The organism is Flectobacillus roseus (genome assembly GCF_030056595.1).
GTDB lineage: Bacteria > Bacteroidota > Bacteroidia > Cytophagales > Spirosomataceae > Flectobacillus > Flectobacillus roseus.
On the sequence record NZ_JASHIF010000004.1, the window covers coordinates 230,687 to 461,372 of the forward strand.

Below are 230,686 nucleotides of genomic sequence, written 5' to 3' on the forward strand. Positions count from 1 at the left end.
GTACTTCGTAACCTCCTTTCGGGTGATGAAAAATGGTTAGCGTATCCTGTACAACGCGATGACCAAGAGTCAATCGCAACGATGGGCGTTTTGCCTTCGATGACTTTTACGCCAGATAATCAATCTGTTATTGCTTCGTATGGTGGAAAAATCTACAAAATAGCCTTGAATGGAGGTACTCCGACGCCGATTCCATTTACAGTAGATATGGATATCGAAATGGGACCAAGACTAGAGTTTAAATATCCTATTAGCGATACGACTCGTACATTGGCAACCCAAATTAGAGACGTAGTGAGTTCGCCAGATGGTAAGAAAATCGCTTTTACAGTACTAAACAGACTGTACGTAGCAGACTATCCCAAAGGTACGCCAAAGCGTTTAACTAATTTGGAGTTTACAGAAGCTCAACCAACTTGGTCAAATGATGGAAGCCAACTCACTTTTGTGACATGGACAGCTCAAGGAGGAAGTTTGTACGAAGTTCAAGCAGACGGAAGCAATCTACAAAAAATCACCTCTGTGCCAGCCCTTTACAGTCAACCAGCATACGCTCCAAAGGATGATAAAATCGTATTTATCCGTAGTAAAATGCGTGCTTACAAAGAATCTGTAGGTCCAGTAGCAAATGGTTCGGAAGATGAATTATGTTGGATTGATACCAAAGGAGGTGATATTACCGTAATCGACCAAGCTAAAGGAAGAGAATTTCCTCATTTTGTCAAAAAACAAACAGATAGAATCTATCTAAGCGGAGGCGATGGAAGTGTAGTGTCTATCAAATGGGATGGTACAGACGAAAAAGTTCATGCCAAAGTTTCGGGTATTACTACTTACGGAATGAGCATCGAGGGAGAAGATTTTGCGCATAACTGTATGCTTTCAGAACGTACCGCTTCGGCGATGGAAGTAAACCGTGCATCAAACGCATCCAGAGTATTAATGTCCCCTGATGGTGAAAAAGCTTTGGCGCAGATTAACAATGATATTTACTCAATGACGATTCCACAAACGGGCAAAACGGTTTCTATTTCAGTAGCAGATGCTTCTTCGGCGCAGTTTCCAGCCAAAAAACTCACAGAGTTGGGTGGTGAGTTTCCATCTTGGTCAAGCGATTCTAAGAAAATCCGTTGGGCATTAGGGCGTTATCATTTTGAGTATGACTTTGATAAATCGGTGGCTTTTGATGATAGTGTAAAAGCAGCAAAGAAAGCACAAGAAAAAGCCAAAGCTGATTCAATCAGTAAAGCAAAAACAGATACCGTAAAAATCAAGACTGATGCCAAACCAAAAATTGCTAAAGCTCCAGTCAAAAAAGCTGACGATACTTACAAACCTTTAGAAACAGAGATAAAGGTATATTACGAAAAAGATATTCCTCAATCTGCCATCTTGTTGAGAGGTGGTCGTATCATTACCATGAAAGGAGAAGAGGTAATTGCCAATGGGGATGTATTGATAGAAAACAATCGAATCAAAGCTGTAGGAAAAAGCGGGACGCTTAAGGCATCAGGTGCCAAGGTCGTAGATGTAAGTGGAAAAACAGTTATTCCAGGTTTTGTAGATACTCACTCGCACATGTGGCCACAATGGGGTATCCAAAAAAATCAGGTTTGGATTTATGCTGCTAACCTCGCCTACGGTGTAACAACAACCCGAGACCCGCAAACTGCTACTACCGATGTCTTGACTTATAGTGATATGGTTGAAGCTGGCAAAATGGTTGGGCCACGTGTGTATTCGACAGGTCCTGGGGTTGGTTTTTGGTCTTATAATATTAAAGATTCTACGGGAGCAAGCAATGCCCTTAAACAATACAGCAAGTATTTTAACACTAAATACATCAAAATGTATTTGACTGGTAATCGCCAGACTCGTCAGTGGATTATTAAGGCAGCAAAAGAACAACAATTGATGCCAACAACCGAAGGTGGTTTGAATCTCAAATTGAACATTACCAATATGTTAGACGGATACCCTGGGCATGAACATACCATTCCCGTATATCCATTGTACAATGATTTAGTAAAATCTATATCATACTCAAAAATGGCGGTAACTCCGACGCTATTAGTATCCTATGGCGGTCCATTTGCTGAAATTTATTACTTCGAAACAGAAGACCCTTATCATGACAAAAAGATGCAATATTTCATGCCGTATGAAGAATTAGCAGAGAAAACTAGACGTGTGAGTGGTTGGTTTTTACCAGAAGAACACGTTTTTCAGAAACACGCCAAATCTATGAAATCAATGGTAGAAAATGGTTCTTTGGCTGGTATTGGAAGTCATGGAGAGTTCCAAGGTTTGGGTTATCACTGGGAACTATGGTCGATGCAAAGTGGAGGTATGAAAACACATGATGCTTTGAAAGTGGCTACTATCTTAGGTGCTACAGCCTTAGGTTTGGATAAAGATTTGGGCAGTATCGAAAAAGGGAAATTAGCCGATTTGTTGATTTTGGATAAAAATCCTTTAGAAAATATTCGCAATTCGAATAGCATTAAAATGGTCGTGAAAAACGGACGCGTGTACGATGCCAATACGCTCAACGAAACATATCCAAGCAACAGCAAACTCATTCGCAGTGAATGGGAATTTGAAAAACCTGCTAAGACCACGAATATTGATGAGTAGATGCAGTTGCGTCTGAGACGTTCCAAATTGAGTGAGTTTTGATTGAGTGAATGAGTGATTTTTTATCTTATCTACGTTTCTCAACAAGATTCACAATGCTTTATATTCAAGAATAGCATCAATATCAAAAAAGCGGTCGAAAACTATTTTCGACCGCTTTTTTGATATTAAAATTCTGAATGGAAATAATCACTCAATTACTCATTCACTAAATATTTTCCTACAACGCACCAGCTTTGATTTCATCAACTACCGATGGATCAAGCAAGGTTGACGTATCACCCAAATTACCTGTATCACCTTCGGCTACTTTGCGAAGAATACGACGCATGATTTTGCCAGAACGTGTTTTTGGTAAGCCTGATACAAACTGGATTTTATCTGGTTTGGCAATTGGTCCGATAATGCGTGTTACCGTTGCCAAAATATCTTTGCGTGTCAAATCTGTATCGCCAACATGTTTTTCGCAAATAACATATGCATAGATACCTTGTCCTTTGATATCGTGAGGATAACCCACTACCGCAGATTCAACCACACCCAAGTGCATGTTGATGGCATTTTCTACCTCAGCAGTACCTATACGGTGTCCAGATACGTTGATCACGTCATCTACACGACCTGTAATGCGATAATAACCATCTTCGTCTCTCATACAACCGTCGCCTGTGAAATACAAGTTTTTGTAAGTTGAGAAATACGTTTGACGACAACGCTCATGGTCGCCATAAGTGGTACGAATGATAGAAGGCCAAGGGAATTTAATACACAAATTACCTGAAACGCCATTTCCTTCAATTTCAACACCGTTTTCGTCTACCAAAATTGGCTGAACTCCCGGTAATGGTAGAGTAGCGTAAGCTGGTTTTGTTTTGGTAACATTAGCAATAGGTGAAATCAAAATACCACCCGTTTCTGTTTGCCACCACGTGTCTACGATTGGACAAAGACCTTTACCAATTTTTTCGTTGTACCAGTTCCAAGCTTCTTCGTTGATTGGCTCACCTACTGAACCTAATACTTTTAACGAGCTTAGGTCTTTTCCTTCTACAAATTGGTCACCAAATGACATCAACGAACGAATCGCTGTTGGTGCTGTGTAAAGAATATTTACTTTATGCTTTTCAACAATATCCCAGAAACGACCCGCATCTGGATATGTTGGAATACCTTCAAACATTAAGGTTGTAGCCCCACAAGCCAAAGGGCCATACACGATGTAAGAGTGACCTGTAATCCAACCAATGTCAGCTGTACAGAAGTGCGTTTGTCCTTCTTCATACTGAAAAACATTGGCAAAGGTATACGATGAATACACCATATAGCCTCCTACTGTGTGAACTACTCCTTTTGGCTTGCCAGTCGAACCAGAAGTATATAGGATAAACAACATATCTTCCGAGTCCATTTCTTCAGCTGGACAGTCGGCCGAAACCAATTTTACTTCGTCTTCCCACCAGCAGTCACGACCTTTGAGCATAAATACAGGTGTGCGAGTACGAGTCGAAACAATTACGCGCTCAACACTTGGGCACTGAATCAAGGCATCGTCTACGGTAGCTTTCAAAGGAATCTCTTTGTTGCCACGGAAAGCGCCATCGGTTGTTACTACGATATTACATTGCGCATCGTTGATACGGTCGGCGATAGATTGGGCAGAAAAACCGCCAAATACTACCGAGTGAATCGCACCAATACGAGCACAAGCCAATACTGCAATCGCCAATTCTGGAATCATTGGCATATATATACAGATACGGTCGCCTTTTTTGGCGCCATTTCTTTTCAATACATTTGCAAAGCGACAAACTTGCTCATGTAATACCTTATAAGTAATTGTTTGAGAAGGCTCATCTGGGCTATTTGATTCCCAAATAATCGCAGGCTGATTACCTCTTGTTGCCAAATGGCGGTCAAGACAGTTTTCGGTAATATTTAACTTTCCACCTTTAAACCAAGTCACCTTTGGATCGGTAAAATTCCATTCTAAGGTCTTTTTCCAAGGTTTTCTCCAATAGAAGTTCTGAGCAATTTCACCCCAAAAGCTTTCTGGGTCTTCAACACTATACTGATACTTTTCTTGATAGTCTTCGAATGATTTTATTCTTAAGTCCATTGTGTGATTATGTTTTTTGGCCTGCTCGTGTCTTCTTTGATAAATAACTTCATTACAAAGCCATTTCCTTTCATAGTCAAATCGACAGGTCAGAATAGAAGGTACGAATTGTTAAATTTTATACTGTAAAAATACAAGATGTTTTTTTCTTTATACTAACTCTTGAAAATGTTTTATGCTAATTTAATATATATTTTATTGCTAAAATATTATATACTAGTAATATAATACAAGTTGAAAAGTGGATGTTGTATTTTTCGGAGATTTTTTGAAGAAAATTGTATTTTTTATTGAAGTAAAAAAATAAAAAATAGTTTGTAGTTAAAGTGCAACAAGTGTTTGGTAAGAAAAAATGATATAGAAAATATTACCGATTGTCAAGTGACTTGATTATAGTTAGAATGGTATTTCTTTGTATGTATAAAATAGATAAATCCTATAAAACAAGATTGGCAAAGCCACAAGTGCTTTGCCAATCTTAAAATGTCAAGAAATTTGATTTGATGAAAGCGTTTTAAGAAAAGTTTTTTAGATATATCTGCTTTTTGCTACACCCTCCGAAATAAAATTTTCAAAACTCCTCACTCAAAACTCAACACTTCCTAGTGTCCTCCACCAATTTCGATTTCGCTAGTTGACATAACGTTTACTAACCAAATAGCGGCGCCAATGATAGCTGCGGCGATAATGATTCTTAAAATCCAGTTCGGTTTTTTTTCAGTTTCTGTGCTCATGTTACAATGGGGTTTTAGTGTTTTAAACTTGTTTTTCTGTATATGCTAAGCCAATGTTGCGCTCTTGCAAACGTTGGGTGATTTCATGTAAAATAGTTGGGTCGTCGATTGTCGACGGCACATTGAAGCTTTCGCCATCAGCAATTTGACGAATAATTTTGCGGAGGATTTTTCCTGAACGAGTTTTAGGTAAACGTTTTACTAAAATGGTATTTCTATAAAAAGCTACGGCACCTATTTGCTCACGAATCAAAGCGATACTTTGTTGCTCAAGCGTATTTTCATCTATATCTTGTCCGTCTTTCAGCACAGCAAAACCAACAGGACGCTGTCCACGAAGCTCGTCGGCGATACCCACCACGGCACATTCGGCGACTGCTGGGTGTGAGGCAATGATTTCTTCCATAGCACCAGTCGAAAGACGGTGACCTGCCACATTGATTACGTCGTCGATACGACCCATAATAAAGACATAGCCATCTTGGTCGATAAAACCGCCATCGCCTGTGAGGTAATAGCCTTCAAAAGTATTCAAATAGGATGTTCTGAAGCGATCGTCGTCATTCCAAAGTGTTGGTAAACAGCCTGGAGGCATTGGGAGTTTGATACAAACATATCCATCCTGATTAGGGCCAAGTTCTTCGCCAGCTTCGTTCAAGATTTTCAACTCAAAACCACAGACAGGTTTGGTTGCCGAACCTGCTTTTACAGGAAAAGCTTCGATACCAACCATGTTGCCTACAATTCCCCAACCTGTTTCTGTTTGCCACCAGTGGTCGAGAATAGGCAATTGGGTAATCTGCTGTAACCACTCAAGGGTAGGAGGGTCGCAGCGCTCGCCCGCCAAGTAAATAGCTTTGAGCGAGCTAATATCATATTTTGCCTTTAGTTCGGCGTGAGGGTCTTCTTTTTTGATTGCTCTAAAAGCAGTTGGTGCGGTAAAAAAGCATTTCACTTTATGCTCTTCAATAACACGCCAGAACGTTCCAGCATCAGGCGTTTTGATAGGCTTGCCCTCAAATAAAATGGTTGTGCAACCATAAATCAAAGGGGCATATACGATGTATGAGTGTCCCACTACCCAGCCTACATCAGAAGCCGCCCAATACACATCACCTGGTTGTACATCATAGATAGCACGCATCGAAAAATTCATAGCTACCGCATGACCGCCATTGTCTCTGACAATACCTTTGGGTTTGCCTGTAGTTCCTGAAGTATAAAGGATATATAGAGGATCTGTTGCGTCTACTATTTCGCAAGGAGCTTCGTCTGACTGCTCGACTAATTGAGTATAATCCACATCGCGAATCTCAACCATGCTTGCCTGAGCCTGTGGACGCTGAAGAATTACACAGTGCGCAGGTTTGTGCTCAGAGGCTTCGATGGCTTCGTCGAGAAGAGGTTTGTAGGAGATTACTTTTTCGAACTCAATCCCACAAGATGCCGAAATCATGACCTTCGGTTTGGCATCGTCGATACGTACCGCTAGTTCATGAGGCGCAAAACCGCCAAATACCACCGAGTGAACAGCACCCAAACGAGCACAAGCGAGCATAGCAATGGCTGCTTCGGGAACCATCGGCATATAAATCACGACAGTGTCTCCTTTTTGAACGCCTAAAGTTTTGAGTCCACCAGCAAATTTAGCTACCTCTTTGGTAAGTTCGCTATAGCTATACTTTTTTATACTTTTGGTAGCTGGAGAGTCGTAAATGATAGCAGTTTGGTCACCTCTGCCGTTTTCTACGTGGTAGTCAAGTGCCAAATAGGCAGTATTCATCTTGCCACCTTTAAACCAGCGATAGAAACCTTTCTCATCTACAGATAAGGTTTGCTCGGGAGCTTCAAACCACGAGATTTGCTGAGCTTGTTCGGCCCAAAAAGCCTCACGATTATCAATGCTGAATTGGTATTTTTCTGCGTAAGACATTGGTATATAAGCTTATATGTTTGTTTTGTTATATATTTAATAGGAGCAGTCAGGTTGGTGATTTTAGTTAAAAGTACCCTAGTTATTCATCGTATTCGTTGGTTTATGAATAACTATCAGTTTGACTGATTCCATGAGAAAACATGAATATTTTCACAATACTAAATTAAGCGTTTACACCGAAAAATAGTGAAAAACTCCGCTAAACTTAGCTAGTTGCGATACCAAGGGCTAAAGCGTTTACTTTTGAGACCAAAGTACGAGTAGAAAAGGGTTTTGGCACATATAGGTCGGCTCCAATAGCATATCCCTTTTCCATATCTGATTCTTTATTTTTAGCGCTCAAAAACACAATTTTGATATGACTTAGCTTGAGGGTGCTTTTTACAAAACGGCATACTTCATAGCCATCCACATTGGGCATCATAATGTCCAATAAAATTATAGAAGGAATCTCACGTTCGATGATGTCAAGTGCTTCCTCTCCATCACGAGCAATAAATACCTGATAACCCTCTTTTTTCATCAGGAATTCAAGCGACATCAAAATGCCAGGCTCGTCGTCAACTACTAATACTTTTAATTGCTGTTTCATCTTTAATGAGTTTTTTATTAAGAGGCACAAAGGCACACAGTGGCAAAGTGGTAGAGTGATTTTAGATTGATAAATACTTGATAAACAGGCAATTGTTTTTCTTATCTTCCAATACTTTCTTCAACTTTGCCCCTGTGTGCCTGTTCCCTTTATCTCTTTTATCCTATACCACTGGAAGCATAAAGGTAAATTTAGAACCATGTCCTACTTCGCTTTCTACCCAGATTTGTCCTTGGTGTAGTTCAACGATTTTTTTGGAAATAGCCAATCCCAATCCGCTTCCTTTTGGTTTTTTGATAGTTTGATCTTCTGCTTGGAAAAATTTGTCAAAAATCAGTCGCTGAAACTCTTTGGCAATCCCTACGCCATTGTCTTGGATACTAGTATAAACCGCTCCTTCGACATAATGTGTTGCTATTTGGATTTCGCCTTTATCTGCTTCGCAATACTTGATGGCATTGGATATAAGATTTACGACGACTTGTATCAATTTATCTCTATCTGCCTCAAATTTTGGTGCAAAACGGTCTGGCAAGAATACCACTTTGATTCCCTTTTCTTTTGCAGGTTGATAAAGTGCATCGATACTATCTTTCACAATTTCCTGAATATCTACGTTTTCCTTAATCAGTTTCTGTCGACCAGATTCATATTTTTCTAAATCTAGTACTTGGTTAATTAACCGACTCAAACGGTCAGATTCTTTTACTACAGTACCTAAAAAATGCTCTCGTTCTTCCTGATCCATATCTGGATTGTCGTACACAATTTCTGATAAAGCCCTAATAGAAGTCAGCGGAGTACGTATTTCGTGTGCTACTGTCGATAAGAAGTCATCTTTGAGCTTGTCGGTACGTTTCAAAATTTCATTAGCCTCTTTGAGTTCGGAAGTCGCTTTTTCAAGCTCGATAGATTTTCTGCGAAGCTCTTTATTATTGACCATCAATTCTTGAGAGGCTCGAAGAATATTGACTACTTCATCCATCGAAATATGTTCTTCTTTCGAAATAGAGGCCACCATAATACGAGCGGAAGCTGCGCCTACGACGCCCGCCAAAAGCTTTTCGGAATAAGTAACTAACTTTGGGTCAGCCTTTTTGTTTTCTAAATTTAAACTATGTTTTTGGGCAAAAAGCCGTAATACCCTATCGGTTCGTCGTTCGCCAAAAAAGTTGAATAATAGCGTTCTGATGTCATTCAAATAGGCCGTGCCACGCCAAATGGTAGTATTATCTGTAAACTTGGAATGACTAAATATATCTACAAAAGTGACGGCCTGATTGAGTTCAATAGAGGTAGATTTGGTGATTAACGAAAATGAAACATAACTACCAATATTGAAAAACATACTCCAGAACACACCATGCGAAATGTCGTCCATCCCTTCTAAGCCAAATAGGGCAGAAGGGCGTAAGGCTTTGATTCCCCAAAGACCTTCCTCCAAAATAGAATGAGGAAACAGCCCTGCACCAATCAGAGAAGGAAGTACGAGGGTATAAAACCAAATAAATGTTCCTGATAATAATCCAATAATCGCCCCTTTTCGATTACCTTCTTTCCAATAAATACCACCAATAATGGCAGGTGCAAATTGGGCAACAGCAGCAAAAGAAACCATCCCGATCGATACCAGTGAGAAATAGCGTGCAATCGCTTTGGCATAGATATAGGCCAAAAGTAGAATGATAAAAATGCTGACTCTTCGAATATTGTTGACTAAACCACTGAGGTTGTTTTCATATTTGCCAATGACCTTGGGGTATGCCAATAAAATCGGCATGATTAAGCTATTCGAAACCATGATACTGAGGGCAATGGTCTCGACAATAACCATACTTGTAGCAGCCGAAAATCCTCCGATATAGGTCAATAACGCCAAGAATTTTGCATCGTATTTTAAAGGAATTGCTAATAAATAATTGTCGGGATTGACATCATGATTGGGAAACAGCAATTCTCCTCCAAAGGCGATCGGCAACACAAAAATATTGATAATCAACAAGTACAGGGGAAACAACCACATGGCTTTGTTGAGGTGTTTTTCGTTGACATTCTCGACTACGGCTACCTGAAACTGCCTCGGTAAAAATAAGATAGCACTCATTGATAAAGCCGTATGCCAAAACCAAGAGGAATATTCTCCTTTGTTGTCATCCATCAAAAACTGAGATTTTAGCTGAGGATGTAAAGCTGCTTTATTGAAAATATCACCAAAACCATTGAAAATTCCGTAGGTTACAAAAATACCAACGACGATAAAGGCCAACGCTTTGATGATTGATTCGGCGGCAATGGCTGCTACCATTCCTTCATGGCGCTCGGTAGAGTCGATTTTTCTGGTACCAAAAATAATGGTAAATAGCCCCAACCCCATTGAGATATAGAAGGTAAGGTCATCCAAGAAAATATGACTATTAGAGGGCGAGTCAGTGCGTGTTAGGATTCTAAAACTACTTGAGATAGCCTTTAGCTGAATAGCAATATAGGGTAATACTCCCACCAGAGAAACAAGTGTGACGATAATACCTAGCGTTACATTTTTGCCATATCTGGAAGAAATAAAATCTGCGATAGAAGTAATACGATATACTTTGGAGATACGAATGATTTTGCGAATCACCAACCACCAAAGAGGCATCATAAGTGTGGGACCTATGTACACCGAAAGGTATTCGATGCCATAACCTACAGCTCGACCAACCGAGCCATAGAAAGTCCATGCGGTACAATAAATCGCCAAAGAAAGCGCATATATGTATGGGTTGGTAACAAGGCTTTTGCCTTTTCCAGAACGTTTTTCGGCCCAATATGCTACACCAAATAAGAATGCCAGATATAGCAAAGACGCCAAAACTAAGATTAAGCTATTCATCGTGATTTGAATGGTCTTGGTTTTTGTTTACCTCTCTGACATTTAAGTAGATTACAACAATCAAAATCAGCCAAAGTACAAAAACATATAGAAATAGGCTTGGAATGCCTGCTATTTGGGTATCCAGATTGAAGATTGATATAATCGGAAAATTGTATAGCAGCAAAAACAAGCAACTTATGATAAAAAGTCTTTGCTCTTTTAGTGATTCTTTCATGTTTTTAGGAATACGGTCGATTTGCTAGAGCATTGTCATCAGGCTCATATTGATGATATTTTACCGATGCCCCAAGGCTTTATTCTGAATTTGTCTATTTTATCTATTTGTATCATTACCAATTTACCAGAAATATACTTTCTCTTGATTTTAGACGATTCAAATTGCCCCAAATTTTTGATTTATTGAGGAAAACTGACTTGTCAAGTCCCTTGGAGGAGGCTATATCTAGTATATATACATAATTACTGACTGTGTCAAGCAAAATAATAACAAATAAGACTTATTCAATAAAAAATAGACAATTACTTAGCTAAGTTGGTAGAGTTTTTGGAAAGAGGTATTCCCATAAACTAAGAATGTATGCCAAGAGCCAAAAATGACTTCATTGACATACATTACTCAACTCATCTATCCCTAAAAACTATTTTATGCTTTGGTTTTTGGTGTAAAGTATTCAAGTTAGTGAGCAAAATAAAATTTAGGATTGTACTTTAGGCTTTCAGGTAACGGCTTTCGGCGGTGGGCTTTGAAAAAAGTATGGCGGTGGTTATTAAAAAACATTTTAACACTCTTGGCCTTGTGCCTGTTGCCTAGTGCCTAAACACACAACTCAAATCTTATTCTGCACGATTACTTGGTAACTAAATAACTTTACACCATCAACAATTTTCAAAAGGTTAAAAGCCATTGGCTTAATTAAGCATTCTCTTCGCTAAATTCTCCTTGTAGAGCATATTTACCAAAAATCAGCAAACCTCCTGTAATGATTGGCGTTAAGATAAACATGATGATAATACCAAATACTAAGTCATCTTGTTTGCCTGAAGCTAGCTTTGGAAGACCCAACACTGTGATGCCAAACCATGCCGCTGCGATACCGAGGAGGATCCAAACGATACCTAAGATTTTTTTAATTCCGTCCATTTTGTATAAAAATTTAGAATGTATTCAATAGAAGTTATTTGTTAAGTATGAGTGCTGAATTGTGAGTGGTGAATTGTGATTGTAAATTTTTAATTACCAGAATTCTATATTCAAAACACACTACTCGCAATTCAGCATTAATACCAAAGAGTCATTTTTGCCAAAAGCCTAGAGCTGATAGCCTACAGCCATTACTCTACTCCTCCTTTTTTCTCTTTGATATAAAGCAAGCCGATGACAAAACAGATACCTGCAATCAACATTGGATATTTCAAACCCTCTAAGTATGGCTGAGCGTTTACCACTGCCTGACCAGCTTTTTCGGCTGCATCATTCGCATCTTTTGCTTTTGATACCAAGTAAGTAGCAATCGCTGGCATCAAACCTCCAAATACACCGTTACCAATGTGGTATGGTAAAGACATAGACGTGTAGCGGATTTTTACTGGGAACATTTCTACTAAGAATGCTGCAATTGGTCCGTAAGCCATCGTCACAAATATTAACTGAATAAATACCATCCAAATCATGGTCCATTTATCGCCTTCGTTCAATTTTACGGTTTTAACAACATCTGGTTTTGGCGCCTCTTTTGAAGCATCAGCCAAAACTGTTACTTTTTTCACTTCTTTATATTTTGTGCCATCAGTAAACTCTTTAGTAACTGTTGTAGTAATCAAAGAATCGGCTGTACCTTCTACCAAAGCACGTTTAACTTCTTCAGTTGTTTTAGCCGTGATTTCCTCTTTGCTCTTAATGTTTGCAGTCTGGTAGATTTTCTCATAAATAGGACGGTAGCAAAGTACACCTAATAACATACCAGTCAACATGATACCTTTACGACCAATTTTGTCTGATAACCATCCAAAGAATACGAAGAATGGAGTACCCATCATCAAGGCGATAATCAAAAGGGTGTTGGCTTGTTGGAAATCGATATTACAAATTTTCAACAAGAAGGTCTGCGCGTAGAACTGACCTGTGTACCAAATCACCCCTTGACCCATCGTAGCACCAAACAATGCAAGCAATACATATTTGAAGTTATACTTATTACCAAATGACTCTTTCAATGGATTTGCCGATGTCTTACCTTCTGCTTTAGCTTTTGCAAACAAAGGCGACTCGTGCATATTTTTACGGATTAAGACAGATACATATACCATGATGATAGATACCCAAAACGGAACTCTCCATCCCCAATCTTCAAACTTTTCTTTACCTAAAGACGATTGTGTAATCAAAATCACAGCCAATGAGATAAACAAACCTGCGGTAGCTGTAATCTGAATCCAAGATGTCCAAAAACCTTTTTCGTTGGCAGGAGCGTGTTCTGCAACATACGTAGCAGCACCACCATATTCGCCACCCAATGCCAAACCTTGTAATAAACGAAGTACCAATACCAATAGTGGCGCAAAGAAACCAATTGTTTCATAACCTGGCACACAACCGATAGCAAATGTAGCTCCACCCATCAATACGAGTGTTACCATGAATGTGTATTTACGACCAATCAAGTCACCAAGACGACCGAAGAAAAGTGCACCAAAAGGACGAACTACAAAGCCCGCTGCGAAGGTCGCAAGTGTTGACAAAAATGCCGCTGTAGGGTTGTCTTTTGGAAAAAACTGTGTTGAGATAATAGTGGCTAAGCTTCCGAAGATATAAAAGTCATACCATTCGATGAGGGTTCCAACCGATGAAGCTCCAATGATGGATGCTAGTCCTGCGGTAGATTTCTTTTCTGACATAGTTGCTAATGGTTAAACGGGGTTAATACTTTGATTTAGGGTAAAGTTGAGGTTCGAGGGGCTTAGTTCTACGCGCTCAGCCCCTCTGGCTTTACTTTACAATTTTTTGTAAAAGTGATCTTAGAAATTATATACTACTACTGCTTGTAAACGATGGTTTGTAGCTGTGAACGAACGAGCTAAATCACCGCTTGCAGGCTTGAATGAGATGCTACTTGGTAGGGTTCCTGCTGCATCTGGCACTGTGCCATCTACATCTGCCCATTTCATAGCGCTGATTTCGTATTCAAGGGCAAACTTCATTTTGCCAGAATAAAAATCAACTCTTGGTGCCAATCTGAACATACTATCAAAAGTTCTTGTAGCACTGATACCTCTGCCCAAAAATGCTAAGCTACCGCTTTGGATATCAGATTTGTTGATAGCATCTGATAAACCTAAGTTTTTCAGATAACCTACAAAAATAGCTGGTTGTACAGATTTTGATTTGGTAGAAATCAACTCACCCCAAAGGTTCCATTGATTTTGAGCCGCATATTTCCATTCGCCAGTGGTAGCATTACGATATTCTGCCAAACCACCTAAACCTACATACTGTGTATAGCTTTGTCCATAGGTTGTATGGAACTTTGCTGTTAGCTTACTAGAGGTATATTTTGCATAAGCCAACAAGTTGAGCGTAAATAGGTTTGTCGAAATATTTTTAGAAATATTTGGAGCTCCTGTTCCTCCCCAAGCACCTGTGCTTGGGTTTTGTGTATCTGTAATTCTTGGGCGGATTGTGTTTCCTTCTAAACCGAAGCTTGCCAAAAACTTCTTGTTTTCTACACCAAGTTGCGCTGCAAATGATGGTGTGGTGGCATATTTGTAAGCGTCAACTCCTGTTCCTGAACCAAATGCACCTGCTGGACTAAATCCTTGTAAATCGTAACCAAACAATATTCCGGTAAATGATACAAGGTTCGAAAGTTTGTGTGTCAAGCGAACTTGTGGTATAAACGAGAATGGGTTGAACGGAATCCCTGTATTAAAGTTGGCTGTTCCTGGAAAGCACTTTGGTATAAAGTTTGGGTTCCAGTATTGACCTACTAGTAATTGAGTTTTTGCCCAATCCAGCGCTACATAAGCGTGGCGCAAACGAAGTAAGTTTTCTGTTCCGCCTCCTGATGTACCTGCTGTTCCGTTGGTAATACCAAAAAAGTCAGTTTCGAGTACACCACTTGCTTTGGCTCCAAAAGCACTTATCCCACCGAATTTTACTCCTAATCTTGTTACAATGGCCGAGTAACCGAGTTGTGGAATGGCGTTTCCGTCGTCGCTACTGTTGGGTGTTAAGGTTGTTCCTGAACGAGTTGGGAGGTTGGTTGCATCTGATGGATATACATCTAATACCCCATCTCTCAAATCTAAATTTCTTCTTGTATTATAGTAAATATCATTTCTCACAAACCCGTACACTGTCACTTTTTGCTCGGCAGGTGCCTCTGTTTTGGCTGGCGTTGATGCCGTTGTTGAACTAGAGGTTGTACTACTTTGAGCAACAATGCTAGACGTGCAAATAGCCGTGCCTAACACCGACAATAAAAATCTTTTCATAATCGAAGAATGGTTTTTGTGGTCTTGTTTTGTTATAAAATTGCCTTATGAGGGTATTTTTCAAAAAGAACTAATAACAGTTCTATGGTTTTGTTTTGTTGTAATATTCTGTGCTTTTTTTGCACTGGTTTATGATACAAACCTCATAAAAAAAACTATACCAGCAATAGCAGTGGTATAGTTTTGCAATTTTTGTATAGTTTTGACTATCAATTATTCTTCGAAAAATGATGAAATCGGTGGTTAGGTGGTGTTTTCGGTAATAAATCTATATTGAAAAACCCATCGTACTTGCTTAGTGCTTTAGTCTTTCCCATTTAATGAGCATGAATTTGTCCCCTAACTCGGTTACAATCATACCTGCTCCTTTAAGATTTTCCCTATTCGCATAAAATTCGGCTAATTCTTTGTGATTCAGTATTTTATAAGTAGGATGGTATTCGTTTCCTTTAGGTACTTTTATCTGATATTTCTTAACCCAGTTCATCACAGAAACGTGTGAAACACCCAATAATCGCTCAATTTCGCGGTAAGTAACACCTTCAATATAGAGCTGAAGCGCTTTGATAACATAGTATTGAGAAATACCTTTACCAAGCTTCTCTACAGTGAAGTTATAATTACAAGTTTTACACTTGAAGCGCTGCTTATCCTTGATAACTCCGCTTTTGGTGACTAATGATGAGTCACATTTTGGGCAATTTGGGTTTTTCATAGATTTTTTTGTGATATATTACGGTTAGCAAATATATATCATTTGAGCAACAATATAAAAGTTTTTAGATACTTATTTTTTCTACTGAAATAATCCGAATTATAGGTTTTATTCAAAATATTATTCTAAAAATGGATAATTATCGAAATATTATTTGTTTTGTCCAAAGTCGAGTATAAAATGTTGTACAAAACGAAGAATAATTAAACTTAATTTTTTTTCAGTAAAAATGAAATTTTTGTCATTTTAGGATAGGTCGAAATAATAAATTTCTCATAATTGCTCAAACCCACACGCAAAATTCTCATAGTCTGTGACTTGTTGAATCTGGATGTTGTACCTGACAAAGACAAAAGTGCCTAAGATTTCATGCTTTTTGAAAAAATATTTTGGTTTCTAATAACTTTACATATCAGTTACTCAACTATTTCATAGTTAATTAATAATTCTCTCCAAGATGGCATTTTTACGATTTGGGCAGATTAGTGGTAGGCATTGGACAAAATGTTTCTAGCTTTTCCAAAGAAACATAGATACACTGTTGGCATACGACTAAAAACCTACTACTGGTAAAATCAATTTATTCCAAAGAGGCAATTGCTTGCTTGAGTCGTTCGAGCGAATGTTTTTTATCAAGAACTAATGGTGGTTTCATTCGTTCAGCACAATCGACGGCACCACATCTTTCACAAGTTTCGTTCACTTTTCGTCTTGGTAAAGCTGGGTCGTTGAGGAATTGCGCCATACTTCTCAAATTGTCGTCAATCGCAAAACCGAGTGTTACGCTGCTGTTCATCTTTTTGTTAGGAGGCGAAGGCTTTGCCAAGGACATCACAAAATAATGGTTGTTGGTGTCGATATATTCGGATACTTGCGCCTTACACAATACTTTTTCTGAGTCGTAACCTTCTTCTTTTTGGATTTTTTCTAAATCTTTCAAAATGGTCAAGGATACCCAGCGACGACAATAGTGCTCGTTGAGTGCAGTGCCATGTGGAGTATGTAGTTTTGCCAAGTGCATTTCCTTGGTCAAATAAAATAACTCATGGTCTACCTCGTTGTTGAAACGCAAAAAGAATAGATTATTGATTTTGAAATGGCTAGTCATCAAATTCGATAGGCGATGATAGAACATTTCGGGCGTTGCATTAAACAAGCGCATAATGCTCAACATCATATCGCCGTTCCATTTAGGACTAGCAAAGAAATACGTCAAACGATCAACTAATACATTCTTATTAATCAAAATCGCGCCTGCAAAATATGATGCCTTGAAATTGTTGAGAACCTGCTCAAACGAATTCACTTCTATTACCGACGAGATATAAGGGCGATTTTTGAGTTGCAAAAATTGGTATCCTAATTCACGTCCAAAAGTAAAAGCTCTCTGTTCGGGACTTAAATCACCATTGACCAACAGTTTCGATGTTTTGGGATTGTACACCGAACGAATGGTAGTCAAATCAGGATGACTTTCACGCGTGAATTCTTCTATTTGATAACCATAAAAATTTTGAAGAATATCAGATAACAAAGTATCGTTGGGTGAAGTGATTTCCGAAATCTCGAAAAGCTTGCGAAACTGCTGTGCTGATTCTTCAATATCAGGAAAATAATTGTCATACATTTCCTGATAGGAGCGCAATACCGAAAAGTAAAACTGCTCCACGCGCATATCGTAATTACGACTTATTTCTATAATCGTACTAATAAAGGCTGAAATTTTGGCTGGCGCTTCCGACATTAGCTCAATGAAGTCAGCTGGTTCGACGCCAAAAATCTCTAAAGGCAGCTCTGTAAGGATATTCGAATTGAGTAATTCGGCGATAGGTTCGAGCTGTTTACTCAATTTTAGCGATACCAAAGAGTCATAATCTATATTTAAAGCATCGGATAGCGCCATGATTTTTTCGGTTTTGGGATATTTTTTCCCTTTTTCTATCTCATTCAAATAGGAGATAGATAAGCCCGATTTTTCGGCAACTTCGCTCAATGAGAGCTTTTTATCTAATCGTAACTGTCTGATTTTCAGTCCGAAGATTATTTTTACTTTATCGCTGTTTGAACTCATATCATGTATTGTTTTTTCAAAATTACATATAAATTTTTAAAGAAAACAACGAAATATTATAAATTAGCGAAATTTCGCTTGTTTTTTAATTTTCGCATTTTTAACTTTGTTTCGAAGTTCAGCGATAAGTTATTTCTTTTTCATCAGATATAAAGAAAAGATTTAGCGAAATTTCACAAAAATATAAATATAAGATTCTCTATTGATGTAATGCCTACGAGGCCAAACCAATGCAGCAAAAAGAGAAGGATAAAAACAAAATGGTGCTCGAAGTAAATAGTGTTTCTCAGATACTTTTGCTCAAAGCCTTTAGCTCTGAAAATAACAAAACAAAACCACCAGAAAGACATGAATCAGCATTCAATTCAAGGAGTGGAGATATTGGGAGAAGTATCACCGCAGTTTGAGACCATTCTGACCAAAGAGGCATTGACCTTTGTGCGCGATTTGCAAAGAATGTTCAATCGTCAGCGTTTGGGTTTGCTCAATAATCGTGTTCTGCGTCAGGAACAAATCAATCAAGGTATTTTGCCAGATTTTTTGCCAGAAACTGCTGAGATTCGTCAGGCTGACTGGAGTGTTGCCCCAATTCCGCAAGACTTACAAGACCGTCGTGTCGAAATCACAGGACCTGTTGATCGTCGTATGGTAATCAATGCGCTCAACTCTGGGGCAAAAGTCTTTATGGCTGATTTTGAAGATGCCAACACGCCTTCTTGGAGCAATGTCATCGAAGGGCAAATTAATTTGCGTGATGCTATTCGTAAACAAATAGACTTTACGGCCGACAATGGTAAATTTTATGCGCTAAATCCTGAAGTGGCGGTTTTGAAAGTACGTCCTCGTGGCTGGCACATGGAAGAAAAACACGTGCTAATCGACGGAGAGCCAGCTTCAGCTTCGATTTTTGACTTTGGTTTGTATTTCTTTCATAATGCTTGGGAATTAATCAAGCGTGGAAGTGGACCATATTTCTATTTACCCAAAATGGAAAGTCACCTAGAGGCTCGTCTTTGGAATGACATATTTGTAGCGGCACAAGATACTTTAGAGGTTCCGCAAGGTACGACCAAAGTAACTGTTTTGATTGAAACCATCATGGCAGCCTTTGAAATGGATGAAATTCTGTACGAACTTCGAAATCATATCGCTGCTCTTAATGCAGGTCGTTGGGATTATATCTTTAGTTGTATCAAGAAATTTCATCAATATGCCGACCGCCTTCTTCCAGATCGCGTTCAGGTAACGATGGCCGTGCCGTTTATGCGAGCTTATGCAAAATTATTAGTGCAAACTTGTCATAAGCGCAAAGCTCATGCTATCGGAGGAATGTCTGCGTTTATACCTAACCGTAAGGATGAAGCTGTGAATAAAATGGCTTTTGAGCGAGTGAACGCCGATAAAGAACTAGAAGCAAGTACAGGTTTTGACGGAACATGGGTAGCTCACCCCGATTTGGTGGCAGTAGCACTAGTACCATTTAATAAAGCTTTGGGCGAAAATCCTAACCAAAAGCAGGTAATGCTTGAAAATGAAGTCATTACAGGTGCTGAGCTAATCAACTTTACGATTCCGAATACCGCCATTACTGAAGCTGGTATCAGAATGAATATCCAAGTAGGTATTTTGTACATAGAGTCATGGTTGAGAGGAGTGGGGGCGGCTGCAATTCATAACCTCATGGAGGATGCCGCTACAGCCGAAATCTCCAGAGCCCAAGTATGGCAATGGCTTCATCATGGCGCCAAAACCAACCAAGGACAATTAATCGATACAGACTATTACAAGTATTTGCTCAGCGATGAAGTACAGAAAATCAAGCATTTAGTAGGAATTGAAAAATATGATGCTGGCAAATTTATAGAGGCAATTCAACTGTTTGACAAGCTCGTAACACAAGAAGGATTCGACTATTTCCTAACAACCGATGCCTACGAAGTACTTCTCAGTCAAGAGGAAGCGCTACAGAGTTAGGAGTTTTGAATGATGAATTGTGAGTTGTGAATCCGTACTTTACGAAGGATTAAGTTTTGTTTTTAAAGTAAAATTGCAGTAGCGGCAACCCTTGCGGTTGCCATGTTGAGTTGGGCAACCGCAAGGGTTGCTGCTACCGCAAAAATGCTCAGAAAATGAATGTTTCTGAACAACACGAAATCCTTCGTACTGTACTAGTTGTGGGTGTAATATATTTATTATCAGTAACTTATTGAATAGTGGAGAGCCGATCTTTTGATTATTGGGTAAAATTAGCTTCTCTAGTTCAAGACTTAGTCTTGGACTCAATTTTCAACAGTTTAAAACTGTTTACTATGTATTTAAAGATATTTCTCATAAAATAATCGAAGCTTTTCTGTCTAAGGCTTACAGCCTAAAGCATATTAATAACCAATTTTAGTTCGGCGGGGTGTTAGCCTTGAGACACCCCAATGAGCTCATTTGCTACTATTTTTAGAACGATAGTACTTTGATGAATGCTGAGTTATGACTGGTTTGTTTTGAAGTCAAGTATCTGTTATTCAGTTGTATGTAAATTGAATTTCACTTTAATGATTCACAATTCACCACTCATCACTCACAACTCATCAGCAGTCTGGTTCTACTATATGTATGCTTTTCTTATAACAAAACAAAAAACTAATTAAAACCATGAAAATTTCACAAGAAGAAAGAATCCAACAGTTGGTAACTGACTGGACTACAAACCCTCGTTGGGAAGGAATCGAAAGACCTTATAGTGCTGAAGAAGTAGCTCGTTTGGCGGGTTCTTATAAACTTGATTACAGTATTGCACGTATGGGTGCAGAGCGTCTTTGGAACTTGTTGAAAAATGATCATTGGGTAGCTGGATTGGGCGCTTTGACAGGTAACCAAGCTGTACAGGAAGTCCAAGCAGGTATGAAAGCTATCTATTTGTCTGGCTGGCAAGTAGCAGCCGATGCGAACTTGTCGGGTAATATGTATCCTGACCAAAGTTTGTATCCAGCCGATAGCGTTCCTGCGGTGGTGAGAAGAATTAATAACGCTTTATTACGTGCAGATCAAATCCAAAATGTCAATGGTGATGGCGACGTGCATTGGATGGTACCTATCGTAGCCGATGCAGAAGCAGGTTTTGGCGGTAATTTGAATGCCTTCGAGTTGATGAAATGGATGATTGAAGCAGGAGCATCAGGCGTACACTTTGAAGACCAGTTATCTTCTGCTAAAAAGTGCGGTCACTTAGGAGGAAAAGTATTAGTGCCTACACAAGAGGCTATCAATAAATTAGTTGCTGCTCGTTTGGCAGCCGATGTAATGGGTGTACCAACCTTAGTAATTGCTCGAACCGATGCTGAGGCAGCCAATTTGATTACGGCGGATGTAGATGAAAGAGATTTGAAATTTATCCAAGCAGATAAAGGAAGAACTTCGGAAGGGTTCTTTTATGTGAAAAATGGTCTTGAACAAGGTATCGACCGTGGTTTGAGCTATGCGCCATATTCAGACTTAATTTGGATGGAAACGGGTAATCCAGATTTGGGAATGGCTCGTGAGTTTGCTCAAGGTATCCATGCCAAATATCCTGGCAAAATGTTGGCTTACAACTGTTCGCCGTCGTTTAACTGGGCGAAGTTTATGGACGAGAAAAAAATGGAAACATTCCGGGAAGAGTTGGCAGATATGGGCTACAAATTCCAGTTTATTACCTTGGCAGGTTTCCATGCGTTGAATACCGCTATGTTCGAGCTATCAAGTGCGTATGTACAACGTGGAATGGCTGGTTTCTCAGAATTACAACAACGTGAATTTGCTTTACAATCAAAAGGCTTCAAGGCCGTAAAACACCAAGCATTTGTAGGAACAGGTTATTTTGACGCAATTCAAAATACCGTTACAGGAGGCTTGGCATCTACTGGCGCCTTGAAAGGCTCAACCGAAGAAGAGCAGTTTCATTAGAATAATTATGAGTTGTGAATGTTGAATTGTGAATTGTGGAATAGAAAGCATCATTAGTTATTACATTCACTAATTTACAATTCACTAACTCACAATTCAAATTAGGTGAATAGTTTGGTTTGGATAAAGTCTGTCTCGTATGTCAGGCAGGCTTTTCTTCCAAAAATCAGTTTTTTGACCAAGATTCATCAGTGCAAAAGATAGAGAATCATGATAGTTTCAGGTAAATAAAAGGAAAAGTAAAATGACTGCTTTTCCCCATTAGCTGTTTATGATTTTCAACCTCAATTACATCCTATTATTCTTGCTAATTATCATCAACTTATTCACCAAATAAAACGGTTGCCCAAAACAACCATTCATTCAAATCAATACAATCGTTATGAAACATGATATGCTAGCAGTGGATCTCAGTAAAACTGCCAAACCAATGGTTAATCATCCAGTATTCAAATTGCATGGTGATATTCACCTTAATTTGCGTGTATCGACTTTGATTCAAGAAGCGTTAAAGAATCAGGAAGGCGTATTGACTGATACAGGCGCATTTATGTGCGATACTGGCAAATTTACAGGTCGCTCGCCTAAAGATAAGTTTTGTGTGTTTGATGATAAAACTGCTAATACAGTTTGGTGGGGCGATATCAATCAGGCGTTTGATGCCGATAAGTTTGAGGCTTTATATCAAAAAATGACTGCGTTTGTGGCAAACAAAAAGTTATATGCCCGTTATGCATATGCTTGTGCATCGCCCACACATAGATTGAACATTTTGGTGATTAATACTTTGGCATGGCACAATTTGTTTTGTAACCATCTTTTTCTTCGCCCAGAAGAAGAAGAACTTAATACATTCGAACCAGAATGGGTAATCTTGAATGTGCCCGAATTTGAAGCTGACCCTGCTGTAGATGGTACGCGTCAAGGTAATTTTACGATTATTGATTTTACCCGTAAGATTATTTTGATTGGAGGTACTGGTTATGCAGGTGAAATGAAAAAAGGTATTTTCACCGTTCTGAACTATATTTTACCACAAGAAAAACAAGTTTTATCGATGCACTGCTCAGCCAATATTGGCGCTGAGGGGGATACTGCATTATTTTTCGGCTTATCAGGCACTGGCAAAACAACGCTATCTGCCGACCCTGATCGTAAGTTAATTGGTGATGACGAACATGGCTGGTCAGATGAGGAGGTATTCAATTTCGAGGGAGGTTGCTATGCAAAGGTGATCAACTTGAGTGCTGAACAAGAGCCTGAAATCTTTGGAGCCATTCGTTATGGAGCTATTCTTGAAAATACTAGATTTGTTGAGGGGACAACAACCGTAGATTATACCAATCAAAGTGTAACTGAAAATACCCGTACGGCTTATCCTATCAACTATATCCCTAACGTTGCTGAGCCTTCGATTGGTAGTTCACCTAAAAATATATTTTTCCTTACAGCTGATGCTTTTGGGGTATTGCCTCCGATTGCCAAGTTAAATAAAGAGCAAGCAATGTTCTATTTCGTCTCAGGATATACCTCAAAATTAGCAGGTACCGAAATGGGCGTTAAAGAGCCACAAGCTACGTTTTCAGCTTGTTTTGGTGCGGCATTTTTACCTTTACATCCTTTAACATATGCCGATTTGTTGGGGAAAAAAATCAATAATGGAGAAGTAAATGTATGGTTGATTAACACTGGCTGGACTGGTGGACCTTATGGTATTGGCTCACGTATGAAGTTGAAATACACGCGTGCGATGATTCATGCGGCATTGGAAGGGAAGTTTGCTGAAACAGTTTATGAAAAGCATCCAATTTTTGGCATCGAAATCCCAACAGAATGCCCGAATGTACCAACAGAAATTTTGAACCCAATCAATACTTGGGAAAGCCCAGAGGCTTACACCGAAAAGGCTAAATATTTAGAGGGTTTGTTTGAAGAAAACTATAAAAAATATGTTGGCTAGTCACAGCTTAATAAATTAGGATTTTTTTAATATATCAGAAAGCTAGATTTTCATCAAAAAGTCCAACGCAATTCAGTGGGATTTAGTATTATATTACCTATTCATTGCAATATTTTAGGATAATGCCTACCCACGAGATTAGATTTGTTTAATGCTTTACTTTTAAAATGAGTAAGCCTAATGGACAATCCTAATCTCGTGTTGATTTTTAAGAGATTTTGATTTTAATTTTTAAAAAAATCAAAAAAAAATCACTCAAGCAGGACGGAATAGGAAAGTTATATGATTTCTGTTCAATAGGTTTGCATAAATTAACTTGTTCGGTTATTGGTTGTTGGCGTAAAAAGTCCATGATTTGGAGTTTCGATGAGCTGGTAAATCATTTTCAAATCATGACTTCAATGCCAAAACCTTTAGTTGAATAGCTACCAAAACAATCTAATAAATCTTATGGGTATTTGGTGGGCTTCGTCTAGCGTAAAACTGTTTGCTCGATGGAATCATAAATAAGTATGGTGCTTTAATAAAATAAATCAAGGTAAGTAGAACTGGTAAATATACTTGCTAACGGTTTAGTTTTAGAAAAGTCTAATTTCTTATATGACACTCAAAGAGTAACATGAAGCTAGAAGGTCAATTATTGGATATATTCAAGAAAGGGATTAGGTTCTTATGCTTGAAATATTTCTGTTGGTTGACATATAAGTTCATGTTTCTTGGCTCACATACCTTATGATTGATTCTGTTGGCGCGGTGAAAAGTTTGAAAAAGCGACCATAACCACTGTACTTAAAAATCACGAGTTACTCTTAAAACCAAGTGAAGAATATGACAGCAGAATCAACCCTTGCACTACCCGTTGGTACAACCCTCGATCGCTTTATTATGCGTCAACAAGAAGCTTTTGCTTTTGCTAAAGGAGAGCTTTCACAGTTATTGCGTGACATTGCCCTTGCCTCCAAAATTATCGGCCGTGAAATCAACCGTGCTGGTTTGACTGATATTATGGGAGCATTGGGTCGAGAAAATGTACAAGGTGAGAGCCAACAAAAACTAGACGTAATTGCCAACATTCGTTTCAAAAGAGCATTAGTGAATGGTGGTGAAGTTTGTGGTATTCTTTCAGAAGAGGAGGATGATATCATCCAAACAGGTAACAACAATGCAAAGTATGTAGTAGCAATGGATCCTCTCGATGGTTCGTCAAACATTGACGTAAATGTTTCGATTGGGACAATTTTTTCCATTTATCGCCGTGTAAGTCCGATTGGTACACCAGCTACCCTCGAAGACTTCATGCAAGGTGGTCGTAAACAAGTGGCAGCGGGCTATATTTTGTATGGTTCGTCGACCGTGATGGTTTACACTACTGGTAAAGGAGTAAATTGCTTTACGTATGAAAATGCACTTGGTGAGTATTTCTTTTCTCATGCAGATATGGAAATGCCTACCACGGGTAAAATCTATTCAATTAATGATGCTTACTACGATGAGTTTGCAGAACCAATCAAATCGTTTATTGGGGATATGCGCAAAACTTCTGGTTCAATGGCTCGTTATATTGGTTCATTAGTAGGTGATTTTCATCGTAATTTACTCAAAGGAGGAATCTATTTGTATCCACCTACGCTAAAGGCGAAGGATGGTAAACTACGTTTGTTGTATGAATGCTATCCACTTGCGATGATTACCGAACAAGCAGGAGGGAAGGCTACCAATGGTGTTTGTCCGATTTTGGATGTTGAACCTACGCAGATACACCAGCGTTCTGCGATTTATGTGGGCTCGTCCGAATTGGTTGATGACCTTGGTGCACGTTTGGCAAATTACCAAGAATCCATGAGCAGCCAGCTCAGCGAGACGATTGTATAAAATCTATGATAATTTCCTGAAAAATATGATACAAAAAAGACCGTTCCACACCCGAACGGTCTTTTTTTGTAAGTTAGTGGGCAAAATAGAATTTAATTTTTGTGCCCAAGGCATTCAGGTACCAGCTTTCGGCGGTGGGCTTTGTAAAAAAGCATGGCTGTAGTTAATAAAAACATTTTAACACTCTGTGCCTTGTGCCTGTTGCCTTGTCCCTAAGCACATAACTTAAATCTTATTCTGCTCGATTACTTAAGTTAGTAAGCAAAATAAAGTTTAAGATTGTGCTTTGAGCTTTCAGGTATCGGCTTTCGGCGGCGGGCTATGGGAAAAATGCATGTCTGTGATCGTTAAAACATTTTAACACTCTGTGCCTTGTGCCTTATCCCTAAAACACATAACTTAAATCTTATTCTGCACGATTACTTAAGTACTAAGGCAAAATTAAAATAATTTCACTGCTTTAAGCTCTAGGCTTTATGCAGTAGGCTAAAAGTTAAAAAATACTTCTTATGAAATAATACGAGCTTTTTGCCTAATGCCTACGACTTACAGCTTAATAATGCAATTTAATTTTACCCGCTTTAAGCTCTAAGCAATAGACTAAAAATTTGAATATGCTTTTTATGAAACCATTGAAGTATTCTACCGAGTGCCCATAGCTGACAGCTGAAAGCTTTCTAATCAATATATCTCTTCAAAATAGGGTCATAGCTATCAATACGACGGTCGCGCAAATACGGCCATGTGCTTCTGTAGTACTCTGTTTTAGCTAAATCTATTTCTTGAACATGCACTTCTTCGTTTTCGTGTGAGCCAAGATATAGCAATGAACCAAACGGATTTGCGACAAAACTGCCACCCCAAAACTGTTGGTCAGCTTCACGACCCACACGGTTTACAGATACCACGTGTACACCATTTGCGATTGCGTGTGAACGCTGAATCGTCTGCCAAGCATTGTATTGCTCACGGTTAGTGTTAGGATCTGTTTCGTTGGTATCCCAGCCAATAGCAGTTGGATAGAACAACACTTCGGCGCCCATCAAAGCCGTAATACGAGATGCCTCAGGATACCACTGATCCCAGCAGATTAGGATACCAATTTTAGCAAATTTGGTTTCAAATACCTTGTAGCCTAAATCACCTGGCGTAAAATAGAATTTCTCATAATACCCTGGGTCGTCTGGAATGTGCATTTTACGATATTTTCCTAAATACGTTCCGTCAGCATCCAAAACAGCTGTAGTATTGTGATACAATCCAGCGGCTCTTTTTTCAAATAATGAAGCGATGATTACTACGCCCAATTCTTTGGCAACAGCAGATAGAGTATCTGTCGATGGTCCTGGAATAGCTTCTGCTAACTTGAAGTTTTCATGGTCTTCAACATCGCAGAAATATAATGAAGTAAATAATTCTTGAAGACAAACGATTTGGGCTCCTTTAGCTGCTGCTTCACGAATACCCGAAATGGCTTTTTGCATATTGTCAGCCACGTTATCAGAGCATGACATCTGCACCAAACCAATATTTACCTTTTTCATGATGTATAATTTGTTTTAAATATTTTTTTCTCTAAATCACTAAACTCTAACTCGTTTACACACTTAAAATGTCCTAGAGGACATTTTTCAAATCCAATTTTGGAACATGGTCTGCACCCGATTTCTTTATTTTCGATAGCTACAAATGGCGTTTGATATGGATACATCCCAAATTCAGGAACGGTATTTCCCCAAATCGACACAACTTTCTTTTTCAAGGCCGCCGCTACGTGCATCATGCCTGTATCGTGGCTAATTACCCAAAGTGATTGCTGAATCAAGGAGGCTGATTGGTTCAGATTACAATTGCCACAAGTATTCAAAATGGCTTTTTCTTTGAGTGCTTCAACGATTTGTGTTGCTTCAGATTTATCTTCTGGTCCTCCAATCAATATCAAAGGAAGAGATACCTGTTTACACAACTCGATCATTTTGGCAACGGGCAATTTTTTCGTCGCATGTTGTCCGCCAATGGCATAAACCACAAATCCCTTGCGGTATTCCTCTGGAAGCCAGCTAGTTGGTAGTTGGTCTTTTTCAGGAATAAAATAATCCAAACCTTTGTTGTCATTCTTAATTCCCAGCGTTGAGGTAGTCGCCAAATAGCGGTCTACGATGTGAACATTGGGCATTAAATTCTTTTTAAACTTGACTAAAATCCATTTTCTGAAATTGAGTTTGTCAAAACTAAAGGCTTTAACGCCCAACCTAAACTTAATAATTCGTGTTCGCAAATTATTATGGAGGTCGATGACATAATCAAATTGCTCTGCTTTTAGTTCATCTACAAAAGTCGACAAAGAGCCTTCCAATACGTGAGTTTTATCCACATAAGGATTGTTGTTTAGTAAAGACTGATAGCTTTTTTTGGTCGCAAAATGTACTTGAGCATTGGGATACTGTTGTTTGATACAGCGAATCACAGGAGTGGTCAGCACAATATCGCCGATGGATGAAAAGCGGAGAATAAGGAATTTTGTCTGAGGCATGGGGGCCAGTGTTAATTTTTCGCAAAGATACACAAAATACTTTTTCGAATCACTTTGCGTCTTTTCATTCCTGACCTAATCACTAAAAACAATAATAGGCATCCCGACAGGGGAAGCCTATTAATAAGATTACCTAACCACTAATTGTTATTTGATGAGAATCTCAGTGAATATCTTTTGATACAAGGAGATCACACACACATACAAATATCAGTAATTAAGTCGTATGTCTCCAATCAACGGTTTGTGATTGGTAGGTTTGGTTTTATATATGGACGAATTGAACTAACAACTGGTTAGTTAGCCAATTTTTTTAAGATATATTTTTCTTTTCCTTTGCGCCCTTTCATACAATCTTTGGTATCGGGGTCTTGCTGTTGGCAGTCGATATTATAGATAATCAAAGAGTCGTCTTTAAACTCATAAATGTAAGATTGACCAGTCATAGCGTCTTTGACTTTGTTGAGAACAATGAGGTCAAATGGGAGAATTTTTTCAATAAAATCACATTTAGGGAAAAAATATTTAACACCGGAAAGCCCTGTGACAGTGCCATTGGCATTAAATTTCACAGGTTTTCCATTCCATTCATAATTACCTTCAAAAAGCATTTCTTCCAAACACATCGTAGGGTCGGTCGATTTGATTTTAACAAAGGTCTCTTTTCCTACTTTAATTTTCTTATCAGCTTCCACAATACTTATCGCACCGATTTTTTCTTTTGGTTCAGTACGCCAAAGTTCATAGCCATTGCCTACCTGTTTTAAGATGGTTTCTTCCCCTTCATGAAAATTCCAACCCAAAAAGTGCCCACCTTTGAGTTGTTTGGTAAAAACAATGTTACTCTGAAAGTAACTAGAAAAAGCTTTCATCGGCGACTTGGTTTTCATGACGGTATTATAATACTTTTCATTAATCCACTGGCCAGCGAACGGATTGGTTTGAGCAAAAATATTTGGCGTTAATCCGAATAGGAAAACGAAGATTTTGAAATAACGAAAGGTCATTTTGAGAAAAAATTTAGGGTTCAGCGGTAGCAAGTTAGTGAAATATTACAAAAGTCAGCAAGAAAAGGGATAACTTTACAGACTGAACGTAAACCTCTCAATTTACAAGGTTGAGGTTGGACGTAGATGATTGATTTTTGAAACCGAAAAAACAATGGCTGAACAGAAACAAGATACGGCATCTGCATTAAAAGACATTATTTCACATGCCAAAGAATATGGCTTTGTGTTTCCTTCTTCTGAGATTTATGACGGTCTACAAGCCGTATACGACTACGGTCAAAATGGTGTTGAGTTAAAAAACAACCTTAAAACTTTGTGGTGGAAAGCCATGACTATGTTGAACGACAACGTAGTTGGTATTGATGCTTCCATCTTTATGCACCCTCTCACTTGGAAAGCTTCTGGGCACGTTGACTCTTTCAACGACCCAATGATTGATAACAAAGATTCGAAAAAACGCTACCGTGCCGACCAATTGTTGGAAGGTCGCGCTGAAGAATACGAAAAAGCAGGTACTCCAGAAAAAGGCAAAGCTTTGTTGGAAGCTATGGCAAAAGCCATGACCGACGACGATATGTCTGCCTTACGTCAATTGATTTTAGATGAAGAAATTAAATGTCCAATTTCAGGTACTGGCAACTGGACTGAAGTTCGTCAGTTCAACTTGATGTTCTCTACGCAAGTAGGTGCTGTTTCAGAAGATGCTTCATTGATTTACCTTCGTCCAGAAACGGCACAGGGTATCTTTGTAAACTTCTTGAACGTACAAAAATCAGGTCGTATGAAAGTGCCGTTTGGTATTGCCCAAATTGGTAAGGCTTTCCGTAACGAGATTGTAGCTCGTAACTTCATCTTCCGTATGCGTGAATTTGAACAAATGGAAATGCAATTTTTCTGTCGCCCTGGTACCGAAATGCAATGGTATAATGCTTGGAAAGAAACTCGTTTGAAATTCCACAAAGCTATTGGTTTGCCAGCAGAAAAGTTACGTTATCATGACCACGAAAAATTAGCTCACTATGCTAATGCCGCTGTGGATATTGAGTATGAATTCCCATTTGGTTTCAAAGAAATGGAAGGTATTCACTCTCGTACAGATTTTGACTTAAAATCTCACCAAGGACTTTCGAAGAAAAAACAACAATACTTCGATGCAGACTTGGACGAAAACGGTAAACCTTACGGCAACTATATTCCGTACGTGGTAGAAACATCAGTAGGGGCAGACCGTTTGTTCTTAGCAGTACTTTGCAATGCTTACACCAACGAAGTAGTAGGCGAAGGCGAAGCGGCAAAAGAAAGAACGTACTTGAAATTTCACCCTACTGTTGCGCCAATCAAGGCAGCTGTATTGCCATTGGTTAAAAAAGACGGTTTAGCAGAAAAAGCTCAAGATATTTATCATTCATTAAAGCGTTCATTCAACGTAACTTATGATGATGGTGGAGCGATTGGTAAGCGTTATACTCGCCAAGACTTGGCAGGAACTCCATTCTGTATTGCTGTGGATTATCAAACAATGGAAGATAATACAGTGACGATTCGTCACCGTGATAGCATGGAGCAGGAGCGTGTAGCAATTGCTGATCTTCGTGAGAAAATCGGTTTTGCCGTTTCGATGGAGAGAGTTTTTGAACAATTGTAAAAGATTCTTTTTCAAAATATCAAAACGCCTAGTAAGTTCGCTTACTAGGCGTTTTTGTTGAAATATCTTGGAAAACAAAGCTCGTTTAGGTTTTTGAAACTGAAACTCCTTTTTTCTAGAGTTTTTCAAGGTAAAATATAACTCCCCAAAAAATCTCAGTAACTTTATTTTATCAAACAATAAAACATTTGTAACATGATTACTATCAACAACGAAGGCGAATACGAAAAAGCTTCAGACCGTGCAGACGAAATTTTCGGTGCAAAACCTGGCACACCCGAGCACAAAGAATTACAAGAGCTATTGAAAGCATTGAAAAAATATGAAGATGATTTTGTGAAAATGTTGAAAGGTTATAATTCCTAAATCAATTTTCACTCATGAAACAAACTTACCTCTTCTTGATTTTTGTGTCGATGTCCTTGAACATATCGGCACAAAAAAGACTTCGTGATTATGGCGTCAAAATTGGTGTTATGAAAACTGGAGCACTCAATGCCATCACCGATGTCAAGGGCGTGAAAGTGGGTCATACGACTATCCAGCAAGGAGATAGCGTTAATACAGGTGTAACAGCCATTATTCCTGCCGAAGGGAATCTTTTTCAAAGTAAAGTCCCAGCAGCGATTTATATTGGAAATGGCTTTGGCAAACTTATGGGAATATCTCAGGTAAAGGAATTGGGCAATCTCGAAACACCTATCGTATTGACCAATACCTTGTCGATTGCCACCGCTGCTGATGCTATCATTGATTATTCAGTAACTCAAAAGGAAAATCAAAATCTACGTTCTGTCAATGCCATTGTTGGTGAAACTAATGATAGCTATCTCAACGACATAGTGGGTCGTCATGTCAAAAAGCAGCATGTCCTTACTGCAATTGAGAATGCTAAAAATGGCGTCGTAGCAGAGGGCAATGTAGGCGCTGGAACAGGAACGGTTTGTTTTGGTTTTAAGGGTGGTATTGGCACAGCCTCAAGAGTATTGCCCAAAGCGTCGGGAGGATATACCGTTGGCGTGTTGGTACAAACCAATTTTGGAGGCGTATTGCAAATCGATGGAGTGCCCGTAGGCGTGGCGTTGAACCAATATTTTCTCAATAACCAGCTTAATGACCCTGCCGATGGTTCTTGTATGATTGTGGTGATTACTGATGCGCCTGTTACCGCTCGAAATTTAGAACGTATTGCCAAACGAGCCATGATGGGCTTGGCCAAAACGGGCGGTATTGCCTCCAATGGAAGTGGTGATTATGTCATTGCTATATCCAATGCAGAAGGCCTACGTGTCGCTCACGATTCTAAAGAAAAATTGCAAACCGTGCAAGAGCTACGAAATGACGAGGTTTCGCCTTTGTTTTTGGCTACCATTGAAGCTACAGAGGAGGCTATTCTTAATTCGCTTTTTGCAGCCAAAACCCTCAAAGGTAAAAATGGCACTATCCAATCCTTGCCCATTGATCAAACTATTAAGTTGTTGAAAGAGTATAAGAAAATCAATTAAAAGGGGATAGGCAAAAAGGGTCAAGGCACTAGTAATTAAAAATTTTCAAAATAAGACTAATTACACTCTTGCCTAATGCCTCTTTGCCTGACCCCTAAAACCCATCCGAACCTTTTCACTAGAAAATGAAAAAAGCTATCCTTCTTCTCTGCTTAGCTGTTGGAGCTAAAGCACAAGTCAAAACACTTCCTTTTGATAAAAAAGTGCCTGCGGGTGTATCTGTAAAAGGTAAAGTATCAGATGCCATCAAGTGGCAAGATCAGACGGGTGAAAATATTGTTTTTTTGAGTGTTGAAAGAAAACAAGTCACTGGAGTAGATACACCTTCGGGAGATGCGCAAACTGCCAAAGTACATGCATACCAGTACAACAAACAAGGAGATAAATACCAACTTGTTTGGGAGCTGAAAGATGGCATAGACGAATGCCCATTGGATGTTGCGGCTACTTTTATTCCTAAATCTTTACAAGTCAGTGATGTAGATGCAAATCAAAAAGGAGAGGTGTCTTTTTTGTATAAAACAGCCTGCCGTGGCGATGTGAGTCCTGCTTCATTGAAATTATTGATTTATGAACAAAAAAATAAGTACATCCTTCGTGGTGATACCTATGTCAAAATGATTAAAGAAGGCGGTAAATTTACGGTCGATAAGAGTTTTACCACAGCACCAAAAGGCTTTTTAGATTTTGCTAAAAAACAATGGAATAAGTTCAAAGTGGAAGAAAGCTTTGAATAAAAATAGAGAGCAACAATTTCGGATGTCGGATATTGGATTGCAGATTTGCTGGGGTTTTCTCTCCAACAAACTTGCGTAAGCAACAAAGGCACTATCCTTGTTATTTAACTGTGGTTAGTTACTGACGCTCCTCTCGTTGGATAAAACTCCAACGAGGGCGAAAAAGGCTTCGTCCCTGTTATTTAACTGTGCCTAGTTGCTGACGCTTATCTTGAAAATTCATATTCACAATTCAAAACTCATCATTTACAATTAATACTCCCCTTCGTTTAAAACTATTTTTATGAAAAAAACAATCTCAAAAATCTTACTGGCCACGCTTGTGAGCTGGCAAGTAACTCATGCTCAAGGACCACGAACTGCCGAGGTATGGCTGACTCATGCAGACCAATCAAAACTATTTGAGAAGCAAGCAGAAACCTTTACTTTCAGCCCTCAATCGAGTACACTTCCTACGATTTTTGTGGATGAAAAACAGAAATTTCAATCAATGGATGGTTTTGGCTTCACCTTAACGGGTGGAAGTGCAACCTTGTTATGGCAAATGGATGCCGACAAGCGTAAGGCACTTTTAAAAGAACTGTTTGCTTTTGATGGCAAAAACATCGGTATCAGCTATCTACGGGTTAGTATCGGAGCTTCGGATTTGAGTGATCATGTATTTACTTACAATGATTTAACTGGAGGTCAAACAGACGAGAAAATTCAAAAGTTTGATTTATCGGAAGAAAAAAAAGCCTTGATTCCTGTTTTGAAAGAAATTTTGGCAATTAATCCAGCCATTAAGATTTTAGGGTCACCTTGGACACCACCCGTATGGATGAAAACCAATAGTAACTCGAAAGGAGGAAGTCTTTTACCCAAATATTATGATGCTTACGCTTTATACTTTGTTAAATATATCCAGAGTATGAAAAAGGAAGGTATCCATATTGATGCTGTCACGATTCAAAATGAGCCATTGCATCCAGGCAATAATCCAAGTTTGTTGATGCAACCTGAAGAACAAGGAGCCTTTATCAAACAAAGTTTAGGGAAGGCGTTTAAATTGGCAAAAATTACCACCAAAATCTGGTTGTATGACCACAACGCTGACCGTCCAGATTATCCAATCGCCATCTTAAATGACCCAGAAGTACGTCAGTATGTAGACGGCTCGGCTTTTCACCTATACGGGGGAAGCGTAGAAAATATTCGTCAGGTACACGAAGCACATCCAGACAAGAATCTCTATTTTACCGAACAGTGGATAGGAGCGCCAGGGAATTTTGCAGGAGATTTAGCATGGCATACTAAAACGTTGATTATTGGAGCACCACGTAACTGGTGTAAAACCGTTTTGGAATGGAATCTAGCTGCTGATCCTCAGCAAAATCCACATACCGACGGTGGTTGTACCGAATGCTTAGGTGCATTGACGATTGATAAAAATGAAATTAAGCGCAATCCAGCCTATTATATTGTGGCACATGCTTCTAAATTTGTACGTCCTAATGCCCAGAGAATTGCCTCAAATACGACGGTGGGATTACAAAATATTGCTTTTAAAACAGCTGAAGGGCGTATTGTACTGATAGTTTTAAATGAAAGCAATAAACCTTCCACCTTTATGATTAGTCATCAAAATAAGAAAATTCAACAGACTTTATCCGCTGGCGCTGTGGCGACTTATGTTTGGTAAAGTATTAGGTTTATCATGGAAAAAGGCAATAAATTACTACATAAAATGAATCATGTTCTTTGGTGATAAACGACTAAAAATTATTTTTTCTGAAAAAAAGTATAATTAAAGGACGAAAAAATCCGTTGCAATTAGTACAGAATCTTTTAATTATGAAGATTTTGTACTAATTTGCAAATAGTTACCTTTTTAGAAGCCTTAATATTATGCTAAAAAAAATATTTCTAACCTGCATTCTCATTACTTCTGGTGTAGCCTCCAAAGCACAACAAATTCGGAAAGATACTACCGAAACAAGGTCTAGTTATCATCCGTTGTCGATTGTCAACAATCTTCTCGATTTTGCACATGATCACTTGCATTTTAGGTATCGTTCGGGAGGAAGCTCAACCAGTGGATTTGACTGTTCGGGCTTTGTACGCTACTGTTTTCGCAACTTTGGTATGATGCTCCCTCACGGTAGTGCAGCGCAGTCTCTAATCGGAGATGAAATAGCCAAAACTGAAGCTCTTCCAGGCGATTTAATCTTTTTTAAAGGACATAATTCAGGGAGTAGTCGCATTGGACACGTTGGTATTATTACAGAAGTTGGTGATACCTACATCAAGTTTATACATTCAGCTTGGAATGGCGGCGTACGTTATGACTATCTAGAGTCTGATTATTATCGTAGACGATTTATTAGTATCAAGCGTGTAGTAGGATTGCTCGATATGGTTCCACAGCGAAAAAACCGCTCTTCTAAGAAGTAAGATACGTTTGTATAACACACCACACTATTATTATAAAATTGATTTTCGTTCTTTCGTTTGTTTGTAGGGGAGAGCCCTAGTACTTGTCTACCAACGCTTTGATTAAACTGTATCGTTTAGACACCAGAAATCTATACCACAATGAATATTGTCATTCATTTACTCATCATCCTTCTTAATATTTATACAATTGTTTTTTTGTTTTTATTAGTACAAAGGATATTTCCTACCAAGAAAACAACCCTACACTTGTTATTTACCTTAATGCTTGTTTTTATATGTTTTACCATTTCTACGATTAATAATCCAACACTCAATAACTCGACCTTTTCGGCGCATTCTGCAAATCGTACTTATACTATTGATCCACTTTGTCAAGTGGAATTCTCTTTCGTTCCTAGTCCTCAAGCTCAAGACTCTAGTGTTTATGTTGTATCAAAGCTAAAAGGGCTTGTAGCAGGATTACAGTGGCAACAAGATTCGCTTATAAAACAAACAAGTTTTTCAGATCTTCATTTTCAGGTTAGGGGTAAAATAAAGTATTTGATTTTGGGACTCCCAGTATATAGCAACAACCAAATTTTCTCAGGAATGATTAAATTTGATGAACTAAAACATTACGAGGAATCATCAACAAAATGGAATACTTCAACCAACAGCAATTTGCAGAACAACTTGATACAGAAGATGTACTGAAAGATTTTCGTTCTCAATTTCATATTCCTATCCATAAGGGTCAGGAACAAATCTACTTTTGTGGTAATTCATTGGGACTTCAACCCAAAAATACCTCCCTTTATTTAGATCAAGAACTCGAAAAATGGCGTAATCTTGCCGTAGAAGGCTGGTTTACAGGTGATGATAATTGGATTAATTATCTGCAACATCTTAAAAAACCCTTGTCTAAAATCGTAGGAGCTAAGCCTTCGGAGGTTACAGTGATGAATAACCTGACGGTAAATCTACACTTGATGCTGACGACTTTTTACCAACCAACTTCTACTCGCTTCAAAATCTTGGCTGAAGCAGGAGCTTTCCCTTCAGATCAGTATGCTTTAGAAACACATCTCAAAACAAGAGATATTGATCCCCAAACAGCAATTCTTGAAGTTTTTCCAAGAGAAAATGAGCATATTTTTTACACAGAAGATATACTTCAGTTGATTCACGAAAATAAAGATAGCTTGGCTATGGTGATGCTAGGCGGAATCAATTACTATAATGGACAGGTGTTAGATATGCCTCTGATTACTCAAACTGCGCAAGCTTATGGAATCGTCGTAGGTTTTGATTTGGCGCATTGTGTGGGCAATATCCCTCTTCAACTACATGAATGGGGCATTGATTTTGCGGTTTGGTGTTCCTACAAATACCTCAATTCTGGTATGGGAGGGGTCTCTGGTGTATTTGTTCATGAAAAACATCATGCCTCTAATTTACCAAGATTGGCGGGTTGGTGGGGATATGACCAAGCTACACGTTTTAAAATGGAAAAGGGCTTTGTCCCAATGCAAGGCGCAGACGGTTGGCAGCTGAGCACTCCAACAATTCTGGCTATGGCTTGTCATCGTGCCGCCCTAGAAATAACAGATGCTGCTAGCCTACCAGCCTTACGAGCTAAAAGTATTAAGCTTTCAGGCTTTTTAAGGTTTATTTTGAAAAAATTTAATGAGCAAAATAATCATATTCTGAAAATCATTACCCCTGCAGATACTCAACAAAATGGTTGTCAGATTTCTATTTTAGCAGAAAAAAATGGAAAAGAGCTCTTTAATCGATTAGTAGACCACCAAATTATCGGTGATTGGCGTGAGCCTAATGTCATTAGACTATCGCCTGTACCTTTGTACAATACTTTTACTGAAGTCTATAAAGTAGGAGTGGCATTAGGCGTGTCATAGTGCTTTGTCCATTTTTATAAACAATCCATTAAAATTATGAAAAAACTTACTCTTGTTTTGAGTCTTTGCATTGCGAGTGTAAAGCTGATGGCACAAGATCCTTGGATAGTAAAAGCTGATAATATTGACGCAAAGGGATATTATGGCGTTACGGTTGCCAACGGAATGATTGGTATAGTTTCGTCGCCTGAGCCTCTTCATGTGAAGGATGTCGTTCTCAATGGAGCATTTGACACCTATGGTCGCGGACGTGTGTCTAATATTCTCAAAACGTTTGATTTTGCGAATATGGATTTAGAGGTTGATGGAAAAAAGGTCAGTAAAAATGATATCTCTTCCTATCAACAATCCCTTGATATGAGAAATGCTATATTCTCCACCAGTTTTGATTATCAGGGAAAAGTAAGTGTAAAGTCATCCATGATGGCCTTGCGGCACTTGCCTCATTCCATGATGATTGACATTGAGATTACGGCTCAAAAAGCGTGTGAAATAACGCCTTATAGCTTGATGTCAGCACCAGATATTTTACGAGATGTCAAAAATACTTTTCATTTGATAGACCGTCCTCATGCTCAAATTCCATTGTTGACTTCCGTCGCTAAATCTCCAACTGGAAAACATACTTTAGCCGCTTCTAATTCTTTTATTTTTGAAGAGCCAAGAGGTGCTGAACCAAAGGTTATTCATGAGGAATGGGATTATGGTTTGCACCGATTGAAGTTCACTAAAAAACTTGAAGCAGGTCAAACTTATCGTTTTAGCGTTGTTGGTTCTACTATTTCGACTGAACAAAATGTAGATCCACTAAACGAGGCAGAACGGTTGACGATTTATGCAGCACTTGAAAAGCATGATCGTTTATTGGCTCGTCACAAAGCTGCTTGGGATGAACTTTGGCAATCAGATATTCAGATAGAAGGTGATGATGAAGTTCAACGAGCTGCACATTTTGCTTTATATCATTTGTATTCGTTTTGTCGTGAAGGACAAGCTTATAGTTTGTCTCCTATGGGTTTGTCAGGCTTAGGGTATAATGGACATGTGTTTTGGGATACAGAAGTATGGATGTTTCCTCCGATATTGTTATTGCATCCTGAAATGGCCCAATCATTATTAGAATACCGATTTCAACGAATGGAGGCCGCTCGTAACAATGCCAAAGTGCATGGCTATAAAGGAGTTATGTTTCCATGGGAGTCGGATGACAAGGGGCAGGAGTCAACTCCCGTATGGGCATTGACAGGCCCTTTTCAGCATCATATCACAGCAGACGTTGGCTGGGCATTTTGGAAATATTACCAAGTAACCAAAGATAAAGAATGGCTTAAAACTCGTGGCTATCCCATGTTAAAAGAAGTAGCTGATTTTTGGGTAAGTCGTGCAGAGAAAGGTTCTGACGGAAAATACCATATTATCAACGTAGTTTGTGCAGATGAATGGGCTGAAAATGTGGACGACAATGCCTACACTAATGGAATGACGAAAGAAGTTCTTGAATTTGCGATAGATGCCGCTGACGAGCTACATCTAGAGGCAAATCCTTTGTGGGAGGAGGTTATGAAAAATCTTGTAATTCTAAAAGATACCAACGGTGTGACAATGGAGCACGCTACTTACAAGGGCGAAATTATCAAACAGGCAGATGTAAACTTGTTATCGTATCCCATGCATCAAGTAAGCAATCCTGAGGATATTAAACGAGACTTACACTATTATGAAGCAAAAATGTCTCCTGACGGACCAGCTATGTCTTGGGCTATTTTGTCGATTTTATATGCACGTTTGGGAGAATCCGAGAAGGCTCTTGATTTAATGGTAAAAAGCTACCAGCCTAATGAGGTGCCACCATTTAAAGTCTTGGCAGAAACTGCCGGAGGTGATAACCCCTATTTTGCCACGGGTGCAGGAGGTTTTTTACAAACTCTTATGAATGGCTTTGGTGGGCTAGAAATTGAAGAAAATGGAGTCGAACAAATAAAATCTATCAAACTTCCTAAACATTGGAAATCATTAAGCATAAAGGGAGTAGGGGTTCATAAAAAAACATATACTGTAACAAACAAGTAAGCGTAAAAAATATTAATCAGATATACAATTCTTTGCGTGGCGTCTAAAATCAAAAACGGTCGAAAATTACTATTTCGACCGTTTTTGATGAAAAATTAGAGACTAGCACGAATCTTAAAATATGTGATTGCTCAGATTTTATAGGTTTTCAATTTCCTCCAAAGAAAGCCCTGTTAATTGTTGAATGCTAGAAGTGTCAAGTCCCATCATCTTAGCTTGTCGAGCAATATTTCGTTGCTCTTCTTGTTTACCTTCTTGTCTACCTTCTTGTTTTCCTACCATCATACCCTCTAGGAGTCCTTCCTCACGTGCTGTTTCGACAGCATAATCGTAGGTGGCTTTATTGTCTCTAAATACTTTAAGACTGTATTCGTATCGTTCCCAATCTTCCCTATCCATTTTGGCTAGTTCAGCGACTTGAAAAGCGTGAGTAAATACTTCGTCTTTAAACAACTCTGGAATGTTTTGAAAGTCTTCCAGATTTTTGATGAAATACAACCATTTATCTAGTCTTGTAGCCAACTCATGTTCTTCTTTTTTGAAATTAGGCATTTCCAGATAGATATAAGTCAACTTGTCGTAGAAGACCTTTCCATTCTGATTTTTGAGATTGATGGTATGAACGACTTCTGATTTTTCAGGTTCAGATTCGTAATCATCAAAGGTGAAATCTAGCACGCCTATGCAGTACACCGCTTTGAGATTGTAGTTCCAAATACCTTTTTCTGCTTGTTCTCGAATCGGGAAAGTGGAATAGTAAATGGTTCTTTCTCTGAAATAATTCTGTTTGGCTTTTTGCAACTCAACGATAAACTTTTCACCATTCTGATTTTCACAATAGATATCATAAATGGCTTTTCGGTCATAGGGCGTAAAGCCTAATTGCTCATTGTTTTTGAAGGTGAGTTCTACGATTTGGTCTCTTTCGGGCAAAAGGGAGTTTAGGAAGTCAATAAGTTGTGGCTTACTGGCTTCTTCACCGAAGATTTTCTTGAACCCGAAGTCCGTAAATGGATTAAGATATTTTGCTTTCATGTTTGTAAAGGAGTAGTTCTAAAATCCAAAGTTAGATAATTTTCAGGACTTACCTCTATACTGTCTAAATGTTTGATTTATAGTTTCTTGGAAAAAGAAAAAATACTACAGGTAAATAGTGAAAAGTAGATTAAAACAAAAGCCAACCTGAATATGTCAAGTTGGCTTTCGTTTTAGCATCATTATAGGATTATTTTTTTCCTACATATCTCTCAAAAAACTCATAGATACGCAACATGCGGTCGATTCGTTGGCGAATATTTCCACTTCTCGATAACTCGTGTGTTCCACCAGGCATTCGCACATATTCTACTTCTTTACCCATGATTTTCATGGATTTGTACATCATTTCACTTTGAATTACCCCTGTTCTTAAATCATTTTCACCATGTTTGATCAACAAAGGCGTTTTGATTTTATCGATATAGGTGTATGGAGATTCTCTTTCCAAAATTGGTTTGATCTTCTCTTCCCAAGGATATCCTCCAAAGTAGTTTGGTACCAATCTCCAGGCATTCCCTTCACCCATAAAGGTTGTGAGGTCATATACGCCGCGTTGAGCAAAGGCTGCCTTAAAACGATGGTCATGTCCTACAATCCATGCTGTAAGATAACCTGCATAAGAACCACCTGTCAATACTTGCTTAGAGGTATCTACCCATGATTCTTTAGCGGCATCTGATGCAGCAGCCAAAACATCTTCAGCAGGACCTGTTCCCCAATCTTGATAGTTGGCAAATTGAAAATCTTTGCCGTATCCACCCGAACCTCTAGGATTGGCATATACAACACCATAACCTTGCGAACAAAAATATTGGAACTCATGCCACATTGAACTCTCACCTGGGCCCCACATTGCGGTTGGTCCTCCATGCATATTGAGTAGAAGAGGATATTTTTTGCCGCTCTCCATGTTTGCAGGCTTCATGATCCAATATTCCACGGTTAAGCCTTTAGAGTTTTTGTAAGTCCGTTTTTCTGGAAAACTAATCGCTTTGGTCTTAAGCCACTCGTCGTTTAAAGCGGTGAGCTTTACGGGAGCTTTCACTAACAAATCTGAGATATAAAGTTCTGACGGATTTTTAACTTCAGTTTTAGCAAACGCAATTTTATCTTTAGCAATATCAAATGCCGTAATTCCCGAATTAAAGTCAGTAAGCTTTTCTACTTTTTTAGTGGTAATATCTAACTTATATATGGGTGTTCCTCCATTTGAAGGAGCTGTCATATATAAAGCTTTTGAATCATCTGTCCATTCCAAATTTCCAGAGGCTCTATCAAACACGATTGGCGTAATGTTATTTCCATCAGTGTTGGCAATTAGTAGCTGATTGAAGCCTAACCAACTTACTTCTGATTGAGTAAAGGCAATCAATTTTCCGTCTGGCGATGGGGTAGGATTGGAATAACTTACTCCTTTTTTTGCGATGATATATTTTAAATCACTACCATCGGCATTCATACTGACGATAGCTGAGTTTTGCTCTCTATCTGGATGCAAAGTAGTGTCTCTACCACATGAAGCAAAGATCTTTTTGCCATCAGCCGACCATGTAGCACCATTATATGACCAAAAACCATGCGTAAGTTGTTTGGCTTTGGCTCCTTCTTTTACCTCTATGACAAAAAGTAGATTGAAACGTATTTCTGGATCGGTATTGGCCTCTCCTTGAAAATTCAAACGGCTGAAAACTTTAGCTTTTTTATCTTCAACATCTTTGTCTAAATAAGCTCTAATTTCTGCTAATGAACCATCTGGATTTGGTTTTACTTTTTTGTCAGGTTTTAAAAAGGTATTATCCTTAAAACCAGCTTTTTCAAATGACCAAGAAGGTAACGCTTTTGAAGGATTCAGTAAGGTGTCTTTCAACATTTCATTGACTGTTGTACCTACTGAAAAAAGAATTTTAGTTCCATCTGGAGACCAAGTTGGATTAGATGCACCTTGTTTTAGGTCGGTTAATTGAAAAGCTTCTCCACCATCCAAAGGCATAATAAATATTTGTGATTTACCTTTTACGCCACGAGCAAAAGCAATCTGTTTCCCATCTGGTGACCAAGCGGCGCTACCTACACTTTCTAAACCACGTGTAAGCTGTTTATTAGTTTGAAAATCCGAGACCCAAATGTGAGATCGATAATCAAACTCTAGTTTGTTTTCTTCGCTCGGTTCGTCGGTACGAACAGAATAGATAACTTTCTTGCCATCAGGAGATAAATTGACAGAACCAATTGTTTTGATTTTGTTCATATCGGTAACCAATACTTTGTCTGTGCCATTTTGGGCAAACAAACCATTCGTTACCATTAGCAGGACAATCGATATGCGTTTGATCATGTTAATGAAGTAAGATTAGAAAAATGTTAAGGGATTTGGAAGGCAAGCTTCAGAACAAATCTAACAAAAAAGCTAGTTTCTTGGAAGAAACTAGCTTTTTTATCGCTCTGATGCATATACTTAACTCTCAACAACGTACTCTAGTTATTAGAGTTTTTGGTTTCTACTCTAATGCGACCATCCGCATCTTTGATTACTTGTAGATAGGAGTGTTTAGATGTATTTTCTTTGGTAGGCTCTTTAGGTTTTTCAGATACCTGACTAGTTGGTGTTACATCTGTTTTGTTAGTAGAGGCTGATTTTACTACCTCTTTGGCATTGGCACTCACTTTCCCAATAGATTCGTTTTTGCTATTTCTGACACGAATACGACCTTCCTCATCTGTGTACACATTCAGATAGTCATGTCCAGTAGTATTTTGGGCATTGGATGATGCATTAACAACAGCTGTACTTACTTCTAATGATTGCTGTTGAGGAGGGGTGATTAGAGCCGTTTCGGCAGTGCCAGAAGAATCAAGCTTGTAGTTACCGTCTACATCTTTCACAACTCTAATGTATTTGTGAATAGCATTGGTCGACTGATTACTTGCGATGACATTAGGAGCCGCCACTGTGCTAACAGGAGCTTTGTAAGCGGTATCCAGCACCATTCTTCCATCTTTCATTTCGAATTTTATGGGAAGATGCTGACGGAACTCTTTGTTAAATTCACCCTTCTCGCCAGGCTCAAAACTTGGTAAGATATAAGCAGGGTTATCCATAGAAAGGATTTTCATTTGGATTTCGGCTTCACCATTTGCAAGAAGTTCTAGTTCTTTAGCAGCGGCAAAAGAAAGGTCTAGCACACGACTGTAAGCAAAAGGACCTCGGTCGTTTACTTTTACAATCACCTTTTTATTATTGCTGGTGTTGGTTACCTCTAAGATGGTATTGAAAGGAAGATTGCGATGGGCGCAAGTGTATTCGTCTCGGCTGTAGTACTCTCCACTGGAAGTCATTCGTCCGTGGAACTTGTCGGCATAATAGGACGCTCGTCCGTAATATTTTTCGCCAACTTGTGCTTTTGTTAAAAACTGTTGCCAGAAGAAAACACAAAAAAGTACTATATGCTTGATAATCCTCATAGAATTAGGTTTTAAATTTATTTGGTAAAAGAGGCTGAAAAATGGTTTTTTGAAGACCAAAAACCCTTAAACCAAAGATAAATGAAGTACCACTTTGGGTAGGAAATCTGTACATGAATAGTATGCTCTATGTCTGGAGAACATCGTACAAAGGTAATGAAAAAAAATATATATCTGACTATCAAAAAATTAGCTTTTGGATTTTTTTTTTATTTCAGAATAAACTTTCGAGAAATAACGCAAAAAGCAAATTTTTATTGGAGGGGCTTTCCAAGTTTGATTCCTTGGTTTGGAAGTTATAAGACAAGTTTTGTGAAAAGAATAACGTATATAACCTTTCTTGGAAAAGTGAAAAATGATTTTTCTCAATCCTTTTAAAATAGATAGGACATCTGAAAATTAATAAGTTGAATAAGAATAGGCTAGTTGCATTCATAAGCACGGAAGGTGAAGGCAAAGCGTTAATCGAAGCTTAGCTTTTAGTAATTTTTTTTCAATAAAAATGAAAAAAATAGAGGTCTTTTTCATTTTAAATATCTCCTAAAAAGCAGTATGAAGCCTAGAGCTACGTTGTTTTAGAGACAAAAAAAAGAGACTCCTCTTTCGAGGAATCTCTACATGTTAAATAGTCTGGTAAGAAATTATCTTTGGTCCATTGATACGTACTCACGTGGAGTAGCACCAACATATACCTGACGTGGGCGACCGATAGGTTCTTTATTTGCTTTCATTTCTTTCCATTGAGCGATCCAACCTGGAAGACGACCAATGGCGAACATTACCGTAAACATATCAGTAGGAATACCCAATGCACGGTAAATAATTCCTGAATAGAAGTCAACGTTTGGATATAATTTACGAGCTACAAAGTATTCATCGCTCAATGCTGCTGCTTCTAATTCAGAAGCAATTTTCAACACTGGGTCATTGATACCTAAAGCGGCTAATACATCGTCTGCTGCTTTTTTGATGATTCTTGCACGTGGGTCAAAGTTTTTGTAAACACGGTGTCCAAAGCCCATTAAGCGGAAACCTGAGTTTTTATCTTTTGCCATTGCAATATACTTAGCAGTATCTCCACCATCAGCTTTAATTGCTTCCAACATTTCAATTACTTCTTGGTTGGCTCCACCGTGTAATGGACCAGAAAGGGCATTGATACCTGCTGAGATTGAAGCGTATAAACTTGCATGAGAAGAACCAACCAAACGAACTGTTGAAGTAGAACAGTTTTGTTCGTGGTCTGCATGAAGAATCAATAATTTGTTCAAAGCTGCCGAAACTACTGGATCAACTTGGTAAGGAGCTACTGGCAAAGCAAACATCATATTCAAGAAGTTTGAGCAGTAATCCAAAGAGTTGTTTGGGTAGTTAACAGGGTGACCTTGAGATTTTTTGTATGACCAAGTTGCCATTGATGGCATTTTAGCCATTAAACGGATAATGTTTAACTCGTCAGAACCAGATTTATCGCCTGTGTAGAAAGCCGACATAGCACAAACCATCGCTGATAAAACGCCCATTGGGTGAGCATTTACCGGGAAGCCTTCAAAAATCTTACGCATATCTTCATTAACGATAGTATGCATTTTGATCGAATTTTCGAATGTTGCGTATTGTTCTGCAGTAGGCAACTCACCGTAGATCAACAAGTAAGCTACTTCTAAGAAAGAAGCTTTCTCAGCTAATTCTTCGATTGAATATCCTCTGTAACGGAGAATTCCTAATTCACCATCGAGGAATGTAATCGCACTTTTCGTAGCACCTGTGTTTTTGTAACCCGAGTCAATTGTAATATAACCTGTCTCATCACGGAGCTTGGCAATATCAATTGCTTTTTCATCTTCAGTTCCAGTAATAACAGGTAACTGAATACGTTTGTCACCTAATGATAGTTCTGCAAAATCTGACATAACCTATATATTATTTGGCTTAACCTTTTGAAATTTTGTTTTTATTTTGACGAAGCGAATTTACTGAAAATTGCCTTTTACATGGCAATCATTATCGGATTCTTTGGTAAATTTAGATACATATAGAAATTGTACAATTCTATGGCTGTTCATAATATTTCCCGCAAGAATGTTTCTGCAAGATAATCACGAAATTTGAAACCTTCATTACCTTTGTTGAAACTTGTTTAATAAATAATTTTAACCATAAAAATTCTTCAAATAATTAAATAAATCAATCTGATACAATAAATATATTAGAATTTTATTAGACCATTTTGATTGGTTTTATTATAGTTTTTGTTCAAAATACCATACTCATTACTCAAAATTATGCTTAAATCATATAAAAATACCGTAACCGAGCGATTTTTACGTTATGTTAAAATTGATACTCAATCAGACCCAGATTCATCTGCACAACCTTCGACCGAAAAACAAAAGGATTTGAGTCGAGTATTGGTCGACGAACTTCACGCCATGGGTATCAGCGATGCTGAACTGGATGAATTCGGTTATGTATATGCCACAATACCAGCTACTTCTGATAAATCGGTGCCTGTAATATGCTTCTGTTCGCACGTAGATACCTCCCCAGATTGTTCAGGAAAGGACGTAAAACCTATTATTCATTATAACTACCAAGGGCAGGATTTGGTTTTGCCAGATGATCATTCTCAGATAATTCGTTGTGCCGAACATCCTGATTTGCCTACCCAAATCGGTAACGATATCATTACCGCAAGTGGCAAAACTTTATTAGGTGCCGATAACAAAGCAGGCGTTGCCGAAATTATGGATGCTGCCTATTATCTTATAACTCATCCTGAAATACAACACGGGAAAGTTCGAATTTTGTTTACCCCTGATGAGGAAATTGGTCGTGGAACGGCCAAAGTCGATCTTGAAAAACTAGGCGCTGATTTTGGATATACTATCGATGGAGAAACATTGGGTTCGTTGGAAGATGAAACATTTTCGGCTGATGGTGTGGTAATTAAAATCACAGGGGTGAGTCAACACCCGGGTTTTGCTAAAGGTAAAATGGAAAGTGCCTTGAAAATAGCGGCTGAGATTGTGACAAATTTGCCCAAAGAAACTCTTTCTCCCGAAACCACGGAAGGAAAAGAAGGCTTTATCCATCCTGTTGGTATTTCAGGTGCAGTAGAAGAAGCATCGGTTAGTTTTATCATTCGTGACTTTACAGAAGAAAAGCTTCATGAACACGAAGCTTTTTTGAAAAGCATCATGGAAAAAGTATTGGAAAACTACCCTAATTCGAAGGCGATTTTTGAGGTGTATGAGCAATATCGCAATATGAAAGAGATTCTGGATAAATATCCTCATGTAACGGCTTATGCGCTAGAAGCTATCGAGCGTGCAGGTATTCCTGCCAAGCAAATGAGTATCCGTGGTGGGACAGATGGTTCTAGACTTTCATTTATGGGCTTGCCTTGCCCAAATATCTTTGCAGGCGAACATGCTTTTCATGGGAAGCACGAATGGGTGTCAGTGCAAGATATGGAAAAGGCTGTCGAAACGATTGTGAATTTATGTTGTATTTGGGAGGAAAAGGCATAGATGATAGGAGAATGGGTGTTACTTTATCTTAAAATGATAAAAGTAGGATTTACCTTCCTAAATTTGTATTAACTTCTCACAACGAATTTGAGCTATTTCATTTTATGCACTTGAGATGCTGTAATTTTATGTGCATAAAACCCAACCTTATGAAAAAATTATTCCTACTCGACGCAATGGCATTGATTTATCGTGCTCACTTTGCGTTTCAAAAAACGCCTCGTATTAGTTCAAAAGGACTTAATACTAGTGCTGTTTTTGGTTTTGCTAATACCTTACTTGAAATTTTAGCCAAAGAAAAACCTACACACTTAGGTGTTGCCTTTGATACGCCAACGCCTACGTTTCGCCATGTGCAGTTTGAGGCATATAAGGCGCAACGTCAAGAGCAACCTGAAGATATTACTGTTGCGATTCCGTATGTAAAGCGCTTATTGGAAGCCATGAACATTCCTATTTTATTAATGGAAGGCTACGAAGCTGATGACGTCATTGGTACTTTGGTCAAAAAAGCGGTTCGTGAGCATGAGGATATGGAAATTTACATGATGACTCCCGACAAAGACTACGGTCAGTTGGTAGAGGAACGTATCAAAATGTACAAGCCTGCTTTTATGGGCAAGGGCGTTGAGATTCTTGGACCACAAGAGGTTTGTGACAAATGGGGTATCGAAAGTGTATCTCAGGTGATCGATATCTTAGGTTTAATGGGCGATGCTGTCGATAACATTCCTGGCATTCCTGGGATTGGTGAAAAAACAGCACAAAAGCTTATTGCTGAGTTTGGAAGCGTAGAAAACTTGATTGCTAATGCAGATAAGTTGAAAGGTAAGCAGAAAGAAAATGTAGTCAACTTTGCTCAACAGGGCTTACTGTCAAAAGAGTTGGCAACTATTTTGTGTGAAGTACCGATTGAGTTTCACGAAGAATCTTTACGTATTTCGGAGGTAAATAAAGAAGTTCTTTCTCCACTTTTGGACGAGCTTGAATTTAGAACTTTACGCAAACGTCTGTTGGGTGAAGAGTCAGAACCTGTAGCGAAAGAGGAAACTGTTTCAGCAAAAGCTTCCAAAGCTGCTGCCGCTGGTCAGATGGATTTATTCGGAGGATTAGTTTCTGAAAAACCTTTGGCTGTTACAGAAACTACGCTCGAATCTAAGCAAAATATCTATTCTACCATTCACCAGTACCATGCCGTAGATACCCCAGAGCTACGTCAAAACTTGGTACACTTCTTGAGTTTACAAGAGGCTATTTGTTTTGATACAGAGACGACCAGTGTTGATGCTGTGGAGGCAGAATTGGTAGGATTGGCATTTGCTTATCGTAAAGGAGAGGCATTTTATGTACCTGTACCAGCCGATCAAGCGCAGGCACAAGCGATTGTCGATGAGTTTCGTCCTGTTTTGGAAAATGAAAACATCGAAAAAATTGCCCAAAATATCAAATATGACTTGATGGTAATGCAAAGATATGGTTTGACTGTAAGAGGTAAATTGTATGACACCATGTTGGCACATTATCTGATTGAGCCAGAAAAACGCCACAATATGGATATTTTGGCGGAAGATTATTTGAACTACACGCCTGTTTCGATTGAGGAATTGATTGGGAAAAAAGGAGCGAAGCAGGGCAATATGCGAGATGTAGAATTGGAAAAAATCAAAGAGTACGCAGCGGAGGATGCTGATATTACTTTGCAACTCAAAGATAGGCTACATCCGATTTTAGCTGAAAATGCTGGCGCAGTCAAATTGTTTGAAGAGGTAGAAATGCCTTTGACACAGGTTTTGGCTGATATCGAAATGGAAGGTGTACGTATTGATACCGAGTTTTTGGGTAATATGTCAAAAGAGCTGGAAACCGATATGCGTACCGTCCAAGATAGGGTTTTCGAATTGGCAGGAGTTGAATTTAATATTGGTTCACCGAAACAATTAGGAGAGATTCTTTTCGAAAAACTCAAGCTTGACCCCAAAGCTAAAAAGACCAAAACAGGTCAATATATGACGGGGGAGGAGATTTTGTCTAAACTAGAATCTGAGCATGAGATTGCGAAAAAGATTCTAGATTTTAGAGAATTACAAAAACTAAAATCTACCTATGTCGATGCCTTGCCTCAGCTAGTTTCGCCAACAACAGGTCGTATTCATACCTCATTTAATCAAGCTGTGGCGGTTACGGGTCGTTTGTCAAGTACCAATCCAAACTTGCAAAATATTCCAATTCGTACACCTCGTGGTCGTGAGATTCGCAAAGCTTTTATTCCTAGAAATGAAGAATATTTGATTTTATCTGCCGATTATTCTCAGATAGAATTGCGTATCATGGCGGCGTTTGCTCAAGACGAATCTATGATTGAAGCTTTTAATCAAGGCCGAGATATTCACGCAACTACGGCAGCAAAGGTCTTTAATGTAAGTTTGGATGAAGTAACTTCTGATATGCGTCGTAAGGCTAAAACGGTAAACTTTGGTATTATCTATGGCGTTTCGGCATTTGGCTTATCACAACAAATTGCAATTTCAAGAACTGAGGCCAAAGAAATTATTGATAGTTACTGGAGAGAGTTTCCAGCCATAAAACAGTACATGGATTCAGCTGTAATTAAGGCTAGAGATACAGGTTATTGTGAGACGATTCTTGGTCGTAGAAGATATTTGAGAGACATCAATGCTCAGAATATGGTCGAAAGAGGTTTCGCAGAACGAAATGCCATCAATGCACCAATTCAAGGTTCGGCAGCAGATATGATTAAGGTGGCAATGATTAAAGTGAATGACTTTATCAAAAAAGAAAAACTTCGTTCTCGCATGATTTTGACAGTGCATGACGAATTAGTATTCGACGCTCATCGCGATGAGTTAGATTTACTAAAAGAACGAGTAAATGACTTAATGATTCATGCAATAGATTTTCCTGTAAAAATGGAAACAGGCATGGGCGTTGGTCAAAACTGGTTAGAGGCGCATTAGAAAATATATGTCCCCACGCTGGTGCTGGATTCCTATCCAGCACCTATTTTTTCTAAGGATTCTATCCTAAAATCCATAAAATAGTTTTACAACAAAATAAAAAGTTCTATGTCTAGAAAATGCAAGTTTACAGACCAATCGAATCTGTATTTTATCAGTATTTGAGCTAATTCATCGTTCATGCTTATCTCTAATTATAGCAATAGAATATTAATATTCCAACCATTGGACTAGCATCCTCTCTTCTTTTTAATATCTTCGTAAAAACATATACTAAGAATATCGTTCCATTAAGCACATGAAAAAATTACTATGCTATGCTCTACTGAGCATACTTTCTTGCTATGAGATATATTCTCAAACCACTATAACTCAGTCACAGGCTCCCGCTGAAGATTCTTTGAAATTGGGACTCAAATGGAAAAATGCTCCTATATATGTTCGAAGTATGCCTTTTGCTATTTACACTGGCGCTGGTAAGCTGTCTGACCGTGTGGCTCAGAATATAGAAATAGGAAAGTCTTTTAATATTGTAGATTTAGGGATTGCCTACGGAAGAAACTCTTTGCGCCCTGATACTACTTCTTTTTTGGAAGCAAGAGTGACAATGGATGTTTGTAATATGGGAATATTTGCCAATGAAATGACAATAGGAGCGGGAAAACTCTTTGACTCCCAAGGAAGTTTGATGTTAGAACTGACCTATAGCATTTTTGCACAAATATCTCCCAAATGGGGAATTGGCTTGGTAACAGGATATTATGATTTTAGTAATGAATATTATGACTCATCGAAATCATTCTATGGTTTTTTGATAAGATATGGACTTCAAAGGACAGACAGCGGAGGCCTTTTTGGTTTAGGAAGAGGGCATGGACGTCCTGGAAGACCAGGCAGAAGTCATGGACATGGAAGATAAAACATGAGTTATCCCTAATTTTTAGGATTGGGATTATTCTCCATAATTTTCATCAAAAAGCGGTCGAAAAATATTTTTCGACCGCTTTTTGATGCTATTATACTAGATTTTATTCAGCTCAAGACGCAAACATTGTGTCTCTACTACTAAAATACAAATTTTAACATAATCACTCATCCGCTCAATCACTAAATTAGGGACGACTCAGGTTTCTTACAAACCGTATTTATCTAGCAAATAAACTAATGAAGCCATAGAAGCTGCACCAAGCTCTAATTCACGTTGATTTACGGTATCAAATTTGTCATTCGAAGCATGGTGATATTCAAAATAACGTTGAGAATCTGGTTTGAAGCCAATCAACACTGTTCCTTGTGGACCCAATGGGCCGATATCGACACCTCCGCCACCGCGCTCGATTTCGTGTAGACCGTATGGAGCAAACAAAGATTTATATCCTTGGATTTTTTCTAGAACAGAAGCTGCCGCTCCTTGAATACCAAAGCCTTTTGGTGTAAAACCACCGCTATCTGATTCCAAGGCGAAGATATGTTTCTCATTATTCTGCTTCGCTAACTCTGCGTATTTGATACCGCCACGGTTACCATTTTCTTCATTCATAAAAAGAACAATACGGATAGTGCGCTTAGGTCTGATACCTAACTCTTTAAACAATCGTAGCACTTCCATCGACTGAGCAATACCTGTACCATCGTCGTGTGCGCCTTGTGCAACATCCCAAGAGTCTAAGTGACCACCCACTACGATATATTCATCTGGTTTTTCTGAACCTTTAATCTCAGCTACTACATTGTGAGAAGGGGCATCGTCCAAAGTCTCACAGTTTTGTTTGAAGAAAAACTGTGTCTTAGGATTTTCCTTCAAGGTTTTGCTAAGCAACTCAGCCGCATTTGTTGAGATAGCTCCAGCAGGAATCAATGGAACGCCTGTAGCGTATTGCATCGAGCCTGTATGAGGATAGTCGTTCAATGTATTACTCAATGAACGTATAATTACACCGATAGCGCCAACTTTACTAGCCTCGTTGGCACCACTGCGACGTTGGTCACCCGCACCGCCGTAGGCTTCAAACGTATTAATTTTAGTAGGATCCATTGGGCGATTGAAGAAAATGATTTTTCCTTCGCACTTTTCTTTTCCTAAAGCACGTAATTCTTGAAAGTTCTGAACTTCGATTACTTCAGCTTGAATCCCTTTTTTAGGTGTTGCAATTGAACCTCCTAATGCCAATAATGGAACTGTGATTTTTTGTTTGCCGACAACGATATAGGCCTCTTCTTTTGCGCCACGTTCCCAGTGAGGAACCATCACATCTTGTAAGAAAACACGATCTGCACCTGCTTGCTCAAGTACACTTTTGCCCCATTGTACAGCTTTGGCAGCATTGGCAGAACCAGCCAAACGACCACCAATTTGAGTAGTTAGTTGACGAAGCCACTCGTAAGACTGTCCGTGAGAAAGAGTCGCATCATATAATTTTTTAACGACAACCGAGTCCGCAGTTTGTGCCTGACTAAGCGTTGCCGACAGCAATAGTGTTGTGATGAAGGAGTATTTTTTTTTCATGAATAAAGGTAATGTTTGTGTGTAAGACGAAGCCAAACACTTGTGGATTGAATTGTAATTACGGTTTGTTGAATTGGCTTAATTCAGCCATTGTATAGGTTTTCAGACCTAATTTAGCACTTTCTGACAAAATATACGTCAAAAATTCGACTTCAAATCCATATTCTTGTCCTGTCTTCGCAGACTGAAATAGCGGTTTATGTCCAAAAAGCATAACAGCACTTTGGGTACTCTTTGCCTTTTTTAATACGTCTAGTATCTCTTTTTCTGAGAGTTCATTACCATTATCAATCATTAGGGCGCTTACGCTTTTGGATTGATTAGGTCTAAAATAAATTTCATTAATCTCATCAATCTTTCGCTCAAATACCCAGTTCCCTAGCTTTCTTTTTTTGAGAGAAACATCTCGTAATAAATTGAAATATTGGTAAAGCTTTTGGTCGAGCCACCAAAACTGCGAGCCTCCTGGATGGGCAAAGGTCGTAGGCGTAAAGCCATGTTTTTTCATGGTGTTTAAAGCGGGAAATATTTCTACTTCAAAGTATTCTCGTATCGAATTACGCCACACAAAAGGTATGGATTGGGTATGTATTGCACCATGACAAGCAATTTCATGCCCATCCTTGGATAACGCACCTAACATATTCCATTCTTCAGCGCTAAGGCTATCAGGCTGAGTCAAATAAAAGGTCACATGCGCATTATATTTCCTAAATAGAGGGCGTAATAAGTACCATTCTTTGATGAATCGGTCATCAAAGGAGAGTGCGATTCCAGCCTTGGGCATATTTTGTGGAAAGAGGAAGCTTCTGAAAAGCCATAAACTGCTCATACTTAGCGCCACTAATAATGCAATTATCCCTCTTTTTTGTCTTATAAATATCATTTATTGAAAGGTTGAAATGTACACTCGATATTCTTATAACTTTGTAGCGGGAAAAATTTAAACTTATAAAACATGTTCAGACGACCTGAAATTTTTGAGCAATTTACAAATTTAGTTGCTGCAGAAACCACCAGGCATGGTGGCATAAGCGAAAAACCTTATACTTCGCTCAATTTGGGCTTGTATAGTGGTGACAAAAAAGAAACAATTATTCAAAACCGCAGAATTTTGTATGATGCTTTAGGAATTGGAGAACGTAGAGTAGCACATTCTCGACAAACCCACAGCGATGAGGTGGTTGTGGCAACTAGAGGCAAAACATTTCAAGGTTATGATGCATTGGTTTCAAACAGAAAAGGTGTTTTTTTGAGTGTAACAGTAGCCGATTGTACACCAATTCTGATTTATGATCCTGTAAAACAGGCAGTCGGTGCAGTACATGCAGGTTGGCGCGGAACAGTCAGACAAATCACCGCAAAGGCGCTTCAGAAAATGCAAGAAGAGTTTGGGACAAGACCCGAAAATTGTTTTGCTTATGTAGGTACTTGTATCGATGAAAAAAACTTTGAAGTAGGTATCGAGGTTGCTGATGAATTTAAACCAGATTTTAAAAGGTTTGACGACGAGCGCCAAAAGTATTTAATCGATTTGAAAAAGGCCAATCTTGCACAACTGTTAGACTGTGGTGTTCCGATTGAAAACATTCAGGTTTCTCAGTATTCTACGATTTTAAATAATGACGACTATTACTCTTTCCGAAAAGAAAAAGGTAATACTGGTCGATTTACAACCATCATAGGCATCCAGCCTGAATAATTATTCTCTTGACAATTACCTGACGGATTTGAAAACCAGGGTTAACTATTGTTAATTAAACTGCTTTATAGACATTCTTTTTCTGAAATTTATACAGATGGCTATCGAATCTTGTTTCGATAGCCATTTTTGATTTTGTGGAAATAAAAGATATTATTGACTTATTTAAAGGCTTTATTCTTGGTAAAATTCAATAAAATTGTAGTAAATAAAGAACTTGTATTCGAAAAGTTATATATTTTAGGTTCTTTGAAACTTAATGCTTTAACTTTGTGTCATAATACCAAACGAGATAACACTGGTTTAGTTAAGGAGTGGTAAATGTTGCGTAATTTTTTGATTTACAGAAAATTGCATTCGTGTTATCTTTTGCAACCTTCCAAGATTGATTGGAAGACACTCTTCACTCAAATACATTCATTATGAAATACAACTTGTTATTGGCAGACTTAATTGTGAAGGAATCACAAAATGCCGCAGCTTCAAAAACTACAAAAGGTAGTGCAAAATCTGAAAAGAATAGTCGCAAATCGTTCTGGAAAGCTGTTTTAGCTTTTATGCTTCGTAACCAGAGCGCGACGATGTACCGCGTAAGCTAGCAAAAAGTATCTATGAAAAAACAAAAGCAACTCGGCAACCTCTTGATAAGCAAAAGACTTGAGAACGGAAAGTAACCTCTCCAATCTCAAGTCTTTTTTGTTTATTTACGATTTATAAGTAATCGTGCAGAATAAGATTTTATTTATGAGTTTAGGCACTAGACAAAGAGTGTTAAAATGTTTTTTTTCATAACCACAGACATACATTTTACCTAAAGCCCACCGCCGAAAGCCGATACCTGAAAGCACAAAGCTAAATCTTAAATTTTATTTTGCCCAGTAACTTAACTTCACTCTACACTCTCCATTCAAAACTCCGCACTTGACTAGTTCCCGCCATTTTTCACACGACTTTTTTCTTCGTCTAAGCCTGTTGAGCGGTTGCGAGCAGCTGACACTTTTGAGTTTCCAAAGCGATAACTAAATGTCAAACGTACCTGACGACTGTCCCATGTATTGTTTGAAATAATATCAACCGAGCCATATTGTGTCGTCGCTGTGGCTTTGTTGGTAAAGAAAATATCTTGAACGTTCAATTTCAAAGTAGCCTTTTTGTCAAGCAATGTTTTCTGGATACCGAAGTTTACTGCACCTTGCGAGTTGATTTTGAAAATACTCCACAGACCACCAGAAACGTACCAACCTCCTAATTCAAGTTTGTAATCTTTACCTAAGCTAAATGTATTATTCGAGTTGAAATAATAGTTGGTTGCTGACGGAACTACATTGATGTTTTGAATAGCTCCTTGAACTTTTGTGTAATTCAAGTTAAATTCATTCACACTCATCCACCATTTTGTAATTGGCACTGGAGCCGAAATTGTCACGCCGAAGTTATCTTGTTGTGCTAAGTTGTCTACCGTTTGGTAAGTAGCTCGAGTTGCATCATTTTGTTTCAAGATTTCTGACATAAAATCAGACGTATGACTGTAATTTACTGTTGTTGAAATAATACCCTTGTACGAGTGTGTCAGTTCAAATGAATTGGTCAATTGTGGACGCAAATAAGGGTTTCCAACTTGATAAGTATATGGATCTAAGAAAAAGACAAATGGATTCAACTGGTCATATCCTGGGCGGTCGATACGACGACTGTAGGTTACGCCTAATGTATGGTTCTTATTGGCTTCGTATTGCACAAATGCACTTGGAAACAATTTCAAATAATCACGTGTAAAAGTTGAATCTTTTAAGGTTTCATAACTCGTAGATTTGCCATCTGCAATCGTCCATTCCGCACGTAAACCTAATTGTGCACTAAACTTATTCCATTTGGTTTGATAGTTTAAATAAGCAGCATTGATGTTTTCTTTGTACACAAACTGATTGCTATTTCTTTTCAACAAATTCAAACCACTACTTTCTAATTTTTCATAAAATCTTAAATCATTATCAGTAATAACATAGCTTGCTTTTACTCCCATTCCCCATTTAGTAACTTTCGAAACTGGTAAGGTGTAATCTACTTTTAACGAATATTGGTTGATACCTGAAAGACTTTTATTTACCAAAGTAGAGTCAGAACGAAATTTGCTTGTCAAATCATTCCCATTAAAGTACTGTGTAATATAGTCATTGCTTGAGCGATTGTCATAATATGCATAGTCCAAATCGACCGTCAACTCTCTACCAGTAGAATCGTAAGTATGTTTTAAGTTTAGGTTAGTCGAGATATTCTTCCAAGGTTGCGATACATTATTTGCCGTAGGAATGGTCTGCGTAAGCTTATTGTTGACATATTTGGTTGTCACCGTCAAGGCCGAATCAGAATCCCAACTTCCAGACGAGCCATTTACCAAGATACCAATGGTTGTTTTGTCAGAAATAAAATAATCGACACCCGCTTTTAAAGAGTGATTATAGCTAAAATTTATTCTTTTTCCGTCGGCATGATACATTTCGTTTTGTGCTCTGAAATAGCGGTAAATATCATTCGTATTTTCCTGACGACGTTCGTTCCAGCTATAGTTGCCATACGCATTTACTTTGCCATTACGATAGTTGAGGTTGATACCAGCATTTTCACGTAAATATTTCCCATGTCCAACACCTACGTTGGCTGAACCGTTCAAGCCCATATTGACATTTTTCTTCAACTTAATATTGATAATACCTGCCGTACCTGCTGCATCATATTTTGATGAAGGGTTAGTCATAATTTCGATTTGAGCCAATTGTTCAGCCGAAAGGTTACGCAAAAAGTTCGCTAAATCTTGACCAGATAAATAAGAAATTTTACTGTCAATCATGACACGTACTCCTTGTTTGCCTTTCAAACTGATGTTTCCATCTTTGTCAATCATCACATTGGGAGAACGCTCTAATACCTCTAATGCAGTAGAACCAGCCGCCATAATGCTGTTTTCGACATTGACTACAGTTTTATCAACCTGACGTTCGATAAATGGCTTTTGAGCAGATACCGTAACCTCGCCAAGTTGTTTACTTTCTTCTACTAATACAATACTTGCCAAGTTGATATTATTATTTCCTTCCGAAATAATGATTTTTGGGGTAAAAAACTTCTTGTATCCCATTTGCGTCACACTTACAAGATATTCACCCGCGTTTACGGATTCAAACTCAAAATGTCCGTTAGCATCGCCCAGTGCACCTTTTACCAAAGTACTATCCTTTGCTTTAAGTAAAGTTGCTGTTGGGAATTCTACAATTTTATGTTGGTTGTCGCTAACCGAGCCAGAAATTTTTCCTTTTACTTGTGCCATTCCCGCATAGCTTAATCCACAAGTAATGATTGTCGAAAGTATAAATCGTTTCATCTTTTGAAGTGTTTTATCATTGTATCGTGTCTCAAATAGGTTTAGAGGCACCTGAGGTAATGTGAATGTTTATATCTCTCCTTGAGATTTGATTTAAAGTTAATTGTTATGCAAGCTACTTTGCAATGCAAACTACCTGATTGGCTTCTCCAAATGATAAATGGTAAATTAAGCCAAGAAAGCATTTGGAAGAAAAAAATGACTTGTGAGAGAATTTGTAGATATGATGCAGAAGGGCAATCAAAGGTTGCAGATGACGATACAAAAATTGTAAAAAAAGTTTATTGAGATAGATGAATTATGATAAGTGGTTGATTATTAGAAGTAAATAAGGAGGATTCTGGAAAGAATAAAAGTGTAGTCGTAGGGATTGGTAGATGTATTTACTTCAGGATGCGTATTAGAATGCATCCTGAAGTAATGTGCTATAGAGAAGCAATGATTTTTAAACCATTTAAGGTTAGGGTTTTATCTACTTCATCAAACTCTGAACGAAGAGGAGTCAGGATAGAGGAAAGCCCCCCAGTAGCCAAGACTTTACACTCTTGTCCAACTTCTAGTTTGATTTGGTAAATCATTTCTTTGACCATTCCTACATAACCCCACAAAATCCCTGCTTGAATCGCATGGACGGTATTTGTCCCGATGGCTGATTCGGGCATAGAAAGGGGTACTTCGGGCAATTGTGCGGTATTGGAAAATAAAGATTTTACGGCTGTTTTGAGTCCTGGTGCAATTGAAACACCCAAAATTTTACCTTCGCCCGATACTACGGTAAAGGTAAGTGCTGTTCCAAAATCGACAACCAAGCAGGTTTGTTGGTAGGTATAATAGGCATACGTTGCGTTACAAACCAGATCGGTGCCTATTTCGTAAGGACTCAAAATTTCCATATTGAGCTTATCATACATTTCTGGACCGACCATCATGGGTTGAATACCAAACATGGTAACCGACATATCTTTGATGACGGCTCGTAAATCAGGTACAACACAGCTAACAATAATCTGATGGATATCGCTAAGTTTGAGCGAATTTTCTAAAAAAAGCAGACGAAGTTGTGCCTCATAATCTTGAGAACGTTGAGAAAAAGAAGAACTTATGCGAAACTGGTGAATCCATTGCTGGTCATCGTTTACACCAAAAACAATATCTGTATTGCCTATATCAATTGCTAAAAGCATAAAGTATATGACAGAAACTCTCTGCCAAAAAGCTTAATGAATAATAAGAAAAGGGTTGAAATCTTTCCTCAAAAGTACATATTATTTTATGGATTTTAGGTATCTCCAAAGAGACGAGGAGGAGACTTTGTTGTAAATTCTCCTCCTTGTCAAATTTTTAGAATCCAATACGACTTCTTCTTTGTTTGCCTTTCGAATCGTTGGCATAGTCGTGCATATCGGCTAATTCCTTTTCAAAGCCACCCGATAAGATCGGGAATCTCAACCAACTGCGAGGGTCGAGATTGCGGTCGTCAACATGGAAACTTGGCGCATAACGCTCGCGTTTCCATTGATTACGACTCCACAAGCGGAAAAAACGGTCGATACTCATGACCAATTTTTCTTTGTTGTAAATACCTTCAAATTCCAGCTCCATCAACTCAAGACAATCTTTGGGTGATTTTTTATCTCTAAATGCTGCCGTTTCTATGGCATTCAATAGGTCATAAGGCATCAAATCTTCTTCGTCGATTTGTTTGGCCTCTAAAGGACGAAGCTCTGCGGTTGGTTGCAGATTGTTCATAGCATTCAAGCCTGGAAGTTTTACCTGTCCGTCTAGTCCTGTATGCTCTAACCAACGTAGCCAATGACGCAAGAAATGCTTATCAATACCAGCAATTGGAGAAATCGAACCAGAAGTGTCGCCATCCATAGTGGCATATCCTACAGCTGCTTCCGAGCGGTTTGAGGTAGCTAATAACAAGGCGTTATTGATGTTTGCCAAAAGCCAAGCACTTGGGGCACGTACCCTCGCTTGAATATTTTGAAGTGCCAAATCATCCGTTTCCCATGAAAGGTTTCTCCCGATAGCCCCTTGAATCAAATCTTTATAGGTTTCTACCAAACCATTGATATTAATATCGTAAAAAGTCGTATTGAGTGATTCTGCCAATGAACTTGCTGAATAGCGTGTATCATTCGAGCTATTTTCTGTTCCTTGATAAATATTGGTGATTAAGGCTTTTGATAATTCTTGAACACTTTGGCAATCTTGAATTTTCTTAATATGCCCCAATTTTTGTTTGAAACCTTCGAGTCCTAGCTCTGAAACACCAAGCTCAATCGCCAAATAACACAGACCTGTAATAGCCGAAGAGTCTGCCCCGCCCGAAAGTGATATTACCCAACCTGACGAACGAGATTTGCGAAGATAGTCAAATAACGCTAAGGCAATAGCTCGAGCAAATTCTTCCTCTTTCTGAAAACCCTTTGCCTCCCAATGTTCTAATTCAAAACGTTGTTTGATTGGTTTGATAGGAGGGAAGTCGTATAGGAAAGGTACTTTTTGGGAAGTTCCCGAAAAAGTTAAGCGATTTTGAACTTGCTCTAAACGAACTTTATCAAGGTCAATCACTGCTGGGGTCAAATAAAAATCACGATAGCTAAAACGAGTACCCGAAACTAACATTTCACCTGCTTGTGCTACCATTGCATCGCCATCGAATATCGCACGACCAGCCTCGTTACCTAACAGATTGGCATAGATATAAGCAACGCCAAAGGCTCTTGAGCCATCTTGAACAAGGCGTTCACGAGTTTGCGTTTTGAAAAAGGCAAAGTGCGAAGCTGTAGGATTTAGAATAATATCTACTCCTTGCAAATAAAGCGAGCGACCAGGACGGTTCGCAATCCAAGCATCTTCACATATTTCAAATCCTATTTTTACGCCACCAGCCTCAAAAATTAAATCTCCAACAGGATAACTAAATTCTCCGATAGTAAGCTCTGTACGCTGATTGTCTGGCCAAGGCTGAAACCAACGCGTTTCGTAATGTAAACCGTTGTTAGCTAAATTCTTCTTACAAGCAAAGCCACGAATTTGTTTATTAGAAATCAAACATGCGGCATTATACACACGGTTGTTGATAAGGATAGGTAATCCCACTGATACGATAAGTCCAGAGGTTACTTCAACGATATCTTGAAGCATTTCGAGTGCAGTCTCGCAGGTACCAGAGGCATAAAACATATCCTCGCAGCCATAGCCCGTAATACATAGCTCGGGCAAACATAAGATTGAGATATCTTGACTTTTGGCTTCTTCGATACAGCCAATTATATTTCTTTTATTGCTTTCCCATGCCAAAGGGGTTTGGTTAACCACCCCAGCTGCAACTTTTATTAAATTCATAAATTTTCAGATAAGTAAATAGTGTAAGCATGAAGCCGTTGAGGCTATGCTTTGGCAGTTTTGTGATAAAACATAATCTTAGCTCAATCAAGTTCCTCGGTATGCCCGTCTGTATTATGCGCTAATTCTTTTTGTCAAAATCAACTCTTTCGCCAGGTAATAAATACTTGAATTTCTTTTTCCCTGTCTTCTTGTCTTTTTTACCATTGTATTTTTTCCCTCCGCCCAATCTACTCCAAGGCCAGTGTTTTTTGGTAGTAACCCAAGAAAATGCAGCACGAGGACGAAAATTTCCTCCTTCATGTCTATGTTCGGTACTAACTCTACATGTTTTTTCAGGGCATCTTCTTGCCCAAATACAGCCTGTAAGTAATTGGCAGGCTCCAAGGATTAACAAAAACAATATATATGCTCTTAGTTTCATATTGACGATACAAGTTGATTTGATTTAAGTTTACAAAATTAGTATTCTCTATTGAATCTAAGCTTTACCTGCACAAAATAGCAAATAAAAAGGTAGCCTTCGATGGAAGACTACCTTAAATTTTAACGATTACAAAATAGATATATTTAAGAGTAAGTAAGGAATATAATGTTGTTTGTAAGAAATTTCGAGAAAAGTTAATTATTGTCTTGAATATCTGCTGACAGCCATATCACCCAAATCAATGACTAAACCATCAGGGCTTAAGATTTGACCATTTGAAAAATGACTGTGTTTGTTGTCACGATACTGTGGTTGTGGCATATTTTTGAAATAATATCCTTTACCATTGATTGCATAAATACCTTGTTCGAAGTCGTTGAATAAGAATCCGAAATGTTCTTTTATCACACTCGCTTCGTTAGACGTATTCCCTTCGAATTGCGAAGGCTCCAACAACAAACCCTCTGGCTCGGCAAGAATAAAGTTTTGTCCACCGATTTGCACTTTGGCACACACGTCACTTACGTACTCGATGTCAGAAGCGCCCATGGTGTCAGAATAAAAACCGATTGATTTTTTCAAATTTTCCACCACCAAGTGGATGTTTTCAATTTTACAAGCCGATGCGCTTACATCTTCGCGTTGAACAAACAAAAATAACTGATTGTTAAAAGGCGAAGTAATCAATACTTCAGTAGTAGGTTCGTCAGGAAGCATTGATTTGCTGAATTTGGTTGGATATCCAGCAGCTTTCAATTCTTTTGCCGTTCTTTTCAAATCAGAAGTAGCAACCACAATCCAAGCCAAGCCATAACTATTGATACATGTGCCCCAGTTTTCTACGCTTTTGTTATAGTTACAAGTAGCATTTGGTTCTGGTTTTTCTTTTTTGAATACTCTGATAACGGGAGAGTTCGGCAATTCGAATTCATAAATGTTTTGATCATTGTTTGTCATCAAGTTTGCACCTAAAACTTCTTGAAAAAAGAACATTGCTTTAGGCTTTTCATCCTGATTGGCTAGCGCCAGGCTGAAATAATCCAACTTAACATTTTCTGATTGAGCAAAAACACGATTTGATAATAGAACAAGGGCAACAAGAGCCATTAATGAGTTGCTAACCACCGCATTAGCAACTGCTTTTTTTAACAAAGTAAGGAAATTGTTCATAATTATAATCTTTTAATGTGTTGCGATAAATATAGTGTGGAAATAATGTTAATAAGATTGTTGTATTTGCTTATTGCTTTTAGAAAATACGTATTTGGCATTGACTATTTGGTCGCTGGGCAAAAAACACCCATCATCGATATACCATAATCATATATACGATTATAAGTAAAAAAAAGATTAATTTTTCGTAAAAAAAGGGAATTTGGAAAAGACGAGATAATTAGTGGTAGTACTTTATCTTGCTCATTTAAAAGTATTACTTAATTATGCTTCTTGCTTTAAATTAATAATGCACTTTCCAAATGCTATAGAACATTGTAATACTTAACTAAAAGGACGGTTTATCTAGTGACTAGGTATTACAAGCTTACTTGTTTATAAAATTGTGACTACTTGAAGCTGACTTGAACAAATATAGTACCTATAAACGAACAATGCAAGAAAAAAATAAAAGAATTTTCCTGAAATAAGGGGAAAATTTATGATGTGCGTGGAATATCGGGTTGGTAAAATAATTTATAATTAAGTGTGTATAACTAAATATTTCTGTTTTTGTACAATTAGTTTTATTGTAAAACGCTGAAATTCAATATTTTAAATAAATGCTATTATAAGTTGTGTTATATATTTGTTATACTTTGATAAGTGTCGTACATTTTTGATAAAAGTAGAAAGTATTGTTTAAATTTTTTGTATTTGCATCAAGAACCCAAAAAAAGTGAAGTATGTTTTAAGAATCACTATTTTTTTTTACCTTTGAGTAAGAAAATTTTATATTTTTTAATATCCTGCCTAAGAACTCTTTCAATAAGAAAATTATTTTGAATTGCATTTATAATAATTTAGTCTCTAAGTCCTTGTCTTAAACATAGAATCCATTTCAGAAAATCATAAAAGGCTGTAATTATACTTGCCAAAATAAACCATCAATCTAATTTGAGGGGAGTTTTACTATTGCTTCCCTGTCCTATTCAACTATGATTCGTGTAATTTGTATGTTGGTCTTGTGGCTATCATTGAGCAATGATTCTATTGCTCAAGCAATCAAGCCGTACTTTATTCATTATAGTACCAATCAAGGACTTTCTCAAAGTCAGGTTGGCGCTATTTTGAAAGACAAACAGGGCTTTATGTGGTTTGCTACACAAGAGGGTCTTAACAAATTTGACGGGTATACTTTTACCATCTATAAACATTATACCAACGACACCAATTCGCTTTCTGATAATAATATATTTGATATCGTAGAGGATTCGCAGGGATATCTTTGGGTAGCTACAGGAAGAGGTCTTGATAAGTTTGATAAAACCACCGAAGTTTTTACCCACCATACAACAAAGCTACCCGACTTAAAAATTAGAGATTTATTTATCGACTCTAAGCAACATCTTTGGCTGGGAACTGTCGATGGGCTTTATTTATTTAATGGATCAAAGAATAACTTTAGTGTCTTTAAGCATCGAGATAATCAATCTAATTCTCTAGCTGATAATTATGTGTACCGAATAGCGGAAGACGCTAAGGGAAACTTATGGATTGGGTGTAAAAATGGACTATCATTATTTAATCCTACCAACAAACGCTTTCGAAACTATTATCACCAAGATGGTAATCAACACTCGTTGTCCAACAATTGGGTCACAAGTGTATTAAAAGATAGCCATAATCGTATGTGGATTGGCACTAGAGGTGGAGGACTGAATTTGTACAATGAAACTTCTGATGATTTTAGGTCTTTTCTGCATAATGCCGATAATCCTAACAGTTTAGCTCATAATGACCTTCTATGTCTTCAAGAAGATGAAAAAAATAACATTTGGATTGGAACAGAAAATGGTGGATTGAGTGTATTGAAGCTCCCCAATTTTCAATTTACCACCTATAAATTTGATGCAAACGACCCCAATAGCCTAAGCAATAACTCAGTATATAGCATTTATCGTGATGATATTGGGAACATGTGGGTAGGTACCTGGTCGGGTGGTGTAAACTTCTTGCCAAAATTTGGTAGAAAATTTAAAAGCTACAAAAATCAAATTGGAAGCAATAGCCTAAACAACAATTTCGTCTTGTCGATTACAGGCGATGGAAAAGACCAAATATGGATTGGAACCGACGGAGGAGGAATCAATTATTTTAACCGTAAAACCCAAACTTTTGATTTTATCAAAAATAACCCTTCCAATCCCAATAGCCCCAGAACAGATTATGTGATCGCAGTGGATTATTTTAATTCTTCTATGTTGGCCTTGGGCTATCATAGAGGAGGTTTTGGTACGTATAACATCCAAACCAAAACATTTGAGAATTACTCGATTGATACACCCGACCCAAAATCTCGAATCAGTTCCTGGAGTGTGAATTCGATTGTTAGAGATCATCAGCAAAATTTTTGGATTGGTACTTGGAATGGAGGCTTATGCTTCATGAATGGGCAAACGAATGAAGTAACGTCATTCAAACATGAACCTGATAACGCTAACTCTATTCCCAATAATAATATTAATATAGTTTTTGTAGATCGAGATGGACGTACTTGGATTGGAACCGAAACTGGTGCCGCAAGATACCTTCCTCATTCAAAATCATTTGCTAGATATATTCATCAGGTCAGCGACCCACAAAGTATCTCTAACGATTATATCACGTGCTTTGCTGATGGACCCAAGGGTTACCTTTGGGTAGGTACAAGTGGAGGCTTGAATTTATTGAATATTAAAACGGGGAAATTTAAAAGGTATTCGGAAACAGATGGATTCGCCAATAATGCCATTAAAAGTATAGTAATTGATAAAAAAGGAAACCTTTGGATTAGTTCTAATAAAGGATTAACGAGGTTTAACTATTATAAAAACGACGTTCGAAACTATTCCTTGGCTGATGGATTACAGAGTAATGAATTCAAAGCGCGTGCTTCATTCATGACTCAAGATGGGGAAATATATTTTGGTGGTCCAAATGGCTTTAATAGCTTTTATCCTGACAGTATCAAGGATAATACCTTTGTGCCTCCTGTATATATCACCAATCTTTCAATTTTTAATACGCCGATAACAACAGGGTTTTCTAATCCCAATTTTCCAACACATATCAATTCAGCCAAAAAAATCGTCCTAAATTATGACCAATCGGTATTTACCTTAGCATTTGCAGCCTTGAATTTTACCATTCCTGAAAAAAATCAATATGCTTATAAACTTGAAGGTTTTGACAAAAAATGGAATCATGTTGGGAGTAACCGTAGCGCAACCTATACCAACCTAAATCCTGGTACCTATTGGTTTAAGGTGAAAGCCTCTAACAATGATGGAATTTGGAATGCCGAGGGGGTAACCCTTGAGATAGTTATCCTGCCGCCATTTTGGATGACATGGTGGTTTAAAGTCTTGGTATTTGTTTTGGGAATAGGCATTATACTTTTGGTGTATTGGCTACGAGTGCGAACAATTCAAAACCAAAACGAGCGACTAGAAAAAGAGGTTGTAGAAAGAACAATACAATTACAAAAGGCCACAGATGAAGAACATAAAGCCCGTTTGGAGGCGGAAAAAGCCAATAAAGCCAAAAGTATTTTCTTGGCCACAATGAGCCATGAAATTCGTACGCCTATGAATGGTGTAATAGGTATGACTGGCTTGCTATATGAAACCGATTTGTCGGAGGAACAAATTGGTTATGTTAGAACCATCAAGCAATGTGGTGAAGACTTACTGTCAGTTATTAATGATATTCTAGATTTTTCTAAAATTGAATCTGGAAATATGGAGCTGGAAGAGCGAATCTTTGATGTGCGAGCTTGTGTAGAAGAAATGCTGGACGTGTTTGCCTCAAAGGCTTCTGAAGCGCGTTTGGACTTGATGTATGAAATTGCCTACAATGTACCTCAGCAGATTGTGGGCGATGAGCAACGTTTGCGTCAAGTACTACTTAATTTGGTGGGTAATGCTATTAAATTTACCTCAAAGGGTGAAATTTTGGTTAGAGTTCAGCTTCAACAACAGCATGAAGAATATGTAGATTTATTATTTGAAGTAATAGATACGGGTATCGGAATTCCAGAAGATAAACTTTCACGTTTATTCCGCGCATTTTCGCAAGTTGATTCTTCTACAACACGCAAGTACGGTGGAACTGGTTTGGGGCTTGTCATCAGCGAAAAACTTATTCGATTGATGGGTGGGGTGATTGGTGTAGAAAGTAAAGAAGGGGAGGGTAGTAACTTCCATTTTACGATTCACTCAAAAATTAGTAAAGAACCTATCCAATCGTATCGCTTGCTTCATGAAGTAAGTTTTGACAATAAACGAATATTGGTTATTGATGATAATCAAACCAATCTTAAAATTCTCAAACAACAATTGAGCTCGTGGGGATTGGAGGTTGTATTAGTGGAAAGAGCAGCTCAAGCTTTGACATTGTTAGCCGATGAAACTCTAATTTTTGATGCAATTATCACCGACCGCCAAATGCCTGGTATGGATGGCATCATGCTTGCCCAAAATATTCGTGAGCAAAGAAAAAATCTGCCAATTATCTTATTAACCTCCGTTACCGATGATACACATAAAAATCATAAGGATTTATTTGCTGCGGTACTCACTAAGCCTGTAAAACAGCATTTACTGAGTAAAACCCTTCTGATGATCTTGAAGAAGACGGAGAAAGCTCAAGAAATAGCTAATATCACTCATCATAGAAAATTATTTTCGGATTTTGCACAACAGTATCCATTAAATATCCTTGTGGCTGAGGACAACCCTATGAATCAATACTTGATTGGTAAAGTATTGAACAAGTTAGGCTATCAACCTCAAATGGTCAATAATGGACTTGAAGCACTATTGATGATTCAAGAGAAATTCTTTGATGTAATTTTTATGGATGTCCAAATGCCAGAAATGGATGGATACGAAGCATCTCTCAAAATTAGAGAACTACAGTCACAACAGCCAGTGATCATTGCTATGACAGCTAATTCAATCGATGAATGTCAAAAAGATATTGAAGACGCAGGAATGAATGATTACTTGAGCAAGCCTTTTAGCTTAGATTCAATTGTAAATATCTTGCAAAAGTGGTCAAAAGACCGTTCCTAGAAGAGACAATAGAAATCGATATAAAACAAAAAAGCTCGACATTTGTCGAGCTTTTGAGCCTTCTATCGGGATCGAACCAATGACCTACTGATTACAAGTCAGTTGCTCTACCAGCTGAGCTAAGAAGGCTTTTTTCAACGATTTCGACTTGCTTGTCGTTTAACGTGATGCAAAATTAGTGTTTTCATATATGTCACACAAGTATTTTGATGAATTTTTTTTGAAAATTTTTCTGAAAAGTACTTAAGTGTTTCTTTTATAGTATTTTAGTGGTAAAAAAAAATAAATGAAATTTGAGATATTCCAACCTTCCGATACCTTAAAACCATATATCAAGCAATTTGTTGTTTCAGAAATGGAAGACGAATCAGAGTATAAGGTGTTGCCGTCTTTAGGTATAGTAGTAGGTTTTCAGTATAAAGGTAGTCTTGCCATTATTCAAGAAAGTCAAGCTTCGACTCTACACTCAGCAGGGATTACAGGAATAGTAGATAGTTACAAAGTTTTTAAAAACTCGCCTAAGATTGGAACATTGCTAGTATTTTTTACAGAAATAGGATTAGCTCATTTTACAAAGCATCCAGCGAATGAACTTTTTAATCTGAGTATTGGCCTTGAATATATTTTCAAAAAATCCTTAGTTGATGAAATACAAGATCGTTTAAGCTCAGTTCAGACAGATATCCAAAGGATACAGATAGTGGAGCAGTTCTTTATTACTCAGCTACAACACATTCAAACGGACAAATTGATTGTGGAGGCCGTTCGAATGATTTATCAAAGTAAAGGGAATATTCGTGTGAAAGAATTAAATGAGCGACTAAATATCAGCGCAAGTCCATTTGAAAAGCGTTTTCGAAAGCTTGTTGGAATCTCGCCTAAGAAATTTGCATCAATTGTGCGCTTCAATGTAGTACTCGATGCCTTAGGAGAGGCGAAGTCTCTTTCTGAAATTTGTTATGAAAATAACTTTTTTGACCAAGCTCACTTTATCAAGGATTTTAAGCAATTTACTGGTGAGACCCCCGACAAGATGAGGCATTAGAAAGGCTATAAAACAAAAAAGCTCGACATTTGTCGAGCTTTTGAGCCTTCTATCGGGATCGAACCAATGACCTACTGATTACAAGTCAGTTGCTCTACCAGCTGAGCTAAGAAGGCTTTTTTCAACGATTTGCAGTACGTTTGTCGCTTATCGTGATACAAAATTAGTAGCTTGAATTGTAATATGCAAATGTTTTAGAACGCAAAAATGAAAGTTTTTTGTAAGTTGTTCGTAATTTTTTGATAACAAGAATGTTACAAAAACCTTACAAATGATTTTTTTTTGAAAAAAATATGAAAGAGGTATCTACCAACAAAAATAGGATGCGAAACTCGCATCCTATTTTTGTTTTTTTGTATAATAACTATTTCTCTGCTTCACGAATTACTTTCAACTGATGCTTGAAATGAGCTAAATCTTGTTCTGCTTTCTTGATTTTAGCTTCTACATCAACACGAAGTTTATCCGCATTTTTGGATTTTGCAAAGAACTCCAAGTTGTTTTTGTACAACGAGATGTCGTTTTCAATTTGCTGAATCTTACGACGAATATCATTTTCTTTTTTACCCAATTCTCTTGGTGAAAAATCACCTCTCGATTTCAAAATATCAACTTCTGTTTGAAGTGCTAGTTGTTCTCTTTCTTTACCAGAAAGTTTACCCATTGCACTCACATATTTGTTGATAGCAGAAATATAGCGTTTGCCAATCGACTGCATATCTTTCTTTGGTACGAAACCTATGCCTGCCCATTGAGCTTTGAAATCGGCTAGTTTTGAAGTCTCAGCGCCTTCAACTGCTTCAGCTTCGATTTGCTCACAAAGTGCAACTTTCTTCGCTAAATTTGCTTCAAACTCTTTCTCGATATTCTGGTTTTTGGCACGTTTTGCATCAAAGAAACTATCACAAGCTTTTTTGAAACGCTCATAGATATTGTCTTTATCTTTTTCAGGAACGTGACCTACTTCGCGGAATGATTTCTGTAACTGAATTACGCTATTTGTAGCATCTTGCGAATCATCACCAGAAGTCAAAAGCGCTTCTACTTGTTCAATGATAGCTACTTTTGCTTTCAAGTTTTCTTCACGCTTACCCTCTAGCTGACGGAAAAACTCGCCTTTATTTTTGAAGAAGGTTTTGATATTACCCCAGAATTTGTCGCTAAGTTCTTTACCTTTTTCTTTAGGCATAAAACCTTTCACATTATTCCATTGGTCTTGTAAGGCCAAAAGGGCTTTTGTGCGCTCATTCCACTCAGAAATAGATTCTGTTGTAAAATTGGCGAAAGTTTCAACCAATTCTGCAATTGAAGATTTGAGTGTATAAACTTGTTCTGATTCTGCTTTTTGAGCTTCTAGTTGTTCACGGCGTTTGCCATAAATTACATCCAAAGCTTCTTTAACTCTTGTCCAGATTAGCTCGTTTTCTTCTTTTGGAGCTGGACCGATATGCTTATATTCTTCGAAGATAGCTACAGCTTCGTCCAAAACTTTACCAGTTACGGTATCAGATTTAGCTGCTTCAGCAATTTTTTCGATTTTAGAACAAAGTTCAATTTTGTGTTGAAGATTACGTTTTCTGTCTAACTCCAACAATTCGAAGTAGATACTTCTGTTGCTGTAAAAACGGTCAACTAAAGCATGATATGTTTGCCACAAAGTATTGTTATGAGGCGAGTTGATATTACCTGCTGATTTCCATTCATCTTGAATTTTCTTGAATTCAGCAAAACCTGCTTTGATTTGAGCAGGATCAGTATTGTCTTCTCCTTCAACAATAGCTCTAAGGCGGTTAAGAAGCTCAGTTTTTTGACTAAAGTTCTTGTCACGCTCTTTTTCTATTTGATTAAAATACTTTGCACGCTCTTCTTTAAGTGCCTTAAAGAGTTTGTCAAATTTTTCGATAGTTTCATCGAATTTAAACTCAAATCCATCTTCCGAGCCATCATTTGCCTCTTTGAATTTAGCAAGAGCTTCTGCACGTTCTGCTGTTTTGAACTGTTCAAAAAGCGGACGAACTTCCTTAAGAACATCTTCTGATTTGCGGAAAGCAGCTACCGAAGGTTGCTCTTTGACATCGTCAAGTAATTTTGACAATAGCTCAACAAAGTCATTTTTTTGGAAAGTAGAATAATCAACTGTGTGAACATCAGTTGTTTCAGCTTCAGTGTTTTCGGCCAATTCTAATACCTGTGCGGTAGTCGCGTCGATTTCCTCCTGAGGATTGGCAGCCTGTTGCTGTTTAATTTCGTTTGCTTCTTCGTTAACCATGCGATTCTTTTTACAGCTTATACACTAAATAGTAGTTTGAGGTGCATGCTTGTCTTGCGAGCTACTATCGAGTTTATTTACTGTGTGCTATTTTCAGTTTATAAACACTTAATTTTCAGATTTTTCGAAAAATATTATTATTTAAAATATTCTTTCAAATAACAGTTGTTCAATTCTTCAAAATCTGATTTGCAGACATTACAATTTTAGTACAAAAATAGAAAAAATAGTTAGAGTATAAACGTATGATTTTTTTTTCGTTTACAAAACGCACTAGTTTTTCTGTTTTAAGGGGTATATGTGGGAGAATAATGCGAAATTTAGGGCAAACGGCTCAGAATACGTAATTCTTTGGGATAATAATTATTAAATCTGTTTCCTAGCGCTTTTCCCCATCCCAAAATATGTTCTTCGTAAGCAATGCCACACCAGCCTCGCTGATCGGTATCAGGTACAAAATCATCTTTGCGAAGGTACGCAATTGCTTGTTCATAAGAAACATTCAAAATAGGTACTTGCTCAGATAGTATAGTCGAAAGGGCTAATTCATGCTCTGGAATCAAATCTTTTGCCCCAATTTGGCCTAATAAAATCCCTGCCTTTTTGATATATAAATTACTCTGTAAAATCTTTAAATCACTCTGGTGCTCGGGATTGATCAGATAAAAATTATCGTTTTTTTCAAACCACATATAATTTTCTAGGTCTGTAATCCATTGACTCAAAACACTTTTTTCATGTTTGAAACTTTTGGTACGTTGAGGCTTAATATGTGGACGGTGAAAAGGTTTGTAATCCGCTTTAGTTTTTTGAAATGCAGCCAAGAAAAAACCTTCCCCTTTGGCTTGGTCAGGATAAAAACGATATCCTATGGCTTTATGATCGGGTGACTCTGTGCGAACAATACCCCATTGTTGTATAGTATCAGTATCTTTTTTATCTAAAACTACATTTTTAGCCGAAAGGTTATCAACTACCCAGTCCATGATAGTTTCGTTTTCAGCTTCAGAATAGGAGCAAGTCGAATACAATAAAATACCACCTTCTTTGAGTGAATCCCAGACATCGGCTAAAATACGTTGCTGACGCTGACTACACATAGCAACATTATCTAATGACCATTCAACTACCGCCTCAGGGTCACGACGGAAAAGTCCTGATCCTGAGCATGGTGCATCTACGACAATTAAGTCGAAGTAGCCACCTATTCTACTAAAATCTTTTGGGTCATTATTGGTTACATAGGTATTGGTCAAACCCCATTTACTCATATTGTCGACCAAAATGTTTGCACGACTTTTGATAACCTCATTACTAACTAGCAACGAATCAGGGCTAAGTAGGCTTGCCAAAAGGGTACTTTTGCCACCCGGAGCTGCACACAAATCCAAGACTCTCAAATCCTCGTCGAGGTCGACGCTTTGTTTGACAGCGTATTCCAAAAACATCGAACTTGCTTCTTGGACATAATACGTACCCGCATGGAAATAAGGATCAAAAGTAAATGCTGGACGAGCATTAAGGTAATAGCCATACTGATTCCAAAGTACAGGACTTTGAATATTCAAGTGGGCTGGGGGAGTATTTATTTTATCAGGATTGATTCTGATTGACGTTGGAGATTCTCCTAGTTCATGCGTTTTGATAAAAGAATCGGCTTGGTATCCAGTAACCTGACTAAGCGAATCTAGTAAAGCTTGAGGAAGGGACATTATTGGCATTTATTTTAGAATCTACATCCTTTGGTGATGCAGATAGTCTTATTGGTGGATTTGCTCCCAGTTGTTGATAAGCAACGAAGTCCCAAATTTACAATGAAATTTGGGACTTCGTGAGATTTATACTGATAAACCATTTTATTTCTTGCGTGTCTTCACCTTGGTAATGACCCAACCACCTACTTTTCGACCTTGTTCTAGACCTAAATCTAAAGCTGGACGGAAGTGAATACCTCCGTAAAGTCTACTAATAGATGCTTCTTCGGCGGCATCTTTATACGATTTGAAATTGCGCACTGGCAAACCATACTGCATTTCTGAAGAATCGGCAAAAGCTACATTATCTCCCAATACACTTGAAAGCGCAACAGAAGCAGCACCTGAAATTACAGAGTGCCCTGAAGTATATTCTGGGAAAGGAGGTGTTTGAAGAACTGGTTGCCAGTTTTTGTCTACCAATTCATTAATAACAGTTTCTGGACGAACCTTGATAGAACGATATTTTTCGTCCCAACAAGAAATAAATCCATCGAAAATTGCCATAGAAGTTAACAAGTAAGCTTCTGATGTTTGATAAATATCTGCTTTGAGTTGACGAGAGGTTTGTGTTACAATTGCCATCCAGTGACCACCAGGAGAAACCTTTTTTGTAGCAAACATCGCATGACCCGTAATATTCATTTTGAACGGATTACAATCCCAGAAATTGGCAATGTTTCTTTGTTCTTCAGTAAGATTATTGATGGTATTGTATACATCCATTACCATATCATAATACTTACTACCTTTGGTCATATCGTATTCATAAGGTCTTGGGGGCATAAATTGAGAAGAAGTATCCAAAGTAGCAGGACGGATTTTTGACCAATATGGCTCGGCTGCATCAATGTAGGCAGGAGGAGTTGGTACCCAAGTTCCTTTTTTCTGAGTTACGGTATAACGGAAACCACGAGTTTGCTTGTAATTATCACCTTTTGAGTAATTCATAATTGATGCTGCAATCGAATCTCCAAAGGCTATTGAACGCTCATAAACCTCACTTGGAATACCTGTTGCCTTATAGTCCTCTTCTAGTTTTTTCTCAAAGTCAACATAAATTTCTTGCGCAAAAGTCAAGTTTTTACCAATAGTCAGATAGGCACGTACAGCGGCAACAGGATAGGAGTATTCTTTGCCAGCTTCTGGTTTTGCTACTTTTTTGAACCCTTTCAATTGTCCTACCATCGATTGATAATTGGTGTTTCCTGCCGCTAGTGCTTCATAAGCCGCTAGGGCTGAATACATATAAATACGACTTGATACAGGAGGTGCAAAAATGTCGTGAATGATGGATTCGGTAAGTTGGGATTGTGTTCTTCTTAAAAACTCTGGATTTGCTGCTGCTTGCTGCCAATTTTCATTACTTTTTTTACAGCTAAAAATCGCAGTAGCTAGCAATACAAAAAGGAATAGTCTTTTCATCTGAGAAGTATAGTTTTTGGTTAATGCAAAAATGGTTAACGAGTAGGTTCTTTTTGCAGTTTTCGAAATAGATTCTGTGTTTTATATATAATTGTTTACCAACAATGCTTGTATCGCCAAAGTTAATAAAATCTTTGAATGAATTAGGGCTATATCTGTCAGTATTCGAGCTGATTTTTATAACTATTTGATAAATTCTTGAAAAATTCAGAGAAAAAATAGCTTTTTGAGTACAAATCGAAGATTGTGCTAACAATTAGGAAGGAATGAGGTTTTGTTGTTAAATACCAATTTAAAGGATATGTCAAAACAAAAAATTCTTATTATCGGAGCAGGAATTGCTGGGCTTCGTGCAGGACAAGTTCTTGTGCAAGATTCATTTGCAGTTACGATTGTAGACAAGGGAAGAGGCGTTGGAGGTAGGATGGCTACCAGAAGATTTGCAGATACCAAAGCCGATCATGGTGCACAATACTTTTCGGTTAAGTCAGCAATTTTTCAAGAATTTATTGATGAGGCTGTACAAAAGCAAGTAGTCAAATCTTGGAAAGTGACCGATAGAACTCATCTTCGTTATGTTTGTCCCGATGGCATGAACGCTCTTCCAAAATTTATGGCTCAAGGACTTGATGTAAAATTGACCGAGAAAATCGTGCGAATAGCCCATGGTGTAGCTTTTGCAGAATCGGGAGAGCAATATGACTTTGATCAATTGATTATTTCGGCTCCAATTCCACAGGTTTTACAGCTGTTTGAAGATTCTGATATTTTGCTGGAAGATGAGGAGAAAAATATTTTAAATTCTATTCAATACGACCCGTGTTGGGCGGTTATGGCAAAGCTCAAGTATTCAGATAGTACGATTACAGGGGGAAGAATTTTAGCAAATAGTCCTGTCTCATGGATAGTAGATAACGCTGAAAAGGGCTTGACAGAGCATCCTACCCTAACAATTCATGCTTCAGCAGATTATTCGCAGTCACACCTTGAAGAAAATGCTGAAAAAGTTGCTTCTGAATTAATCGCTTCTGTTTCGGATATGGTGAATGTTGAGCAGATAGATACTTATCAGATACATCGTTGGAGATATGCCTTGGCATCACAGCGAGCTAGTGGCACTTTTCTGCAATTAAAAAATTATCCCGTTTATATCGGTGGCGATGCTTTTGGTATTGGTAATGTAGAAGGCGCATTTTTGTCTGGACAAGCTATAGCTCAGGCGATTTGCTAAATATTGAAGATGTATCACAAACATGAGTCATTCCGAATGCCTCATGTTTGTGATTTAGATATCAACGGTTGGCAATTAGCTCAGCCACTTTTCTTCCCGACATCATGGCTGCATTGAGTGATGGATAGCTGGTCCAATCACCACATTGGTACAAATTTTCAGCTATTTTAAATTGAGGATTCAATACACTACCTGCTGGGAAAGAATTCAAAGATTCTTTTATCTCATATTTCTTCAAAAACTTCCATGAATCTACCTCTGCCCCAAACCAATCTTTTAATTCTATTCTCAATTGTTTTTCCCAAGATTCATCCGAAAGAGAAGGCGCATTTTGGGTAGAAACTGATACCAACGCTTTTCCTTCAGGCGCATAATGTGGAGCTATATCACTAGGTACGCACAGGTTATGGATTAAACCCTTTCTGTTTGGATTCAACGCCAACATAGGTTTGTCTAAAGGCGACTTAGGAGCTTCAAAATAACTACAAATAGTACTGTTGAACTGAGTAGGTAAAGGTTGACCCAACAACTGTGCAGCTTGATAACTATCAGTGGCAATCACGATTTGATTTGCTACAATATTTTCACCATCAGAAAGCACCACTGTATTTCCCTGAATTTTACTCACCTTAGTATTCAAGCGAATAGTATTTGCGGGTAATTTTGACGCTATCTGTTTGGCGATTTGCTGCATCCCATTGGCAGGAATGGTAGCTTCGCCATCATAGAATTTCCCAAAAATATATTTAAAAAAAGAAGCGGAGGTTTTCAGTTCATTTTCTAGGAAAACGCCTCCGAAGAAGGGCTTGAAAAAATCGGAAATAAACTTTTCTGAAAATCCATAAGCTTGTAAAAACGCTAATGTCGACTCCGTAGGTCTTTCCATAATTTCCTCATCAAGTCCTTGTGCTTCCCAACTAAGTCGTGCAACACGGAGTTTGTCGGCAAAAGTACCCACCGAAGAAAATAGTGAAGATAGTAGCTCGCTAGGCTCCTTAAATGGATTAGCGAGTGTGCTAAATCCCTGCTCAGTTTTGATAAGTGCACCAGACTTAAACTCCTTCAAATCGAGTGCTTCAAAATTTAATAATTGTTGTGCTTCGGGATATGATGTTAATAAAATTTGAAAACCTCTATCTAGTAAAAATCCATTTTCTGTATCTGTTCTTACTCGCCCTCCTATATCATCTGAGGCCTCTAAAATGCGAGTTTCAATGCCCTTAGAATGTAGGTAAGAAGCGCAACTTAAACCAGCAATTCCTGCTCCTATAATGAGTACCATATACTTCGTTTTTATGTCTTTGTTTAAAATTTAAGTACGAAATAACCTATTTTGTTTAAAAAATATTAAACAAAAATTATCTCCCTGACAAAAATCTGTTTTTGAGTGTGTTTGTTAGCTGTATGACAAAATAAAGGAAAATTGTATTATTTTTATATGTCTATTTTTTTTGATTTTAAGTGTAAAATACTGAATTATTAATTTTTCATAAAATGAATAAAATTATCTATATTTGATTTGTAAATTTAAGTATTTGATTTTTAATTAATTATAGTTTTTTGACGCCTTTTTTTACGATATTTTTTGAAAAGAATTTTGAACACAGGTAGTAAAAACTAGGATTATTTTAGATATTTTTTGTTATTTTGCATAGAGATAATTCACTTCTAAAATTGAACAAAACCATTGTAAGGTTCACCCAGAAGATGATTTTATGAATATCGATGCAATGATTATTTTTTAGAAAAAAGTAGAAAAGTCTATTCTTTTTATAGGTTATATTCTGCTAGTTTTTATTCAGAAAATTATTGAATTTGTCCAAAAACTAATCGAACCATGAGATTGAATAATATACACTTTATTCAGTCGAAATTTCAAACCTCAAATAGTTATGAACTACCAGATTCACGAAGGAAACGGATATAAATATATTGACGAAGGACAAGGTGAAACCTTGATGTTATTGCATGGACTTTTCGGTGCATTGAGCAACTGGGAGGGAGTTATCGAAGGCTTTAAAAAAGACTATCGTGTAATTATTCCAATGATGCCAATTTACACTATGCCTATTACAAAGGCAGGCTGTGAAGGATTAACAGAATTCATTGAAGGATTTGTTAGTTGGAAAGGCCTTGACAATCTAACTCTTTTAGGCAATTCGTTGGGCGGTCATGTGGGATTGATTTTTACCTTGAAAAATCCTACAAAAGTAAAAAGATTGGTATTGACGGGTAGCTCTGGGCTATTCGAAAATGGCATGGGTGGTTCATATCCTAAGCGTGGAAGTTACGAATACATTAAAGAGCGTGTAGAATATACATTTTATGAGCCTCAAACGGCCACAAAGGAACTAATTGACGAAGTTTTTGATATTACTAATAGCGCACAGAAAGTAATTCGCATTATTGCTATCGCAAAATCGGCTCAAAGAAACAATATGGCCAAAGAAGTGGTTAATATCAAAGTGCCGACTTTGTTGGTTTGGGGACTTAATGATACCATTACTCCACCTCAGGTAGGACATGAGTTTAATCGATTGATTGAAAACTCAGAATTACACTTCATCGACAAGTGTTGCCACGCTCCTATGATGGAACGTCCTGAAGAGTTTAACAAAATATTGAGTACTTGGTTAGAAAAAACGCCCATTACACAGTTAGAATTGGCGTGTTAGCAAGCAAATATTTGACTTATCGAATTGGGAAGTTGCCATTAAATCATTAATTTTAGAAAATAGAGAACAATAAGAAGGTCATTTCTTGAGTTCTGCTATTGAGAACAACTTACCACTTTATTACAATGCTTGCAAAAGATATAATAAATCATGTTTTACCCATTCTGAAATCCAGTGACACTGTTGGAGACGCTTTGGGGTGGATGGAGGATTATAAGGTTGGGCAATTAGCAATTGTAGAAGATACCGAATACAGAGGATTGATAAGTCAAGATATACTGATAGATGCTGATGAATCATTGCCGATGGTGGCTTTGCAGCCTGAGTGTCCAGATGTTTTTGTTTTAGAAAACCAACACCTTTACGAGGTATTGGCTCAATCTCAAAAATTTGACTTAGAGGTAATTGCAGTACTTGACCACGAACATCATTTTGTGGGAACCATACTTGTAAATGAACTTCTTAATGAGCTTACTAAAAAGTTAGGTTCACAAGAACTAGGTGCTATCATCGAAATTGCCATAAGTAATCGTGACTATTCGCTTTCCGAAATCAGTCGGCTGATTGAGGCAAACGATACCAAAGTTATCAGTAGCTATTATACAAGCGGCGATGAATCGTCGAACTTTAGAGATATTTTAACACTCAAGCTTAATCGGAGAGATATATCACCAGTGGTGGCGACTCTCGAACGCTTTGAATATCATATAATTGGAGCATATGCTTTTGAGCCAATTGTAACACCTGACAAAGAGCGATTCGATATGCTGATGAGATATTTGGACTTGTAATAAAATTTTGAAAACCCATAAGAACTCACTAAATCTTATGGGTTTTATTATTTCTTGCAAAATCAAGCCTTAAATTTGCCTTTTCCAAAATGAATCTCTTCTTTTGTTTATGGGAGCAAAGAACAAAATTCAAATTCATTGAATTTTGTCGAATAGCCCATTTTGTTTGATTTTACAGTAATATAAGAATTTGTAGTAGAATGAAAATAGCCATTCATGGGCGTAATTTCAACGATTCCGTAAAGCCATTTGTACAAACAATGTTTGATACCCTCGATGCCAAAGGGGTATCGTTGCAAATCTCTGAATCGTATCATAAATTTCTCCAAGAAAAAGGAATTGTTTACAATTCAACCTCGATATATACCTCTCAAAAAGACCTAGCTGATGCCCAGTTTGTTTTTAGCTTGGGCGGCGATGGTACTTTGCTAGATGCTGTTACCCACGTCGGTGATTATGAAATACCAATTTTGGGTATCAATACGGGTCGTCTCGGTTTTTTAGCGACGATCTCACCTGATAAAATTCAAGAAAGTCTGGATGAGCTGTTCAACGAGCATTATAGTCTCGACAAACGCACACTGGTAAGCATCAGTACACAGTTGAATGGAAAACCTATTGATATATTTGATGGTTTAAATTTTGGACTCAATGAACTGGGTATCATGAAAACAGATACCTCTTCTATGATTGTGGTAAAGGCGTATCTTAATGGTGAATATCTCAATGCTTATTGGGCTGATGGCTTGATTATTGCCACTGCTACGGGTTCGACGGGTTATAATTTGAGTGTCGGAGGACCTTTGGTAATGCCAAGTTCCGATATTTTTGTAATAGCACCGATGAGTCCACACAACCTTAACGTAAGACCATTGGTAGTGACTACCGACTCAATCTTAGAGTTTGAGGTAGAGAGTAGAAGTGCCAATTACCTAATTTCACTTGATGCAAGGTCGAAGGTTGTGGATGGAAATGTAAAAATCAGGATGGAAAGAGAAAAATTTAAGGCTAATTTGTTGAAATTATCCAATACTAATTTTCTCAATACGCTAAGAAGTAAATTAAATTGGGGACTTGATATTCGAAACTAGTGGTAGGAGCGTATTCAAGAATTAACGTTTCGAAGAATTAGTCAGCATACCAAAAGCAAAATATTAACGTTTATTAACATATATTTACCTTAACAATCGTAAATAATCACGCTGTCAAACCAGAAGTTATTCAGACCCGACTTATGAAAAAAAATATTGCACTAGTGTTTTTCTTGATGTTAGGTGTGTTTGGTTTCCATGAGAGTAATGCTCAATTCAAGTTTTCGAACTTATTCGGAAGCAAAGATCAGCCAAAGAAAAGAAAGACATTCGAGGCTTATTCGTCAGTGAGCATTGGTGTAGGATCATCACACTATTATGGAGAGCTATCGCCGTACAACCGCTTTTTACAGTCAACCATCAATGGCGTTCGCTGGAATGCCTCCTTTAATTTTACCCGTCAGTTGTCTCCACAATTTGGCTTAAGATTTGGCCTGACATGGGCTCGGATTTTTGGTGATGATAATTACATGGATGGTGTGTCTGGCTTTGAGGCAAACTTTATGCGTAATCTCCATTTTCGTAATGACATCAAAGAATTCTCGATTGTTGGACAATATGATTTTGTAAGAACAGCCAAAGGTTCTGCGCGTCGTGCGGCAGTTATTCCTTATATTTTTGGGGGAGTAGCAGTATTTGCGCATGATCCAATGGCAAAACCTGACAAGACTTTATTTCCTGATCAAAGTGATTGGGTGCGCCTACAACCTCTTCATACCGAAGGGCAAGGTTTACCGGGGTATGCTCAACCTTATTCTTTAATCAGCGTTTCGGCACCACTTGGAATTGGCGTTAGATATAAGCTCAACCATAATTTTGACTTAGGACTTGAAATTGGATATAGATTTACGATGACCGATTATCTTGATGACGTTGGTGGATTTTATGCAGATCCAGCAGATTTAGGCACACAGAGTGCATTGTCTGTTGCGATGGCCAATCGTACTTTAGAACGAACAGCAGCCTATTCGGGTAAAGATCGTACCAATGGTGTGATTAATTATCTAACATCTATAGGTGTTTACAATCCAGGTTCAGGGGTTGATCCATTTACCTATTCGTCGGTACCAGGTTTTTCAGACCGTACTGATGCTCGAGGTAATAGCAAATATAAGGACTCTTACATGCTTACTTCTGTGAAGTTGATTTATTATATTCCAACTAAAATAAAGTGTCCTCCACTTCGTTAGTGATTATAAAAAATTGGTATAATTTTTACTTATAAAAGTAATTTAAAATACGCTACAAGCCTAAAAGTCAGGATTTAATGCCTGACTTTTTTGTTCCTTAGAAAACTACTTTTCCATTATTTTATGACCAACTTGAGAGTTTATGTGTTGATTTTCGCTATTGCTAGTGTATACACTACGCAATTGTGGGCTCAAAAAATTGAAATTGGCGCAGGATTAGGGGCAATGAACTACAAAGGTGATATTTCTCCAGATTTACAAATAGGCACGGCAAAGCTGGGGGGTAATTTGTTTTTTCGCTATAATCTCAAAAAAGATTTATCATTTCGAGCAAGTGCTTTGATGGGTAGTATCGCTGGTGATGACAAAAATAGTAGTGACCCATTTAATCAGCAAAGAGGAAAGAACTTTTCAACTACCATCAATGAATTGAGCTTGACGGCAGAATATAATTTTTTTAACTATCAGTATCATCGCTATCATAAGGACTGGTCTCCTTATGTTTTTGGAGGTGTTGGTTTTATGAAATTCTCACCAAGAGATAATCCTACGGCAGATTATAAACAAAATCAGATTGTCTTGCCTTTTGGTGTGGGTATCAAGTACAACATTAAAGGACCTTGGGACTTGAATTTGGAGTTTGGAACAAGAAAGACCTTTACCGATTATTTGGATAATTTGGGAGGGAATGACCCCACATTACCTAAAACACAACAAAACGATTATTCTAAAGGCGATATGTATTATTATACAAGTTTGACGCTGAGTTTTAAATTCATCAAAATTTATTGCCCACCTAATTAAGTAGTAATACTGCAAAATATATGATTAGGCACTAGACAACAGGCACAAGGTAAAGAGTTTTAGCCTGTTTTTTAGTAACTACAGATATGTTTTCCCGAATGCCAATAGCCGAAAGCCGATACCTGAAAGCCAGAAAGTTGAAGGTTATTTACCCACTAACTTAAATTGAATTACTTCTGAGAGGAAACAATAGGTAGCTTGTTTAAGCCTCAAAATATGATATCAGTAATAGCGCTCATTTAGGTAATACTAAATGGGCGCTTTTGATTTTTATGGACTAAAGATCATTTGAAGAGCCTAATATGACTTCCTGTCATTTTGAATAGGGGGTTTATTTCGTTAAATTTGCAATAATCTTAATAGATTCATGTAAATTAGAGGCTTTTAGGGCATTTTAGGATAGAATAGAGCTAGAGTTGAAAGCTTTTTGAAACCATCAAATTGGTTCAAAAACTAGCAAATGAGCGTAGAATAAGCCCTTATGAATCCAACTGTTTGTTAAAAAGTGTTAAATCAGTGAAAGAACAATTAGACCGAGACAATCTACCAAAACACATAGCCGTTATCATGGACGGAAATGGCCGTTGGGCCAAGCAAAAAGGCTTTACTGATAGAATTTTTGGACATCGTAATGCCCTTAAAGCGGTAAAAGACGTGATAGAAGGCTGTGGCGAATTAGGGGTAAAATATTTAACGCTTTACGCTTTTTCTACCGAAAACTGGAACAGACCTAAAGCGGAGGTAGATGGTTTGATGAATTTGCTTGTAAAAACGATCAAAGAAGAAGTACCAACCATGCACAAAAACAATGTGCGCTTGGATACCATCGGCGATACAAGTGCTTTACCTGATTATTCACGTAGAGAATTGTTGTCAGCTATTGAGGATACCAAAAATAATACAGGCTTAACCGTAATTTTGGCCTTGAGCTACAGTGGCAAATGGGATATTGTTAATGCGGCTAAAAAATTAGCCCAACAAGTGAAAGAAGGTACGATTGGTCTTGACGACATCAATGAATCAGTTTTTGAGCTTTCACTTGATACCAAAGGCATCCCGAATCCAGACTTAATGATTCGCACAGGTGGCGATCACCGTATCAGTAACTTTATGCTTTGGCAACTAGCTTATGCGGAACTCTACATCTTTGAGGATCTTTTCTGGCCAGATTTCCGCCGTGAGCACCTCCATATTGCTATTGGCGATTATCAGGCAAGAGAAAGAAGATTTGGCCGAACATCCGAACAGATTAAAAAAAGTATATAAAACAAAGAGCGTGTCACAGAATAGTTAGCCAAAGGTATGCTACACACAACATACCTCTAATTATGACTAACAAAAACTATACAATGAAGAAATATTCCTTTCTGTTTTGCTTAACCCTTCTTTCATTTATTACGCAAGCTCAGTTGAGATTTGGTGGTATGGGGCGTCCTGCAACTCCAGCTCAAGCAGAGCTTAATTATGCTTCACCTCAAGAGTATGAAATTGCGGATATCGTAGTATCGGGTTCTAAATTTTATGATGGCAACTCGATGATTACCCTTTCTGGGCTTCGTGTTGGCGATAAAATCAAAGTGCCTGGAGATGCCATTTCTTCGGCTATTAAGAAATTGATGGATCAAGGTATCCTTGAAGAAGTAGAGGTGCAAGCTGCCAAAATCGAAGGTAATAAAATTTGGTTAGTGATTCAATTAAAAGAGCGCCCTCGTCTTTTCAGAATTGAATATAACGGCATCAGAAAAGGTGAACAAGAAACGCTTTCTGATAAAATCAAGACTTACAAGGGGAAAATCATTACAGCTACAGTAAAGAAAAATATTGAGCTGGCAATCAAAAAGCATTACCAAGAGAAAGGATACCTGAACGTAGGTATCAAAATTGCTGAAAGAACAGATACTTTACGTGGTAATAATGCTACAATGAAGATTTATATCAAGAAAGGTGATAAAGTAAAAATCTCGAAAATTGAGTTTGATGGTGTGTCAGAAATGAAACTTAGCACCCTTAAACGCAAATTGAAAGGTACGAAGGAGAGGAAATTTTGGAGAATATTTACGCCTTCAAAATATGTTCCAAAGAAATTTGAAGAAGATAAAGGTAAGTTGATTGAGTACTACAATAAAAAAGGGTATCGTGATGCTCAAATTTTGAAAGACTCAGTGTTTAAGGATAGTGACAAAACCGTAAAGGTAATTTTCAGAATGGAAGAAGGTCGTCAATATCACTACCGTAATATTTTCTGGGAAGGTAACTACATTTATCCTGACTCAGTATTGACTGAAATTTTAGGGGTTAAAAAAGGAGATATCTACAATACAGAAGATTTGGAAAAACGCTTGAACGGAAAACCTCAAGAAGACGTAAGTTCAGCTTACATGGACAATGGTTATTTGTATTTCCAATGTGAGCCAGTTGAAACTGCTGTAGTTGGCGACTCAATTGATATTACATTCCGTATTACTGAAGGTAAACAAGCTACGATTAACAAAGTAATTGTAAATGGTAATACCAAAACTTCTGACCACGTAGTAATGCGTGAGATTAGAACATTGCCAGGACAAAAATTCAATAAGTCAGCGATTATTCGTACAGTACGTGAATTATCAACCATTGGATACTTCAACCCTGAAAAAATTACGCCAAACCCAATTCCAAAAGCGGATGGTACGGTAGACATTGAATACAACGTAGAAGAAAAACCTTCTGACCAGATTGAATTGTCTGGTGGTTGGGGTGGTTATATCGGATTCGTAGGTACGTTGGGGGTAACTTTCAATAACTTCTCTGCCAAAAATATTGGTAACTGGGAATCTTGGAAGCCACTTCCTTCAGGTGATGGACAAAAACTATCAGTACGTTTCCAAGCCAATGGTGTTGCTTATCAAAACTACTCATTGTCATTTACGGAGCCTTGGTTAGGTGGTAAAAAGCCAAACTCATTCTCAGTGACTTTGAGCCGTAACATTTCATATCCTTACAAGATTCAGCAATACAACTATTTGTCGAACCCTTATGCTTATGGCGGTTATGGTTATGGATACGGCTATGGATACGGTACAGGAACTTCGACTTCGACTTTGACGACAGCACAACAAGATAGTGCGACAACTGCTCAAAACAGTGCTCACTTCAACAGTACAAGTTTGTCGTTCAGTTTAGGAAAACGCTTGAAATGGCCAGATGATTATTTCTCTTTGAGTAACTCACTTTCGTTGTCATTGATTGATATTGCAGGTTTAGGTTCTAGTTATTATGGATACCCTGAAGGAAAATCATTGTCTATTGCTTTTGTAACGAACTTATCTCGTAACAGTATTGACAACCCTACTTTCCCTCGTTATGGATCTAGTTTCTCATTAACAGCATCTTTAACACCTCCATATTCGTTAATTAGTGGAAATACGAATAGCACATTGATTGAGTACCACAAATGGATGTTTGATGCCAGTTGGTTTACCGCAATTACCAATAAGTTAGTGTTCCACATGCGTACACACATGGGTTTCTTGGGTAGTTATAATCCAAATAAAGCCATCTCTGTATTCGAGCGTTTTGACGTAGGTGGTTCGGGTATGATGACAGGTTATACGATTGCTAGCCGTGATATTATTGGTTTGAGAGGTTATAAAGATCGTATTTTAGGTTCGCAAGGAACAGTGCCAAATGGTGGAGTTGCTTACAATAAGTTTGTAATGGAAATGCGTTATCCAGTATCGCTTAACCCATCAGCAACCATTTTCTTATTAGCTTTTGCTGAAGGAGGTAACAACTTTGCTAACTATCAAGAATACAACCCATTCAAGTTATATAAATCAGCGGGTGTTGGTGCACGTATCTTTATGCCAGCGTTTGGTATGATTGGTATCGATTATGGTTGGGCATTTGATAAAGTTCCTGGTGTGTCAGATTTTGGTCGCCAAGCCTTTACTTTCTCAATCGGTCAACAAATCCGATAGTTTATAGACACTTTGCAAAGGGTAATAGGAATTCTTGTTCTTATTACCCTTTGTTTCTGTAAAGGATAGAATCAATGGTTTCTGGAGGAGTTTTATTCGTAGTAATTTTAGACTTGGCAAATTCAGTATATATTTGTTAAGCATTTGTTAATCTCTGAATTTAGAGAATTCAAGATTCAATATTACGAAGAGCCTCGTCGTTAATGTTCTACCAAATGCTAGTCAGGAACTGTAGATGCCATCTCATTTGATACATTTATAAGCACATACAGAACCTTCCTTAGTTTTAACTAAATAACCCTTATCACCGTGAATAAGCAGATTTTTTTACTAATTTTGGTTTTCTTTAGTGCTTGTATGAGTAGCTTCGGACAAAAGATTGGCTATATCGATACAGAGTATATTACTTCCAAAATGCCTGAATATCAAAAGGCACAAGAAGATATAGAAAAACTCACGACTAAATGGGTGAAGGAGATTTCTGAGAAAAATGAGGAAGTTGCCAAACTTGAAAAAGCGTATCGTGCGGAAGAAGTATTGCTTACAGAGGAAATGCGCCAGCAGAGACTCCGAACCATCGCTGATAAAGATAAGGAGGTAAAAGAACTCCAAAATCGAGTATTTGGATTGAATGGAGAGCTTTTTAAGAAGAAACAAGAAATCATGCGTCCTATTTTGGACCAGATTGTGAAGGCTACAGAAAAAATCGTTAAACTAAAAAGACTTGATTTTATCTTTGATAAAGCATCTGATAGTTTGGTAATGATTTATACAAACCCTACCCATGACTATACCGATTATGTGATGGAAGAATTGGGTATCTCTGTTGAACAGTTAAAGGAAAAAGAAAAAGAAGAACAAAACAATGCCAAAGAGGAGCCAACAGGAAACTCAAAAGCGAAAACAAACAAAAAAAACTAATTAACAAATCAAAATGACAAAAATGAAGAACAAATTTTTTATCGCCTTGTTTGCTATTGTGGCATTGGCTACCTCTAACGTAAATGCACAAACAAAAATTGGTTACATTAGCTTAGATTACGTATTGAACCAATTACCAGAAGCAAAACAAGTAGAAGCTGAATTGAAAACTACGCAAACTCAATATGAAAACTTGTTGCAAGGTAAAATCAAAGATTTTCAAGCTAAATATGCTGAATACGAAAAAAATCAGGCTACAATGAATGACGTAATCAAAGCTGATAAAGAGAAAATCTTACAAAACCTTCAAAATGAGATTGAAGAATTCCGTCAGTCATCAGCTACTTCTTTACAAAAGAAACAAGCTCAGTTGTTGCAACCATTGTTGAAAAAAATCGAAGACAATATGCACGTTGTAGCTAAAGAAAATGCTTACACGTACGTATTCAACTACGATGCAGGTCAAGGTACAACACCAATCGTGTTGCACGCTCCAGACGATGCTAACATCTCTGATTTAGTATTGAAGAAAATGGGTGTTACTCCTAAGCCAGTAACTGCAGCTCCAGCTCCAGCGCCAGCAGCTCCAAAGAAATAATCATTGATTTTTCGATAATAAAAAAGCCCAAGATTTATCTTGGGCTTTTTTATGGGGTGATCGTAATTAATTCTAACAACATTTCAGCCCAAACTTGATAAGCATTTTTTTGCAAATGAACGCCATCAATACTGTAGACACTCAATAAAAAACCATTTTCACAAAGTTTTGAATTTATATCGCAGAATGAGATTTTTTCTTGATTACAGAGCTTTAATAAACCTTCATTGAGCACTTTAATCTTTTGATTGATTTCTGCCTGATTTTCGGTATATATGCAGCTATTAATGATAAGTCGGATAGACTGCCTCTTTGACTGCTGAATAAAAAAACCATAGTTCTCTAAGATATGTTCTACAGGCACTCCCGAAAATAAATCATTGATTCCACCATTTAGGATAACAAGCTTTGTTTTTTCAGGAAACCCTTTACCAATATTCCATCTTATTTGTTGCGTAATTGCTCCTCCGTAAGCTTGATTACTGATGTCAAGCCTTCCCAACCATTTGCTCCAATTTTCTTGCGCTAGGATTGAGTCACCAAGAATAAGAATTATGGCATTTTCTGGAAATAACTTTTGCATAAACTTATCAGAATACTTTCTTAACAGCCAAAAAAAAGCTGCTACAAACAGAAGGTTGAGCAGCAAAGATATTTTGAGAGCAAGTTTCATTTTTGAGTAGACTTCCTACAATTTGGGAATTAACATAGGAACTTCTTTTTGGTATTTTTCATAAGTTTTACCAAAAATCTGAACCAACTTTTTTTCTTCAAAATATATTCCAATACGAATATAAGCAGTCAAAGCTAATGCCATGGCTAGGTTGTTGGCTGTTCCTGTGATGCCAAATACTCCCCAAACAATAACGAGGGTACTTAAATAAAGCGGATGCCTAACAACACTCATAATACCATCGGTAATCAACTGTGCAGGAGCTTCTGCTTGTATGCCTAAAAATGCTTTTAAATCGTACTGTTTGAAGGAAATAAATAACATATAAACACCTAAACTAATCATCAATCCTCCAAAAATATTGTTAGCCGTGCTTGCAGGCATTAACAATTGAGAGGGTGTTGTGAGTTGAAAATACAGGATTGGAATCATCAGTACGAGCGAAAGTATCGTATAGGCCAATCTGTAGTAGGGAAAGTTGATTTTATTCTTCACTTCATTGGACGCTAAGGCAGAATGAAGCGTTCCATACACAATCCATAATATGCCAATGATAATCTCTATTTTCATATTTTTATCAATTTATAGCTATTCTTGAGAAGATACAGATTCATTTGTATCAGCAGCATTCATATCTACATCTACAGAAGGTGCTACTGGTGCAGGTTTAGGTTCCAAAGAGGCAAAAAAAGTATTTTGCCAAATCATAATAGCCATTACACCACAGAAGATTGCTGCATCTGCAAAATTGAATATTGGCGTTGAATACCAACTTCCCCCCCAAACAGGCACCCATTCTGGAATCCATCCTTGATAGAAGTCAAAGAAAAACATATCGATTACTTGTCCATGAAACCAAGGGGTAGGAGAGTCATACGGAGCATTGTGCAATAATACACCATAAAATGTACTGTCTATTACGTTTCCAATGGCTCCACCCAAAATAGCTGCAATACTCCAAAGCAAACCCTCATGAGCGTTCTTTTTAGCAAGTTTTGTCAAATAATAGCCAATGCCAACCATCGCAAAAACTCTAAAAAGACTCAATACAATTTTGCTATATCCTTTTGGAAGAAAATCAAGCGTTATACCAAAGGCCATTCCTTTGTTGAGTACATAATGAAGCTTCACAAAATCGCCAATGATAGGAACTTCGTTGCCTTCATATTTCAAAAAATGATAAATAGCGAGCTTAATAATTTGGTCGATAACGATAAGTAAGAAAGTAAGCCAAAAATATTTGTATGGGGAACGAAACATTTTGTTTAGAATTTTGCCACACCCAAACTCTCACAAGTCCATGAGCTAGGTGGCAGTTAGTACATTAAATGGTTAAACAAACCTTAGTTTTGCTTTTGAATCGCAAAGGTACAAAATAAAAACGCCACGATGACAAAATAGCCCGTGGCGTTTTTATTTTATTCTTTAGTAAATCGTCAACTATCTTTTCTGACGACGTACCATTTCTTTCTTAATCAAAGTAAACTCACGGCTTGCTTGTCCCGCTACAGAAGTATTTTCGGCAGCACGACGGAACAAATAAGGCATAACAGCTTCTACTGGGCCATAAGGTACATATTTAGCAACATTGTAGCCAGCATGAGCTAGGTTATAAGAAATGTTGTCGGACATACCCAATAGCTGTGCAAAATAGAAGTGTTTGTCTTTGGCATCAATTCCGTTCTTTTCCATGAGTTGTGCCAAATACTTGCAGCTGTATTCGTTGTGAGTACCCACACAAATCGAAATAGCATCACGATTTGTTACAGCGTATTCAACGGCTAGATTGAAGTCTTTATCTGTGTTCTCTTTTGTTTCATGAACAGGCTCACAGTAATTTCCTTCATGCGCACGCTGTCTTTCTTTTTCCATGTATGCACCACGTACAAGCTTTACCCCTAATAAATAGCCGTTTTTACGAGCAGTTTCGGTCGCAGCTTTCAAGTTCTCTAGCATATCTTTACGATACATTTGGAACGTGTTGTACACGATACATTCTTGCTTGTTAAAATGAGCCATCATGTCGTAAGTTAGCGCGTCAATAGCATCTTGAATCCAAGATTCTTCAGCATCTACAAAAATACGAACATGTAATTCAGCAGCTTTACTGCACAAATCATACATTCTTTGGTGAACTCTTTCAAATGCAGAAGATTCTTCGGCAGTCAATGGGACTTCACTTTGTACTTTTTCAAGTAATTCAGTACTACTAATGCCTGTTACTTTGAAAACTGCGAAGGGAATAGCACTATTATTCTGTGCTTTTTCGATCGTTTTAAGGATTTCTTCTTTTGTAAGCTCAAAACTAGATTCACTATCTTCTCCCTCCACGGAATAGTCCAAAATTGTGCCAATCTTAGCTTTGTCCAAATTTTCTATTGCCTTATTGCATTCCTGCAATGTTTCGCCTCCACAAAACTGTTCGAATACAGTAGATTTAATCAGTTTTTTGATAGGAAAATGAAGAAAAATGAACAGTTTGATAAAAAAAGTTCCTAACTTTACAAGCCAGTTCTGATTCATACTTGCAAAGATGAGATACATCTTCTTTAATTGTAAATCAGATTTGTCTGAAAATGCGATAGACATGTCCTCAAAGGATATTTTATCGGCCTTCATCATCGGTTGTGAAATGGATGTTTTAGTCATGTTCAAAGACGAAAAATCGACTAATATGTTGTTAGATGGTGATCAAGTTTTCAAATAATGTTTTAATTAAAAACCCGTTAGTATCACATTGTTAAGTAGTGTGTTAATTGCTTAAAATTAATTAAAACGTGCAAATATAGTATATTAGAATAATACAAAAATACATTGGGGTAGGATTTTTTTATTAATCCCTTGTTTGGTTAGAATTTGCAGTTCTTTTGGTGTTAGAACTGGAACCTATCTGAACTCAATTAGATTGTCATTCTGAAGCAAAGATACTAGTAATCTTTGAAGTTGAGTGATGCTTCGTTGATATCCTAGTGTATCGTGTAAGTTTATATTTTTTTACTTGAATTAATACTGTTTGCCAATGAACGCAAATTTAGACGTAGTGCCGATGCAGGAATGGATTAATACTGACGGCAAACCCTTAATTATTGCAGGTCCTTGTTCTGCTGAAACAGAAGAGCAAGTACTTGAAACAGCCAACCGAATCAAAGCGGAAGGTTATGCACACATTATGCGTGCAGGTGTATGGAAGCCACGTACTCGTCCAGGTAGTTTTGAAGGCATGGGAGAGCCAGCTTTACAATGGTTAGCTGAAGCAAAAAAACAAACTGGATTACCGTTAGCAATTGAGGTAGCAAATCCTGAACATATTGAGTTAGCATTGAAATATGGTGTTGATGTATTGTGGATTGGAGCAAGAACAACTGTAAACCCATTCAACGTACAAGATTTAGCTGATGCATTGAAAGGTGTTGATATTCCTGTATTAGTGAAAAACCCAGTTAACCCAGACTTAGCTCTTTGGGTTGGTGCTTTTGAACGTTTACAAGGTGCTGGTATCAAGAAAATTGGTGCAATCCACCGTGGTTTCTCTAATGCTCAGGAAACAAAATATCGTAACTCTCCAATGTGGCAAATGGCCGTTGAGATGAAACGTTTGTTCCCACAATTACCAATGATTGGTGACCCGTCGCACATGGCAGGTAAGCGTTCGTTGTTGATGGAATTGTCACAACGTATTCTTGACTTGAACTACGATGGTATGATTATCGAAACTCACCGCGATCCAGATAAAGCTTGGTCTGATGCTTCTCAGCAATTGACTCCTGAAGCTTTAGGCGAAATGTTGCGTGAGCTTGAGGTTCGTAAAGCAAACTACGGCGTTGAATTTACTGACGAATTAGCTGGCTTGCGTGCTAAAATCGATAACATCGACCGTGAGCTGATGGAAGTTTTGGCTGCTCGTATGGCAGTAGTTGAGAAATTGGGCGAATACAAGCGTGATAACAGCGTTGCTGTATTGCAATTGGATCGTTGGAAACAAGTACATGCTGATCGTGCAAAACAAGCTTCTGGCTTAGGTTTGTACCCTGAATTTGTTGAAGAATTATTCAAACTTGTTCACTTGGAGTCTATCAGAAAACAAACTGAAGTTATGCACTCTTCTTTGGCATAATCTCACTCTGAGCAATAAATAAAAAAAGTGGTTGTCATAAAAATGGCAACCACTTTTTTTTCGGCATTGATTATATCGGGAAAAACCTCTATTTTGCCTCTTCCACATAATACCCGTATAGTCTATGAAAAAAGCCCTACTTATTCTGTTTAATCTTCTGTTTTTTAGCAATTTATTGACTGCGCAAACTCCAAAAGCTGACGATAGTAACGGTGTTTTTTGGAAGCCTATTGTCGAAATGGACGATAAACTTTATCCTTCTTATGTGCTTGCCAATGTCAATCGTAATTATTTGAAAGATAATGATACGCCTCAAGACAAGAAAACATATTTTGGCGATAGTGAAGGGCAGTTTGGGATAGAAATTACCTATTTGAAATTAGGACCCGCCAATGTGAAATTGGTAGTTGAATGCCCCAAAATAATGGAAACAAGCTCCTTCTCGGTGTACTTAAATGGTAAAAGTACAAAATATCAAATTTTTCCAGAAATAGCCTACAAATGGGATGTTCTCAGTAATATCTCTCAACCTTTTCCTGTCAATGTCAACTACTATGTGTATGTCAATGATGTATTAAAGGAAAAACAAACCAAAATTGTAACAGTCAGAAGTATCAATGATTGTCCGTATATTTTTATACATAGACAAAAAGTGATACATGATATGAATTTTATGTATGCGGCCTATGTCAATGAAAATCATCCTATTATTACGAATCAGCTTATGCCCGAAATTATGCGCACAGGAATTGTGAATAGTATCACGGGATATCAGACTAACGATAGGATGGAGGTACTTAGACAGGTATTTGCTGTTTGGAATGTGTTGAGACAGCGAGGAGTAAAATATAGTTCTTTAGTATCGTCCAATAATGAACCTGCCCAAAAATATCCTTTGGTAGTTCATCAATTTGTACGAAGACCAAGCGAATCACTAGCTTCTCAACAAGCTAATTGTGTAGATGGGACGGTGCTCTTTGCTTCTATTTTGTATAGAATGGGAATTCATCCATTGATTGTGACCACTCCCAATCATTGTTGGTTGGGGTTTTATATGAATGCGCAACATACCGATACCATGTTTTTGGAGACTACCATGATGGGCAGTCATATTTCATCTGATCAGCTTGAAACAGCAAAGGGACTTGATGTATATAGTCTCATTCTAGATCGACTGTATCCAGATTCTTACAAAACTTTTTTGCTGGCTGTAAAAGTTGGATTTTCAAATTATTCAAAAGATAAAAGTAAATTTCTAGTAGACTCGAAGGTAACGTTTTTACCAGAAAATGCAGATATCGAACATTTACAATATCAGATTTTCGAAATAGAACGATACAGAAGAGAAGGGCTTTTGCCGATAATATCTAATTAACTAAAAGGAAGTTATCAGTTAATGGTATATTAGTTGTTGCAATGTGTTAATAATCAGAAAGATAAAATTAATGTGTACCGCAGATATATTATTAATGGAATCTTTCCTGTTGCTTATATCTTAGTCATTATTCAGCAGTAGAGACGCAATCATTTCGTCTCTACTGCCAGAATACAATTTTTAAATTAATCACTCATTCAATCGCTAAATCACTGAATTAGGGATGATTCATGTGTCTCAGGTATCTAGTTTAACAAATTTTTATTCATGTCTCACTACTAGTTTTTCTACTACTGGACTACCTACATTCTGACTAACACGAACGAAATACATGCCTGAGCGAAGATTTTCTACAGAAATAGTAATATCATTTTGATTACCTGCCAAAGCTTCTTGTTGATAAACCGTTCCATCCATACCAATCACTGCTAGTTCATTAGCACGTGCTGATACTTCTGGGCTAAGGTTTACTTTTGCGTAATTGGTAGTAGGGTTTGGATATAACTGAAGACTCATAGCTCTAACACTTTCTTGAGCAACGACTTTGATATCCGCTACGGCCATAGAGGCATTGTTAGTATGTGCTACAAATCGAATATTCTGAGTACCTCTTGGTAAATCACTAATATTGAAAGACAAATTTTGCCAAGCGCTGTTTGATTCGATAAAAAGAACATCTTTTGAGGTTAAAAGTTTTCCGTATACATCATACGCTTGATAGCTAAATCCAGCGTTGTCCGATAAAGTTTTAACTTGAAGATTAACCGCATAATTACCATTATCGTTATTCACACGATAGTCAAACCAAGCGCTGAAGTGATTAGCAAAGCTCTGCGGGTTTAGGACTAAAGTATTTTTTCCTAATTCGCTTCTAAATTGGGTAGATTGAGCTGGTGTAGCTTTCCAATTTAGAGCCTCTATTCGTTGACCAACTAGATTGAACGATGCTATTAGTGAAATAATGATGATAAATGCAGAATGTGCGTGTTTTTTTGGTACGATTATTGCAGTGATGTTATCCAAAGACGCAAATTTGTCCGATTGGAATGGCGTACATGCAGATACACCATTTCCTGTGCTTTGACGAGCAAAGCTTACCAGTAAGTTTGTCATAAGTAGGAGTGGGCAAAGATGTTTTACAGGTAATAGTTTGTTTTAAGGGCAACTATTACACTGCACAGAATAATTATTCAATGAAGACCGTGCAGGGTCACATCGACTAAGCATTCTGAAAAATTATTCCATACTCAGCTAGTGCATTCAATTTGAGTGTGCAGCCCAAAATAATGTGCTAGTTGAGTTGATTTTTTTGTCCGATGTGCAGTCGAACAATGTATTGTTATGGTTTTTGTGCAGAAAACCATAATTAACAAATATATCAAAAGCGTTTGATAATGAAATAACCTTGTAATCAGTTATTTGTGAATATTTCAAAACTGAAGCCAAAATACTTATTTTTAAGTATTTTGGCTTCTTTGTTTTATGGCTGTTTAACCAATATGTCGCAAGCCGTGTATTGATAAGTTGAGAGGTATGGAAGAGTAAAAATACACCTGTATCAATCCTTTTTTAGTTGTCAAGGGTATGGTTTAGCAAAATTTAAGGTATTTTTAATCTACTGAAAACTCATGCAAGAATCATATCTGATAGAAATTAAATCTTAGAAAATTATTAAAATATACTACTGTAAATGAGCTAGTTATCAGTAGATGGAGTTGAAAAGTGCAATTGCTTTTCTGTTTTTGCTGAGTTTTTCCGAAATTTGTACGTAAAATAAAAATACAATAAAAGCAGGTCAAAGATGGTTAGAAACTTAGAAAACGTTTTGTAACTTTATTCGACCTTAAAAAAGCATTGCTTTTGTACAATTAACATCAATTTTTATCATGAAAAAATTAGTTCTTTTTATTGCGCTACTACCTCTAGTATCGTCTTGCGTAAGCAAGAAAAAGTTTGCTGAGGCGCAGGCTAAGCTTGTAGAACTTGAAAAAAGCAGAGACGAAGCTCTTGCTAAAATTAAATCTGACGCTGCTGATTGCGACAAAAGAGTAGGTGACTTGCGCGCTGACTTGCAATCAAAAGACAATGATTTGAATGCAAAAACTAAACAAGTAAAGGATTTGACTGATCAAGTTGATTACTTGAAAAAGACAAACACAAACTTGTTAGATCGTTTATCTGATTTATCAGTTGTTAGTAAGTCTGGTGCTGAGAGCATTAAGAAGTCTTTGGATGCTTTGAACGATCAAAGCAAATATATCCAAAACTTGAACTCTTCTATCCAACGCAAAGACTCTATCAACTTGGCATTGGTAATGAGCTTGAAACGTTCATTGGCTGATGTTAATGATGATGATGTAACTGTTGAAGTGAAGAAAGGTGTTGTTTACATCTCTATCTCTGACAAAATGTTGTTCCGTTCAGGTTCATCAGAAATCAACGCGAAAGCTGAAGCTGTGTTAGAGAAAGTTGCTAAAGTTGTAAACGATCATAAAGAACTTGACATCTTAGTAGAAGGCCATACTGATAGTGTACCTATCTCTACTGAATGTGTGAAAGATAACTGGGATTTGAGTGCTAAACGCGCTACATCTGTTGTTCGTTTGTTGCAATCTAAATTTAGCGTTGCTCCTGAGCGTATGACTGCTGGTGGTCGTTCGGAATACTCTCCGAAAGAAAACAATGACAATTCTGCAGGTCGTAAGTTGAACCGTAGAACTGAAATTATCGTAACTCCTAAATTGGATCAATTCTTCCAATTGTTGACTAACGGTAAATAATCTTAGTAGCTATGTAAAAAGGGTTGGAAGTAATTCCAACCCTTTTTTGTTTTTATAAGGTAATAATCTTAAGTAATAATGCTGAATAAGATTGAATTGTTGAGCTTTCGGCAAAATGTTTGAAACATATTTAAACTTTTAGCCTATTGCGGTAAAATTTAATTAACAATATGTCTGTTGTACACTTTGGTAGTTGTAAGTGCTTTCAAATAACAGATATACGATTAACAAATAACTTCCTGATTACAAAAGTGCCGCACCAAAAACGCCTGCACTATCACCTAATAATGGTTTTACGATGGGTGTTGTAATTTTTTTATCATTGAAAATGTATTTCTTAATGCGCTCATATCCTTCTGTATAAAGCAAATCAATATTTCCTACACCACCACCAATCACAATTAGGTTAGGGTCTAAAACATTGGTCAATGTAGAAATCGCACGACCAAAATATTCAAGTAGTCTCTCGATAGTTGCAGTAGCAACTGGGTCGATACCTGCCTCGTGGCGTTCAAGTATTTCTTTGAGTTTTAATGGTTTTTCTGCATTATCAGCATAATATTTCTCTAATGCTGGTCCTGCAATGACCTTTTCAACACAACCTGATTTGCCACAATAACATGGCTCTCCGTTTTCTTCCAAGATATTATGTCCCCATTCGCCACCAATACCATGTTGACCACCAATTACTTTACCATGAACCACTAGTCCACCGCCGACGCCTGTCCCCATGATGACACCAAATACCACCTCAGCATCAGGATAGTCTTTACCAGCGCCCATTAAGGCCTCTGCAAGTGCGAAACAGTTGGCATCATTGGCAAGTTTGACAGGTATGCCTAATACTGCTTCGAGATCCTTATTCATAGGATTTCCATTCATGCAAACCGTATTACAGTTTTTCATGGTTTTGGTGGCAGGATCTAGCACTCCAGGCGTGGCAAACCCAATTTTCTGAGGTCTTTCGCCAAGTTCATCGGCTACTAAATCGACTAATTTTTTGATTTGAGAAATAATATGCTCATATCCTTTGTCTGCTTCGGTCGGAATCCTCTTACGAATCAACACATTCATATTATCGCTGCTCTCTAATACAGCACATTCGATTTTGGTTCCGCCCAAATCAATACCCCAAAGTTTCATTTTCTTAAATTTGTTAGAATAATTAGTTTAGATAGAAATTGAGTAATAGTTATTGTCAAGAGCTAAGTATGAGTACAAACTCACAATTCAACCATATTACTTAGGTAGCTCTTTTGCTTATCTTCTGTTGTCGTCGTCATCCATCATTGACAGATAACTCATATAGCGACTTGCCGCTATTTTGCCCTCTCCAACAGCTTCGATTACAGCACATTTGGGTTCATTGATATGCTGGCAATTATTGAATTTACATTCTCCCATAAGCGCTCTCATTTCTGGGAAGAAATGAGAAAGTTCTTCTTTTTCAATATCGATTAAGCCTAATTCTTTGATACCTGGCGTATCAATAATAAAAGAGTTATCTGCCAATTCGAACATTGTGGCAAAAGTGGTTGTATGAACTCCTTTGTTGGCAAAATTGGAAATCTCTGAAGTTTTTAGGTCCAAATGTGGAGCGATTTTATTTACTAAAGTCGATTTTCCTACACCTGAATGCCCCGAAACTAAGGAAATTTTATCTTTTAATAAATCTCTAAATCCGTCTATCCCAATGTTTTCTGGCACAGAAGTGAAGATACATGGGTAGCCAATTTCTTCATACATTGCTGCCAAATCAGCTAATTCATCTTTTTCTTCTTCAGAAAGTAAATCTACTTTATTGAAAACAATTGTTACAGGAATTCTGAATGATTCTGCTGAGACTAAAAAACGGTCAATAAAGCCCTGTGATGTTCTAGGATAATTAAGCGTGGCAATGATAACCGCTTGGTCAAGATTGGCAGCCAAAATATGCCCTTGAGCAGTTTTGTGTACCGATTTACGAATGATATAATTTTCTCTTTGTTCAATTTCGTAGATAATCACCGTATTTTCAACGGTATCCTCGATAGTGAACATTACTCTGTCGCCTACAGCGAGTGGGTTTGAAGTTTGAAGTCCTTTGATTTTGAACTTACCCTTCAAACGACCTTTCCAGACGTGCTTGTCTGAGTCGGCCATTACCTCGTACCATGAGCCAGTTGAGCGTATGACTAATCCTCTGTGCATATATTAAATCGTAAGAAAAGTAATTCATTCGAAACGTATTTCTTCTTGCAATTACTTTTCAGTGAGTCACTTATTCGTTGTTTGAATAAGATTTTTTACAAAATTGATAATGGTTTGAGTGCTTCCAATATTACTTTTAACATAGGTTAAAATTTTGTCAGAAACCTCTTTTCGTTTGTTGAAATCTTGATATAAACTGGTGAAAATACTTTCAAAAGTTTGAGTGTTATCAATTACCTGAGCTCCTCCTATGGCAATCAAATCCATGGCCTCCTGGAATTTAGTATAAACCTTATTTCCAAAAAAGATAGGGAGTCCAAAAGTGGCTGCCTCCAAGGTATTATGTAAACCTTTACCATAAGCTCCTCCAATCCACGCATAATCGGCGTATTGATAAAGAGATGAAAGCATTCCTATATTATCGATAAATAGTACTTCGGCGTTGTTTAGTTCTTTACCATTCAGAGCTTCAGAATAGCGAATACTTGGCTTTTTGAGCTGTTTTTGCCATTGTGTAATTTCCTCTGGATGAATTTCATGAGGGGCAATAATTACCTTTAAAGGATATTCAAAACTATTGATAAAAGGACAAAATACGTCAAAGTCTTGTTGCCAGCATGAGCCCACAATTAAGGTTTGTGTATCGTTCTTGAACTGCTCTGCAATAGGAATTACCCTTTTATTTTGGGCAATTTGAGCAACTCGGTCAAAGCGGGTATCACCTGCAATACTTACATTTTCTTGAATTTGAATACCAGCTAAAAGAGATGCCGACTTTTCGTTTTGGACAAAAATATGAGTTAATAATCGCAGAATACTACGATTAAATTCACCATAAGATTTAAAGTAAACCTGATTTTCTCTAAATATAGTCGAAAATGAAATACTGGGAATATTGGCTTGTTTGAGACAATTCAGATAGTTATACCAAAACTCATACTTTACAAAAAATGCTACCGTAGGGTTGATAAGTTCCACAAAACGTTTGGCATTACTTGGAGTATCTGCTGGAAGGTAACAAATAAAATCTGCCCCTTCGTAATTTTTTCTAATCTCGTATCCAGAAGGGGAGAAGAAGGTTAGTAATATGTGATGATTGGGAAATTCTTTTTTGTAAGCTTCGATCACAGGACGACCTTGCTCGAATTCACCCAAACTTGCACAATGAAACCATGCAATAGAAAGTGGGCTTTGTGATTTTTGACGAGCTTGTGTTAGTTGATATTCGAGTTTTTCGAAAAGTCCCTCTCGACCCTTGAGCCATAGCTGAGCCTTTTGATTGAAAGGACTTACCAGACGAATTAGCCATTGATACAGCTCAATCGATAAATTATATAGTACTTTTGCCAATGCGTTTTAGAATTGTATCATGAAATTTGAATCAAATTTACTAGTATTTCGTTTAGCAATAAAACAATTCTAAAAGACAAACAACAAAAATACCATAATCATTGATAGAAAAATGATAATTAGGTCATAGATAGGTTATCATTTTGGTATCTGTAACACATATTTTACCCCATGAACTGGAATCAATTAACCACAGTAGAGCAATTACAAGCCATTAAAGAAGAGTCATTTAATCAACCAGTGTTGATTTTTAAACATAGTACTCGTTGTTCAATTTCATCTACAGCCTTAAGTCGTGTTGAGCGTAATTGGAAACAAGAAGCCGTTGGTGAATTAAAGCCTTATTATTTGGATTTGATTGCGAATAGACCCGTATCAAATGCCATCGTGGAGGAATTTGGGGTAGAGCATCAGTCGCCACAAGTGATTCTAATCAAGGATGGAGCAAGTGTGTATGATGCTTCACATTTTGATATTCGTTTCGAAGAAATTGCCGAAACAGTCTAACGATGTCGGATTGGAGATTTCGGATTGACGATTAGAGCTTAAATAGCTTTTGGGTTCAATCTTTCAAATAGTGGGCATCAGAAATTATAAAGGCTACCTGATTCAATTAGGTAGCCTTTATTCTATTTATCAAAAAGATATTCGATGGTCCTTAAAATAAGCTGAATGAATTTCTGTAGTAATAATCAAGCAGATATGACTAAGAATGCTTTCTAATAACGGGTACACTATTAACCAATAACCTGCATTTGCCTACAACCACTGAATATCAATTACTTGTTCGACATCAGGATGAAGGCTCAATGAAACTGGACATTTGTGTGCTGTATTTTCTAATTTTTTAATATGTGCATCGTCCAAGGCAACATTTGTCTTCATTTTCAGGTTAATCTCTAAGCGAGCGATTCTGCGCGGAGGAGTTTGAGACATGATTTTGGTAACCTCAACTTCCGAGCCAGCTAATTCGATACCGTCTCTTTGGGCAACGATTGCCATTGTTGTAAGCATACAAGTACCTGTGGCAGTAGCTACCAAGTCGGTAGGAGAAAATGCCTCGCCCTTGCCCATGTTGTCGGTAGGAGCATCGGTAATGAGCTGATTGCCTGATTGTAAGTGAGTAGACTCTGTGCGAAGTTCTCCTAGGTAAGTTGTTTTTACTGTGGGCATATTAATAGAGTTGTTATGATGTTTGTAAGAAAAAGGTAATTTTAATTGAAAATAACCAAGCTCCAAAATAAATTGCTTTATATTTCGTATTGCTTAAGAAGCATTGGCTTTTGTTTTTCTTGAATACAAAGGTCAATATTTGTATTACCGAAATTTCCTGTTTACTTTTCCTAAAATTACTCAAAAACCTTGATTTTTGGTGATTTTAGGCTAAAATGAAAAGTTTATCGTGAAAAAAACTACCCAATATTTAGCAATGAGTTTACTGTTGATGGCTTGGTCAAATTTGTCGCAAGCACAACGTAGAAATACTCCTGCCAACACAACTACTACTACAAAGTCTGCTGCTCCTAACCGTGCGCCCTCTACTAAGCCTAAAAAGGAGGTAGATGAAGAAAATTTTAACTCAATTTTCTCAGTGGGTATCACCACCAACACCAATTCAGGGTTGTTAGGAGGGTTTATGGTACGTAAAGAAATCGTTATTGACAACGGTACGGCACGTAGACAGATGCATTATTTCAACTTAGAATTGGTGAATGTAGATAATTACCAAGAAAGTACACTTCATGCTGGAGGGAATGGCTCAGGTTATGCTTATGGCAAAAAGAACTATTTGTTTGCTTTGCGTCCGCAGTATGGCCGTGAAATAAGCTTATTTAGAAAATCTTCAGATGGAGGTATCAATGTGAATGGATTCATCGCTGCTGGCCCAACGCTTGGTTTTTTGAAGCCGTATTACGTAGATGTATATTACGGAAGAGGCTATTTGGTAAGCGAACCTTACGATCCCAATGTTCATTCTATCAACAATATTGCTGGAAGTGGAGGCTTTTTTAAAGGATTGGGTAATATGAAATTTACACCGGGTATCAATATCAAAGCTGGTTTGAATTTTGAATTGGATGCTTTTCGTCAAAGCAATATTAGTTTAGAAGTAGGTTTCTTAGCAGATATCTACAGCAAAAAAGTAGAAATTATGGCACTTTCTGACAATCAAAGTGTCTTTACTTCGGGATATTTGACAATTTTCTTCGGGGGTAAAAAGTAAGTTCGTATTTTTGCACATTGTTGAATCAAAAATAGGGTAGAGTTTGTTAGAAGTATAGATCACTTTTTCAACATACCTCAATTTATTGTAATGATAGAACTTCCAGTAGTAGCTCCTAGTGCTACCAAGCATAACAAAAAACCAGATTGGTTAAGAGTAAAATTACCAATCGGTAAAGAATACGCAAAAGTTCGTAGTATTGTCGACGAATATAAGCTACATACCATCTGTCAATCAGGGAATTGTCCAAACATGGGCGAGTGTTGGGGAGCAGGTACAGCTACCTTTATGATTTTGGGTAATGTTTGTACTCGTTCTTGTACATTTTGTGCGGTGGCTACTGGTCGTCCAAACGAATATGATGCTGATGAGCCACGTCGTGTAGCTGAAGCTATTAAGTTGATGGGAGTAAAGCACGCTGTTATCACTTCAGTAAACCGTGATGAATTGAAAGACCGTGGTGCCGAAATTTGGTATCAAACGGTAGTACAAGTAAAACAAGAGTCTCCAACGACTACCATCGAAACACTTATTCCAGATACAAAAGGTAATTGGGACGCCCTATATCGTATGATTGAAGGTGGTCAAGAAGTTGTTTCGCACAATATGGAAACAGTTGAGCGCTTGTATCGTAATGTTCGTCCTCAGGCAAAATATGCACGTAGTTTGGAACAGACTAAACGTACCAAAGAGTTTGGTAAGCGTACCAAAACGGGTATTATGTTGGGTCTTGGTGAAACCAAAGAAGAGGTATTTAAAGCGATGGACGATTTAGTGGAAAATGGCTTAGATGTTTTGACTTTGGGACAATACTTACAACCAACTAAAATGCACCATGAGGTAATTGAGTGGATTCACCCAGATACTTTTGCTATGTACAAAGAAGAAGGTTTGAAAAGAGGTATCCAGTATGTGGAGTCGGGTGCATTGGTTCGTTCAAGCTACCATGCAGAAAGACATATCTAAGTATTAGTGCTGAATTATGAGTTGTGAATTGTGAGTTTAAATTATTAGCATTTCATGACTTTTATTTGAACTATTGACTTGATTTTTGATGGTTCAAGAATCTGATAAAATAGAAAAGCTTTACCTTCAGGTAAGGCTTTTTTTATTCATACTCCTGCTAGGCAGTCAAGAAATATCTAAACAAAGTAACCTTCTTCATGTTACTAAAAGAAAAAGTTATCCATGAGTACAGCATCAGAATCCTATTCGTCAACATATGATTTTATTATAGCAGGTGGAGGCTTGGCGGGTCTATCGTTGGCTTATTATCTATCTCAATCGAGTTTAGAAAACGCTAAGATTCTAATTATTGATCAGTCTGAAAAAAAGGAAAATGACAAAACTTGGTGTTTTTGGGAAGCTCAGCCAACGGCTTTTGACGAAATAGTTAGACAAAAATGGAATGGTGTTTGGTTTCACGGAAGTAGAAATTTTAGCCAGTTTTTACCCATTGATGAATATAGATACAAATTAATCAGAAGTGCTGATTTCTACCAGTTTATCTATAAGGCTATTTCTCGAAAAGATAATATTAGCTTTTTGATTGACAGTGTATTGTCTGTAGAAAAAGATATTGATAATAGACCTCAAGTTAAAACTACACAAGGTATTTTTAAAGCCTCTCAAATAGTTTTTGATAGCACATCTCGTTCGTCATACGATGATACTCGATATAGCCAAATGCTTCAGCATTTTAAAGGTTGGGTTATCGAAACCGTTGCGCCAGTCTTTGATGAAACTAAGCCGACCATGTTTGATTTTAGTGTAGAACAGAACGATGAATGCCGATTCGTATATGTACTACCATATAGCCCTACCAAAGCCTTGGTTGAATTCACGATTTTTTCTGATAATTTATTAGAGGATTCTGTTTATGATGATGAGCTAAAAAGTTATATCTCGCAACGGTTAAAAATTACTAATTATCGCATTGACGAAATAGAAAAAGGGACAATTCCGATGTCTGATGAGCCTTGTATTCAAATACCCGACGATGGCATTGTGCGCATAGGTACTGCGGGGGGCTATGTAAAGGCGTCGACAGGATATAGTTTTACTCGGACACAACGTATTCTAAAGAACCTCGTTCGAGATTTGGAGCGAGCAAAAGGTAATTTTGATTCTTTTGAAAAGGAAAAAAAGTCGTGGAGAAAAGGCAAATATATTCCCAATTGGAAAGCCTTATTAGATAGTATTTTGCTAGACGTAATGCTCAAAAATCGCCATTCGTCAAAGGATATTTTTACCCGTTTATTTAGTAAAAACCGACCAGCCCAAATTTTGAAGTTTTTGGACGAAGATACAAGTCTATTAGAAGACTTGGCTATAATGCATACTGTTCCGATAATTCCCTTCTTGAAATCGGCATTTGTAGTGATATTTAGAAAAATATGGTTATTTTTAAGATAATTTATCTATAATCTAGTAGTCAACTAAGCTAAATTGTCATTTAAAAATATTAGTTGTAGTTTTGTAATACAATTCTGACCCTTGGCTGTAAGCACTGAGCTAGATACAAGAATTCTGAGAGTTTTTCCTCTTATTTTTGTCGATAATTTCGCTAGTAAGCTTTTGTGCTTGGGTCGAATATTTCCATAGAATTTCAAAAAAAAATTAATTGTAGAAATGGCATATCTTTTCACCTCTGAGTCAGTTTCTGAAGGACACCCAGATAAAGTTGCTGACCAAATATCGGACGCCCTTATCGACCACTTCATGGCGTTTGACCCTTCATCAAAAGTAGCTTGCGAAACATTAGTAACCACTGGTCAAGTAATTTTGGCGGGTGAAGTAAATACTAACACTTACTTAGACGTACAGAGTATTGCACGTGAAGTAATCCGCAAAATTGGTTATACAAAATCTGAATATATGTTCGAAGCAAATTCTTGTGGTATCCTTTCGGCTATTCACGAGCAATCTGCTGATATTAACCAAGGTGTTGATCGCAAGAACCCAGAAGAACAAGGTGCTGGTGACCAAGGTATGATGTTCGGTTATGCTACAAAAGAAACCGAAAACTATATGCCATTGGCATTGGATTTGGCTCACAAAATCTTGCAAGAACTTTCTTACATCCGTAACAATGAGCCAGCTTTGATTGGTTATTTGCGTCCAGATGCTAAGTCTCAAGTAACAATCGAATATTCTGATAACAACGAACCTCAAAGAATTGATACAATCGTAGTGTCTACTCAGCACGATGATTTCGACTCAGAAGAGGCTATGTTGGCAAAAATCAAAGAAGATATCATTGCTATTGTTATTCCTCGCGTAAAAGCAAAGTTGACTCCTGAGTTACAAGCTTTGTTTAGCGATGAGATTACTTACCATATCAACCCAACTGGTAAATTTGTAATCGGTGGTCCTCACGGAGATACAGGTTTGACAGGTCGTAAGATTATCGTAGATACTTACGGTGGAAAAGGTGCTCACGGTGGTGGTGCATTCTCTGGTAAAGATCCTTCAAAAGTAGACCGTTCTGCGGCTTATGCTACTCGCCACATTGCGAAAAACTTGGTAGCTGCTGGTCTTTGTGACGAAGTATTGGTTCAAGTTTCTTATGCAATCGGTGTTGCTAAACCATGTGGTTTGTATGTAAACACTTATGGAACTGCGAAAGTTGATTTGACTGACGGAGAAATCGCTCGTAAAGTAGAAGAAATCTTCGATATGCGTCCTTACTTCATCGAACAACGTTTGAAGTTGAGAAACCCTATCTATTCTGAAACTGCTGCTTATGGTCACATGGGACGTAAAAACGAAGTTGTTACAAAAACATTCAAGTCTCCAGATGGTAAAGTAGTTGAGAAAGAAGTAGAATTATTTACTTGGGAAAAACTTGACTATGTAGATGCAGTAAAAGCTAAATTTGGTTTGGCTTAGTACTTACAGTTTCGATATTAAAAAAGGCAAAGTCCACGGACTTTGCCTTTTTTTGTTATTAGTAGAATAAAAATTAGCGATAGCTTTCTAATTTCATTAATGGAGTTTGTCCATTAAAAAGTGTTAGTTCTCCACCGACGATATCAAAGCGATTAGCTTTGCCAAGTGCTTCAATAAAACGAGTTTCGGCCTGTAATTTATCACAAGCCATTTTAGTGCTTATGATTTGGCTGAAGGTAACGTTTGTGCCATTGCTTTCTAAGTCTCCTCTTAATCTGTTACATCCTCCAGTTCCTGAAAATCCTTTTAAGTCTCTCGCAATTGTCAAATAAGCTGACTTCGAATTGGTAGGTTCCCAAGCACTACCTGTGTAGTATGCAGATAAAATCCATTGTGATGCTAATGGAAGTTTGGGCAATTCGGGTTCTTGCTTAGAAACTACCCTTACTAATGTCCATTTGGTGTCTGGCGCATCGGCAGGAGGGTTTTTAAGTTTTGTTTCTTTTACCTTAATTTGATATTCAAATCCTTCAACAAATTTAAAACGGTCAATTGCGCCTGAGTACGTTTGCCATTCCTCTTGAGGAGCATATTTTACCTGAAAACATTTTAAAGGAGCCACACCATTACAATCGACCTGATGTGGTGCAATCCACACCGATTTGTAATTTCCTCCACCACTTGAGCGACGAACTACACGGCTTACACGGTGCTTACTACGTTTTGAATGATGTTTTTTGCGACGAGGGCGTGCGTCAACTAATAGGATGCTACTTAATAGAAGCGATAAGGTTAAAATCCAATATTTCATGAAAATATAATGGTTTAAAAAACCTTGTATCTTCACAAGCGGGATGATACAAGGTTTTTGAAAGTAGTCGTATTTACGCAAATTAGTAAAACTCCTTTAGTTTATCGATAACAAATGGTAATTTTCGAATAGTCTGGATAGAATATATTTAAGAGGAGGGATGGTGACATAAAAAAAGAGGCTACCTTTTGGGGTAACCTCTTTTAGTTTTAACCTATTTCGTCCAAATTGATTGGTAAATTTCGAAGTCGTTTACCAGTCAAGTTGAATATGGCATTACAAAGTGCAGGAGCAATAGGTGGTAAGCCTGGCTCGCCAACTCCTCCTGGTTCTTCGGTTGAATCAATAATGTGAATTTCTGTAGCTGGCATCTCATTGATGCGCATTACGTTATATTCGTGGAAATTGGTTTGTTCGGTGATACCATCTTTGATTGTGATACCATTTTTGATAGCTGCCGTCAATCCCATCACGATATTTCCTTCTGTTTGAGCTTTGATATTGTCAGGGTTGACCGTCATACCGCAGTCAATAACAGAAACAACTTTTTCAATTTTTACCCCTTTGCCTTGTTTCGAAACCGTAATTGCATGTGCTGCAATAGTACCGAACGAACGAGCCACAGCAATACCAATGGCCTGATTATTAGGTAATTTTTGATGATAGTTCGATTTCTTAGCTAAAGTCTGTAAAACTCTTGAAAGGCGTGGCGAGTCAGCTAACATTTCTAATCTAAAAGCCAATGGGTCAATGTGCGCAGCATGTGCTAATTCATCCATAAAACACTCTTGACCAAATGCTGTAGTAGATGAATATACCGAGCGCCACCAAAGAATAGGAATATCGGTTTCTGCTAGATTGAAAGATAGTTTTCTGTTAGCAATATCATAAGGACTATCTTCAAAATTAGCTGTTTCATGTGCCCAATCATCAGCTTTGTCTTTGAGTGTTACCCCAAATACTTGATGCTGAATCGAAGAACCCACAATTTGGTGATGGTGAGCCACTAAAGCACCTTTCTCATCAATGGCACCTTCTAATCTGTCAAGCATACCCGGACGGAATGGTCCTTGCGTCATGTCGTCTTCGCGTGTCCAGATTACTTTAATAGGAGCATTAAGCTGTTTAGAAATATGTGCTGCTTCCATCACATAATCGAAATAGGCTTTTCTACCAAAAGCACCGCCCATAAATGGTACGTTTACTTTTACATTCTCAGGCTTAATTTTTAGGTATGCCGACAACTGTTGAATCAAGCCATCAGGACCTTGAATAGGAGCCCATACTTCTACTTTGTCGCCTTGTACCCATACAGTTGCATTCTCAGGCTCCAGAGGAGCGTGCGCCAAGAAAGGTGTTTCATAAGAAGCTTCAAGTTTTTTACTCGCTTTTTGGAATGCACCTTTAAAATCACCTGCTTTTTCTGGATAGTCTATTCCCTCTTGTTTGGCTAACTGGCGAAGATTGGCATAATAAGCATCTGTCGAAATTTTGTCTGAACCCTCTGCATCCCATTGTATTTTAAGCGCTTTTCTTGCTTTCAAGGCAGCCCAATAAGTATCAGCAACGACTGCAACAGCTTCTACGGCACGGTGAGGCATTTTGCGTTCGGTTTTTACGACCTTTTTCACACCTTTTACCTTCATGGCTTCTGCACTATCAATACTCTTTACTTTACCTAAAATAGTTGGAGAGCGCTGGATACTCGCATACAACATGCCTGGCACTTCGGCATCGATGCCAAAAACTGCACTACCATTAATTTTAGAAGGAATCTCTGGTCTTGGAACTGATTTTCCTAAAAGTCTGAAGTCTTTCGGGTCTTTGAGTTTAGGGTTTTTAGGCACTTCTAATTTTGAAGCCTCTTCCACTAATTCTCCATAAGTATAAGACTTGCCAGAAGGCTTGTGATATACTTTACCAAGTTGAGCGTAACAATCCGAAGTAGGAACATTCCATTTTTTGGAAGCAGCTGTAATCAACATTTCTTTTACCGCTGCACCTGCTTTACGCATAGGTTGCCAGCGTGTGCGAATAGAAGACGAGCCACCAGATAACTGTGCACCATACTTACCTTGACCGTCGGTATTACGGATTTGAACTTGAGATAAATCTACCTCCAGTTCCTCAGCCAGTAATAGCGGTAAAGATTGATAAGTGCCTTGCCCCATGTCTGGACGAGCGTTAAATAAGGTTATTTGCCCATCGTCACTGATCAAGATATAAGGATTGAGTTCTAGTCCTGCTAATGAACTCGTTGTGTCGATTTTGGTAATGGTTGCAGCTTGTCCTTGTTGCCAAGGCAACGAAAAGCCGATAGCCAACAAAGCCCCAACTTTTCCCGTAGATTTCAAAAAGTCTCTACGACTTGAAGATTCTAATGATTTTGTCATGATAGTTTGAGAGTTGAAGGTAAACAATGGTTTTAGTAAGTGAGTGGGCAAAATAAACTGTTAGGCTTTTGGTATTCAGCTATGGGCAGTCGGCAATATATTTCTGTGTTATTTTAAATGCCTAATGCCTAGAGCTGAGAGCCTAAAGCTGATTTTGCCTAAGTACAATATTCTTACCTGCCAGTTGTATTACCTGAATCTTTCATTAATTCTGCCGCACGGTGAATCGCTTTGCGAATACGTGGATAAGTTCCGCAGCGGCAAATATTACCAGACATCGCCTCATCGATATCCGAATCATTAGGATTTGGATTTGTTTTCAAAAGTGCCACAGCAGACATAATTTGTCCTGATTGGCAATAACCACACTGAGGTACTTGAGCTTCAATCCATGCTTTTTGTACAGCATGATCAGTGTTGTTAGAAATTCCCTCAATAGTAGTGATTTTATTGGTTGCCTTTACTGTAGAAACTGGCGTTGAGCATGAACGGATTGGCTGTCCGTCCAAATGAACGGTACACGCACCACAAAGTGCCATTCCACAGCCAAATTTAGTGCCTTTCAAACCCACGTAGTCACGAATCACCCACAAAAGTGGAGTGTCAGGATCAGCATCTACAGTATATTTTTTGCCATTTACAGAAAGATTGTACTTTGCCATGATGTGCGAAAGTTTAGGAGTTGATTAGTATCTAGAAGGATAGTGTTTGTAAAAGCAAGACGAAAGTCGTCTGACTTTATCTTTAACATTTATAAAAATACAATTTGTCCTTATTTTGTTCAAATTTTTTAGATGAAAGACAAAGTATTTCAGCTTGCGGATATTTGATTGGAGATTTGTTACAATATAAAGATAAAAAAAGAGACGCAATTCCTTACGTCTCTACAATTTATCAAAATCAACAATGTCATATTACCAATCAGGTGTTACACCTCCACGTACTCTTGAGTTGAGAGAAATACGAATGATAGGGGTAATTCTTGAGGTTGGGGTATCCTTTGTGAAAGTACCATTTTCAAGTCGGTAGCCAAATTCTAAACGGAAAATACGTGCAATACCGTCGATACCATAGCCAAATTCTGCATAGTGAAAATTCTTGTTGGCTGTATACATATAGTTCGCAAAGAACTCTTCACGTAGTGCCAATTTTCGTGCAATATTTAATCTTGAAATTAGAAATTTTCTCATTCCAACCATGGTCATGATATCAATGTATGTACCATTAGTCGAATACAAAAATGGATCGATAAACTTCTTACTTGCACCCCAAACATAATTGTCATAAAAGCCTACTAATCTGTGGGTTGTCAACATATCTCCAATCGAGATCATGTTATTATTCCCATTAAAGTGTTTGTAGTCAGCGAAGGTCATATTTTTGACATCAAAAAATGTCCCTGCTTGTGCAATGTAGTTAAAGTTTGTATTAAGAGAGATTGGGAAGTTATGTGTAATTCCAAGCTCTACTGTATGAAAATCTATGTCAGTTTTGAGTACTTCGCTGAATGCCCCACGATACTTGAACATAATTAATGGTGATGAAGACAAATCTACCATTCTTATATTGTTACGGTATTGCTTTTTTAGGGTTGGACGATAATTTACCTGAAAGCTAACCGAAAAAGCTGTATTGGTTTTAAACTCAGTAATTCCAATTTCTTTATTTTCTGGGTTATTAGGCAAATAGGGCGTATTTTGAAAGTTAATCCAATAATAGTCAGTGGTATTCTCCAAAGGGAATCTTCTTGCCCATTCAGCCGAACCACGAATTGCCAAGGTGTTGGAAATTCGTTCGACTAAATTGAAATTAATAAACTCTTTTTCGTAAATCTTTACATAGTTTTTCTTCAATAATAAAGTAGATAGAGAGTTCAAGTCAAAAGCGATAGGGGTATCCACATTGTATTGCGATACAAACTTTCCTCCTGTAACACTAATGTCATCTTGTTGAGTTTTCCAACGAAGTTTCAGTGTGCCCGATGACTTCTGTAAATTGTAAGAGTAACGCCATGTTGGGTCTATTTCAAACCAATCATAACGGGCTTTTCTGAAACGATATAATGCACCTGTATTTTGTACGAAGCCTTCGACAGTATTAAAGTTGAAATCAAGTACTGGTGATTTGTAGTAAATTTCATGAGGATAAAACCCTCTTGAGTTATCCCCCCAAAAATAAGATCGGCTAAACAAAATACTACCAACCCCAAATTTTAAGTTAGCTTGTCGGTAAGTAGAATATTCGTCGGGTTGGGGTGGTAGTGTCGATTTTGACACTGCCGAAATCGACAACGTTGGAATGTATTTTTGGGCTTGGTATGACTGTTTCAAGTTATCCCACCACTCAGATGATTGGGATTCGGGAAGGAGATCAAGATTAATTTTATCGTATCTTCTCAAACCAGAACGGATGTTGGCATCGCTCCAAGTGTTCTCAAGGTTTGAGCCTAGCGTACCCATTACTTGTTTAAATTGCTGTACCTCAAAGTTTCGCTCTTGAATATTATAGATTTCACGAAATTGATGCTCTTGAGGTCGAACAATAGGAGCTATTTGCCCAAGTTTATAATTCCAGACATGGGAAATATACTGATACTCGCCTTCAAATCCCATTAATTTACCCGAAGCCTTGATTTGATATTTTGAAGGCAAAACCACCTGCTGAACCGTTTCAAACGAAATTTCAAAGTGATATTTGATAGCATAATGTTTTACGAAAACATCTAACCCAACAATCCAGCCATCTTCTTTCGATAAAGCAATTTTCCCAGAAAATACCTTTTCGTCATTATCATGTTTCGGAATAATCAAAAACCAGTCAGCTTCTTTTCCTGCCAACACATCTGAGCCTAACCATTTAAAGTCATAATAATGTAAAGCCTTTGGCGATAAAGGTGATATCGCACTCGGACCTACCTCAGGTTTGTAAAAATTAGGATTTACGAATTTGTCTGCGTGGGACTCTGCATGATAATTATTGCGTGCAGCCTGATAGTCAAATACATAGTTGTACGATGAATCTACCCTGAATTTGGCGTATGATTCAGATTGGTATTCAAGCTTACTTTCCAAACCTTCTTTTTTCAAAAGGTTTTTCCAAATGGAAGGAATCCTATTCCATTTTCCTGTATTCTGGATATAAGTTTCAGCAGAAAAATTAGCCTGTTGCAAATCGTGCTTTGGAGCGTTTTGAATGGCTTTTTTTACCGCTTGGATTGTATATAATGATGAGTCTGAAGTATTTGAATGAAAGGCATTGGCAGTATAGTGGTAACAGCAAAGTGATAAAAACAATATCAGTGGCCGAATGAAATCTTTTAACATAAGGACTCGCAAAGCAAAGCTTTGGCTCTATGGTTGATGTGAGGAATATCCTCAAAATTAAATAAACGGGAAATTGCCCTCTTTTAGTTTTGTTTATCTGAAAAAAATACTGATATTTATTTAGAAGAAAAAAGGATAAAAGTCTATTTTTTAGTCAAATAATACCATTACTTTTTACCTAAAGCTAAATTACTAAATAAAAAAAGGCAATGCAAATTTAAGTACTTCTTTGATAGTCCTCGACATGAAGTCCTATGCATGAAGTCCTATGAAAGAAATAAATTCTAATCTAAGATTAATGTCACTCTCCCGATTGCCACTAAAATAATAAGTAATTTTGTGCGTTCGATTTATTATTTAGATTCTTTCCAAACAAATTGAACAAACTAATAATTATGTTGTTAGTTAATTATTAACCTTTAAAAAACCAACAACCACATGCAAAGCACTCAGTTAAGCCTTATCGTTAAGAAACTGACCGAGTTTTACGGCACTGAATTTAACAATTTCACATACCAGTCACCACTATCGCCGACCAAAACTTACGAAAAGGATAGTATCAACGACTTTGTGAATGACCTTATCCAAGAGGCCAGAAAACAACAGTTTTTAGTAGTCGAAAACTACGCTAACGCCAAAGAGTTCCACGTTCTAATCGAGCAAAGCTCTCATCCAATTATATTTTTTGATGATTCTCACGGAGAGATTAGACCAATTTTAGCATCCAGAAAGCTCAAAGATGACGCGCCTTTCTTTTGGCGTATCATGGATAACGAAACAGAAGCTATTTCTTTGTCTTCTTCTTTTAGACCCGTTACTGTTTCAAGCGCTCCCGACAAATCTAATAATGGGAAGGTGAGATTTTTGAAAATCTTTCCCCTAGAGAATATTTCGGAGGACAATGCCTTCGAGCAGTTGTCTCCTGTACAGAGGCTGTTTAATATGCTTCGTAAGGAGAAAAAAGATATTACTACAATTTATATTTATGCCATTGTAGTGGGTATCATTAGCTTAACCTTGCCACTTGGCATTCAGGCCATCATTGGGCTTGTATCAGGAGGTCTTTTCTTTAGTTCAGTTTATGTCTTAGTAGGTGTTGTAATACTTGGAATTGTCTTTTCGGGTATCCTACAAATTTACCAACAAACGCTTGTCGAAATTCTTCAAAGAAGGGTTTTTGCCAAAGCTGCCTTCGAGTTTACCTATCGTATCCCTAGAGTCAAATCTGAATCCTTATTGGGGGTCTACGCACCAGAGTTAATGAATCGTTTTTTTGACATTCTCAATGTTCAAAAAGCACTTCCAAAAGTACTTATCGATGTTACAGCAGCCGTAATCCAAATTCTGTTTGGAATTATTTTGCTATCCCTTTATCACCCTTACTTCATCGCATTTGGGGCTATTATGGTCATTGTTGTATCATTAGTAGTCTATTACAATGCCCCCAAAGGACTTGAATCCAGCTTGATTGAATCAAAGTATAAATACAAAGTGGCACAATGGCTAGAAGACATTGCTCGTACTTTATATGCCTTCAAATCGGCTGGCTCTACCAATTTGCCTATGCAACGCATGGACTATTTGGTGAATAATTATCTTAAATACCGCAAAAAACATTTCAATGTACTACTCATCCTTTTTGGAAATGCGGTATTCTTTAAAGCGTTTATTACGGGTTTGCTCTTGATATTGGGTACAGCTCTGGTTATCGACCGACAAATTACGCTTGGGCAGTTTGTTGCTTCTGAAATCATCATCGTTTTAGTGGTAAACTCTGTCGAAAAATTGATTGGTAGTATCGAAACAGTTTTTGATTTGTTGACAGCCGTTGAAAAAATGGGAACTGTAACAGACCTTCCTTTGGAGCGCCAAACGGGCTTAAACTACGATTTTAACCAGCATTCGGAAGGAATGGCCATCAAGTTGCAAAACTTGAGTTATAAATATCCAGATGGAAATAAAAAGGTATTGAGAAACTTGAATTTGGATGTGCGTCCAAACGAAAGTATTTGTATTACTGGTACCAATGGATCAGGTAAAGAAACTTTGCTTAAAATCTTATCTGCGATTTTTACTGAGTACGAAGGCTCTGTTTCTTACAATGGTATTTCGATTCGTGATTTGGACTTAAATGCCGTTCGTGATGCAATTGAGCGCAACCTTGCTGTGGACTTGATTTTTGACGGTTCATTAATCGACAATGTAGTAATGGGACGTAAAAACATCACTTTTGAAGATTTGCAGTGGGCGCTCCGCAGTCTTAATATGCAAGATGTAATAGCTGAGCTACCCGATGGACTCAGTACTCAAATGATCGCAGGAGGTAAGCGTTTTTCTGAAAGCTTTATCGCCAAAGTATCTGTGGCTAGATGTGTAGTTGAAAAGCCAAAGCTACTGATGATTACTGATATCTATCGTGAGCTACACAAGGCCGAGCGAATGAAATGTATCTCATTTTTAGCTGACAAACAGAACCCTTGGACTTTGCTCACTATCTCTAACGATCCTATGGTAATGGCCGCTTGTGACCGAGTTTTAGTAATGAATGAAGGTGAAATCGTTTTGGATGGACCATTTGATCAGCTTATGAAAAACGATAAGTTTATGTCATTGGTGGATTAGTTGTTGAACAAGAGGCTTTGAGCCAAAACAATTATTTCAAACGTAATTTTAAGAATTTACTCATGTTAAATATATCAAAACAAAAAGTTCACGACCGTGTTCATGAGGAGTTTGATTTATACTCTCTCAACACCTTGCATACGCCACGGTCAGCGGTCGTCTTGAAACGATGGCTCATCGGAATTGGGGTTGTTTTGTTGCTTGTTATGTTTTTGCCTTGGCAACAAAACGTCAATGGCAAAGGAGATATTACAGCACTTACTCCCAAAGATCGTCCTCAAAATATTCAAAATATCATTGCTGGGCGAATTGAAAAATGGCTAGTTAAAGAAGGTGACTATGTCGAAAAAGGCGATACTATTTTAGTGGTATCCGAAATCAAGGATGATTATTTTGATAAAAACCTTAAGGTAAGATTACAGGAGCAACTTGCTGCCAAAAAATCTGCTATTGAAAGCTATCATGTAAAAGTAAAAGCCCTTGAGTCGCAAATTGTGGCTTTGCAACAAAACCAGCAGTTTAGTTTACAAAAAGCTAAAAACAAGGTAAAACAAAACCAAGCCAAAGTAGTATCGGATAGCACCGATATGTTGGCGGAACAAGTGCAAGTCAATATCGCTCAGGTGCGTTACGACCGTGGCGAAGATCAATACAAAAATGGAGGTATTGTGTCGTTGAGCGAACTTGAATCTCGTAAGCTCAAATTGCAAGAAACAAAAGCAAAGTATGTTTCGGTACAAAATAAATTGTTGGTTTCTCGTCAAGAGCTTATCAATGCTCGTATCGAACTCAACTCTGTAAATGCAGAATATGCAGAGAAAATCTCAAAGGCAGAATCTGATAAAAGTACAGCATTATCGTCGGTTGCTACTGGAGAATATGAATTGTCGCAATTACAAAATAAAATTTCTAATGTGGATTATCGCCTCGGACAATATGTTGTTCGTGCCCCACAGGATGGTTTTGTGGTAAAGGCTTTGAAGGCAGGTATTGGCGAAACCATTAAAGAGGGAGAGTCTATTTGCACACTTCAACCTTCTAATCCTGACACAGCTGTAGAACTATATGTAAAAGCGATGGATGTACCTCTTATCCAAGAAGGTCGTGAGGTGCGCTTGCAGTTTGAAGGTTGGCCAGCTTTAGTATTTTCGGGATGGCCTTCTACTTCAGTAGGTACATTTGGTGGTACAGTCAAAGTTATTGACCGAGTAGATAGCAAGGGCGGAGAATATCGCATGCTAGTAATTCCGAAAAAAGGAGATGACCCTTGGCCAAAGCAATTGCGAATGGGCTCAGGTGTAGTAGGTTGGGTAATGCTCGACAATGTCCCTATTTGGTATGAAGTATGGCGTCAGCTCAATGCTTTCCCTGCCAACTTAAAGAGTGAACCAGAGGAAAAACAACCTGACAAACAAGCTAAAAAAGAAGATAAAAAATGATAAAGATGCAGAATAACACACATCAGGGTGCTTTTCTTGTCAAACCTTTCTTTTTTATTCTTATACTCTGGAGCTTTGCAGGCTTCAGAGTATCTGCTCAGACAGCTTTTAGTTTTGAGGATTTTAAAAGTTTGGTGCTCAAAAATCACCCCATGGTAAAGCAAGCGGATTTGTACCCACGCGATGCCGAAACCGAAATTATGCAAGCTAAAGGTCAGTTTGACCCCAAACTTAGCTCTACGCTCGATCGTAAAGCTTTGGGTGGAAGCGAGTATTATAATCGTTGGGAAAACGCCCTAAAAGTTCCTGTTTGGACAGGAACAGATTTAAAATTAGGATACGAAAATCGTACAGGTAAAAAACTTTTACCCGAAGAATCTCCCGAATTACTGGTAGCGGGCATCACTGTTCCTATTGGACAAGGGATGATTATCGATGCACGTCGTACCACTTTAAAACAGGCGCAATTGGCTAAGACAATTTCTGAAGCAGAACGATTGAAATTAATTAACAAAACCGTTTTGTCTGCTTCGAAAGCTTATTGGGAATGGTGGTTTAGCTATCAGCAATTGCAGTTTATTGAAGAGGGTTTGAATTTGGCAAATACTCGATATATAGCAACTAAAGAACGTGCTACCATTGGCGAACAAGCTGCGATTGACTCTGTGGAGGCAAAGATTACCTTGCAAGACCGTCAGGTAGCATTGGAGCAAGCTTATGTAGAGTTGCAAAACACTCGTTTGGCACTTTCTAATTTTTTGTGGGATGCCAACGAAAATCCATTAGAATTACCTGAGGGCGCAATTCCCCCAAAAATTCCGACCCGAAAACTTGATGAGGTTACTTTGCAAAACCTCATTACTCAGGCAAAAGTACAACACCCCGAAATTGTAAAGTTGGATGTCAAAATCAAACAATTGGGATTAGAGGAAAAACTTAGAAAGGAATTGTTGAAACCGCAATTGAATTTCAATTTTAACTTTATTACCAAAACCCTCAATAGCAATTACGGACCAGAGGGAGGTATTTCTTTTGATAATCATAAAATGGGTGTTGAATTTGTAATGCCAATTTTTTTACGAAAAGAAAGAGGTAAGCTCGAACAAGTTCGTATCAAGCAATTGTCGACAGGTTTTGAATACAACTTAGCAAAAAGAGAGGTCGTCAATGATATTTATGCGGCTTACAACGATGTAAAAAACCTTGAACGCCAGCTTTCTATTCAACAACAAGCGACCAGCAATCAGGAACTTTTACTGAAAGCTGAACAACGTAAGTTTGAAATAGGCGAAAGTACACTTTTCCTTATCAATTCTCGTGAAAGTAAGTTTATTGATATGAAAGTTAAGGTTGAATCATTGCGAAGTAAATACGAAAAAGCACTAGCAAGTTTAGCATATTACTCAGGTTTAAGTGAGTTATAGTCCAAAGCCCTACAGTTTAAGCTGTGGGGCTTTTTTTTGCCTTGCATTTATTCTAGTACTTTTGTGGTATGAACGCTCCTTTATTTAGTCCAGAAGAAATCCAGTTTATACAAGAACATCTCAACGATGAACCCAGCAAATTGATGTTGCAGGCGCGTCGTTATCCGCATTTGCCCATAGCCAAGTTGGTTCAGCAAATTCAAGCTCGCCAAAAAGCTCAGCATAAATTACCCGATTGGTATGCCAATGCCAACTTGATATTTCCTGCAAATCTTTCGGTAGAGCAATGCTCGTCGCAAGTGACGGCTCAATTCAAGGCAAGTTTAATTCAAGGAGAAAGTTTGGCTGATTTGACGGGAGGAATGGGAGTGGATACGGCTTATTTGGCACAAGGTTTTCAGAAAGCTTTTCATTTTGAGCAAAATCAGGAACTTCAAGAGATAGTGGCGTATAATTTTGAACAATTGGGCTTAAAACATATAGCCTTTGTGGGCGGTAATTCAATTGAATGGCTCAATGCGCAGGCTGTTGCTCAAACACATTTTTCTTGGATATATCTTGACCCACATCGTCGTGATGAAGCAGGAGGGAAGGTTTTTGCCTTGAGTGATTGCGAACCCGATGTAGTGAAATACCAAGACTTGCTTTTTCAATTTTCTGAAAATATTCTGATTAAAGCATCTCCTATGCTCGACCTCGACCAGTCTATTCGAGAATTGAAGTGTATCAAACAAATTTGGGTAATTTCGGTAGATAACGAAGTGAAGGAGGTTCTTTTTCACCTGAAATCAAACTATAGCGAAGCTCCAGTCATAACTTGCGTGGCGCTATATAAAAATCAGGATACTCAGACTTTGAGTTTTTACAAAGAAGAAGAAGCGCAAACCGCTCCGAGTATTGGTCAGCCCGCTCGTTACTTGTATGAACCTAATGTAGCATTATTAAAAGCAGGCGCTTTTAAGCTTCCTTGTAGTCGCTATGGATTACAAAAAATTGCATCTCATAGTCATTTATATACTTCAAAAGTTTTTCAGGCTGATTTTATAGGACGTTCTTTTGAAGTTCTGGCAGTGTGTAAACTTGATAAAAAAGCCATTGCTCCATTTATTTCGAATAATCAAGCCAATATTACCATCAGAAATTTTCCTTTAACAGTAAAACAAATCAGAGAAAAACTTAAAATTCAAGAAGGGGGGAATACCTATCTTTTTGCCACTACCGATGCCCAAGGGCAAAAAATCGTGATAGTTTGTCAAAAGGTGACTTCTTAAAGAGATATAAGTCTTATAGCTACCAAATACTCAAATAGTTGCTTGAAATCAAACCGAATAAGCGCTAAATTCGTTGGTAAGACACAATCAAAATTTTCGAAATCATGAAAAAACTTCTCATCTTATCCATCCTATTGTTCATTGGCAAATCTGGCTTTAGCCAGGTTTTTACTGGAACTCTCGAAGTTGACCGTGCCAATAAAGAAGGCTTATATACAACAGTATCAGTCGATGAAAAATATGTAAAAGAATCTTGGGCACAAGAATTGGCCAAATACGGGCGTGTAGAGGACGGCAGAAGTGGCGTATATCGCATAACAGGGGCTAATATCCCTAGTGTATCGAGTCTTCCATTAATGGTGGTCAGTAAAGTATTTTATGATAAGGGGCGTACTAAAATATTTGTTTCTTTTGGTTTCGAAGACCAAGTTTATATCAATGGCGGGCATTCTCAATACCCACAAGCTGAAAAGTTTCTCAACAACTTTGTTGATCTGATTACTCAACAAGAAAATGTAAGAATTCAACAAAAAGCCTTGGATGATGTCACTGAAAAGCAAAAGAAGTTTGCTAAATCAGGAGATAGACTGGTAAAGTCTATTGAAGACAACAAAAAAGAAAAGGAACGCCTTTTGAAAAGAATAGAAGAAAATGGTGTAGCGCTTGAAAAACTTCTTTCAGAAGTAGAACAAAACAAAAAAGATCAAATCAAAATTCAAGAAGAACTGGCCAATCAGCAGAAGAAATTAGAAGAGGCAAGAACAAAATTGCCAAAATAAGTCAAAGTGAAAAACTCCTAATCAAGTATGTTTTGATTAGGAGTTTTTTTTGTGACCCGTCCAAAAACTCCATTTAGCCGTCAAAAACTGCCGTCCGTTTATTTTCGTCTTGAGAATTCTGTAGCTCCACATAACTTTCGAACATCAAACAAGGCAAAACAGCAACATTATCCCAATAATTAACTAAATTAGGCTGTAACCTTTGATTTGAAACTAGCATCAAACCTCGTAACAATTAATACTTACTACCATGAACGAAAGACTTTATCGCAATCCTTCAAAAGCTACTTTGGGGGGTGTTTGTGCAGGACTCTCAGAAAGATTCGGAATAGAAACTGTAATTATACAACTGATATTTTTCTTCGGAACAGTGTTGTCACATGGCTTTTTCTTTTGGATGTATATCATCCTTTGGATAGCCTTACCAGTTAAAAATACTTGGGACACCACTGTAAACGATGCCACTGCTTTCAATTTTAATAAACCTGATATGAAAAAAGAATCAAATAAAATTTGGGGTGCCGTACTTATCGGCCTAGGCTTAGTTTTCTTCTTAGATGAATGGATCCCAAGCTTTGATATGCATAAATTATGGCCTTTGGTACTTATTGGTGTAGGTGGTTACATCATTTTCAAGGATAGAAAGTCAAATGGCAATAATGATAATTACGGTCAATTCTAATATTCAAAACCTTTAAGCCATGAACTCTAAAAATATATTTGCAGGAGGTTTTCTAATTATATTAGGTATCCTCTTCCTCGGAAAAGAATATGGGTGGTTTCATATCCACTGGCATGATATCGCTCGAATGTGGCCATTGCTATTGATCTACATGGGCTTGATGGCCTTCGTGGGCAAAACCAGCCGCTCAGCCACCGTAATTTCTATTATCATGATGGCTATTTTTATTCCATTGGTATTGGTCAAGAGTTGTGTTGATGATGTAAAGTCAGAAGTGTTTGATGGAGATAAAAATTTCCATTTAAGATTTGATGATGACAATGATAACAACGACGATAAGGACCAGAGTGAAGATAACAATAGAGATGATAATAACGATGATGAAAAATCTTTTGGCGCTGGTGGCAAGCAACATATCACCGAACCAATGAGCTCATCTATCAAAACTGCTAATTTTGAGTTGAATGGTGGAGCAGCAGAGTTTATTATCGACGGTGGGACTTCTGAGTTAGTAGAAGCAGATGCCGATCTTGATTTTGGAAAAATCTCTTTAGGAAAAACTGGAGATGGCGATAACCCTAACGTAAAATTCAAACTTTCTGGAAAAAAAGAAGGTATCAATTTTGACAGTGACCGTCATAATAAAGTTGATTTGAAATTCAACCCTAATGTGCTTTGGAACATGAAATTTGAATTCGGTGCTGGAAAAGCAGATTTCGATTTTTCATCATACCGTATCAAACAATTGGATATCAAAACAGGGGTAACCAAAACAGATATCAAATTGGGTGAATTGTCAGATAATATGATTGTTAACGTAGAGTCAGGACTTACTTCAATTGAGTTTGAGGTTCCCCAAAGTGTGGGTTGTCGAATCAAAGTAGATGGCGGATTAAATTCGAAAAACTTTGATGGTTTCACTAAGAGAGGTGACTATTGGGAATCTCCAAATTATGACAAGTCAAGCAAAAAAATCTTAATCAATTTTGAAGGTGGATTGCAAGATTTGAAAGTGAAAAGATACTAAGAATTGCTGAACCTTGATTTTTGATAACAATAAAAAGGAGCTCTCATTGATTTGAAGAGCTCCTTTTTACTTTATGAATATTACCCTTTATTTAATAGTTTGGCACAGTTCCACCAATACTGAATTTGTTGATTTTGGATGTAAAAAACATACCAATTTGTTATCAGCACCTTTTTTAGGCACCTCGTTCAATAATATAAAACCTTCTGATTTTAATCTCGTCATTTCGGATTCAATGTCCTCGACTTCAAAGGCAATATGGTGTATACCTTCGCCTTTTTTCTCAATGAATTTTGCTATAGGACTATCTGGATTCGTTGCTTCTAAAAGCTCAATTTTTGTTTGTCCTGTCTGGAAAAAAGAAGTTAAAACCCCTTCTGATTCTACGCCTTCTTGTTTATAGGGTTGTACGCCCAGTAATTTACTAAATAAGCTATTGGATTCAGTCAGGCTCTTCACTGCAATACCAATATGTTCTACGTGTTGCATCCTATGGTTTTGTTTTGATTTTCGATTAAACATTTATCTTTGACAAATATCTAAAAACTATTATTTGATAGCCACAAAACTATCTCAACTTAGCACAAATAGATTTATCAAACCTAAAATTGTTATAACTCTTTTGATAAATACCCACCAATAAGCGTAACAGAAAAGTGGGTTTGAGTAATTAAATTGTTGAAAGATAAGGTTTTGTATTGAAGGTTTCATGCTCATAATTCAATAATGTCGGTATGTCCAAACGTAAAAGAAATAACTCTCAAACAACATTAGGCACTTCACCTGGTACACTTACCTATGTAGGAGCGGACGTAAATTATGCTACCAAAATCACTTGGGTAGAATATAACAATGAAGAATATAAAGTATGTCAAATTCCACACTTTTCGGATTTGAATCAGCTAGAATTAAGTAAAAATAAAAGGCATTGGTTTAATATCGACGGTATTCACGAACCACAAGTGATTGCAACAATTGGTGAAATATTCAATTTGCATCCGCTTATTTTGGAGGATATCATGAATACTGAGCAAAAACCAAAATTTGAGTCTTACGAAGGAAATCAACTCTTTTTTACCTTCAAAATGCTCAATTATAATGCTTCTACACGAGAAATTGAAAGCGAGCATTTGAGTTTAGTTCTGATTGATAATTGTGTCCTTTCATTTCAGGAGGAACGTACCACCGATATTTTTCTACCTGTTCAAAATCGAATTGTGGCATCGGCAGGTAAAACTCGTAAGAATGGAGTCGACTACTTGATATATTGCCTAATAGACCTAGTCGTAGATAACTATTTTATGTGTTTAGACTGCCTTTCTGATGAGATAGAGCGTTTGGAGGAGGATATTATTCAAGATGCCAAACCGATCGCAATGCGAGAATTATATGGTTTGAAACGGGAAGAAATGGCATTGCGAAAATCTATTTATCCTTTGCGAGAAATGATAGCAACTGTCCTACGTGAGGACTACCCAAGTATTACGCATTATACTTCGCTATATTTTAGAGATGTACTCGATCATACTTCACAATTGATTGAAAATATTGATTCACATCGTGATTTGATTGCCTCCCTAATGGATTTGTATCTTTCGCAAGTGAGCAATAAAATGAACAATATTATGAAGGTGCTTACGGTCATTTCGGTCATTTTTATGCCTCTGACATTTGTGGCTGGTATTTATGGGATGAACTTTGATAATATGCCCGAATTGCACTGGAAATACAGTTACCCTGTTGTTTGGATCGTCATGATTGTCATGGTGATTTTAATGTTGATTGGGTTTAAACGAAAAGGTTGGCTGTAGTCTAGTAATAAATACTCATATTTGAGATTTGCTAAAAAACTGATTTTACTTAGTTGTAAAAAAAAGTTTTTTTATGTTTTTGAGCGATAATGCTATTTTTATAACCCTATTTTATTGAAAAATATACTTTTTTAACAAAAACAGGGTAAATATGAATCCTCTATCATTATCAAATTGTATTTTGACTCTGCGAATGGTTGATTTATGAAGTATTTAACTACAAAAAGTGCAATAAATAATTGCCATAAATCAAAAAATATTTTTTAAGGCAACTATGGGTGCAAAATCAATGTATTTTTTCAAAAAAATATTCATTTCTAAAAAAATAGGTTTTAAAATTCTATAAATCCTTTGAAAAAAGATAAAATTGAAGGCTTTGTGGGTTATTTTAGAAGATGTTGAAATTTTGTGAAGGAGTTTTAACTGCTTGATTTTCTGATACTTTAGTCGGATATTTGAATTATAAAATGGTCTAAGTAACCAATGGTTTAGATAATCACTAAAAATCATAGAAGAGTATGGAAAGCGTGTTTGCTTCGATTTTGTTAATCTCGGGTCGTCCGACTCAGCCATTCACTGGTGTACCTCCAGTGGTAATGGTTATATTTATGGTAGTTTCTGTTGCACTGATAGTATTAGGTTTAGTAATTTCTAGAAAGCGTCAATCATGGTTGGAGCATTCACAAATTACGGAAGGTGAAATCGTAGAGGTAAGTAAACGTTACGAGCGTAGTGACAAAATGGGTCAGTCGCCGATTTATTTTCCTGTTGTGTCTTTTAGCTTCAAAGGAAGAACTTTCAAAATTGAATCTGAGACTGGAATGCCAAGAATCAGTCAAGTGGGTGAAAAAGTTGAGGTTCGCTTTAATCCTGAAAACCCATACGATTCTACCTTGGGAACTTCGAGTATTCCTGGTACAAAACCTGGTTTATTCTTTGTTCTTGGGGCTTTGTTATTAGTTGCAAGCGCAATTCTAACAGCACATGCACAAATGCCAATTGCTCTTAAGTAATTAAGGTCTCCATAAAATAAAAAAAGGTGTTAGCGATAACACCTTTTTTTATGCAAGTATTTGCAATCTCATGCAAACTATAGTATTTCTACTGATTTTCCCTTGAAAGGTTGTAGTATTTTTTCATTTGGATTAAGGCTTGTCACCAGATAATCCAAATCGTCTACATCACATACTTTATAGTTTTCTACACGGTTCATTTTCTCCTCAATCACACAGCTTACTGTTTTTTTAGCAACGCTCATCATCTTTTGTTTGAGTAGAGATTCCTCATATTGTCTGATAGCTAATCCTTTTTGTGGATGGATACTGTTGATGCCCATGAAGTATAGATCGGCATTGATATGCTCCAAATCCTGCATGGTTTTACTTCCCAGAGTTATTTGGTACCGTTTATAAAATGAGCCACCAAGTAAGATCACTTCAATTTTGGGGTGCTCAGCCAATGCCGTTGCTAAATGAGGATTGTTTGTTACAACTGTGATTTCCAGACTTTTAGGGAGTTGTTCGGCAATATAAAAATTGGTTGTCCCTCCGTCCATCAATACGATAGAATGATTTTCTATCAGTTTTTGAGCCTTTTTGGTAATGATATTAAATTCATTGTTAGCAATACCCAAGCCACGACTTGCCTTCATTGATAAGTATGAGTTGGCAATAGCTCCCCCATGTACTTTTTTCAAAAGTCCTCGGTCTTCTAGCTCTATAACATCTCTCCTTACACTATCATACGAGACATTTAATAACTGCCCCAGCTCTACTAATGTTACTTTCTTGTCAGTTCCTAACTTTTCTAGAATTAGTTGTTGACGTTCTTCTTTAAGCATACCTTTAAACCTTTAATGGCCCACGCTTGCCCAAGATTGCAAGCACTTCTATTTTATTATAATAAGTGGTCAAATTTACAATTATTTCTTGCTAATATCCTAGAGTGGAAAGTTTTTTTTCGCAAAACTTTGAAAAAAGGTCTCAAACTGTTGCAATTTTTTGCAAATTTACTTGCAATAGTTTGAAAAGTTTTTTATATCTTTGTCTTGTAAAAAATTAACCATTTTTATATCTTTAGAGAATAATTAGTATTAATAATTGGATAGTAAGAATAATGTTCTGAAGGGTTATTAAAAAACGGTGACAGCTCTGCTGACACCGTTTTTCTTTTTTTATTACACTTGAAAGAAAACTCGCTTGACTCGTTCACTTACATTGGTCAAAATTTCATAAGGAATAGTATCTATTTTTTGAGCCAGCTCGATGATCGATAAGTCTTTCCCAAAAATAATGACTTCATCTCCTTCCTGTACATTTGGCACATCGGTTACATCTATCATACACATATCCATACAGATATTACCTATCACCTTACAGCGAACTCCGTGTACTAGCACTTCGCCATTGCCGCGACTAAATCCTCTGTCAAAACCATCTGCATAGCCAATAGCAATTGTGGCTGTTTTAGTTTTTCGATTAAGGATTCCTTTGCGACTGTAGCCTACAGTTTCGTTGGCATCAACTGTTTTTATTTGGGAAATAACCGTTTTGAGCGTACCCACGGTTTGTAATTGCGCTTGGTCTTCGGGGGTAGCAGCTACGCCATATAGCCCAATTCCCAAACGCACCATATCCAAACGTGCTTCAGGAAAACGTGCTATTCCTGCTGAATTGGCAAGATGTCTTGAAGGAAAATAACCAATTGCTTCAGAAATCTCGTTTGCCATCTCGGTATAAAGCGCTGCTTGATTTCTGGTAAAATCATCATGTTCGGCACCGTCTGCACCAACCAAATGACTAAAAATGGTCGACACCCAAAGGTTGGGATTACAGGTTAGTACTTCTAATAGAGCAGGCAATTCGTGCTTTTCAAAGCCCAAGCGGTGCATTCCTGTATCGAGCTTGATGTGTATTTTGGCAGTTAAATGATGTTCATCGATATATTCTGAAAATTCCCTTAATATGCGTTTACTATAAATTTCGGGTTCAAGATTATATTGAATAATTTGCTCAAAATCGTTGGGAGAGGGGTTCATAACCATAATAGGTAAATAAACGCCATTTTGTCTTAAAGCTACACCTTCGTCTGCATAGGCTACCGTTAGATAATCTACGCCATGAAACTGTAATAGATTGGCAACTTCAGTACTTCCTGCACCATAGGCGAAGGCCTTCACCATTACCATAATTTTGGTTTGTTGACCAATTTTATCTCTGTAGTAATTGAGGTTGTGCGTGATAGCATCCAAATTGATTTCGAGAATAGTGCCGTGGGTTTTCTTGACCAATTTACTGACTACCTGTTCGAAGCCGAATTTGCGTGCCCCTTTGACCAAAATAACACTATCTTTGATTTCTTTGATGAGCCTACTTTCAAGAAAATCTTGGGTAGTTCTGAAAAAATGTAGCGCTCCTTCGTGCACTCCATTTTTGGCAGGAATTGAAAACAAACCACAGTTACGGGTAATAATTTCGCCAATCCCAATGACCATATCCAAATGTTTGGCCTTGACCAAATGTGCAATATGTTTGTAAAGTTCGCTTTCGACAACTCCCGTTTCAAGCAAATCGCTCAAAATCAATACTTTTGTTTCTCTTTGCTTTTGCTGATTAAGAAAGTTGAGTGCGATTGTCAAACCTGCTAAATCGTTATTGTAGGTATCGTCAATTAAGTAATTTCCTCTGACTCCTTGTTTCATTTCAAGTCGCATCGAAATGGGACGAAGGATTTGCAGACGAGCTTGAATCTCTAGTTCATTATAACCCAAATGAATCATAGAAACAATGCAATGAATCGCATTCTCAATAGAGGCTTCGTCTGTGAACGGGACATCGAGTTTCATCGCATGTCCACCTTGAAATGGTAAATCCTCTTTTTCAGTATCGGGGTCGTCTAGCTGAAGCGTAACCAAGGTATTTTGAAGTCCGACCTCCCAATCAACCCTAATACCAAATGGTAAAACTCGTGACCATGAAAGGATTTTGCATGAAGGATTTTCAAAAATGAATTCCTTTTTTACGATCTCGTCAATCTCAACGTAATCAGAGCAGTATATTAAAGTTTTGGACTGTTGAAACAGCTTCATTTTCTCTCGAATTTTTTGACTTGTTTCAGTAAAAAACTCATTGTGAGCTGTACCAATGTTTGTGAAAATGCCGATGGTTGGTTGAATGACTTTTTGCAAAGCCTCCATTTCCTCTGGACGAGAAATTCCTGCTTCGAATATTGCCAACGTATGCGCTTTATTCATTTGCCATACCGACAAAGGCACACCAATCTGCGAATTATAGCTTTTAGGACTTTTGACAATCTGAAAACGATTAGCTAATAACTGTGATAACCATTCTTTTACGACTGTTTTACCATTACTCCCTGTTACTCCAATGACAGGAATAGTAAACTGAGCGCGGTGCTGTGCAGCCACTTCTTGCATAGATAAAATGCTATCTTCTACTTGCCAAACCTTTGCCTCTGGCATTTGAGAAAGTTCTCGCATGACACCTATATTACAAGCTGATTTTTCGACCACAAATTCACGAACGCCTTTACGGTATAAATCGTCGAGATACTGATGTCCATCATGATGAAGCCCCTTTATGGCAAAGAAAATAGAAGAACTTGGAGATGAAAGCTGGCGACTGTCATTCAGCAAATATTGGGCGTGGGTGCTAATGGGGGCTGTTTGAAATTTCATTCTACAAAATATCCAAAAATATTGAGGGATTTATGATTGAGCCTGAGAGAGATTTCAATAAATCTATTTAGAAAAATCCACCCGAAAGTATCACTTTTAGCGCAATCCATCATTAAATCCTTATGAAATAGAAACAAAAAAAGTGAGGTAAAAATTACCTCACTTATCTTAATTTTATATTAGAAAAAGCTAAGTGGCTTATGATAAAGCAGCTACACCTGGCAAAACTTTTCCTTCCATGTATTCTAACAATGCACCACCACCTGTAGATACGTAAGATACGCGGTCACCATAACCAGCGTTGTTTACAGCCGAAGCTGAGTCACCACCACCGATTAATGAGAATGCACCGTTTTCTTCAGTAGCTTTTACCACTGCATCAGCGATAGCGTTTGTACCGATAGCAAAGTTAGGGAATTCAAATACACCCATTGGACCATTCCAAAGAACTGTTTTAGAGCTAGCAATTACTTCGCTAAACAATTTCACAGACTCAGGACCGATGTCAAGACCTTCCCAGCCATCAGGAATTTCGCCACGATTTACGATTTGACGGTTAGCGTCATTACTAAAGTTATCAGCACAAGTATTATCTAATGGCATATAGATTTTTACACCTTTAGCTTCTGCTTTTTCCAACAATGATTTCGCTAATTCTACTTTATCTGGCTCGTTGATAGACTTACCAATTTTGCCACCTTCAGCCAAAGAGAAAGTATAAGTCATACCACCACCGATGATCAGGTTGTCTACTTTGTCTAAAAGACGTTCGATAATCAAGATTTTATCAGAAATTTTAGAACCACCCATGATTGCTGTGAATGGACGCTCAGCGCTTTCTAAAATTTTGTTAGCATTTTCGATTTCAGCCAACATCACATAACCACATACGCGGTCTTCGAAGAATTGACCAACTACAGCCGTCGAAGCGTGTGCACGGTGAGCAGTACCAAAGGCATCATTTACCCAAACATCGCCCAATTTTGACAATTTTTCAGCAAACTCAACATTTCCTTTTTCTTCTTCTTTGTAAAAACGAAGGTTTTCCAACAAAAGGATTTCACCTGCTTGCAATTCAGCAGCTTGATCGATAGCCGATTGTCCGATACAGTCGTCAGCAAATTTCACCTTGCGACCAAATACTACTGACAATGGATTTACTAAGTGCTTCAATGAATATTTTTCAGTTGGACCGTCTTTTGGTCTTCCCAAGTGTGACATCAAGATAACCGAACCACCATCATTAAGGATTTTGGTGATTGTAGGAATAGTTGCCTTAATACGAGTATCATCAGTGATTTCGAAACGTTCGTTCAATGGAACGTTAAAATCAACACGAACTAACGCACGCTTGCCTGCAAAATTGAAGGAATTGACAGTCTTCATTTTTTTTCTTATGTTAATAGTTGTTTATTATTGGGAGATTTGTGAATCAACAAAGAAAAATTACGAAACGTCTAGTTATTTCAAAATAATATTACGTGAAATTAATAATTTGTAAAATTATTATAATCTTGATGCTTCGTTGACTTTCCTTTAAAAATCTTCGTGGCAAATATACATTTTTCAAGAATAATTCACGAAAAAACACAATCATTTGAGTATTTTTAATTAGAAATTATGCAATAAGTTACATTTTTTACAAGAATATTTAAATAATACAAAGTCGAGCTTCGGTATTTGTACTATTTTGACTAAAACCTTTCATGTATTCTTCTTTCCTGAATTATTCGAGCATTAAATCCGTTCTGTTATAGCAAATATTACTTTTGAAGCTCAATACAATTTTATGATACCAATCGAGAAAAAAGAACTTCCTCCTAAATACTATTTAACCTATTTTCAGTATTTGTTGGATTTTGTCAAACAGAAATATGCCCTCATTCTCAATGAGCAAGAAAATGCTTTTATTCAGGCATTTGAAGCGCTCAGCGAAGATGAACAATGTTTATATATTCGTTTCTCAAATCGTAGGGGTTCGTTTTTCAAAACTGATAAATTGAAATATTCAGAAATCGAAAATATTGATACCACGCTGGATACCTTAATCACTAAAAACTTTTTATCTGGGCTTAGTCATGAGCATATTGCTTGGGTAGGAAATGTTTTGGATATTCTTAACAAGACTGAGCTGATTCAGTTAGCCAAAATGTTGAATTTGGATGTTAAGGGTAAAAATGGCCTTAAAAAAGAGGAGCTCCTCGACTGGCTTTTAGAATCAGCTACTTTTGATGAAATGGTGGCGTGGCTCAATCCCGAAATCGCCGAAAAACCTGCTATTATAAAAGTCAATTATGAGGAAGAAGTACAAATGCTCAAGTTCTTATTCTTCGGAAGTCGTTATGGCGATATGACCGAATTTGTGGTGCGAGATTTAGGCTTTCAAACTTATGAGCACTACGATATGGATCAATTGGTTCCACATTTTCAGAGTCGACAAGAGGCGGAGGATAAATTCAAAGTGAGTTTGGCGAGAGAAGATTTTTATGAAATGCAGGAGCAAAACATAGCGCCAGAGGAAATATATCATTGGTTTATGACTTGGACAGAAAAGCATAAGGAATCACTTTCTGAGATAGCCCAGCCCAGCTATGCAAGATTTGCTTTGAAAGTGGGGAGTTATTTTGAAAAGGCCAAATTTCCAGATCTAGCCTTGCCTGTATTTAGACTCACGCCAGAGCCTCCTTCCAGAGAAAGACAAGTACGTATTTTGCACAAAATCAAAAATAATGAGGAGGCACAAGCCTTGTGTGAGCAAATTCTTTCGGAGCCACTAAATGCGGATGAACAGTTTTTTGCCCTTGATTTTTTTAATAAGCTAGAAGCACAAAATGCTAAGAAAAAGGCTAAAAAAGCGGTAACTGATAAGCTCCAAAAAGCAGACGTTTTGGCATTAGATAAATCATGGCAACGCCAAGTTGAGTTTGGAGTAATAGACCATTATGAAAAACTGAACAAGAAAGCTGCTTTCACAGAAAATCACCTTTGGAGAAGTTTGTTTGGCTTACTTTTTTGGGATATTATTTTTGATACAGAAAGCATGGCTATTCATCATCCACTTCAACGCTCGCCTTCAGATTTGTTTAAACCAACATTTTTTGAAAAGCGTAGGCAAAAGATGGAAGAGCGTCTCGAAATATTGGAAGATCCCGACACTTGGAATGTCTTTTTGAATCGAGTTTTCTTTGAAAAATATGGTATTACCAATCCCTTGGTAGACTGGTACGGAGGCTTATTTCCTTTAGTGATTACTTTATTAGAACGTCTTTCGAGTGAGCAAGTGAAGGCTGTGATGCTGGAGATGGCTCGCAATCTTCGTGAAAATGTCAGAGGCTTTCCCGACCTTTTTATTTGGGACGATGGCGACTATCAATTTATAGAAGTAAAGTCACCGACCGATAGTCTTTCCAACCAGCAACTCTATTGGTTAGGGTTTTTTGAGAGCATAAATTTGAGAGCTAAGGTTCTCCGAATAGAATGGAAAAAGTCTGATACAGAGTTAATAACTGCTTAATCTACGGTTTAATAACACGGAAAAGTGTTATTTTTTCTTGGATAAAATATAATAAAATCTTAACAAATTCTTATTTTTTGTACATTTTCAAGATTATGAGCTTGTTCTGTTATATAGAAGATTTCTAGTTTTGATTATTCGAAGAATCTGCAAAATGAGCTTGGATATATCAAATTAATCTTCTAAATTCATTCTAAGGAAATCGCTCAATAATGTACTTCAGTCCTGTGAAAGAATGGGGCTTTTACATAACATAAGTTTGGAGTCTGAGGAGTTAGCCTTTTGATGAAAGTATCGTAACGCTAGTTCCCAACTCCAAGCTTGAGCAAATTTCTACTCAACGTCATTGGCACATCATACCAGATATACAAAAACTGTTCAGCCTTATATTTTATACACTAAAATTAAGCAGTGCCTCGTTGAGAGATAAATTATCTTTTAACCTTAAACTAGAGTGCGTATGAAATTACAGGTGCATTCAATTCACTTCGACGCAGACAAGAAGTTGTTGGAGTTTATCCAATCTAAGTTGAATAAGTTGGATACGTTTTACGACAAAATCACCGGTGGGGAAGTTTTCCTCCGACTCGATAAAGGGGACAGTACGAAGGTCAGAAGTAAAACGTTAGAAGTGAAAATCAATTTGCCGGGTGCTACACTATTTGTGAGGGAGATGGCTACTACCTTCGAAGAAGCAATGGATATTGCAATCGAAGCGTTGAAAGTTCAATTAAAAAGGTTCAAAGAAAAAGCGCAAGAAAAGTCTTTAGGCAGTCGCCAAGTTCTGATGAATTTGTCAATGGCTTCTGAAAGCTAAATATTAAAAGCCCAAGTGAAAGCTTGGGCTATTTTTTTGTACTTAGTAAAAGCTTTTATTTTTTTCCACTAAAGAAAGCATTGAAAAAGTAAAAATGATTTCGTACCGATACCGACCAATATTTCCAATTGTGAGCTCCTGGGCGTTCGGTATATTCGTGAGGAATTTTATTATCCATGAGCTTTTGGTGTAAAGCACGATTAACGCCAATGAAGAAATCATCAATTCCACAGTCAATCAAAATCGTTTGAGCTGGCGTAAAGGTTTGATTGATTACAGCATTTTTTTCCCATACAGCTTTATTCTCTTCATATTTTCCGAGTCGACCTTTGATATTCCAATTATTTGGAAAAGGAGCGATATCAACCCCTCCACTCATACTTGCCATTGCGCCAAACAACTCAGGATGGCGAGTGCCCAGATACAATGCGCCATGTCCGCCCATACTCAAACCTGTGATAGCTCGTCCATTGGGTTCGGCCTTGGTTTTGAACTTACTGTCAACAAATGGGATGAGTTCTTTTGAAATATAGGATTCGTACTGATAAGTTGGTTCGATAGGACTGTCGAAATACCAGCTATCGTAACCGCCATCTACGCAAACGGCAATTATTTGATATTGGTCTACGAGCTGTTGGAAGTCGGGAGAGGATTCTACCCATGAACGATGATTACCGCTGTAGCCATGAAGGAAATAAATCACTGGGAAATGTTTGTCACCAGATGTCGTATAGGCTTGAGGAGTTACCACTACAATCGGGCTTTTCTTTTTCAAAAACTGACTATTTACCTGAATCGTATCGGTAGCACCAAATCCAATAAATTGGACAAATAGCAACAGGAAAAATAATGTACTTTTTTTCATAGATAGTTAGAAATAAGATGATGGAGTTGTTTCTTCAATAGATTTTTGGAAACAAAAATAGCTTAAATTTTATACAAAACAGATTTTGCAAATTTCTCGTTTGGATATATCCAACAGCATTCAAAAAGATAGCTCCAGCAATATGTTACTCGATTCGTTTTTTTGCGGATAGATAGGGATAAGAATTTATGGCAGAATCTGTTAATTTGATAAGAGTCCATAACTAAACCTTATGGATAGATCAGCTATTTTAAACCCAATTGATTAACTATGAAAAGGCGTTCCGCTATCAAAAACCTCTCAATGGCTGTAGGTGTGGCTATTTCTTGGCCTTCTTGGGCTCAAGCTTGGACACCCGAAAGTCTCCCTCAAACGGTTCAACCAATTCTTTCTGGCTCGCTCGATTTATTGGGCGAAGTGGTAGAAACCATCATTCCTGAATCATCAACGCCTGGTGCAAAATCCTTGAAAGTTCATGTATTAGTCGACCGAATGATTCGTGACTGCTATGGTCCAGAAGCCCAACAGACGTATGCACAAGGATTAAATTTATGTAATGACTTTTCGGAAAAAATGAATCAAAAACCTTTTTCACAAGCGTCAAAAACTGAACGAGAAAAAGTCTTAAAAGAAATGTCTGTTTCAGAGAATCCTGTCGCTAAGGGTTTTATTACACTTGTGAAAAATCTGACGATTAGAGGATATATGAACTCAGAGTATGTCATGACCAATATCCTACATTTCAATATGGCTCCGGGCTATTATCATGGTTGTGTTCCTGTAAAATAGTTGTTTTTGAAAAGCATATTCTTGTTATCTCTCCCCAATTTATTATCCGAAAAATCAATGTCATACTTTAATATAGATTCAATCAAAGAAAGAACTTTCGATGCCATTGTGGTTGGCTCAGGAATAAGCGGTGGCTGGGCAGCCAAAGAACTAAGTGAAAAAGGGCTCAAAACCTTAGTGCTTGAGCGTGGTCGTGATGTCAAACACGTAACCGATTATCCAACAACCATGATGAATCCTTGGGAGTTTGAGCATCTTAATCAGATACCAAAAGCCGTCAAAGATGCTAATCCTATTGTGAGCAGATGTTATGCTTTTAACGAAGATGCAGCCCATTTTTTTGTCAAAGACAATGAACATCCTTATGTTCAAGAAAAACCATTTGACTGGATTCGTGGCTATCAAGTAGGAGGCAAGTCACTGATGTGGGCACGTGGTACACAACGTTGGTCACAATATGATTTTGATGGACCAGCCCGAGATGGTTTTGCCGTAGAATGGCCAATAAGCTATAATGAGTTAGCACCTTGGTATAGTCATGTCGAGAAATTTGCAGGAATTAGTGGCAACAAAGACGGTTTGTCTCAATTGCCTGATGGAGAGTTTTTGCCACCACACGAACAGTCTTGTGTTGAGAAACATTTTTCTCAACAAATGGCGAAACATTACAACAATACTCGTCCTGTGATTATTGGTCGTTGTGCGCATTTGACCAAGCCTCAACCGATTCACTTGAAGCAAGGAAGAGGTCAGTGTCAAAATCGTTCGTTATGTCAAAGAGGATGCCCTTATGGTGGTTATTTTAGTAGTAACTCATCAACGATTCCTTGGGCGCTCAATACGGGTAATATGACCTTACGACCAGATTCGGTGGTACATTCTATTATTTTTGATGAGCAAAAAAACAAGGCAACAGGAGTAAGAGTAATAGATGCCCATACTAAACAAATGACAGAGTATTATGCCAAAATTATTTTTGTGAATGCTGCCTGCTTAAATACCAACTTGGTATTACTCAATTCGGTGTCGAGTCGTTTTCCAAATGGATTAGGGAATGATAATGGCTTGTTGGGTAAATACATTGCGTTTCATAATTTTAGGACGACTATTACCGCAGAGTACGAAGGTTTTAAAGATACTATGTCAGACGGTATCAGACCGAATGGTAGTTATATTCCACGTTTTAGAAATGTACAAAAGCAAGAGACAGATTTCTTGAGAGGCTATGCCGCAGGTTTTGGTTCAAGCAGAAACATAGCGTATGATACCAGTGGGTTTGGTGACGATTTGAAAGCTAGTTTAAATCAAAGGAACTATGGGAACTGGCAAGTAGGCTCGCACATGATGGGCGAAACGATTCCGAAAGAAAGTAATTATGTGGCTTTGGATAAAACGCTAAAAGATGCTTGGGGAATACCGCAATTGCGTATTTCAGTAGGATATGATGATAATGATGAAAAAATGATTCGTGATTTTCATGAGCAAATGACTGAAATGCTAACAGTTTCTGGTTTTATGAATATCAAGACTCATGATAAACCCGACAAAGCGCCTGGCTTAGATATTCACGAAATGGGTGGGGTTCGTATGGGTAAAGATCCGAAAACTTCTTTGTTGAACAAATGGAATCAGCTTCATCATTGTAAAAATGTATTTGTGACAGATGGGGCTTGTATGACGTCGGTTTCTACACAAAATCCTTCTCTAACTTTTATGGCAATTACAGCAAGAGCGGCAAATTTTGCGGTGGCTGAATTGAAAAAGAAAAATTTGTAGAACTAATGTATCATTCTTGGCAAAGGAGCTAATGTTTTTTATCAGAAAAAATAGATTTTTGCCACAGGACGATTAAATTGTATTAAGAAATGAAATGAGGGAAAAGCAAGACGTTCTTCCCTCATTTTTATTTGTTGAAAGTGCCTTACGACTAAACCTTTTACTTGAACCCTTCAGCCTTTTTATTTAATCTCTAAAACATTCAACTATGAAGAATAATAGACAGCAATCTATAGATTTTTTGCGTGGTTTGGTCATGGTCATAATGGCGATTGACCATATCAGAGACTTGATGTTAACTTCTGAAATAACCCAAGACCCTACAGATTTGGCATCCACGACGCCAAGTTTGTTTTTTACCAGATGGATTACTCATTTTTGCGCACCTACATTTGTGTTCTTGTCGGGCGTATCGGCCTATTTATCTTCTCGTAAGTATCATGATTGGGAGGCTACCAAACGATTTCTGATTACCCGTGGTTTGTGGTTGATACTACTTGAATTTACTATTGTCGGATTCGGTATTTGGTTTGATATACAGTTTAGAAGTTTCCTTTTCCAAGTGATAGGCAGTATAGGAACGGGCATGATATTATTGGCTTTTGTTTTTAAACTTTCACCTAAAGTATTAGCAATCATATCCCTTGTTTTAATTTTTGGGCATAATGCCTTAGGCTTAGTTCCCGCTTTTGAAAACCCAGTGTTGAAGTTTCTATGGGCACTCTTCATCAGTCCAAACCTATTTCCAATTGGCTCCGACCACATGGTAATGGTAATGTATCCAGTACTTCCTTGGTTTGGAATTATGCTTGCAGGTTTTGTAGTAGGACGTCTCTATGAGTTGGATCCTTTGGCACGGAAAAAAAATCTTACTACTTTATTTTCTTTCACTTTGATAGCTTTTATAGTGATTAGAGCAGTCAATATTTATGGAGATCCAAGACCTTGGTCGGTGCAGGAAAGTCCATTTTTTACCATATTGTCATTTGTGAATACCACGAAGTATGCTCCATCATTACTTTTTACGTTGATGACACTCAGTTTTGCTTTAGGAATATTGCTGTTGACAGATGGAAAGGAAACCCCTTTGATGCGATTTTTTGGGGTTTATGGAAAAGTACCGCTGTTTTACTATCTCATTCATTGGTACATAATCCATTCTCTAACACTGATAATGGTGTTTATGCAAGGATTTACTTGGGAAAGTTTGGAGTTTGGAGTCTTCAAATTTGGGCGTCCAGCTACTGGTTCAGGGGTGTCATTGGGAGGAGTCTATTTAGTATGGATTGGAGTGGTGTTAAGTTTGTATCCCTTGTGCTTGTGGTATGGCAAATACAAAGCCTCACATCCTGAAAAACAATGGTTGAGATATTTGTAAGTTGAGAATTGGTACTGTACAAAGGATTTCAAGCTATTGCAGATGTTGGATTTCAGATTTCCGAAATAAAGAAGAATATAGAAGGTTGCAATTCCGAAATCCGATATCCGAAATAAATATTTTACAATCCTTCGTACACTACTATTATTGACTCTACTACCCTGTGCATATTAAGGCTAGGTTAAGTTTTGATTGATGAAGGATTTGTTCTCTTGAATCTCGATACATTCGTGCTGGCATAAATTTACCTGCACATGAGACTAAGCATTTCCTTCAATTTATTACTTATATGTTGTCTTTTTAGTTGTACAAACCAACATCCAGTAGAACCCAATATTTGTATTGCTAATCAGTCAAAAGAGATTAGTTTTAAAACAGATATTGTTCCGATTTTGCAGAAAAATTGCTGGTCTTGTCATAATGCCACGAATCATTCAGGAGGATTGGTGTTGGGAAACTACCAACAAGTATTTGACGATGCTCAGAGTGGAGAGTTTTACGATGCTGTCATCTCGCTCAACGGTAATCCACCTAGGATGCCCAAAGGAGGAGCTTTGTCTGAATGTGAAACAGCGACTATCAAGAAATGGATTGACAATAAAATGCCTGATAATTAAAAGGGTGTTTTGTGTTAAATTATTGATTGTTAGGTTTGTAAGGTATTTTTTCGTTAGTGGTAAACGATCTAAAATATCTTCAATCTATATGAAATTTATGTACTTTTGATGAGGATAAAGCTCAATTTTATTCAATTCTTTGAATAAGTTTATCTGAAGAATAAACATCGATACTGCCAATTTTTTCTTTTTTAAACTCCTCTACATTCCATTCCATACAGGTGTCGAACGGCATCATGTGTTCAAACTGCGTAGGTATTAATTCAATTGTACAACCTTGTGAATAGACGACCAAAAGTGAGTGGGCAAGTCCAGGCTTGGAGTCCATTATTGTGATACGTTGATAGGAGAGATTTTCCTTTAAAAAAGACTTAACTGAAGAATTGAGATATTTTTCCAAATTCTTTGCACAAGGAGGTTGTTTACTTCTCTCATGTTGACAAGCCAACACTAATAAAGAAAGGAGTAGAATTCTTTTCATTTTCATGTCTATTTTAAGATAGAAATCGGTCTTTTTACTTTATCGATGAGCAACACAATACTAGGAGTGATCTGAATCTTGTTTTTACAGCTAAAACTTAAAGTTGTTAAGCTAAATTTCGAACATTTAGCTTAAATTATGGGTATATTCGAATAAAAGATTGTCCTTTTTTACTTCAATCCTGAATTTGTAATGCGCACATCAACAGAACTCAATCGTCGTAACTTCCTCAAGGCTTCAGGGCTTTTGGGAGCTGCTTTTATTCTTGGTTTATCGGCTCGTGCTTCTGAGCCTTCTGAACAATCCATTGAAAACCTTAGCTTTCTCGAAGATTCTTTTGAATTAACTCCGTTTGTTATCATTGAAAAAACTGGAAAAATTACTATCATGAATTCGAAACCAGAAATTGGTCAAGGTACATGGCAGGCTATTCCTATGATTATTGCGGAGGAATTAGAGTTGGGGTTGGATCAATACGAGATAAAGCAAACTTCTGGAGATAAAAAATATGGAGGGCAAACCGCAGGAGGAAGTGCTTCGGTACGTACAAGTTATGCTACCTTGCGCAAAACTGGCGCTGCTGCTAGAGAAATGCTTTTGCAAGCTGCAGCCCAAACTTGGAATGTGCCAGTAAATGAGTGTTATGCCGAACGTGCCAATATTTTCCATAAACCAAGTGGTAAAAAACTAGCTTATTCAGCTTTGGTAGAAACAGCTTCTAAATTGGAGGTTCCAAAAGAACCTAAGCTCAAAGATAGCAAGGATTTTAAGTTAATTGGAAAACAAACACAACGTCAGGATATTCCTTTGAAAGTGAAAGGGCAAGCTACTTTTGGCATGGACGTAGAAGTACCAAATATGGTTTATGCTTCAGTAGAACGTTGTCCTGTTTTTGGTGGAAAAATCCAACAAATAGATGATACTCAAACCCTAAAAGTAAAAGGTGTTTTGCAAGTTGTGCGTGCCGAGAGAGTTTTAGGTAAAAACAGATATGAAGTTGTTGCCGTAATCGCATCCAATTATTGGGCTGCATTAAAAGGTCGTAAAGCACTAAAAGTAACTTGGGATTATCAAGGAAATGACCAATTTAGCACAACCCAGTTTGAACAGCAATTACGTGATTTGGCTAAAAATGAAGGTGTTGTAGATCATAACCAAGGTGATTTTGACAAAAACTATGCAGAAGCTCCAGTAAAACTAGAAGCATTTTATGAAACGCCGATGGTGTCACATTCTCCGATGGAGCCAATGAATTGTATTGCTAGCTGGACAGGGGATAAGGTAGAAGTTTGGGCTTCGTCGCAAGGACCTGATTTGTTACGGAATAGAGTCGCAGATGCCTTTGCCATTCCTGCCGATAATATCAAGGTGAATATTTTCTTTAATGGAGGAGGTTTTGGGCGCCGTTTGTACCAAGATTTTGCTACCGAGGCTGTATCGATTGCCAAAGCTGTAGGAAAACCAGTTAAAGTAATCTGGACTCGTGAAGACGATACCACACAAGGCCCATTCAGACCCATGACTTTTTCAGCCTTTAAAGGTGCGCTCACAGCTGATGGCAAAGCTTTGGCCTTGCAGCATAAGGTAATTTCGCCTTCCATTAATGCTACGCAAAATAAGAACTACGATAAAACAAAGTCTGACAATACCATGACTGAGGGTATTAGTGAGCAACAATACGAAATCCCTCATATCAAAAACTATTACGTTCATGCCGAAACGCATGTGCCATTAGCCGCTTGGCGTGCAGTAACGAGTACGACTTTGTCGTTTGCTCATGAGTGTTTTATTGATGAAATGGCACATAAGGCCAACAAAGACCCATTCGATTTCCGTTTGGAAATGTTACAAAAAGAAACAGATACCAAACGCGTAATGCTCAAGCTCAAGGAGGTATCTCAATGGGGCAAACCTTTGCCAAAAGGTTGGGCAAGAGGCGTAGCGCAATGGGAGTTTTTTGCAGGATTGGCGGCACAAGTAGTGGAGGTTTCGAAAAAGCCAAATGGAGGCGTAAAGATTGAAAAAGTGTATGCTGTGATTGACTTAGGGACAGTTGTTAATCCTGACACTGTAAAAGCTCAAGTAGAAGGTGCCGTAACTATGGCCATTGGTGCAGCGACCAAAGACGCTATTACCTTTGAGAAAGGTCAAGTACAACAGTCTAACTTCCACGATAATAGAATGGTGAGGATTGAAGAAATGCCAATTGTTGAAATTCATATTTTGGCAGAAGGGGGACCTAAAATCAAAGGAGTAGGAGAGCCGGGGCTACCTCCGTTTGCACCAGCACTAGCCAATGCGATATTTGCTGCCACAGGCAAACGCATACGCAAAATGCCTTTTGATTTGGATAAGGTTTGAGTGTAAGTAGATGATTAATAAATAATTGTCTCGCTATTTTGTAGAGATTAATTCATTACTTATACTGAAGTGGAGTCGCTAAAGTTGTGTAACCCTATTTTATTGTTACTTATGGAATCGCTTGAAATTATTATTTTGGCGGCTGGAAACTCAAGTCGACTTGGTCAGCCCAAACAGTTGGTGGTTTATCAAGGGAAAACTTTAATTGAACATATTGTCTCCAATGCTTTGCAGGTAAGTCCGCATGTAACAGTGGTATTGGGGTCGCATGCTAAACGTATAGAATGGACGCTGAATCAGGCGCAGTTATTTCCCAAAATCGTTTATAATGCCGATTGGGAGCAGGGAATGGGAACATCGATAAAAGCAGGAGTGAGCTCTTTGAACAATAAGCAAGCCCCCATCATGATTTTATTATCAGACCAGCCAGCAGTAAAAACGAGTTTGCTTTGGCAGATGATTCATTTGTATCAGGAAAAAAATCCTAAAATTGTGGCTTGTGATTATGGAGGCAAATTGGGCGTTCCGATGTTATTTTCTCCTCAAGTACGTCATGAATTATTGATATTGTCTGGCGATCAAGGGGCACGGAGTTTTTTATCCTATTACAGGGATACAACTCTCACAGTACCTTTTGCATTGGGAACTTGGGATATAGACACCCCTGAAGATATGGCAGAGCTTATGCGAAAAAAAAATTGAGCCAGTAAAATTATTTTCTTGTTAACTTTGAAAAGTTTTAGACAAAATGTGGAGGTAAAGCTTGATGAGAAAAATGATTTTTGTACAATTTCTCTGAAAAAATATTGACATCTAAAAGCTGAAGGACTAAGTTCTTCGGCTTTTTGTTTAATCAAGCTTTGGGACGATGGGATTTTACCAAAAAAGAAAGCTGCAAGGTAGGTACCTTACAGCTTTGCCATATTGCTTCTTGCTATTATTTGATCACTAACCTATTAGATAAGTTTTCGATACAAATATATACGATGAAATAACTAAGAAAGTCATAATGTTTGCGAAATTTATTTAATGGTATGTAAATGACCTTTTTTTGTTGTTTAAAATGAATAAATGGAAAAATGATATAGATATAATCCTAAATTATTGATATGAGATATTTTATTGAATGTGCGTATTTGGGGACTAATTATGCAGGTTGGCAAATACAACCCAATGCAATGACAGTTCAGGAGGAAATAGAAAAAGCATTAACCATTTTACTGAAAGAACCTACTAGTTTGATGGGTAGTTCACGCACTGACGCGGGTGTACATGCCTATACGCAAGTGGCACAGTTTGACCGAGAAAATCCAATTTCTGATATTTCACAATTGATATATAGATTAAATAAAATTTTATCTCAAAATATTTCTATAAAACGGATTTATCAGGTTCCTGATGATTTTCATTGTCGCTTCGAAGCCACTTTCCGTAAGTACGAATATCGGATATTAAGAAGAAAATCTCCTTTTTATCAGAATATGGCTTACCAATTCGAAATGCCTTTAGATATGCTCAAAATGAATGAGGCTGCACAAATTTTGTTCAAATACGAAGATTTTGAATGTTTTAGTAAACTGCACACAGACGTAAAAACATTTAATTGCACCATCATGGAGGCAGAGTGGCGTCAAGAATCAGAAGATTTACTGGTTTTCCATATCAAAGCCAATCGCTTTTTGAGAGGAATGGTACGTGCAATTGTGGGTACCTTGTTGGAGGTTGGTTTAGGAAAATTGAGTGTACAAGGTTTTGAAAAAATTATTACTGATAAAAATCGTCAAAATGCAGGGCGCTCGGTACCTGCTCAAGGTTTGTTTTTGATGGAAGTGAATTATGAGTTGTAAAAAATAGGGAAAGGTGCAAATTGCTTTTGCACCTTTTCTTTGAATGCCTATTTTCTCAAAATTTGTATAAAAACATCTTCTAGTTTCGACGCCATTCTGATTTTGATATCATAAGCATCCACATTTAAGCCTTTGGCATTGAATTTCGAAATCCAGATTTCTTTGAATCCCAACTTCTGCGCTTCGGCAATACGCTGTTCGATTCTGTTTACAGCACGGACTTCGCCTCCCAAGCCGACTTCTGCGGCAAAACAAACGGTATTAGGAATACTAATATCTTCGTAAGAGGATACAATAGAGGTACAAACTGCCAAATCTATCGCAGGATCTTCCACTTTGAGTCCGCCAGCAATATTCAAGAAAACATCTTGGTTCCCCAACCTAAAGCCTCCTCGTTTTTCAAGAACCGCCAGAATCATATTCAAACGTTTGGCATCAAACCCTGTCGAGCTTCGTTGGGGCGTTCCGTAGGTGGCAATTGAAACAAGCGATTGTATTTCAATGAGTAAAGGACGATTTCCTTCTAACATGGCACCAATAGTGATACCAGAAAAATCCTCGTCTCGTTGTGAGATAAGTATTTCCGAAGGATTTGTTACTTCTCTCAAACCCGATTCTAACATTTCATAAATTCCTAGCTCAGATGTACTACCAAAACGGTTTTTGGTGGTACGTAAAATACGATATGCCAAATGGCGGTCACCTTCAAATTGCAATACAGTATCTACCATGTGCTCTAGCACTTTTGGCCCAGCCAAGCCACCATCTTTGGTAATATGTCCAATCATAAACACTGGCGTACCTGATTCTTTGGCATATTTCATTAACTCTGCAGCGCATTCTTTCACTTGTGAAATACTACCAGCACCTGCTTCAATGAAAGACGATTGGAGTGTTTGAATTGAGTCAATAATCAAAATATCTGGCTCAAATTGCTCGATTTGTTTGAAGATATTTTGGGTTGAGGTTTCGGTCAAAATATAGCAATTATCACTTTTGTGAGCCAAACGTTCAGCACGCATTTTGATTTGCTGTTCAGATTCTTCACCCGAAACATACAATACGCGGTAATTACTGAGTGTTAATGCAATTTGGAGCATCAGCGTAGATTTACCAATACCCGGCTCGCCACCAATCAATATCAACGAGCCTAATACTATGCCTCCACCCAAAACTCGATTCAGCTCTTGGTCTTTGGTTTTGATACGAGGCTGCTCTTCAAAATTAATTTCTTGAATCGCTCTGGGCTTGGCAGCTACTTTTAATGAACTGCTCGATTTCCAAGAGCCTTTGGTGGGCTCTTCTTTTTGAATGACTTCCTCTACAAAAGTATTCCATTCTCCACAAGATGGACAGCGCCCCAACCATTTGGGTGCCTGATGTCCACAATTCTGACAAAAAAAAGAGGTTTTAGTCTTAGCCATAAAATTATTGTATTTGTTATTGGGCAAACTAAAATTAGTTTTACCCACTCTAAGCAATATGCTGTAAGCTAAAAGTTCAAAAGCATTTCTAATGAAATCATGAATACAGTTACTCCATTAGATAAATATTGATTTCAAAATGGGTGACAAGCAAATTTTAGCTGTCATGATAATATTCAGGACAATTATCACAGGAAATAAATATCATTTTCTACGAAATTGGATGAATTTTTGTGTTTAAAACATAGATATGCATAAAGGTGTTGATGTATTTCAAAAATGTATGCAAAGATACCGTTTACGAAATTATACGAAAAAAATGATTTATACTTGTATCACTAACACAACAGGTGTCGTTATTTCCCCAGTTTGAGTTGAACAACTAAAAGATTATCACTAGTCGCGCAACATTAACTTTAAATAAAACTTACTTATGAAAAAGACATTTGGATTCCTTGCCCTCTTTATGCTTTTGACTATGGTTTCAAAAGCTCAGTTCTTTACACTCGGTATCAAAGGTGGTGTAAACTTATCACAATTGAAATTGGGAAATGAATTGAATATGAATTCGATCGGTGCCAATTTTCAACAAAGTCTAGACACTAAAACTGGTTATGTGGGTGGTGTGTATATGCGTATTGGTAACAAAGTTTTTATTCAGCCTGAATTTTTGCTTTCAGCCAAAGGAGGTAGCTTGAATATATTGAAAGGAGGAAGTACGGCAAATAAACAGACTGTTGATATTGAGTACACAAATATTGATATTCCTGTGTTGCTAGGTTTTAGAATGGGTCCTTTCCGTATCAATGGTGGACCATTAGCATCTTTCAATGTAAGTAAAGGAGCTACGCTAAACGAGTCAATTAAGGCATATACCCAAAATGGCGCTGAAGATGCTTTCAAAAAGGCTTCGTATGGTTATCAAGTTGGGGGTGGATTAGACCTTGGAGCACTTTCTCTTGATGTAAGATATGAAGGTAGCCTTTCGGATGTAACATCAGCTCAGTTTACCAACGATATGAAATTTACCCAAAAAGGCAATTTGTGGCAATTGACACTAGGTTTGAAAATTTTGTAGATGCAACAAATATTTTTTTTAAGTCCCAAGTTTTAAAACTTGGGACTTTTTTTTGAACTGTATTGTATTGTTTTTGAAATAATTCAAGAAAGATGGGATTTTTTGGATAATCCATAAACTAAGCTTTTTAAGAATTATGTTCTTTTGTAAAACAATTCTCAAAAGACCAACAAATATCATCATGCAAACTTCCTTCAAAGACCTTTTGCAGACTGAGCTCAAAAGCTTGGTTGAACTAAAACATTCTGAGCGACCATGGCACATGCCACTGATTGCGGCTTTTTGTGCTAGTATAGCTTTGTTCTCGGGTTTGTATTTAGGTCAATTGAGTAATGGACTATTAGTTTGTTTGGGAGGTCATGTGATTTTGTATATGCCCTCGTTGCCCTTAACCAATCGAATGATTACGATGATTGTATGTTCTTTTGGGATGGTCTTGTCTTTTACAGTTGGTATCGCATGTAGTTTTAATCCTTGGATTTCTGCTGTTTTCGTAGGTATTTACGCTACTCTGGTGCATTGGGTAGTGGGGCATTTTAAATTGAAAGCACCAGGAAGTTTCTTCTTTTTATTGATTGCTGTAATGGCAAGTTGTATGCCGTTTGGCTGGAGCGAAATGCCTCAAAAAATTGGCTTGATTGCCATGGGAACCATGTTGGCTTGTATTATTACATTTATATACAGCCTGGTATTACTTAATACACAAAAAATGGTGGCTCATCCTCCCGTTACGATAGCGATTACTGTTCGCCGACAGCGCTATCATAATCTGGTACAATCGATGATTGTAGGGTGTTTTGTGATGATATCACTTGGCATAGGACATTTTTTTGCTTTGAAAAATCCTTATTGGGTTGCTATATCCTGTTTGGCTATTATGCAAGGTATTAGTCGTCGCCATGTTTTGCAGCGTATTATTCATCGAATTTTAGGAACAACCCTTGGACTTGGTCTTTGCTGGTTGATATTACACTTTCAGTTACAACCGCTGACCTTGTGCTTAAGCATTGTGACATTGATGTTTATTATTGAAACTTTAATCGTGCGCAATTATGTACTGGCAGTGATTTTTATTACACCTATGACCATATTTTTGACTCAAGTGGCCAATCCTTATTTTAACAATACTGATCTTCTTTTTACCTTTCGATTGCTCGATATTGTTTTGGGTAGTTTGTTAGGAGCACTGGGTGGCTGGTTATTGTTTCATAATCAGTTTAAATACCAAACAGCCAAGCAAATACAACGAGTAAAATTGTTGGCCCAAAGACGCCATTCGACCCGAACGACGATTTGATGCTGCTAAGAAGCAAACGTTATCGGGAACGTTTGCATAAATAATTCAATGGTAATATTTGGAGAATGCTTTGTGATTAACCTACATTTGAAAGTAGTTTTTTAATATAAAATATTATTTTTCTTATGTACAGACCTCTAAAGGCATCGAGCGATTGCGAATTACTATCCCTATTGATGGAGGATAGCGATGCAGCTTTTGAGGAAATATACCGTCGTTATTTTACCAAATTATATGCTTTGGTAAAGCGCCGTCTTTGCGATGAGCAGCAAACTGAAGATATTATCCATGATCTATTTTTAAATCTTTGGGTGAATCGTCATAAAGCAAACATAGATAATTTACCTAACTACTTAATGAAGAGCGTCAAGTATCGTGTGTTAGATGCACTTGACCACGATACCGTACGCCAAAATTTCTTGGATTATCAGGTTTACACTCCCCAAGAACACAATTCTACAGAAGAAAATATATTCTATTCCGACGCCCTCCGTGTGTACAATGAAAATTTGATGATATTGCCCGAAAAATGCCGAGAAGTATTTCTATTGAGTCGCGCGGGCTTATCTCAAAAAGAAATTGCTCAAAAATTAGGTATCTCAGAGAATACCGTAGAAAACCATATTGCCAAGGCGCTACGACTTTTGAAGTCGGGCATGGCCGAATATTTGACACCTAACACCTTGATTCCTATCCTTTTCTTCTTTTTTTAAAAAAATATTAAAAAAAAATCATATTCGAGTAGTGGAAGTCTTTTGCTGAACCGACTTATAGATGTAAGGAGTTAGTAAGACTTTATTGATAAAAAACAGTAATAAAACATGAGCCATCCTGAATTTAAAGATGATGACGAGATCATCAAGTCGCTCAGAGAAAAATATACTCCTGAAGAAATAGAGAAGCTGTTAGTTTGGTACGATGCTTTCGATGAAATAGCTCCCTTGGAAGAGGATTTACCCAAAATCGAAAAGAAAGTTTGGGAATCCCTACAAACAGAACGTGGTATCACTCCCGATGAAGAGGAGGAGGAAATACAAGGTTCAGGCTGGAAAGAGTGGTGGAAGCAAAACTGGATGATGCTTTCGGCAGCAGCAGCGGCTATTGCTATCATTGTTGGTATAGCTTCACAACCACAAAATAAAGGTGATATTGAAAGTTTGGTAGGAATTCCACAACTGTCTACTAAAGAAAAAAGCCTTTGGGAAACAGTTACCAATGTAGGAAAAGCTATTCAGGAAGTGAGCCTGCCAGACGGAAGTAAAGTTTGGCTGAATCCTTCTACGAGCATTATGTATAAAATTGTCAAAGGTGCGCCAACTCGTGAGGTATATCTCGAAGGAGAGGCATTTTTTGACGTAAAGCCCAATAAAGAACAACCATTTCATGTCAAAAATAAAGGCTTGAATATCATGGTATTAGGGACGAGCTTTAATGTAGTTGCCTCAGCAAATACTGACAAATATGAAGTCTCGGTGGTGACAGGTAAAGTAAGAGTCAATTATCAAGAAGATGAGGATAAAGTCAATCAAGTAATTATTACTCCTCAACAACAAGTAGTGATTCAGAAAGAGGAAAATACGGTTGAAACCCATGATTTTACAGTAGAACAACACACACACAAGCAAATTTGGGAACCTATTACGCTAAGTTTTGACGAAGTAATATTAGATAAAGTTATAGAACAAATTGAAGATGAATACGGAATCATAATCCGAACACCCAACACCGCTATTAGAAAATGTACCTTATTCGGGAATTTCAAAAACCAAAGACTTCCCGTAATCATGGATATTATCTGTAGCTCAATTAGTGCCACTTACCAAATTGAAGGCAACGAAATAATCATCTTAGGTGATGGTTGCCAATAAGAGTTAGCATCATAGTCCGTTTTAGCGATTTATTTAAAAGAAAAATCTTGATGTGATTACCAGCAAGAAGTTATTTACCAGATGATTTCTTATTCATATAAAGACTATCGATTAAATAAAGTAGCTACCTATAAAAAAAGCCTGAAGTGTTACCAGCACTTCAAGCTTGTAAGCCTCCACGAGCATTTACCAGATGCCTGAAGAGGTATTGTAGATTTCACAACCAAATCGTACAAAGCAAATTTATGGAAAAACAATTTATTAAGACAACATTTTTCAAAATCATGAAGATGACTGTCATTCAGTTAGCCATAGCTATTGCCTTTATGGTGGTATCTTATGCAAAAGATGCCAGCGCGCAAGAAGTTTTGGCAAAACCAGTGACTGTTTCAGTAAAGAACAGCACTATTAAGGGTGTGTTGAAAGAACTAGAGAAAGAATCAGGTGTTTCTTTCATCTTTAGTTCTAAACAAACACTTACCCAAGCCAACAATCTAAGCCTTATTGCTAACAATGAAAGTTTGAGAACGGTCCTAAATCGTTTCTTAAATCCTCTTAACATGAGCTATAAAGTGGTGCATAATTCTATTGTACTGACTGCTTCGAACGGACTAGAAGAAAAGTCGGGAATGAATACACCCATGCTCGAAACCAGTCTCACAAAAGCCACAGCAGCCGATCCTGTTAAAGGAAAAGTCGTGGATTCAGAAACTGGTGACGCTCTTCCAGGAGTTACTGTGAAGGTAAAAGGTACTAACAATGGTGCTACTACCGACTCTCAGGGTCGTTTTAGTATCAATGCCCCCAAAGGCGCAACCTTGGTATTTTCATTTATTGGGATGAAAACCCAAGAAGTGAAAATTGAAGGAAAAGGCGAACTGAGTATTTCGCTCGCACCAGAAAACAGCATGCTTGCCGAGGTGTCGGTCGTGAGCGATGGTTATGGTGTAGTGAAAAAAACAGATAATACTGGTTCGGTGGCCTCGATGTCGGGTCGTGATCTCAAAAATATTCCTATCACAAGTGCCGCACAAGCAATGACAGGTCGTATGGCAGGGGTAAGTGTTGTTACCACAGATGGTTCGCCAGATGCCGACGTTGTAATTCGTGTTCGTGGGGGCGGCTCAATTACACAAGATAACTCACCTTTGTATGTAGTAGATGGTTTTATTGTAAGTAGTATCAAAGATGTACCGCCTTCAGATATAGAAAGTATCAACGTATTGAAAGATGCAGCAGCTACAGCGATTTATGGAGCGCAAGCTTCTAATGGGGTAGTAGTTATTACCACCAAAAGACCTAAAGCTGGTCGTACGACGGTATCGTATAACGGCTTTATGCAGTTGAAAACCTTACCTTCTGACCGTGCCTATAAAGTGCTTTCGCCTTATGAATATGTGTTGGTCAACTACGAAAGAGCCAAATTACGTGGTACCACAGACGTAGCTAACATGGAAAAATTCTTTGGAAAATATGGCGACTATGATTTGTATCAAGGTAAAAAAGGTACAGATTGGCAGAAAGAACTTTTTGGCGCTCCTCGTACAACTCAATCTCACAACGTTAGTATTAGCGGTGGTACCGAAATGACGACCTTCAGCTTGAGTTTAACAAACAACACCGACCAAGGCTTATTGACTGGTTCTGGTTATACTCGTAATGTTATCAACTTTAAGATTAATCAAAATATTAGCAAGAAATTGAAATTTGATGCTTCAGCTCGTATCACGAACACCGTAATCGACGGAGCTGGTACTTCTGGCTCGGCACAGTTGAACATCAAAGATGCCGTTCAGACTCGCCCAACTAATGGTATCGCCGATGCTTTGGATATTGATTTGACTACAGCAAGTAGCGATGATGATTTTGCCTCATTCTTATTGGCATTAGTAAACCCTAAAAAATTAGTAGCACAAGACTGGCGTAAACGTACCACTCAAGACTATGTATTGAATGCAGGTTTGAGTTGGTCAATTGTAAAAGGTTTAGATTTTAAAACAACATTAACAAGCTCAAAATCATATGACAAAGTTTTACGTTACTACGGTCCATTAACTAGTGAATCCTTCAACAATGGTAGTAGTTTGCCTATTGGTGAAAAAACTAACTATGAGATAAACTCATTGCGTTGGTTGAATACATTGAATTATCAAATGAAGGGTTTGGGTGCTCATAAGTTAGATTTCTTGTTGGGTCATGAAGTTTATTCAACAGGCGGAAATACAAGTTTCCTACGTGGCGAAGACTACCGTGCTTCTATTACGCCTGAAGAGCTATTCGCCAACATGTCGTTTGGTCGCACCGACCGCCAATACACGACTGAAAATACCGACCAAAATCGTGTTTCAGGATTTGGACGTATCAACTACCAATTCAAAGACCGCTATTTAGCTGCTTTGACTTTCCGTGCAGATGCTTCAAGTAAATTTAGTGCTGCTAATCGTTTGGGCTTCTTCCCAGCTGTAGCATTAGGTTGGAAACTGTCTGAAACAAAGTTGTTGAAACAAATGCGTGACCTCGATGAGTTAAAACTTCGTGTTTCTTACGGTGCAACAGGTAACGACCGTATAGATGCAACAGCAACTCAATTCTTGTTTGAAGCGACTACATTGAGAGGACCAGGTTTTGGCAATGTTGACAACGTATATTATACTCCAACAGGAACCACATTGTATAATCCGAACTTAGTTTGGGAAACGACCATCAATCAAAACGTAGGTCTTGATTTTGGTTTCTTCAAGCAACGTTTGGTAGGTAGTTTGGATTTGTATCATAACAAAACAAGTAATTTGTTATTGCAGTCTGCCATTCCTTCAAGTTCAGGTTTTACCAAACAGTGGAATAATGTAGGCAGTACTTCAAACCGTGGGGTTGAGTTGTCATTGACAGGATATATTATCGACAAGCCAGATGCTTCATTTTCTGTAAACTTAAACTTTGGTATCAACAAAGCTAAAGTTGAGGCATTGGATGGAACACAGGAGCGCTTCTTCCAGTCAAACTGGGCAAGTACTGACCTGCGTGACCAAGACGACTTCTATGTAAAAGTAGGAGGTACTTTAGGTGATGTATATGGTTATGTAGCAGATGGTTTCTACAAAATAGATGACTTTTCTGGCTACGATGCTACAACCAAAAAATATATCTTGAAAGACGGGGTAGCTAACTCAACTTCAATTACAGGTAATACTGCTATTCGTCCAGGTTTTATGAAGTTAAAAGATATCAACGGTGATGGGGTAGTAAACAGTTTAGACCGTCAGGTAATTGGTAATACTTTGCCAAAAGCCCAAGGTGGTTTCGGATTTAATGGTCGTTACAAAAACTTTGATGCTTCTGTTTTCTTTAACTGGTCGTATGGTAACAAGATTTATAATACTGGTAAAATCCAATACAACCAATTCCGTCGTGTGACTTACGGTAACTTAACCGATATGATGAGCATCAACAATCGCTTTACCTACTTGGATGTAGACGGAAAATATACAGGAACACCAGGTGAAATAGTAACTGATTTGGAGCAATTGAGACAATTAAACGCCAACAAAACTATCTGGTCGCCACTAGGTTTGTCAGAATCTCAAGCGGTTATCTCTGACTGGGCGCTCGAAGATGGTTCATTCATTCGTTTGAACAACCTAAACATTGGTTACTCAATTCCTAAGCACCTTATTACAAAGCTTGGTATGTCGCAGTTCAGAGTTTATTTCACAGGTAATAACCTTTATCTGTGGTCGAAATACTCTGGCTATGACCCTGAAGTTAGTACTACTAGAAGTGGTTATTCAGGTTTAACACCTGGGGTAGATTATTCATCTTTCCCTCGTAGCCGCTCGTACACACTAGGTGTAAATATTACCTTCTAGCCTTTGTGAAAAGTTTGAATTGAACTTTTGGTGTGTTTAACCTAAAAATCAGACTCAAGCCTCGGCAAAAGTCTATTCAATGTATTATGAAAAAGAAATTCCTCATACTCGCAGTGATAGCTTCTGGTTTTCTAACGTCTTGTAAAGACTTTTTAGAACCTGATTCATTATCAACTTTTGATGTAACTTATATTTATTCAAACCCTGATGATGCTCGTAAAGGTGTAAACGCTATTTATGAATCATTTGGTCAAGATGCATTCCGTTCTCGCCTTTCAAATAATATGGCAGGTAATACCGACATCGAGCACCAAAGTGGCTGGAGTAGTACTGCTGACCGTTATCAAATTTGGGATTTGAATGCCCTCGCTACCAATGGCGACCTTCGTATCGTATGGAATGCAGCTTACACTTCGATTCGTAACTGTAATATCGCTATCGAAGGAATTGAAGCCAGTGATGCCCTAAAATCTTCTGATGCTGCTACTTCAAGAAAAATGTACCAGATGCTTGGTGAGGCGTACACAATGCGTGCTTACTGGTATAGCATGCTGACGATGTACTTCGGTGATGTACCTAATGTACGTCAAGCGCCAAAGGCTGGTAATAACTTCTTTTTACCTAAGGAAGATCGTAACGTAATTTTATCGCAAGTCATAGATGACCTGATTAAAATTGAAGATAAAATGCTTTGGGCTGACCAAAACAGCTATAGTATCGAACAAATCAACCGTGAATATACCATGGGTATGATTGCTCGTTTGGCACTTCAGCGTGGAGGGTATTTCTTGACTCCTGCTATGCAAATGGAGCGTAAGTCTGACTATTTGGATTACTATAAAATAGCGAAGACCTATACCGAAAAATTAGTTACGTTGAAAGACCGTGCTTTGCCAACAGATTTCAAACAGGTATTCTTGAATGAATCAAAATTTGTGACTCCATCCAATAGTGATGTATTATTTGAAGTACCATTCGCGATTGGTAATGGTGATGTGGGTTGGAATATTGGTATTACCGTAGAAGGTGGTACAACAGCAGCTCACAGCTATGGTTCGGGTAATAACTATATGGCAATTCCTCCAACGTATTATTTTTCATTCGATACATTGGACGTTCGTCGTGACGTAACTTGTGCTTTCTACAAAATCAATACGAGTGCTCAGGCTGTATTCGTAACCAACTCGATGAACATTGCCCAAGGTAAATGGAGTCGTTGGTTCTTAGATAAAGCGCCTGGGGCTTCTACGGCCAAAGGTACGGGTATCAACTGGCCAATGATGCGTTATTCGGATGTATTGTTGATGTTGGCTGAAGCAGAAAACGAATTGAATGGCCCAACCGAAATTGCTCAAAATGCGCTAAAACGTGTTCGTCAGCGTGCGTTCTCTTCTACTTACTGGCCTACCAAAGTAGATGCTTATATTAAGTCTGTATCTGCTTGAAAACAAAGTTTCTTTAATGCTATTGTGGATGAAAGAGCTTGGGAATTTGGCGGTGAAATGATTCGTAAATATGAATTGATTCGCTGGAACTTATATGCACCAAAAATGAAACAAATGGTGGATGACTTGAAATTGATGGCAGATGCTGCGCAGACAGGTACAGGTAAATTCTCTGAATTACCAGACTATATGTACTGGAAACGTGATGCAAGTGGAACTTTCAAATTGTTGAACCCAAGCCGCAAATACGTAGGGACGCCAGATGCAACTTGGACACGAGTATCGTTCTTGGCAAGTTTGAAACCAACACCTACCACTTACGCGGATTGGATTACCAAAGATTGGGATAAATACTACAATGGTTCAGTTGCTGGTGTTACTCGTTATATTTTCCCTATCCCTGCCGAAGCAATTACAAATAGCCAAGGTAAACTAGCCAACGACGGTTACGGTTTTTAGGCTGTAGGTTTGAGTGCGATGACTTGTTAATGAGATTATTGCACTCAAATATGGCAAGTTGTTTTCTTAAATTAAAAGGAGTTCCGACTGGGAGTCCTTTGTTTCAAGATCTTATTAACAAAGAAAATTTATGAAAAAGTCATATATCAAACAGAGTATCTTGTTAGCAGTATCGGCTTTGGGTTTGCTTTTTGCCTGCAAGCCTGAAGAAGAAATTACTGCGGAAACTCGCTTATTTCGCCCTGTTTTAAATAAAGATTTATCGGCCAAAAACAATACAATTATTGTGAATATGGCCAACATCAAAGCTGCAGTGGGATATACCGTGGAGGTAAGTAGAGATACCTTCAAAACGGTAGACTACAAAGTTGATGTTGATACCAATTATGTAGTAGTAGACCAAACCTTATTAAAAGGAGAGTCGTTGTTTTGGAATACGCAATATCAGGTGAGAGCTACTGCTCATGCTGCTAACGCTCAATATGACAGTAAGGTGTCAGATTTAGGTGGGGTAAGAACCGAGAAGTTTCCTACGATTATGGTTACTCCGACAGCTTCCGATGTGATTGACGTGGCGGCTCGTTTACGTTGGGCAACTGGATCGACAGTTATTACAAAGATTAAAGTCTTTGCCAAAACAGATTTAAAACTAGCAACACCATTGGCATCGTATGATGTGACTGATGCTGAGCAAAAAGCAGGTGCCAAGATTATAGGTAAATTGTTGCCATTGACTACTTATCAGTTAGCTATTTACAGTGCTGATGGAGCCATTCGTGGTTGGGATAACTATACAACTATCCAACGTGCCGTAGATACTACCCAGCCTGGTGTAATAGATTTGTCAGAAAGTGACGATCCAAATGCACTAAATACTGCGTTGACTACTGTTGTGGAAGGAGGAACGATTGTCTTGAAAAAAGGAGCAACTTATGTTATGCCTACCAACAACTTTGATAAGTCTGTGACAATTACTAGTGCTTACGGATTTGGAGATCAAAAAACAATTATTACGACTTCGGGTGGAGGAAATATTGCAAATGGAGCTTCGATCAAATATTTAAGATTCTCAAATATCGAATTTATTGGTGCTGATATTGCTGCTAGTTATATTTTCAACCCTAACCTAGCAACTACTACTACTGTGGGAGAGTTGTCATTTGATAACTGTGTAATCTCGAATATGCGTGGTGTATTGCGTATTCGTGCCAAAGTATTCATTACCAATTATATTATCAAAAACTCCATTGTACATCAAATTGGTAACTATGGTGTATTGACTACTGATACTGACGGTGATGCCCAAGCAGCTGTTGATAATATCTTGTTTCAAACCTCAACATTTAGCAAAATAAATATTTTCTTAGTTTCTCGTCAAAATTCAAAATCGGTTGTTATCGAAGATTGTACTTTGAGTGAGATTGCTACCAACCAAGGTTCATTGTTTCAATGGAGAGGTACCGCTGGTGTTCGTAGCAACGTCACAGGAGGTATTCGTATAAGTAATAGTATTTTTGGTCACGCTTGGGATCAATCAGGAACTAACTTGCTAACGGTTCGTGGTAAATCTGCTGGATTAGAAGCAACTACCTTTACAGTTCTTAATACCTACACTACTAGTGACTTTGGCTATGTTGTAGGTACCGAAATCCCTGGCCTCCCTTCAAATGCTTATTCTAAAAAAGCTACAGATTTGTGGGTAAGCCCTTATTCAGGATTAAACTTCAATTTTAAAGATACCGCTTTCTCTGGTCGTCGCGATAGTGGTGACCCTCGTTGGAGAGTGAAATAAAACTTGACTGCCCCCGAATTTTCGGGGGCTTTTTTCCTTTCAAAAATGATGATGAAAAAATCCTTTGCTTTAAGTTTCTTAAGCTTTCTTCCTTGTCTATTTCTGGCTTGTCATACTGCCAAAACCCAGTCTACTATTGCTCAAATAGTTTCTATGGAATATCCTAAAGATTCTGTTGCAGAAAGAATGCTTCTGTATCAAAGAGACAATGGAGGTTGGCCACAGCCTGGCGGAAATGCTATCAATTATTCACTTACGATTAAACCAGAGCTTAGGAAAAAACTTTTATCTGATAAAAAAGTATATGATACTACTATTGACGATAAAGCTACCACTAAGGAGATTAATACGCTTGTGAAAGCCTATAGCCAAACTCAGAATCCGAGTTATCTACAGGCCGCAGAGAATGGAATTAAATATTTGCTCGAAGCGCAAAGCAAAGCAGGAGGGTGGGGACAGTTTTATCCTGATACCGCTGGATATCGTAAACATATCACCTACAATGACAATGCCATGATAGATGTCATGAAGGTCATGAGAAGTACTGTTGAGGCAAAAGATGAGTACGCAAGTGTTTCTCCCAGCCTCAGACCTTTGGCTCAAAATGCTATGGAAAGAGGAATCCGCTGTATTTTGAATACCCAAGTTCGCCAAAATGGAACTCTTACCGTTTGGTGTGCCCAACATGACAGACTTACGCTAAAACCTGCCAAGGCACGAAAATTTGAATTACCATCGCTGAGTGGTGCCGAGTCAGTTGGGATTATTAATTTTTTGATGGCGATTAAAAATCCTTCTGAAGAAATCAAGCAATCTATAAAGTCGGCTGTTGAGTATCTGGAATCGGTAAAAATCAAAGGAATAAAAGTAGAGGATATACCAGCACTAGCTCTTCCCAAAGGTAAAGACCGTGTAGTAATAGCTGATCCTAAGGGGGAAGTTTGGGCAAGATTTTATGATTTAGAAACCAATCAACCATTTTTTGTTGGTCGTGATAGTGTACCCAAAGCGACATTAGCCGAAATCGAACACGAACGCCGCATTGGATACGGCTATTATGGCGACTGGCCCAAAAAACTCATTGAGGTAGATTATCCCAAATGGCTTGCCAAATGGAGCAAGTAAGCTCGGTCATTAGGTAAGTTAGTACGCAAAATAAAGTTTAAGGTTGTGCTTTGAGCTTTCAGGTATCGGCTTTCGGCGGTGGGCTTTGGGAAAAATGCATGTCCGTGGTCGTTAAAAAAATTTAACACTCTGTGCCTTGTGCCTGTTGTCTTGTGCCTCCTAAAAATTTCTATTTTGAGAGCTTTTTAGAAATAGCCCAATGCTGATATTCCAAAGCTCAGACCTTATTTAAAACCTATTCAAGATGAAAATTTCTTCTTTTTTCCAAGTGAGAAAATACATTTTTTCACTTGCTGCTTTCATGTTGTGTTTATTTTCAGAAACCCATGCCCAACAACTTGCTTTTCCCACTGCTGAAGGCGGTGGACGCTTTGCCAAAGGTGGGCGAGGTGGAAGCATATACGAGGTTACGAACCTCAATGATTCAGGTATTGGTAGTTTGCGTGATGCCATAAGTCAGCCCAACCGAACTATTATTTTTAAAGTTTCGGGAGAAATAAAACTAAAAAGTAGACTCGTAATCAGACAAAATAATATTACGATTGCGGGGCAAACAGCCCCTGGCGATGGGATTTGTATCACAGGATATACCCTTAATATTTCGGCATCAGATATAATCGTCCGATTCTTACGTTGTCGCTTTGGCGATGAGAATGCATCGGAGGACGATGCTATGAACTGTTGGAATGGACCCTACCAAAATATTATAGTTGACCATTGCTCTATGAGCTGGTCAATTGATGAAACAGGGACGTTTTATGGAATCCGAAATTTTACTTTACAATGGTGTATTTTGAGCGAAAGCTTATATAATTCAAAGCATGACAAAGGAATTCATGGTTATGCAGGAATTTGGGGAGGTGCAAATGCTACTTTTCATCATAACCTGTTAGCTCATCACTCATCCAGAAACCCTAGATTCGGGGGAGCTAGAAAAGGATATGTTCCTTATGACCCAGCTGATGAATTGGTAGATTATCGCAATAATGTGGTATATAACTGGGGAAATATCAACTCTTCATATGGTGGTGAAGGCGGTAAAATCAATATGGTGAATAACTACTACAAAGCAGGACCTGCCACGCCTGGTAGTCTTACTACAAGTTCCGCATCCAACAAAAGAAATAGAATTCTTAATTATACCAATTTTTATGTAGATGGCACAGATACCACTTGGGGAGGGAAGTTCTACATTGATGGTAACTATGTAGCTGGGTTTCCAGATGTAACGGCGGATAACTGGACCAAAGGCGTTCAAAAAGATAGTTACGCCAATGCCGATGCATTGATCAAAGCTGCTCGTCAGGAAAAACCTTTTGATACTGCACCTGTCCGTACACATACTGCGGAGGAAGCCTATTTAAGAGTATTGGATAGTGCTGGTGCCATTTTACCACGTCGTGACCCAATTGATGTACGAATCATTCGTGAAACCCGTACTGGGACTGCTACTTATGAGGGCGCTACCTACGCTTTGGTAACTAGTGCTGGAATTACTCACCCTTCGGGGATTATTGATAGTCCCTCTAATGTAGGAGGACTTCCAAAGTATGGAAGTAATAAGTCTTATACCGATGCAGATAAAGACGGGATGGATGATATTTGGGAGCTAGCGAATGGACTAAATCCCAAAGATGCTACAGATGGCAATAATATCGCTTCAAATGGATACACTCAGCTCGAAAACTTTCTCAATAGTATCACTAAAGATACAGGTTCTGGCGAAATTGCTGGTGGGACAAAAACGGTAGATTTGATGGGATACGATGCGGTGGTTGCTTTAGATGGAACAGGGTCGCATTCAACCGTTCAGGCGGCTATCGATGCTGTACCAGTGAATAGTACAGCACCTTTTCGAATTTTTATTAAAAATGGTAAATATCTCGAAAAAGTCAATATTCCTTCCAACAAGCCATTTATTTACTTAATCGGTGAAAGTGCAGCCAAGACTATTATTTCTTGGAATGACTATTCAGGAAAAGTTAATCCCGCAGGTGGAACCTATGGTACAAGCACTTCTGGAACTTTGACCATTAAATCAGATAACTGTGGCTTGTGGAATTTGACAGTTGAAAATACAACGGGTGACTCTCCACAAGCTTTGGCGGTATCCTTAGAAGGAGATAAGACCGTTGTAAAATCCTGTATTTTCTTAGGTGGGCAAGATACTGTATTAAGCAATGGCGATGGCAAACGCCAGTATTTTAAGGATACTTATATCGATGGTGTGGTGGATTTTATTTTTGGTAGTGCCACTGCCATTTTTGATTCTTGTATTGTGTATGCCAAAGACCGTGTCGATAAATTGGCAGGTAGTTATATCTCAGCAGCTAATACGCCAACCTCTCAAACGTATGGTTATGTATTCAGAAATACGATTTTACCAGCCAATAATGGGGTTACTTCTTATGTTTTAGGACGTCCTTGGCAAAATGATGCAGGCACTGCCGATGCTGCCAAAAAAGGAAATAAGGTTGTTTTTTTAAATAGTATTTATGGAAATAAAATAGTTAAATCGGAAGGTTGGTCAGTTTGGGATACTGGAACCAATACAAGTTTGATTACTTACGCCGAATATAAGTCAAAAGGTTTTAATGGAGCTTTGGCAGATGTTAGTAAAAGGGTTTCTTGGTCGAAACAATTGACGGATACTCAAGCTTTGGTTTATTACGATAATTCAAAAGTTTTTGGTACATGGGATCCTTGTACCGTCGCTAATGTCTGTCCAACGGCTAAAGGGGAGTTGGTTATGTTAAATTTTAAAGTAACCAAAGGAGCTAATTTGTCGACACCAACAACCTTTGCATGGAATACCGCATGGAATATGAAAGATATTCAATTCTCAGTATATCGAAGCGTGGATACTAAAACCAATTTTGTCAAGCTCAAAGATATTACTAGCACCACCGATACGCTCTGGAATTATACCACCAATGATAATGCACCAGAAGCAGGAAAAACCTATTACTATGTGATTAAGGCGACTAAAACAGGTTTTAAAGAATTTAATACTGACACTGTTTCGGTAACGAGTCTACCAACAATCACCTTAAATGGTACTCTATCTGATTTTCTACAAGGTCTAGGCGCTCCGTCAGCTTCTCAAGTATATACGGTTACTGGCGAAAACCTTCCTTCGGCATTGATCATTACTTTGCCCAACAACTTTGAAGCCTCTATTGATGGCGGGAAAACATGGAATACAACCTCTGTTGCGATCAGTCCAGTAAGTGGAGTTGTTCCTACAACTTCTGTATTGATTAGGTTGAATGCAAAAACTGCGGGAAATTATGCTGGTACTATTTCTCATACTAGTACAGGCGCAAGTACCAAGACATTGACGCTTACTGGGGTAACTCAGACAGAAGCGCTGGCATTTTCACAAAGGTTAGCGTTCTGGTCTATGAATATTTCTGATGCAGATAGCGCTGCTGTTCGTGCCAAAGGGGTAACCGTAAGCAAACCTGCCCTAAAAAGATTGTATCTCTCTAACGGCTCGGTGATTCCTGCTTACTCTACTTTGCATGGTCAGGCTTTTGCACCTTCTTCTGATGGTGGAGGATTGTGGACTACCGCAGGTGGGGGTTGGGGAAATAACCTTTACCGAGGTTCTTATGAGCAAATTGTGATAAAATGTAATACTGACTACACCCTCAGGGTAGACTCTTTACAATTGAAAACAGCCCTATATGCTGCATCAACGGGTAAATTTGCCTTGGTATATTCAAAAACAGGATTCAAAAGTGATTCCTCCGAAGCAAGTGCTAGTTTGTCGGCAGGTATTCCTCTTGCTGCAGGGGCAAATGGTAAATTTACTACGCCAATTGTACCCAATGCCGAGCCAAGTTCGACCACCACACGCTATCAATTTGCGCTGAATGGTTCAACAGGTATAAACATAGTAGCTGGGGATTCACTTACGTTTCGACTTTATTACAGCACAGGTAGTTCAAGTACTGGACGTTATGCCAAAATCAAAGATTTAGAACTTTTAGGAGTGAGTAAAGCTATCCTAAAACCTGCCTTGGCATTGACTCAGGCATTCCAAGATTTTAATTATATGATTGGCATGACCAACGAGCCGCAAAGCTATACTGTAACCGCCGAAAACATACAAGGAGAAATACAATTAGTACCTTCTGCCTTTTTTGAATTATCCTTGGATAAAACTACTTGGGTAAATGCTGCTTCTGTATTGAAAATTACCCCAACCAATGGAATGGTTTCAACCAAAGTATATGTTCGCTTTACGGCAAGTACAGCAGGTAGTTACACAGGCACCATTACGCACAAAGCAACAGGAGTACAAGATATAACAGTAAATTTGAAAGGAGTTGTTACAAAACCTTTAGGTATCGACGAAATAGGAAATCATGCCTTGTTGCTCAGCCCAAACCCAAGCATAAATGAAGTTCAGGTTTCGCATCCTGCTGAAAAAGCTGAATTGCGCCTCATTGATTTGCAAGGTAATAGCAAAATTTCTCAATCATTGACTGGACATACTACCACAACTACCCTAAGTTTGCAAGGCTTACCTTCTGGTGTGTATCTGGTCGAATGGAGTACTGGTGAAAAAAAGGCTACTAGAAAGCTGATTAAAGAGTAGTTAGCTTTTGTGCAAAACCTTCAAATAGCGCTCAGATTTTCTGAGGTAGACGAAATAAATATGAAAACAAAGATTTTAATAGGCTTATTACTATTGATGACCTTTTGGTCAACTGCTCAAAAGTATGATTTTGTGGTGGCACAAGATGGCACAGGGCAATTTCGAACTGTACAAGAAGCTTTCAATGCTGTGCCTGATTTTCGTAAAAAACCTACGACGATTTACATCAAAAAGGGGATTTATCAAGAAAAATTAGTGCTTGCCGAATCCAAAGCAATGGTGAAGATTGTAGGGGAGAGCCTGAACGAAACGATTATCCAATATGATGATTTTGCCCAAAAGAAAAATATCTTCGGAGAAGAAAAGGGAACTACAGGATCATCAGGCTTCTATGTGTTTGGTAATGAGTTTTCGGCACAGAATATTACTTTCCAAAATACCGCTGGTCCTGTGGGGCAGGCGGTTGCAGTTTGGGTAAAAGGCGATAAGGTACAGTTCCGAAATTGTAGATTTTTAGGTTTTCAAGATACTTTGTACACTTATGGTTACGAAAGTCGACAATATTACTACAATTGCTATATCGAGGGAACAGTCGATTTTATCTTTGGTTCATCTACGGCCTTATTTGAAAAATGTACCATATACGCCAAAAACGATGGTTATTACACTGCTGCCTCTACGCCTCAAAACAAAGAATACGGCTATGTTTTTAAGAATTGTACTTTTACAGGTAGTGCGCAAGCAAATACCTTTTATTTGGGCAGACCTTGGCGACCGTATGCCAAAGTGGTAATCATGGAGTCGGTGCTAGACAAACAAGTAAAACCTGAAGGTTGGAACAATTGGGATAAAGTGAGCAATGAATCAACATCCTATTATGCCGAGTATAAAAATACTGGTGTTGGTGCAGATATCTCAAAGAGAGTCAAATGGTCACATCAACTCACAGATGATGAAGCCAAAAAATATACCAAGGAAAGTATCTTCGGAGATTGGAAGGTAGATGAATAAATTATAGAGTTTAAGTAAAAAACGCTAATACTAAGTAACATGAGTCATTATGTGAAATTTGTATTCTATCAGTAGAGACGCAATGATTGTGTCATAAGCCGAGTAAAACCATCAAAAAGCGGTCGGAAAATATTTTTCGACCGCTTTTTTGATGAAAACTTGGAGAGTCATCCCAGTCTCATAATTCGAGGTGACGCTTGTTAAGTTTTATGACTAACACAGTGCTTAGTGTAACATGACTTTTCTCAAAAGCTGTATCGGAAGCATGCCATTATCAGTAGCTTGATCATGAAACTTGCGAAGTGAAAAGTATTTTCCTTGACGTTTTTTGACATCTTCTCTCAAAGCTAACAATTGAAGTTTACCCAATGAGTAAGATAAATACCCCGGGTCAAATGTCCCACGAAGTGCTTCTTCGTAGGCTGGTTTTTCTTCATAATAGCAGTTAGCCATAAAGAATTTTGTACCTTCTTTGACAGACCAACCTGCGGTATGTTCTTTGATAGATACCACCAAACGGCACAATCTCAACAGAGATTCGGATAGTTGAGCCATTTTGTATTTAGCCATCACCTTGGGGTCTTCCGATTTTCCATAGCCTTCTTCAAGCATCATTTGTTCGGTGTAGTGTGCCCATCCTTCTACAAAAGCGTAGCTTCCAAATAACTTTCTAGCACGGCTAACTGAGGAGGCATTTAAGTGTAAAAACTGTACATAATGCCCAGGATATGCCTCGTGGATAGAGATTACCTCAGTGGAATATTTGTTAAACAAGGTCAACCATTCTTCTTTTTGAGCCGAAGTCCATTTATCCGATGGCGGAGTTACATAGTAATAGGCTTCTGATGCTTCTGCTTTTTCGAAAGGTCCTGGTGTATCCATTGCCGCAGTTGCACCCACCATAAACGCAGGTGTTTTAACCACTTTTGCTCTTACTTCTGATGGAATAGTAATAATGCGATGATCAATCAAAAACTGTCTTATTTCCTCACATTTATTTTTTGTAAAAGACACCAAGGAATCAGCTTTGGGATGCTCTTTTTGAATCATTTTAAACACCTCTTGAGGCGTTTTGGTCGAGTCAATAACTTTGGCTGCTTCGGCAAATTCCCGTTGTTCTTCTTTCAGTTTTTTTAACCCTATTTTCAAAATTTCTTCAGGAGTTGTATCCAATAATTCATTATACTGAAGCATTTTGATGTAATTTCTTCTACCGATAGCATATTTTCCATGCGCACGAGGAAGGGTATGTTTTTGCAGATAATCAGCAAATCCTCTCAATGCCCTACTGGCGATTTTGGTAGAGTAAGCCAATGAGTCTTTTAGGTTTTTTTGATACACTTTTTCAAATGCCTTTGGAATATCTTTTTCGACATATTCTGCTGTACTTCTAAAAGCACCTATCGACAACTCAACCTCTTCTTTGTAGTTGATGGAGGTCATATTTTGTTTGGCAGTTACCAAAAAGTTTGGTAGCTGTTTTTCAAAATGAATAACCGCTTTAGCCCGTTGGTCAATGCTTGCATAATTTCTTTTGACATAAGGTGTTAGGTCAATAACGCCTAGGTAGGTCAATGGTCTTTCTGCAATATGAAGCACATTGTATTTATGGAGAGAGTTTTTGACTTGACTGACAAGAAGATAGTAGTCTATCAAATTATTTTGAGAAAGCTTAGTCGTGTCAAGGCTTTCGAATTTGGCTAAAAACTCATTTAAGTGAGTGGCTTCTTTGTCGATACCCTCTTTGCTAAAATCAGGCAACTTCCCATCAAATTGATGGTATCCTTGAGCAACAGCCACTGTTGGGTGCCCCGTCAAGTAATTTTCTATAAATTCACTAGATACTTTTTCAAATCTTTGATCTTCTGACTCAAATAATCCGCAACTAGTAAGCAATAAAATCACAAGAGCAAGATGCGTTAGCTTGCTAAAATGCTTCATAATACCCGATGAGTTTAATGACAATTTGTGCAAAATACAGATTTTTGACGCATGATTACGAAAAAAAAACGAAAATTCGTGAAAGAACATCTTTATTAGGCTGTTCTAGGTTTGAAGACCCAGTAATTCTGACTAATTTTGCACTCTTTACGAAATCGTAGTAGATTACTATTCATGCAACTATTGCCCCGAAACTAATCTTGGGCAAAATTATCAATCAAGTACAATGCTATCAGAACAAGAAATCCTCCGTCGCCAGAAGCGCGAAGAGTTGATGAGATTGGGAATCGACCCATATCCTGCCGAGATGTTTGAAGTGAACGTAACGGCCGCTGATATTCACAAGAATTACGAGAATAATAAACTAGATTATAAACAGGTCTCAATCGCTGGTCGTCTGATGAGCTTTAGAATTATGGGTAGTGCCTCTTTTGCTGAATTGCAAGATAGTACTGGCCGTGTTCAGTTGTACTTTAGACGTGATGATTTGTGCCCTACCGAAGATAAAACGCTTTATAATACGGTATTTAAGAAATTATTGGATATTGGTGACATCGTAGGTGTAAATGGATATGTATTTACTACACAAACGGGTGAAATCTCTATTCACGTTACAGAGTTTAAAATCTTAAATAAATCTCTTCGTCCTCTACCAATCGTAAAACGCGATGATGATGGAAACGTTTATGATGGATTAACAGACCCTGAAATTCGTTACCGTCAGCGCTATGTAGATTTGATTGTAAATCCACATATCAAGGATATCTTCTTGAAGCGCTCTCGTATTGTAACAACCATGCGTTCGTTGTTTGATTCAAAAGGATGGTTGGAAGTTGAAACGCCAATTTTACAACCTATCCATGGTGGAGCGTCGGCACGTCCTTTCAAAACTCACCACAATACATTAGATATGCCTCTGTATATGCGTATTGCTAATGAATTGTATCTAAAACGCCTTATTGTAGGTGGTTTTGATGGAGTTTATGAGTTTGGAAAAATGTTCCGTAACGAAGGTATGGACCGTACTCACAATCCAGAATTTACTTCTTTGGAGTTTTATGTAGCTTACAAAGACTATAATTGGATGATGAACATTACGGAGGAAATTTTCGAAAAAGTAGCCATCGCTACCAACGGAGATTCTAAAGTACAAGTAGGAGAGAACCTAATCGAGTTTGCTGGTCCTTTCGAGCGTTTGACAATTGCTGGTGCTATTGAGAAATACACAGGTGTAAATGTGGAAGGCATGGACGAAGCTACTTTGCGTCAACACTGTCAAGAGTGGGGAATCGAGGTGGATGCAACCATGGGTACGGGTAAATTGATTGATGAAGTGTTTGGAGAAAAAGTAGAAGCTAACTTGATTCAGCCAACTTTTATCATAGATTATCCAGTAGAAATGTCTCCATTGACTAAGAAGCACCGTAGCAAGCCAGGTCTAGTAGAACGTTTTGAGTTGTTTGTAAACGGCAAAGAAGTTGCCAATGCTTATTCTGAATTAAATGATCCTATTGACCAACGTGAGCGTTTTGAAGAACAGTTGCGTTTGGCTGAGCGTGGTGACGAAGAAGCAATGGTTATGGATGAAGATTTCTTACGTTCTTTGGAATATGGTATGCCTCCAACCGCTGGTATTGGTATTGGTATCGACCGTTTGACAATGTTGATGACTAATCAAACTACCATCCAAGAAGTATTGTTCTTCCCTCAAATGCGTCCAGAGAAGAAAGCTGAAGTTTCTACAAATGAAGAATACGAAGCCATAGGTGTTCCTACGGATTGGATTCCTGTATTGCAGAAAATGGGCTTTATGACAGTCGCAGGTTTGAAAGAAGCTAACCCAAACAAAGTATTCAATGATTTGGGAGGTATGCGCAAAAAGATGAAATTGACGATTGCTATTCCAACCAAAGACGAAGTCTTGAAGTGGTTTGAGTAAATTAGCTACGCTTGACAAAGCCAAAACTTTGTCAAGCGTTATATAAGCAACAAAAAAAGCTGAATTTTGATTTGACTCAAAATTCAGCTTTTTTAATTTGTAACGATAAATGTTTAAAGATTTATCATTACCGACAACTCAGTACTTATTATGATAATTTTCTAACATTCACCGCGTTCAATCCTTTTTTACCATCTGTAGTTTCGAAAGAAACAGAGTCGTTTTCACGAATTACTGCACCACCAAGGCCAGTTACGTGTACGAAGATTTCTTGGTTTGTTTCATCGTCTACGATAAAACCAAATCCTTTAGATTCGTTGAAAAATTTTACTTTACCAGTTTGCATAAAAAAAATAAATAAAAATATAAAAAATAAAAAAGTGCTAATGCTGACTTTTGCTTAAAACAAAGCCTTCACATGAAAAATCCCAGCTAATGGAGTCTGGGATTATATAAGACCATATATAGCTTGAATGTTTATGCCTTGATTATTGCGGTTGTTTTGTCTGAAAACTAACGACAAATGACCAACGACAAGAGACGCAAACTATCTAATTTTCTTCACATTAACGGCGTTTAAGCCTTGCTTTCCTTCTATAGTCTCAAATGAAACCTTGTCATCTTGACGGATTTGTGTACCACCTAACCCAGTTACGTGAACAAAAATTTCCTGTGCAGTTTCATCATCTACGATAAAACCAAATCCTTTACTTTCGTTAAAGAATTTTACTGTACCTGTTTGCATGATTAAAAAAAATAAAAATTGATAATAAAAAACTCGAGCAAGCGCTTAAAGGCTCGCACCAAATAGTTCTAAAAAAACTAACAGTAAGTTTTTAAGTTCTTGATAATCACAGAGGGACAATACTAGAAGGAATTGTAAACTCTTGAAAACTGGTAACTTTTGGACTTCGGAGATCGTATAATTAAGAACTATTATTTCTCAAATGTAGGTATAATTTTATACAATCCAACTTTTAGGATTCTTTTTTTTTGAAAATGAGTAAAAATACCTGACATTTAGATTAGAAAAGTTACATTTTCTATGGTAATGTTAAAATATTGAGCACTAAAAATAACCTTAATTTAAAGGCGATTCTCAAAGATAAAGACCATAGGGTTATCTAAGTGTCTCATTTACAAATTGTTTGTGTTTATAAGTTTTGTGCAAAAAGCATACTAAGCTTAGGAGATTTTCGTATATTTGTTTACTAATAGATTGGCAGTCTGCTGTCGATAAAACCTTTTCAAACTATTGATTAAATAATCCCTAATTTACTACCATGCTAAAATTCAAGTACTTTGTTGAACAACACGTGTTTGGCGTGTGCACACGAATGGGCGAAAAATTTGGTATTGCTACTGGGAGTATTCGCTTGTACTTTATTTACACGACATTTCTAACAATGGGTTCGCCCATCATTATCTATTTGATATTGGCTTTTTGGATGAACATTCGCAAATACCTTCGCCAAAGAAACCACCCGACAGTTTGGGAGTTATAGTGATTTGGGTAAGTCGCTAAATTTCTTGATACCATTCAAAAAATGCGCTTTTACGATAGAATTTGGATGAATAAACTTATATCCATTCTTTCGTATAAGTGCTTTTCTTTTTTGATGCCAACTCCCAAAATTTGCATAAAAGTTGAAATGCGCCTTGATTACAGCCAGACAGTCCTGCCAGCCTCCATCAATCAAAAATTTTGCTCCTGCAATACCGTCAAGTACCAATCGCATAAAAATGTTCAACCAAAGATGTTGAGGAGGATGGTTTTTGTAAAGGAGGGCTAAACCATTACGGAAGTTAAGATACGTTTTTCTTGGATTGGACTTATGTAATGTTCCGCCGCCTACATGATATACGGTAGACTCAGCTGAGTAATATACCTTGTAGCCTGCTAAGTGTATACGCCAACAAAGATCGATTTCTTCCATGTGGGCAAAAAAGTCACCATCAAAGCCTCCAACTTCATGAAATGTAGCGGCACGAACAAACATACATGCACCTGTAGCCCAAAATACCTCTCGAGTATCGTTATATTGACCTTGGTCTGTTTCTAGATTATTAAAGATTCGTCCTCTGCAAAAAGGGTATCCTAAGAAATCAATGAAACCACCAGCGGCACCTGCATATTCAAAAGTATCTTTTTTGTTGAAATCTAGGAGTTTGGGTTGGCATGCCGCAATGGAATCATCCGAATCCATGAGTGTAATTATAGGCTCAATCCAGTTATCACATACTTCTACGTCTGAGTTGAGTAAGATATAATATTCGGAGTCGACTAGTGCTAGTGCCTCGTTATAACCTTGTGCATAACCATGATTTTCAGTAAGTTCGATTAATCGAACTGCGGGAAACATCGTTTTAAGAAGCGGTATAGATTGGTCTGTGGAAGCATTATCGGCAACAATAATTTCTGCTAATGGCGAATGAGAAATTACGGATGGTAGAAATTGTTTTAGAAACTTTTCTCCATTGTAATTTAAAATAACAACTGCAACTTTTTTCATTATAGTGGTGAATCAAAATTAAAACTGAACTTACCATTAGCAGTACCCATAGTACCATGCAAGAAATATTTTACAAAGTTGCAATAAGATTTTTTCTGAAACAAAAACAAATCTTTGAAAAGTCTAAATCATTTCACCAATCGATTTTTTAGTAGTGTCAGGTTTGATACATTGCCAGTCAGAGATTACCTGAAAGACGCATGAAATACGTATATTTGCAAGCTTAAAGGCGGAGTATGTGTAGCAATTTGATTGTATGAGCTAGATTTTGTTAGATTTTGTATCAATAAATCGTGTTGAATTTCCTATTTTTAGGCATACTCTAAGGCTAGCAGGCTGAGAGATTTTTCTTAAACCCTTTTCTATTTTGATTCTAGCTGTAGCTACCCAAACACTAAAACTTCAAACTAAATGTCTAAAAACACTATTTTTCGTAAAAAAAACATTCAGAGTGTACTGAGCCAAAGTGAAGACGGTCATTCGTCGGGCTTAGTAAAAGTACTTGGCGTAAGAGACTTAACATCCTTTGGTATTGCAGCGATTATTGGCGCAGGAATTTTTAGTACCATTGGTAGAGCAAGCTTTGAAGGTGGGCCAGCGGTATCGCTTCTCTTTGTTTTTGTTTCGATCGCCTGCGTATTTACAGCGCTTTGTTATGCACAATTTGCGTCTATGGTGCCAGTTTCGGGTAGCGCTTATACTTATGCTTATGTGTCTTTCGGAGAAATATTTGCTTGGATTATTGGTTGGGCTTTGATTTTGGAATATGCGGTTTCTAATATGGTGGTAGCCATATCATGGTCTGAATATTTTGTAGGAATGCTCACGGGCTTTGGTATTCATTTTCCTGATTATCTGACTATTGACTACGGAACAGCAAGCAAGGCTTTTGAGGCTATTCATCGTGGTGAGCAAGCAACAGACGTCATGAAAGTGGCTGCTGCGGCGTATGAACACGCTCCAACGATTTTTGGAAATGCAAAATTATTGATTGATTTACCTGCGGGAGTAATCACTATTCTTGTGACAGGTTTAGTATATATTGGTATTAAAGAATCACGTACCGCAAGTAATGCTTTGGTTGTGTTGAAGTTGTTGGTGATTTTCTTAGTAATTATTCTTGGGGCATTTTATGTAAAACCAGAAAATTGGTCGCCATTTGCCCCTAATGGTGTGCAGGGTGTTTTGGGAGGTGTAGCTTCTGTGTTTTTCGCTTTTATTGGATTTGATTCTATCTCGACAACGGCTGAAGAATGTCGTGACCCACAAAGAGATTTGCCACGTGCGATGATTTATTGTCTCATAATTTGTACGGTACTTTATGTTGCTATTACCTTGGTTTTGACAGGTATGGTAAATTACACAGAATTGAAAGTAGATGATCCTTTGGCGTATGTATTCCAAAAAATTGGCTTTGATTTTGTGGCAGGTGTGATTTCTGTGTCAGCGGTAGTGGCTATTACTAGTGCCTTATTGGTATATCAAATGGGGCAACCACGTATCTGGATGTCGATGAGTCGTGATGGATTGTTATGGAAAAAGTTCTCAGAAATTCACCCTAAATTCAAAACTCCAGGTTTTGCGACTATTATGACAGGATTGGTAGTAGCAATTCCATCCTTGTTTATGGATATGGGCTTTTTTGTGGACTTAACAAGTGTGGGTACTTTCTTTGCTTTTATCTTGGTTTGCGGTGGTATTTTATACCTTGATTATCAAGGTTTGTCAAAAGACGCAACCTTTAAAGTCCCATATATCAATGGTAAATATATTGTTGCTACCTTGTTTATCATTGGATTTAGCTACGCTATTTCGCAAGGAACTTTTGTGGAGCATTTGCAAGAAAAACCACTATTGGCTGTGTTTTGGTTGGTTTGGATTGCATTGTCAGTTATGGCTTTCAGATATAATTTTTCATTACTTCCTGTACTTGGTATTTTAACGAACCTTTATCTGATGACCGAATTGGGGGTAACTAACTGGGCTATCTTCATTATTTGGTTGATTATTGGTCTTGTGATTTATTTTGGCTACGGCTATCGTCATAGTAAGCTTTCCAAATAAATAACAAGCTGTTAATGGTATATGAGTTATTTGTTAATAGTGTATCAGTTATTAGAATGTACTCATAGTCAAGAGGCTATCATAAAATTGCAGCTCAGATATACTATTGATCACCCAAATATGATTTATTTCGAATGGAGTGAATATCTTTTAAATTTACTGATTAGTTATCTAACATATTAATATCAAAAAAGGCGGTCGAAAAACAAATTTCGACCGCCTTTTTTGATGAAAACTTGGAGGATTTTACTTGGCTTAAGACGCAATCATTGCATCTCTACTAGTGAAAATGTATTTTAAATAATTACTAAATCACTCAATCAAGATTCACTAAATTTTTATCTAGTCATTACTTCTACGACCCGAAAGCATATTTAGGTAATACAATAATTGCGCTAGCATACCAATAGCTGCTACTACATAAGTCAAGGCTGCCCATTTGAGTGCGTCCTTTGCCATTTCATGTTCTCTTGGTGTTACTATATTTCTTTGCTGCATCCATTTGATGGCACGATTACTGGCGTCAAATTCTACAGGTAATGTAATGAAACTAAAGATAGTTGCTACCGCAAAAAGTGCTACACCGATGGTCAATAACAACTTACTTCCTGTGGAGTACATAATCATTACACCAATCATCAATAGCATAGGAGTGAAGTTATTCGCAATACTCAATACTGGTACCATTGAACTACGAAATTGTAGCATCGAATAGGCAGTGGCATGCTGTACCGCGTGTCCGCATTCGTGAGCCGCAACGGCTGCTGAGGCTGCGCTACGTCCATAATATACATCTGGGCTTAAATTAACGGTTTTGTCTGCTGGATTATAATGGTCAGTGAGTTGTCCTTCTACAGATAAAACTCTGACATCGTAAATGCCATTGTCTTGTAGCATTTTTTCCGCTACTTCACGTCCTGAAAGTCCATTGGCAAGACCAATTTGAGAATATTCATTGAATTTACTCTTTAGTTGCCAACTAACTAACATACCAATCCCACCAAAAATCAGGGAAATTAACCAAATTCCTGTCATAGTCTTGTTTGTTAAATGGTTTTTAAAAATGGTAACATAATAGCCTTTTGGCTATCGACTTTCAGCTTTGGGGTCATCACTTTCTAAATAATATGTTATTTCGGAAGGTAGAGTCTTGGGAGACTCGATGATGATTTAATGATTAAAGCTGTTTGATTTTCTGAATTAAAGAGGTTGTTGAATATCCTTCTACCAACGAAATGGTTTTTACCTCTCCTCCTTTTGCTAAAACAAAATCTGAGCCAACGATATTTTCAACGGTATAATCGTCTCCTTTGACCAAAATGTCAGGTTTTACTTGCTCGATAACCTGTAAAGGTGTCGGTTCATCGAACAAAATGACAGTATCTACAAATTCAAAGGCTGCCATCATTCTCGAGCGAGCATATTCATTTACAACAGGGCGAGTAGGACCTTTCAAACGATTTACTGAAGCATCGGTATTGAGTCCTAGCACCAATTTGTCGCCTAATTTTCTTGCTTTTTCCAGATAATCAATATGCCCAAGATGAACTATATCAAAGCATCCATTAGTAAAAACGATTTTTTTTCCTTCAGATTGCCATTTCTCTACTTGATTGATGGCTTGCTCTAAGGTACAAATTTTATCCTGAGTCATTAGGTTATTATTTTTCGTCAATTTGAAAATAAGTCAATATGGTAATTCGAAGATTAACGCTCTTATTTACTTGATTTTGAGGTTAAAAATAGAGTAGTCAAAAAGCTGAGCGCTCCCAGTAATAGCAATGCAACCATTTGTGAACCATGAATGAAGGTGGCTAAAATAATACCATTTTTTTGTTCTAATCCATACAATACTAGCGCATTACCAACTAAGAAGTGATATGGTCCAATACCCCCCTGTGTAGGAGCTGCCATACCAAAAGTTCCCATGGTCAAAACAGTTAAACCAGCCAGCATACTCAAATGAGATGTTTCGGGAATCGCAAAAAACAGCACGTAAGCTGAAAAGTAATACATCACCCAAATTAGTAGTGTATAGAAAATGAAAAGCCCTGGTTTTTGCATTTTACCAATACTTAACAAACCGTCCAACAAGCCATTAATCAATCCAACAATTTTGCCTAAAATAGGGTGTTCTGCTAATTTGGCTTGGTACTTTTTGAAAAGCCAAATACCTGCCACACCACCAATAGTAGCAACCACTAATAGAACTACAATAAGAGTTACTTTTGACGCAAATTGCTCCATAAAGAAATCCTTAAGTTTGGTAAATTCTAAGGCAAGGTTTAGTAAAAAAATCACGAGTAACATAACCAAGTCAAAAATACGCTCGGTTACGACGGTTCCAAAAGATTTTTCAATCGGAATATCGTCTGTTTTTTGTAAGGTTCCACAACGAGTTACTTCTCCCATGCGTGGAATGATATAGTTGGCAAAATAACCCGTAAGTACAGCCAAGGTAGTGCGAAAAGTTGAAGGCTTATAACCCAAAGGCTCCATCAAAAGTTTCCATCTTATTGCACGAGAAATATGCGCTACGAGACCTAAAATACCAGATAATATAATCCACCAGTAGTTGGCTTTGGCAAACTGATGTAGCATATCTGTGATATTGATGTCTTTAAAAACAAACCACATCAAACATCCAGCAAGTCCTAAAGAGATAACATATTTAAGTATATTTTTCATGAAATAAATGTTGATTAGTGAAAAGATGTTATTGGTTTAAAGTCTATCTTTTTAGAAAGAAGAAGTTATCAGTTTACAGTATATTGGTTATCAGGAAATAATTACAATAAGTGCTTGTATCCAAGGTTATAGATTTTGTAAGTGCTCAAATACAAATGGTGAACATAAGCTTATGTTCACCATTTGAAAGCCATACTAGATGACTAGTTTGTTGTTATGGTCGGGAAACACAAGTTTTGGTTTGTGCTCTTTTGCTTCATCAGGTGTCATGATCGCATAAGCAATGATGATTACGATGTCGCCAACTTGTGCTCTACGGGCAGCTGCTCCGTTGAGGCAAACCGTCCCAGAACCTCTTTCTCCTGTGATAACGTAGGTTTCAAAACGCTCACCATTGTTGTTGTTCACAATCTGAACTTTTTCATTTTCGATAAGCCCCGCAGCATCCATCAAATCTTCGTCGATTGTAACGCTACCTACATAATTTAGCTCCGCTTGCGTGATTTTAACACGGTGGAGCTTTGATTTCATGACATGAATAAACATGACTTTATTGTTAAAATTTGCAAATATTTGAGTGTGTAACAAATTACAAGCCTCAATAATTGCACAAAGATAGCTTATGTAAATAGTTATTTGGCAATTAAATAGACTAATTCTTAATAGATTGAAAGCTTAGCCTACTTCAAAAAACTAGATAATAATGTTGTCAATCAGGCGAGTTTTACCTAAAAATGCAGCAATGCATAGGGCTATTTTCCCTCCACCCGAATTTTGAGATAAAATGCCTTGGAACGGTTGTAGCGTATCAAAATCAGATATTTCGAAGTACTCCAATTCAATGCCTTCTATGTTGTTCAGAAATTCAGCAAGCTCGCCTTTTACTTCTGATACCTCTTTATCTTGGAGTAAACTAGCCTTGGCATTGTTCAATGCTTGATACAAAGATGGTGCTATAGCACGCTGTTCGGGACTAAGATTTCTGTTGCGAGATGACATGGCTAAACCGTCTTCCTCTCTTTGAGTTGGGCAAATCACTAGTTCCAAATTAAAGCTTAGTTCATTGACCATGCACGAAATAACTGCACACTGTTGTAAGTCCTTTTGACCAAAGAAAGCTTTGTTGGGTTGTACAATGTGAAATAATTTTGAAACAACAATACCAACACCATTAAAATGTCCCGGTCTGAATGCGCCTTCCATTACAGTCTCTAAAGCCCCAAAATCAAACTTCATAGTCGGCAATTTAGGGTACATTTCTTCAGCTGATGGAGCAAATAAAATATCGCATCCTGCGGCGTCCAACATTTGACTGTCGGCTTCGAGGGTACGCGGATAAACAGCCAAATCATGCGCATTGTTGAATTGCGTAGGATTCACAAAAATACTACATACTACTATATCCGACTGAGCTTTTGCTTGATTGATAAGAGAGATATGTCCTTGATGCAGAGCACCCATAGTAGGAACAAACCCCACGGTCATACCTTGATTACGAAGTTGCTTGAGATGTTCCTGTAATACTGAGATTTGATGAAATACTAACATCCTGTTTTTGTTTTAGTTAGTCTATAAAATCGAATGCCAACTATGGCAAAAGTTGGGTCGTTTGCTCGATGAAGATGGCAAAAAACGTTCAAAACTACAGGGTTCTTTTACATTCTTCGCAAAATGATTGTGGAATTTCCGTATTTTTTTTATATTTTTGCATAATTTTTTTCGAAATCTGTGCTTGTTTTTTGTTATAGTTAGTTGGTTGTAAACAAGGTTTGAGCGATTAATAGGAGATAAACCGCTCGTTGAAACACTTGTTAAATTTTACACCAGTTAACACTTTTTAACAACTACTAAGCTCCTAACTACGACAACAATGTCTAAATTGCGTATCCTTTACGTTGCCAGCGAAGTTGACCCATTCCTTTCTACTACTCAGGTAGCTGATTTTGTAAGAAAATTGCCAGCGGCCATGCAAGAAAAGGGAATGGAGATAAGAATCTTGGTGCCAAGATTTGGGTTGATCAATGAACGTAAAAACCGTCTTCATGAGGTAGTGAGATTATCGGGCTTCACCGTTCCAGTGGGTGACGATGATAAGCCTGTAACTATAAAAGTAGCAAGTTTGCCATCGGCAAAGTTGCAGGTATATTTTATTGATAACGAAGACTACTTCCAACGTAAGACTGTTTTCACAGACAAAGAAGACAACTTTTATTCGGACAATGACGAGCGAGCAATATTCTTTTGCAAAGGCTCGTTAGAAACCGTAAAGAAATTAAGATGGGCTCCAGATATTGTGCATTGCAATGATTGGATGACGTCTCTTGTACCGTTGTATTTAAAGACAACTTACAAGAACGATCCGATGTTCAAAGATGCTAAAGTCGTATTCTCGGTATATAATAGTGCTTTCTCTCACAAATTTGAAGCTACAAGTTTGTACGAAAAAGTAAAATTGATGGACATAGAGGATACTATGCTTGACAGTCTCAAAACGGCTGACTACGCTGGCTTTATCAAAATTGGAGCAGAGTATGCAGATACTGTGATTACCTCAGAAGAAGAAGTTACGGAGAAATTTAACACAATTGTTGATGAATTACCAGACAAAAAAATCGAGTTTGTTCCTGAAGAAAATATCGAGAGCTACTACAACCTTTACACAGATTTGGCAAGTGCGTAACCTTTGGGTACTCCTTGTAGGTGCGTTCTTGATGGCCTGTGATGATCCTGAAGAAATTGGTACAGAGCTTTTCGGTCAAGATATTGGTTTAACTTACACCGATACCCTGACGGTAGACGCATCAACAATACAATTGGACTCGATGCAGACCTCTGGTATTCCATCGGTAATTGTTGGAAGTATGAGCCATCCAGTTTTTGGTGATTATACCTCTAAAACGTTCTTCCAACCTACAAATATCGATACTATCAAAATCGATACTGCTGGAACCAACGCCTACAAAGCTTCTTTGGTAGAGTCTGTGGATTCGCTTGCTCTTTATTTGGTATTTCGTCGTGTAGCGGGAGATACCACAAAAGCGCAAACCTTCAAGCTTTACAGAGTTAAAAGTACAGCCACTCCAACAGTGAGTAAAGTTTACAATACGGGTGATGCTTTGCCTGATTACGATCCGACTCCATTGGCAACTGTGACTAGAAATCCGTTGAAGCCAATCAGGAATGCAAATTCTACTTCTGAAGATACCTCAAAGTATAGTTACGTTAAAGTGCCTTTACCAATGGCTTTGGCTAGAGAAATCTTTGCCAAGCGCAATTTATCGAGTGCTAATGCAGTAGTGTATGATAAGTTCAAAGATGTTGTCAAAGGATTTGTATTAGTGAGTGAAACTAATCAGAATTCGGCTTTATCTTACTTTTCTGTAGGACAGAGTATGATGAATCTTTCGTATCACTATACTTATACTTATCGCAAAACGACAGGTGTAGATACAACAGTAAGTGTTAACAAAACTACTACATTTTATTTGAGTAATGGTACTGCTTCTACAGGTGAGCAAAATGTTCGCTGGTCTAACATAACTGTCAATAGAAAAGGGGCTTTAGCTAACATCAAGAAAGCTGCTGATGCACTTAAGTCTTCGGATGCGGGTGGTTATGTATACATGGATAACATCTCTGGCTTGGCGGTGAAATTGAGATTCCCGACATTGTTGAAGTTGAAAAACAATAAAAACGTTGCTATCAATAAAGCAGAGTTAGTCCTTGAGCCTGATCAACCAGTTTCTGGTTTCTCAAGAATCACTAATTTAGTTGCGATTCAGGAAAATGGAGCTAATCGTCCATTACGTTATACCGCAACCAATGGTTTTGTTTATGCAAACAGTGAGACTCAAATCGCATCATATGCAACAAAAGCCAATACTTATACCTTTAACGTAACCTCGGCTTTACAAAATATTTTATCGGGTAAAGCAACTACGAATGGTTGGATACTTACACCAACATGGATAGGACTCGCTTCTAGTCAGTCAACATCGGTGTCAGTGTTATCTAGTTCAAGAATTGTTGCAGTAGAACCAGTTCAGGCAGTTTTTAATGCTAAAAACATCAAACTGAGAGTCTACTATACACATATTTCAAAGTAATAGTTGGCAAAATTTTTGCTGCTTCACTAAAGCGGAGTACTCAGGGTCTGAGTGCTCCGCTTTCTTTTTTACAGTAATATATTGCCGTATTTTTTCGTCGAAATTCATGTAGGTTAAGGCAAATTGATTATTTTTACGTATCAAACACAAGAATAAAGCAACTATAATCAATCAAATTTTCAAACTATAATCATTATACTATGTGTGGAATTGTAGCCTATGTTGGGCATCGTGACGCCGCACCTTTGATTCTCAAAGGTTTAAAACGTTTGGAATACCGTGGTTATGACAGTGCGGGTATCGCATTGTTGAACGGGGCATTAAATGTTTACAAGAAAAAAGGTAAGGTAAAGGATTTAGAGGAGGCTATTACTAACGAAACACTCCAAAGTACTATCGGTATCGGACACACTCGTTGGGCTACCCATGGTGAACCGAATGATAGAAATGCTCACCCGCATTATTCTGCTAGTCGAAATTTGGCAATTATTCATAATGGTATCATCGAAAACTACAGTTCTATCAAGAAAAACTTGATGAAAAAAGGACATGAGTTTCATTCTGATACCGATTCAGAAGTATTTGTTCATTTTATTGAAGATATCCAAATCAATGCAGGCTGTTCATTAGAAGAGGCTGTTCGTTTGGCTATGAAAGAGGTAGTAGGAGCGTATGCTATTGTGGTAATGGATGCTACCAATCCAACGCAATTAATTGCTGCTCGTAAGGGTTCTCCTTTGGTGATTGGGGTAGGAGAGAAGGAGTTTTTCTTTGCTTCTGATGCAACGCCTATTATTGAATATACTCATGAGATGATTTATTTGAACGACTACGAAATTGCAGTAGTTCGTGATGGTGAATTAACAGTGAAAAATATCGATAATGCTTTACAGTCTCCTTACATCCAAACGGTAGAGTTAGAACTTGAAGCTATCGAAAAAGGAGGATATGAGCATTTCATGTTAAAAGAAATTTTTGAACAACCTCGTTCTGTAGCGGATTGTCTTCGTGGTCGTGTAAACGCAGACAACGGACACCTTGTACTGGGTGGTTTGCGTGAATATACCGATAAATTGGCTAAAGCTAAACGTATTGTAATTGTAGCTTGTGGTACTTCATGGCATGCTGGTTTAGTGGCTGAATATCTTTTTGAAGAATTAGCCCGTATCAACGTGGAAGTAGAATATGCCTCAGAATTTAGATACCGTAATCCAATTATTAAAGAAGGTGATTTTGTGATTGCGATTTCTCAGTCTGGTGAAACTGCCGATACTTTGGCGGCAATTGAACTAGCCAAGTCAAAAGGGGCTACGATTATTGGTGTTTGTAATGTCGTAGGCTCGTCTATTCCTCGTGCTACTCATGCGGGTGCCTATACTCACGCCGGACCTGAAATTGGTGTAGCATCAACAAAAGCTTTTACCGCACAGGTAATTGTATTGACACAAATGGCCATTGCGGTTGCTCGCAAAAAAGGAACATTGCATGAGGATACCTTTAGACGACTCTTGTTTGAATTAGAGCGTATTCCTCATAAAATTGAAACAGTTTTACAAAGTGATAGCAAAATCAAGGAGATTGCTGAGAAATTTAAAGATGCTCGCAACTTTATTTACTTGGGTCGTGGCTATAACTTCCCAGTGGCTTTGGAAGGCGCTTTAAAATTGAAAGAGATTTCTTATATCCATGCAGAGGGCTATCCTGCGGCTGAAATGAAACATGGTCCCATTGCTTTGATTGACGCCGAAATGCCAGTGGTATTTATTGCGACTAAAGATAGTTCTTACGACAAAGTAGTATCGAATATCCAAGAAGTAAAAGCTCGTAAAGGTCAGGTAATTGCCATTGTAACGGAAGGAGATAAGTTAATTCCAACGATGGCTGATTATGTGGTTGAAATTCCTGCTATGCACGAGGCGCTGATTCCGTTGGTATCGGTAATTCCTTTGCAATTGCTTTCATATCATATTGCTGTGATGCGCGGTTGTAACGTTGACCAGCCTCGTAACCTCGCTAAGTCGGTAACGGTAGAGTAGATATTAGTGTTGAATGATGAGTTGTGAATTTTGAATAATCAATTTATTCTTAATATAGATTTTATTACTCAGCTATAAGATAAGCCCTTCGTATTTTTACGAAGGGCTTTTTGTGCTTTTATCAAGTCAGGAAAGGCTACAAAGTTGCTAATTTATGGGTATGTTGTTCTGTTTTACTAAACTTTTATCAACAATATGAAAAAATATCTCTTACTACTAACCTGTAGTTTTATTTCAATCTTTGGAAGTTATTCACAATCAAAAAAAGATGTAGAGGTCTTAAAGAATACGATTTGGAAAACTGAAAATCTAGGAAATGGTCTTGTCTGGCAATATTTTCATTTTCAGCAAAAAGAATTATTTGAATCAAACCAGAGCATTCATATTTTAAAAAGCAAGCTGAAGAATAAAACTGTAAAATTTGCCTTGGGTTCAGCAGATATTCATCATAAAGAGTCAGATACTACCAGAAAATTACTCAAAACAAGTTTGATTGCTGCTACAAGTAATGCTTTGGTGGCTGTGAATGGTGGATTTTTTAACACTAAAAAAGGTGGAGCAGTTGACTTAATCAAGATAGATGGAAAAGTGTTGGACACAGCAACATATAATCCTCGCAAAGCGCTGCCAGATCATAGTCGCTCGGCAATTGTAATTCATAGGAACAAGATTGCTATAGTAAAAGGAGATACTTTACCCTTTTGGGAAAGGAAACTTTCTGAAGAGAGCATCATGGTAACCGGACCATTATTGTTATTTGATGATAAAGAGGAGCCTCTCAAAAATAATGCTTTTACCAATAACCGACATCCTCGCACTTGTGCCTGTATTACCAAAACCAAGGAAATTTTACTGATAACAATTGATGGTCGCAACACAGAAGCGCAAGGGATGAGTTTGCAAGAGTTAACTTTTTTAACAAAAAACCTTGGATGTAAAAATGCCATTAATCTCGATGGGGGAGGCTCGACAACGATGTATATCAAGAATAAACCTGATCATGGAGTCGTAAATTTTCCTTCTGACAATAAACTATTTGACCATTTCGGTGAGCGAAGTGTAAGTAATATTTTGATGATTTTACCTAAATAAAAAAGGGTGAGAAAATACATCTCACCCTTTAAAGTGTACACATCTGTCTTAATTAATTAACTTTTGAGTAAGTATGTTCAATACTTGAATACTTACTGTGATAAAGAAAGCTTTTCTGGACGGATACGCCTCCACGCTCCATTGATTATGTAACAATGCTGAGTGATGAATTGATCATTAAAAAATTACATTCACAATTCATCACTCAAACTTATCTATTGACCAATACACTAGCTGTAGGTGTATATTTGGTCGGATTCTTTGCATCTGTTGTTACCATTCCTCTTACATATACCGTGTAGCATTTGCCTGGCACAACCAATGTTTGGTTGACAGTGGCTGTAGTTACCAGCGCCACACCTCCCGAAACTTTTGTAATAAATGGTACAGTAATCGTACCAGATAAGAAATTATCGATAGGAACTGTATAAAAAGTATTGTCGGCATTTTTGTAAGCAATATTTGTCGCAATAGTCTGCCCATTTACCGTGAAATCAATCGTTGTAGAGTTGGACACTAAGTTCAATACTCTCACATAGATATTCTTACCATTGGCAGCAGGGAATTTGTCTTCCAAGGCTACCGCCGAATAATTGGGCGAAACCCCTGTCGCAAATACTGAATAATACTTCCCATCTTCAAGATTTACATTGGCTGTAAGTCCAACCGCATTATTCAAAGAAGGAATAACTACTCCAACTTTGGTTGCACCTGCTGGATAAGTCGCATATTCTGCCGTGAGAGGAAAGGCATTACCATAGGTAAGCAAATTTGGTGCCGCAGGAGGCGTAGTGTTCACTCCTGAAAACTTTTTATCATTCAAATAAATATCTACGCCTGCAACATCTGGTGCCGCATGAATAAATTTGAGGCGACTACCTGTTGCTGGAAGAATATTTTGAAAAGAATCTGCTTGTTCACCACAGGCTGCTAGTCCGAAAATGCTAGTAGCGAGGGTTATTATTGATAAAAATCTTTTGTATGTCATTTTTGTAAAATTTAGGAGAAAAATACTCTCTATTTTAAAAAAATATATGGCAGTGTAAGTGAGTATCATCTATAGGTACGACATGAAAAACCACGATTCATTCCATAAGACCAATAGTTTTCTTACAATTCTACCTTTATTCAGCTTTTGTAAACCACTGTTCGTAAGTATGATAATCAGGGTTATTTCCACCTAGTTTATCCAAAGAGGCACGGTTCCACACATATTCTGAGTTGTAACGTGGACGTACGCGTTGAACAGGTTTGCCATTGTTTTCAGTAGCAAATGTTCTTGGCAATGTAAAGCCAGTGTAAACATTAGAATCATATCTATATCTACGAAGGTCTACCCAAGTTTCTACGTTTCCGTGAGCGTATAAGGCAATGAATTTTTGGCACATAATATCACTAAGTGTCAAATCAGCACCTGTTTGCTTAACCGCTTTACTTGCTAGAAAAGCAGCCTTATCAGTAGCAGATACTCCTACAAAATCCATGTGAGCAGCGATGGCATTTTTGTAAGCAGCCAAAGCTGTAGCTTTGTCACCTTTCTTAAATGCTGCCTCAGCTTTGATAAACTGAATTTCTGAATAAGTAATAATTGGGAATGGAGCATCGTCTTTGTAAATGTATTTTCCTTTGGTAACATCTACTGGTGATTTGCCAACCAATGCAGACGGAGGAACACCCCAAAGAATAGGAACACGCTTAGGGTTGTCGACTGGCGTAGCATTCGGGTCAACACTCCCTGGAGTTACACCTCTGAAAACACCATCTACACAAGCGGTAAACATCAACGGCAAGCGAGGGTCTACCACACCATTGAACACTCGACCATCCAATAAACTGATACTAAAGTCAGTCTGGCGAAACGATTGCATATTGTCACGAAGTGGTCCGAAGAAATTTCCATCGGCAGTACTCGAACCACGGTGAGGAACCATAAAGTTGTCGGCATTAGATGACATCGCTTTATCGCAATATTCGATTACCTTATCAGGATTATAAGAGCTCTTATTGCTGATATGATTGGCATTACGAGCCAAGTTTGCATACACAAACTTTTTCCATTTGTCTACATTGCCACTATAAACTTTATCACCTCTTACCAATGAACCAACGCCATCGCCAGTTTTGTTAAGATTGTCCAAAGCCTCTTGACTCAAACGACGAACTTCTTCATAAATCAAATCCTGAGAATCGTAATCGAAAACATAGCGGTTAGGTTCAAAGGCTTGCTTTAATACCATTTCACAATGCCAATCGGAAGTACTTTGCCACGACCATGCGCGAATTGCTTTGGCCGCTCCAACATAATCCCATTTTTGTTTGGCCACACCGTCTGCAACAATCAAGTCAATATTTTGACCAATAGACCAATAATGCGAACGCCACTTTTCGCCACCTGCATCCGAACCAGAAGCATAGCTATGTAGATCCCAAGTGTTACCTGCGGCTGATGATGACCAAACTTGTGAGTACTGCCCCGCATAACGGCCATCAAATTGTTCGCCACGAACCATCTGAGACACGATAGGAGGAAGGAGTGCGTATCCTTCTGCAACTTGTGGATTACTTGGGTCTTCGTTGATATTGAGATAATCTTGGCAACTACTCATCAAAAGTGTTGTAGCCGCAAGAAATATATAGGATGATACTTTTTTCATGTCTTTCTTTTGTTTTAACTGAATTTTAAATAAAAACAGATTTCAATTAGAACGTTACGTTAATACCAGTACTGAATGTGCGAGGCAATGAAACTGTACCGAAGTCGATACCAGCTGCACCAACCCCCAATGAGGTTGCAGTAGTACCGTTTACACTTGGATCAGCGCCTGTGTAATTAGTAATCAAGAATAATTCAGTACCACGAACAAAAATAGAGGCATTTTTAACCCATTTTACACCAGCCAAAACTTTTGATGGAAGTGAATAAGACAAGCTTACATCACGCATACGAAGCCAGTTGATATTGTGCTCTACGAAGTCTGACTCGGCTAAAGAGCTATAGAAAGCTTGGTTTGTACTTGTACTAGGAGTTACTTGAACTGTATTTTGCGTTGGATTGTCGGTGTTTTCGTAGCCATCTCTCAACACGCCTTTGTATACAATTGGGGTATTACGATCTAGAGTTTTTGGACTCAAACCACGCTCGTACAACCACATCGCATTACCGTTAAACACATCTCCACCTTTACGAATATCCAATAAGAAAGATAGATTTATAGACTTATAGGTAAATGAGTTTCTTAAACCAATAGAGAAATCTGGATTACGGTCACCAATTGGTAAGAAGTTGGTGTTTTTAATTGGTAAACCCGTGGCAGGGTTAATCAAAATATCTCCTCTTTTGTTGCGCAAATAGCTGTATCCACCAATGGCAGTTGCCGAACCAGCCCATTGTTGGTAGTAGCTCAGGTTGTCAACAGTAGTAAAATATTTTGACAAATCGCCTACAAAAGCACTTGCACGAGCATTGTTGTATAACCAAGTGTCTGAGTTATAATATTCAGCTACGTCGGCAGGAAGATTTTTTACATCTGTCGTAAACTTCGAGAAGTTGACATTTACATCCCAAGAGAAGTTAGATGTTTTTACCGGTGAACCAGACAATTGTACCTCAACACCTTTGTTTGAGAATGTACCACCATTCAACAAAGCAAAGATAAAACCTGTGGCATAGCTCAAACGTTGTGTTACGATTTGGTCAGAACGTTCGTTCGAATAGAAGGCTGCATCAACATTCAGACGGCCTTTGAAGAAACGTAATTCAGCACCAACTTCCATACCAACCCCTCTTTCTGGTTTCAAATTTGGGTTACCCCCGTAGAATCCATAAGCAAAGCCACCGTCAGTAGTAGTTTGTGGCGTAAGGGTCGACTTGATTTTGTATGGCGTTGCAGGGTCTTTACCTGTTTGGGCATAAGACGCACGAAGTTTACCAAACGAAAGGAATCCTAAATCTTTGAAAGCTGGTAATTCTGTAAAGACAAAACTAGCACTCACCGAAGGATAGAAATAGTCGTATCGAGTAGCGCCATAAAGTGCCGATGACCAGTCATTTCTACCAGTAGCTTTCAAATATAGGATGTCTTTATAGTTCAAGTCTAAGCTTGCAAAAACGCTTTGTAAACGTTTCTGCTGAATCGTTACTTTTCCTCTTTGTGTTGTTACGTCGGTATTATTGATACTGTTAAATTCTGGCAAATAGAGTTTTTCACCATAAGAAGCATTTACTTCAGATTTGTCATCTTGAAAAGAAGTACCCACTAAAATAGATCCGTCGATATCCCCAATTTTCTTTTTGGCAGTAGCGATAAAGTTTCCGTTAAAGATTCTACCTACGTCAATCGCATTGTCGATATATCCTTTGGCTGCAATACCATTCGCCGCAGCTCCCGCACTCGAACCACTACCAGATTCTGGGTGAATCAAAAGGTTGAGGAAAGTAGTGTAGGTATCAACACCAAAACGACCAGTTACGTTTAGCCAAGGCTTAATATCTGCCGAAAGAGAGATATTTTCAATCATACGAAGCGTTCTCTCCTTGTTTTGATTTTTGTATAAACTAAAGTAAGGATTATCTAACTCAGAGTTATCGGCAGGAACCAAACGGCGTCTGGTACCATCAATATTTAGGTAATTACGCATATCGTCGTTGGCAGGCCATCCTAATGCGCTCAGGTACATACCGTTTGCTCCTCTATAGGCTTTGGTAATATCTGAGTTAGTTAAGGCAAATGAGTTGGTTACTGTTACACCTTTTGCAATTTCGGCACTACCAGTCAATTTGGTTTGAAACTGTTTCATCCCAGTTGTAGGTACAACACCCAACTGGTCAGTATAGGCAGCAGAGAAACGATAGGTGATTTTTTGACCACCCTCTATACTCAAATTATGGCGCTGTGTAGTACCTGTTTGAAAGAAATTACCCACATTGTCATATAGCTGAGTATTGGTGCCTTCTGAATATTTTGGTCCACGATAGGTAGTTGAGGTTGGGTCAACAACTCCATACGAACCACGACCGTATACTTTTTGGGTTTCTACAAAGCGATAAATATTTGAGAAGTCGAAAGAGTTGCTATAATTTACTCTTGTTGCTCCTTTTGAACCTTTTTTAGTCGTAATCATGATTACCCCAGACGAACCTTCAGAACCATAAAGCGCTGCTGCTTCAAGACCTTTTAGCACAGTAATGCTTTCAATATCATTTGGGTTGATATCAGCAATACGGTTCATGTAGTCATTGGCACGGTTTGGACCGTCGGATACCAAGCCACCTTGTGAGAAAGTGTTGTTACTTACTGGCAGACCATCAATTACGTACAAAGGAGAGTTGCTTCCACCGATAGAGGTAGCACCACGAAGCTGTACTTGCGCTGATGCGCCTGGCAAACCTGTTGTGGGTGTCATCGTAAGACCTGCTACACGACCTTGCATGGCCATCAAAAAGTTACTACGACCTGTATTCGAAATTTCGTCACCTTTTACATCTTGAACAGAGTAACCTAAGGCTCTTTTTTCTTGCTTGATACCTAAAGCTGTTACCACTACTTCGTCGAGTGCGGAGGTCATAGATTTTAAGGATACATCGATTTTGGATTGTTTACCAACCTTAACTTCCTGTTTTTCAAAACCCAAAAAACTAAAAACTAAAATGGTGTTGTCTGTCACAGAAATCTTGAAGGATCCATCTTCACCTGTAGTTGCACCTTTGGAAGTGCCTTTGATACTAATGCTTACACCTGCCAAACCTGCATTGTCCTCGGCATTAGTAACCTTTCCTGTTACCTGTCTGTCTTGGCCATAACTCAATTGCACTGTTCCTAATACAATGCACATGAGAAGCCATGTGAGTTTGTTTAGTAATATTTGTTTCATAAATAAAATTGGTTGTTGTTGATTTGAAAAGACATTGTGTATGATTTATATGAAATGAACTAAATGATAATACATGGCTGACAAACCGAGATAAGGACTAAATACAGAAATGAAATAAGAAGAAAAGTCAAACCGTATGTGGTTTATAGTCAATAAATTATGGAGTAAGTAAAAATAAAATTTAGTTATCTAAATGTGTTTAATATCAATGGTTTGAGATATGACTAAAATAAATTTTTACTTCTAATGAATATATCCATAAGTTTGAGCATGCTGAATTTTGGGACTGATAGAGTTTAGAATGATTGGTATGCAGGAATGTACAAACTAGGGTATCACTCGAACTTAACATTCGTAATTCAATGCGAGATTTCTTAGATTTTCATTCAAAACAGAGAAAAGGGTAAGCGGAGACTCACCCCTTTCTGTTTTGTTATTTAGTTATGTTGATTAAAGGTAAAATATGTTAAGTTAGTGAGCAAAATAAAATTTAAGATTGAGCTTCGGGCTTACAGGTAACGGCTTTCAGCGGTGGGCTTTGTATAAAAGCATGGCTGTGATAAATAAAAAACATTTTAACACTCTTTGCCTAGTGCCTAAACTCATAAATTAAATCTAATTCTGCCCTAATACTTGATGCTTAATTATCAGGATTACTAGGGGTTGATGGGTTATTCAAACGCTCCGTATTTGGATATGGATAATAGTTACGAGAGCGCTCTGCACTAGTACCTTTGTCAAATCCTGGACGAGCAAATCTTCTTGAATCCTCCAAATCCAAACCAGACATAAATAGTTCGATACGACGATTTCTATAAATTTCTGTCAAAACTGCATCTTGTGTATTAGCTCCCGAATACGCCGTTAAGCCAGCACCAAGTCCCCAAACATCTGTCGTTTTGGTCAATACTTTGTTCAACTCAACTACAGCATTGCTCAGGTCATTTTTTCTAGCATAGGCTTCAGCCTTTATTAGGCTTACTTCGCCTGGTAAATACACAGGAATCGAGGTAGTGTTTGCTGTGAAAAACCCTTTTCCACGATACACGCCTTGTACTGGTGTGCGTGCGCTGAAATAAAAGTCAATGCGCTTATCAGCAGTGTTAGGTGCCAAACTAGCTGGTAAACCCATATTCAAATCTAATGGCTGATACACGTTGATATTACTCAATGCCGTTTCGAAAATAGGGTTACGACTTTGGTCATCAAACTTATATTCTGACTTTTTGGTAAGGTCTACTTTATTAGCAAGTTCGATGGCTTTATCATTGTTTCCCAACATTAAATAATACCTTGAAGCCAAGGCATAAGCTGTATTTACATAGTCGATTCCTCCAACAATTCTGTTAGTGAAAGTTGTAGGAGCGGTAGTTGTAGTCACAGCACTCGCTGCTGATTCTAAAAGTGTTACAGCTTCTTGTAAAACCTCCTGACGGGTATTAAAGGCTGCATTTTCAGAAACTTTTACTGGTGCTTTTTCAAAAAACTGTGCCAATGTTCCTAATGAAATAGCCTTAAAAATAGAAGCATGTGCGGTGATATAGGCCTTCAATGCAGGGTCATTTACTTTTGAAACATTGTTCAAAATCAAATCAGCGTTGGCTTTTACCAGATTAGATTGTTCCCAAAGGTTTTTGACAACACCGTTGGTTTCGGTAACATTGGCACCGCCTTTTTGTAAGAAATCTTCATCGGCATTACCAGCATTGAGTACTGTCAGCGACTTTGTGGTTAAACCTGCGGCTGTAACCGAAGCGTAAACAGGACTAGTACGAGATACCGTAAAACGATATTGTAAGCCGTTACACAAGGCAATTAAGCCATTAGGGTCATTTACTACTTGTGTTTCACTGGCCGAACTTGGGTTGAGATATTCACTCTGACAACCCGTAAGGCCTAAGGTCAGTGCTAATCCCAAAATTGATATTTTATTGAAATATTTTTTCATACCTATGAAGGTTGTTAATGCTCTAACTAAAATTTTCTTTTGTACAATTGGAGATGAATCCTGCTAGTCCACTATTAGAAGTTTGCAGAAATAGTCAACTGATATGTGCGTGGAATTGGAATATTACCAAAGTCTACACCTCTCAATAAGCTACTGTTACCACCTGCGTTTGTTTCTGGGTCAAAACCGTTGTAGTTGTCCCACGAAACCAAGTTACGACCCACTAATGATACATTTAAGTCGTATTTGCCTGCCAAGGCTTTCACAAAAGAATACCCTAATGATACTTCACGAAGTTTGACAAATGAGCCGTTGTCTACACGATATTCCTCAATCGGAACAAGGGCGAAAACAGTACCACGAGGAGCTGTACCACGTAGTTCGGCCTCAGCCAAGTCGCCAATACCCACGTTGTTACGAGTACGCTTGTCGGCGTTGAATACTTGCAAGCCTTGTACAGCATCCAATAGGAAGCGAAGTGATAGTTTTTTGTACTGAAAATTTGAGCTAAACGAACCTGTCCAATCTGGGTTTGGATTACCGATAACAGAAGTAATAAATGCACCTGTTGGTTGACCTGAGGCATCTCTTTGCGGAGTATAGCTCAAAATACCTGTTTGTGTACCACGCTCACGTTGTGGGAAACCTTGTGATGTAAGTAATAGCGAACCGTCGGCATTGCGTGCGTAAGGGTTACCATAGAATACCGATGCTGGTTGACCTTCAATCAAGAAGATAGGAGCACCTGCTGCGTTCGTAATAGCGACGTTACCACCAGGAAGTTTGGTGATTTTGTTGCGGTTGCTACTAAATACTACGTTAGCATCCCAAGAGAAGTCTTTAGTTTTAATAACATTGGCACCCAACGAAACTTCAAAACCCTTGTTCTGCATTTCACCCACATTGTTTACAATACTCGTTCCACCCGACGAAGCGGCTAGTACACGGTTTACCACCAAGTCGGTGATATTTTGTGAGTAATAAGTCAAACCTAACGATACTTTGTTTTTTACTAAAGAAAAATCTCCTCCAAATTCTAACTCACGCATACGTTCAGGTTTTACCGATGGATTGGCTAACTGACGACCAGGCAAAATGGTGCTTTTACCCAAATAGGCCGCAGGAGAAAATTGCCAAAAACGGTCATAAGTACCCAACGCTGTCAAACCACCCGCATCACCGAATGAGGCGCGTAATTTAGCACCATTTAACCAACCGTCTTTTCCTTCAACTAATACATACGAACCACTGATTTTTGGATATAACTGATTGGTTTGATCTGGAGAGAAGATTGTCGAACCATCACGACGGATAGCCCCTGTCAAGAACGCACGATTTTTGAACCCAAAGGTTGCTTGAAAAAACTGGCCTGTTACGGCATATCTATCAAGTCCGTAGGTAGCAGTTACAGTAGTTGAAGCCGCTCCACTAACAGTTTCGATAAATGGTGCCAAGTTCTGACCTGTATTAGTACTAATGTCGGTTTGTGTATATTGATGGTTAAAACCAGCCGTCAACGTCATTTTTACATCATCCGAAAGGTTTTTGTCATAACCAATATTTACGTCAGTATTGAACAAAAACGTATTACTACTAGCTGTTGCTGCAAAACCTAATGGATAGCGCTCTAGTGGCAAGCCTGCCTCAGTCGCGTAAGGATATGGTTTGATGGTGTTTTTTCCTAGTTGAGAAAAGGCATCTATACCCATAACCCAGTCAATAGTAAGTCCTTTGGCTGGCGTCAAGTTCAATTGTAAGTCCGCAATAGTACGGTTGGTAGCCTGTGAGAAATCCATATCTTCAATGGTAGATAATGGGTTTACACGGGTAGGTTCTACAGCTAAGAGGTTACCTGCTGCATCACGTTTGGTAATATCATAAATATTGTTGGTGATGTTTACAGAGTTGATAGGGCTGTAGAATACGTTTCCGTTTGGTTTTTCATTTGAGAAAGTGTTGATATAATTCAAACCTGCAGAAACTTTAGCCCAGTTGTTCAAATGCTGGTCAACTCGTACTTTAAGTCCGTAACGTTGAAAATCAGCACCTTTGATGATGCCTTGATTTTTCATGTACGAAACCGAAGCCAAATATTGTGTTTTCTCATTACCTCCTGTAATAGACAAGTAATTATCAGTGCCTACGCCAGTTCTGAAAATTTGGTCTTGATAATCATAACGAGTTACATCTACTAGATTCGTCGCCAAAGGAGTACTCGTTCCATCTCTTAAGATATTGGTTGTTGTCACTCCTGGGTTTGCTGCTATTTGAGCCGCCGAGATACCTCCGATCGTATGTAAACGTAGGCCTGCAAAACCAAACTGTTTGCCATAGGTGCTTACAAACACTTTTTTACGCAACTGATTTACATTCATGCTTGTCGAGAAGGTAACCTTTGGTGTTCCCGACTTACCACGTTTGGTCGTAATAATCACTACCCCATTGCTTGCACGTGAACCGTACACAGCCGCTGCTGCTGCGCCGTTCAATACGTTGATCGTTTCAATATCCTGAGGGTTAATATCCGCCATACGGTTGGTACCAAGGTTAGCAACACCCGCCTGAGCATCTACTGCAATCTGAGATACGTTTGATGAAGCGTTACTTACAACCACCCCGTCGATTACATAAAGGGGGTCGGAGCTACCTCTCAAAGACTTGGTACCTCTCAAACGAATACTAATACCTCCCGAAGGATCTCCAGAGTTTTGTGTAATTTGCGCCCCCGGAATTTTTCCTTGCAACGCTGAAAACAAATTGGTTGTCCCTGTCTTTTGGAGCGCATCTGCTTTTACAGAGTTGATGGTATTACCTAACTCACGTTTGTTAGACGATAAAGTAGAGCCTGTAAATACCACTTCGTCCAAGGCAAAAGCATCATCATCGCTGAGAGCAAGGTCAAGATTGAGCGTATTTGAATTTCCTAGGGTGATATTTTTTGTCGCATTTTTATATCCAATAGAACGGAATATCAATTCGTAGCTACCTTCTTTGAGGTTGGCACGTAAGGTATATTCGCCTTTAGCATCTGCAACTGTACCCAAAGTGGTACCTTTGATGATTACTGAAGTACCTGCAAGTGCTTCATTCGTCGATTGAGAAGTGATTTTCCCTTTGATGGTATAGGTTTGAGCAAGTGCCGAAATGGACATCAGCATCAGTGCTACCAAAACCATAAAAGGTTTTTGTAAAGTTTTTTTCATAAGTCAATACATGGTTAAAATTGGATGAATGATTTTTGCGCTTTTATGCTAAAATTATCATGAATATACAATTAAAACAGGCAAATACCTGCATTTTTAAGCAAGGAAATATTGACAAAAATATTGATTTTATTCAGATTTGTTTAAATTTATATAAATATATTACAAAAACTAAGTATAATTCCCTATTTCTTAATCATTAATACTCAAATAAAACGGCAAAAACCTGCAAGGTTACTGCTTACTAATCGCAATAGTATGTTAAAAAAAGAAAGACAGGCCTTTATCATCAAGGAAATTAACCTACATAATAAAGTCTTATCCTCAGATTTGAGTATGGCTTTGGATGTGTCCGAAGATACTATTCGGCGTGATCTCAATGAGTTAGCTATGGAAGGGCGTGTGGTGAAAGTACATGGTGGAGCTTTGTCAAAATCGTATCAGATGGCGGCTGTACAGGCAGATACCTATGCTTATGAAAAGAAAGAGGTAATTGCCATGAAAACTTTGAAGCTGTTCAAAGATGGGATGGTGATTTTGACAAGTGGAGGTACTACCATGCGTGAAATTGCTAAACGTTTGCCAGAATCATTGCAGGTTACTTTTTTTACGATAAGTCCCCTTATTGCTCTCGAACTTGCCGAGCATCCCAAAGCCGATGTGATTTTGTTGGGTGGTCAGCTTTCCAATGCGTCAAAAGTGACTATTGGGGCTGAGGTGGTTCAAAAAATCAGCGAAATCAAGGCGGATATTTGTATTTTGGGTATCAATGGTATGGACTTGGATGGTATTACAGATTCTGATTATGAAATCGTACAAGTTAAAAAAGCCATGATAAAAGCTTCGAAACAGATGATTATCCCAACTATTTCCGAAAAACTCAATACGGCACTTCGTTATAAAGTGACGCCTACAGCTGATATTGATTGTCTGATTACAGAGCTTTCGCCTTTACATGATACGATTCAACCCTATTTGTCTCAGGTGAAACTTGTTTTATAAGGATGAGGTTTTCGGGGAAAATGGGTAACTTTGACGAAGAAAATACCTGAATTTGAGGATAGGATGAAAAATAATATTTTCAACTATTTCTCATTGCCATCTTTCAAATTCGATTTCACGTTAATCAAAAATCAAAAATGTCGTCAGTTGTAATTGCTCCTATCGCAGAAAGTTTACCTCAATTTTTATCTGATTCAAAGTACTCGAAGGTACATGTGATTGTAGATGAAAATACCAAACGCCATTGTTATCCGCTCGTAAAATCATTTTTACCCAAGCATTCACTTACTCAAATCAAGTCGGGTGAGCAAGAAAAAACCTTAGCTACTTGCGAAAAAATCTGGCAGGATATGACCGATGCCGAATTGGATAGACATAGTTTGGTCGTAAATATCGGTGGAGGTGTGATTGGTGATATGGGAGGTTTTTGTGCATCGACCTATAAAAGAGGGATTGATTTTATCCAAATTCCAACAACTTTATTGGCGCAAGTAGACGCCAGCGTAGGAGGGAAGTTGGGTATTGACTTTCATGGGTTCAAAAACCATATTGGAGTATTTCGTATTCCAAATACCGTTTTGATAGATCCTATTTTTACTAAAACATTACCTTTTAATGAGTTGCGTTCTGGTTTTGCCGAAATCGTAAAACACTGTTTGATTGCTGATAAAGCCAAATGGGATGTGATTAAACGCAAGGATTTTGAAGCACAAGATTTTGCTGATTTGATTAGTCACTCTGTCGAAATCAAAAAAGCAGTTGTGGCACAAGACCCAACCGAAAAAGGTTTACGTAAAATCCTCAATTTTGGACATACACTTGGGCATGCTATTGAGACTTTCTATCTGGGTAAACCAAAATTACATTTACTCCATGGCGAGGCTATTGCCGCAGGTATGATTTGTGAAGCGTTTGTAGGTTTCAAAAAAGGATTGATTACACAAAAAGAATTAGCCGAAATTGAAGAGTTTATCTTTTCGGTCTACGGTATCGCAACTATCCAAGCTGAGGATGTAGAAGAAATCATCGCACTTACGGCACAAGACAAGAAAAATAAAGGAAAAGAGGTTAGATTCTCTTTATTGGAGGGTATCGGAAAATGCGGTTTTGATATTGCTATCAATGCCAAAGAAATGAAAGATGCCTTGGCGTATTATAGAGGGGATGTGAATTAGTGTAGGAGTGAACAGTTGTAGAGGCACAAAGGCACAAAGTGTGAATTGAGGTATAAAGTGGCAAAGGCACAAAGTGAAAGATAAAACACTTTGTGCCTTTGTGCCTTTCCTTTGTGCCTATAAACCTATATGCCTTCGCCACTCCATTCCCTAAAAATTCGGTTTCAACAAATATTTAGAATAGAAATCGTCGATTACACGAACAGCGTCGGTAGGGTTATCTACTAACGAAATCAAATCTAAGTCATCTGGATTGATATTACCTGCATTTACCATTGTGGTTTTAATCCAGTCGAGCAATCCTCCCCAGTACTCTTTACCGACTAATACCACAGGGAAACGACCAAGTTTATGTGTTTGAATCAACGTTAAAGACTCAAACATTTCGTCGAGTGTACCAAAGCCGCCTGGCATGATGATAAAGCCCTGTGAGTATTTAACAAACATTACTTTACGAACAAAGAAAAAGTCAAAATTGATACTTTTGTCATTGTCGATATATGGATTAGGATGTTGCTCAAATGGCAATTCGATATTCAAACCAACAGATTTTCCACCTTGTAATTTAGCACCTTTGTTACCTGCTTCCATAATACCAGGACCACCACCTGTGATTACACCATATCCATGGCGAACCAATTTAGCGGCAATTTCCTCAGCCATGATATAATAAGGATTGTCAGGTTTTGTACGAGCTGAGCCAAAAATCGAAACACAAGGGCCGATTTTTGCCATTTTATCGATACCTTCTACAAATTCTGACATAATCTTGAATACTCTCCACGATTCTTCAGAACGAATTTCTGCCCAAGTGTGGTCAACAAAAGCTCTTTTAATTTTGTCTTCTTCTTTCAACAACTTTTCGCTTTCTCTTTCAGTCATAGCTTTTTCCGGTTTTTATCGTTACAAAATAATGGTTTCTTGCACAATGGTCAGTACCTTTGCACTAAGCACCAAAAAAGCTTAACGTAAAAAAAATATTTTTTGTTACACATTCACTGAATTTTTTTCAAAAATGTCAAAGAAAATTGCCATCGGAGGTGACCACGCAGGTTTTGAGTACAAAGCTGAAATTGTAAATTATTTACAGTCAAAAGGTTACGAGGTAAAAGATTTTGGTCCATACAGCAATGCATCTTGCGATTATCCTGACTTTGCTCATCCAGTAGCATCGGCAGTTGAAACAAAAGAGTTTGATTTGGGTATCTTGTTGTGCGGAAGTGCCAACGGTGTGGCTATTACAGCCAACAAACATCAGGGAATCCGTGCGGGTTTGGCTTGGAATACAGAAGTAGCCAACCTAGTACGTTTGCACAACGATGCGAATATCGTTTGTGTACCTGCTAGATTTGTTAGCATCGAAGAAGCTTATGCTATTGTAGATACTTTCTTGAATACAGAATTTGAAGGTGGTCGTCACCAATTGCGTGTGAACAAAATTCCATGCTAATCGATGATTTATTGATAATTTGGAGATTGGAGTGTACGAAGGATTCTAAAACTGTCTATTTCGGATATCGGATGTTGGATTTCGGAAGTGTAAACTTTTATGTTTTGTAAAAATAGAGGTATTTTACCTTATTTCCGAAATCAGAAATCCCAAATCCGCAATTATTGGAAATCCTTCGTACAACCCTAATTTGGAGATGAGGAAATACGCTTATCTCCAAATTACTGAATGACTCTTCCATCCTCCATCTCGATAATACGCTGGGTTCTTTCTGCAAAATTAGGATCATGCGTCACAATCAACAAAGATTGTTTGTACTCTTCAGATAATTGACAGAATATATCAAAAACCACTTCCGTATTTTTCTTATCCAAATTTCCTGTAGGTTCGTCACCCATAATGATCAGAGGGTCATTAATAAGTGCTCGTGCAATGGCCACACGCTGTTTTTCTCCCCCTGATAGTTGATTAGCTTTTTTTAGCGCCTTGCTATCCATACCCAGCTTTCGCAAATGTTCAATAGCTCGATGTTCTAATTCTTGTGGAGAAATCTTTCCTAGTTTTAGTCCGGGTAACATCACATTTTGGAGCACACTAAATTCGTTGAGGAGGTAATGAAATTGAAAAACAAATCCAATTTTTTCATTGCGCACGCTAGCCAATTCTGCCTCTGTTTTTCCTGTAAGTCGAGTGCCATCAATCCACAATTCTCCCTCATAATCGGTATCCATCGTTGAAAGGATATAAAGCAAGGTAGACTTTCCGCAACCCGATTTTCCTACAATAGAGGTAAACTGACCTTTAGGAATTTCGATGCTTACATCCTTCAAAATAGGTACTGTCACAGGGTCATGAAAACTTTTATTGATATGTTTTGCTTCAAGCAACATGTCGATTTAGGATTTTATGGTTGAATTGCCGAATGCCGATACCTGATACTCCAAAAGCTATTTTCCTCTAATAATATCTACAGGATCAATTTTACTAGCTTTTCGGGCTGGAAATAAACCCGCCAAATACGTTGTAATCAAGGAAAAAGTAATTCCTATCAAGTAATATTTCAGGTCATAATTGACAGGGTAAGTGCTCATGGTTGGTAAAGCTGCTGTTTTGAAGGGCACATTATCGATTAATAGTGATAACAGAAATCCGAAAAACAGACCCGTACAACCACCTAAGATACCGATACCGATGGCAATGGTGATAAATATCTTTTTGACATCGCTTCCTGAAAACCCCGTTGCTTTCAGAATAGCAATGGTATCCATTTTTTCATAAATCAACATATTCAAGATATTGTAAATCCCAAAACCTGCCACTATCAACAAGGTAATTCCTACAGCATACGAAATCAAGCTGCGCAAACTGCTCCCTGTTTCAAATTGGGCATTGGCGGTTTGAATATCCTCAGCATCAGTGCTAAAAATTTGGGCATATTCTTTGCTAACCGAAGGTGCCATCTTCAAATCATATAATTTGATTTGAATATCCGTCACGTAGGCATTGCTTTGTCCGATGAGTTTTTGTGCTGTTTTTAATGAGGTATAACTTTGAACTTTGTCTATCTCACCGAGTCCCGATTGGAAATAACCTACCACTTTCAAGGGGAATCTATCGCCTTTTGCAGTGGTTACTTGCACCACATCTCCAATATTTGCCAGCATTTTGTCTGCTAAGCCTTTTCCCAAAATAATACTATTCGGAATATTCTTCAAATCCATATACGAACCCGAAGTAACATAGTCGCCGAAGGAAAAAAGTCTTGCTTCTGCTTCAATATCTATGCCGTTGACAACGCCTGTGACGTCTGTTTCGCCCACATTGAAAAATACCTGTGCAATCATTTTGGGAGAGATACCCAATACACGGTTATCTTTTTTTAATGTACTAATGATAGCAGCACTGTTGGCAATCTGAGCATTTTTCCCATTAGGTTTAATAGACCTGATAAAATTGTGATATTTCTTATAATGACTATCTAGCAAAATAGGCTGATTTTCATTGGCTTTTATTTCGTTAAAAAGTCGAACATGAGGGGTTCTATTCAAGACCAAACTATCCAATAGGTCGTTGAGCCCGTTCATAAAACCCAACAATGCAATGAACATCGTAATACTAAACATCACACCAACTGCAGCCACCAAGGTTTGTTTCCAACGAGCCAAGGATAGCGACTGAGCAATATTCCAAATCAGTGGGTAGTTCATAGTGCAGGTTTTTGAATAGCCTCTTGGGCGGTGATTCCAGATAAAATTTCGACACGTTGGAAGTCTTTCAGTCCAACTTTTACAGCTCTTTTTTGACCATCTTTGTCCAAAACGAACTGTTCATCCACCAAATAATTTCTTGGAATTGTCAATACCTTCGGTCTTTCGGCAGTAATGATATTTGCCTCAACATTGAGGTTGGGATATAATACTTGTGGTTGTGCTATAAAAGTAGCCTTTACCGTAAAAGTCCTAGTTTTTTCATTCATCAAAGGGTCGATACCGTTGACTTTTGCCTCAAATACTTGTTTGTCATAACTATCCAGCGTAAGTAATACTTTTTGTCCAATTTTGACACGAGTAATATCATCTTCGTCGATTTGTAGTTCAAGCATAAATGCCTTCGCATCACCGATGATGGCCACAGGATTTTGGATTGAGACCATTTCTCCGATTTCTTTAGAAAAGCTGTAAATGCGTCCTGAAACCTCTGCACGAACAGCAAAATCTGAAGCAATACTTTTGGCTAATGCGACATTTTTGGCAGATTGTTCGGCAGAAAATTTGATTTGACGACGCAATTCGCTCACTCGTATCTCTGCTGATTGAAAAGCGGTTTGGGAATTATGATAGGCTAATTCACGCTGTTCTTGGTCGACCTTCGTTCCGATTTGTTGTTGCCAAAGCGCATTTTGACGACGCCAAAGTAGTGAATCATTCTTGAGTTTTTGATAGGCTAAATCTTTGGAGATAACAGCATCACGTAGACGTTCTTGATTTGATTTTATAGAAGCATTTTCAAAATTCAACTCTGCATTTTCGATATTGAGTTTAGCGCTAGGGTTAGCAATTTCGAATAGTATTTGCCCTTTTTCGACAAAATCACCTTCTTTTACTTTCAGAGAAGAAATATCACCTGAGTTTTTGGGAAAAACTTGGTACTGATTGACACTTTTAACCACACCCGAGGCATAAACTGATTCAGAAATAGCCTGAATTTGAGGGTAAATCGTTTCCACTTTTTTCTTACAGCTCGTGACCAGAGCTACCATGAATATTCCTGTCAACCAATGTTTCATCTTATGTGTCAACTTTTAGGATAATAGTTAAACCTCTATCCGATTTCGTGTTTTAGAATAGTTAAAATTAGAATTTTTTTTGAGATACAATCATGAGGTAAGTTTGTTGACGATTTGATTATGGTCAAAATATCGTTGAAATGGACAGGTGAAAAATTAGCCTTTGGTAAAAATGTTTCACTTTAAATAACCAATTAATTGGATATTTTATCTAATTAAAATTAAAAATTGTTTGTTATTATCTAATTTTTAAACAAATAGTAGTGAAGTGTAAAAATGTAAAAGATTGCTCATATACCTTTGTCCTATCCATTTTACACATCAATCGGAAAAGTAGTATCAAAGTGATGCTTTGATTTAAAAAGGAATCGTGTGTGAATCACGAACAGACGTGCTACTGTATTTAACCGCTCTTCGGAGCAAGTCGTGTACAAGATATCCATTGTTCCAGCTGGAATGAGAAGGAGTACAACGATGTTATAAGTCAGGAGACTTGCTGCTTTTCTCAATGACAAGACTCTCACGAATAGGGTGTTGGACGCGCATTGATTTTTCAAGCTCATTTACGAATGAGTAATTGAGCGTATTAGTGATTTCGATAAACTAGTAGCTCAATTGATATACATTTCGGGTCAGCTTTTGTTAAACATCAAAATGTGGTGTTTTATGATGTTTGCTTTTTAGAAAGCCGAAAGCTGATACCTGAAAACTTTTGAAAAATCTGTTCCACTCGTTGAAGGTTTTGTGTGTTGTGCCTAAATGGTTGAGTATTTCATTTTTAAACATTCAACCAACATGCTTACTCACATCCTTGGCTATCCACGAATCGGTAGCAAAAGAGAACTCAAAAAAGCCTGCGAACAATTCTGGTCAGGCAAAATCAGTAAAGAAGAATTACAGTCTCAGGCGTATCAGTTGAGACTAGAGCACTGGAAAATCCAGCAGGAAAATGGCATTGACCTTATTCCAAGCAACGATTTTTCATTGTATGATCATGTATTAGATTTGTCTTTGACCTTAGGGGTAATTCCACAACGCTATCAAGCTTTAGTGGATGGAAAGTCTAGCAAGGAATTAGAAATATACTTTGCCATGGCACGTGGTTATCAGAAGGAAGGTTTTGATGTCGTAGCCTGCGAGATGACCAAATGGTTTGATACCAATTACCACTATATCGTTCCTGAGTTTACTAAAAATCAACAATTTTATAGATTTTCAAATAAACCTGTCCAAGAATTTGAGGAGGCAAAACGCTTGGATATCGTTACAAAACCAGTCTTAATTGGTCCAGTTTCCTATTTGCTTTTAGGTAAAGAAAAGGAAAAAGGATTTAACCGTTTAGACTTGATTCAACGTTTGTTGCCTGTTTATATCGAGTTATTACAAGAACTCGAAAGTCGTGGTGCACATACGATTCAAATTGATGAACCATATTTGGTCATGGATTTGACAGAAAAAGAGAGGGCAGTTTTTCAAGAGGTTTACCAACAAATCAGAAAAGCATTGCCAGCGCTTCAAATTGTTTTGGCAACTTATTTTGAATGTTCTGGCGATAATCTAGTTACGACTTTGAGTTTGCCTGTCGACTGTCTTCATGTTGATTTAGTTCGCTGTCCATCTCAATTAGGAGATATTCTGAATCATGAAGCATTTGTGAATGGAACTACCAAACTTTCATTAGGCTTGGTAGATGGTCGAAATATTTGGAAAAATGATTTTACCAACTCCTTAAGTTTCATTGAAAAAGCGCTTTCAAAGCTTGGCGAAGACCGTGTTTGGATTGCGCCATCATGTTCATTGTTACATACGCCTTATGATTTGGATTTGGAAAAAGACGAAAGTGTATTAACTCCGACGATTAAAAACTGGATGGCTTTTGCTAAACAAAAATTGAAGGAAGTACGTACATTAGCAGATTTGACAAAACCCCAATTATTTAGCAGTTTGGCTTCTATTTTGACTGAAAATCAACAGGCTATTGAAAGTAGAAAGTCTTCAACATTGATTCACCGACCAACGGTTAAAGCCCAAATTCAAGGTATTAAAAATGCCGATTTTGAGCGTGAAGCACCGTTTGCACTTCGCCAGTCGATTCAGAAAGAATTATTACAATTGCCATTGTTGCCTACCACAACGATTGGTTCTTTTCCTCAAACAACAGAAGTACGTCAGTTGAGAGCCAATTATAAAAAAGGCCTTATTTCTGACAAAGTTTATATACAAGAAGTAGAAACTGAAATCAAAAAGGCCATTCATTGGCAAGAAGAATTGGGCTTGGACGTATTAGTTCATGGCGAGTTCGAGCGTAATGATATGGTTGAATACTTTGGTGAGCTATTGTCTGGTTATGTATTTTCTCAAAATGGCTGGGTACAAAGTTATGGCAGCCGTTGTGTGAAACCTCCCATTATTTTTGGTGATATTGAGCGCAAAGGAGATATGACAGTTCGCTGGACGAAATATGCACAATCACAAACTTCTAAAATTGTGAAAGGAATGCTCACAGGACCAATCACCATGTTACAATGGTCATTTGTGAGAGACGACCAACCGAGACGATTAACAGCATTTCAGTTGGCATTGGCTATCCGTGAGGAAGTTGTTACTTTAGAAAAAGCAGGCATCAAAATTATCCAGATTGACGAACCAGCCATACGTGAAGGTTTACCATTGAGAAAAGAGAATGCGCCAATTTACTTGGATTGGGCAGTAAAAGCCTTTCGTTTGAGTGCTTCAGGCGTATCTAATCGTACACAAATACATACGCATGCCTGTTATTCAGAATTCAATGATATTATCGATTCGATTGCTGATTTGGATGCTGATGTCATTACGATAGAAACTTCTCGTTCGCAAATGGAGTTATTGGATGCTTTTGCAGAGTTTAAATATCCAAACGAAATTGGTCCAGGAGTATATGATATTCATTCACCACGAGTACCGACGGTTGAGGAAATTACAACACTTTTGGAAAAAGCATTGACCTATATTCCATTAGAAAACCTTTGGGTAAATCCAGACTGTGGACTGAAGACTCGTCACTGGGAAGAAACTGAAAAAGCCTTGAAAAACATGGTAGGCGCTGCCGAAGCCTTAAGAGCAGAAGTGGGCGCAACCGTAAAATAGACCTATCTCAAATGGAGTGATTGGTGATTAAGTGGATGAGTGGATGAGTGATTATGTTTTATATTTCACCAGAGACGATATGATTGCGTATTAAGCTAGTTATTCTAGTATAAGAGCATCAAAAAAGCGGTCGGAAATTATTTTTCGACCGCTTTTTTGATATTGAAACTGTTTAAACCTTTCAAAAAACAGTTTTATTGATTTATTCTTTGCCTTACTTTTTAACTAGGCGTTCCCGCCTTGATACAAAAAGTAACCGCAGCGGCGGCCGCAAAAAAATCAAGAATTTATAATCGGAGTGGCGTACCACCTCGCTTCGCTCAAACAGTATAAATTCATTGCTGACGCATGAAATTTTACAGAAATTTAAACAGCTTCATTGTAATTTTTAGACGAAATAGATTGTATCTCTACCAACTGTTTGTGGATAAAAACAATCACTCATTCGCTAAATCACTAAATTATTCCATTACTTTCGGAACTCTAAAATACTCACCATCTTGTTTTGGTGCGTTTTTCAAACCTTGTTCACGAGAGATATTTGGAATTACTTTATCTTCACGCAAAGCATTTACCTCAAGGCTCATGTGCGTCAAAGGTTTTACGTCTGCCGTATCAACCTCATTGAGTTCTTCCATCCATGTCAACACCGAGTTGAGCGAACCCATCATTTCATCTTCAGCAGATGCGGGCATTTCGAGTCTTGCCAAATGAGCAATTTTTTGTAAAGCTTCTTTGTCGATTTTCATCAGAAAATAATTTAGTTAACAGAATCTCATTTCTCTAAATCATCACGACCTCTCAACTTTTTATCATCCATGTGTTTATTCAAAAACTCATTGATTTTATTGATGTCAACAGTTCGATTGATTTCTCCGAAAGAGTTAATTGTTATATCGAATCCAGCAAGTTCGTCATGAACCTTCGGGAGTTCATTTTTTGTATTGTCTTTTTTCTTTGCCATAACGTAGTTTAGAAATTTTGAGGTGAGAAAATAATTACTCAAATACTTCTCAAAGGTCTAAATTAATCACTTAATCATTTATTTACTAATTTAACTTTCAGAGAAAAAGTAGTAAAGACTTCAGGTGAAAAAACATTACTTACCTCCAAATTCAAAAACTCTAAGCTTCGTATCAATTCAAGCTTTATTGAGTAGCAAATTACAAGGTAGTTAATGCGGTATCAAGACGTTGAATAACGGCATCTTTACCGATAATCTCCATCAAAAGCATTAGGTCAGGGCCTGCACCTGCGCCTGTTACAGCTACACGAAGCGCCTGCATCACTTTACCCATTTTGATACCTAGTTTTTCTAATTCTGCCGATAAAGTATGCTTGATTTCGTCGGCTACATAGTTATCTAATGCAGGTAATGCTTCTTTGAATGCTGTGATAGCTTTTTTTGCATCGTCATTCCATTTTGAAGCAATCACCGCTTGGTCATAGCTTGTAGGAGCTACAAATAAGGCATTAGCTTCCGAAACAATTTGCTGAGGGAATGTTACACGCTCTTTGAACAAGTGAACGATTTTTACGGCTTTATCGCTTTCAAATTCTGTCAAGTATTGAGCAGCTAACGCCTCGTCAGTTTGTTGACGCAAATATTGTTCGTTGTACCATTTGGCTTTATTGATGTCAAATTTGGCACCCGATTTATTGATACGCTCTAAAGAGAAAGCTTGAGTCAACTCATCCAGACTGAAAATTTCTTGTTCAGTACCAGGGTTCCAGCCTAAGAAAGCCAAGAAGTTGATTAACGCTTCTTTCAAATAACCTTCTTCTCTAAAACCAATTGATTTTACGCCTTCTGGATTCGTCCATTCTAATGGGAATACAGGGAAACCGCCGATTTCTGCATCACGTTTTGACAATTTGCCATTGCCTTCTGGTTTAAGCAATAAAGGAAGGTGAGCAAATTGAGGCATCGTGTTTTCCCAACCAAAAGCACGATATAACATCACGTGCAATGGGGCAGAAGGTAACCATTCTTCTCCACGAATTACGTGAGTGATATTCATCAAATGGTCATCAACAACGTTTGCCAAGTGGTAAGTTGGTAAACCGTCAGACTTCATCAAAACTTTATCGTCGATGGTCGAAGAGTGAACGTGTACCCAATCACGGATTAAATCTTTGAAACGGATTTCTTCTTTCGCAGGTACTTTCAAACGAATAACGTACGGTTCGCCAGCTTCGATTTTTGCTTTTACCTCTTCTTCCGTTAAAGTCAATGAGTTTTTCAACCGAGTACGAGTTACAGCATTGTATTGAAATGCCGAACCTTGGCTTTCGAAAGTAGCACGCATCGCGTCTAATTCTTCAGACGTATCAAAAGCGTAATAAGCTTTGCCAGCGTCCAATAAGATTTGAGCGTGTTCTTGATAAATAGCCGAACGCTCAGATTGGCGATATGGCTCGTGTGGACCGCCTGCACCTACACCTTCATCGATCTTAATTCCTAACCATTGAAGCGACTCAATGATGTATTGCTCAGCGCCAGGAACAAAGCGGTTTTGGTCTGTATCTTCAATACGGAGCAACATTTTGCCCCCTAATTTTTTAGCTAATAAATAATTATACAGTGCTGTTCTTACTCCACCAATATGCAAAGGTCCCGTAGGACTTGGAGCAAATCGAACTCTTACTTCTTGACTCATTATCTCTTGGTTTTATTCAGACTGCAAAGATAATTGAGATTTATGTGAATATTGTATGGAAAAGGAAAAATAGCAGAGAAAGAGAGGAAACAAGAAAAATCCATCCATGAGCAGGGCTATATCGGATTTGCGATTTGTGATTTTGGAAAGGGGTGCTTATTACTCGGAAGAAACAATGACATCCCTTTCCCAAATGAAATATCTAATATCGGTGCTTTCACAATTTTCGATTACTCCAGTTACATATGGATGGATCGAGCTATGAAAGCTGATATTCGAATGCTAACTAGGCTACAGCAATACAAGAAATCTCAACATTCACGTCTTTCGGCAAACGAGCTACTTCAACTGTTTCACGCGCAGGAGGATTAACTGTAAAATAGCTACCATATACTTCGTTAATCAAAGCAAAATTGTTCATGTCTTTTACAAAAATCGAACATTTTACCACGTTTTCGAAAGTCATTCCTGCTGCCTCAAGAATTGCCTTGAGGTTTTCCATCACTTGTTTGGTCTCTTCTTGGATGCTTGCACCAGCCTCTACCAATGCCAATGCGATTTGACCAGATACATACAACGTACCGTTTGAAAGAACTGCTTGTGAATAAGGACCGATTGCCGCTGGCGCTTTTTCTGTGAAAATTATTTGCTTACTCATGGATAGTTTAATACGTTTGTTAACGGAAAAAATGATTTTGCTCGCAAGATACAAAGTTTGATTCTTTATCAGGAAGGAAATATTTGATTATGTTCAATTGCCTTTCTTTTGTCATTGGTTTCTATGTGTTTTAGGGAACAGGCAACAGGCACAAGGCAAAGAGTAATAACCACAGCCATGCTTTTTCCAAAGCCCACCGCCGAAAGCTGACACCTGAAAGCCTAAGGCTCAAAAATTAAATTCTATTTTGCCTACTAACTTAAAATCATTGGTCTTTATCTAAACTATCCCCATCATGTTACCAATCAATCATATTCATCATATTGCCATTATTTGTAGCAATTACGAGGTTTCGAAAAAATTTTATACCGAAATCTTGGGCTTCGAAATCTTACAAGAGGTTTATCGTGAACACAGAGATTCTTATAAACTGGATTTGAAAGTGAACGGACTATATCAAATAGAACTTTTCTCTTTTCCTAATCCTCCAGCGCGACCGTCACATCCTGAAGCAGCGGGTTTGCGACATATTGCTTTTGAAACCGACGATGTGAAACTAGTACATCAATTAATTACCCAAAAAGGTGTCGAATGCGAGCCTGTTCGTATAGACGAAACTACAGGCAAAGAGTTTTTCTTTTTTGCTGACCCTGATGGATTACCCATAGAGTTTTATGAAAAATAAAGGTGTTCGATATATGCTAATGTCCTCTTTATGTTTTGCCATAATGAGCGCCATAGCAAAGGTATTGGGCAAAGTATTTCCTTCGGTCGAACTAGTGTTTTTCCGAAATATTGTAGGATTAATTTTTATTATTTCCTCCATCATCAAACGACCTTTACAACAAGTAGGAGGGCGGTTTGGTCTTCTGACTTTACGGGGTATTATGGGGACGATTTCTCTGTACACCTTGTTTTATTGCATTACCCATATTGGTCTGGCGCAAACAAGTACCTATGGACAAGCATTTCCCATCTTTCTTGCTATTTTTTCCTATTTCCTAACCAAAGACGAGCGCCTCAACCGAAAGCAGTGGGCGGCCGTTGGATTAGGGTTTGTCGGAATTTTATTGATATTCAAACCAGATGTTCGAATTCCCATCCAGCATCATTTGGCAGGATTAAATTATGCGATTTTTACAGCATTATCTTTCCTATCAATACGCGAACTCAAACGATATTATGATACTCGCTCGGTGGTCATGTCATTTATGCTTACAGGTGTAGTGGCGAGTATGATATCAATGATTCTGGGCGAATGGATTACTGACCATCGTTGGGATTTTATGATAGGAAAATTTGTAATGCCACAAGGTATGCAATGGTTCTGGGTGTTGCTTATGGGACTTTTGGCGATGTGTGTACAAATTTTTAATACCTTGGCTTTAGGTGCTGAAAAAGCAGGAATTGTAGGAGTTGTAAGTTATAGTAGCATCGTTTTCGCTATGATTCTTGGTACAATTTTGGGTGACAAATTACCAGATACGATTACCATTCTGGGCATAATTTGTATTATTGCCTCTGGTATTTATATTTCCATCAAAAAGGATTCAAAATAAAAAAATATACCCATGAAAAAAGTCTTAATAGGATTTATCGCCGTGATGGCTAGTTTGGCAAGTTGTAAAAAGTCTGGCAATGCATTCGAAACTGCAACGAGCGATACATTAACGTATGAAGTAAAAAAGTTTGAAAAGAAAAGCGATAACTGTGTAAAGGAAGACTCATTATGTGCAACGGTGCGTTTTGAGTATCCTTTTTTTAAGAATGAAGCATTGGACCAACAAGTTCAAACTGATTTAGTTGCTATTTTTCAGGATAGTTCTGATTCCACGGTTGTTCCTGCTAAAAAAGTAGAGGACTTAGCCGAGCCTTTTATCAAAGAATATGCACAAACGCTTGCCGAAGGAAAAAATTACGCTGAGGAAGCCAATGAGAAAAACCCTGGAGGTTTTTTTGTAATGCCTTGGATAGAGGAAGCAAGTTTGAAAGTCGATCGTCAGACGGATACGTATTTGATGCTCAAGGCGAATACCAACTGGTTCAAAGGTGGAGCGCACCCTATCAGTATGGAATATTATTTTGTGTATAATAGAGAAACATTGAAAAGGGTAAAACTAGAAGACTTGTTTGAAAAAGGATTTGATCAAAAATTACTGGCAATAGCAGAGAAGCAGTTTCGAATCAATGAAAAACTTAAGCCTAACGAGCCACTAGATGACCTCCACGGATACTTTTTCGAAAATGCTAAGTTTATTTTAAATGATAATTTTACATTAACCCCAAAAGGACTTAAGTTTTTGTACAATGTGTACGAAATTAAGGCATACGCTTTTGGTGTAACAGAGTTGGAGATTCCCTACGAAGACTTGAAAGAAATTTTAAAGAAATAGATAAAAAAAGAGGCAAAATCTATTGAAATTGCCTCTTCTAAATTTAAGATTTAAGTGAACTTTTGTGTAAGATTTAACTATTAATTTGCAAAGGGTAAGGCAAACGTGTACATCTGTAACCCATAATCTTATTTATTTAATTGTGACTAGTGTAGAATATTTGTGATAAGCTAAAGGTCAGCTATTTCTGCTCACTTTTAGTGTAGTATTGTGTAACAAATGTAAGCTATAAGAAGTGGAAGGTCTTGACCGTTTACTCAATCATCGACCGTTCACGCATTTTTTTAACAAGAATCAAGACGATTATTTTTATGATTACATGGCAAGATTTTGAAAAGGTAGACATCCGTGTGGGAACCATCGTTGAGGTGCAGGATTTTCCTAAGGCTAAGAAGCCTGCCTACCAGCTAAAAGTAGATTTGGGAGAAGAACTTGGTATTAAAAAGTCATCTGCTCAAATTACAAAGCTTTATACCAAAGAGGAGCTTATCGGAAGACAGGTCGTTTGTGTGGTGAATTTTCCTCCTCGACAAATTGCCAATTTTATCTCAGAAGTACTCGTTACAGGATTTGAGCAAAGTGAAGGAGAGGTTGTACTTACAACAGTAGAAAGAAAAGTGCCTAATGGCTCAAGATTGTTCTAGATAACTTTTTATTATTTAAAGGGTTAACAAATATTAACGTTTGAAACTTTTTTTCGAATCGAGAAGTTTAGTAAATTGCAGCATAATTTATAGTCACGTTCTTTTTAGCCTTGATAACCTTCTCAAAATGAAAATATCTATTCAAAATAAATATTTGCTTCTAACATTATTACTAGGCGTGTGGATTAGTAGTAGTGGATTTGGTTTGGTTGAGCCTACTACCGTTCTTGAAAACCGTAGACACCACACAGAGATGAAGGCAGATTCTAGTCGAAACCTAGAAAAACTGAAGTTGAGAGATGAGAAGGCTAAAGATAGCAAAGATAGAAGTTCGAATCAAGACGCTGAAACAGAGGGAACTGACAAAAAAGTTACTGATTCTCTCATACAATGGTTAGCCAATAGTTTACGCATTGTATTCATTGGTTTTATCAACGCATTATTTCATTTAAAATAATTCATGAAACTTTTCTTCTCACGCATATTCTGCCTGTTTTTGGCTTTGCAAGTGCTTCTTTCGAGTGCTGGCTTTGCTATGAATGAGCATTATTGCAAAATCAAAGGAGAGAAGGTTTGGTCATTGAGTAAAGTTCTTGGTTGTTGTTCTGTTAAAGAAAAAAAGCAATTTCAAACAAAAACACCTGCTTACAAAAAATCTAAATGCTGTAATGACAAGGTATTCCATGCCAAAGTAACAACTGAATCAAATCAGAATACCTATACTGATTCGGTTGACCAAGCTTCATTAGTTTGGGAATGTCAAATGCCTGCTATGTGGGTTTTCCGCAATGAGGTTTTGCCTGTCGAGACAGCTTCTACTTTATATTACCACTCACCAGCGCCACCACTCACTGGGCGCGATATTCTTGTTAAAAATCAGTCTTTCTTAATCTGAGAAAAGCCTTGGACTTTGTGTCTTAGGATTTTAGGTTGTATTTGTATATACAGCCTCTATATTATTTTCTCCATTAATTAAGATATTATGAAAACTGTTGATAATGGACTACTTACTAGACTTTTACTAGTAGTCCTTTTGTTATTTATTCCTCTATTTTCTTCTCAAATTATAGCCCAAACCCTCATAAAAGGAGCGGTATTTGAGCAAAAAAATAATGCTACTTTAGAGCCATTAGTAGGTGCCTCTGTTCGTTGGGCAAATGCAAAAAATGGTGTCTTGACTGATACTGAAGGGAATTTTTCCATTGCTAAACAACCTGAAAATCATGAGCTGATTGTCAGCTTTGTAGGGTATAAAACAGATACCCTCATGGTCCATTCTATGAGTTTTGTGAAAGTTATTTTGGAGACAGCTGGTCAGTTGGGCGAAATTACGGTTACTTCTTCTCCAACCAATATTGATCGCTTAAACCCTATTCAAACAGAATTTATCAATACCAAAACTTTAGTGAAAGCTGCCTGTTGTAATTTGTCGGAGAGCTTCGAAACAAATGCTTCTGTTTCTGTAAGTTACGCCGATGCGATTACGGGTTCTAAGCAGATTCAGATGTTGGGTTTGTCGGGTAACTATGTACAAACCAACGTCGAAAACATCCCTAATGTACGTGGGTTGGCAACTACTTTTGGCTTGAACTATATCCCTGGCACGTGGATTTCTTCGATTGACGTGTCGAAAGGGGCAAGTTCGGTTGTAAATGGCTATGAATCAATGACTGGTGCGTTGAATGTTGAGCTTCAAAAACCTGATAATTCTGACAAATTGTATGTGAATAATTATATCAATTCTTTTGGTCGTGGCGAGTTGAATATCAATGCCGCTCGCAAATTGAATGATAAATGGTCGGTAGGTTTGTTGACACATGGTTCGGGACAAAGTATTTCGATTGACCAAAACAACGATACGTTTAGAGATCTGCCGTTATTCGGTTTGGCTACGGCGCTCAATCGCTGGAAATATCAATCTGATCGCATGATGGCGCAATTTGGGATAAAAGGCTTGTATGAAAGTAGAACAGGAGGACAAAATGCTGCTGATTTTGTGAATAAGCCTTATTACGAGTTTGGCAATAGAACCAAAAGGGTAGAGGCATTTGCGAAAATTGCTGCACTTTTTCCCGAAAAACCTTACAAGGGATTAGGCTTTATCATGAATGCTTCTGTACATGATGCTAATGCGTATTTTGGATTGACATCTCGTAGTTATACAGGATTGCAGAAGACTTTTTACAGTAATTTGATTTATCAAAATATCATCGACAATACTAACCATACTTATAAAATAGGGGCTAGTTTTATTGCAGACTCATATCGAGAAAGTTATTTAGATTCTGCTTTTCACCGCAATGAAATAGTACCGGGTGTGTTTGGTGAATACACTTATGTGATTCCTGAAAAATTTACCTTGGTATTGGGTGGACGTATGGATTTTCATAATCTTTATGGCAATCGTTTTACCCCAAGAATTCATGCAAAATATGATTTGTCGAGCAATACACATTTACGTGCAAGCGCAGGTAAAGGTTGGAGAATGCCCAATGCTATAGCCGAAAACTTTGCTATGCTGGTTAACTCAAGACAATTATTAGTACTAGACCAGATTCGCCCTGAAGAATCATGGAATTATGGTGCAAGTTTAAGTCATGACTTTAAAGTGGGTACCCGTAATGCCAATTTGACCTTAGATTATTATCGTACCGATTTTAATAACCAATTGATTGTAGATATGGAATCGGCATATTACATCAAGTTTTATAATCAAAAAGGTAAAAGCTTTTCCAACAGTTTTCAGGCTGAGTTGAATTATTCGCCCATCAAACGAATGGATGTAAAATTGGCATACCGCTTATTTGATGTAAAAAATGATATCGTGACAAGTTCAGGAGAATTGGCTTTGTTGCCTAAGATGTTTGTGAACAGAGATAGAATTCTCGTTAATATAGGCTATGCTACCAAATTTGATAAATGGAAGTTTGACCTCACATGGCAGTGGAACGGCAAACGTCGTATTCCTGATGCAAGTCACGAACATGTTCATTCCATAGATTCAGAACCAGTTTACGCCCCAGCTTTTTCCAATATCAACGCCCAAGTTACCAGAGGATTTTACCGTTGGGAGCTGTATGTCGGTGGAGAAAACCTGACAGGATTTAGACAAAATAATCCAATTATGAGTGCTAGTAGCCCATTTAGTAAACATTTTGATGCTTCCATGGTGTGGGGACCCATTACAGGCAGAATGGTGTACGTAGGAATGCGTTGGAAAATTCCTTCAAAAGTCTAGTATAACAGTTAAATTATTTATAAACTCCATTAAAAATCAAACTCATGAAGAAATTATTGGTATTAGCGATGCTTGCAACAGGATTGGCATCATGTGGACAAAAAGAAGCCGCGAAAGAAGAAACAAAAACTGAAGCTGTAGCAGCTGATTCGACTCTGCACGCAGAAGCACACAGCGACAGCACAAAAGCCTATAAATGTCCTATGAAATGCGAAGGAGAAAAAACATACGCGCAGGCTGGAAAATGTCCTTCTTGTGGTATGGATTTAGCTGAGGTTAAATAAGTCAAAATGATGGGTTGAGAATGTAGTATCGTTCTTAACTCATCCATTTTAATAGTTATTTTTAATTCTAAATATACATCGACATGAAAAAGCTAGCAATCATGTGGGGTTTGATACTCACTACATTTTTATCATTTGCAGATAATCCATCGACTGTAAAAATCAAAACATCGGCTATCTGTGAAATGTGTAAAGAACGTATCGAAAAACGTTTGGCATTTACGAAGGGTGTAAAAGATGTGAATCTAAATTTGGATGATAAAGTAGTCTCTGTGACTTATAATCCTAAAAAAACTAATGTTGAGGCACTCAAAAAAGTGATTACAGAGACAGGTTACGACGCCGATGATGTACAAAAAAATGAGGAAGCACACAGCAAACTTCCGAGTTGTTGTCAAAAGACGAGTAAAGGAATGAAACACTAGAAGGTTTTGACGACCTTTCTTTAAACTTTTGAGTAGAAAGAGAGTTATTAATTAAAAGCAAAGAATACACAAGCTTGCTTTTAGGCTGTATGAATATCTTTCTAAAAACGCCAGTTAGCAAAAGTATCCAAGAAGTGTGGGATGGTTTTGATGAAAAGCTTTTTAAGGCTTTGGCTCCTCCTTTTCCTCCTTTTCGTTTGTTACGATTTGATGGATGTTTGACTGGCGATAAAGTTGGCATTGAACTGAATTTTATCTTTTTCAAACAAATTTGGGAATCGGATATTGTTGAGCATCAAAAAACGGATGAGGAATACTTTTTTGTGGATAAAGGAAGTAGATTGCCTTTTTTTTTAAGTACTTGGCAACATAAACATCGAATTGTTAGAGAAAATGGTATGACTTACATAATTGATGACATAAAATATAAAACACCAAATATAATTTTGGACTTTTTGATTTATCCAGCTTTATATCTTCAATTTTTGTATAGAAAGCCAATTTACCGAAGATACTTCAAGGCATAGATTTGTTACTCAAAATCCTAAAACAGAATCCACTCTATTTGCAAAGGGTGGATTTTTTGCTTTATTTCGTTAATTCAAAATCCACTAATCGGAAGAAAACTTCGTATTACAGACTAAACATTTATCAAATGAAATTAAACATTACGACAAAAATTCTATTGGGTTTTGTGATTGGTGTAGCCATCGGACAATTTCTGAATGTGAGTATGAGTCCAGAGGCGGCTGCGTCCATTTCATCAAAATTTCAAATCCTCAGTAAGGTATTCCTCAAGCTCATCAAGATGATTGTTGGGCCTTTGGTTTTTTGTACATTGGTAGTAGGGATTGCCAAATTAGGGGATTTTAAAGTGGTAGGTCGTATTGGTATCAAGACCCTATTATATTTTTACTTTGCTACAATTCTATCTTTGATTGTTGGGATGGTGGTTGTGAATGTAACCCGTCCTGGTGAAGTTCAACAATGGCCTCGCCCACAAGCTGGTACAGATACAGGTATTACAGGAAACAAAATGAAGTCGATAGAAGACTTTATCTTACATATCTTTCCAGATAGTTTGTTTAAAGCACTTGCCGAAAATGAAATTCTTCAAATTGTTGTATTCTCTATCTTTTTTGGTATTGCCTTAGGCTCTATTGGTGATAAAGGTAAGATTATCATCAAAGCCATTGATTCGTTAGCTGAGGCAGTATTCAAGGTAGTAAGTTATGTTATGGAGCTTGCTCCGTTTGGGGTATTGGGCGCTATGACTGCTGTGGTTGCAAGCAAAGGATTAGGAATTTTAGTGAGCTATGCTTATCTGTTACTTTGTTTCTTTGGTGGGCTACTTTTCTTCATATTTGTAGTACTATGGGCAATCTGTTTGGTGATGAAAATTCCATATTGGAAATTATTGGCCGAAGTAAAAGATGCGCTCTTTTTATCATTTAGTACTGCCAGTTCTGAAGCATCATTCCCACAAACCATTGCAGCTTTAGAACGTTTTGGTTGTTCTCAACGTATCATTGGTTTTGTATTGCCATTAGGCTATAGCTTCAATCTGGATGGTTCAATGATGTACATGACCTTTGCTACGGGCTTTATTGCTCAGGCGTATGGCGTACCTTTGTCATTAGAACAGCAAATTACGATGCTTTTAACCTTGATGATTACTTCAAAAGGTATTGCAGGGGTACCACGTGCCTCGTTGGTCGTAATCGCAGGAACGTTAGCCATGTTTGATTTACCTACAGAAGGAATTGCCCTAATTTTGGGTGTAGACCCATTCTTGGATATGGGACGTTCGGCAACTTCGGTAGCAGGTAACGCAGTGGCAACTTGTGTAGTATCTAAATTGGAAGGTGAATTACAGAATGTGTAATTAGCACTACAAGATAAACGAAAAAGGGATTGAGCTTGCTCAATCCCTTTTTCGTTTAAGAAAATTATTTAACAATAATAAATTCTTTTATGAATAAAGAAAATTTGGTAGCTTCATCAGAATTTATTGAAACAGTTTATACACTAAAAAAATCTACAATGAAAAAAACACTCGTTGCTTGCTTGCTTATTTTGGGTTTTTCTACCTGCTCTTTTGGACAAGATCAAAATCCACTTCCTATTGCGTCCTCCTCACCCGATTCCGCTACTGTTGTGTTTTACCGAGGTAGTCAACTTTGGAGAGCTTTAGTAAACTTTACCATTCGTGCGAATGGAGTGGAGCTTTGCCGATTGAGTAATAATCGTTACTTAGTCTACCGAACAGTTCCGCAAAAATGTACTTTTACTAACGTGGCAGGAGGATTAAATATTCCTGATAAAGAAAAGTTACAAATTGATTTGGAAGGAGGGAAAGTGTACTATGTTCAGTGCGATATTAAATCTGGATTATTTACAGATAGAATGGAGATGACGGAGGTGATGGAAAGTACTGCAAGGAGAAAAATGGTAGGCGTTATGCCAGACCATTGTAATGGAACAAAGTAAAAAAATCGCTTCAGTTTAATTCTAAAGACTGAAGCGATTTTCATTTAAAACTTCACCGCACGTTTGGCAGGGAAGTACGAAGCGGCAAGGGTCATTATAATTACGACAACAGCCGTAAAAAAGAAATCATTGAAGCGCATTTCTACAGGGTAAGCATCTACTAAAGAACCTACGATTCCCATTGAAACAAAACCGTATACTTTCTGAAGCCAACAAATGGTAAAGCCTAAAATCAGACCTACTAAAGCACCACTAAACGCTACAATTGCGCCTTCATATAAGAAAATTCGTTTGATTATACTTCTCGATGCGCCCATAGCACGAAGCGTTTTGACATCTGGTTTTTTCTCAATAGCTAACATAGAAAGCGAGAAAAAGATATTAAAACTTGCTATGCCAATGATAAATGAGAGGGTAAGAAATACAAAAAGCTTTTCGATTTTGATAGCACGTAATAGACTGGCATGTTGCTCGTCTTGGTTTTGTACAACAAAATTTTCTCCTAGCAAATCTTGAATTTCATTTTGTATTTGAGGAATTTGTTTAGGGTCTTTCACCTGTATTTCTAACGAAGTACGTTTGTTGTCATATTCGAATAGTTCTTGAGCAAAACTAAGTGGAACAAACACAAAATTATTATCATATTCTTGTTCAATCGCAAAAATACCTGTGGGCAACAAATTCAAACGATTGAAGGCATCTGTTGAATTAAAATCAATGGTCTTGCTATGATTATTACGTGGGTACCACGTTTCGAGCGGATAAAAAGCGTCTACATCAATTCCTAGTGTAAAAGCTACCCCAGAGCCAACCACTGCATAAGAGATACCTTGACCGCCCAATTTTAATTCACCATCAATAATGCTCGATTTGAGGCGTTGTTGTTTGAGGAAATTGTCATCAACTCCTTTTAATGTTACCACCATTTGGGCTTCTTTATACCTAATGAGGGCACTTTCTTGAATCACCTGGGTAATGGTGCTTACACCATCGACAGCTTGAAGTTTGGCAAGAAAGTCGGGAGTACATGGAAAGTTTTTTCCTTTTTTAGCGCTGATTTTTAATTCTGCATCAAAAGTTCGAAAAAGACCTTTTTGGAAAGCTTCAAGTCCATTAAACACCGATAAAACAATCACTAAAGCCATTGTACCGACGCAAACGCCGAGCATTGAAATCCAAGAAATAAGGGAAATAAAGGAAGTCTTTTTTCGAGCAATGAAATATCGTTTCGCAACAAAGAAAGGCAAATTCATGATAGGGAGCTCTTGGAGATAAGATAAACAAATAAAGAAGCAAGTCTGAGTAAAAAAGTGAAGGAAATGAAACGTAAATGAGATTACGTTTCAAACCTAAATTCTTCACTTCCTATTGGTGCAATCCAATATTAATCCTCAATTTCTTCTCCTTCTTTCAAAGGTGGAATGTCTAAGCTTGAAATTAAACGATCCATTTTAGCAGCATATTCGGCTGTATCGTCCAAATAAAACTCCAAATCAGGAATAATACGAGCTTGGTGACGGATACGCTGTCCCAAAACGCCTCTGATTTGTTTAGTTTTTTCGCGAATCTCCTGCATTAAACCTTGTTTATCGTTGGCAAGCATGAAGCTCAAGTAGATACGAGCAATAGACAAATCTGGTGTTACTTTTACATCAGTGATTGTGATGAAAGCATTACCAAAAGCACTACGCATATCTTTTTGAAAAATCTCACTCAAATCTTTTTGAATTTGACGAGAAAATTTTTGTTGTCTTTTCGAATCCATTTCCGCTAGTCTTTACAAATTGGCATATATTGCCATCTATGAATAAATAAACCAATAGCACTGGTTATCATAGCGATTTTCTAAGTGTGCTATTGTAATATTAATGCAAATTTCGGGAATTTAATTTGATTAACCGTAATTTCGTGAAAAATACCTTTTAATTAAAGTAACAGTTATGTTAAGTTTTTTCAGGGTAAATGCCCTCTATCAAATATTTAGTTTGTTGATTTTACTAATCGTATCACGTATTCATATATTCTTGAACGGTTCGCCTGAACTGATCCCTGAATTGCAATGGATGTTAGTCGGTGAGCAAATCAATAAAGGTTTTGTGATGTACTCAGATATTTGGGATAACACTGCTCCGTTTTCTGCTATGGTTTATGCTGGAATTGATAGTATTGTTGGTCGTTCTCAATTTGCCTATCAATTTTTAGCCTTTTTTGTGGCTGCTTTTCAGGTAATTTATTTCAATGTTGTAATCAACAATAGGGATATTTTTCCTAAAAGAACCTATTTGCCTGGCTTAATGTATGTCATCTTTTTGAATATCTCGATTGACTGCACCACGCTATCTCCTGTGTTGATGGGAACAAGCTTTTTGCTACTGGCTTTCGGAACAATCGTTAAGCAGGTAAATCGACTGGAGGCTACCGATGAAGTGTTTGAAATAGGCTTTTTGATTGGTGTTGCCACGCTGTTTTATCCTCCAGCTTGTGTGTTTATTTTATGGGCAATAGCCTCATTGTTGTTTTTTAGTGGTGCTGCGCTTCGTCAGCATTCATTGGCGATGTTTGGTTTCTTGTTTCCGCTATTTTTGACAGGACTTTTCTTTTATTTGGATGGGACTTACGATGACTTTTTCCAAATATTTATCTCATCGGTATTCCAAATTCGCCAGTATAACCTCAACGACTTTCGCACTCTTTTAGCCACATTGCTATTGCCGTTTATCTTTGCGGTTCTGGGCTTTTTGAGATTAGTAAATGCCACGGGTTTTGTCAATTTTCAGTTACGTTGTCAACAAGTGATGATGCTTTGGGGGCTAACAGGTTTTCTGTCGATTGGTCTAATGCCGTTTTTGGCGCCTATGCAATTCATTATTTTTGTACCAGCATTGGCATTTTTTGCTACCAACTTTTTTAGTAGTTTCAAAAAAACATGGATGGCCGAAATGCTTTTTTTAGGAAGTCTTTCTGTTATGATTTTCTTCTATTTCCAAGGTGCAAATGATAGCGATGAGTCTTTTGCAAAGCTGAATAATTTGAAAATCAAGCGTAATAGCGCTTTTCCTTTTAAGAGTAAAAAAGTGTTGGTTTTGGGAAATGGTATGGAGGAATATTTGGACAACTACGCTGCTACGCCTTACCTCAACTGGAACTTGGCAAAATATGAATTAGAAAATTTAGATAATTACGAAAACGTGATAAGTATCTTGAGAAACTTTGAAAAAGATACGCCAGAAGTCATTATTGACAAAGCGAATTTAGTTCCTAAACTTTTTAAACGAATCCCTGCATTAGCCCGTCGCTATCATGCAGATGGCAAAGGTGTTTATTTATTGAATTCTTAGACGTAAAATTTAGTGGGTTGTGATTGAGTGAATGAGTGATTATTTCTAATGGTAGAGACGCAATGCTTTTAACCTGATAAGGTATTACTCGAAATATAGTATCAAAAAAAGCGTTCGGAAAATAATTTCTGAACGCTTTTTTTGATACTACCATGCTAGATAAGACTCGGCTTAGGACGCAATCATTGCGTCTCTACTGCTAGAATACAGATTTTTAAGGTAATTACTCAATCTCAATTCACTAAATTTAAGAGACTATTTCTTTTTTCTACCGTTCAAATACTCTTCTATTTCAGATAGGCTCAGAGCATTAAAAGTCATATCGGCTGTTAGGCCACCTTTACGGGCGTTGGCAACACCAAAGTGCATATCAAAATAACCTTCTTTTTCGTGAGCATCTGGGTTGATAGACAACTTGACGTTTTTCTCCAAAGCATATTGAATATATCTCCAATCCAAATCCAAACGATAGGGGCTTGCATTGATTTCAATCACAACACCATAAGCAGCACAAGCGTCAATTAGTTTGTAATGGTCCACAGGATAGCCTGCTCGTGATAATAACAATCGTCCTGTAGGATGACCCAAAATCGTTGTATAAGGATTTTCTATGGCTTTAATCAAACGATACATGGCTTTTTCTTCAGTCATTTTCAGGTTTTGATGTACCGAAGCCACGATATAATCAAAGCTCTTTAAAACTTCCTCATCATAATCCAAAGAACCATCTCCCAGAATATCGGATTCGATCCCTTTCAGAATCTTAAAAGGTTTGTCGCCTAGCGCATATTGTGCATTAAGCTGGTCGATTTCGGCATGCTGTTCTGCTACACGGACTTCGTTGAGTCCTCGTGCGTACGACGCTGTTTTGGAGTGGTCGGCAATCCCAAGATATTCAAAGCCCAATTCACGACAATAATTGGCCATTTCAGCCAGAGTATTTTTACCATCTGAATAGGTAGAGTGATTGTGTAAAATACCTTTGAGCGAGTCCCAAGTTACGAGTTGGTCGTTATTGTGTTTTTGGATCCAATCAAATTCAAATGCACCTTCACGCATTTCAGGAATGATATATGGAATGCCTATTTTGGCATAAATAGCCTCCTCGGATTCAAAAGTTTGGCTTTGAACGGTTTGATAAATATGATGTTTTGCTAAATGTTTGGGTGAAGCACTGAATATAAAGCACTGATTAACAAATTGTTTCTCAGGACAAATAATCACTTCGATAGGAATTAGTTTGCCTTCTATATTGCCACGCCAAGTAAATGGCGATGAATCTTTTTCGTTTTGTTGTAGGGTAGGAGTAGCGTTAAGCAATTGTTGTACCTCCCAAGGTTGATCGTGCCCCACTACCAATTGAATAGACTCAACCACTTCATTCTTACGACGAATATCCCCTACAATTTGAACATGTTCAAAGACTGGCTCAAGAATATCAAGGATAAAATCGGCGATTTCTTGTCCTTTTTCCATTCTTAACTTACCAGAATTGGATTGGTTGTAAAGAATAGATTGCTTGATACTTTCTTGAATTTTGTCCCCAAAACCTTTGAGTTTGGCTACTTCACCATTCTCACAAGCTAGCAATAATTCACGAGTATCGGTAATTCCCAACTCTTGCCAAATCATGCGCACTTTTTTAGGGCCAATTCCTTTGATTTTGAACATCTCCAAAATCCCCTCTGGAGTTTTATTTAATAGTTCGTTCAATTCAGCAAGTTGTCCTGTGGTACGAATTTCCTCGATTTTCGAAGCAGTACTTTTTCCAACCCCTTGAATCGCCGCTAATTGTGCGACAGGAGTCGTGATAAAGTCTTCGGTTGCTTTGTCTAATGCTCGAACAGCAAAGCTGAGATTTTTTATTTTAAATTCATTCTCGTCATGCAGTTCCAATAATTTGACCGTTAATTCGAGAATATCCAGAATATCTTGATTGTTCATATCGTAAAATTTAAAAGCGCAAGGAATACTCAATCACACATGGTGCTTGTAAGCGTTTTACTTCTTTTCAAAAATAACAAAAAGGGTACAAAACAGCGATTGTGTATGTACCCTTTTCTAAAAATCTCCTACCTTATTATGCTTGAGAATTAGCTTCTTGTTCTGCCAATACCTCTGCTACGGGACGAAAATTGCCTTTTTTGAGCATTTCGTTTTCTGGCTCGTAAGGGCATACTTCCAAGATGGTTGTAATGTTAATATCGGTAATCTGGTAATCGTTGAGGTTGCCCAAATTCTTTTTTAGTAAAGTATATACCTCGCCTGGGTCATTGGCATTGATTAGCATCATATGAGCCGTTTTCTTTTCCTTTTGAGATTTTTCATCAAAAGAGATATACTGCACTTTTGCTTTAAACCACGTTTCGGCATTGTTGTCTTCAAAAAACACCTCACTCAATTTCATTTTGGTAAGATTTGTAATTTGAAATTCGGGTGTATTGCTGGCCACAATCTCAAAAACTCTAGCCTCTGCGTCGGTGTAAGATACTGCATCAATCAAATACGCTTCGTTGATGGTTTTTAATGAGCCTGCCTCGTCCTCTCTCTGGTAACGAATTTTGGCCAAATACCAAGTTGCCATAATTAATCTGTTTTATTTTATGCCTGCAAAACTATCAAGACTTTCTTAATATTCCGCAAAGCACGACCCAAACATTTTCGGTTCCATTATCCTTCTTGACTGAAGTAGTGAATTTTTTCTGTTGCATCGAACAATTGTCGATTGATGTAACGTAAATTTGACTATTGAGTTGCTACTTTTTTGAAATAACTCCTTTTCATCCCAACTAAAAACCTTATGAAAAAAATAGTACTTGTACTTACCTGCTTGTGTGAATCATTATTAGGTTTTTCACAAAAGAAATCTGTTGCAGTTACTCCAACGGTTTATTATCCTGAGGCAAAAGAGTGGCAAATAAAATCTCCAGAAAGTGTAGGTTTAAAATCAGACAAAATTCAAGCGGCAATAGAGTTTGCTAAGTCTCACGAAATTAAGAATCCTCGTAGCATGGAGGTTAATCATTACCAAACCTTCGGTAAAGAACCCTATGGCATCGGAATAGGTCCTTTTGCAGATAGGGGCGAACCAACAGGAGTGATTATACATAAAGGATATGTCGTGGCGACTTGGGGTGAACCATTGCGTTGTGACATGACCCACTCAGTGACCAAAAGTTTTTTGTCGACCGTCGTTGGCTTGGCTGTTGACAACGGGCTTATTAGTTCTGTCAATGATACAGTATATAAATATGTGCCACCGATTGAGGTTTATGGAAGTCCAGTTGCTCGACCAGCGGAGGATTATGGCAAACCCGAATTGCTAAAGCCATTTGACACCCCACACAATCGTAAAATCACTTGGGATCATTTATTGCGTCAAACTAGTGATTGGGAAGGAACACTTTGGGGCAAGCCCGAATGGGCTGACAGACCAAGTGCTAATCCTGCCGAATGGACGACCCGACCACGCAATGCACCGGGAGCTGTGTATGAATATAACGATGTAAGAGTAAATGCCTTGGCTCTTGCGGCTACAGGCGTTTGGCGTAAACCTTTACCCCAAGTACTCAAAACCATGATTATGGATCCAATTGGTGCTTCGAATACTTGGCGCTGGACGGGTTATCGCAATTCTTGGATTGTACTAGACGGACAGCCCGTGCAATCAGTGAGTGGAGGTGGACATTGGGGCGGAGGTATGTTTATCAATGCTTATGATATGGCTAGATTTGGTCTATTATGCTTGAGAAAAGGTCGTTGGAAAGACCAACAACTTATTTCAGAAAATTGGATTAAACAAGCCTTAACGCCAACCTCAGCCGAACCAACGTATGGTTATATGAACTGGTTTTTAAATACAAATCAGAAATTGCTACCGAGTGCTTCGCCAAACGTGTATTATCATTTGGGCAATGGCACCAACATGGTTTATGTCGACCCAGACCATGACTTGGTAATGGTAGTACGATGGATTGATAATAAATCATTAGATGGAATGGTAAAGGCTGTATTAGAGGCTTTTTGAGATTGAAAAAAGATTCAGTTCAAAATACTCAAAAAAATATAGTAAGTAAAAATACTTATTTTTAAAAGGGATTCTTTTTTATTTATAATCTCCCATTTAAAAAGTACTATAAATTTGTTGTTTTCAAAATATTGTTTGGTAAATCAATTTTGAAACAAAATATAATTTTAATAAATTAGGTTTTACGTTCTGAACAAAACACTAAAAGATAGCCTATGAACTTTAGCTTCAACAATTACAATACAGAAGGATTTTACGATGAAATGTTCGATGCAGAAGGAAATGTACGAATAGGATATGAAGCCTTCAAAGAGCGTGCCGAGCAATTGGGCGTAGAGGAATTTCTTCGTCGTCATCAAGCGGCTGAGCGTTCGTTGATGGCCTTGGGCATTACTTTTAACGTGTATTCTGAAAACGAAGGTACTGAGCGTATCATGCCCGTGGATATTATTCCAAGGGTAGTAGCTGCCGACGACTGGGCCAAAACCGAAAAAGGTTTAGTACAGCGTATTACAGCATTGAACATGTTTTTGGACGATATTTATAACGACCAAAAAATCTTGAATGATGGCGTGGTTCCACGTGAGTTAATCGAGTCTTCGAAAAACTTTTTGAAGCCATGTATTGGCTTAAAACCTCCCAAGGGTATTTGGATTCATATCACGGGTACCGATTTGATTCGTGGCGATGATGGTGAGTTTATGGTTTTGGAAGATAACTTGCGTTGTCCTTCGGGAGTAAGTTATATGCTTGAAAACCGTGAGCTATTGAAGCGTACTTTCCCTGAAGTACTTGGTAAAACACGAGTGCAGCCAATTTCGGATTATCCAACACGTTTGTTGCAAATGTTACAATACATCAGCGACCGTCCCAATCCAACGATTGTTGTACTTACGCCAGGGATTTATAACTCTGCGTATTTTGAGCACTCATATTTGGCACAACAAATGGGTGTGGAGCTAGTAGATACCCGTGACTTAGTGGTGCATGATGGTTATGTAAAAATGCGTACAACCAAAGGTTTCCAAATTGTTGATGTGATTTACCGTCGTATCGATGATACCTTCTTAGATCCACAAACCTTTAACCCTCATTCTTTGATTGGTATCCCAGGTTTGATGGACGTGTACAAAGCTGGTCGTGTAGCGCTTGCCAATGCCCCAGGAACAGGTGTAGCCGACGATAAGGTAATTTATGCTTATGTACCTCGTATCATTAAATACTACTTAGGCGAAGAGCCAATTATTCCAAATGTAGAGACCTATATTTGTGGCGAGGATGATGACTGTAAATATGTATTGGAAAATATTGAAAAATTGGTAGTCAAAGAAGCAAATGAAGCTGGTGGCTATGGTATGTTGATTGGTCCGAAATCTACGAAGGAAGAACAAGAATTGTTTAAAAAACGTATCAAGGAAAACCCAAGAAACTATATCGCTCAACCAACTATCTCATTGTCGCGCGTACCTTGCTTGATAGATGATCATGCAGAAGGTCGTCACGTGGATTTACGCCCTTATATCCTTTACGGAAATGGTGTACAAGTAATCCCGGGAGGATTGACGCGTGTAGCATTGCGCAAAGGCTCCTTGGTGGTTAACTCCTCACAAGGCGGAGGCTCCAAAGATACATGGGTGTTGTATTAAGTATGAATGCTGAGTTTTGCATGTAAAGCATTGCGAAATTCACAGCTCATTATTTAGCTTGAATACTTAAGTTAGTGGGCAAAATAGAATTTGATTTTTGAGCCTTAGGCTTTCAGGTATCGGCTTTCGGCGTTGGAAAAAAGCATGTCTTTGGTTATTAAAAACATGTTAAAACTCTTTGCCTTGTGCCTGTTGCCAATTGCCTAAACACATAATTCAAATCTAATTCTACACCCTTACTTAAGTAAAGGACTAAGAAATTAGCTTTGAATTTACTTTTTCTCAAAAATGAGTCATCCCGAATTCTAAGGTTGAGTTTGTTCTCTAAGTTTTCATCAAAAAAGTGGTCGGAAAACATTTTCCGACCGCTTTTTTGATGTTACCCCGTGGATTATTCCTCTGCTTGAGACGCAATGCATTGCGTCTCTGCAACTAGAATATAAATTTTAAATTAATCACTCATTCAATCACTAAATTAGGGATGACTTATGTTTTTTCTTATTGAATCTTATATGCCTTTGGTGCTTGCTGATTGATACCCAAAACTATCGTTTGATTTAGTTGTAGCACCGACCGAACGTCGCCTTTGACTTTCAGACCTGACTTGTTTTGTGGAATGCTTACAAAGTTCCCTTTTCCATCGCCTTGTAGGAGTAAACCATAATTGGCATCAGATTTTCCAAATTTGAGTCGAGTGATATTTTGATTACCTGCAAGCAATAAATCTTTTTTACCGTCTTTGTTGTAGTCTAATACCAACAGGTTGTACACTGGTGCAAATTGTGCTTCTATCGGTAACGCTTTTTCTTCAAATTTACCTTGTGCATTCAAGGTAAAATATCCTGTCTTGAGATAATTGGCTGTTAACTTTTCGGCGCCTTCTAGTTCTTTGTCGTCAAAAATATCTTTTAACGTGGCATCTCCATAACTGTCGTAGCTCGTGAATTTTTTACGCTTAATGGTAAGTTGTTCAAGCAATTCGTCGCGGGTAAGATAAGGATATGACTTCCCTTGAACGTAAGTACACAAAATTGGGTCGACGGTCCCATTTTGGTCAAAATCTTTGAAATACAGTTCGGCAGGTTCTTTAAAACTAACCTTACACTGACTATTCAAACCTTGATTTCCCACTAAGATTTCTGGCTTACCATCACCGTTGAAGTCCTCAACGACGATTTTATTCCACCAACCTTGATAATTTTTATCAAAGTATTTGTCAGTCTCATTTACACTTTTACTACCTTGAATGGTAAATACAGAAATGGGCATCCATTCGCCTACAACAAGCAATTCTTGCTTTTTATCTTGATTCAAATCCACAAACGCGGCGTCTGTCACCATACCAATTTTTTGTAATTCTGCTGGGGTTTGATCTTTGAAAGTGCCATTACCTTGGTTGATAAGGATATAACTTCGTGGTGTTTCTGGGTATCTGCCAGGAATTACTCTTCCACCTACAAATAAATCAGGTTTTCCGTCTTGATTGACATCGCCCACTCGTACACAACCCGTACTGATTGGCATATTGGGTAGGGCAGAGGTACTTAAGGTAAATCCGCCTTTTCCATTGTTGATATATAGCTGATCTTGAAGCAATGGATCATTTTCGGTAAAATTGCGATATCCGCCATACGCCACATATAGATCAACTTTTCCATCGCCATTGGCATCGAAGAAAGTAGCATCGCTGATATCTGCATTGGTTTTGGTAGCAATGCTTTGCTTGCTGAACCCATTGGCTTTATTTTGGATAAATAGCTCACTGGTTTTTCCAAAATACCCACCTACAAATACGTCTTCCAGTCCATCTTGATTCACATCGGCTTTAATCATGACTGGTCCAACAAATGACATCGCTTGTGTGAGTAGCGACTGACGCTTGAAATCATTTTGAACGATAGTTGCTGCTGCGCTTTGGATAGGGGAACTAGTTTCGACAAAATAAGTATTAACCTCCGATTGTTTTGGGCTAATATCTATCGCATTTTTTTCTTCCAAAACTAAGGCTTGGTCTGCTTTCACATTTTTCAATACTTGTACTTTACCACTTGCCCAAGTAACTTTCAGTGAGTCAATTGTTTGTGATTTTCCTAATCCAAAGTGCAACTCAAAACTCACATTGGATTGAAAGCCGCGGGTAGGCATTTGCTCTTGGTGTTGCGAATTGCCTGAAGCGTATATCCTGACCGTTGTGCCGATTCCCATCGTGTTCGGTGCATTTCCTTTAAACTGGATGTTGAGGTAGTGATTCTCAGACTTTTGCTTGCTTTCATTCAGGTATATGAAGGCAGGAAGATTGATGTTATTGACCACTAAATCCAAATCGCCATCTTTATCGAGGTCGCTGTAGGCTGCGCCACTGCTATTCGAAGGACGACTCAAGCCCCATTTGTCTGATAAATTGGTAAATTGGAGATTACCTTTGTTGCGAAACATATAATTGCTAACATTGGAAGAAGGCATTTTTTTGACTAATTCTAATACATCTTCACGCTGAAAACCGCCTTGTTTTTGTTTAATGAAATCATCCATATATTTCAAAAAGTCCAAATTGGTATAGTCGTGCAAATAGCCATTGGTTACATACAAGTCTTTCCAGCCATCGTTGTCATAATCTGCAAAAAGCGCCGACCAACTCCAGTCGGTATTCGAAATTCCTGATACTTGTCCTATTTCACTAAAAGAGCCATTTCCGTTGTTGAGGTGTAACATATTGCGCATATACTGATGATGAAAACCCGATTGTACGCTCAAATCAAACTTGTAATAGTTGTCGGGAGCCATCAGTAATTTTTGACGACGATTGTCTTCTGGCAACATGTCTAAGGTAAAAATATCTGGCAATAAGTCATTGTTGATATCAGCTACATCGTTGCCCATCGAAAAATTAGAAGTATGTCCCAATTGCTCAAGACTTACCTCTGCAAATCCTCCTTTTTGATTATTGAGATACAATCTATCAGGCACTGCATAGTCATTGCTTACGTAAATATCTGGCCAGCCATCTTGGTTAAAGTCGGCAATACCTGCTCCTAGACCGTATGAAAGAGCCGAACTTTGAATGCCTGCCTGACCCGTAATATCTCTAAAAAATCCCTTTTCATTGGTATAGAATCTTGACCCACTCACTGAGTCATCAACCTTGAGTAACTCGGCAGTATCGGACAAGTTGAGTACTGGAAGCGATTTGATATTATGATTTAGGAGAAAAAGATCAAGGTCGCCATCTTTGTCGGCATCAAAGAAATAAGCATTTGTGCTCGATGCAGGACTATCTAAGCCATATCTTGCAGCCTCCTCCGAAAATGTTGGAATACCGTTAGCATCATTTCCTTGATTGATAAAAAGCTCGTTGGCTTTCTTTTCTGGACGAAGATTGCCCGAATGACATACATAAATGTCTAGCTTGCCATCGCCATTAATATCCACCATCGTAACGCCAGTCTTCCAAGGACCTTGGCGACCTGCTACACCAGCTTGGGCGGTAATATCTTGAAACTCCATTTGAGTTTTATTCAAATAGAGCTTGTTTTCATTCATATTACTTGTAAAATATAAATCATCATAGCCATCTCCATTGACATCACCCACAGCAACACCTCCACCATTATAGAAGTACTCGTACATGAGTACGTTAGTGTTGAGACCTTCGTCTATTACATTTTGGAAATCGACATGAGTTTTTTCAGCTGGCAGTAAGGTAAAAAGTCCTTCGGGAGACGAATCTTCTGAAGTGGATTGAGAGGTATCTGCACAACTCATGAGAATACTTGTACAGAAGAAAAGGAAGGTTGTATAGGAAAAAATTTTCATGCTTGTTAAATAGACGATTGTAAAGGGTCTGCTTGATTTAGATTTTGTTAATTAATAAGTTATTGAGCCACTTTGGATTGGCGAGCTACTTGTTTCTTAAGGGTTACAACTACTGAAAACTACCTAATTTTCTCGACTTTTTTAAAGAAGATATTCAGAAAAATAAGGAAAATGTCGGATTCACAAATACTTCAAAGATTGCATAATAATGAGAACAAAAAAGAGCTTGTGCTACGCATATTTTCCATTTTTCCTAAAAATGAATGCTTCCTCAAAATGTAGTGGAGTAATGGTTTATAAAAATATTTAAAATTTCACTATTTTATTGTTTTTATAAATAAAATGGAGTTTTCTTGTGATTGATTATATACTTTTTTTAACTGCATTTTTCAGATATATTCCTCTTTTATCGTACTATATTAACACTAATCAATAAGTATGCAGACTGATTGGTTGTTTTGTGATAAATTTTATTCTTTTTGTGCAAATGTTTGCACAGCCTTATTTCCTCATTTAATCAAAAAAAATAAAATAATTCTCAATTTTGTGAGTAATTGTATGGGTATAAAAAGTACAACTATTTCTTACTTTGTTAAAAGTATGAGAGTGCATAGACCCCACTTTCGTACAACAGGCGAGCTTGTGCATGATGGCTTGACCATATCTATCTAAAGTAATTATAACTATGAAAATTTCGGACGATTGCGTGTTCAAGATTGAGCATTGCCTCAATACCTACGTGTATTTATTCCAATCCCATTACAATTCCATAACATAAAAAATTATGATTAATTCTACTCAGTGGAAGCATCAGAGTCGGAGAATTTGTTTTCTGACTTTGGGGTTCATTTTTATGGTTTTTGCTAATACACTTGCCCAAAGTGTAAAAGGAAAAATCACTGATGACAAAGGTCAAGGTTTGCCCGGGGTCAACATTTTAGTGAAGGGCACTAGCGTCGGTACTACTTCCGATGTCAATGGTGTGTACTCCGTTAATGCTGGCAAATCTGCGATCTTAGTTATTACCTCAGTTGGGTTTATTTCCCAAGAAGTATCTGTGAATAGTCGTTCTGTTGTAGACGTTGCGCTTGCTACCGATGTTAAGTCTCTTGAGGAGGTTGTGGTAGTAGGTTACGGTACGCAGAAAAAAGTAACTGTTACAGGTGCTGTTGTTGCTGTACAAGGTGAGAAAATTTTGAAGTCACCAGCAGTGGATCTTTCGAACTCATTGGCAGGTCGTTTGCCAGGTTTGGTGGTTATCCAACAAAGTGGAGAGCCAGGAAACGATGGTGCTAATATCTCGATTCGTGGTACAAATACCCTTGGTAACAGTAGCCCACTTGTGGTAATTGATGGTATTCCTGATCGTGACGGTGGCTTGGGTCGTTTGAACCCACGTGACATCGAATCGATTTCGGTTTTGAAAGATGCTTCGGCGGCGATTTATGGTGCTCGTGCAGCAAACGGTGCTATCTTGGTAACAACCAAAAGAGGTAAAACTGGTAAGCCAACGATTACTTATGATATGAACCTTGGATGGGCTCAGCCAACAAGAGTTCCTCAAATGTCTAGTGCGGCGGAGTATGCTAAAATCATGAATGAGCTTCCGATTTATAAAAACATTCCAGCAGGAGAGTGGGGAGCTGCGTGGCAAAGCATTCAAAACACTGGTACGTACAAGTCTCCAACTGCAGGAGTAGGTACAATCAATGCCAACTATAGCCCAGACGCTGTGAAGAAATTTGCTGATGGTTCAGACCCTTGGCGTTATCCAAATACTGACTGGTTTGGTGATGCCTTCAAAACTTGGACTCCACAAAGCCGTCATAACTTACAATTGTCGGGTGGTTCTGAAAATATGCGTTATATGGCTTCTTTGGGCTATGTTTCACAAGATGCCTATTACAAAAACTCAGCTACTAACTACCACCAATACAATTTCAGAACAAACCTTGATGCCAAAATCAACAAGTACATTAGTGCAAACTTGGGTATCATGGTGCGTCGTGAACAACGTAGATATCCAACTGAAAGTGCGGGTTCTATTTTCCGTATGTTGATGCGTGGTCGTCCGACTGAGCCAGAAGTTTGGCCAAATGGTTTACCAGGTCCAGATATTGAAAATGGTCAAAACCCTTATGTGATTACTACGAATGCTACAGGTTATGT

The 230,686-nt window shown here is 37.9% G+C and carries 168 protein-coding genes, 2 tRNA genes, 1 pseudogene and 1 riboswitch (2 of these 172 cut by a window edge); of the genes and pseudogenes, 94 read left to right on the forward strand and 77 right to left on the reverse strand.

Annotation, left to right across the window (positions count from 1 at the left end; translation table 11 throughout):
* Positions 1–2,637: the 3' portion of an amidohydrolase family protein gene (locus tag QM524_RS05710; protein ID WP_283343841.1), read on the forward strand. Its footprint begins 843 nt before the window's first position; only the last 2,637 of its 3,480 coding nucleotides appear in the window; its start codon lies beyond the left edge, outside the window; it ends in the stop codon at positions 2,635–2,637.
* 220 nt (positions 2,638–2,857) lie between these two features.
* Here the strand turns inward: QM524_RS05710 and acs are convergent, their stop codons facing one another.
* The 10 genes from acs to QM524_RS05760 form a co-directional block, all read right to left on the reverse strand.
* The gene (acs, locus tag QM524_RS05715) at positions 2,858–4,798 is read right to left on the reverse strand and encodes an acetate--CoA ligase (RefSeq protein WP_283344021.1); all 1,941 of its coding nucleotides are present in this window, start codon (positions 4,796–4,798) and stop codon (positions 2,858–2,860) included.
* A gap of 557 nt (positions 4,799–5,355) precedes the next feature.
* Positions 5,356–5,487: a hypothetical protein gene (locus QM524_RS05720; RefSeq protein ID WP_255491972.1), complete on the reverse strand. Its 132-nt coding sequence runs from the start codon at positions 5,485–5,487 to the stop codon at positions 5,356–5,358.
* A gap of 22 nt (positions 5,488–5,509) precedes the next feature.
* Positions 5,510–7,420, reverse strand: a complete 1,911-nt coding sequence (locus tag QM524_RS05725) for a propionyl-CoA synthetase (RefSeq protein WP_283343842.1) — start codon at positions 7,418–7,420, stop codon at positions 5,510–5,512.
* A gap of 208 nt (positions 7,421–7,628) precedes the next feature.
* Complete coding sequence (locus QM524_RS05730; RefSeq protein WP_166551244.1) at positions 7,629–8,015, reverse strand: response regulator transcription factor; 387 nt, start codon at positions 8,013–8,015, stop codon at positions 7,629–7,631.
* A gap of 163 nt (positions 8,016–8,178) precedes the next feature.
* Positions 8,179–10,887 carry a sensor histidine kinase gene (locus QM524_RS05735; protein WP_283343843.1) on the reverse strand — a complete coding sequence of 903 codons (2,709 nt, stop codon included), beginning with the start codon at positions 10,885–10,887 and terminating at the stop codon, positions 8,179–8,181.
* Between the two features lie 916 nt (positions 10,888–11,803).
* Complete coding sequence (locus tag QM524_RS05740; protein WP_283343844.1) at positions 11,804–12,031, reverse strand: DUF6814 family protein; 228 nt, start codon at positions 12,029–12,031, stop codon at positions 11,804–11,806.
* A gap of 191 nt (positions 12,032–12,222) precedes the next feature.
* Positions 12,223–13,785 carry an MFS transporter gene (locus QM524_RS05745; RefSeq protein WP_283343845.1) on the reverse strand — a complete coding sequence of 521 codons (1,563 nt, stop codon included), beginning with the start codon at positions 13,783–13,785 and terminating at the stop codon, positions 12,223–12,225.
* A 120-nt stretch (positions 13,786–13,905) separates the two neighbouring features.
* The gene (locus QM524_RS05750; RefSeq protein ID WP_283343846.1) at positions 13,906–15,381 is read right to left on the reverse strand and encodes a hypothetical protein; all 1,476 of its coding nucleotides are present in this window, start codon (positions 15,379–15,381) and stop codon (positions 13,906–13,908) included.
* Positions 15,382–15,676: 295 nt separating this feature from the next.
* On the reverse strand, positions 15,677–16,096 hold the full coding sequence (locus QM524_RS05755) for an IS1/IS1595 family N-terminal zinc-binding domain-containing protein (protein WP_095160912.1): 420 nt from the start codon (positions 16,094–16,096) through the stop codon (positions 15,677–15,679).
* 580 nt (positions 16,097–16,676) lie between these two features.
* The gene (locus tag QM524_RS05760; protein WP_283343847.1) at positions 16,677–18,167 is read right to left on the reverse strand and encodes a helix-turn-helix domain-containing protein; all 1,491 of its coding nucleotides are present in this window, start codon (positions 18,165–18,167) and stop codon (positions 16,677–16,679) included.
* A gap of 348 nt (positions 18,168–18,515) precedes the next feature.
* Here QM524_RS05760 and aceB point away from each other — a divergent pair, with 348 nt between their 5' ends.
* The 4 genes from aceB (at position 18,516) to fbp (ending at position 25,935) form a co-directional block, all read left to right on the forward strand.
* On the forward strand, positions 18,516–20,141 hold the full coding sequence (gene aceB / locus QM524_RS05765) for a malate synthase A (protein WP_283343848.1): 1,626 nt from the start codon (positions 18,516–18,518) through the stop codon (positions 20,139–20,141).
* Between the two features lie 672 nt (positions 20,142–20,813).
* Positions 20,814–22,103, forward strand: coding sequence for an isocitrate lyase (gene aceA, locus QM524_RS05770; protein WP_166551253.1), 1,290 nt, complete (start codon positions 20,814–20,816; stop codon positions 22,101–22,103).
* A 430-nt stretch (positions 22,104–22,533) separates the two neighbouring features.
* On the forward strand, positions 22,534–24,063 hold the full coding sequence (gene pckA, locus QM524_RS05775; protein ID WP_283344022.1) for a phosphoenolpyruvate carboxykinase (ATP): 1,530 nt from the start codon (positions 22,534–22,536) through the stop codon (positions 24,061–24,063).
* 828 nt (positions 24,064–24,891) lie between these two features.
* Complete coding sequence (gene fbp, locus QM524_RS05780) at positions 24,892–25,935, forward strand: class 1 fructose-bisphosphatase (RefSeq protein ID WP_166578900.1); 1,044 nt, start codon at positions 24,892–24,894, stop codon at positions 25,933–25,935.
* Positions 25,936–26,612: 677 nt separating this feature from the next.
* On the opposite strand, the gene QM524_RS05785 is transcribed toward fbp, so the two are convergent.
* The 3 genes from QM524_RS05785 to QM524_RS05795 form a co-directional block, all read right to left on the reverse strand.
* Complete coding sequence (locus tag QM524_RS05785) at positions 26,613–27,482, reverse strand: carbon-nitrogen hydrolase (RefSeq protein ID WP_095160907.1); 870 nt, start codon at positions 27,480–27,482, stop codon at positions 26,613–26,615.
* Complete coding sequence (locus tag QM524_RS05790) at positions 27,476–28,468, reverse strand: glycosyltransferase family 9 protein (protein WP_283343849.1); 993 nt, start codon at positions 28,466–28,468, stop codon at positions 27,476–27,478. The genes QM524_RS05785 and QM524_RS05790 overlap by 7 nt, the downstream gene beginning before the upstream one ends.
* Positions 28,469–28,764: 296 nt before the next feature.
* Positions 28,765–29,475: a hypothetical protein gene (locus tag QM524_RS05795; protein ID WP_283343850.1), complete on the reverse strand. Its 711-nt coding sequence runs from the start codon at positions 29,473–29,475 to the stop codon at positions 28,765–28,767.
* Positions 29,476–29,629: 154 nt separating this feature from the next.
* Between QM524_RS05795 and QM524_RS05800 the strand changes: the two genes are divergently transcribed.
* From QM524_RS05800 to QM524_RS05840, 9 genes are all read left to right on the forward strand, one after another.
* Positions 29,630–31,123, forward strand: a complete 1,494-nt coding sequence (locus QM524_RS05800) for a glycine--tRNA ligase (protein WP_283343851.1) — start codon at positions 29,630–29,632, stop codon at positions 31,121–31,123.
* A gap of 195 nt (positions 31,124–31,318) precedes the next feature.
* On the forward strand, positions 31,319–31,489 hold the full coding sequence (locus tag QM524_RS05805) for a hypothetical protein (protein WP_166551236.1): 171 nt from the start codon (positions 31,319–31,321) through the stop codon (positions 31,487–31,489).
* Positions 31,490–31,503: 14 nt separating this feature from the next.
* Positions 31,504–32,628, forward strand: coding sequence for a DmpA family aminopeptidase (locus QM524_RS05810; protein ID WP_283343852.1), 1,125 nt, complete (start codon positions 31,504–31,506; stop codon positions 32,626–32,628).
* Between the two features lie 125 nt (positions 32,629–32,753).
* On the forward strand, positions 32,754–33,365 hold the full coding sequence (locus tag QM524_RS05815) for a M949_RS01915 family surface polysaccharide biosynthesis protein (protein WP_283343853.1): 612 nt from the start codon (positions 32,754–32,756) through the stop codon (positions 33,363–33,365).
* A 283-nt stretch (positions 33,366–33,648) separates the two neighbouring features.
* A complete protein-coding gene (locus QM524_RS05820) occupies positions 33,649–35,046 on the forward strand; it encodes a glycoside hydrolase family 30 protein (protein ID WP_283343854.1) in 1,398 nt (465 codons plus the stop codon).
* A gap of 206 nt (positions 35,047–35,252) precedes the next feature.
* On the forward strand, positions 35,253–35,798 hold the full coding sequence (locus tag QM524_RS05825; RefSeq protein WP_283343855.1) for a C40 family peptidase: 546 nt from the start codon (positions 35,253–35,255) through the stop codon (positions 35,796–35,798).
* A gap of 141 nt (positions 35,799–35,939) precedes the next feature.
* Positions 35,940–36,494 (forward strand): hypothetical protein, encoded by a 555-nt coding sequence (locus tag QM524_RS05830; protein ID WP_283343856.1) that lies wholly within the window; start codon positions 35,940–35,942, stop codon positions 36,492–36,494.
* Positions 36,437–37,699, forward strand: a complete 1,263-nt coding sequence (gene kynU / locus QM524_RS05835; protein ID WP_283343857.1) for a kynureninase — start codon at positions 36,437–36,439, stop codon at positions 37,697–37,699. Before QM524_RS05830 ends, kynU begins: the two co-directional genes overlap by 58 nt.
* Before the next feature lie 36 nt (positions 37,700–37,735).
* Positions 37,736–39,769, forward strand: coding sequence for a glycosyl hydrolase family 95 catalytic domain-containing protein (locus QM524_RS05840; RefSeq protein ID WP_283343858.1), 2,034 nt, complete (start codon positions 37,736–37,738; stop codon positions 39,767–39,769).
* A gap of 138 nt (positions 39,770–39,907) precedes the next feature.
* Here the strand turns inward: QM524_RS05840 and QM524_RS05845 are convergent, their stop codons facing one another.
* From QM524_RS05845 to QM524_RS05860, 4 genes are all read right to left on the reverse strand, one after another.
* The gene (locus QM524_RS05845; RefSeq protein ID WP_283343859.1) at positions 39,908–40,804 is read right to left on the reverse strand and encodes an Rpn family recombination-promoting nuclease/putative transposase; all 897 of its coding nucleotides are present in this window, start codon (positions 40,802–40,804) and stop codon (positions 39,908–39,910) included.
* Positions 40,805–40,994: 190 nt separating this feature from the next.
* Positions 40,995–43,142, reverse strand: a complete 2,148-nt coding sequence (locus tag QM524_RS05850; protein WP_283343860.1) for a S9 family peptidase — start codon at positions 43,140–43,142, stop codon at positions 40,995–40,997.
* A gap of 140 nt (positions 43,143–43,282) precedes the next feature.
* On the reverse strand, positions 43,283–44,269 hold the full coding sequence (locus QM524_RS05855; RefSeq protein WP_283343861.1) for a septal ring lytic transglycosylase RlpA family protein: 987 nt from the start codon (positions 44,267–44,269) through the stop codon (positions 43,283–43,285).
* A gap of 641 nt (positions 44,270–44,910) precedes the next feature.
* Positions 44,911–46,182 carry a citrate synthase gene (locus QM524_RS05860; RefSeq protein ID WP_095160893.1) on the reverse strand — a complete coding sequence of 424 codons (1,272 nt, stop codon included), beginning with the start codon at positions 46,180–46,182 and terminating at the stop codon, positions 44,911–44,913.
* 372 nt (positions 46,183–46,554) lie between these two features.
* Here QM524_RS05860 and pepT point away from each other — a divergent pair, with 372 nt between their 5' ends.
* The 3 genes from pepT (at position 46,555) to QM524_RS05875 (ending at position 51,696) form a co-directional block, all read left to right on the forward strand.
* The gene (gene pepT, locus QM524_RS05865; protein ID WP_283343862.1) at positions 46,555–47,802 is read left to right on the forward strand and encodes a peptidase T; all 1,248 of its coding nucleotides are present in this window, start codon (positions 46,555–46,557) and stop codon (positions 47,800–47,802) included.
* A 149-nt stretch (positions 47,803–47,951) separates the two neighbouring features.
* Positions 47,952–50,777, forward strand: a complete 2,826-nt coding sequence (gene polA / locus QM524_RS05870; RefSeq protein WP_283343863.1) for a DNA polymerase I — start codon at positions 47,952–47,954, stop codon at positions 50,775–50,777.
* Positions 50,778–51,075: 298 nt separating this feature from the next.
* On the forward strand, positions 51,076–51,696 hold the full coding sequence (locus QM524_RS05875) for a hypothetical protein (RefSeq protein WP_283343864.1): 621 nt from the start codon (positions 51,076–51,078) through the stop codon (positions 51,694–51,696).
* Positions 51,697–51,909: 213 nt separating this feature from the next.
* Here QM524_RS05875 and QM524_RS05880 read toward each other — a convergent pair whose 3' ends face one another.
* Entirely contained in the window at positions 51,910–53,283 is a 1,374-nt protein-coding gene (locus QM524_RS05880) for a M20/M25/M40 family metallo-hydrolase (protein WP_283343865.1), read from the reverse strand.
* Between the two features lie 58 nt (positions 53,284–53,341).
* Positions 53,342–54,169: a polysaccharide deacetylase family protein gene (locus QM524_RS05885; protein ID WP_283343866.1), complete on the reverse strand. Its 828-nt coding sequence runs from the start codon at positions 54,167–54,169 to the stop codon at positions 53,342–53,344.
* 72 nt (positions 54,170–54,241) lie between these two features.
* On the opposite strand from QM524_RS05885, the gene pgeF reads away from it, so the two are divergent.
* Entirely contained in the window at positions 54,242–54,985 is a 744-nt protein-coding gene (pgeF, locus tag QM524_RS05890; RefSeq protein ID WP_283343867.1) for a peptidoglycan editing factor PgeF, read from the forward strand.
* Between the two features lie 422 nt (positions 54,986–55,407).
* A complete protein-coding gene (locus QM524_RS05895; protein ID WP_283343868.1) occupies positions 55,408–55,584 on the forward strand; it encodes a hypothetical protein in 177 nt (58 codons plus the stop codon).
* A 326-nt stretch (positions 55,585–55,910) separates the two neighbouring features.
* On the opposite strand, the gene QM524_RS05900 is transcribed toward QM524_RS05895, so the two are convergent.
* The 5 genes from QM524_RS05900 to QM524_RS05920 all read right to left on the reverse strand — a co-directional run bounded on the left by QM524_RS05900 (position 55,911) and on the right by QM524_RS05920 (position 63,318).
* A complete protein-coding gene (locus QM524_RS05900) occupies positions 55,911–58,364 on the reverse strand; it encodes an outer membrane beta-barrel family protein (RefSeq protein WP_283343869.1) in 2,454 nt (817 codons plus the stop codon).
* 425 nt (positions 58,365–58,789) lie between these two features.
* On the reverse strand, positions 58,790–59,548 hold the full coding sequence (locus tag QM524_RS05905; protein ID WP_095160886.1) for a type III pantothenate kinase: 759 nt from the start codon (positions 59,546–59,548) through the stop codon (positions 58,790–58,792).
* 157 nt (positions 59,549–59,705) lie between these two features.
* Positions 59,706–61,721 (reverse strand): NAD(+) synthase, encoded by a 2,016-nt coding sequence (gene nadE, locus QM524_RS05910; protein WP_283343870.1) that lies wholly within the window; start codon positions 61,719–61,721, stop codon positions 59,706–59,708.
* Positions 61,722–61,842: 121 nt separating this feature from the next.
* Complete coding sequence (locus QM524_RS05915) at positions 61,843–62,145, reverse strand: hypothetical protein (RefSeq protein WP_095160884.1); 303 nt, start codon at positions 62,143–62,145, stop codon at positions 61,843–61,845.
* A gap of 201 nt (positions 62,146–62,346) precedes the next feature.
* Positions 62,347–63,318, reverse strand: a complete 972-nt coding sequence (locus QM524_RS05920) for a VOC family protein (protein ID WP_283343871.1) — start codon at positions 63,316–63,318, stop codon at positions 62,347–62,349.
* Positions 63,319–64,298: 980 nt separating this feature from the next.
* On the opposite strand from QM524_RS05920, the gene QM524_RS05925 reads away from it, so the two are divergent.
* The gene (locus QM524_RS05925; RefSeq protein ID WP_283343872.1) at positions 64,299–68,417 is read left to right on the forward strand and encodes a hybrid sensor histidine kinase/response regulator; all 4,119 of its coding nucleotides are present in this window, start codon (positions 64,299–64,301) and stop codon (positions 68,415–68,417) included.
* Positions 68,418–68,473: 56 nt separating this feature from the next.
* Here the strand turns inward: QM524_RS05925 and QM524_RS05930 are convergent.
* Positions 68,474–68,546, reverse strand: a tRNA-Thr gene (locus tag QM524_RS05930).
* A 157-nt stretch (positions 68,547–68,703) separates the two neighbouring features.
* Between QM524_RS05930 and QM524_RS05935 the strand changes: the two genes are divergently transcribed.
* A complete protein-coding gene (locus QM524_RS05935; RefSeq protein ID WP_283343873.1) occupies positions 68,704–69,462 on the forward strand; it encodes a helix-turn-helix domain-containing protein in 759 nt (252 codons plus the stop codon).
* Positions 69,463–69,505: 43 nt separating this feature from the next.
* Here the strand turns inward: QM524_RS05935 and QM524_RS05940 are convergent.
* The 4 genes from QM524_RS05940 to QM524_RS05955 form a co-directional block, all read right to left on the reverse strand.
* Positions 69,506–69,578 (reverse strand) — tRNA-Thr (locus tag QM524_RS05940).
* A 248-nt stretch (positions 69,579–69,826) separates the two neighbouring features.
* A complete protein-coding gene (locus QM524_RS05945) occupies positions 69,827–71,731 on the reverse strand; it encodes a DUF349 domain-containing protein (RefSeq protein ID WP_095160878.1) in 1,905 nt (634 codons plus the stop codon).
* Positions 71,732–72,051: 320 nt separating this feature from the next.
* Positions 72,052–73,443 carry a methyltransferase RsmF C-terminal domain-like protein gene (locus QM524_RS05950; protein ID WP_283343874.1) on the reverse strand — a complete coding sequence of 464 codons (1,392 nt, stop codon included), beginning with the start codon at positions 73,441–73,443 and terminating at the stop codon, positions 72,052–72,054.
* A gap of 144 nt (positions 73,444–73,587) precedes the next feature.
* Positions 73,588–74,910: a vanadium-dependent haloperoxidase gene (locus QM524_RS05955; protein WP_095160876.1), complete on the reverse strand. Its 1,323-nt coding sequence runs from the start codon at positions 74,908–74,910 to the stop codon at positions 73,588–73,590.
* Between the two features lie 301 nt (positions 74,911–75,211).
* On the opposite strand from QM524_RS05955, the gene QM524_RS05960 reads away from it, so the two are divergent.
* Positions 75,212–76,141 (forward strand): NAD(P)/FAD-dependent oxidoreductase, encoded by a 930-nt coding sequence (locus tag QM524_RS05960; RefSeq protein WP_283343875.1) that lies wholly within the window; start codon positions 75,212–75,214, stop codon positions 76,139–76,141.
* A 61-nt stretch (positions 76,142–76,202) separates the two neighbouring features.
* Here the strand turns inward: QM524_RS05960 and QM524_RS05965 are convergent, their stop codons facing one another.
* Positions 76,203–77,423: an NAD(P)/FAD-dependent oxidoreductase gene (locus QM524_RS05965; RefSeq protein ID WP_283343876.1), complete on the reverse strand. Its 1,221-nt coding sequence runs from the start codon at positions 77,421–77,423 to the stop codon at positions 76,203–76,205.
* Positions 77,424–78,033: 610 nt separating this feature from the next.
* On the opposite strand from QM524_RS05965, the gene QM524_RS05970 reads away from it, so the two are divergent.
* The 9 genes from QM524_RS05970 (at position 78,034) to QM524_RS06010 (ending at position 88,170) form a co-directional block, all read left to right on the forward strand.
* The gene (locus tag QM524_RS05970; RefSeq protein ID WP_166578148.1) at positions 78,034–78,816 is read left to right on the forward strand and encodes an alpha/beta fold hydrolase; all 783 of its coding nucleotides are present in this window, start codon (positions 78,034–78,036) and stop codon (positions 78,814–78,816) included.
* A gap of 125 nt (positions 78,817–78,941) precedes the next feature.
* Positions 78,942–79,607 (forward strand): CBS domain-containing protein, encoded by a 666-nt coding sequence (locus QM524_RS05975; RefSeq protein WP_283343877.1) that lies wholly within the window; start codon positions 78,942–78,944, stop codon positions 79,605–79,607.
* Between the two features lie 200 nt (positions 79,608–79,807).
* On the forward strand, positions 79,808–80,698 hold the full coding sequence (locus tag QM524_RS05980) for an NAD kinase (RefSeq protein ID WP_283343878.1): 891 nt from the start codon (positions 79,808–79,810) through the stop codon (positions 80,696–80,698).
* A 143-nt stretch (positions 80,699–80,841) separates the two neighbouring features.
* Complete coding sequence (locus QM524_RS05985; protein ID WP_283343879.1) at positions 80,842–81,888, forward strand: DUF6089 family protein; 1,047 nt, start codon at positions 80,842–80,844, stop codon at positions 81,886–81,888.
* Positions 81,889–82,011: 123 nt separating this feature from the next.
* Positions 82,012–82,692: a type IX secretion system protein PorG gene (gene porG, locus QM524_RS05990; RefSeq protein WP_283343880.1), complete on the forward strand. Its 681-nt coding sequence runs from the start codon at positions 82,012–82,014 to the stop codon at positions 82,690–82,692.
* Positions 82,693–83,208: 516 nt separating this feature from the next.
* Positions 83,209–83,958, forward strand: a complete 750-nt coding sequence (locus QM524_RS05995; RefSeq protein WP_283343881.1) for an isoprenyl transferase — start codon at positions 83,209–83,211, stop codon at positions 83,956–83,958.
* A gap of 83 nt (positions 83,959–84,041) precedes the next feature.
* On the forward strand, positions 84,042–86,651 hold the full coding sequence (gene bamA / locus QM524_RS06000) for an outer membrane protein assembly factor BamA (protein ID WP_283343882.1): 2,610 nt from the start codon (positions 84,042–84,044) through the stop codon (positions 86,649–86,651).
* Between the two features lie 309 nt (positions 86,652–86,960).
* Positions 86,961–87,572, forward strand: coding sequence for an OmpH family outer membrane protein (locus QM524_RS06005; RefSeq protein WP_283343883.1), 612 nt, complete (start codon positions 86,961–86,963; stop codon positions 87,570–87,572).
* Positions 87,573–87,594: 22 nt separating this feature from the next.
* Positions 87,595–88,170: an OmpH family outer membrane protein gene (locus QM524_RS06010; RefSeq protein WP_283343884.1), complete on the forward strand. Its 576-nt coding sequence runs from the start codon at positions 87,595–87,597 to the stop codon at positions 88,168–88,170.
* A gap of 49 nt (positions 88,171–88,219) precedes the next feature.
* On the opposite strand, the gene QM524_RS06015 is transcribed toward QM524_RS06010, so the two are convergent.
* The 4 genes from QM524_RS06015 to QM524_RS06030 all read right to left on the reverse strand — a co-directional run bounded on the left by QM524_RS06015 (position 88,220) and on the right by QM524_RS06030 (position 91,492).
* Positions 88,220–88,753, reverse strand: coding sequence for an SGNH/GDSL hydrolase family protein (locus QM524_RS06015; RefSeq protein ID WP_283343885.1), 534 nt, complete (start codon positions 88,751–88,753; stop codon positions 88,220–88,222).
* A 105-nt stretch (positions 88,754–88,858) separates the two neighbouring features.
* Entirely contained in the window at positions 88,859–89,413 is a 555-nt protein-coding gene (locus QM524_RS06020) for a methyltransferase family protein (RefSeq protein WP_283343886.1), read from the reverse strand.
* An 18-nt stretch (positions 89,414–89,431) separates the two neighbouring features.
* Positions 89,432–90,103, reverse strand: a complete 672-nt coding sequence (locus QM524_RS06025) for a lipoprotein signal peptidase (protein ID WP_283343887.1) — start codon at positions 90,101–90,103, stop codon at positions 89,432–89,434.
* Between the two features lie 180 nt (positions 90,104–90,283).
* The gene (locus QM524_RS06030; protein WP_229242032.1) at positions 90,284–91,492 is read right to left on the reverse strand and encodes a proline dehydrogenase family protein; all 1,209 of its coding nucleotides are present in this window, start codon (positions 91,490–91,492) and stop codon (positions 90,284–90,286) included.
* A 370-nt stretch (positions 91,493–91,862) separates the two neighbouring features.
* Here QM524_RS06030 and QM524_RS06035 point away from each other — a divergent pair, with 370 nt between their 5' ends.
* Positions 91,863–92,957, forward strand: coding sequence for a chorismate mutase (locus QM524_RS06035; RefSeq protein WP_166551298.1), 1,095 nt, complete (start codon positions 91,863–91,865; stop codon positions 92,955–92,957).
* Between the two features lie 124 nt (positions 92,958–93,081).
* Positions 93,082–94,332 carry a hypothetical protein gene (locus QM524_RS06040; RefSeq protein WP_283343888.1) on the forward strand — a complete coding sequence of 417 codons (1,251 nt, stop codon included), beginning with the start codon at positions 93,082–93,084 and terminating at the stop codon, positions 94,330–94,332.
* 261 nt (positions 94,333–94,593) lie between these two features.
* On the opposite strand, the gene QM524_RS06045 is transcribed toward QM524_RS06040, so the two are convergent.
* On the reverse strand, positions 94,594–95,445 hold the full coding sequence (locus QM524_RS06045) for a T9SS type A sorting domain-containing protein (protein ID WP_283343889.1): 852 nt from the start codon (positions 95,443–95,445) through the stop codon (positions 94,594–94,596).
* A 773-nt stretch (positions 95,446–96,218) separates the two neighbouring features.
* On the opposite strand from QM524_RS06045, the gene QM524_RS06050 reads away from it, so the two are divergent.
* Positions 96,219–97,112, forward strand: coding sequence for an OmpA family protein (locus QM524_RS06050; protein WP_095160858.1), 894 nt, complete (start codon positions 96,219–96,221; stop codon positions 97,110–97,112).
* Positions 97,113–97,355: 243 nt separating this feature from the next.
* On the opposite strand, the gene QM524_RS06055 is transcribed toward QM524_RS06050, so the two are convergent.
* The 3 genes from QM524_RS06055 to QM524_RS06065 form a co-directional block, all read right to left on the reverse strand.
* A complete protein-coding gene (locus tag QM524_RS06055; protein WP_283343890.1) occupies positions 97,356–98,255 on the reverse strand; it encodes an ROK family protein in 900 nt (299 codons plus the stop codon).
* 117 nt (positions 98,256–98,372) lie between these two features.
* Positions 98,373–99,302 (reverse strand): ribosome small subunit-dependent GTPase A, encoded by a 930-nt coding sequence (rsgA, locus tag QM524_RS06060; protein ID WP_166578141.1) that lies wholly within the window; start codon positions 99,300–99,302, stop codon positions 98,373–98,375.
* Positions 99,303–99,368: 66 nt separating this feature from the next.
* A complete protein-coding gene (locus QM524_RS06065) occupies positions 99,369–100,652 on the reverse strand; it encodes a 3-deoxy-D-manno-octulosonic acid transferase (RefSeq protein WP_283343891.1) in 1,284 nt (427 codons plus the stop codon).
* 171 nt (positions 100,653–100,823) lie between these two features.
* Here QM524_RS06065 and ytxJ point away from each other — a divergent pair, with 171 nt between their 5' ends.
* Positions 100,824–101,159: a bacillithiol system redox-active protein YtxJ gene (ytxJ, locus tag QM524_RS06070; protein ID WP_166578139.1), complete on the forward strand. Its 336-nt coding sequence runs from the start codon at positions 100,824–100,826 to the stop codon at positions 101,157–101,159.
* 252 nt (positions 101,160–101,411) lie between these two features.
* Here the strand turns inward: ytxJ and QM524_RS06075 are convergent, their stop codons facing one another.
* On the reverse strand, positions 101,412–101,825 hold the full coding sequence (locus tag QM524_RS06075; RefSeq protein WP_095161163.1) for an OsmC family protein: 414 nt from the start codon (positions 101,823–101,825) through the stop codon (positions 101,412–101,414).
* A gap of 229 nt (positions 101,826–102,054) precedes the next feature.
* On the opposite strand from QM524_RS06075, the gene QM524_RS06080 reads away from it, so the two are divergent.
* The 4 genes from QM524_RS06080 (at position 102,055) to metK (ending at position 106,767) form a co-directional block, all read left to right on the forward strand.
* Positions 102,055–102,876: a hypothetical protein gene (locus tag QM524_RS06080; RefSeq protein ID WP_283343892.1), complete on the forward strand. Its 822-nt coding sequence runs from the start codon at positions 102,055–102,057 to the stop codon at positions 102,874–102,876.
* A 90-nt stretch (positions 102,877–102,966) separates the two neighbouring features.
* Complete coding sequence (lipA, locus tag QM524_RS06085) at positions 102,967–103,842, forward strand: lipoyl synthase (RefSeq protein WP_166551307.1); 876 nt, start codon at positions 102,967–102,969, stop codon at positions 103,840–103,842.
* A gap of 222 nt (positions 103,843–104,064) precedes the next feature.
* Complete coding sequence (locus QM524_RS06090; RefSeq protein WP_283343893.1) at positions 104,065–105,291, forward strand: lycopene cyclase family protein; 1,227 nt, start codon at positions 104,065–104,067, stop codon at positions 105,289–105,291.
* 216 nt (positions 105,292–105,507) lie between these two features.
* Complete coding sequence (metK, locus tag QM524_RS06095; protein WP_166551311.1) at positions 105,508–106,767, forward strand: methionine adenosyltransferase; 1,260 nt, start codon at positions 105,508–105,510, stop codon at positions 106,765–106,767.
* A 73-nt stretch (positions 106,768–106,840) separates the two neighbouring features.
* Here the strand turns inward: metK and QM524_RS06100 are convergent, their stop codons facing one another.
* From QM524_RS06100 to QM524_RS06115, 4 genes are all read right to left on the reverse strand, one after another.
* A complete protein-coding gene (locus QM524_RS06100; protein ID WP_095160849.1) occupies positions 106,841–107,578 on the reverse strand; it encodes a DUF4377 domain-containing protein in 738 nt (245 codons plus the stop codon).
* Positions 107,579–107,787: 209 nt separating this feature from the next.
* A complete protein-coding gene (locus tag QM524_RS06105) occupies positions 107,788–109,971 on the reverse strand; it encodes a xanthine dehydrogenase family protein molybdopterin-binding subunit (protein ID WP_283343894.1) in 2,184 nt (727 codons plus the stop codon).
* 173 nt (positions 109,972–110,144) lie between these two features.
* The gene (locus tag QM524_RS06110) at positions 110,145–110,633 is read right to left on the reverse strand and encodes a (2Fe-2S)-binding protein (RefSeq protein ID WP_283343895.1); all 489 of its coding nucleotides are present in this window, start codon (positions 110,631–110,633) and stop codon (positions 110,145–110,147) included.
* A 252-nt stretch (positions 110,634–110,885) separates the two neighbouring features.
* The gene (locus tag QM524_RS06115) at positions 110,886–113,294 is read right to left on the reverse strand and encodes a DUF5686 family protein (protein WP_283343896.1); all 2,409 of its coding nucleotides are present in this window, start codon (positions 113,292–113,294) and stop codon (positions 110,886–110,888) included.
* Positions 113,295–113,732: 438 nt separating this feature from the next.
* Here QM524_RS06115 and QM524_RS06120 point away from each other — a divergent pair, with 438 nt between their 5' ends.
* The 7 genes from QM524_RS06120 (at position 113,733) to QM524_RS06150 (ending at position 122,538) form a co-directional block, all read left to right on the forward strand.
* Positions 113,733–115,916 (forward strand): peptidase domain-containing ABC transporter, encoded by a 2,184-nt coding sequence (locus QM524_RS06120; protein WP_283343897.1) that lies wholly within the window; start codon positions 113,733–113,735, stop codon positions 115,914–115,916.
* Between the two features lie 62 nt (positions 115,917–115,978).
* Positions 115,979–117,355, forward strand: coding sequence for an HlyD family secretion protein (locus QM524_RS06125; RefSeq protein WP_283343898.1), 1,377 nt, complete (start codon positions 115,979–115,981; stop codon positions 117,353–117,355).
* 5 nt (positions 117,356–117,360) lie between these two features.
* On the forward strand, positions 117,361–118,779 hold the full coding sequence (locus QM524_RS06130) for a TolC family protein (RefSeq protein ID WP_283343899.1): 1,419 nt from the start codon (positions 117,361–117,363) through the stop codon (positions 118,777–118,779).
* Positions 118,780–118,847: 68 nt separating this feature from the next.
* Positions 118,848–120,050 (forward strand): THUMP-like domain-containing protein, encoded by a 1,203-nt coding sequence (locus tag QM524_RS06135; protein WP_283343900.1) that lies wholly within the window; start codon positions 118,848–118,850, stop codon positions 120,048–120,050.
* Positions 120,051–120,154: 104 nt separating this feature from the next.
* The gene (locus QM524_RS06140) at positions 120,155–120,829 is read left to right on the forward strand and encodes a hypothetical protein (protein ID WP_095160841.1); all 675 of its coding nucleotides are present in this window, start codon (positions 120,155–120,157) and stop codon (positions 120,827–120,829) included.
* A gap of 250 nt (positions 120,830–121,079) precedes the next feature.
* Entirely contained in the window at positions 121,080–121,511 is a 432-nt protein-coding gene (locus QM524_RS06145; protein WP_095160840.1) for a PspC domain-containing protein, read from the forward strand.
* A 19-nt stretch (positions 121,512–121,530) separates the two neighbouring features.
* Positions 121,531–122,538, forward strand: a complete 1,008-nt coding sequence (locus tag QM524_RS06150) for a LiaI-LiaF-like domain-containing protein (RefSeq protein WP_095160839.1) — start codon at positions 121,531–121,533, stop codon at positions 122,536–122,538.
* Positions 122,539–122,625: 87 nt separating this feature from the next.
* Here the strand turns inward: QM524_RS06150 and mce are convergent, their stop codons facing one another.
* Positions 122,626–123,027: a methylmalonyl-CoA epimerase gene (gene mce / locus QM524_RS06155; RefSeq protein ID WP_283343901.1), complete on the reverse strand. Its 402-nt coding sequence runs from the start codon at positions 123,025–123,027 to the stop codon at positions 122,626–122,628.
* 245 nt (positions 123,028–123,272) lie between these two features.
* Here mce and corA point away from each other — a divergent pair, with 245 nt between their 5' ends.
* Both corA and QM524_RS06165 read left to right on the forward strand, forming a co-directional pair.
* Positions 123,273–124,349: a magnesium/cobalt transporter CorA gene (corA, locus tag QM524_RS06160; RefSeq protein ID WP_283343902.1), complete on the forward strand. Its 1,077-nt coding sequence runs from the start codon at positions 123,273–123,275 to the stop codon at positions 124,347–124,349.
* 518 nt (positions 124,350–124,867) lie between these two features.
* Positions 124,868–125,362 (forward strand): DUF3592 domain-containing protein, encoded by a 495-nt coding sequence (locus QM524_RS06165; RefSeq protein ID WP_283326170.1) that lies wholly within the window; start codon positions 124,868–124,870, stop codon positions 125,360–125,362.
* A 77-nt stretch (positions 125,363–125,439) separates the two neighbouring features.
* Here the strand turns inward: QM524_RS06165 and QM524_RS06170 are convergent, their stop codons facing one another.
* The 3 genes from QM524_RS06170 to QM524_RS06180 form a co-directional block, all read right to left on the reverse strand.
* Positions 125,440–126,189, reverse strand: coding sequence for a DeoR/GlpR family DNA-binding transcription regulator (locus QM524_RS06170; protein ID WP_095160835.1), 750 nt, complete (start codon positions 126,187–126,189; stop codon positions 125,440–125,442).
* A gap of 336 nt (positions 126,190–126,525) precedes the next feature.
* On the reverse strand, positions 126,526–129,045 hold the full coding sequence (locus QM524_RS06175) for a bifunctional UDP-N-acetylmuramoyl-tripeptide:D-alanyl-D-alanine ligase/alanine racemase (RefSeq protein ID WP_283343903.1): 2,520 nt from the start codon (positions 129,043–129,045) through the stop codon (positions 126,526–126,528).
* 198 nt (positions 129,046–129,243) lie between these two features.
* Positions 129,244–130,431 carry a phosphoglycerate kinase gene (locus QM524_RS06180; protein ID WP_283343904.1) on the reverse strand — a complete coding sequence of 396 codons (1,188 nt, stop codon included), beginning with the start codon at positions 130,429–130,431 and terminating at the stop codon, positions 129,244–129,246.
* Positions 130,432–130,834: 403 nt separating this feature from the next.
* On the opposite strand from QM524_RS06180, the gene QM524_RS06185 reads away from it, so the two are divergent.
* Together QM524_RS06185 and hpf are read left to right on the forward strand one after the other, a co-directional pair.
* On the forward strand, positions 130,835–132,559 hold the full coding sequence (locus tag QM524_RS06185; RefSeq protein WP_283343905.1) for a VRR-NUC domain-containing protein: 1,725 nt from the start codon (positions 130,835–130,837) through the stop codon (positions 132,557–132,559).
* 460 nt (positions 132,560–133,019) lie between these two features.
* Positions 133,020–133,376: a ribosome hibernation-promoting factor, HPF/YfiA family gene (gene hpf, locus QM524_RS06190; RefSeq protein ID WP_095160830.1), complete on the forward strand. Its 357-nt coding sequence runs from the start codon at positions 133,020–133,022 to the stop codon at positions 133,374–133,376.
* Between the two features lie 55 nt (positions 133,377–133,431).
* Here hpf and QM524_RS06195 read toward each other — a convergent pair whose 3' ends face one another.
* On the reverse strand, positions 133,432–134,241 hold the full coding sequence (locus QM524_RS06195) for an alpha/beta hydrolase (protein WP_283343906.1): 810 nt from the start codon (positions 134,239–134,241) through the stop codon (positions 133,432–133,434).
* 270 nt (positions 134,242–134,511) lie between these two features.
* Here QM524_RS06195 and QM524_RS06200 point away from each other — a divergent pair, with 270 nt between their 5' ends.
* From QM524_RS06200 to QM524_RS06215, 4 genes are all read left to right on the forward strand, one after another.
* A complete protein-coding gene (locus QM524_RS06200; protein WP_283343907.1) occupies positions 134,512–135,030 on the forward strand; it encodes a gluconate 2-dehydrogenase subunit 3 family protein in 519 nt (172 codons plus the stop codon).
* Between the two features lie 57 nt (positions 135,031–135,087).
* On the forward strand, positions 135,088–136,806 hold the full coding sequence (locus QM524_RS06205; protein WP_283343908.1) for a GMC oxidoreductase: 1,719 nt from the start codon (positions 135,088–135,090) through the stop codon (positions 136,804–136,806).
* 208 nt (positions 136,807–137,014) lie between these two features.
* Positions 137,015–138,184 carry a DUF1624 domain-containing protein gene (locus tag QM524_RS06210; protein WP_283343909.1) on the forward strand — a complete coding sequence of 390 codons (1,170 nt, stop codon included), beginning with the start codon at positions 137,015–137,017 and terminating at the stop codon, positions 138,182–138,184.
* A gap of 254 nt (positions 138,185–138,438) precedes the next feature.
* Positions 138,439–138,801 carry a hypothetical protein gene (locus tag QM524_RS06215; protein WP_283343910.1) on the forward strand — a complete coding sequence of 121 codons (363 nt, stop codon included), beginning with the start codon at positions 138,439–138,441 and terminating at the stop codon, positions 138,799–138,801.
* 127 nt (positions 138,802–138,928) lie between these two features.
* On the opposite strand, the gene QM524_RS06220 is transcribed toward QM524_RS06215, so the two are convergent.
* Positions 138,929–139,282 carry a hypothetical protein gene (locus QM524_RS06220; protein WP_283343911.1) on the reverse strand — a complete coding sequence of 118 codons (354 nt, stop codon included), beginning with the start codon at positions 139,280–139,282 and terminating at the stop codon, positions 138,929–138,931.
* Positions 139,283–139,474: 192 nt separating this feature from the next.
* Between QM524_RS06220 and QM524_RS06225 the strand changes: the two genes are divergently transcribed.
* From QM524_RS06225 to truA, 3 genes are all read left to right on the forward strand, one after another.
* The gene (locus QM524_RS06225; RefSeq protein ID WP_283343912.1) at positions 139,475–141,643 is read left to right on the forward strand and encodes a molybdopterin cofactor-binding domain-containing protein; all 2,169 of its coding nucleotides are present in this window, start codon (positions 139,475–139,477) and stop codon (positions 141,641–141,643) included.
* A 111-nt stretch (positions 141,644–141,754) separates the two neighbouring features.
* Positions 141,755–142,345: a nucleotidyltransferase family protein gene (locus QM524_RS06230; RefSeq protein WP_283343913.1), complete on the forward strand. Its 591-nt coding sequence runs from the start codon at positions 141,755–141,757 to the stop codon at positions 142,343–142,345.
* A 407-nt stretch (positions 142,346–142,752) separates the two neighbouring features.
* On the forward strand, positions 142,753–143,490 hold the full coding sequence (truA, locus tag QM524_RS06235) for a tRNA pseudouridine(38-40) synthase TruA (RefSeq protein ID WP_283343914.1): 738 nt from the start codon (positions 142,753–142,755) through the stop codon (positions 143,488–143,490).
* Between the two features lie 47 nt (positions 143,491–143,537).
* Here the strand turns inward: truA and radA are convergent, their stop codons facing one another.
* Positions 143,538–144,914, reverse strand: coding sequence for a DNA repair protein RadA (gene radA, locus QM524_RS06240; protein WP_095160822.1), 1,377 nt, complete (start codon positions 144,912–144,914; stop codon positions 143,538–143,540).
* 433 nt (positions 144,915–145,347) lie between these two features.
* On the opposite strand from radA, the gene QM524_RS06245 reads away from it, so the two are divergent.
* The 10 genes and pseudogenes from QM524_RS06245 to QM524_RS06290 all read left to right on the forward strand — a co-directional run bounded on the left by QM524_RS06245 (position 145,348) and on the right by QM524_RS06290 (position 163,461).
* Entirely contained in the window at positions 145,348–145,992 is a 645-nt protein-coding gene (locus tag QM524_RS06245) for a porin family protein (protein WP_283343915.1), read from the forward strand.
* 181 nt (positions 145,993–146,173) lie between these two features.
* Positions 146,174–147,289: an FUSC family protein gene (locus QM524_RS06250; RefSeq protein WP_283343916.1), complete on the forward strand. Its 1,116-nt coding sequence runs from the start codon at positions 146,174–146,176 to the stop codon at positions 147,287–147,289.
* A 125-nt stretch (positions 147,290–147,414) separates the two neighbouring features.
* Entirely contained in the window at positions 147,415–148,002 is a 588-nt protein-coding gene (locus QM524_RS06255) for an RNA polymerase sigma factor (protein ID WP_095160819.1), read from the forward strand.
* A gap of 108 nt (positions 148,003–148,110) precedes the next feature.
* The gene (locus QM524_RS06260) at positions 148,111–149,157 is read left to right on the forward strand and encodes a FecR family protein (protein ID WP_283343917.1); all 1,047 of its coding nucleotides are present in this window, start codon (positions 148,111–148,113) and stop codon (positions 149,155–149,157) included.
* Between the two features lie 245 nt (positions 149,158–149,402).
* Positions 149,403–153,023, forward strand: coding sequence for a SusC/RagA family TonB-linked outer membrane protein (locus QM524_RS06265; protein WP_283343918.1), 3,621 nt, complete (start codon positions 149,403–149,405; stop codon positions 153,021–153,023).
* 86 nt (positions 153,024–153,109) lie between these two features.
* A pseudogene (locus tag QM524_RS06270) lies at positions 153,110–154,927 on the forward strand (RagB/SusD family nutrient uptake outer membrane protein).
* Between the two features lie 130 nt (positions 154,928–155,057).
* Positions 155,058–156,719: a DUF5123 domain-containing protein gene (locus QM524_RS06275; protein WP_283343919.1), complete on the forward strand. Its 1,662-nt coding sequence runs from the start codon at positions 155,058–155,060 to the stop codon at positions 156,717–156,719.
* Between the two features lie 45 nt (positions 156,720–156,764).
* On the forward strand, positions 156,765–157,844 hold the full coding sequence (pelA, locus tag QM524_RS06280) for a pectate lyase (RefSeq protein ID WP_283343920.1): 1,080 nt from the start codon (positions 156,765–156,767) through the stop codon (positions 157,842–157,844).
* Between the two features lie 244 nt (positions 157,845–158,088).
* On the forward strand, positions 158,089–162,450 hold the full coding sequence (locus tag QM524_RS06285; RefSeq protein WP_283343921.1) for a pectinesterase family protein: 4,362 nt from the start codon (positions 158,089–158,091) through the stop codon (positions 162,448–162,450).
* A gap of 60 nt (positions 162,451–162,510) precedes the next feature.
* Positions 162,511–163,461, forward strand: coding sequence for a pectinesterase family protein (locus QM524_RS06290; protein WP_283343922.1), 951 nt, complete (start codon positions 162,511–162,513; stop codon positions 163,459–163,461).
* A gap of 225 nt (positions 163,462–163,686) precedes the next feature.
* Here QM524_RS06290 and QM524_RS06295 read toward each other — a convergent pair whose 3' ends face one another.
* Positions 163,687–165,402 (reverse strand): DUF885 domain-containing protein, encoded by a 1,716-nt coding sequence (locus QM524_RS06295; protein WP_283343923.1) that lies wholly within the window; start codon positions 165,400–165,402, stop codon positions 163,687–163,689.
* Between the two features lie 226 nt (positions 165,403–165,628).
* On the opposite strand from QM524_RS06295, the gene lysS reads away from it, so the two are divergent.
* Positions 165,629–167,341 (forward strand): lysine--tRNA ligase, encoded by a 1,713-nt coding sequence (gene lysS, locus QM524_RS06300; RefSeq protein WP_095166459.1) that lies wholly within the window; start codon positions 165,629–165,631, stop codon positions 167,339–167,341.
* Positions 167,342–167,489: 148 nt separating this feature from the next.
* Here lysS and QM524_RS06305 read toward each other — a convergent pair whose 3' ends face one another.
* Positions 167,490–167,687: a cold-shock protein gene (locus QM524_RS06305; protein ID WP_095166460.1), complete on the reverse strand. Its 198-nt coding sequence runs from the start codon at positions 167,685–167,687 to the stop codon at positions 167,490–167,492.
* Positions 167,688–167,888: 201 nt separating this feature from the next.
* Complete coding sequence (locus tag QM524_RS06310; protein ID WP_095166461.1) at positions 167,889–168,086, reverse strand: cold-shock protein; 198 nt, start codon at positions 168,084–168,086, stop codon at positions 167,889–167,891.
* 538 nt (positions 168,087–168,624) lie between these two features.
* Here QM524_RS06310 and QM524_RS06315 point away from each other — a divergent pair.
* Positions 168,625–168,846, forward strand: coding sequence for a PspC domain-containing protein (locus tag QM524_RS06315; protein ID WP_095166463.1), 222 nt, complete (start codon positions 168,625–168,627; stop codon positions 168,844–168,846).
* On the opposite strand, the gene QM524_RS06320 is transcribed toward QM524_RS06315, so the two are convergent.
* Entirely contained in the window at positions 168,841–169,854 is a 1,014-nt protein-coding gene (locus QM524_RS06320) for a glycosyltransferase family 2 protein (protein WP_283343924.1), read from the reverse strand. The genes QM524_RS06315 and QM524_RS06320 overlap by 6 nt on opposite strands.
* 411 nt (positions 169,855–170,265) lie before the next feature.
* Here QM524_RS06320 and QM524_RS06325 point away from each other — a divergent pair, with 411 nt between their 5' ends.
* Positions 170,266–171,918 (forward strand): amino acid permease, encoded by a 1,653-nt coding sequence (locus QM524_RS06325; RefSeq protein ID WP_283343925.1) that lies wholly within the window; start codon positions 170,266–170,268, stop codon positions 171,916–171,918.
* A gap of 342 nt (positions 171,919–172,260) precedes the next feature.
* Here QM524_RS06325 and QM524_RS06330 read toward each other — a convergent pair whose 3' ends face one another.
* From QM524_RS06330 to panC, 5 genes are all read right to left on the reverse strand, one after another.
* On the reverse strand, positions 172,261–172,953 hold the full coding sequence (locus QM524_RS06330) for a zinc metallopeptidase (RefSeq protein WP_095166469.1): 693 nt from the start codon (positions 172,951–172,953) through the stop codon (positions 172,261–172,263).
* Between the two features lie 142 nt (positions 172,954–173,095).
* Complete coding sequence (rfaE2, locus tag QM524_RS06335; RefSeq protein ID WP_166552556.1) at positions 173,096–173,572, reverse strand: D-glycero-beta-D-manno-heptose 1-phosphate adenylyltransferase; 477 nt, start codon at positions 173,570–173,572, stop codon at positions 173,096–173,098.
* A gap of 62 nt (positions 173,573–173,634) precedes the next feature.
* Positions 173,635–174,606, reverse strand: coding sequence for a lysylphosphatidylglycerol synthase transmembrane domain-containing protein (locus QM524_RS06340; RefSeq protein WP_095166471.1), 972 nt, complete (start codon positions 174,604–174,606; stop codon positions 173,635–173,637).
* Positions 174,607–174,801: 195 nt separating this feature from the next.
* The gene (gene panD, locus QM524_RS06345) at positions 174,802–175,152 is read right to left on the reverse strand and encodes an aspartate 1-decarboxylase (protein WP_095166473.1); all 351 of its coding nucleotides are present in this window, start codon (positions 175,150–175,152) and stop codon (positions 174,802–174,804) included.
* 147 nt (positions 175,153–175,299) lie between these two features.
* Complete coding sequence (gene panC, locus QM524_RS06350) at positions 175,300–176,154, reverse strand: pantoate--beta-alanine ligase (protein WP_283343926.1); 855 nt, start codon at positions 176,152–176,154, stop codon at positions 175,300–175,302.
* Positions 176,155–176,476: 322 nt separating this feature from the next.
* Between panC and QM524_RS06355 the strand changes: the two genes are divergently transcribed.
* The 4 genes from QM524_RS06355 to QM524_RS06370 all read left to right on the forward strand — a co-directional run bounded on the left by QM524_RS06355 (position 176,477) and on the right by QM524_RS06370 (position 181,840).
* Positions 176,477–177,286 (forward strand): glycogen/starch synthase, encoded by an 810-nt coding sequence (locus QM524_RS06355; RefSeq protein WP_095166477.1) that lies wholly within the window; start codon positions 176,477–176,479, stop codon positions 177,284–177,286.
* Positions 177,198–178,712 carry a DUF4270 family protein gene (locus tag QM524_RS06360; protein ID WP_283343927.1) on the forward strand — a complete coding sequence of 505 codons (1,515 nt, stop codon included), beginning with the start codon at positions 177,198–177,200 and terminating at the stop codon, positions 178,710–178,712. Before QM524_RS06355 ends, QM524_RS06360 begins: the two co-directional genes overlap by 89 nt.
* Positions 178,713–178,912: 200 nt before the next feature.
* Positions 178,913–180,748, forward strand: coding sequence for a glutamine--fructose-6-phosphate transaminase (isomerizing) (glmS, locus tag QM524_RS06365; protein ID WP_095166479.1), 1,836 nt, complete (start codon positions 178,913–178,915; stop codon positions 180,746–180,748).
* Between the two features lie 195 nt (positions 180,749–180,943).
* Positions 180,944–181,840: a phosphodiester glycosidase family protein gene (locus QM524_RS06370; protein WP_283343928.1), complete on the forward strand. Its 897-nt coding sequence runs from the start codon at positions 180,944–180,946 to the stop codon at positions 181,838–181,840.
* A gap of 211 nt (positions 181,841–182,051) precedes the next feature.
* On the opposite strand, the gene QM524_RS06375 is transcribed toward QM524_RS06370, so the two are convergent.
* From QM524_RS06375 to QM524_RS06395, 5 genes are all read right to left on the reverse strand, one after another.
* Positions 182,052–182,828, reverse strand: coding sequence for a DUF4397 domain-containing protein (locus QM524_RS06375; RefSeq protein ID WP_095166482.1), 777 nt, complete (start codon positions 182,826–182,828; stop codon positions 182,052–182,054).
* Positions 182,829–182,964: 136 nt separating this feature from the next.
* Positions 182,965–184,494, reverse strand: a complete 1,530-nt coding sequence (locus tag QM524_RS06380) for a SusD/RagB family nutrient-binding outer membrane lipoprotein (protein WP_283343929.1) — start codon at positions 184,492–184,494, stop codon at positions 182,965–182,967.
* Positions 184,495–184,540: 46 nt separating this feature from the next.
* Positions 184,541–187,711: a SusC/RagA family TonB-linked outer membrane protein gene (locus tag QM524_RS06385; RefSeq protein WP_283343930.1), complete on the reverse strand. Its 3,171-nt coding sequence runs from the start codon at positions 187,709–187,711 to the stop codon at positions 184,541–184,543.
* A gap of 640 nt (positions 187,712–188,351) precedes the next feature.
* A complete protein-coding gene (locus tag QM524_RS06390) occupies positions 188,352–189,659 on the reverse strand; it encodes a RagB/SusD family nutrient uptake outer membrane protein (RefSeq protein WP_283343931.1) in 1,308 nt (435 codons plus the stop codon).
* A gap of 74 nt (positions 189,660–189,733) precedes the next feature.
* Complete coding sequence (locus QM524_RS06395; protein ID WP_283343932.1) at positions 189,734–192,862, reverse strand: SusC/RagA family TonB-linked outer membrane protein; 3,129 nt, start codon at positions 192,860–192,862, stop codon at positions 189,734–189,736.
* Positions 192,863–193,120: 258 nt separating this feature from the next.
* Here QM524_RS06395 and QM524_RS06400 point away from each other — a divergent pair, with 258 nt between their 5' ends.
* Positions 193,121–193,864, forward strand: a complete 744-nt coding sequence (locus QM524_RS06400) for a DeoR/GlpR family DNA-binding transcription regulator (RefSeq protein WP_095166609.1) — start codon at positions 193,121–193,123, stop codon at positions 193,862–193,864.
* Between the two features lie 137 nt (positions 193,865–194,001).
* Positions 194,002–195,039: a 3-dehydroquinate synthase gene (gene aroB, locus QM524_RS06405; RefSeq protein ID WP_166578609.1), complete on the forward strand. Its 1,038-nt coding sequence runs from the start codon at positions 194,002–194,004 to the stop codon at positions 195,037–195,039.
* Between the two features lie 150 nt (positions 195,040–195,189).
* Here the strand turns inward: aroB and QM524_RS06410 are convergent, their stop codons facing one another.
* Positions 195,190–195,921: an LOG family protein gene (locus QM524_RS06410; RefSeq protein ID WP_095166495.1), complete on the reverse strand. Its 732-nt coding sequence runs from the start codon at positions 195,919–195,921 to the stop codon at positions 195,190–195,192.
* 133 nt (positions 195,922–196,054) lie between these two features.
* Between QM524_RS06410 and rpiB the strand changes: the two genes are divergently transcribed.
* Positions 196,055–196,489: a ribose 5-phosphate isomerase B gene (gene rpiB / locus QM524_RS06415; protein WP_095166497.1), complete on the forward strand. Its 435-nt coding sequence runs from the start codon at positions 196,055–196,057 to the stop codon at positions 196,487–196,489.
* A gap of 221 nt (positions 196,490–196,710) precedes the next feature.
* Here rpiB and QM524_RS06420 read toward each other — a convergent pair whose 3' ends face one another.
* Genes QM524_RS06420 through QM524_RS06430 form a run of 3 tightly spaced genes read right to left on the reverse strand, consistent with a single transcriptional unit; the run spans position 196,711 to position 199,775 of the window.
* Positions 196,711–197,379, reverse strand: a complete 669-nt coding sequence (locus tag QM524_RS06420) for an ABC transporter ATP-binding protein (protein WP_283343933.1) — start codon at positions 197,377–197,379, stop codon at positions 196,711–196,713.
* A 57-nt stretch (positions 197,380–197,436) separates the two neighbouring features.
* Complete coding sequence (locus tag QM524_RS06425) at positions 197,437–198,696, reverse strand: FtsX-like permease family protein (RefSeq protein ID WP_283343934.1); 1,260 nt, start codon at positions 198,694–198,696, stop codon at positions 197,437–197,439.
* A complete protein-coding gene (locus QM524_RS06430) occupies positions 198,693–199,775 on the reverse strand; it encodes an efflux RND transporter periplasmic adaptor subunit (protein ID WP_283343935.1) in 1,083 nt (360 codons plus the stop codon). The genes QM524_RS06425 and QM524_RS06430 overlap by 4 nt, the downstream gene beginning before the upstream one ends.
* 317 nt (positions 199,776–200,092) lie before the next feature.
* A riboswitch (cobalamin riboswitch) is annotated at positions 200,093–200,290 on the forward strand.
* A 280-nt stretch (positions 200,291–200,570) separates the two neighbouring features.
* Between QM524_RS06430 and metE the strand changes: the two genes are divergently transcribed.
* The gene (metE, locus tag QM524_RS06435; RefSeq protein ID WP_283343936.1) at positions 200,571–202,901 is read left to right on the forward strand and encodes a 5-methyltetrahydropteroyltriglutamate--homocysteine S-methyltransferase; all 2,331 of its coding nucleotides are present in this window, start codon (positions 200,571–200,573) and stop codon (positions 202,899–202,901) included.
* Positions 202,902–203,362: 461 nt separating this feature from the next.
* Here the strand turns inward: metE and gatC are convergent, their stop codons facing one another.
* From gatC to QM524_RS06455, 4 genes are all read right to left on the reverse strand, one after another.
* Positions 203,363–203,650 (reverse strand): Asp-tRNA(Asn)/Glu-tRNA(Gln) amidotransferase subunit GatC, encoded by a 288-nt coding sequence (gene gatC, locus QM524_RS06440; protein ID WP_166578603.1) that lies wholly within the window; start codon positions 203,648–203,650, stop codon positions 203,363–203,365.
* A 26-nt stretch (positions 203,651–203,676) separates the two neighbouring features.
* A complete protein-coding gene (locus tag QM524_RS06445; protein ID WP_095166510.1) occupies positions 203,677–203,865 on the reverse strand; it encodes a hypothetical protein in 189 nt (62 codons plus the stop codon).
* Between the two features lie 199 nt (positions 203,866–204,064).
* Positions 204,065–205,561 (reverse strand): glutamate--tRNA ligase, encoded by a 1,497-nt coding sequence (gene gltX, locus QM524_RS06450; RefSeq protein WP_283343937.1) that lies wholly within the window; start codon positions 205,559–205,561, stop codon positions 204,065–204,067.
* A gap of 286 nt (positions 205,562–205,847) precedes the next feature.
* Complete coding sequence (locus tag QM524_RS06455) at positions 205,848–206,219, reverse strand: RidA family protein (protein ID WP_166578602.1); 372 nt, start codon at positions 206,217–206,219, stop codon at positions 205,848–205,850.
* Between the two features lie 295 nt (positions 206,220–206,514).
* Between QM524_RS06455 and gloA2 the strand changes: the two genes are divergently transcribed.
* The 12 genes from gloA2 (at position 206,515) to QM524_RS06515 (ending at position 215,693) form a co-directional block, all read left to right on the forward strand.
* Positions 206,515–206,904 carry an SMU1112c/YaeR family gloxylase I-like metalloprotein gene (gloA2, locus tag QM524_RS06460; protein WP_283343938.1) on the forward strand — a complete coding sequence of 130 codons (390 nt, stop codon included), beginning with the start codon at positions 206,515–206,517 and terminating at the stop codon, positions 206,902–206,904.
* On the forward strand, positions 206,894–207,778 hold the full coding sequence (locus QM524_RS06465) for a DMT family transporter (protein ID WP_283343939.1): 885 nt from the start codon (positions 206,894–206,896) through the stop codon (positions 207,776–207,778). Before gloA2 ends, QM524_RS06465 begins: the two co-directional genes overlap by 11 nt.
* Before the next feature lie 12 nt (positions 207,779–207,790).
* On the forward strand, positions 207,791–208,612 hold the full coding sequence (locus QM524_RS06470; protein ID WP_283343940.1) for a DUF3298 and DUF4163 domain-containing protein: 822 nt from the start codon (positions 207,791–207,793) through the stop codon (positions 208,610–208,612).
* A gap of 311 nt (positions 208,613–208,923) precedes the next feature.
* Positions 208,924–209,256 (forward strand): tRNA-binding protein, encoded by a 333-nt coding sequence (locus tag QM524_RS06475; protein WP_283343941.1) that lies wholly within the window; start codon positions 208,924–208,926, stop codon positions 209,254–209,256.
* 127 nt (positions 209,257–209,383) lie between these two features.
* Entirely contained in the window at positions 209,384–209,713 is a 330-nt protein-coding gene (locus tag QM524_RS06480; RefSeq protein ID WP_141234862.1) for a hypothetical protein, read from the forward strand.
* A gap of 3 nt (positions 209,714–209,716) precedes the next feature.
* Positions 209,717–210,151 carry an HYC_CC_PP family protein gene (locus QM524_RS06485; protein WP_166578596.1) on the forward strand — a complete coding sequence of 145 codons (435 nt, stop codon included), beginning with the start codon at positions 209,717–209,719 and terminating at the stop codon, positions 210,149–210,151.
* A gap of 87 nt (positions 210,152–210,238) precedes the next feature.
* Positions 210,239–212,494 (forward strand): TonB-dependent receptor, encoded by a 2,256-nt coding sequence (locus tag QM524_RS06490; protein ID WP_283343942.1) that lies wholly within the window; start codon positions 210,239–210,241, stop codon positions 212,492–212,494.
* A 44-nt stretch (positions 212,495–212,538) separates the two neighbouring features.
* A complete protein-coding gene (locus QM524_RS06495; protein ID WP_166578578.1) occupies positions 212,539–212,778 on the forward strand; it encodes a heavy metal-binding domain-containing protein in 240 nt (79 codons plus the stop codon).
* Between the two features lie 83 nt (positions 212,779–212,861).
* Positions 212,862–213,203, forward strand: coding sequence for a heavy-metal-associated domain-containing protein (locus QM524_RS06500; RefSeq protein WP_283343943.1), 342 nt, complete (start codon positions 212,862–212,864; stop codon positions 213,201–213,203).
* An 89-nt stretch (positions 213,204–213,292) separates the two neighbouring features.
* Positions 213,293–213,730, forward strand: coding sequence for an SRPBCC family protein (locus QM524_RS06505; RefSeq protein WP_283343944.1), 438 nt, complete (start codon positions 213,293–213,295; stop codon positions 213,728–213,730).
* A 128-nt stretch (positions 213,731–213,858) separates the two neighbouring features.
* Positions 213,859–215,088 (forward strand): dicarboxylate/amino acid:cation symporter, encoded by a 1,230-nt coding sequence (locus tag QM524_RS06510; RefSeq protein WP_283343945.1) that lies wholly within the window; start codon positions 213,859–213,861, stop codon positions 215,086–215,088.
* Positions 215,089–215,246: 158 nt separating this feature from the next.
* Positions 215,247–215,693, forward strand: a complete 447-nt coding sequence (locus QM524_RS06515) for a DUF2846 domain-containing protein (protein ID WP_283343946.1) — start codon at positions 215,247–215,249, stop codon at positions 215,691–215,693.
* 44 nt (positions 215,694–215,737) lie between these two features.
* Here QM524_RS06515 and QM524_RS06520 read toward each other — a convergent pair whose 3' ends face one another.
* Both QM524_RS06520 and rbfA read right to left on the reverse strand, forming a co-directional pair.
* On the reverse strand, positions 215,738–216,946 hold the full coding sequence (locus QM524_RS06520) for an ABC transporter permease (protein ID WP_283343947.1): 1,209 nt from the start codon (positions 216,944–216,946) through the stop codon (positions 215,738–215,740).
* Between the two features lie 131 nt (positions 216,947–217,077).
* Positions 217,078–217,458 (reverse strand): 30S ribosome-binding factor RbfA, encoded by a 381-nt coding sequence (gene rbfA / locus QM524_RS06525; RefSeq protein ID WP_095166541.1) that lies wholly within the window; start codon positions 217,456–217,458, stop codon positions 217,078–217,080.
* Between the two features lie 175 nt (positions 217,459–217,633).
* On the opposite strand from rbfA, the gene QM524_RS06530 reads away from it, so the two are divergent.
* Positions 217,634–219,031 (forward strand): hypothetical protein, encoded by a 1,398-nt coding sequence (locus QM524_RS06530; protein WP_283343948.1) that lies wholly within the window; start codon positions 217,634–217,636, stop codon positions 219,029–219,031.
* A gap of 255 nt (positions 219,032–219,286) precedes the next feature.
* On the opposite strand, the gene QM524_RS06535 is transcribed toward QM524_RS06530, so the two are convergent.
* On the reverse strand, positions 219,287–220,975 hold the full coding sequence (locus QM524_RS06535) for a DNA polymerase/3'-5' exonuclease PolX (RefSeq protein WP_283343949.1): 1,689 nt from the start codon (positions 220,973–220,975) through the stop codon (positions 219,287–219,289).
* A gap of 136 nt (positions 220,976–221,111) precedes the next feature.
* On the reverse strand, positions 221,112–221,615 hold the full coding sequence (locus QM524_RS06540; protein WP_095166543.1) for a DUF4494 domain-containing protein: 504 nt from the start codon (positions 221,613–221,615) through the stop codon (positions 221,112–221,114).
* A gap of 216 nt (positions 221,616–221,831) precedes the next feature.
* On the opposite strand from QM524_RS06540, the gene QM524_RS06545 reads away from it, so the two are divergent.
* The gene (locus QM524_RS06545) at positions 221,832–223,058 is read left to right on the forward strand and encodes a serine hydrolase domain-containing protein (RefSeq protein ID WP_283343950.1); all 1,227 of its coding nucleotides are present in this window, start codon (positions 221,832–221,834) and stop codon (positions 223,056–223,058) included.
* 215 nt (positions 223,059–223,273) lie between these two features.
* A complete protein-coding gene (locus tag QM524_RS06550; RefSeq protein ID WP_095166547.1) occupies positions 223,274–224,704 on the forward strand; it encodes a circularly permuted type 2 ATP-grasp protein in 1,431 nt (476 codons plus the stop codon).
* Between the two features lie 498 nt (positions 224,705–225,202).
* Here the strand turns inward: QM524_RS06550 and QM524_RS06555 are convergent, their stop codons facing one another.
* Complete coding sequence (locus QM524_RS06555) at positions 225,203–228,517, reverse strand: VCBS repeat-containing protein (RefSeq protein ID WP_310586443.1); 3,315 nt, start codon at positions 228,515–228,517, stop codon at positions 225,203–225,205.
* Positions 228,518–229,301: 784 nt separating this feature from the next.
* On the opposite strand from QM524_RS06555, the gene QM524_RS06560 reads away from it, so the two are divergent.
* Positions 229,302–230,686, forward strand: the 5' end (the start) of a protein-coding gene (locus QM524_RS06560) for a SusC/RagA family TonB-linked outer membrane protein (RefSeq protein WP_283343951.1). The gene runs 1,813 nt beyond the window's last position; 1,385 of the gene's 3,198 nt are visible here — the first part of the coding sequence; its start codon is at positions 229,302–229,304; the stop codon falls past the right edge of the window.

Coding starts and splice junctions, on each gene's coding strand:
- QM524_RS05815 (WP_283343853.1), top strand. CDS start 32,754: ATGAAAAAAGCTATCCTTCTTCTCTGCTTAGCTGTTGGAGCTAAAGCA.
- panD (WP_095166473.1), bottom strand. CDS start 175,152: ATGTTTATTCATGTCATGAAATCAAAGCTCCACCGTGTTAAAATCACG.
- QM524_RS06010 (WP_283343884.1), top strand. CDS start 87,595: ATGAAGAACAAATTTTTTATCGCCTTGTTTGCTATTGTGGCATTGGCT.
- metK (WP_166551311.1), top strand. CDS start 105,508: ATGGCATATCTTTTCACCTCTGAGTCAGTTTCTGAAGGACACCCAGAT.
- lysS (WP_095166459.1), top strand. CDS start 165,629: ATGCTATCAGAACAAGAAATCCTCCGTCGCCAGAAGCGCGAAGAGTTG.
- QM524_RS06150 (WP_095160839.1), top strand. CDS start 121,531: ATGAACTCTAAAAATATATTTGCAGGAGGTTTTCTAATTATATTAGGT.
- QM524_RS06245 (WP_283343915.1), top strand. CDS start 145,348: ATGAAAAAGACATTTGGATTCCTTGCCCTCTTTATGCTTTTGACTATG.
- QM524_RS06330 (WP_095166469.1), bottom strand. CDS start 172,953: ATGACAGGAATTTGGTTAATTTCCCTGATTTTTGGTGGGATTGGTATG.
- QM524_RS05970 (WP_166578148.1), top strand. CDS start 78,034: ATGAACTACCAGATTCACGAAGGAAACGGATATAAATATATTGACGAA.
- QM524_RS06320 (WP_283343924.1), bottom strand. CDS start 169,854: ATGAAAAAAGTTGCAGTTGTTATTTTAAATTACAATGGAGAAAAGTTT.
- QM524_RS05935 (WP_283343873.1), top strand. CDS start 68,704: ATGAAATTTGAGATATTCCAACCTTCCGATACCTTAAAACCATATATC.
- QM524_RS06250 (WP_283343916.1), top strand. CDS start 146,174: ATGCAAACTTCCTTCAAAGACCTTTTGCAGACTGAGCTCAAAAGCTTG.
- QM524_RS05965 (WP_283343876.1), bottom strand. CDS start 77,423: ATGGTACTCATTATAGGAGCAGGAATTGCTGGTTTAAGTTGCGCTTCT.
- QM524_RS06470 (WP_283343940.1), top strand. CDS start 207,791: ATGAAAAAAGTCTTAATAGGATTTATCGCCGTGATGGCTAGTTTGGCA.
- QM524_RS06220 (WP_283343911.1), bottom strand. CDS start 139,282: ATGAAAAGAATTCTACTCCTTTCTTTATTAGTGTTGGCTTGTCAACAT.
- QM524_RS05895 (WP_283343868.1), top strand. CDS start 55,408: ATGAAATACAACTTGTTATTGGCAGACTTAATTGTGAAGGAATCACAA.
- QM524_RS05825 (WP_283343855.1), top strand. CDS start 35,253: ATGCTAAAAAAAATATTTCTAACCTGCATTCTCATTACTTCTGGTGTA.
- QM524_RS06355 (WP_095166477.1), top strand. CDS start 176,477: ATGTCTAAATTGCGTATCCTTTACGTTGCCAGCGAAGTTGACCCATTC.
- QM524_RS05750 (WP_283343846.1), bottom strand. CDS start 15,381: ATGAAAAGATTTTTATTGTCGGTGTTAGGCACGGCTATTTGCACGTCT.
- QM524_RS06295 (WP_283343923.1), bottom strand. CDS start 165,402: ATGAAGCATTTTAGCAAGCTAACGCATCTTGCTCTTGTGATTTTATTG.
- QM524_RS06225 (WP_283343912.1), top strand. CDS start 139,475: ATGCGCACATCAACAGAACTCAATCGTCGTAACTTCCTCAAGGCTTCA.
- QM524_RS05885 (WP_283343866.1), bottom strand. CDS start 54,169: ATGATATTTATAAGACAAAAAAGAGGGATAATTGCATTATTAGTGGCG.
- QM524_RS05740 (WP_283343844.1), bottom strand. CDS start 12,031: ATGGACGGAATTAAAAAAATCTTAGGTATCGTTTGGATCCTCCTCGGT.
- truA (WP_283343914.1), top strand. CDS start 142,753: ATGAGATATTTTATTGAATGTGCGTATTTGGGGACTAATTATGCAGGT.
- gltX (WP_283343937.1), bottom strand. CDS start 205,561: ATGAGTCAAGAAGTAAGAGTTCGATTTGCTCCAAGTCCTACGGGACCT.
- QM524_RS06485 (WP_166578596.1), top strand. CDS start 209,717: ATGAAACTTTTCTTCTCACGCATATTCTGCCTGTTTTTGGCTTTGCAA.
- QM524_RS06290 (WP_283343922.1), top strand. CDS start 162,511: ATGAAAACAAAGATTTTAATAGGCTTATTACTATTGATGACCTTTTGG.
- QM524_RS05820 (WP_283343854.1), top strand. CDS start 33,649: ATGAAAAAAACAATCTCAAAAATCTTACTGGCCACGCTTGTGAGCTGG.
- QM524_RS06215 (WP_283343910.1), top strand. CDS start 138,439: ATGAGACTAAGCATTTCCTTCAATTTATTACTTATATGTTGTCTTTTT.
- QM524_RS05915 (WP_095160884.1), bottom strand. CDS start 62,145: ATGAAACTAAGAGCATATATATTGTTTTTGTTAATCCTTGGAGCCTGC.
- QM524_RS06455 (WP_166578602.1), bottom strand. CDS start 206,219: ATGAGTAAGCAAATAATTTTCACAGAAAAAGCGCCAGCGGCAATCGGT.
- QM524_RS06230 (WP_283343913.1), top strand. CDS start 141,755: ATGGAATCGCTTGAAATTATTATTTTGGCGGCTGGAAACTCAAGTCGA.
- QM524_RS05800 (WP_283343851.1), top strand. CDS start 29,630: ATGGCTGAACAGAAACAAGATACGGCATCTGCATTAAAAGACATTATT.
- pepT (WP_283343862.1), top strand. CDS start 46,555: ATGCTTAAATCATATAAAAATACCGTAACCGAGCGATTTTTACGTTAT.
- QM524_RS06030 (WP_229242032.1), bottom strand. CDS start 91,492: ATGACTAAAACATCCATTTCACAACCGATGATGAAGGCCGATAAAATA.
- QM524_RS06205 (WP_283343908.1), top strand. CDS start 135,088: ATGTCATACTTTAATATAGATTCAATCAAAGAAAGAACTTTCGATGCC.
- QM524_RS06360 (WP_283343927.1), top strand. CDS start 177,198: ATGAATTACCAGACAAAAAAATCGAGTTTGTTCCTGAAGAAAATATCG.
- gatC (WP_166578603.1), bottom strand. CDS start 203,650: ATGAAAATCGACAAAGAAGCTTTACAAAAAATTGCTCATTTGGCAAGA.
- QM524_RS05845 (WP_283343859.1), bottom strand. CDS start 40,804: ATGAAAGCAAAATATCTTAATCCATTTACGGACTTCGGGTTCAAGAAA.
- mce (WP_283343901.1), bottom strand. CDS start 123,027: ATGCAACACGTAGAACATATTGGTATTGCAGTGAAGAGCCTGACTGAA.
- QM524_RS06165 (WP_283326170.1), top strand. CDS start 124,868: ATGGAAAGCGTGTTTGCTTCGATTTTGTTAATCTCGGGTCGTCCGACT.
- QM524_RS06515 (WP_283343946.1), top strand. CDS start 215,247: ATGAAAAAAACACTCGTTGCTTGCTTGCTTATTTTGGGTTTTTCTACC.
- QM524_RS06110 (WP_283343895.1), bottom strand. CDS start 110,633: ATGGCAAAGTACAATCTTTCTGTAAATGGCAAAAAATATACTGTAGAT.
- QM524_RS05720 (WP_255491972.1), bottom strand. CDS start 5,487: ATGAGCACAGAAACTGAAAAAAAACCGAACTGGATTTTAAGAATCATT.
- hpf (WP_095160830.1), top strand. CDS start 133,020: ATGAAATTACAGGTGCATTCAATTCACTTCGACGCAGACAAGAAGTTG.
- QM524_RS06385 (WP_283343930.1), bottom strand. CDS start 187,711: ATGAAACAAATATTACTAAACAAACTCACATGGCTTCTCATGTGCATT.
- QM524_RS05955 (WP_095160876.1), bottom strand. CDS start 74,910: ATGAAAAGACTATTCCTTTTTGTATTGCTAGCTACTGCGATTTTTAGC.
- QM524_RS06025 (WP_283343887.1), bottom strand. CDS start 90,103: ATGTTTCGTTCCCCATACAAATATTTTTGGCTTACTTTCTTACTTATC.
- QM524_RS06145 (WP_095160840.1), top strand. CDS start 121,080: ATGAACGAAAGACTTTATCGCAATCCTTCAAAAGCTACTTTGGGGGGT.
- QM524_RS06520 (WP_283343947.1), bottom strand. CDS start 216,946: ATGAATTTGCCTTTCTTTGTTGCGAAACGATATTTCATTGCTCGAAAA.
- QM524_RS05830 (WP_283343856.1), top strand. CDS start 35,940: ATGAATATTGTCATTCATTTACTCATCATCCTTCTTAATATTTATACA.
- pgeF (WP_283343867.1), top strand. CDS start 54,242: ATGTTCAGACGACCTGAAATTTTTGAGCAATTTACAAATTTAGTTGCT.
- QM524_RS06555 (WP_310586443.1), bottom strand. CDS start 228,517: ATGAAAATTTTTTCCTATACAACCTTCCTTTTCTTCTGTACAAGTATT.
- QM524_RS06490 (WP_283343942.1), top strand. CDS start 210,239: ATGAAAACTGTTGATAATGGACTACTTACTAGACTTTTACTAGTAGTC.
- QM524_RS06540 (WP_095166543.1), bottom strand. CDS start 221,615: ATGGCAACTTGGTATTTGGCCAAAATTCGTTACCAGAGAGAGGACGAG.
- glmS (WP_095166479.1), top strand. CDS start 178,913: ATGTGTGGAATTGTAGCCTATGTTGGGCATCGTGACGCCGCACCTTTG.
- QM524_RS06550 (WP_095166547.1), top strand. CDS start 223,274: ATGAACTTTAGCTTCAACAATTACAATACAGAAGGATTTTACGATGAA.
- QM524_RS06420 (WP_283343933.1), bottom strand. CDS start 197,379: ATGTTGCTTGAAGCAAAACATATCAATAAAAGTTTTCATGACCCTGTG.
- QM524_RS06425 (WP_283343934.1), bottom strand. CDS start 198,696: ATGAACTACCCACTGATTTGGAATATTGCTCAGTCGCTATCCTTGGCT.
- QM524_RS05860 (WP_095160893.1), bottom strand. CDS start 46,182: ATGTCAGATTTTGCAGAACTATCATTAGGTGACAAACGTATTCAGTTA.
- QM524_RS06390 (WP_283343931.1), bottom strand. CDS start 189,659: ATGAAAAAATATTTCAATAAAATATCAATTTTGGGATTAGCACTGACC.
- QM524_RS05950 (WP_283343874.1), bottom strand. CDS start 73,443: ATGTCCCTTCCTCAAGCTTTACTAGATTCGCTTAGTCAGGTTACTGGA.
- QM524_RS06285 (WP_283343921.1), top strand. CDS start 158,089: ATGAAAATTTCTTCTTTTTTCCAAGTGAGAAAATACATTTTTTCACTT.
- QM524_RS05985 (WP_283343879.1), top strand. CDS start 80,842: ATGAAAAAAAATATTGCACTAGTGTTTTTCTTGATGTTAGGTGTGTTT.
- QM524_RS06305 (WP_095166460.1), bottom strand. CDS start 167,687: ATGCAAACTGGTAAAGTAAAATTTTTCAACGAATCTAAAGGATTTGGT.
- QM524_RS06020 (WP_283343886.1), bottom strand. CDS start 89,413: ATGAAAATAGAGATTATCATTGGCATATTATGGATTGTGTATGGAACG.
- nadE (WP_283343870.1), bottom strand. CDS start 61,721: ATGAATTTAATAAAAGTTGCAGCTGGGGTGGTTAACCAAACCCCTTTG.
- QM524_RS06100 (WP_095160849.1), bottom strand. CDS start 107,578: ATGAAATATTGGATTTTAACCTTATCGCTTCTATTAAGTAGCATCCTA.
- fbp (WP_166578900.1), top strand. CDS start 24,892: ATGACAGCAGAATCAACCCTTGCACTACCCGTTGGTACAACCCTCGAT.
- rfaE2 (WP_166552556.1), bottom strand. CDS start 173,572: ATGACTCAGGATAAAATTTGTACCTTAGAGCAAGCCATCAATCAAGTA.
- QM524_RS06130 (WP_283343899.1), top strand. CDS start 117,361: ATGCAGAATAACACACATCAGGGTGCTTTTCTTGTCAAACCTTTCTTT.
- QM524_RS06055 (WP_283343890.1), bottom strand. CDS start 98,255: ATGAAACTTTGGGGTATTGATTTGGGCGGAACCAAAATCGAATGTGCT.
- QM524_RS06200 (WP_283343907.1), top strand. CDS start 134,512: ATGAAAAGGCGTTCCGCTATCAAAAACCTCTCAATGGCTGTAGGTGTG.
- QM524_RS05795 (WP_283343850.1), bottom strand. CDS start 29,475: ATGACCTTTCGTTATTTCAAAATCTTCGTTTTCCTATTCGGATTAACG.
- QM524_RS05875 (WP_283343864.1), top strand. CDS start 51,076: ATGAAAAAATTACTATGCTATGCTCTACTGAGCATACTTTCTTGCTAT.
- QM524_RS06195 (WP_283343906.1), bottom strand. CDS start 134,241: ATGAAAAAAAGTACATTATTTTTCCTGTTGCTATTTGTCCAATTTATT.
- QM524_RS06495 (WP_166578578.1), top strand. CDS start 212,539: ATGAAGAAATTATTGGTATTAGCGATGCTTGCAACAGGATTGGCATCA.
- QM524_RS05900 (WP_283343869.1), bottom strand. CDS start 58,364: ATGAAACGATTTATACTTTCGACAATCATTACTTGTGGATTAAGCTAT.
- QM524_RS06310 (WP_095166461.1), bottom strand. CDS start 168,086: ATGCAAACAGGTACAGTAAAATTCTTTAACGAAAGTAAAGGATTTGGT.
- QM524_RS06315 (WP_095166463.1), top strand. CDS start 168,625: ATGCTAAAATTCAAGTACTTTGTTGAACAACACGTGTTTGGCGTGTGC.
- pckA (WP_283344022.1), top strand. CDS start 22,534: ATGGTTAATCATCCAGTATTCAAATTGCATGGTGATATTCACCTTAAT.
- QM524_RS06040 (WP_283343888.1), top strand. CDS start 93,082: ATGAAAAAAGCCCTACTTATTCTGTTTAATCTTCTGTTTTTTAGCAAT.
- QM524_RS06210 (WP_283343909.1), top strand. CDS start 137,015: ATGAAGAATAATAGACAGCAATCTATAGATTTTTTGCGTGGTTTGGTC.
- ytxJ (WP_166578139.1), top strand. CDS start 100,824: ATGAACTGGAATCAATTAACCACAGTAGAGCAATTACAAGCCATTAAA.
- QM524_RS06530 (WP_283343948.1), top strand. CDS start 217,634: ATGTTAAGTTTTTTCAGGGTAAATGCCCTCTATCAAATATTTAGTTTG.
- QM524_RS05980 (WP_283343878.1), top strand. CDS start 79,808: ATGAAAATAGCCATTCATGGGCGTAATTTCAACGATTCCGTAAAGCCA.
- QM524_RS06465 (WP_283343939.1), top strand. CDS start 206,894: ATGAAAAATAAAGGTGTTCGATATATGCTAATGTCCTCTTTATGTTTT.
- bamA (WP_283343882.1), top strand. CDS start 84,042: ATGAAGAAATATTCCTTTCTGTTTTGCTTAACCCTTCTTTCATTTATT.
- QM524_RS06475 (WP_283343941.1), top strand. CDS start 208,924: ATGATTACATGGCAAGATTTTGAAAAGGTAGACATCCGTGTGGGAACC.
- metE (WP_283343936.1), top strand. CDS start 200,571: ATGCTTACTCACATCCTTGGCTATCCACGAATCGGTAGCAAAAGAGAA.
- QM524_RS05760 (WP_283343847.1), bottom strand. CDS start 18,167: ATGAGTTCAAACAGCGATAAAGTAAAAATAATCTTCGGACTGAAAATC.
- corA (WP_283343902.1), top strand. CDS start 123,273: ATGTCCAAACGTAAAAGAAATAACTCTCAAACAACATTAGGCACTTCA.
- QM524_RS06370 (WP_283343928.1), top strand. CDS start 180,944: ATGAAAAAATATCTCTTACTACTAACCTGTAGTTTTATTTCAATCTTT.
- QM524_RS06115 (WP_283343896.1), bottom strand. CDS start 113,294: ATGTTAAAAGATTTCATTCGGCCACTGATATTGTTTTTATCACTTTGC.
- QM524_RS06395 (WP_283343932.1), bottom strand. CDS start 192,862: ATGAAAAAAACTTTACAAAAACCTTTTATGGTTTTGGTAGCACTGATG.
- QM524_RS06180 (WP_283343904.1), bottom strand. CDS start 130,431: ATGAAGACTGTCAATTCCTTCAATTTTGCAGGCAAGCGTGCGTTAGTT.
- QM524_RS05805 (WP_166551236.1), top strand. CDS start 31,319: ATGATTACTATCAACAACGAAGGCGAATACGAAAAAGCTTCAGACCGT.
- QM524_RS05730 (WP_166551244.1), bottom strand. CDS start 8,015: ATGAAACAGCAATTAAAAGTATTAGTAGTTGACGACGAGCCTGGCATT.
- QM524_RS06045 (WP_283343889.1), bottom strand. CDS start 95,445: ATGACAAACTTACTGGTAAGCTTTGCTCGTCAAAGCACAGGAAATGGT.
- QM524_RS05755 (WP_095160912.1), bottom strand. CDS start 16,096: ATGAAAAACCCAAATTGCCCAAAATGTGACTCATCATTAGTCACCAAA.
- QM524_RS06325 (WP_283343925.1), top strand. CDS start 170,266: ATGTCTAAAAACACTATTTTTCGTAAAAAAAACATTCAGAGTGTACTG.
- porG (WP_283343880.1), top strand. CDS start 82,012: ATGACCAACTTGAGAGTTTATGTGTTGATTTTCGCTATTGCTAGTGTA.
- QM524_RS06545 (WP_283343950.1), top strand. CDS start 221,832: ATGAAAAAAATAGTACTTGTACTTACCTGCTTGTGTGAATCATTATTA.
- QM524_RS06500 (WP_283343943.1), top strand. CDS start 212,862: ATGAAAAAGCTAGCAATCATGTGGGGTTTGATACTCACTACATTTTTA.
- QM524_RS05920 (WP_283343871.1), bottom strand. CDS start 63,318: ATGAACAATTTCCTTACTTTGTTAAAAAAAGCAGTTGCTAATGCGGTG.
- QM524_RS06170 (WP_095160835.1), bottom strand. CDS start 126,189: ATGCTTAAAGAAGAACGTCAACAACTAATTCTAGAAAAGTTAGGAACT.
- QM524_RS05725 (WP_283343842.1), bottom strand. CDS start 7,420: ATGTCTTACGCAGAAAAATACCAATTCAGCATTGATAATCGTGAGGCT.
- QM524_RS06265 (WP_283343918.1), top strand. CDS start 149,403: ATGGAAAAACAATTTATTAAGACAACATTTTTCAAAATCATGAAGATG.
- QM524_RS06075 (WP_095161163.1), bottom strand. CDS start 101,825: ATGCCCACAGTAAAAACAACTTACCTAGGAGAACTTCGCACAGAGTCT.
- QM524_RS06505 (WP_283343944.1), top strand. CDS start 213,293: ATGAATATCTTTCTAAAAACGCCAGTTAGCAAAAGTATCCAAGAAGTG.
- QM524_RS06035 (WP_166551298.1), top strand. CDS start 91,863: ATGAACGCAAATTTAGACGTAGTGCCGATGCAGGAATGGATTAATACT.
- QM524_RS06185 (WP_283343905.1), top strand. CDS start 130,835: ATGATACCAATCGAGAAAAAAGAACTTCCTCCTAAATACTATTTAACC.
- QM524_RS05810 (WP_283343852.1), top strand. CDS start 31,504: ATGAAACAAACTTACCTCTTCTTGATTTTTGTGTCGATGTCCTTGAAC.
- QM524_RS05790 (WP_283343849.1), bottom strand. CDS start 28,468: ATGCCTCAGACAAAATTCCTTATTCTCCGCTTTTCATCCATCGGCGAT.
- QM524_RS06410 (WP_095166495.1), bottom strand. CDS start 195,921: ATGACTGAAAGAGAAAGCGAAAAGTTGTTGAAAGAAGAAGACAAAATT.
- gloA2 (WP_283343938.1), top strand. CDS start 206,515: ATGTTACCAATCAATCATATTCATCATATTGCCATTATTTGTAGCAAT.
- aceA (WP_166551253.1), top strand. CDS start 20,814: ATGAAAATTTCACAAGAAGAAAGAATCCAACAGTTGGTAACTGACTGG.
- lipA (WP_166551307.1), top strand. CDS start 102,967: ATGATAGAACTTCCAGTAGTAGCTCCTAGTGCTACCAAGCATAACAAA.
- QM524_RS06375 (WP_095166482.1), bottom strand. CDS start 182,828: ATGACATACAAAAGATTTTTATCAATAATAACCCTCGCTACTAGCATT.
- QM524_RS05880 (WP_283343865.1), bottom strand. CDS start 53,283: ATGAAAAAAAAATACTCCTTCATCACAACACTATTGCTGTCGGCAACG.
- aroB (WP_166578609.1), top strand. CDS start 194,002: ATGTCGTCAGTTGTAATTGCTCCTATCGCAGAAAGTTTACCTCAATTT.
- rsgA (WP_166578141.1), bottom strand. CDS start 99,302: ATGCACAGAGGATTAGTCATACGCTCAACTGGCTCATGGTACGAGGTA.
- pelA (WP_283343920.1), top strand. CDS start 156,765: ATGATGATGAAAAAATCCTTTGCTTTAAGTTTCTTAAGCTTTCTTCCT.
- QM524_RS06255 (WP_095160819.1), top strand. CDS start 147,415: ATGTACAGACCTCTAAAGGCATCGAGCGATTGCGAATTACTATCCCTA.
- QM524_RS06535 (WP_283343949.1), bottom strand. CDS start 220,975: ATGAACAATCAAGATATTCTGGATATTCTCGAATTAACGGTCAAATTA.
- QM524_RS05850 (WP_283343860.1), bottom strand. CDS start 43,142: ATGATCAAACGCATATCGATTGTCCTGCTAATGGTAACGAATGGTTTG.
- QM524_RS06135 (WP_283343900.1), top strand. CDS start 118,848: ATGAACGCTCCTTTATTTAGTCCAGAAGAAATCCAGTTTATACAAGAA.
- QM524_RS06015 (WP_283343885.1), bottom strand. CDS start 88,753: ATGCAAAAGTTATTTCCAGAAAATGCCATAATTCTTATTCTTGGTGAC.
- kynU (WP_283343857.1), top strand. CDS start 36,437: ATGGAATACTTCAACCAACAGCAATTTGCAGAACAACTTGATACAGAA.
- QM524_RS05735 (WP_283343843.1), bottom strand. CDS start 10,887: ATGAATAGCTTAATCTTAGTTTTGGCGTCTTTGCTATATCTGGCATTC.
- QM524_RS06120 (WP_283343897.1), top strand. CDS start 113,733: ATGCAAAGCACTCAGTTAAGCCTTATCGTTAAGAAACTGACCGAGTTT.
- QM524_RS06340 (WP_095166471.1), bottom strand. CDS start 174,606: ATGAAAAATATACTTAAATATGTTATCTCTTTAGGACTTGCTGGATGT.
- QM524_RS06050 (WP_095160858.1), top strand. CDS start 96,219: ATGAAAAAATTAGTTCTTTTTATTGCGCTACTACCTCTAGTATCGTCT.
- QM524_RS05840 (WP_283343858.1), top strand. CDS start 37,736: ATGAAAAAACTTACTCTTGTTTTGAGTCTTTGCATTGCGAGTGTAAAG.
- QM524_RS06090 (WP_283343893.1), top strand. CDS start 104,065: ATGAGTACAGCATCAGAATCCTATTCGTCAACATATGATTTTATTATA.
- QM524_RS06430 (WP_283343935.1), bottom strand. CDS start 199,775: ATGAAACATTGGTTGACAGGAATATTCATGGTAGCTCTGGTCACGAGC.
- QM524_RS06260 (WP_283343917.1), top strand. CDS start 148,111: ATGAGCCATCCTGAATTTAAAGATGATGACGAGATCATCAAGTCGCTC.
- aceB (WP_283343848.1), top strand. CDS start 18,516: ATGAATCAGCATTCAATTCAAGGAGTGGAGATATTGGGAGAAGTATCA.
- QM524_RS06445 (WP_095166510.1), bottom strand. CDS start 203,865: ATGGCAAAGAAAAAAGACAATACAAAAAATGAACTCCCGAAGGTTCAT.
- QM524_RS06510 (WP_283343945.1), top strand. CDS start 213,859: ATGAAATTAAACATTACGACAAAAATTCTATTGGGTTTTGTGATTGGT.
- QM524_RS06275 (WP_283343919.1), top strand. CDS start 155,058: ATGAAAAAGTCATATATCAAACAGAGTATCTTGTTAGCAGTATCGGCT.
- QM524_RS05855 (WP_283343861.1), bottom strand. CDS start 44,269: ATGAGGATTATCAAGCATATAGTACTTTTTTGTGTTTTCTTCTGGCAA.
- QM524_RS05925 (WP_283343872.1), top strand. CDS start 64,299: ATGATTCGTGTAATTTGTATGTTGGTCTTGTGGCTATCATTGAGCAAT.
- panC (WP_283343926.1), bottom strand. CDS start 176,154: ATGTTAGTATTTCATCAAATCTCAGTATTACAGGAACATCTCAAGCAA.
- polA (WP_283343863.1), top strand. CDS start 47,952: ATGAAAAAATTATTCCTACTCGACGCAATGGCATTGATTTATCGTGCT.
- radA (WP_095160822.1), bottom strand. CDS start 144,914: ATGGCTAAGACTAAAACCTCTTTTTTTTGTCAGAATTGTGGACATCAG.
- QM524_RS05975 (WP_283343877.1), top strand. CDS start 78,942: ATGCTTGCAAAAGATATAATAAATCATGTTTTACCCATTCTGAAATCC.
- QM524_RS06175 (WP_283343903.1), bottom strand. CDS start 129,045: ATGAAATTTCAAACAGCCCCCATTAGCACCCACGCCCAATATTTGCTG.
- QM524_RS05945 (WP_095160878.1), bottom strand. CDS start 71,731: ATGGTTAACGAAGAAGCAAACGAAATTAAACAGCAACAGGCTGCCAAT.
- QM524_RS06105 (WP_283343894.1), bottom strand. CDS start 109,971: ATGACAAAATCATTAGAATCTTCAAGTCGTAGAGACTTTTTGAAATCT.
- QM524_RS05745 (WP_283343845.1), bottom strand. CDS start 13,785: ATGTCAGAAAAGAAATCTACCGCAGGACTAGCATCCATCATTGGAGCT.
- rpiB (WP_095166497.1), top strand. CDS start 196,055: ATGTCAAAGAAAATTGCCATCGGAGGTGACCACGCAGGTTTTGAGTAC.
- QM524_RS06400 (WP_095166609.1), top strand. CDS start 193,121: ATGTTAAAAAAAGAAAGACAGGCCTTTATCATCAAGGAAATTAACCTA.
- QM524_RS06480 (WP_141234862.1), top strand. CDS start 209,384: ATGAAAATATCTATTCAAAATAAATATTTGCTTCTAACATTATTACTA.
- QM524_RS06380 (WP_283343929.1), bottom strand. CDS start 184,494: ATGAAAAAAGTATCATCCTATATATTTCTTGCGGCTACAACACTTTTG.
- QM524_RS05905 (WP_095160886.1), bottom strand. CDS start 59,548: ATGCTTTTAGCAATTGATATAGGCAATACAGATATTGTTTTTGGTGTA.
- rbfA (WP_095166541.1), bottom strand. CDS start 217,458: ATGGATTCGAAAAGACAACAAAAATTTTCTCGTCAAATTCAAAAAGAT.
- QM524_RS06125 (WP_283343898.1), top strand. CDS start 115,979: ATGTTAAATATATCAAAACAAAAAGTTCACGACCGTGTTCATGAGGAG.
- QM524_RS05960 (WP_283343875.1), top strand. CDS start 75,212: ATGTCAAAACAAAAAATTCTTATTATCGGAGCAGGAATTGCTGGGCTT.
- QM524_RS06140 (WP_095160841.1), top strand. CDS start 120,155: ATGAAAAAACTTCTCATCTTATCCATCCTATTGTTCATTGGCAAATCT.